Origin of the sequence: Microbacterium croceum (genome assembly GCF_023091245.1) — a bacterium.
In the GTDB taxonomy this organism is placed as follows: Bacteria; Actinomycetota; Actinomycetes; order Actinomycetales; family Microbacteriaceae; genus Microbacterium; species Microbacterium croceum.
In genome coordinates, this window is record NZ_JAHWXN010000001.1 from 2,210,065 (window position 1) to 2,435,194 (window position 225,130).

A 225,130-nucleotide genomic window follows, 5' to 3' on the forward strand; every position below is an offset into this window, starting at 1 on the left:
ATCGCGGCGCGGATCGTCGTGACGTGGTCTCGGGCGGTGTCCGGATCGCGGGGAACTCCGGGGATCTTGATCGACGCGATGCGGGGCAGCTCGGCGATGCGTCCGTAGAGCTCGGTCGAGAAAGCGAAGTGGGTGGTTCCGGGATTGTCATAGACGATCACGGGGAGTCCGGTGTGCGCGCTGACGGTCTCGTACAGCCCGAAGACGTCATCCGGGGTCAGCGGCTGATACGTCATGGGTGCCAGGAGGAGACCGGCCGCTCCCGCCTTCTCCGCGCTCTCGGCATGAGCGAGCACCTCCGAAGTCCGCAGGGCGCCGATGCCGACAAATACGGGTGTGCCCTCGGCGTGCGCAACGGCGAGGCGGGCGACGCGTGCGCGTTCGATCGGGCTGAGATAGGCCGCGCACCCCGTGGAACCGAGCGCGGTGATCGAGTCGACCCCCGCACGCGCAAGACGTTCCACCATGCCGGCGAAGGCGCGCTCATCGACCGTGTCGTCGTGCAACGGGGTGAGTGGGAACGCGCTGAGGCCGGTGAAGAGAGACATGCGATCAGCCTACGAGGCGGCGGAATCCGCGAGATCGAGCACCCACTCGTTCATCACGAGATCGGCGCCGCGGAATGTCTCGGTGGTGGTACCGCGCAGCCGGAAGCCGGAGCCGCGACACACCGCATTCGAGGCAGGGTTGTCGGTCTCCGGGAACGCGACGAGCAGGCGTCTGTCTCCCCGGTGGAGGCGCACGTCGTCGAGCAACAGGGCGAGCGCACGACGAGTGAGGCCTTGTCCCTGGGCTTCCGGAAGCATGAACCACCCGGTCTCGAACACGTCATGGTCGTTCCAGCGCAGGTGCCAGTAGCCGATGGATCCGACGGCGCGTGCTTCCTGCAGTATGGCGAACATCCGTGCTTCGCCGGTCTCGACGTAGCGGAGGTAGCGGGCGTGACGATCAACGACCTCGGCATCGGTCTCCGGGCCGTTCAGATGTGCGGTCATCTCGGCCGAATTCGCGCGGTGCAGCATCCAGAGGTCTTGGTCGCCCCAGAGGCGCAGTGCGATGTCTGCCATGCGTCGAGCGTCCCACGGGTCACCGACATCGCGCGAGGCGAGTACGTTGGAATGGACCCGGTCAGCCAGCCCATTCGATCAGGACCAGGCCCTGGCGGGTGTCGGCCAGCTTCACCCACCCGTCGTGGAACAGATACGTCATCCCGTACCCATCGTCATCGGTGCCCATCGAGTACTGCGGATCCTCGGTGATATAGGTGCCCTCGGGTCCGTCTTCGCGCCGCCACCCCGATGCGAGGAGCGCAGCCTGGGCCGCTGTCGCGTCCTCCGCGCTGATCGGGGACCAGCCATACAGCTGGCCGTGGTCCGAGCCGACCGCGTAGTCCGCCCAGAAGCACAGCAGCCCGTCGGTGAGATCGACATCCCCGATCACGAACTCCTTCGGCTTCGCGGTCCATCCGGCGGACGTGAGCGCTTCGACCGTGCCTGCGGAGATCATGGATTCGCAGGTGAGCTCCGCGGCCGGCTCCTCCGGGGTGGGAGCGTCGGTCGGCGCGGCGGTTGCCGACGGAGCCGGAGTCGACGCGCTGGTGGTCGGAGACGGCGCGGGCTCAGCGGGACCGGCGCACGCGGTGAGTGCGGCGAGAAGCAGGAGGACTCCCGCGGTCGCGGAGGTGATGCGGGGGATCATCTCGGGCCTCCATGGTCTGGTCAGTCGTGCAGCAGGGAGAGGAACGCCTCGTGGAGGACGCCGTTGGTTGCGAGCGTCGATCGAGCCGAGATCGTCTCAGAACCGTCGTAGGCGGTCATCCGTCCGCCTGCTTCACGAACGATCGGCACCGCGGCGGCGATGTCGTACTCCTTCACGTCGAACTCGGCGACCATCTCGAGTCGTCCTTCGGCGAGCAGCATGTACGAGTAGACGTCGCCATAGGCGCGGTCCCGCCAGACGCGCGAGGAGAGGCGCACGAGGTCGTCGAGATGACCGGCATCCGCCCACTGCGCGATGCTCTGGAAGCTCGCGCTCGCGTCATCCAGCGTGGCGACTGCCGAGACTTCGAGTCGGCGGGGTTCTGCGTCGGTGGCCGTCCACGCGCCGGCGCCTGTGGAAGCCCACCAGCGGCGCCCGAGCGCGGGCATGCTCACGACTCCGACCTGCGGGACGCCGTCGATCGCAAGGGCGATCATGGTGCCCCAGAGCGGAACACCGCGGAGAAAGTTCGCCGTGCCGTCGATCGGATCGATGATCCACTGCCGATGGGTATCGCCTTCGGCCCCGAACTCCTCACCGAAGATGCCGTCCCGTGGACGCTCGGCAGCCAGGAGCTGACGGATCGCCTGCTCCGTCGCGAGGTCGGCATCGGTGACGTGCGAGTTGTCGGCCTTGGTGGAGATCACCAGATCGGCGGCATCGAACCTCGGCACGGACTCCGCGTCGGCCGCATCGGCGAGCCGGAGGGCGAGTTCGAGGTCGGTGCGGAGGGCGTCAGCGGGGGAGGAGACGGTCACGGTCCCAGAATAGTCGTCCGCGTGTGAGGGAATGTCGTGGAGCGTCATGAACCTGCAGGCACGTGATCGCGGGAGACGGCGGTAGGACGCAGAAAAGCCTCGCGAATCTGGCGAGAGATTCGTGAGGCTGATCCGTGCACCCCCTGGGACTTGAACCCAGAACCCACTGATTAAGAGTCAGTTGCTCTGCCGATTGAGCTAGAGGTGCGTTTTCCGGGATGACCCCGGCCGAGGAATTACATTACCAGCCGACGGGCGGCATGTGAAATCGAGGGCAGAAAGGCGTGGTCGCCCCCGCGATTCACGACCTGTGAGACTCGTCATCGCCAAGGACCGCGACGCGTGGCCGGGCCTCGTCCGAGGTCGATGTGTGCACACCTTCACCCTTGCCACGTTGTGTTCCGGTATTCCGCGTAACAGCAGTGCCGCTTCGTGATCTCATAACCGGGGTCTCTGCGCAGGCAGAGTCAAAAAGGTGACTGGAGGAAAACACCTATGGGAATGCACATACGACGTGCGGCGCGCGTCAGATCGATCGCGGCGGTTGCCACCACGGCGATCGTTGCCGTGATGGCGATGGCGGGTTGGGGCGCCTCCGCGGCGGTCGCCGCCGATTACGACTATCCCGGAGCCATCGATCCGGCGTCGATCGTCGTCACGACGGCCGACGGGAGCGGGGAGACCACGGTCAATGAACGCCTCCGTGTGGATGCTTCCTGGTCGGTGCCGGACGGAGCAGTCTCCGGGCAGACGTTCGGCTTCACTCTGCCCACGGAGTTCGCGGGCTTCACTGGTGCCTTCGCGGTGCCGGCCGAAGATGATCCCACACAGACCGTCGCGAACTGCACGGTGTCGGCGGGCACCCAGCCGGTCGTGACCTGCACGCTCACCGATTACGTCGAGGGGCGGTCGGACATCTCCGGTTCGCTCTGGTTCCTGGTCTCCGCTGCCGAGCAGACGACCGAGACGACTGTCGACTTCACGGTCGACGGGCAGATCGTACCGGTGCCGATCCCCGGTGGAGGAATCATCGGCGACCCGGTGCCGACTGCGCCGGAGAAGTGGGCCTGGCAGACCGCGGATGGGCGACTGGCCTGGCAGCTGATGATCCCGGGAGCGACGTTCGCCGGTGTGGATCCGCTGAAGATCGATGACACATTGACCCCGCCGGGGGCGGGGTCCGGCGAGCACCACAACGTCGACGGGGCTCTGACTGTGTGGAGCACCGATGCCGCAGGAGGGGACCGGCAGCCGATCACCGATTGGACCGGCGGATGGGATGCCGCCGGAGACTCGTTCCACCTGGAGATCGGAGGGCCGATCGACCCGACTCGTCACTACGTGGTGAAGTACTACACCGTGCCCACCGATGGTGCGACGGGCGATTCGTTCGCGAACGTCGCCGATATCGGCGGGGTCGTCGTCCGCGCCGCGCAGGTGTGGACGGCTTCGGGCGGTGGAGCCGGCACTGGAGGGACGTCGGGGAGCTTCTCGATCCGGAAGCAGCTCACCGGTGAAGGCGCGGCGACCGTGCCGGACGGCACGGTGTTCGACGTGGCGTACTCCTACGGCGACCCTGCGGTGCGCAAGGTGCTCGAGGTGACGGTGGGGGCGCCGGCGACGAGCATCGCGCTCCCTCGCGGCACGGTCGTCACCCTGGAGGAGATCGACCTGCCCGCGATCGACGGCGTCACCTGGGGTACGCCCAGCTTCGCGGGCACCGGCATCCGTCCCCTCGCGGACGGCAAGGCGCAGATGACGGTCGCCGCAGGAGCGGCCGTGAGCATCACGTTGACCAACACGGCGACGCCGGTCGTGCCGCCGACGACGCCTCCCACGACGCCTCAGAAACCGCCGACACCTGTCGAGCCGACGCCGCCGACCGAGTTGCCCCTCACCGGTGGGCTCGCGTCGACCGGTAGCGACGTGCCTGTCGGCCTGCTGTGGGCGGGTGGCGCGGTGATCCTGCTCGGACTCGCGCTGACCGGGGGAACAGCCATCGCGAGGCGCGCGCGCTCCGAGGAGTGACGCTCTGATCGTGCCTCCCCGCGCCTGGTCACCCGACTCCGGGCGCGGGGAGGTGCCCTGAGCAGGACGCCGGCGGGTCAGGCGACGGAGATGACGGTCCCCGAGGTCAGCGCGGCGAGTTGAGCGAAGGTCAGCGGCATCACCGTGTGGGGATGACCGGCCGCAGCCCAGAGCGTGTCGTGCGCGCGGAGCGCCTCATCGATGTAGGTCCGGATCGGCGCAGGGTGTCCGACGGGCGCCACGCCGCCGATGGCCTGGCCGGTGACGGCGCGCACGGTCGCGGCGGGCGCCATCGCGACCGTTCCGGCACCGATTTCGGCGGCGAGGGTTTCGATGTCAGCGCGGTGTCCGCCGCTGGTCATCACGAGCACCGGTTCTCCGTCGGCGACGAAGACCAGGCTGTTGGCGATCGCGGAAACCGTGCAGCCGATCGCGGCGGCGGCCTCGGGAGCGGTTCTCGCGGAGTCCGGAAGGACGCGGATCTCGGCGTCGATGCCGGCCTCCGCGAGGTGCTGGTGGACCAGTCTGCTGCGTTCGGGGAGCGAGGTCACATCGATCATCGCCCCACCGTATCGAATCGGCGGCGGGGGATCAGGCAGCGTCGCCGACCAGGATCGCCGCTGCATCCTCGGCCGACGCATCCACGGGCTCGTCGTCGATGTGGGCGAGCGCACGCCGACCCAGGAACACGGTCAAGGCGGCGATCAGCACGGCGGCGGCGGCGAACAGGTACGGCACGGTCGCGTTGAACGCGTGCCACAGCAACGCCGCGATGGGCGGGGCCATGGCTCCGCCCAGGAACCGGACGGCGGAGTACGACGACGAGGCGACGGAGCGCGGCAGGTCGGTCGCCTCCATCACCGCCTCGGTCAGCACCGTGTTCATGACGCCGAGGAGGAGCCCGCCGATCACGATGCACACCACGAGCCCCGCGGCGCTGCCGACCAGCAGCCCCGCCGCCACGAGGTCGAGCGCGAGCAGCGGCAGGAAGAGCAGGATGATGCGCGTGCGCGGGATCCTCCGCATCAGGGCGGGTGCGACCCACACGCTCGTGACGGCGAGCGCGACGCCCCAGCCGAAGAACGTGAGGCCGATTCCCATCGCGCCGAAGCCGAGCGGGAACGGGGAGAAGGCGAGGAGCACGAAGAAGCCGATGTTGTAGAACAGCGCGGCGACCGCCAGCACGGCCAGGGCGGGCCGGCGGAGTGCCGTGAACGGTGCGGAGAAGGGGACCGGCACGCGCTTCTCCGACCCGCCGCGCACGAGCACCAGCACGGCGACGAAGGCGATCGCCATCAGGACGACGACACCGAAGAACGGACCGCGCCAGCTCTGCTCTCCGAGCAGGCCGCCCAGCAGGGGGCCGATCGCGATTCCGAGGCCGAGTGCCGCCTCGTACAGCACGATCGCGGCGCTGCTGCCGCCGGACGCGGCGCCGACGATCGTCGCCAGGGCCGTCGAGATGAACAGGGCGTTGCCGAGTCCCCATCCGGCGCGGAAGCCGATGACGGCGTCGACGCTGCCGCTCAGTGCGCACAGCAGCGCGAAGACCACGATCAGTCCGAGACCGATCAACAGGGTCGCCTTGGCGCCGATGCGGCTTGAGATCCAGCTGGTCACCAGCATCGCCACGCCCGTCACCAGGAGGTAGCTGGTGAACAGCAGCTCGGTCTCGACCGGTGACGCCTTGAGGGACTCGGCGATCGCCGGGAGGATCGGGTCGACCAGTCCGATACCCATGAAGGCGACGACGCAGGCGAAGGCGACCGCCCAGACCTGCGCCGGCTGCTTCCACGGTGATGCGGTGGGGGTGGTGGCGGCGGTGTTCACCGTGCTGCTCCTGTCTTGTCGGCTGTGTCTGTGTGGATGTCGAGGATCTCCGCCGCCCGTTCGAGGACCTGCCACTCCTCCTCACTCACCCCGGCGAACCGAGGGGCGAGGGTGTCGCGAAACTCCGCGCGCCAGGCACGCAGTGCGGCCGAGCCGGCGGTCGTGATATCGACGATCGTGGCTCGAGAGTCCTCAGGGTCGGGTGAGCGCACGACGAGCTCCTCACGCTCCAGCACGCCGATGAGGCGTGTCATGCCCGGTTGCGTGGTGCGGGCGGCGCTCGCGAGTGCTCCCACGCGCTGAGGGCCCTGTTGATCGAGCAGGCTCAGCACCCGCCACTGCGCAGCAGGGGCCTCATTGCCCGCGTCCTGAGCGGCGATCCGGGCCAGTGCATAGGCGGAGAGCACGATCGACGGGATGACGTCCACACGATTCATACCAAAAAGTATATACCTGTTGGTATGTAAACAATCCGATGTTCGAGATTCGCCTCAGCGTCGGGCGTTCGCGATCCGGGCGGAGAGCTCGTGCGCGTGCGCGAGAAGCGTTCGCCCGAGCTGCGCCATCCGATCGGGGCCGAATCGGAACTCGACCCCCGTGAGGCTCAGCGCCCACTCCGGTCTGCCCGCCCGGTCGAAGACGGCGGCGCCGAGGCCCCAGCTCCCTTCCACGATGAGGCCGGGATTGATCGCGTAGCCGCGCTCCTTGGTCTCCGCCAGCCGGGCGCGCAGGGGGCGCTCCCCGTGAGTCCCGCCCCAGGCGCTGCCGAGGTCGGGATGGCGCTCCAGGTAGGCATCCACATCGTGGTCAGGCAGGAAGGCCAGGATCGCCAGGCCGGCACTGGCGACGCCCAGCGGGAAGCGCACTCCTTCACTGAGCACGAAAGAGCGGATCGGAAACGCTCCCTCTTCGCGGAGCAGGCACACGGTCTCATCCGCGCGGCGCACGGAGAAGAACGCGCTCTCCTCGGTCTTCACCGCGAGCGAGCGGACGATGTCCCGCGCCAGACCTGTGACGTCATACCGTGCGGCGGCGACGGAGCCCATCAGGAACAGTTCGGGGCCGGGCATCCAGCGCGTGCTGTCGGTATCGCGATCGATGAGTCCTTCGGCTCTGAGCGCGGTCAGCAGACGGTGAGTCGTCGACCTGGTGAGCCCGGCGTCCCGCGCGAGGTCGTGGAGTGCCGCCCCTTCGGCCCCGGCGGCCGTGACGAGGCGCAGCAGGTGCGCCGCACGTGCGATCGACTGTGCGCCGGGGACTCCTCCGGATATCGGTTCCATAATGTGGACGCTAGTGCGCGAAGCGACCACATCGCAACAACGCGCTTCCACTGCGCCGGCTCGCGCGCCAGGCTGGACGCAGAACGCGTTTCGAAGGAGTGCACGTGATCGACAAGCAATGGTCCACAGCCGCCGAGGCGGTCGCCGACATCCCGGACGGGGCATCGCTCGCGGTCGGAGGGTTCGGCCTCTCCGGCAATCCGATCGCGCTGATCGAGGCGCTCCTTGCACAGGGCACATCGGGACTCAGCGTCGTCAGCAACAACTGCGGCGTCGATGACTGGGGCCTGGGGGTGCTGCTCGGGGCGCACCGCATCCGCAAGATGACCTCCTCCTACGTGGGGGAGAACAAGGAGTTCGAACGCCAGTTCCTCACCGGCGAGCTCGAGCTCGAGCTGACTCCGCAGGGGACCCTGGCCGAGAAGCTCCGCGCCGGGGGCTCGGGCATCGCGGCCTTCTACACGCAGACCGGTGTCGGCACCCAGGTGGCAGAGGGCGGACTGCCTCGGCGGTACAACGCGGACGGCACGATCGCCGTCGCCTCTCCGAACAAGGACGTGCGCCGCTTCGACGTCGACGGCACGCCGCGCGACTTCGTGCTGGAGGAGGCGATCACCACCGACTTCGCCCTCGTGCACGCTCTAGCCGGTGACCGGCACGGCAACCTGATCTTCAACAAGGCCGCCCGCAACTTCAACCCGCTGGCCGCCATGGCCGGACGCATCTGCATCGCGCAGGTCGAGCGACTGGTGGAGCCCGGCGAGCTCGACCCCGATCGCGTGCACCTGCCCGGCGTGTACGTGCACCGGATCGTGGAGGTCGGCTCCGACATCCCCAAGCGCATCGAACGGCGCACCGTCGCCGCGGAAGGAGCCTGACATGGCACTCACACGCGATGAGATGGCCGCGCGCGCCGCGGCCGAGCTCCGGGACGGGGCCTATGTCAACCTCGGCATCGGTTTGCCGACCCTGGTCCCCAACCACGTGCCCGCGGACGTGACGGTGGTGCTGCAGTCCGAGAACGGCATCCTCGGCGTCGGTCCCTACCCTCACGAGGACGCCGTCGACCCCGACCTCATCAACGCGGGCAAGGAGACGGTCACGGTGCTCCCTGGAGCGGCGTACTTCGACTCGGCGGCCAGCTTCGGAATGATCCGCGGCGGCAAGATCGATGCCGCGATCCTCGGGGCGATGCAGGTCTCGGCGTCGGGCGATCTCGCGAACTGGATGATCCCGGGGAAGATGGTCAAGGGGCCCGGCGGCGCCATGGACCTCGTGCACGGTGCCGGCACGGTGATCGTGCTGATGGAGCACCTGGCGAGAGACGGCTCGGCGAAGATCGTGCACGACTGCTCGCTGCCGCTCACCGGCCGCGGGGTCGTGGATCGGATCATCACGGACTTGGCCGTGATCGATGTGACTCCGGAGGGACTCGTCCTGGTCGAGACCGCGCCCGGCGTGACCGTCGACGAGGTCGTCGCGGCCACCGAGCCGTCGCTGATCATCCCGGACGCGCTCCGGACCGCAACGACAGGAGTGGACAATGACTGAGAACAACACCACCGCCGACGACATCGTGATCGTCGCGGCCGCTCGCACCCCGCAGGGTCGCCTCAAGGGCCAGCTCTCGGCGTTCACCGCGCCGCAGCTCGGCTCCTTCGCGATCCGCGGCGCGCTGGAGCAGGGGGCGGTGGATCCGTCAGCTGTCGATGCCGTGATCGTCGGACAGGTGCTCGCGGCCGGGTCGGGGCAGAACGCCGCACGACAGGCCGCCATCGGTGCCGGCATCGGCTGGGATGTGCCGGCGCACTCCGTGAACAAGGTCTGCCTCTCCGGGCTCACCGCGATCATCGACGCCGCGCGCATGATCCGGACCGGAGACGCGCAGGTCGTCGTCGCCGCGGGCATGGAATCGATGACGCGCGCCCCGCACCTGCTGATGGGCTCACGCGACGGTTGGGCGTACGGCAGCGTGGAGGTGCTCGACCACATGGCGTTCGACGGGCTCACCGATGCCTACGACAAGGAGAGCATGGGGGCGTCGACCGAACGGCACAACGCCCGGTACGAGCTCACCCGCACGGCGCAGGACACCGTGGCCGCGCTGTCGCACCAGCGTGCAGCGGCCGCGCGGGAGGCGGGCGTGTTCGACGCCGAGATCGTCCCTGTCGATGTGCCTCAGCGCCGTGGCGAGCCGATCACCGTGACCGCGGATGAGGGCGTGCGTCCCGAGACGACGCTCGACACCCTCGCGGGGCTGCGCGCCGCATTCGTCGAGGGCGGATCGATCACGGCCGGGAACTCCTCGCCAATCTCCGACGGCGCCTCGGCGGTGGTCGTCACGTCACGGCGACGGGCCGACGCCGAAGGATGGACGGTCCTGGTGACGGTCGGCGCGAGCGGACAGACCGCCGGGCCGGACAACTCGCTCCAGGCGCAGCCGGCCAGGGCGATCGAGCAGGCGTGCGAGAAGCAGGGCATCAGAGCCTCTGACCTCGACCTCGTCGAGATCAACGAGGCCTTCGGCGCGGTGGTCGCGCGTTCTCAGGTCGAGCTCGGGCTGGATTCCGATGTCGTGAACATCCATGGCGGCGGCATCGCGATCGGGCACCCCATCGGCGCCTCCGGGAACCGTCTGGTCGTGCACCTGGCGCACGAGCTCGCGCGCCGGGGAAGCGGAACCGCCGCCGTCGGCCTGTGCGGAGGAGGCGGTCAGGGCGAGGCGCTCATCCTGACGCGGTGACCGGCGCTCCTCGCGTCGAGGCGCGACCGACAGCGCGTGTCAGGAGCGCTTGTCCTTGGCATGCCCCTGCGCGTCGGCGAGCGCCTTCTGGGAACGGAACTGCAAGCGCTGCGCCTTCTTCGACTTCTTGACCGATTGCGGTGAGTCTGCGTCGACGACGATTCCGCGACGCTCCCGCCGCATGTCCACGACGGCGCCGACCGCCAGCGCCATCGTGATCCCCCAGCTCACCCAGGAGAGGACCGCGCGCCAGGTGATCGGCTCGCTCCGCGTGCCACGAAGGAGCGATACCCCGGCAGAGATCGCTGCGATGAGTCCGGTGCTGAAGAGGTAGCGCATGTCCCTACGCTACTCGGCATCTGCGGCTTCCGTCCCGAGCCTTGACAACCGGAGGCCGGACCGGAGAAGTGATGTTCCACGAGCGCTCCCGCCCGGTAACCGCTACCATGGAGGGGTCGCGGCAGGCCCGCGGCCGCACACCGTGTATCTACCGGCCGTCGACTTCTCGGCGGACAGCGGCGGCACCCGACTTCGCGTCTTCGGGCGCGCGAGAGCCAATGACCCAGACGCACATCTCCACCGAGCCGAACCTTTTCCGGATCGCCGGGTTCCCCTATTTCCTGATCGCCTTCATCGCGCGATTGCCGTTCGCCATGATGGTCGTCGGTGTCCTGACCGTCGTCGTCTCCGCGCGCGGTTCGCTCTCGCTCGGAGGGCTCACCTCCGCTGCGGTCGGCCTGGGCACGGCCTGCTTCGGGCCGCTACTCGGCGCGGCGGCGGACCGCTTCGGACAGCGCGTGGTGCTGCTGATCGTGGCCCTGGCCAACGGCACGATGCTGCTGCTGTTCACGGTCGTCGTGTACGGCGCATCCCCGGATGCACTCGTGCTCATCGCGGCGATCGGTATCGGCGCGACTGCTCCGCAGGTGTCGCCGCTGTCGCGCTCGCGCCTGGTCACCCTCATCCGCGAGCGGGTGGAGGACAACCGTCAGCCGCGCACCGTCTCGGGCACCATGGCCTACGAGTCGGCTGCGGACGAGACCGTGTTCGTGTTCGGCCCCTTCATCGTCGGCATCCTCGCATCCGCGATCGCGCCGTGGGCCCCGCTGGTCGGCGCCGCGATCTTGACGGTGGTGTTCGTCGGAGCTTTCGCCCTTCACCCGAGCGCCCGTCACGTCTCCCGAGACCGCGGCGAAGACGGCAAGGCGCTGTCTTCGGCGTCGGAGCTGTTCCGGCCGCAGCTCCTGGTCGTGATCCTCGGCATCCTGGGCGTCGGCATCTTCTTCGGCACCATGCTCACCTCGTTGACCTCGTTCATGGCCGATCGCGATGCCGCAGAGCAGGCAGGCCTGCTGTACGGCGTCATGGGCGTCGGGTCGGCGGCTCTCGCGCTCGGCGTCGCGTGGTTGCCCCCTGCCTTCTCGCTGCGGGCGCGTTGGCTGGTCTTCGCCGGCATCCTCCTCGCCGGTTCGCTCCTGCTCGGCCTGGTCGACTCGCCGGAGATGATGATGCTCGCGCTGGCGATCATGGGCATCGGCATCGGCCCCACGCTCGTCACCCAGTACAGCTTCGGCGCGGCGCTCAGCCCGCGCGGCCGCTCCGCCACCGTGATGACGATGCTGGGGTCCGGGATCGTCGTCGGCCAGTCGCTCGGCGCCGCCGTGGCGGGGGAGATCGCGGAGAACGTCGGCACCTCCGCTGCCTTGGTGCTGCCGATGTTCGCGGCGGCCGTGGCCTTCGGTGCCGGACTGCTGAACTGGGTGCTCAGCAGCACTCGCCGGCGTCGTCGCACCGCGAAGGCCTGAGCATCGGACGGCGGGCGGTCGCCAACCTCGATAGCCTGGGAGCTACCGCCTGCGTGAGGAGTCATCTTGGTCGCTGCAGATTTCGTGGTGGTCGCCAACCGGCTGCCGGTCGACAGAGTCGAAGGCCCCGACGGTGAGGTCGGATGGCGGACCTCGCCCGGCGGCCTCGTCGCGGCGCTCGAGCCGATGATGCGGAACGTGAACGGCGCCTGGGTGGGATGGGCCGGGCAGCCCGACGCCGAGATGGAGCCCTTCGAGAACGGCGGCATCAACCTCATCCCCGTACCGCTCAGCGCCTCCGAGGTCGCTGAGTACTACGAGGGTTTCGCGAACGACACGATCTGGCCGCTCTACCACGACGTCATCGCGCCGCCGCAGTATCACCGGGAATGGTGGGACGCGTATGTGACTGTCAACCGACGGTTCGCGGAGGCCGCCGTGGCCGCCGTCGCGCAGGACGGCACGGTCTGGGTGCACGACTACCAGCTGCAGCTGGTGCCGCAGATGGTGCGCGAGCTGCGCCCCGACGTGACGATCGGCTATTTCCACCACATCCCGTTCCCCGCGCACGGCCTCTACGCGCAACTGCCCTGGCGCGACCAGGTGCTGCGGGGCCTGCTCGGCGCAGATGTCATCGGCTTCCAGCGGGCGCAGGACGCCACCTACTTCCTCACCGCGGTGCGACGACGGCTGCGCTACGAGGTGAAGGGTTCGCACGTGACAGTGGTCGAGAACGGCGGGGCGACGCGGACCGCGGTGGCCCGCGCCTTCCCGATCTCGATCGACACCGCGCCGTATATCGAGCTCGCCCAGCGTGAGGACGTCAAGGCGCGTGCCGCCGAGATCCGCGCGAGCCTGGGCAACCCCGCCCGTATCCTGCTCGGAGTCGACCGTCTGGACTACACGAAGGGCATCCGCCACCGCATCAAGGCGTACGGCGAGCTCCTCGCCGAGGGGCGCCTCAAGGTCGAGGATGTCACGCTCGTGCAGGTGGCCAGCCCCAGCCGGGAGCGTGTGGACGCCTACGTGCACCTGCGTGATGAGATCGAGCTCGCGGTGAGCCGCATCAACGGCGACACCGACACCATGGGGCACACCGCCATCCGGTACCTTCATCAGGGATATCCGCGCGAGGAGATGGTGGCGCTGTACCTCGCCGCCGATGTGATGCTCGTCACGGCTCTGCGCGACGGCATGAACCTGGTCGCGAAGGAGTACGTCGCCACCCGAGCGGACAACCGGGGGGTCCTGGTGCTGAGCGAGTTCACGGGGGCGGCGGACGAGCTCCGGCAGGCCGTGCGCGTGAACCCGCACGACATCGAAGGTGTGAAGGACGCGATCATGACCGCGGTCGAGATGTCTCCCGCCGAGCAGTCGCGGCGCATGCGCTCGCTGCGCCGTCGGGTGCTCGACAACGACGTGGACGCCTGGTCCTCGTCATTCCTGAAGGCACTGGCGGAGGTCCACAGCCGCTGAGCACGCCGCCGAGTCGTGCACGGCCATACTGGAGGACGAACCCTCGTTCGAGATCCCCTGCCGGAGGCGAGCCTCCGGCGTGAGAAGAACCCTGCGGAGAATGGAGACTTTGTGACGCGCGTGTGGATCCCCGGAGTGCCCGATGCCGACGTGAGCGCGGTAGCCGCCACCGATCGGCTCGTCGTCGCCCTCGACTTCGACGGGACCGCGTCGCCGCTGGTGCCCGATCCGATGGCCGCACGCGCCCTTCCCGAGGTCGCCGCGCAGGTCGCGCGACTGGCTGCGCTGCCGAACACGGTCGTGGCCTACGTGTCCGGCCGCAGCCTGCACGACCTCCGTGAGATCACGGAGCACGACGACGATTCCCCGATCGTGCTCGCCGGCTCCCACGGCGCGCAGTACTGGTTCCCCGGCGACGGCGACGCCGACGCCGCTGGCGAGACAGCAGACGACGGCGCGCGCGAAGAGCTCTGGGCGGCGGCGCGCCCCATCATCGAGCGTCACGAGGGTGCCGAGTTCGAGCCGAAGACCTTCGGCATGGGCGTGCACACGCGTCGCGCCGACCGCGAGGTCGAGAAGCAGGTCTTCGCGGAGATCGACGAGCTCGTCGCGGCACGGTTCCCGCACTGGCGTCGCCGCGCCGGCCACCGCGTGTTGGAGTTCTCGTCGCGCACCGAGGGCAAGGACGCCGCGATGGCGACCCTGCGCGAGCGTCTCGGCGCGACCGGCATCGTGTTCGCCGGAGACGATGTGACCGATGAGGACGCGATGCGCGTGCTCGGCGACGGCGACCTGGGGGTGAGGGTAGGGCCCGGTGAGAGCGCCGCCGCGATCCGTGTGGAGAACCCACAACAGATCGCCCTCCTTCTGGAGGCGCTGGCGGACGAGCGAGCCGCCCTGCAGGAATAGACTTCCTGCATGTCCTCGAACGAGTCGGCCCCCCGCGCGCCCATCGACATCAAGCCCCGTAGCCGCGTCGTCACGGACGGCATCGAGGCGACAACCTCTCGCGGCATGCTCCGTGCCGTCGGCATGGGCGATGCGGACTGGGAGAAGCCCCAGATCGGCATCGCCTCCAGCTGGAACGAGATCACGCCGTGCAACCTGAGCCTCGACCGTCTCGCTCAGGGCGCGAAGGAGGGCGTGCACTCCGGCGGGGGATACCCGCTGCAGTTCGGCACCATCTCCGTCTCGGACGGCATCTCCATGGGCCACGAGGGGATGCACTTCTCCCTCGTCTCACGTGAGGTGATCGCGGACTCCGTCGAGACCGTGATCATGGCCGAGCGGCTGGACGGATCCGTGCTCCTCGCCGGCTGCGACAAGTCGATCCCCGGCATGCTCATGGCCAGCGCGCGACTCGGGCTATCCAGCGTGTTCCTGTACGCCGGATCCATCGCGCCCGGATGGGTCAAGCTCTCGGACGGCACCGAGAAGGACATCACGATCATCGACTCGTTCGAAGGCGTCGGCGCGTGCCGGGCCGGTCGGATGACGGAAGAGGACCTTAAGCGCATCGAGTGCGCCTTCGCCCCGGGTGAGGGAGCGTGCGGCGGCATGTACACCGCGAACACGATGGCGTCCGTCGCCGAGGCGTTGGGTCTGAGCCTTCCCGGATCCGCTGCGCCGCCCTCGGCCGACCGTCGGCGCGACTACTTCGCGCACCGCTCCGGCGAGGCCGTCGTGAACCTGCTCCGTCAGGGGATCACCACGAAGGACATCCTGACCAAGGAGTCCTTCGAGAACGCGATCGCCCTCGCGATGGCGCTGGGCGGGTCGACCAACGTCGTGTTGCACCTGCTGGCCATCGCCCGCGAAGCGGAGATCGACCTCAGCCTGCACGACTTCAACCGCATCGGCAGCAAGACGCCGCACGTGGCCGACATGAAGCCGTTCGGCAAGTACGTCATGAACGACGTCGACCGCCACGGCGGCATCCCTGTGATCATGAAGGCGATGCTCGACGAAGGGCTTCTGCACGGAGACGCACTGACAGTCACGGGCAAGACGGTCGCCGAGAACCTCCGCGATCTCAACCCCGATCCCGTCGACGGCGATGTCATCCACACGTTCGACAACCCGATCCATGCTTCGGGTGGCATCACGATCCTGCACGGCTCGCTGGCACCCGAGGGCGCCGTCGTCAAGTCGGCCGGTTTCGACGCCGACGTCTTCGAAGGCCCCGCGCGCGTGTTCGAGCGTGAGCGCGGCGCGATGGACGCCCTCGCCGCCGGTGAGGTCAAGGCGGGCGACGTCGTCGTGATCCGCTACGAGGGACCAAAGGGCGGACCCGGCATGCGCGAGATGCTGGCCATCACCGCGGCCATCAAGGGCGCGGGACTCGGAAAAGATGTACTACTCTTGACGGACGGACGATTCTCAGGCGGCACAACCGGCCTGTGCATCGGCCACATAGCACCCGAAGCGGTGGACGCAGGTCCGATCGCCTTCGTGCGCGATGGTGATCTGATACGGGTCGATATCGCAGCTCGCTCTCTCGACCTACTCGTCGACGAGGCGGAGCTCGCCTCCCGCCGTTCTGGCTGGGAGCCGCTTCCCCCGCGCTATACCCGTGGCGTCCTTGCCAAGTACTCACGTCTCGTGCGGTCCGCCGCGGAGGGCGCGACCACCGGTTGATCCTTCGACATCGTTCAGGATCGCTCGCCGGATGACTACGGCTCCACAGACCACCAAGAAGGAACATCATGACTGCTGATTCCGTCTCGGCCGTGCCGAGACCACCCGCCCGCCAGTCCGCAGCGCCGGAGATCACCGGCGCCGAGGCCGTCGTCCGTTCGCTCGAGCTGCTCGGGGTGACCGATGTGTTCGGTCTGCCCGGCGGTGCGATCCTTCCGGTGTATGACCCTCTGATGGACGCCGAGGACCTGCGTCACATCCTCGTCCGCCACGAGCAGGGTGCGGGTCACGCCGCCGAGGGCTACGCAGCCGCATCCGGCAAGGTCGGCGTCTGCATCGCGACCTCCGGCCCCGGCGCGACCAACCTCGTCACGGCGATCGCCGATGCCTATATGGACTCGGTGCCGCTGCTCGCGATCACCGGCCAGGTGTTCTCGACGCTGATGGGGACGGATGCCTTCCAGGAGGCCGACATCGTGGGCATCACGATGCCCGTCACCAAGCACTCGTTCCTCGTGAAGGACGCTGCCGAGATCCCCGGCGCGATCGCCGCCGCATACGAGATCGCGTCGACCGGTCGTCCCGGTCCTGTGCTCGTGGACATCACGAAGGACGCGCAGCAGGCCACCGCGCCGTTCGTGTGGCCCCCCAAGATCGACCTCCCCGGCTACCGCCCGGTGACGAAGGCGCACGGTAAGCAGATCCAGGCCGCGGCCGCCCTGCTGGCCTCCGCCAAGAAGCCGGTGCTCTACGTCGGCGGTGGCGTGATCCGCGGACGCGCGTCCGCCGAGCTGCTCGAGCTCGCCGAGTCGACCGGCGCGCCGGTCGTGACGACGCTCATGGCCCGCGGCGCCTTCCCCGACTCCCATCCGCAGCACCTCGGCATGCCCGGTATGCACGGCACGGTCCCCGCTGTCCTGGCGCTGCAGGAGGCCGACCTGCTGGTGTCGCTCGGCGCACGCTTCGACGACCGTGTGACTGGCAAGGCGGCGCTCTTCGCACCGAACGCCAAAGTCGTGCACGTCGACATCGACCCCGCGGAGATCTCGAAGATCCGCATGGCCGATGTGCCGATCGTGGGCGACGTGCGCGACGTCCTCATCGACCTCGCCGCCGCGTTCCGCGGAGCGACCGAGGGGGCCAAGCCCGACATCGAGGAGTGGTGGTCGTACCTCGACGGTCTGCGCACCGAGTTCCCGCTCGGCTACGCACCCACGACCGACGGTCTGTTGGCCCCCCAGCACGTCATCCAGCGGATCGGCGAGCTCACCGGTCCCGAGGGCATCTACGCAGCCGGCGTCGGCCAGCACCAGATGTGGGCTGCGCAGTTCATCAAGTACGAGCGTCCCAACGCCTGGCTCAACTCCGGCGGGGCCGGCACGATGGGCTACTCGGTCCCGGCCGCGATGGGGGCGAAGGTGGCAGAGCCGGACCGCGTCGTGTGGTCGATCGACGGCGACGGATGCTTCCAGATGACCAACCAGGAGTTGGCCACCTGCGCGATCAACAACATCCCGATCAAGGTGGCGATCATCAACAACTCGTCGCTCGGGATGGTGCGCCAGTGGCAGACGCTGTTCTACGACGGACGCCACTCCAACACCGACCTGAACACCGGTCACGGCACGATCCGCATCCCCGACTTCGTGAAGCTCGCCGAAGCCTATGGCTGCCTGGCGATCCGCGTGGAGAAGGAGGAGGAGGTCGACGCAGCGATCCAGCTGGCGCTCGAGACCAACGACCGCCCGGTCGTGATCGATTTCGTCGTCAGCGCCGACTCCATGGTATGGCCGATGGTTCCCCAGGGCGTCAGCAACAGCTACGTCCAGTACGCGCGTGATCACGCGCCGTCGTTCGATGAGGAGGTCTGAGACATGTCGACCCACGTGCTGAGTCTGCTGGTGGAGGACCGTCCCGGTCTTCTGACGCGTGTCGCGGGGCTGTTCGCCCGCCGCGGCTTCAACATCGAGTCCCTCGCCGTCGGCGTCACGGAGGTGCCCGGCATCTCCCGGATCACGGTCGTCGTCGACGTCGACGAGCTCCCGCTCGAGCAGGTGACCAAGCAGCTGAACAAGCTCATCAACGTCATCAAGATCGTCGAGCTCGATTTCTCGACCTCCGTGCAACGCGAGCACATGATGATCAAGGTGCGCACCGACAACGTCACCCGCTCCAACGTGATCGAGGTCGTGAACCTGTTCCGCGCCTCGGTCGTCGACTACGCACCGGATGCGCTCGTCGTCGAGGTCACCGGCGACAAGGGCAAGGTCGAGGCGCTGTTGAAGGCACTCGAGCCCTTCGGCATCAAGGAGATCGCCCAGTCCGGTCTCCTCGCCATCGGCCGCGGCGGCAAGAGCATCAGCGAGCGCGTCCTGCGCGGCTGACCCCCCCAGAACTCAGGGGCCGATCGGTCCCGCATCAACCACGAACAAGGAGAAACACACGTGAGCACCGAGATCTTCTACGACGCCGACGCAGACCTGTCCCTGATCCAGGGCAAGAAGGTCGCGATCGTCGGCTACGGCTCGCAGGGCCACGCCCACGCGCAGAACCTGCGCGACTCGGGCGTCGAGGTCGCCATCGCGCTGAAGGAGGGCTCCAAGTCCGCCGCGAAGGCCGAGGAGGCCGGCTTCCCGGTCAAGACCGTCGCCGAGGCCACGGAGTGGGCCGACGTCATCATGATCCTCGCGCCGGACCAGCACCAGCGCACGATCTACAGCGAGTCGATCGCGCCGAACCTGACCGCCGGCAAGACGCTGGCGTTTGCGCACGGCTTCAACATCCGCTTCGGCTACATCGACGCCCCCGAGGGTGTCGATGTGATCCTCGTCGCGCCGAAGGCCCCCGGACACACCGTCCGCCGCGAGTTCGTCGCCGGTCGCGGCATCCCCGACATCATCGCCGTCGAGCGTGACGCATCGGGCAAGGCCTGGGACCTCGCGCTCTCGTACGCGAAGGCGATCGGCGGCACCCGCGCCGGTGTCATCAAGACGACCTTCACGGAGGAGACCGAGACCGACCTGTTCGGCGAGCAGGCCGTGCTTTGCGGTGGCGTCAGCCACCTCGTGCAGGCCGGTTTCGAGACGCTGACCGAGGCGGGCTACCAGCCGCAGATCGCTTACTTCGAGGTGCTGCACGAGCTCAAGCTGATCGTCGACCTCATGTGGGAGGGCGGCATCGCCAAGCAGCGCTGGTCGATCTCCGACACCGCAGAGTTCGGTGACTACGTCTCGGGTCCGCGCGTCATCGACGCTCGCGTCAAGGAGAGCATGCAGGGTGTGCTCGCCGACATCCAGTCGGGCGCGTTCGCGAAGCGCTTCATCGACGACCAGGACAACGGTGCCGAGGAGTTCCTGGCTCTGCGCGCCAAGGAAGAGCAGCACCCGATCGAGGTCACCGGCAAGGAGCTGCGCTCGCTCTTCGCGTGGAAGCAGCAGGACGAGGACTACGTCGACGGCAGCGCCGCGCGCTGACTCATCGCTGACGCGCTGACGCGCTGACGCGCTGATTCGACAGTCGAAAGAACGGGCATCCCTTCGGGGGTGCCCGTTCTTCGTCTCTCTGCACGACCTTCTCTATAGACATCGGATGTCTGTGCCAGGATAGAGATACTCGACTTCGAAAGGGAATGATGACTGACGACTGGTTCGACGAGGCCCGATTCGGCATGTTCGTCCATTTCGGCCTCTACAGCGCGGCCGCACGGCACGAGTGGGTGCAGAACTACGAGCGCCTCACCGACGACGATTATCGGCAGTACTTCGATCACTTCGATCCGGATCGCTTCGACGCCCGCGCGATCGCGCGGACGGCCAAGGCGTCCGGCATGGGCTACGTCGTGCTCACCACCAAGCACCATGACGGGTTCTGCCTGTGGGACTCGCAGCTCACCGACTTCACCTCCCGGGTCGCCGTCGACAGGGATCTGGTGCGGGAGTTCGTCGATGCCGTGCGCGCCGAAGGGCTCAAGGTCGGCCTGTACCACTCGGTGATCGACTGGCATCATCCGGACTTCACCGTGGACTGGAATCACCCCCGCCGGGACGACGAGAACGCTCACGCGCTGAACGAGGGACGGGACATGGGGCGCTATCGCGAGTACCTTCACGGGCACGTGCGCGAGCTGCTGACGGGGTACGGACAGATCGACTACCTCTTCTTCGACTTCACCTATCCGGAAGAGAAGGACGGCTGGGCGGGCAAGGGGCCGGCCGATTGGGACGCGGATGCCCTCCTCGCGCTGTGTCGCGAGCTGCAGCCGGACATGCTCGTCAACGATCGGTTGGGTATCCCCGCCGACTTCGTCACTCCCGAGCAGTACCAGCCCACCGCGCCGATCGAGCGAGACGGGGTGCCGTTGACCTGGGAGGCGTGCCAGACGCTCAACGGCTCGTGGGGATACCACCGTGACAACACGGATCAGAAGTCGGCGACGATGCTCACCCAGATGCTGGTCGACTCCGTGTCGATGGGAGGCAACATGCTCCTCAATATCGGCCCGGACGGGCGCGGTGCCATCGCGCCGCGAGACGCCGCGACGCTGGGCGAGATCGGCGACTGGATGGCTCTGCACCGCGACGCCGTGGTCGGCGCCGGTCACGCTCCGTTCGCCCCGCCGCGCGAGGGCGTCTACACCCGCCGCGGTGATCGTCTCTACCTGCACCTCTTCGCCTGGCCGTTGGGGTTCGTGCACCTGCCGGGACTGGCGGGGCGTGTCTCGTACGCGCGACTGCTGAACGACGGCTCCTGGCTCAAGACGAGCGTGTCGGATCCGCAGCAGCAGGCCGATCTCATGACTCCGGCCGGCGAGGACGAGGGTACGCTGACGGTGCACCTGCCCGTGCAGCGCCCCGACGTGCTGTTGCCGGTGATCGAGCTGACGTTGACCGCCGAATGACGACGCCGGGGGAGTGACCCGCCCGGTGGCGCCGGTTCAGTCGGTCGCCACCGGGATGTCCAGGCCCTCGAGGGCGAGGCGCGCGGCGCCATGGAGGATGGCGTCGGCACCGGTCGTGGCGGCCTCGATCCGCAGGCGCTGCGTGGCCAGGGGGTGGCAGGCTTCATAGACCCTGCTGCGCACGGCCGCGATGAACGGCTCGGACGCGCTCATGCTCCCCGTGAGGAACACGGCGTGCGGGTTGAAGAAGTTCACGACGCCGGAGAGCGCCTGGCCGAGATGCGTCCCCGCCGTCCGCACCAGCGTGGTGGCCTCGGGGTCGGCGTCGCGGGCGAGGGTGAGCACATCGGTGGTCGTGCGCACCTGGTCGTTGCCGCGTGCGCGCATCTGCCGCACCAGGCTCGCCCCGCTGGCGACGGTCTCGAGGCACCCGGTGTTGCCGCAGGAGCAGGGGACGTCGCCGCTGCCGTCGATGCGGGTATGGGTGATGTCTCCTGCCGCAGCCGTCGCGCCGCGGTGCACGCGCCCGTCGACGATGATGCCGCTGCCGATCGCCGTCCCCGCCTTCACGGTGATGCTGTGGTGCGTATGTCCGAACTGCTCGCGGTGCTCGCCGAGTGCGGCGAGGTTGGCGTCGTTGTCGACCACGACGGGCACGTCGTAGCGCGCTGAGAGGTGCTCGCCGACGCGGAATCCCGGCCAGCCCGGCATGCGCGACGGTTGGTGCACCGAGCCGGTCTCGATGTCGACGGGGCCGGGAAGACTCACCCCGATCGCGTGGATCCTGGCGGTGTCGGCGAGGGCGTCGAAGACCTCGGCGACACGTGCGAGCGTGGCTGCGGGGCCGTCGGTCAGATCGATCTCGATCGTTCGGGTGCTGTGGAGCGCGCCGCTCAGGCTGTGGCGCCCGACGCGTGCGTGCCCGCCGCCGAGATCGACGGAGAGGACGATGCCGTCCCCGGCGATCTGCAGGACGCGGGGCCTGCGTCCGCCGCTGGATGAACCTGCCCCTGCTTCTTCGAGCACCCCGGCGTCGAGGAGTGCCTGCACGCGCAGGCCGACCGTCGACGCCGCCACCCCCAGTCGGGCGGCGAGCTCGCTGCGGGAGCGGGCCTCTCCGCGGGCGACGAGATCGAGGATGCGTCGCGAATGCGGATCCTCGGCTGGTCGATCTGCGAGGTTCATCATGGGGGTCCTTCTTATCGGAGCTGGGCTCAGCGTATCGGGGGCGACATCTGTTTCGTGAAGGTTACGAATTATCAAGGTCCGATAAACATCGGATGTTCGGCTTGCACGGCCCAGGGAAGTGTGACAGCGTAACTTCATACGAAATCCTACTAGGTTATTTCGACTCCCGAATTAACCTTCCTTCCTTCCCGAGGAGACATTCAATGAAGAAGATGCGAGTAGGCGCCGTGGTCGCGGTCGCGGGTGTCGCCGTGGCGATGACCGGATGCGCGAGCACCGGCAGCGCAGGCGGCTCCGCAGACGGCGACACCATCGTCGTCGACATGTGGGCCGGCAGCGAGACGGACGTGGAAGCCCTCGAGGCTCAGGTCGCGTTCGCCCAGGAGCAGAACCCCGATATCAAGATCAAGTTGCAGACCTCGCCGTGGAGCGACTTCTTCACGAAGCTCACCACGAACATGGCCAGCGGGAACATGGCCTGCATCACCGGCATGAGCGGTGCGCAGCTGGGCGGGTACACCGGAGGGTTCCGGGAGCTGAGCGCCGACGACCTGAAGACCGCCGGCATCGACTGGGCCGACTTCAACCCCAGCGCCGACGGCATCCTGAGCTTCGAGGGCAAGGTCTACGGGGTACCGTTCGACGTCGCCACGATGCTCGTCTACTACAACCAGGACCTCCTGACTGCGGGTGGCGCGGCCACGCCGGAGATCGGCTGGACGTTCGACGACTTCGACGCGATCGCCGCGGACGCCACCAAGGACGGCAAGTACGGCTTCGGCATGGGCATGGGTGGCTACCAGTGGATGTCGATGCCGATCGCCTACTCGGCCACGCAGCCAGCGTCCGAAGATGGCACACTCCACATCGATGACAAGGACTTCGTCGAAGCAGCCACCTGGTATGCGGGACTGGTGACCGAGAAGAAGGTGGCCGCTCCGGTCTCGTCCGCCTCCGACACCGGATGGGGCGAGAACCAGTACACGGGCGGGAACGCCGCGATGGCGGTCGACGGCACCTGGAACGCGGTCAGCTATCTGAACAACGAGTCCGGCTTCACAGCCGGAATGGTCCCGCTGCCTGCGGGAGTCGACGGCAACCCCGGTCCGATCCTCGGCTCCGGCTACGGAATCTCCGCGAACTGTGAGAACCCCGAGGCCGCGCTCAAGGTGATGGGTTCGCTGCTCGGTGAGGATGCGCAGGACTACATCGCGTCGTCCGGCCGCTCCTACCCGGCGCGCACCTCCTCGCAGCCGCTGTACTTCGAGTCCATCGACGAGAAGTACCGCGATCAGGTCAAGGACGTCTTCGAGGCGGCGTTCGGCGACACCGTGCCGCTGTACATGACGAAGAACTGGCAGAAGCTCGACAGCTACATCCAGCCGAACCTGGTCAGCGTCTACAACGGCCAGATGACGATGGAGGAGCTGCTGACGAACGCGCAGTCGCAGTTCGGCGAGTGACCCACTCCGGCCGCCGCAGCAGTAGCAGAGAGAAACTGAGATGACGATCACGACGAGACGTCGAGGATCGCTCGCAAAGGTGGAGGCCCGCCAGGCGCTGGGATTTGCAAGCCCAGCCCTGGTGGGGCTCGCCGTGTTCACGATCGTGCCCGTCGGGCTGTCGATCGTGATGAGCGTCTTCGACTGGCCGACCTTCGGCGAACGAACATTCAACGGGGTGGACAACTACGTCAAGCTGTTCACCAGCAGCCCGGACTTCTGGCCGGCATTGCGCAACTCGGCGGTGTACACACTGCTCTACGTGCCGTTGAGCGTCGCTCTCTCGCTCGTGCTCGCCCTCGGACTCGGTCCGCGCATCCGCGGACGCGGCGCACTGCGCGTGCTCTTCTTCATCCCGGTCGTGACACCGATGGTCGCGAACGTGCTGGTGTGGAAGATGATGCTGCAGCCGCAGGGACTGTTCAACGGGTTGTCCCAGACGTGGTTCGGCATCCAGCTGCCGAACTTCCTGGCAGACCCCTCGTGGGCGATGATCATGGTCGTGGTGATGAGCGTCTGGCAGGGGCTCGGCTACAACATGCTGATCTTCTCGGCCGCGTTGGAGCAGCTGCCGGAGAGCGTGCTGGAGGCGGCGAGCATCGATGGCGCCCAGGGGTTCCGGCGGGCATGGAGCATCATCATCCCGATGATCTCGCCCTCGATCTTCTTCGCGACGATCATGACCATGATCACCTCGCTGCAGGTGTTCGTGCAGCCGCAGATGCTCACCGGAGGTGGGCCGGGCAACGCGACCAAGCCCCTCGTCATGTACATCTGGGAGCAGGGCTTCACCTTCGGTGATCTCGGCCTTGCCGCTGCCGCCGCCTGGATCCTGTTCGCGATCATCATCGCGATCACCGGGCTTCAGTTCGCCGCGCAGAAGAAGTGGGTCCACTATGAGCACTGAGACGGTCACCACCCTCACTCCGCGGTCGCAGCGCGATCGCCGTGATGTGCGTCGGGCGCGCGGCGCAGCCACCACCCCAGCCGCGCGCGTCCGTCTGATCCTCGCGCACGTCGCCATCTACGTCGCGGCGCTCATCTTCGTCTCGCCGCTGATCTACGCATTCTTCTCAGCGCTCAAGCCCAATGCGGAGATGTTCTCGATGCCGCCGACGCTGGTGGGCTCGGAACTGCGGTGGAGCAACTTCGTCGATGTCTTCGCCTACGGCCCCTTCGTCACCTACATCGTGAACTCGTTCATCGTGGCCATCCTCGGAACGCTCGTGGTGCTGGTCGTCTCGACGACCGCGGGCTACGCCTTCGGTCGGCTGCGCTGGAAAGGGCGCGATGCGGTCTTCGTGCTGTTCCTCGCGACGTTGATGGTGCCCGCGGAGGTGCTGGTCATCCCGATGTTCCAGGTCATGCAGTGGTTCGACTGGGTCGACACCTATCAGGCCCTCGTCCTGCCCTTCGCATTCGGCGCCTTCGGAACCTTCCTGATGCGGCAGTTCTTCCGTGGCATCCCCTATGAGCTGGAAGAGGCCGCCCGCGTCGACGGCGCAGGCCCCGTGCGCTCCTTCCTGCAGATCATCCTGCCGCTGTCGAAGTCCGCGGTCGCGGTGCTCGCCGTGTTCACCTTCCTGACGTTCTGGAACAGCTATCTGTGGCCGCTCATCGTGACGGTCGACTACGACACCCATGGCACGCTGCCAGTCGGCCTCGCGAGCTTCGCCGGGCTCACCGGCACCCGGTGGGATCTGCAGATGGCCGCGGCGATCATCTCGATGATCCCCACCACGCTGCTGGTGATCATCCTCCAGAAGCATCTGGTCAAGGGCATCGCGATGGCAGGACTGGGCGGACGATGATCGTGATCGAACAGCACGACGGGACGACCATGACCGGCATCGACACGCCTGCGGCTGCCACGGGGATCGTCGGCATCGACATCGGCGGCACCAAGATCGGCGGCCTGCTGGTGTCCGACGCCGGTGTCGTCCTGGCGCGGGGCAGCGTTCCCGCGCCGGCGAGCCTCGGGGGAGCAGCAATGGCGGACGCTGCGGCGGGCCTCGCCCGCGACCTCGCCGCGCGCGCCGACGTGTACCTGACGGCAGTGGGAGTCGGCGCGGCCGGCGTGATCGATCACGAGACCGGCACCGTGCGCGCGGCATCGGCGACCTTCGTCGATTGGGCGGGGTTCCCGCTCGCCGACGCGCTGGAGTCGAGACTCTCGGTCCCCGTGCGGGTCGAGAACGACGTCAACGCGTTCCTCCTCGGAGAGGTGGCCGCGCATGACCGCTCGGAGCATGACGTGCTCGGAGTCATGCTCGGCACCGGCGTCGGCGGTGCGGTCATCATCGACGGAGAGCTGCGGCACGGACCGCACGGCGCTGCCGGTGAGATCGGCCATACCCCCGGGTACAGCGACCACGTGTGCACGTGCGGTCAGACCGGGCACTTGGAGACACTCGCCTCCGGAACCTCGATCGGACGCCGCTACGCGGAGCGTGTCGGTGGGGCGGCCCTCGATGCACGGGTCGTCGCCGAGCATGCCCGTGCGGGCGATCAGCACGCCATCGCGGTGTTCCGTGCGGCAGGGCGAGCGCTCGCGCTGGCATGTGCGAGCGCGGCGACGTTGCTCGACCTTCCGCACGCGATCGTCGGAGGAGGGGTGTCGAGCGCGTGGGACCTCCTCGAACCGGCCATCGAGGAGACGCTGCGCACGGACTCCCCGGTGTCGGGGCTGCCCCTGCGCATCACACCCGCGCGGCTCGGAGGCGATGCGGTCGCGCTCGGAGCCATCGAGACGGCACGACGTGCCCTCGTGCTCGTCGACGCGGGCCGAACGTGACCATGGCATCGAACAAGGAGCAGCACGTGACCGAACGACCCGACGCCAGCGAGATCTGGATGGGCCCGCTCCCGGCACTCGCCAGTGGAGGCCTCGCACGTCCGCGGATCGGCATCGCCGGGATCTCGATCGAATCGAGCACCTTCTCACCTCACATCTCCGGGGACGAGGCCTTCACGATCCGCACGGGCGACGCGCTGCTGGCGTACTACCCGTTCCTCGAGGAGGGGCGTGAACTGAACGGCGCGGCCGAATGGGTGCCGCTCACGCACGGACGCTCGCTCCCGGGCGGGGCCGTGGACCCCGACACCTATCGCCGGATGAAGGACGCGATCCTCGCCGGGATCCGCGCCGAAGGTCCTTTCGACGGCTTCTTCTTCGACATCCACGGCGCCATGAGCGTCGTGGGCATGGACGACGCGGAAGGCGATCTGGCCGCCGCGGTGCGTGCGGCGCTCGGCGAGGACACGCTCGTGTCCACCTCGATGGACCTGCACGGCAACGTGTCGGAAGTGCTGCGCGACGCGGTCGATCTGCTGACGTGCTACCGGATGGCGCCCCACGAGGACTGGATGAACACCAAGGAGCGCGCGGTGTGGAACCTGCTCGCGCGTCTGAGGGGAGAACACGGCGCCGACCCGCTGCGACGTCGTCCCTACAGTGCGTGGGTGCCGGTCCCCGTCCTGCTGCCGGGGGAGAAGACGAGTACCCGGTTGGAGCCGGCGACGGGGATCTATGCGCAGCTCCCCGAGATCGAAGCGCTGGACGGTGTCGTCGACGCCTCGGTGTGGATCGGATACGCCTGGGCGGACGAGCCCCGGTGCCAGGCGTACGTCGTGGTCACGGGCGACGACCGCATGCTCATCGCACGCGAGGCGGAGCGCGTCGCGCGGATGTTCTGGAACGCGCGGGAGGACTTCGTCTTCGTCGCGGAGACGGGCACGTTGGATGAGGCCGTCGCGCGAGCCCTTGCGCCGCAGGCGCCGCGTCCGTATCTGATCTCGGATTCCGGGGACAATCCCACTGCAGGCGGTGCAGGTGACGTCACGTGGACGCTCGCCCGACTGCTCGATCGACCGGAGCTCACCGACGGCACCCGCACGACGCTGGTCGCCTCGATCTTCGACCGGGCCGCCGTCGCCCTCGCCGTCGCCGCAGGCGTCGGCCGGACTGTGACGCTCTCGGCGGGCGCGGGCGTCGACGACGGGCCGCACGGCCCCGTCACGATCACGGGGACCGTCTACTCGATCACGGATGGCGACCCGGATGCCGGCACCCAGGTCGTGATCGCGGTCGGCGGGTTGCACGCCATCATCACCGAGCGGCGCAAGCCGTTCCATCATCTCGATGACTTCCGCATGCTGGGCCTCGAGCCCACGACCGCCGACATCGTCGTGGTGAAGATCGGGTACCTCGAACCCGAGCTCTACGACCTGGCTGCGGGGTGGACGCTGGCGCTGACACCGGGCGGTGTCGATCAGGACCTGCTGCGACTCGGACACCATCGGCTGCGCCCCGGCGTCTACCCCTTCGACACCACGGGCACGCCCGCACTCACCGCCGTCGTCACGCGGCGCGGCGACGACCAGGAGGAATCCGCATGATGAACTTCGAGAAGCGCACGGGGCCGGACCTCGGGTCTGCGGCGCCGGTGTACCCGTCGCACGCGGTGCCCGACTGGTATCGGGATGCGAAGCTGGGCTTCTTCGTGCACTGGGGGCTCTATTCGGTGCCCGCCTGGGCCGTGCAGCACGGGGAGGGCGTCCACATCCCGACCGAGGACGCCTATGCCTGGCACCAGTACGCCGAGTGGTACGGCAACACCGTGCGCATCGCCGGCAGTCCGACGTGGGAACGGCACCAGCGCCTCTATGGCCCGGGCACTTCGTACGAGGATCTCGCCGATCGCTGGGATGCGGCGGCCTTCGATGCGGATGCGTTCGTGGGGGAGCTGGTGGGCGCAGGCGCGAAGTACATCGTGCCGACCACCAAGCATCACGAGGGGTTCTGCCTGTGGGGCACAGAGACGACGGGATTCAACTCCGTCGCCCGCGGTCCGCGCCGAGACCTCATCGCGGAGTTCCACGCCGCGACCCGTCGTGCCGGCGCCAGGTTCGGCGTGTACTTCTCGGGTGCGCTGGACTGGCACGTCAGTGACTTCCCCGCCATCGAGTCCGACACCGATCTCTTCCGATACCGCCGTAACGACGAGCACTTCGCGCGCTATTCGGCGGCGCAGCTCGATGAGCTCATCGCGCGGTTCTCTCCCGACATGCTCTGGAACGACATCGAGTGGCCCGACGGCGGCAAGGGGCGGGACGACTTCGCCGTGGCGGCGCTGCTGAGCCGCTATTTCGACGCGGTGCCGGACGGGGTGGTCAACGACCGCTGGGGCGTGCCGTATCACGGCGTGCTCACGCGGGAGTACACCGATATCCCCGACATCATCCCGCAGCCGTGGGAGTCCACGCGCGGGCTCGGCTACTCGTTCGGCTTCAACCAGGACGAGGATGCGCGCCATTCGCTGTCGGGTGCGGTGCTGATCCGGCTGCTCGTCGACGTGGTCGCGAAGAACGGCAATCTGCTGATCAACGTCGGCCCCGCCGCTGACGGTTCGATTCCCGAGCTCCAGCGCGCGGCGATGCGCGAGCTCGGCACCTGGCTGCAGCGCAACGGAGACTCGATCTACGGCACGCGGCCGTGGATCCGCATGGGGGAGCCGGTCGGTGCTCCGGTCCGCTACACGCAGGCGGAGTCCGTGGTGCACGTGCATGTGCTCGATCCGAGTGCGGGGGAGTTCGTGCTGGCTCCGGAACTGCGATCCGCCACGCTGCGGTGGGCAGACGGAAGCGGAGCAACGGCGGTCGGGCGCGGCGGGGAGAGCATGGTCATGATCCCTGATGCGCTCCGGTCGACTCCCGTCGCCGTGCTGTCGGCCGACACGCACTGATTCAGGACCATCGACCGCACCGCGTGCATGGAGCCGGCGGTGCGGTCGGATCAGCCTGTCGAGCTGATCTTCAGACGCGCGTCAGCTCTTCGAGCACTTCGATCACGTGCCGGTACGGACGCCCGGTGGCGCGGCTCATCCCGATCTCGCACGTGCGGTTCGCCGAGACGAACGCGTCGAACCCTCCGCGGTCGCCGTCCGCTGCGGCGATCTCCGCCGATTCCTGCGCGGTCGCGCTGGCGGTGAGCTCGGGGTGCAGCATGCCGCGGTCGCCTGCGAAGGCGCAGCATCCCCATCCCTCGGGGATGAACACATCCTCGGCGACGGCCTCAGCGATCGTCGTGAGCGCACCGGTGGCGCCGAGCGCCGTGGTCGAGCACGTCGGATGCACGGCGATCGAGTCGAGTTTGCGTGGCACGGTGAGCCGGGGAAGCACCTCGCGTGCGACGAACGTCGTGGCGTCCTCGATCCGAAGCCCGGCGTAGCGCGGGTCTTTCGCGACGGACTGCGCGAGCATCACGTCCAGACCCTCGGTGCACGACGCGGCGTCGCACACCACGGGAAGCTCGCCCTGGCGGCTCGCCTCCCACAGCGAGTCGAGCACCCGGTCCGACATGAGCGCATAGCCGTCGAGGTGCCCCTTCGACTTCCACGGGGTACCGCAGCAGAGGCCGCCGTTCTCCTCGGGGATCACGACGGGGATGCCTGCGCGGTCGAGCAGCACGCGCAGCGCGTCCCGAGAGCCTCGGCCCTCGCCTTCCGCGCCGAACATGGTGCCGATGCACGCGCCGAAGAACACCGCCTGCGCATCGACTGGGGAGTCCGGGCGCGAGGGCTTCGAGCCGCCGCGGGGAAGCCCGCCGTCGTAGAGCGGAACGGTGTCGGCGCCCAGCACCGCGCGTCCCAGTCGAGTGACGCCGCGGACGAGCGGTGCGGGGAGAGCATCGGCGACCGTGAGCGCGACGCCGCCCGCTCGCGTGACGGTGCCCCAGCGCTGCGCGGCGGTGCTCCAGAGCGCCCCTTCCACCTTGTTCGACTGCTCGGCTCGCAGGCGTCGCACCAGATCTCCGGTGTTGATGTCGACGGGGCAGGCGACCCCGCACATGCCGTCGACGGCACAGGTCTGCACGCCTTCGTAGTCGTAGTCGGCCCGCAGCTCCTGCAACAGCACGGCATCGCCCTGCTCCTCGGCCCACGCCATGTCGCGCCGGATCACGATGCGCTGTCGCGGCGTGAGGGTGATGCTCTTGCTCGGACAGGTCGGCTCGCAGTAGCCGCATTCGACGCAGCGGTCCACCTCGCTCTCGACGGTGGGCACGCGCTTCAGATCGTGCAGATACGAGTCGGGGTCGTCGGAGAGCACGACGCCGGGGTTGAGGATGAGGTCGGGATCGAACAGGCGCTTGATCTCCCACATCATCTCGGTGAGTTCGTCACCGTACTGACGACGCACGAACGGGGCCATGATCCGCCCCGTCCCGTGCTCAGCCTTCAACGAGCCCTGTTGCCCGAGCACCAGGTCGACGAGGTCGTCGGTGAAGCGACGGTAGCGCGCCACGCTGTCCGCGTCGTCGAAGCGCTCGTTGAGCAGGAAGTGCACGTTGCCGTCCTTGGCATGGCCGAAGATCACGGAGCCTTCGTACCCGTGCTCGGCGAACAACTCGATCAGGCGCTCGCACGTGAAGAGCAGCCGATCGACCGGCACCACGATGTCCTCGAGGAGCGCGGTCGTGCCGGAGGGACGCGCGCCGGCCACGGCCGTGTAGAGCCCTTTGCGCACGTGCCAGAGCGCGGCGCGCTCGGCGGGATCGGTGGTGAGCCGCGGGGCGACGGCGAGCGACAGGGCCTCGAAATGCGCCTGAGCGACGGCACGGGAGGCGATCAGTGCCTCGGTGTCGGACGCGTGCACCTCGACGAGCAGCGCGGCGTGATCCTGCACCTCGATCTCGGCGATGGCCGCCGGAACGTCGCTCAGCCCTTGGGCCACGCGGAGTGAGGCGGCATCGAGCAGTTCGATCGTCGCGAGGCCGAGGTCGGTCAGCGCGGGCAGGGCGGACATGGCGGCCGAGAGCGTCTCGAACACCAGGAGTCCGGTGGCGATGGCGGACCGCACCTCGATCGTGCGGAACGTCGCCTCGGCCACGAACGCGAGCGTCCCCTCCGACCCGATGATGAGGTGCTCGAGGATGCGCACCGGATCGTCGAAGTCGAGCAGCGCGTTGAGCCCGTACCCCATGGTGTTCTTCATGGAGAACTGCTGGCGGAGGAATGCGACGTGGGCGGGCGACGCCAGCAGCCGTGCGCGCAGTGCGAGCAGCCCCTCGGCGAGGGCGGGTTCCGCCGCACGCAGCTGGGCGTCCGCGTCGGCGGCTCCGGTGTCGAGGATCGTGCCGCTGGGGAGCACGACGCGCATCGAGCGGATGGTCTGGTACGTGTTCTCGGTGACGCCGCAGGCCATGCCGCTGGAGTTGTTGGCGACGACGCCGCCGATCGTGCAGGCGATCTCGCTGGCGGGGTCGGGGCCGAGCTTGCGACGGTAGCGGGTGAGCCGGGTGTTGACCTGCCGCACCGTCGCGCCGGGACCGACGCGCACCACCGCCCCGTCGTCCTCGACGCGGATGTCGCGGAAGTGGCTGCGGGTGTCGACGAGGATGTCGCCGCTGACCCCCTGGCCGGACAGGCTGGTGCCTCCGGAACGGAAGGTGAGCGTGCGCCCGGCCGCGCGCACGGCTCCGAAGGCGCGTGCGACGTCCTCGGCGTCTGCGGGGGACAGCACGGCATCGGGGATCAGCAGGTAGTGGGAGGCGTCGTGCGCCCGAGCGAAGCGATCGATGGACCGCGAGTGCACCTGCGTGGACGGCCCGAGCAGGGCGGAATCCAGGGGTTCGGCGAGAGTGGTCGACACGGTGCTCCTCTGCTCCGTCGAAAGATTGTCTGACAAGTGTACCGAGTTCGGACACTTTCGGTAGGCTGACCGCATGATGACCACAGAAGCGGCCCTCGGCATCGTCGGCGTGGTGGACGCCGTGACCGCGCAACTGCGCACGCGGATCCTCGGCGGCGAGATCCGATCAGGCGTTCCGCTCACCGAAGCGGCGGTCTCGCAGATGTTCGGCGTGGCCAGGCCCAGCGCGAAGGCGGCGATCGAACAACTGGTCGCCTCGGGACTTCTGGAGCGCACGGCTCACCGGAGTGCGAGGGTGGTCGGGATCGATCCGGAGACGGTGCGCGATGTCTATCGGACACGGACCCGCCTGGAGAGCGCGGCGTTGCGCGAGCTCGCCGCGAGACGCGCCGTCCCTGCGGCGGCGGCCGCCGCGAATGCCGAGATCCTCGCCATGGGGCCAGGGCCGGACCCGGCGACGGTCGATCCCGATCTCCGGTTCCACACGGCTCTCATCGACGCGCTGGACAGCGAGCGGACGGGACGCATGTACCGCAGCGTCCTCGACGAGGTGCGGTTGTGCATGGCACAGGTGCAGGATCGACGACTTCTCGACGCCGCAGCGATCGCCGCGCAGCACGCCGAGATGCTGGCCGCCGTCGCCGCGGGGGAGGGCCAGCGGGCGGCCGAGGTGTTGGAAGCGCATCTCTCGTCCGCCGAGGTGAGGCTCGTCGAGGCGCTCGGCACCGAGTAGCGCCGAGCTCGACCCGGTGCGCCTACTCGGCCGGCGCCTCTTCCACGACGATCGGCGCGTCGGCGGGGTCCGCCCACACAGGGGCGGGCAGCACGGTAGCGGTCTGCCCCGCCTGGATCGCGCGCAGGGCGTCCGCGATCTCGTCGGCGTTCTCCGGCACCGTGAGATCGCAGGCGCGCAGCTCGGAGGGGAACTGCAGTGTGAGGCGGATCTTGCCGGCTTCGATGGCTTCGGCTGTCGTGCCGGTGCGGATCTCGCTGCCGGTCTGGATCGCCGGGACCTCGTCGCAGACGTGGTAGACGGCGCCGCCGTCGACCCAGACGACCTCGTCCTGTCCGAGCAGCTGGATGACGGCCGACTGGTCGGCCGTGTACTGCTCGACCGACGGCGGGTTGAAGGTGGTGCCCAGAACCGCGGCGAGCACGGCCAGTGCGATGCCGACGATGCCGGCCGTCGTCTTCTGCCCCTTCGACATGTCCTTGTTGAGGAAGATCAGGATGATGAGGGGCAGGAAGGCGACGATCGCGATGATGGCCCCGAGCTGGTTCTGGACGAAGAACCGCACGGTGTCGGACTTGCGGGCCGGGTCGAGCCGGTTCGCCTTCTTCCACAGGACGGAACCGGTGATCGACAGGGCGGCGATGACCACGAGCAGCACCAGCAGAGCGACGAACGCCCACGGGGGGAACTCCGCACTGACGCCCTGCTCCCGGAGGAGGCCGGTGTCGGCGTCTCGGACGAGCGTTCCGTCCTCGCCGACGAACACACGCTGACGCAACAGCCAGAAGATGCCGACCGCTTCGCCGACGATGGCCACGGCCCAGAGGATCGCAGCGATCCAGCGGAAGCGCGTGGCTGTGGCTTTCGCCTCCGGGGTCGGGGTCCAGCCGGCTGGTGGCTCGGTGGCTTCCGCCTGCGATGCGCCCTGCGGGACCTTCTTGTTCTGCTCAGCCACGGTGGTCCTTCCCCCGACATGGGCCTCACCGGCCCGGATGCCCCTGAGCCTAGTGGAACGCGTGTCCTACGCTGGGGGAATGACATCCGATTCCGATGACGCCCTGAGCTGGGACGGTGACGAGCAGACACCGCCCGCCGCGTCTGCGCTGCCTGCCGGGTGGAACGCCGTGGGCAAGGGCAGCGACGGAGTGCGCGGCGTCGATGACGACAGTGCCGCGGTGGGGGAGACCGTCGCGGATCCTGCGGAATCGGAGCCGCTCAGCACCGCGACGCTCCTCGTGCTCGGAGTGGTCGGGGGTGTCTATCTGCTGTACTCGATCGGCTGGGTCGTGGGAGGACTGCGGCTCAAGCCGCTCGCGAACTTCTTCGTGGCCGACGCGATGTTCCTGCCCTGGTTCGTGCTCGCGATCGCCGCTCCCGCGCTCTGGTTCCTGGCGACCTGGGTGCTGACCCGTGGTCGCGCCGCCTGGGTGCGGGTCTGCCTGCTTCTGCTCGGGGTCGTGCTTCTCGTGCCCTGGCCGTTCGTGACGGTGGGGGTGATCGGATCATGAGCGCGACTCCGAGCGAGCGCTCGAAGGCTTCTCCCGGATGGGTGGTCGGACTGGTCCTCGGCCTGGCCGGACTCTTCTACGCCTACGCGGTGTGGAACGCGGTCGCGCATCTGATCGCGATGGCGCAGGGCGGACTGAGCGGCGGCGGCTGGGCGGTGCTCTCGTTCGGGGTCGCCTTCCCCGCGATCGTCTTCGCCTTCGCGTATGTGATCGGCCGCCGGCGCAGGGTGGGGGAGCTCGCCCTGGTGCTGCTCGCCGGGCTCGGCATCGTCGCGGTGTTCTGGATGAGCCTGATCGCGTACAGCCTCACGCTCGCGACCTCCTAGCGGCGGAAGGGCCGTCACACGGCGCGGAGCGACGAGGCGGCTCCGGTACAGTGGAGGTGATCGCGCCCCCATGGTGTGCGGCGCATCGGCCCCTACTGCGCTGCCCCAAAGGATCCTCTGTGCCGAAGCCCGTCGTCCTCATCGCCGAAGTTCTCTCTCCCGCCACGATCGAGGCTCTGGGCCCCGACTTCGATGTCCGTGACGTCGACGGCACCGACCGCGAGGCGCTCTTCGCCGCGCTGTCCGATGCGGATGCGGTGCTGGTCCGATCCGCGACGCGCATCGACGAGGAGGCGCTCGCACACGCGCCGCAGCTCAAGGTGGTCGCCCGAGCCGGCGTCGGCCTCGACAACGTCGACATCAAGGCAGCGACCGCAGCAGGTGTCATGGTCGTCAACGCCCCGACCTCCAACATCGTCTCGGCCGCCGAGCTCACGGTCGGACACATCCTCAGCCTCGCGCGCCGCATCCCTGCCGCGCACGCCTCGCTCTCCGCCGGCCAGTGGAAGCGCAGCTCCTTCACCGGAGCGGAACTCTTCGAGAAGACCGTCGGCATCGTCGGCCTCGGGCGGATCGGCGCCCTCGTCGCAGCACGCCTCGCGGCGTTCGACATGCGCGTCGTCGCCTACGACCCCTATGTCACGTCGGCTCGTGCGCAGCAGCTCGGGGTGCAGCTCCTCTCGCTCGACGAGCTCGTGGCCGAGTCCGACTTCCTCACCATCCACATGCCGAAGACGCCCGAGACCACGGGCATGATCGGTGCCGAGCAGTTCAAGGCCATGAAGCCGACCGCGTTCGTGGTGAACGTCGCCCGTGGTGGCCTGATCGACGAGGTCGCCCTGCACGAGGCGCTCGTGGCCGGTGAGATCGCGGGTGCCGGACTCGATGTGTTCACCTCCGAGCCCCCGGCCGAGGGCGGCACGGCTCGTCCCCTGCTCGACCTGCCGAACGTGGTCGTGACTCCGCACCTCGGCGCCAGCACCGAAGAAGCGCAGGAGAAGGCCGGTGTCTCGGTCGCACGCTCCGTGCGTCTGGCGCTCGGCGGCGATCTGGTCCCCGATGCCGTCAACGTCGCCGGTGGCGTCATCGACCCGTACGTGCGCCCGGGCATCTCCCTGGTCGAGAAGCTCGGTCAGATCTTCGCCGCGCTGGCGACCTCGCCGCTCACGAGCCTCGACGTCGAGGTGCACGGCGAACTGAACGACTACGACGTCAGCGTGCTCAAGCTCGCAGCTCTCAAGGGCGTGTTCACGAACATCGTCAGCGAGACCGTGTCGTACGTGAACGCCCCGCTGCTCGCCGAGCAGCGGGGTATCGCCGTGCGCCTGATCAAGGACGACGTGAGCGACGAGTACCGCAACGTCATCACGCTCAGCGGTGCGCTGTCCGACGGATCGCAGCTCTCGGTCTCCGGCACGTTGACCGGACCGAAGCAGGCGGAGAAGCTGGTCGGCATCAACGACCACGCGCTCGAGCTGCCGATCGAGAAGCACCATGTCGTGATGCTCTACACCGACCGTCCGGGCATCGTGGCCGTGTACGGCCAGAAGTTCGGCGAAGCCGGCATCAACATCGCCGGCATGCAGATCGCGCGTCAGGCCGCCGGCGCCCAGGCGCTGAGCGTGCTCACGCTCGACTCGCCGGTGTCGGAGGACCTGCTCGAAGACGTCAGCGCCGCGATCGATGCGGATCTCTTCCGCCAGATCGAGATCACCGAGGTCTGATCCACGCAGTCATCGAGGAGGCGGGGGCGTGATGCTCCCGCCTCTTCTGCGTCGTGGGGGACTCAGGACGTGGCGCGGAGCACGAGGTCGATGAGCGCGGCGAGCTCCTCGCGATGCGGTACCAGCCGCTCTGGGCCGTGCACGTCGAGCGAGTTGTTGAAGTAGAGGCCGTCGCTGAGCAGCATCACCAGGTCGAGGCTCGCCGCGTCGCGCACGTGGGGGCGGATCTCATCGGCCCACCGTGCTCTGGTGTGCCGCAGCATGTCGGCGGCAGGGGCGGAGCCGCCCTGGGCGAGGCGGGTGGTCGCGATCAGTGCCCGGTCCAGAGCATCGTCCTCCATGACGGAGGTGCGGACGTAGTACGCCACCGGGCCCTCTTCCGCCGCGGCCATGCGAGCCAGGTCGGCGGTGGTGAGTGCGTCCAGGCGTTCCAGCATGCCCGCCTCGAGCTCATCCTTGGAGCCGAAGTGGTAGAGGAGTCCGCCCTTGGAGACACCGGCCGCCTTTGCGGTCGCTTCGAGGGTCGCCGCGCGTTCTCCGTCGGCGATGACGATGGCCTCGAAGGCGTCGAGGACGCGTTCGCGAGCGAGGGGCGGTCGGGGCATTCGGGATCCTCTGCGCAGGGAAGACGACGGGATTCTGTTACTATACCAGCCGGACGGTTTAGTAAGAGATCGTCCTGTGATCCTGAGAGGTGTTCCATGACCCGTACTGCGTCGATCCCGACGACAGAGACGGATGCTCCCCGCGTCGGAGCCCGCGGCTGGGCGGCGCTCGTCGTCCTCATGCTGCCGGTGCTGCTGGTGTCGGTGGACAACACGGTGCTGAGCTTCGCGCTCCCGGAGATCTCCATCGCGCTCGCGCCCACGGGTGCCGAGCAGCTGTGGATCATCGACGTCTATCCGCTCGTGCTCGCCGGACTCCTGGTGACCATGGGGACACTCGGCGACCGCTTCGGCCGCCGCAGGATGCTCCTGATCGGAGCGACCGGTTTCGCGGCGGTTTCGGCCCTCGCGGCCTTCGCGCCGACGGCCGGGCTGCTGATCGCCGCTCGTGCACTCCTCGGCCTCTTCGGGGCGATGCTCATGCCGTCGACCCTCTCGCTTCTGCGCTCGATCTTCCAGAACCGCGACCAGCGCCGGATGGCGATCGCGGTGTGGGCCTCGGCATTCTCCGCAGGCTCAGCCCTCGGTCCGATCGTCGGCGGCTTCCTCCTCGAGCACTTCGCCTGGGGATCGGTGTTCCTCATCGCCGTGCCGGTTCTCATCCCGCTGCTCATCGCGGCGCCTCTGCTCGTGCCGGAGAGCCGCGATCCGAACCCGGGCCGCATCGACCTCATCAGCATCGTGCTGTCGATGGCGGCGATGATCCCCGTCGTCTACGCGATCAAGTCGCTGGCTGTCGACGGCCCCAGCCTGTCGGCGGGTGGCTGGGCGCTGCTCGGCATCTTCATGGGCTACCTGTTCGTGCGCCGTCAGCTCCGCGCGGAGATCCCGATGCTCGACATGGCGTTGTTCCGCCGGGGGTCCTTCTCCGGCGCGATCCTGGTGAATCTGCTCAGCGTCGTCGCGCTGGTGGGCTTCCTGTACTTCGTGTCGCAGCACCTGCAGCTGGTCCTGGGCCTGTCGCCGATGACCGCCGGTCTGGCACTCGTGCCGGGAATGCTCGCGATGATCGTCGCGGGTCTCACGGTCGTGCCGATCTCGCGTCGCGTGCCGCCGCATGTGGTGGTGCCGGCCGGGCTGGTATTCTCCGTCGCCGGGTACCTCATCGTGGCGTTCACGACGCATGAGCACGGCGTCGCGCCGCTGGTCATCGCCTTCGTCGTGCTCGGCATCGGTATCGGCGCGGCGGAGACCATCTCGAACGAGCTCATCCTCTCGAGCGCGCCGGCGGCGAAGGCGGGGGCGGCCAGCGCCGTCTCCGAGACCGCCTACGAGCTCGGTGCTGTGCTCGGCACCGCGATCCTGGGCGGTCTCATCACCGCCTTCTACCGTGGAGCGCTCGTGCTGCCGGCGGGGCTGCCCGCCGAGGTGGCGCACGCGGCCACGGAGACTCTGGCCGGCGCGTACACCGCAGCCCACGAGTTGCCTGCCGCTCTCGGCGATGCCCTCTGGGAGGCGGCATCCGCCGCGTTCGGCTCGGGCGTCATGGTGACCTCGCTGATCGGTGCCGGACTGGTCGTCGTCGCCGGTGTGATCGCGGGCGTCACACTGCGCACGCGTACCTCGCACTGACCAGTACGCTGGATGGACCGGCCCTGACGACCTCTCATGGACGCGGGTCGGTCCACCCCGGTGCAAGGAGAGTCATGTCGCGTGTCGTGAAGCTGGCCGTCATCCCCGGAGACGGGATCGGCCCCGAGGTCATCGCCGAAGCGGAGAAGGTGCTCGACGCGGTCACCGCCGACAGCGGTGTCCGTTTCGAGAAGACGCGCTTCTCGCTCGGCGCCGGACGCTTCCTCGAGACCGGTGAGACGCTGACCGACGACGACCTCGCCGCGATCAGGGCGCAGGACGCGATCCTTCTCGGAGCCGTCGGAGGAACGCCGGGCGACCCTCGCCTGAAGGACGCGAACATCGAGCGCGGTCTGCTGCTCAAGCTGCGCTTCACGCTCGACCATTACGTGAACCTGCGTCCATCGAAGCTGTTCGTCGGCGCGCCCGGTCCGCTCGCGAACCCCGGCGACATCGACTTCGTCGTCGTGCGCGAGGGTACGGAAGGCCCGTACGTCGGTAACGGCGGCGCCATCCGCGTGGGCACCCCGCAGGAGGTCGCGAACGAGACCTCGGTGAACACCGCCTTCGGCGTCGAGCGCGTCGTGCGCCATGCCTTCCAGCTCGCCGCGCGCCGTCGTCAGAAGCTGACGCTCGTGCACAAGACCAACGTGCTCGTGCACGCCGGTGCGATCTGGAAGCGCATCGTCGATGAGGTCGCCACGGAGCATCCCGACGTCACGGTGGACTACCTGCACGTGGACGCGGCGACGATCTTCCTGGTCACCGATCCTGCGCGCTTCGACGTGATCGTCACCGACAACCTCTTCGGCGACATCCTCACCGACCTCGCCGGCGCTGTCACCGGCGGTATCGGTCTGGCGGCCTCGGGGAACATCAACCCGGACGGCACCTTCCCGTCGATGTTCGAGCCGGTGCACGGCTCGGCACCGGACATCGCGGGGCAGCAGAAGGCGGACCCGACGGCGGCGATCCTCTCGATCGCACTGCTGCTGGATCATCTCGGATTCACGGCTGAGGCTGCGCGGGTCACCGCCGCCGTCGAGGCCGACATCGCGGGTCGCACCGGCGCCCGCCCCACCGCGGAGATCGGCTCCGCGATCGCTGCTCGCCTCTGACGGGCGGGCGTAGGCTGAGACGGCGCGAAGATGCGCCACCACGAAGAACGGATGACGATTATGACGACCATCGATGCTGGGACGGCCGTGGCGCCGCTCGAGTTCGCCGTGACCAAGAACCTCGCAGCGGCGACGCCCGCCCGCGTCGCCGAGGTGCTCGAGAACCCGGGCTTCGGCGTCGTGTTCACCGATCACATGGTCGACATCTGCTGGTCGGACAAGGGCGGGTGGCATCGTCCGCGAGTGCAGCCGTACGGCCCGATCCCGCTCGACCCCGCCGCCTCGGTGCTGCACTACGCGCAGGAGATCTTCGAGGGGATCAAGGCGTACCGCCATGAGGACGGCTCGATCCACACCTTCCGCCCCGACCGCAACGCCGCACGTCTGCAGGCGAGTGCTCGGCGCCTCGCGCTGCCGGAGCTGCCGACGGAGTACTTCATCCAGTCGCTGCGCGAGCTCATCGCCGTCGACGGCCGCTGGGTTCCGTCCGGTGCCGACCAGAGCCTGTACCTGCGCCCGTTCATGTTCGCCAAGGAGGCGTTCCTCGGCGTCCGCGCGGCGAAGAAGGTCGCCTACTACGTGATCGCGAGCCCGGCCGGCGCGTACTTCTCCGGTGGCGTGAAGCCGGTACGCATCTGGCTGTCCGAGGACTACGCGCGTGCGGGCAAGGGCGGCACGGGCAAGGCGAAGACCGGCGGCAACTACGCGTCGAGCCTGCTCGCACAGAGCGAGGCGAGCGCGAAGGGCTGCGACCAGGTCGTGTTCCTGAACGAGAACCGCTACGTCGAGGAGCTCGGCGGCATGAACGTCGTGTTCGTGTTCAAGGACGGCCGCGTGGTGACACCCGAGTCGGACAGTATCCTGGAGGGCATCACTCGCGACTCGCTGCTGCAACTCGCCGAGGATCGCGGCTACACCGTGGAGAAGCGACCGATCTCGATCGACGAGTGGCGCTCCGGCGTGGCATCCGGCGACATCGTCGAGGTCTTCGCGTGCGGTACCGCCGCCGTCGTCACCCCGATCGGTGCGCTGGTCGGCGACGGATTCGATGAGCCGCAGCCGCTGGGAGAGCTCGCTCTCTCGCTGCGCGAGGAGCTGACCGACATCCAGTACGGCCGCCGCGAGGACAAGCACGGCTGGCTGCTGCGTCTCGACGCCTGACGTCCCGCGGTCTGGCTAGGCTGGATCCATGAAGATCGCCCGGTTCAGTCACGACGACGCCATCATGTACGGAATCATCGACGGGGGCGACCTCGTCGTGCTCGCCGGGGACCCCCTGTTCGCAGGGTACGAGACGACGGGCGACCGTGTGGCTCTCGCCGATGCGGTGCTGCTCGCTCCGGTGATCCCGCGCTCCAAGGTCGTGTGTGTCGGCAAGAACTACCACGATCATGCCGCCGAGATGGGGGGAGTCGCGCCCGAGGAGCCGCTGCTGTTCCTCAAGCCGAACACCTCCGTGATCGGCCCCGGTGACGCTATCGTGCGCCCGGTGCTGTCCGAACGCACGGAGTACGAAGGCGAGCTGGCCGTGGTGATCGGCAAGATCGCCAAGAACGTCACGGCCGCCGACGCCCTCGACTATGTGCTCGGATACACGATCGGCAACGACGTGACCGCTCGCGATCTGCAGCGCAAGGACGGCCAGTGGTCGCGCGCGAAGGGTTTCGACACGTTCTGCCCGCTCGGGCCGGTGATCGAGACGGACTTCGATCTCGCGGCGGCGAGCGTGGAGACCCGCGTGAACGGCGAGGTCCGCCAGCACGCACCGCTGACCGACATGATCCACTCGGTGCCGGCGATCATCGAGTACGCCTCCGCGGTGTTCACCCTGCTCCCCGGAGACGTGATCCTCACCGGGACTCCCGCGGGCGTCGGCCCCTTCGAGGCAGGAGACACCGTCGAGGTCGAGATCACCGGATTGGGAATCCTGCGCAACGCCGTGCGCGACGCACCGCGTCTCTCATGACAGCGGCGGCGTTGACGGCGACCGAGCAGGCGGTCGTCCAACGGCGGACCGTCGCGATCCTGTCGCTCGGCCAGGTGCTCGGCGGCATCGCCTTCGGCGCCACGGTCTCGCTCGGTGCACTTCTTGCCGCGGACATCTCCGGGAGCGACGCGCTGTCCGGCCTGGCCACGGCATCCGTCACGCTCGGAGCTGCGCTGTGCGCGATCCCGCTCGCCCGGCTGGCGGCGAGGGTCGGACGCCGTCGCGCGCTGACGCTCGGCAATCTCTTCGCCCTGGTCGGGATCGCTGTCGTGATTCTCGCTGCAGCCCTGCGCATCTTCCCGCTCCTGCTCGCCGGCATCCTCATGATCGGCGCAGGCAACGCGGGCAACCTGCAGTCCCGCTTCGCGGCGACCGACCTGGCGGCCCCGGTGCATCGAGGACGAGACCTCTCGATCGTGGTCTGGGCGACGACGATCGGCGGAGTGGCAGGACCGCTGCTGCTGGCTCCCGGTGAGGTGGTCGGACACGCGTTGGGCATGCCCCCGCAGACCGGCTCGTATGTGTTCTCCTTCGTGGCCCAGTGCGCGGCCCTCCTGCTCTACCTGGTCGCGCTGCGTCCGGATCCGCTCCTGGCGGCGCAGCGCCTCGCGCGCACGGCGGCAGCGGCGGCGGGGGAGAGGGTGGTCGATCGCCCCGTCGTGGCGCGGTACGCGATCTTCGCGGTCGCGGCATCGCATGTCGTGATGGCATCCGTGATGGCGATGACGCCGGTGCACCTCTCGCACATGGCGCACGGCGCGCACGGGATGGCGGCCTCGCCTGCCGACGTCTCGCAGCTCGTGGGCGTGACGATCGCCCTCCACGTCGCCGGGATGTACGCGCTGTCGCCGGTGTTCGGCATCCTCGCCGACCGCTGGGGCAAACTGCGTGTCGTCCTCCTCGGGCAAGCCCTTTCGGCGGCGTCGCTGGTCTTCGCGATCTTCGCCAACGATCAGCCGTGGGGCGTGATGATGGCCCTCATCCTGCTCGGGCTCGGTTGGAGTGCGGCGACGGTCGCCGGGGCCGCGCTGCTCACCGAGGCTTCTGCGCCGGAGCTGCGCACCCGCCGCCAGGGGCGCAGCGACTCCCTGATGAGCCTGTGCGCGGCCGCGGGCGCCGTGCTCGCCGGGGTCGTGCTGTCGAACTTCCAGTACGCCGGACTGGGCATCGCCGCATCCGTGCTCGTCGTCGCGATCGTCGCGCTCTCACCGCTCGCCCGGTCGACGCGCACGTGAAGCCGTGAGGCGGCGGTGCATCGGCATCGCCGCGAGGGTCGCGCGCTCTAGAATCGAAGGGATATGGCTACTCCTCACCCCCTCACCACGACCGCCAGCGGTGCCGACGTCCGCGTCCGCTTCTGCCCCTCGCCGACAGGCCTGCCGCATGTCGGCATGGTGCGCACGGCCCTCTACAACTGGGCCTATGCCCGCCACAACGGCGGCAAGCTCATCTTCCGCATCGAAGACACCGACGCTGCGCGGGACAGCGAGGAGAGCTTCCGCCAGCTCGTCGACGCACTGACCTGGTTGAAGATCGACTGGGACGAAGGGGTCGAGGTCGGTGGTCCGCACGCCCCGTACCGGCAGTCGGAGCGCCACGACATCTACCGCGGTGTGATCGACAAGCTGGTCGCCTCGGGCGCCCTGTACGAGAGCTACTCCAACGCGGACGAGATCGACGCGCGCAACGAAGCGAACGGTCGCGCCAAGCAGCTCGGGTACGACAACTTCGACCGCGACCTGACCGAAGAGCAGAAGGCGGCCTTCCGTGCCGAGGGGCGCCAGCCCGCGCTGCGACTGCGGGTGCCGGACGAGGATCTGACCTACCAGGACCTCATCCGCGGCGAGGTGACCTTCCCCGCCGGATCCTTCCCCGATTTCGTGGTCGTCCGCCCGAACGGCGTGCCGCTGTACACGTTCGTGAACCCCGTCGACGATGCGCTCATGGGGATCACGCATGTGCTGCGTGGAGAGGACCTGATGCCCTCGACCGCGCGTCAGCTCGCGCTGTACGCCGCGTTGATCGAGGCAGAGGTCACGACCTTCGTCCCGCGGTTCGCGCACATGCCGCTCGTGCTCGGCGAGACCGGCAACAAGAAGCTCTCCAAGCGCGATCCGCAGGCGGACCTGTTCCTGCACCGCGACCGTGGATTCATCCCCGAGGGGCTCCTGAACTACCTGGCGCTGCTGGGCTGGTCCATCGGGCCCGACCGTGACGTGTTCACGCTCGACGAGTTCACTGCGGCGTTCGACATCGTCAACGTCAACCCGAACCCGGCCCGCTTCGACCAGAAGAAGGCCGAGTCGATCAACGGCGACCACATCCGGATGCTCGACGGCAAGGACTTCGCCGAACGCACGGTCCCGTATCTGGCGGCCGCCGGACTCTTCGACGAGCCCACGCACGAGCAGCTGGTGCAGGCGTTCCGCGTCGCACCGCTGGTGCAGGAGCGCGTGCAGCTGCTGGGCGAGGTTCCCGGCATGGTCGGCTTCCTCTTCACGGATGACCTGTCATATGACGCCGACGCGCTCAAGGGCCTCCCGGCGAACGCGGCCGAGGTTCTCGACGCGTGCGTGGCCGCGCTCGAGCCGGTGACCGAGTTCACGCCGGAGAAGATCCAGCAGGCCCTCGCCGAGGCGCTGGTCGAGAGGCTCGAGCTCAAGCCTCGTGTCGCCTACGGTCCGCCGCGCGTCGCGATCACGGGACGACGGATCTCTCCGCCGCTGTTCGAGTCGATGGAGCTGCTCGGCAAGGACGAAGCGCTGCGCCGTCTGCGGGCGCTGTCGGCGCAGCTCGCCGGCTGACGCGCGTCGCGGAGTCGTCTCGGAGGAGGGGGATCGCCTGGCGGTCCTCCTCCTCTCGCGTCTCGACGCGCGGATCCGCCACGCCCGGGGTGCGAAAGACAGGCTCCATTTGGTGCGAGGCGACCGGTCGGGTAAGCTTGACTCTCGGTGCGAGGCTCCGGTTTCGCCCTTGGGGTATGGTGTAATTGGCAACACGACGGTTTCTGGTTCCGTTATTCTTGGTTCGAGTCCAGGTACCCCAGCACAACGAAAACCCCCGCTCAGGCGGGGGTTTTGTCGTTGCTTGGCATCGATCGGGTGGGTGCGCGCCCTCCAGGTGATCGCCAGGCCCGCGGCGGCCGGCGGCGACGCCCGAGGCCATCGATGTCGGTCGATCATCCGACGCGTGGTTCTGCCGCTTCCCCGCGACGAGCCGGAGGGGTATCGGCTCATCGCGGGGGACCCGGGGATCAGGCGGACAGTCGGTTCTCCGACGCGGCGAGATGGTTGTACCCGGGTGCCCGCAGCATCTCGTGGAGATGGCGGCGACGCACGCCCATGTTCCCGCCGTCGTAGATCGGGAAACAGAGGACGTCCTGTATGATCGCGCCGAGCGGAGTGCGGTCACCGTAGGACTCGACCCCGACCAGTCGCATGGCGTCGTACACGGTCTGCACCGACAATTCCGAGTTGTAGATCTTCACCATGTTCGACAGCTCCCGATCGCGCCCTCCGGTCCTGTCGAAGTGATCGGCCGCCTTCCACGCGAAGTAGCGACCGGCTTCGATACGCGTCTTGATGTCGGCGAGCATGTAGCCGGCGTTCTGATGTTCGATGACGGGGACGCTCCCCGATCGCTTCTCCGTCGTCACGAACCGGTAGGCGTACTCGAACGCGGCACGCATCCTGCCCACCGCGGCGGCGCCGATGCTCGAGCAGGTCCAGGAGAAGGCGCCCTTGGTCAGCTGCAGGCCGTCGCCCGGCTCTCCGATCATGTTCGACAGCGGCACGCGTACATCTCGGAACTCCACGACCGGCGAGTTGGTCGCGACGTGACCGAAGGTGTCAATCATGCCTGTGATCACAACGCCAGGAGTGCCCTTTTCGACGACGATGATCGCGAGCGACTCCTGTGGCGGGGCCCCGGGGTCGGTACGGCACACGACGCTGATCAGATCTGCGCCCTCGTCATCCCACCCCGATGCATTGGTCGTGTAGGCCTTCTTGCCGTTGATCACCCATTCGTCGCCATCTCGGACCGCGAAGGTCTGGACTCCGAATCGGGGGTCGGGGTGGTCGAAGTTGGCGCCGCCGGCGGCCTCGGTGAATGCGATCGCAGCGAGGGCCGGACTGCCGTCCAGGAAGGGAGCGAAGAACCGCGCCTGCTGTTCAGGCGTGCCTGCGGCGATGATCGGAAAGAGCCCCAGTCCGGTGCCGAGCACGGCAGACGGAACGTTGACGTCGATACGAGCGAGCTCCTCGCAGGCGAGAGCGAACTGCAGGTTGGTGAACCGGTGTCCGCCTGCCTCTGCAGGGACGAGCCCCGCGATGAAGCCGGCATCCACCATCTGCTGGTAGAACGGCTTGAGCGCACGGAACCGATCGAGGGGCTCGGGGTACGCAGCGACGGCGTCGGCCACGCCCGCGAGGGTGTTCTCCGCGAAATCGCGTGCCTGCAGTCGCAGCGACATCTCCTCATCCGACAGGGTGAAATCGATAGCCATGGGGTCCTCCTCGATGGACGGCGGGTTTTGAACAGCATCGGCCGCGTCCACGGAGCTCCGCTTGTCTGAGAGCGCACCGAGGCGAGGACGAGGGCGCACGGCCGTCTGCGGTGAGATCTCTCTTACCTGCGCGAAACGAGAACGACTCCGTGTCCTGATCGCGCATCGATCTACTGGCATCGAAACGATCCGCGCGAGTACGACAAGGAGAGGGCGATGACCTTGTGCTGGGATACATCCACCCGGCCCCCGGCCGAGCAGTACGCCTATTGGAGGCACACGCTGTGCGATGCCTTCACTCCGTTGCGTCCCGTCGAGCGCGGCCAACGCGATGCGTGGCGGCAGCCCGGTCTGCCCGGCACGGTGACCAGTCAGCATCTCGGCGCCCTCAACGCCGCCGAGATCGCCACGTGCGCCCAGACCATTCATCACGGTCGCGCGGAGGTCGAGAGGCTGGAAGAGGAGGTCGTCTTCGTGAACCTCATGCTGCGCGGCCGATGCATCGTGCGTCAGGGGCGATCTGAGGCCTTCTCGCCGGCGGGGACCTTCACGATCGTGGACGCCGCCGAGGAATTCGTGCTCGACTATCTCGACCCGTGGGCATCGGTGTCCTTCCGGGTGCCGAGCGCTCGCCTGCATCACCGTGTGCAGCAGGATCTCCGGGCCACCACCTTCTCCGCGCTGACCGGGATGAGCGCCGTCCTGGCCGACTCCATGCGTTCAGCCTGGTCCGCATCGACCAGCGTCGACGAGGCTCAGCGCGCCGTGCTCGGGGGAGTCTTCGAGACGATCCTCGATGCTTTCGCCGAGCGCACCCCCGTCGAAGCCTTCGTGGTGAGCGAGAGCCGCGGAGCGGCGCTGCGCACCAGCATCGAGCGATACGTCGCGCAGCAGCTACGCTTCGGAGACGTGAGCCCCACGGCGACCGCTGCCCGCTTCGCCATCTCGCCGCGCAAGCTCCATCAGCTGTACGAGGGGGCGGCGATGTCTTTCAGCCAGACGGTCATGCGTCTGCGAGTCGAGCACTGCGCCGCAGAGCTCACCGCCTCGACCGGGATGACCTTGACGGATCTCGCAGCACGATGGGGGTTCGCGGATCTCTCGCATCTGAACCGCGCGTTCCGCACGTATCTGGGGATGAGTCCCCGCGAGTACCGGTCCGTCGCCGCGTGAGGAGTCGGCGCGAGACGGCGCCGGAGGACATGGTTCGTCGGTGAGCGGCCGTCAGGCTCTACGCTGAGCTTCATGCGGGGAGAAGAACTGGATGTCGCGGACATCGATCAAGCGGTGGCGACCGGAGCCGTGCCGCCGGATGCGCGGCTCGACGAGGTGATCGCGGCGGCGTACGCCCGCGCGCAGCGCCACGAGGAGGGGACGGTCGCCGACTACATCCCGGCGCTCGCCGAGGCGGATCCTGCCGCCTTCGGAGTGTGCGTCGCCGATGTCCGCGGTGGGCTGCACGAGATCGGCGATACCCGCATCCCGTTCTCGATCCAGTCGATCTCCAAGGCCTTCGTGTATGCGCTTCTCAGCGAGCAGGTCGGACATGAGAGGGCCTTCGACGTCGTCGGGGTCAACAACACCGGTCTCGCCTTCAACTCGGTCGTCGCGATCGAGCTCAACGACGGTCACCCGATGAACCCGATGGTCAATGCCGGTGCGATCGCCACCACGGCGCTCCTGCCCGGCGACGCCGACGACAAGTGGGAGGCGATCCGCACCGGGCTCTCGCGCTTCGCGGGACGAGAGCTGCAGATCGATGAGGAGGTGTACCGCTCCGAGTCCGAGACGAACCATCGCAACCGCGCGATCGGCACCCTGCTGCAGAGCTACGGACGCATCACCGCCGACCCCGACGCCGTGGTCGACGTGTACACCCGACAGTGCTCCTTGCTCGTCGATGCCAGGGACCTCGGCGTGATGGGAGCGACGCTCGCGGACGGCGGTGTGAATCCCGTCACAGGGGAGCGGGTCGTGTCCGCAGACGTCTGCCGCGACACACTCGCCGTGCTCGCCGCGAGCGGTCTCTACGAGCGCTCAGGGGAGTGGCTGTTCGAGATCGGTCTTCCCGGGAAGTCCGGCGTTGCGGGCGGCCTCGTCACGGTCGCACCCGGCAAGGTCGGCATCGGCACCTATGCGCCACCGCTCGACAGTGCCGGCAACAGCGTGCGCGGACAGATCGCCACGGCGTTCCTCGCGCGCTCCCTCGGTCTGAACATCTTCGCCTCCGATTCGCACTTCACGAGAGGAGCAGACGCATGAGCGCTGCATCGTCCGCCGCCCCCGAGTCCGCCGCCCTCGCGGAACAGGATCGCGCATCCTGGGTGCCGATGATCGGCCTCTTCCTCGCGCAGATCCTGATGTCGTACAACGTGTCGGCGCTGCCGGTCTCGCTGGGCGGGATGGTCGAGACCTTCGGTGTGCCCCCGACCGACATCAGCACCGCGATCGTCACCTACGGCCTGGTCGTGGCGGCGCTGGTGATGGTCGGTGCGAAGATCGGCCAGCGCGTCGGGTGGGTGATCGTCTTCCGGATCGTCGTGGCCCTCTTCGCCGTGTCCGCGATCCTGATGATCGCCGCCCCGTCCGTCGAGTTCGTGATCCTCGCGCAGGCCCTCGCCGGTGCGTCTGCGGCGATCATCGTCCCCTCCCTGGTCGCTCTCATCGCCGAGAACTACCGTGGCGCGCAACAGGCCACCGCGATCGGTTCGCTCGGCTCGGCACGTGCTCTCGCCGGCGTCAGCGCCTTCCTGATCGGCGGCACGCTCGCGACCCTGGTGGGGTGGCGGCAGGTGTTCATCGTGGTGCTGGTGCTCGCGGTCGCGGTGTTCATCCTCAGCTTCCGGCTGCGCGGTGAGCCGGGGAACCCGGAGATCAAGATCGACGTCGTCGCGGCGCTGCTCATCGGCGCCGGAATCGTGTCCCTCACGCTCGGCGTCAACAATCTGAACCGATGGGGCCTGCTTCAGGCGGGAGCGGACGCCCCGTTCGATGTGCTCGGACTGTCTCCGGCGCCGGTCCTCGTGGTGATCGGCCTGGTGCTGGTGCAGCTCTTCTTCCTCTGGACACGCCGGCGCACGAAGGCGGGCAAGGTCCCTCTCGTGAGTCTGTCGGTGTTCGGCTCGTCCCGCGAGCGTGCCGCCGTCTACGCGATGTTCATCGTGGTCGGTCTCGAGGCAGCGCTGAACTTCAGCATCCCGCTCTACATCCAGATCGTGCAGGGCCGTACGCCCTTCGACACCTCGTTGGCGATGCTGCCGTTCAACCTGACGGTGTTCTTCACCGCGATGCTCGTCGTGCGGTTCTACCGTCGATTCTCGCCCCGCACGATCGGGATGTTCTCGTTCAGCCTGACCACGGTGGCCCTGGTGTGGCTCGCCCTCGTCGTGAACAACAACTGGGAGACCTTCCCGACCATCCTGGGGCTGTTCGTGTTCGGCGTGGGGCAGGGCGCTCTGGTCACGCTGGTGTTCAACGTGCTCGTCACCGCATCGCCGAAGACCCTTGCCGGCGATGTGGGTTCGGTGCGGGGCACCACGCAGAACCTGGCCTCCGCGGTCGGCACGGCGGTCGCGGGCGCGCTGCTGGTGGGCATCCTGAGCGTCAACGTGCTCGCCTCGATCGCCGACCACTCCGAGCTTCCGCCGGAACTGGTGGCGCAGGTCGATCTCGATCGCACGAACTTCGTCAGCAACGACCGCCTCGAGGAGGTGCTCGCGCAGACGGACGCGACGCCCGCGCAGGTGGACGCCGCGGTGTCCGTGAACGAGGAGGCACGCTTGAGTGCGCTCAAGACCGGACTGCTGATCCTCGCCGCAGTCAGCGCGCTGGCGATCGTGCCGGCGAGCAGGCTGCCGCGCTACCGCCCCGGTGAGGTGCCGACGTCCGTCGCGACCGGTCGCGAACCGGAACCCGACGGGGCCTGAGGAACATGCGGGCCTGAGCGAGCGCTATCGGCACTCGCCGAGGAACCCGAGGTAGCAGACCGCTTCGTGGGTCTCGGCGGGGCGGTAGTCCTCGTTCGACACCTGGCGGGTGGCGAGCTCGGCTGTACGTGACAGGTTCCCGAAGGTGCCCAGGCTCGCGACCACACCGTCGGTGCCCTGCGACCTCATGTCGTCGATCGCTGCGAGGTACTCGTCGCAGACGCGGGTCGCCGCTTCGGTCAACTCGATGTCGGCGCACACCGCGTCGTACTCGGACGTCATCGCGTCGATGCAGTCGGACCAGGCCTGGTCGACGAAACAGAGGTTGACATCATCCATGGCGACGTCGAACCGCCCGGTCTCGTATTCCTCGCTGTGGAACGTCTCGGGCTGTTCCGGGACGTCCACCTTGGTCCAGTGACGCGCGGTGGTGAGGGCGACCACGAGCACGACAACGGCGATGAGCACGAGTGCTCCGAGGATCGAGAGCAGCACCCACAGACCGGTTCTGCTCTTTCGAGCAGGAGGGGCAGCGGGCGCGGGCGCGCCGGGATCGAAGGGGGCTGCAGCGGGGAAGGCAGCAGGAGCGGCTCGCAGTGCGGAGAGGTCGTGTCCACCGGCGCCGTGACCGCTGGCCGTGGTCTCGGATGCAGTCGGAGCGGCCGTCGCCCCAGGCGTCGCGTCGGGACCCGACGGAACGGTCGTGCTGGCCCAGTAGTCGTACCACGCACGGGACGCGGAGTCGTCGGTGCGCACCCGCCGTCCTTCGTCATCGCTCAGCGCGAGGCCCAGCGCCGCCGCGCCGCCGGGGGTCGACAGGCGCTCGCGGAACTCTTCGAAAGACAGGCTCATGCTCGTGATCCTCTCAGAACCGCGAGCTTCCCCTCAATCCGGCCACATCTCCATCGAATGGGTGAGGTCGCAGCGCCACGGCGGGAATAGGCTCCCAGTATGGCCCTCGAACCGCTTCTTCTCCGTCTCGACCGCATCGCCGGAGGGAAGCAGGCCGGCGTTGAAATCAGCGAGGCCAATCGCACCCACCCGCGCACCCGCCGGGCATTCACCTGGATCATCTGGTTGCTCGTCGTCGAGCTGCTCATCGGCATCGGCGCCGTCATCGTCGCGCTCGTGCTGGCCGTGGAGGGCGAGCCGGTTCCGCTCGCGGTGTGGATGCGCACAGTCGTGGTGCTGGCGATGACGGCGACCCTGTTCTACTTTGCCTGGCGCGCCGCACGAGGGTGGCGATGGGCCTACCTCCGTCTGCGCCTGTTCGCGCAGATCTTCCCCGTGATCACGCTCGTGATGGCGGCCATCCCCGGTCTGTATCCCTTCTGGATGGTCACGGAACAGATCGTGTTCAGCCTCATCATGATCGGCATCGCCGACTTCCTCACGAGTGATCACATGCGGGCCATGTTCCGCGATCCCACGGTCGAGATCCTCTCTTAGCACCATCCTCCCGCCACAGGCCAGCCCCTTCTTGGCGCGAGTGACGCGCATCATCCTGGGGCGATGATCGTCCTCATGCCTTCGTCCCCGTTCCCCGAACAGATAGGCGGCAGGCGATGACCGCGCTCGTGCGGGTCGTGCCCGGCGAAGACCTCGGCTACCGTCGACGTCGCTCCGGGTCGGGCTTCCGCTACGTCGACCAGGACGGCCACGCGGCGCCGGAACCCGATCGCGAGCGCATCCACGATCTCGTCATCCCGCCGGCGTGGGAGGACGTCTGGATCGCCGCTGATCCGCTGGCGCACATCCAGGCCGTCGGCACGGATGAAGCGGGTCGTCGCCAGTATCTCTATCATCCGCTCTGGCGCGTACGTCGCGATCGGAGCAAGTTCCGCAGAGCGCTCGACCTGGCGGAACGACTTCCTCGGGCACGAGCGCGCGTCACCAGGGCGCTCGGCGAAGAGACGCTGTCCCGTGAGCGCGTGCTCGCCACCGCGTTCCGCCTGTTGGACGATGCAGCCCTTCGGGTGGGCTCGGAGCGTTATCTGGTGAAGCACGGCAGTCGCGGGCTGACCACGCTCCGTCGCCGCGACGTGCAGATCACGGCATCGACCGTTGCGCTGTCGTTCCCTGCCAAGAGCGGGCAGACCGCCTCGATCGAGATCTCCGACGCACCGCTCGCCGAGGTGCTCACGGAGTTGTCGGCCGGCCCCGATCGCGCCTTCCTGCTGGCGTATCGCAAGGGTCGGCGGAGAGTGCGCATCACGCCCGCCGAGGTGAATGACTACCTGCGTCGCGTGACGGGAGGGGTGTTCTCGGCCAAGGACTTCCGGACGCTGCACGGAACGATCCTCGCCGCCGACGCCCTGGCGCGGATCGGAGTGCTCGACACGACGGCCGAGCGCAAGAAGGCCGAGCGGCTCGCGGTGCAGGCGACGGCAACGGCGCTGGGCAACACGACCGCTGTCGCCCGTGGCAGCTACATCGATCCGCGCGTCTTCCGCCTCTATGCCCGGGGGACGACGCTCGATCTGACGGTCGCGCCCGAGACCGCCGTGCGGCGGCTGCTCGCGGAGAAGCCGCGTCGCGGACGCTGATTCACCCGGCGAGCTGCAGCCAGATCAGAGCGATGAGCATCGGCATGAGCGGTGTCAGCACGGCCACGATGATCGGCCAGAGTCGGATGCGGGTCTCCAGGGTCCGTGCGGCAGCCGAGAGAGTGTCGCCGCTGCGGCGCGGAGAGATCGGATCCAGCGGGACCGCCCTCTCATCGCGATACAGGAACGTGCGACGGCCGAACCGTTCGTGGAGCACGTCGATCACGGTGAGGAAACGGTCGAGCTCGGCGAGATCGGTGAGGTCGACCGGCGGGAAGTAGACGTGCAAGGTGCTGTCGACGATCTCCAGATCGAGATCGGGGGTTGCATCCAGCAGGACGGCCATCAGATCGGGCGTGAGCACGTAGAGAGCGTCCGCCTCGTAGCCGGGCGGCACCGAGACATCGAAGACATCGCTGAAGTCACCTTCCAGTCGCAGCTCGGCGCGGCCTCGGGGGCGCCGAGGCAGGAGGCTGAGCCCACCCCCTCCCCGTCGTGAGCGCAGCGTGATGCGGGGTGCCTCGCTGGGCAGGGGGATGCGTACCGCTCTGATCGTATGGATGGTCGAGCCCTCGCGGTCCCCGATCGTGACGGTGCGCTCGGCGGAATCGAACGGAATGGGGCTGGCGCGGGCATCGAGGTGATCCCGAGAGGATCGGGCGGACCGCTCGACCTGCTCATCGATCGAGCCACCCCAGATCCAATCGCTGACGTCGGGCCTGAACGTCCATCCCATCGCGCCGGCGATCGCGAGCAGCTGCGATCGCCGGCGCGCCGCGCGCAGGATGGCGGTCGACGCGTACGCGACGGCCGCCCCGCCTGCGAGCACGACCAGGAGCTGCAGTGCGAGCAGGGACCCGCCGCGGAGCTCGAAGCCGACGGGCAGCAGGTACAGGGCGACCGGTGCGCAGACGGCGAGATAGGCGAGCGATATCGCCGCGACCAGGATGCCGGGGCGCGGCGTCAGACGGTCGAGCAGCGCCTCTTCTCTGCGGGTCACGGTCACCGATCAGGGCTTGTAGACGATGGCGATGTCGAGCTGCTCGCGCTCGCGCACCCAGGCGAGCCAGCGCGGTTCATCGCCGGACAGGCGCTGGATCGGGATGACGTAGATGCCCTGCTCCGGCCGGCTGAGTGCACGGAACTCCGGCTTCTTCGAGATCCAGATGGTGCCCCCGCCGTCCCACGGCTCGAGGCAGGTGTAGACGTAGCCGTGCTCGCGGAGGTTGATGCGGTCGGCGAGGGCTTCGGCCTGAGACGAGAGCTCGGCGAGCGCCTCGGAGGGAACCGTCCCATCGAGCGTGAAGGCCGCGACGTCGTAGATGTTGTTGTCGCCATAGTCGCGCGTGGCGAGGAGGCTGAGTTCAGTGACTCCCTTGTCGCGATTGCCCGTCCACAGGGCGTGCGAGTTCTTCGCCCTCTTGTTCATGAGGAATCCGCCGAAATTCGCCTTCTGATAGGCGAAGTCATCGAGTTTCGCCGCGATCTCTGCACGTGTGGTCATCGATTCTCTCCTCTTCAGCGGGAGGCGCGACTCGCCTCCCGCTGAGCGAGCCTAGGAGCAGCGTCGCTCTGCGGGCGTCTTCCCGAACGACCCCGAACGCGGATGTCGCGTGTGCGGTTTCGGTCTGTCTTAGGCTCGGAGACATGGCGGCCCCCCGAAGCCTCGACGAGCTCTGCATCGCTCTCGGCAGCAGACGTTCCGCTGCGGGGTCTCCCTCCTACGCCGAGATAGCCCGGCGCATCGGTGCGTTGCGCGGGGGAGAAGAGCCGGCGAAGGTGACCGTCTACGACTGCTTCCGCCCGGGGCGCCGCCGGGTGGATGCTCGGCTCATCGGCGAGATCGTCTGGGTGCTCGGGGGAGACTCGGCCGAGGCTGCGAGATGGCAGGAGTATGCGGGCTCGCTGAACGGGAGACGGCCCGGTGTGCACATCGAGACGACGTTCGCGCCGCGTCGGGCGCCGGGAGCGGAGATCGGGCGTGAGGCGCTGATCGCCTCCCTGCCCCCGGCAGAGGTCACCCTGCTGTCCGGGCTGCCGGGGATCGGGAAGAGCACGCTCGCCTCCGCATTGGTACCCGTTGGAGCTGTCCTCACGGTCGACCTGCGCGGATCGGACCCGGATCGGCCGGCGCCGGATCCGATCGACGTGCTGCGCCGCATGCTGGGAGGTTTGGGCCACCGTTCCCTGCCGTATGAGCTTGCCCGGCTGCGGGAGCGTGTGTGTGCCGAGGCGGCGGGACGAGTGGTCGTGATCGAGGACCTGGGCTCTGGGTACCCTGTCGTGGAGCTCATCGTGCCGGGAGTCCGCTACGTGCTCACGTCCCGCATCGACCTCGAACCGATCGCGGTGCGGCTGCGGGAGCAGGGGTTCACCGCCGTCCACCGTGCTCTCGGGCCGCTCGACGATGTGGCATCCAGAAGACTGCTCCGCCACATGCTCGCCGACCGGGATGCGGCCCGTGCCGACAGGCCTGATGCTCCGGTGGAGGGTGAAGCTCTCGACCGCATCGTGGCGGTGGGTGGGGGACTTCCCCTCGACCTCGCGATGCTTGCGGGCATCGTGGGGGAACACCGCGGGTGGACTTTCGACGACCTGGCTTCCCGCTTCGAGCAGGAGCCGCGCGATGCGCGCATCAGGCCAGTGCTCGAAGCGGCGACCCGCTCTCTGCCCACGCGCGATGCGGGGCTGCTGGCCGACATCGCCCTCCTCGACCGCGAGGTGGATGAAGTCCTTCTGCTCGGGGCCATCGGAACGAGCGCGGAGAAGGGGCTGGAACGGCTCAGAGCTCGTCACCTGATCGAGCGACGCGACGGGCATGTGCAGATGCATGCGACAGTGTTCGCCTTCGCTGCAGATCGCTCACGGTCGCTGCGTCCTGTCTCAACGCGTCGCGCTTTCGTGGAGCGGATGTCGGACGCCCTGCGTGAGGTGATCGCCCGTGATCGGGATTACGCCGCGCGGGAGGCGGGCACCGTTCTGGCCGTGGCGAGCGCGGCTAGGGAACACGGTCTGGACAGTGCTGTGGAGCAGCTGGCGATCGCGGCGCATCCGGGGCTGGCGCGCTGGTCGATGTGGGATGAGTCCCTCCGTCTGCACGACCTCGCCGCACGCGGCGCTGCACTCACCCTCGTCCCTGACATCGCGCTGGGGATCGCCCAGTGTGCCGAGAAGCTCGGACGATTCGATCAGGCTCTGGTGACCCTTCATCGCGTGCGACGAGTGGCCCAGGGGGCGGCGCTCGCCCGGACGTGGAATCAGATCGGCAACGTGCAACGCTGGATGAGCCATCTCGACGATGCGCTGGTGTCCTACCAGAAGGCGATCGACGTGGCGCGCACCTTCGATGATCGCGTGGTCGAGGGGCGCGCGATGGGGAACCACGCGGATACGCTCCGCATCGTGGCGCGGTACGACGAAGCGGAGCGCCACTACGCCGCAGCCCTCGAGATAGCGCTGGCAGCCGGGGACGAGCTCAACGTCGTCATCGTGCGCGGGAACAGAGCCCTGTGTCTGCTGGCCGTAGGACGCCTCGACGAAGCCCGGACTGAACTGCACGCACTTCTCGAGGATTCGCAGGGACGCTCGCTGCCGTACGTGAGGCGCACGATGGCGCTGATCTCGGAGGCATGCGGTGACGACATCAGTGCGCGAGAGTGGATCGGTGATGCCCTGGACTCCCCGCGCGGCTCCGGCGAGTACGGAACCGAGGCCGACCTGGTTCTGCTCGGCGCCCGCATCGACGCGCGCGAAGGCAGATCGTCGCAGGCGAGGCGGGCAGCCGAGGGTGTGCTCGCCGATGCGGAGCGGGCCGGGTCCCCGTTGATCGCCACGGAAGCGGCCAACTCGCTGGCAGAGATACTGCTGAGCCGCGACTCCCTGGCGGGGGTGGATCGTACGGAGGCTCTCGCCGAAGCCGAACGCCATGCGCGGGAAGCGCGAGGCATCGCAGAGGCCACCGGTGACCGTGCGGAGGTGGCTCGCAGTGACGGCATCCTGGCGCGTGCCGCCTGCGCAGCTGGTCACCGCTCGCGTGCCGTCGAGCTGGCATCGGCATCGGATGAGCTGTATCGGCGACTGGGCCATCGAATGGCCCGCGAACTCGACTCAGCGGCCGACACCTCGAAGTGAGGGCGACCGCTGAATCGACACGTCGGTCAGTTGCTACGGGGGTAGGTGTAGAACCCTTCTCCGGTCGCGACGCCGAGCTTGCCCTGGTCGATGTAGCGCTCCTTGATGAGATCGGCGAAGGCCTGCTGCTTCGCGTCGCCCATCCGGGAGATGTTGTAGGCGGTGGTGAGCCCGACGATGTCGTAGATCTCGAACGGGCCGGCGGGTGCGCCGGTACCGATGCGCCAGGTGGCGTCGATGGCCTCGGGCTCGGCGATGCCGTCGACCAGGAGCTCACCGGCTGCCTGCAGGAAGGGCACCAGCAGCGAGTTGAGCAGGTAGCCCGCCTTCTCCTTCTTGATCTCGATCGGCACCATGCCGATCTGGCGTGCGAACGCGACGACCTGCTCGTAGACAGCGGGATCGGTGGCGGGGGTGCCCATGACCTCGGCGGTGTTGTGCGACCAGATCTCGTTCGCGAAGTGCAGTGCGAGGAAACGGTCAGGGCGGCCGGTCGATTCGGCCAGCGCGCTCGGGAGCAGAGTCGAGGAGTTCGTGGCGAAGACGGTCGTCGAGGGAGCGGCGGCGGCGATCGTGCGATAGATGCCCTGCTTCAGCTCCAGGTTCTCCGGAACGGCCTCGATCACGAGGTCAGCGGCCGAGACGGCGTCGGCGAGGTCGGCGCTCAGACGGATGCGCGCGATCGCGGCTGCCGCGCCTCCATCAGCAGCTCCCGCGATGCCGTCGGTCGCGTACCGCACGGCGAGTCCTTGGAAGCGCTCTGCGGCGCGGTCGAGTGCCGGCTGGTCGATGTCGTACGCGACGACGTCGAATCCGTGGAAGGCGGTCTGGAACGCGATCTGCGATCCGAGGACGCCGGTGCCGAGGACGGTGATGTTCTTCATTTCTCTTCCTTCTGTGGTGACCTTGTGGGTCGGGTTCCGCGCGTGCACCGAGGCGCCCGGTCAGGGCTGTTCGGCACTGTGGTCGAAGCGCTCGAGGTCGTGGGCGAACCGGGCGACCTCGTCGTCGGTCCACGCAGCCAGGTGCGCGTCGATGATCTGCTGCAGCGTGTCGAGCGTGCCGCGGTACGCGGTCGTTCCTGAGGGCGTGAGTTCGAGCGGTCGACCCCGCCCGGAGTCGCTCGGCACCTCGCGGACGATCCCGAGCGCGGTGAGCGTGGCGAGTTGGCGGGACACGGTGGAGCGGTTCAGCCGGAACATGCGCGCGATGTCGATGGAGCGGATGCCGGGCTGTTCCGCGATGGCCATCACGATGGACTGGTCCGTCACCGACAGGGGGGTGTCGTCGAATCGGGCGTCGGCCAGGCCGCGGCGAGTGATCGCGACGAGGGACCGGAGCACCGTTGCGCTGTGCCGATCTCGTTGTTCCGCAGTTCCCATCGCTCCTCCTGTTGTCTTATACAACGTTACGCGCGTATGTTGCATTCCGCAACAGGCGAGAGATCGGGATCGGGTCGCGTCGGATGACAGGATGGATGCATGGACACCGCCAATCTCACCCGCGAGGAGACGGCGGCGCGATCCGCTGCTGTCGTCGTGCACAGCATCCGCGTCGAGCTCGATCTGACGGGCGCCACCGATCCTCGTAACAGCGGCTTCCCGACCGTCACGACGATCGACTTCGACGCGACGGCACCGGAGACCTGGCTCGACTTCATCGGCGAGTCCGTGGATCGCGTCACGCTCAACGGCGTGGAGCAGATGCCTCGCCATGATGGTGCCCGGATCGCTCTGGAAGGACTTGCTGCGCACAACGTCGTCGTGGTCGAGGCGGTCGGCACGTACAGCCGTTCCGGTGAGGGCCTTCACCGCTTCGTCGACCCGGCGGACGGCGAGACGTACCTCTACACGCAGTACGAGCCAGCGGATTCTCGCCGGGTGATGGCCTGCTTCGAGCAGCCGGACATCAAAGCGCCGTACACGTTCGTGGTGCGCGCTCCGGCGGGGTGGGAGGTACTGTCGAACCAGGCCGTTGCGGGCCAGGAGAGCGCGGACGAATGGCAGCGCGTCGAGTTCGCCCCGACGCTGCCGATCTCCAGCTACATCACTGCCGTCGCTGCCGGACCCTATGTGCGCGTCGAGGGCGAGTGGTCGCGTGAGGATCAGCGGATCGCGCTCGGGCTGTTCGCCCGGCGCTCGCTCGCGCCGTACCTGGAGTCCGACGAGATCCTCGAGGTCACCCGCCAGGGGCTCGACTTCTTCACCGAGGCATTCGCGTACCCGTATCCCTGGGGAAAGTACGACCAGATCTTCGTGCCCGAGTACAACCTCGGCGCGATGGAGAACCCGGGCCTGGTGACGTTCACCGAGGCGTATCTGTCCCGGGGAGCGGCGACCGAGGCGCAGCGCGCCGCGCGGGCGAACACGATCCTCCACGAGATGGCGCACATGTGGTTCGGCGACCTCGTCACCATGCGCTGGTGGGACGATCTCTGGCTCAAGGAGTCGTTCGCCGACTATATGGGAGCACACGCCTCCGCCGCGGCCACCCGGTTCACCGATGCCTGGGTGAAGTTCGCCGCCAGCCGCAAGGCGTGGGCGTATCAGCAGGATCAGCTCCCCACCACGCATCCGATCGTCGCCGACATCACCGACCTCGAGGCGGCGAAGCTGAATTTCGACGGCATCACGTACGCCAAGGGCGCGGCGGTGCTCAAGCAGCTCGTCGCATTCGTGGGCGAGGACGCATTCTTCGAGGGCGCACGGCGGTACTTCGCCGCTCATGCCTTCGGCAACACGACGCTCGATGATCTGCTCGCGCAGCTGAGCGCCGTCTCCGGGCGCGACATGAGCGACTGGTCGCGGGCGTGGCTCGAGACCACCGGCATGTCCACGCTCGCGCTCGAGGAGGCTGCAGACGGCACGGTCGAGCTCGTGCAGACGGATCCGCGTCCCCATCGCCTGCGCATCGGGATCTATGTACGTGCGGGTGACCGCATCGTGCGTCAGCAGCAGGTGTCGCTGGACATCGCCGCACCCCGCACGGCCGTCGATCTTCCTCCCGCCGACCTCGTGATCCTGAACGATGACGACCTAACGTATGCGAAGGCGCGGCTCGACGAGCGGTCCCTGCGCACCGTCGAGACATCGCTGTCGGCGGTCGAGGACCCGCTGGCGCGGGCGCTGCTCTGGTCCTCGCTGTGGAACGCGACACGCGACGGCGAACTCGATGCGTCCCGCTATCTCGCTGTCGCCCGCGCGCACGCGCCGTCGGAGTCGAACATCGGCCTGCTCACCGGCGTCATCGCCGACGCCGCATACGCCGTGCGTCACTTCGCCACGGATGAACGGCGTGCCCAGGAGCAGCGGGCGTGGACCGAGACCGCCTGGGCGGCTCTGCAGACGGCGGATGCCGGCAGCGACGCGCAGCTGAGCTGGGCCCGTGCCCTCGCCGGTGCCTCGACCTATGACGATCTCCACAGTGCCGATCTGCGCGAGATCCTCGACGGCGCGGCACCGGACGGACTCACGGTCGACCCCGATCTGCGGTGGCAGCTGCTCACGGCCCTCGTCACCACCGGGCACGCGACGGGAGAGGATATCGAGGCCGAGTCCGCACGCGACGATACGGGCACCGGACGCACCGCGGCGCGCCGAGCGTGGGCGTCGCGACCGGATGCGGACGTACGGCGTGCTGCCTGGGACGCCGCCTGGGACGATCTGACGCTCAGCAACGACCATCTGGACGCGGAGATCGCTGGCTTCCGCGCCGGCGGCCGACGCGATCTGATCTCGGCGTTCGACGCGGCATACTTCGCGCGCATCGGAGCGGTGTGGAGCTCGCGCAGCATCGAGCTCGCCCGTCGACTGGTGATCGGACTGTTCCCCGCGACGGACTCGCTCGCGCTGGTCGACACCTGGCTCGCCGAGAATGAGACGGCGCCGGCGGCGCTTCTTCGCATCGTGATCGAGCAGCGCGATCATCTCGCACGCGAGCTGCGGGTGCGGGCTGCTCAGCGTTAGTCCGCCGCGCGCAGCTCCTCGGCCGTGCTGAGCCCCACCGCGCGATAGTCCGGGCGGTCGTCGCTCTGCGTGAGCAGCATGAGCGAGATGTAGGCCGCCCAGGCGCGCGCGCGAGTCCAGGTCGGCTCGTCGTAGCGGTCCGCTGTCGCGGCCCGGAATGCGGATCGCCCCGGAGCGTCGAACAGCAGCCAACTCGCGGCCAGGTCGTAGGCAGGGTCACCGGCGGTCACATCACCGAAGTCGATCAGCGCCACCAGCCGCGTGCCTTCGACGATGATGTTGCCCGGGTGCAGGTCGCCGTGGATCCATACCCGTTCCGTGCTCGGTGGGGCGAGCACCCCGAGTTCCCATGCGTCGCGAAGCGGAGCCGCCTCGGCAGAGGCGGGCAGGCGTGAACGCATCGCCTCGTCCCGATTCTGCAACGGCACGCCGCGGACCGGGTTGTGCGGCGCATCGGCGGGAGCAGGGGAGTGCAGCGCCGACAGCGCTGCTGCGAGGGCGGGCGCCCACGACGCGTTCTGCCGTCGCGGCGCGGTGAGCGCGCTCCCGCCCTCGATCCAGGGAATCACAGACCACGGCCAGGGGAAGCGATCCGTCGGCACTCCGCAGACGAGGGGCGCGGGGACACGGACGCCGGCGGACGCGAGTCGAGGGGCGATCTCGGGAAGCGCACGCTGCTCGTTCTCGATCAGCGGTGCGGCTGCGGCGCGTCGCGGCACCCGCACGGCGAAGTCCTCGCCGAGGCGCCAGATCGTGTTGTCCCAGCCATCGGCCAGAAGTGTCAGGGGCAGCGCGGCGAGGCGAGGCGCCGCAGCACGGAGCAGATCGCGTAGTTCCCAGTCAGCGAGCGCGTGTTCGGCGGCGGGGGAGTCGGCCATGCTCAGAGGTCGAGCGACTCACCGGGTTCGAGCGCGAAGAACTCGCCGCCACCCTGCTCCGTCGCCCACTGCAGGCGCCCGCGGTGCATCGTCTTGCCGGCGACCGAGAGCGTCATGTCGTGGGTGCCGAATGCGCGCCGGGGCTTCACCGCCAGCACGTAGTCCATCGCGTCGCCGATCTTCAGCCAGGGGGCGCCGAGTGGGGCGGCGAGTGTGTCGACGTCGACGCTCTGGGGGACGGCGTACGAGTCGCCGGGGTAGTAGAGCTTCTCGTTCACGAGCACGCCGACGTTGTCGACTGTGGGGATCGAGGAGTGGATCACCGCGTGAGTACCTCCGAAGAAGCGCAGGGTGAACTCTCCGACCGTCACGGTCTCGCCCGGCGACACGACTGTGATGTCGTAGCCGTCTGCGGCCGCGGCGACGCCGGCGGGCCCGAAGATCGGGGTGCCGGGAGCAGCGCGCAGGAGTCGATCGAGGTTCTCCGGGGTCCAGTGGTCGGGGTGCTCATGCGTGAGCACGATGCCGACCAGGCCGTTGAGGTCGTCGAGCGGGGTGGTGAAGGACCCGGGATCGATCACCAGCGTCTGATCGCCCTGATCGATGCGGAGGGTGGCATGTTCGAACTTGGTCACGCGCATGGGAAGAGTCAACTCCTTCTGGGGTCTCCGGGCAAACCCGATATATGTTCGCCACGCCCGGGAGTTCGGCACTGTCGGCTCGATTTGGCGCAGCAAGAATCGTCGTGGCATACTTGAACGGTTGTCGCGGGACGGAAACGCTCCGCCAGACGGCCCCATCGTATAGCGGCCTAGTACGCCGCCCTCTCACGGCGGTAACGCGGGTTCGAATCCCGCTGGGGTCACACAACAACACGAAAGCCCCCGGTTCTCCCGGGGGCTTTCGTCGTATCCGGCTCAGGTTGCGGAGCGATGCGAGAACTCGCGGGATGCGCCGTCCCACACGGGCATCCGTGTGGAGGCAGACGAGAACGCCGCCCCCGATCGACGATCAAGGGCGGCGTTCGGCACCGTCCTCAGTCCGTCGTCGTCTCCGTGCTGACCGGTTCAGCGCGCCGTGCCCGACGCGCGCGTCGGATGAGCCAGAAGATGAGCGCGATGACGGCCGCGATGCCCAGCCACGGGAGGATGAACCCGACCGCGATGACGAGGGCGTTGAGCGAGACGACCAGTCCGTTCCACCCGGCGAGCACGCCATCGGTGAAGCCTGCGGGATCGGCTGTCGTCGGCGCTGCTGCACGGGTGAGCTCGACCTGCAGCGTCGACATGGCCACCTGGTCCTCGACGGCGGCGAGCTGCTGCTCCCACGATTCGAGTTGAGCCTGGCGATCGGTCAGCGCGACCTCGGCTTCGATGAGTTCGGAGACGCTGCCCGACTGCGCCATGAGCTCGGTGAGGCGCTGCACGGATGCCTTGGTCGCATTGACTCGTGCCCTCAGATCGATCGCGGTCGCGGTCACGTCCTGCTTCGAGATCGACGATGACAGCACGTCGCCGGAATCGCCGAGCTCCCGGATCACATCGGAGAGGTCCGCCGACGGCACCCGCACGCTGATCCAGCCATACCCCTGGTCGGCAGGCGCAGGGGCGGAGGTGTCATCGAGTGCCATGTCCTTTCCGACCTGCGTGCTCTCGACGTAGCCGCCATGCTTCTCAGCGAGTGCGGTCACAGCGTCGGCCGCATCCGGGATGTCCTTCACCTGGAGCGTCACGTTCGCCGTGGTGACGATCTCCCTGTCGGCATCGCCGGACTCGGCCCCCGACAGGCCGGACGTCGCGGGGACGTCGCCGGACGCGTCCTCGGATGCCACGTCCGTGCTCCGGTCGGTGGAGCCCCCACCCGAATCGGCGACGGATCCTCCCGACATGTCCGAGCTCTCCGCGGTGATGGTCATGCTTCCGGAACCTACGGCGCCGAGGATCGGCGGAGTCACGATCACTCCGACGGCGAAGGCCGCGGCGATCCCCGCCCCGGTCAGCCAGCGACGGCGACGCACGTGTGACCGCGTGGCGGCGTGCGCGACGGGGGTGCGTTCCTCGGCGATCTGCGCGAAGACCGAGTTCTCCATGCGTGCGATCGTCTCGTCCGAGAGCTCCGGCAGCTCTTCGAAGGGGGTCTGGTCGTTCATGCGTCTCTCACTTCCTTGACGGCGCTGCGCAGTTGGGTGCGCACTCGCGAGAGACGGTTCCGGACCACCGCATGGCTCACACCCAGCTCATCGGCAGCAGCCTGGTAGGCGTAGCCCTCCGATGCGCACAGGCGGAAGATCTCACGGTCGAGCTCGTTCAGGGTGCCGACCTCCGCCGCGATCCGCGCGGCGAGAGCGGCCGTGATGACCTGCTCTTCCACGCTGACGGTGTCCGGGACGTTCTCGTCCAAGACCTCCGCGGTATGGGCCTGATCCCGTCGCCTCTGGCGCAGCCGATTCGCCGCCTGGAAGCGGCAGATCGTCGCCAGCCACGGCAGGATCGACTCTCCCTGCAGCTCGAGGCCGGGCAGCTTGCGCCAGGCGACCACGAAGGTCTCCTGGGTCACGTCCTCGGCATCGGTGGACGATGCGAGGATGCCGTTCGCGATCCAGTAGACCGGTCGAACGTGGGCCCGGTACAGCTCGCGGAAGGCGCTCTCGTCACCTGCCGCGGCCTGTGCCGCCCACTTCTGATCACTCGTCTGCACGGGCATCCTGATTCCGTTCGGTGTCTCTCACCGGGAAAGTGTCGACAGAAGCGCCATCGTCTCAGAATCGATCGATGAAGTCACGTCGTCGCAAACGGTCCCGCACCCCCGCAGGCTCCGCTAACATGGGCATCGCGAGGGGGAGTATCCCGGATCCGCGCGTAACGTCATCACGAGCACCACTACCGCTGCTCCGGGCGCGCGACGCACTCTGTGCGGGGGAGAGACTCTCGGTGATCAACGACCCCTCTCGAAAGGCGCAGTGCGCGCGTGAACATTCCTGTCTGGTTCGAAGTCGGCTCGCTCGTCGTCCTCGTGCTCATCCTCATCGGCGATCTGATGCTCGTGCGCCTTCGGCCGCACATCCCGTCGACAAAGGAATCCACGCTGTGGGTGGCGTTCTACGTGGGCCTCGCGTTGGTGTTCGCCGGGCTGCTGTACCTGTTCGCCGGCGGCCAGTTCGCCGGGGAGTTCCTCACCGGCTGGGCGCTGGAGTACAGCCTGTCCATCGACAACCTCTTCGTCTTCGTGCTGATCATGGCGCAGTTCGCCGTGCCTCGACGGCTGCAGCAGATGGTGCTCATGGTGGGCATCATCATCGCCCTGGTGCTGCGCGGACTGTTCATCCTGCTCGGGGTCGCGATCATCGAGAACTTCTCGCCGATCTTCTACATCTTCGGCGCTTTCCTGATCTACACCGCGATCCGCCAGGCGATGCCGGACGGCGACCATGACGGCGAGGTGCAGCGCGAGAATTTCATCGTGCGCCTGCTGCGCCGTCGCATCGACATCAGCGAGGAGTACGACGGCAACAAGCTGCGTACGGTCGTCGACGGCAAGCGCATGTGGACGCCGATGATCATCGTGTTCGTCGCGATCGGTGTGACCGACCTGATGTTCGCGATCGACTCGATCCCTGCGATCTTCAGCATCACGCACGACAGCTTCCTGGTCTTCACCGCGAACATCTTCGCGCTGATGGGGCTACGCCAGCTGTACTTCCTGCTGGGTGATCTGCTCGATCGGCTGCGCTACCTGCACTACGGCATCGCGATCATCCTCGGCTTCATCGGCGTCAAGCTCATCCTGCACGCCATGCACGAGAACGAGCTCCCGTTCATCAACGGCGGCGAGCACATCGAGTGGGCACCGGACATCCCCATCTGGATGTCGCTGACGGTCATCCTGGTGGCGATGGTCGGTGCGACCGTCGCCAGCCTGATCGCCTCATCGCGTGAGAAGCGCGCTGCGAAGGACACGGTAACGATCGTCGAGTGAGATCATGGCGCCATGACCCGTCACTGGACGCCCCTGGCCCTCTGCTATCTCGTGCTCGCGCTGGCCGGGCTGGTCGGGACCTGGGTGTTCAACGTCATGGCGATCACCCAGATGACGGACTTCATCGGTGATCTGATCCGCAGCGGCCCGGCGGTGTCGTCGATCACGGTCGATCTGCTGGTCGTGGCGCTCGCGGGGAGCGTGTTCATCATCGTCGAGGCCCGGCGCCTCGGGATGCGGCGGGGATGGCTCTATGTCGCGATCTCGGGTGTGACCGCGTTCGCGTTCGCCCTTCCGCTGTTCCTCGCGATGCGCCAGCGTCACCTCACTCGGCTGACCACAGCCGCTCCGCCTCGAGAGTGAGATCGATCACCTGACCCAGCAGTCCGCCTGTGGTGGTCGCCTGCAGCAGGGAGTACCTGTCGTACTCGCCGAGCGGAGCGATCGCCGCGAGCTGCCAGGCGGCGGCGCCGGGCGAATCGGAGAGCTCGGTCGCGGGATCCCACCGCGCATCGGGCGCGCTGGCGAGGGTTCGCCGCACGATCCGCTCGGCCTCGGCGCGCAGCGGGGTGAGCCCGTCATGCCAGTCGAGTGGGGCGAGCCGGGTGACCTCGGCCCGCGGATACGGGTCGTCGTCGAGCCACGCGTCCACCACGAAGCGTTCCGTGCCGACCGCCACGGTATGCAGCACCTCCGCGCCCGCCGCGACGCTGATCAGCCGAGCCATCGTGCCGATGCTGCTGCGCCGGTCGCCACCGCCCACCTCGTGCCCTCGCTCGATGAGCACCACGCCGAACTGCGCGTCCTCGTCGTCGAGAAGCCGTCCGATCATGGTGAGGTAGCGCGGCTCGAACACACGGAGCGGGAGAGGGGTGTGCGGGAAGAGCACCGACCCCAGCGGGAACATCGGTATCGCGACCATGGCACCAGTCAACACCGAGCGACGTACAGTGAACAGATGCACAGGCCGATTCCCGTTTCTCCCGCTCCCGGTCAGGAATCCGTGTGGGACTACCCGAGGCCGCCGCGGGTCGAGCCGGTGGCTGAGCGCGTGACCATCCGCCTCGGGGGAGAGCTGATCGCCGACACCCGTGACGCCGTGCGCGTGCTGGAGACCAGCCACCCTCCGGTGTACTACCTCCCGCTCGCCGACTTCGTCCGCGGTGCGCTCGTGGATGCCCCGGGCTCCTCGTTCTGCGAGTTCAAGGGTGCTGCGCGCTATTTCGATGTGCGCGGCGGCGAGACCGTGCGCGACGGCGCGGCCTGGAACTATCCGCAGCCGACGGCAGGTTTCGAGTCGCTGAGGGACCGGATCGCCGTGTACGCCGGTCCCATGGATGAGTGCACTGTCGGCGGTGAGGTCGTCGTTCCCCAGCCCGGTGGCTTCTACGGCGGGTGGGTGACGTCGTCCGTCGTCGGGCCCTTCAAGGGCGTGCCCGGCTCCGCGGGGTGGTGACGCGGCGGCGGACCGGCCGATTCAGAACGCGTGCAGGTTCGCCTGCAGGCCGCCGTCGACGTAGTCGCGACGCAGGATGCCGCGTCGGCGGAGGATCGGCACGAGCTCATCGAGCGTGCGGTGCAGCGTCACGGGGTGGAAATCTCCCCAGAGGAGCACCCCGTCATTGCCCCACTCGCCCAGCTCCTCGATGAGGTCGGCGAACTCCTCGGCGGTGCCGACGAAGCCGGAGCGATCGTTGATGCGGCCAGCGCGCACGAGTGCGGTGAGGTGCGCACGCAGCGGCGCACCCTCGCCCCGATCGCCGATCAGGCGTTGGATGCTTCCGCGCGACACGTGTCCGCCGAAGATCGACAGGTCCAGCGGCTTGTCGAGATCCAGAGCGGTCAGATCGGTCTCCAGATCGCTGGATTGCTTACGGGCGATCTGCACGAGGGCGGCATCGTCGGGGTTCGTGGACGCGCCGACGATCCGATCCGCCTCCTCGACCGACGGGGTGATGACGGGCTGGATCGCGAACAGGATCTTGACGTCCTCCGGTCGCCGTCCTCTCGCGATCGCCGCGTCGTGGACCTTGGCCCGGTAGGCACGCACAGAGGCCTCATGCAGGGGCGCGAGAGCGAGCTGGACGTCGGAGTTCGCGCCGGCGAAGCCGAGACCACGCCCTGAGCCGCCGGGGGAGACGATGGCGGGCTCGCCATCGGTGAAGGGGAGCGCGTTGAGGGGACCGTCGAAGGCGAAGTGCTCGCCACGGTGCCGGATCGTGCGGAGCTTCGCGCCGTCCGCGTAGATCTGCGTGCCACGGTCGGCGATCAACGCACCGTCATCCCAGCTGTGCCAGAGCGCGCGGATCCCGTCGAGCCACTCCTCGGCACGGTCGTAGGCCGCGTCGTGGTCCAGCTGCGGTGCATCCGAGAAGTGCCGCGCGCTGCCGGTGTCCGTCACGACGTTCAGTCCGAGCCGGTGCCCGCTCAGGTGCTGCAGCGTGGCGAATTGGCGCGCAGAGGTGTACGGCAGCGAAGCCGCCGGGTTCACGGTCGGGACGACCCCGAGATGCGTCGTCGCCTGGAACAGGTACGGAGCGAGCAGGAGCGGGTCGTGCTTCGGCCCGCCGAATGCGTGGCGCACGCGGATGTCGATCGTCTCGGGCGAACCGAGCGAGGGACTGTCCTCGATGATGACGAGGTCGAAGCCGGCCTGCTCGAGAGTGCGCGCCGCTTCCTGATAGATCTCCGGACGCGTCCAGTCGTAGTCCCAGTCGAGCGAGGGGTAGCCCCAGCCCTGTGGGCCGAAGCCGCGGGCGAGGAACCAGCCGAAATGCTGCGGGCGACTCATGCGATCGCCGCTTCCGTCGCGGCGAGGACCTGTGAGAGGTCGCCGATGAGATCGCTCACGTCCTCGATCCCGATCGAGAGGCGCAGTGTGCCGGGGCGCACCCCGAGGATCTCGCGCTCCTCGGGGCTGCGTGTCGTGTGACTGGTGGTGCCGGGGTGGAGCACGAGGGATCGGACGTCGCCGATGTGGTCATGTGCACGAACACCTCGACGCTCTCGATGAATCGACGCGCGGCAGGCAGTCCTCCGCGCAGCGTGAAGGTGAAGATCGATCCGAACCCCCCGTGGAGGTAGCGCACGGCCTCGGCATGGTCGGGGTGCGAGGGCAGGCCGGCGTAGTCGACGCTCTCGACCGCGTCCTGTGCCTCCAGCCACTGTGCGATCTCGAGAGCGTTGCGCGACTGGCGCTCGACGCGCAGACCGAGCGTCTCGACACCCTGGCCGATCAGGAAGGCGTTGAGGGGAGAAGGGGAGGCGCCGAAGCGAGGCGCGACGGATTCCCGTGCGTACGCGATGCGCGCGTTGCCGCCGTGGCGTGCCGCGACGCTGGCGACGCCACTGCGACCGGGAAGCACGAGGTGGGGCGCATTGTGCCCGTGCCGCGCGGCATCGAAACGCCCGTCGTCGACGATCACGCCCCCCAGCACGGAACCATGACCGGCGAGGAACTTCGAGGCGGAGTGCACGACAATCGCGGCTCCGTGCTCCAGCGGACGCAGCAGATAGGGAGTGGCCAGGGTGTTGTCGACGATCAGAGGGATCGCCGACTCATCGGCCACGGCACTGATCGCTGCGATGTCGAGGATGTCGTTGCGGGCGTTCGCGATCGATTCCCCGAACAGCGCGCGTGTGTTCGGGCGGATCGCGGCTCGCCACGCCGCCGGGTCATCGATGTCGTCGATGAACGTGGTCTCGATCCCGAGGCGTGACAGGTTGTCGAGCAGGAGACCACGGGTCCCCTCGTAGATGTGGGTCGAGCTCACGATGTGGTCGCCCGCGCCTGCGACGGTGAGGAAGGCGGTGACGACCGCCGCCTGACCGCTGGCGACGAGCACGGCATCCGCTCCCGACTCGAGCGCAGCCAGTTGGCGCTCGACCGTGCGCACGGTCGGGTTGCCCGTGCGGGTATAGCCGAAGCCGGCACCCGTGCCGAAATGGTCGGCCGCATGGTCGAAGTCGTCGAACTCGAAGCCCGCCGTCAGGAAGATCGGAGTGGTCCGGGACGTGGCCGCCTCCCTGGCGCGGCCGGCGTGGACCGCACGGGTGACGAAGTGGGCGGAGTCGGCGGTCATGCGGTTACCTCTCGATCGGGCAGGTCTCAGTAGAGTGTCACGGCGGATCACGGCGTGCTGAAGCGGTGGTAATCTGACGTCATGCGGATCGTGCTCCTTCTTAGCGGCCGCGACGAGAACTCGTTCTGAGCCCCTCCTCGTCGCGGAGTCCATCGTGGGCCGAACCGCCAGCTTCAGGAGACACGCAATGAACACCCCCGCATCAGGTGCCGATCACGTTCGCCCTCGCACGCTTGCCGAGAAGGTCTGGGACGACCACCTCGTCGTCAAGGGCGAGAACGGCGAGCCGGACCTCATCTATATCGACCTCCACCTGGTTCATGAGGTCACCAGCCCGCAGGCGTTCGACGGCCTGCGCAGCGAAGGGCGTCCGCTGCGTCGCCTGGACCTGACGATCGCCACGGAGGACCACAACACCCCGACGTGGGAGATCGACAAGCCGATCGCCGATCTGACCAGCCGCACGCAGATCGAGACGCTGCGGCGCAACGCCGCCGAGTTCGGCGTGCGTCTGCACTCGCTGGGCGACGCCGAGCAGGGCATCGTGCACGTTGTGGGTCCGCAGCTCGGCCTCACGATGCCGGGCATCACGGTCGTCTGTGGTGACTCGCACACTTCCACGCACGGCGCTTTCGGGGCCATGGCCTTCGGCATCGGCACGAGCGAGGTCGAGCACGTGATGGCCACCCAGACGCTTCCCCTGAAGCCGTTCAAGACCATGGCGATCACGGTCGACGGCACGCTGCGCCCTGGAGTGACGGCGAAAGACATCATCCTCGCGGTGATCGCGAAGATCGGCACCGGTGGAGGACAGGGCTACGTGCTCGAGTTCCGCGGCAGTGCCATCCGTGCCCTCTCGATGGAGGGACGGATGACGATCTGCAACATGTCGATCGAGGCCGGCGCCCGTGCCGGCATGGTCGCCCCGGACGAGACGACGTTCGCGTATCTCGAGGGTCGTCAGCACGCGCCCAAGGGGCAGGACTGGGATGACGCGGTCGCCTACTGGCGCACCCTTCCCACCGACGACGGCGCCACCTTCGACGCCGAGGTCTTCATCGACGCCGACGAGCTGGAGCCGTTCGTGACCTGGGGCACGAACCCCGGTCAGGGCAGCTCGTTGTCGGCGTCGGTCCCGAACCCTGCCGACATCAGCGACCCCAATGAGCGTGCAGCGGCCGAGCGGGCGCTGGAGTACATGGACCTCGTTCCGGGGACCCCACTCAAGGAGGTTCCCGTCGACGCCGTGTTCATGGGGTCCTGCACGAACAGTCGGATCGAGGACCTGCGCGCATTCGCGTCGATCATCGAGGGCAAGAAGAAGGCGGACGGCGTGCGCGTCATGGTCGTCCCCGGCTCTGCCCGCGTGCGCTTGGAGGCCGAGGCTGAGGGACTCGACAAGATCATCACGGACTTCGGGGCGGAGTGGCGGTTCGCCGGCTGCTCGATGTGCCTGGGGATGAACCCCGACCAGCTCGCTCCGGGCGAGCGCTGCGCCTCCACCTCCAACCGCAACTTCGAGGGACGCCAGGGCAAGGGTGGGCGGACGCACCTCGTCTCCCCGTTGGTCGCTGCGGCGACCGCCATCCGCGGCACGCTGTCCAGCCCCGGCGATCTGCTCGTCACCATCGGAGAAGAGGCCTGATCATGGAGAAGTTCACGACCCACACCGGGATCGCGGCGCCGCTGAAGCGCTCCAACGTCGACACGGACCAGATCATCCCCGCGGTGTTCCTCAAGCGCGTGACGAAGACAGGGTTCGAGGATGCGCTGTTCTACGCCTGGCGTCAGGATGAGGATTTCGTGCTGAACCAGCCCGTCTTCCAGGGCGCATCCGTGCTCGTCGCCGGACCTGATTTCGGCACCGGCTCGAGCCGCGAGCACGCGGTGTGGGCGCTGCGCGACTTCGGGTTCAAGGTGGTGCTCAGCCCGCGCTTCGCCGACATCTTCCGCGGGAACTCGGGCAAGCAGGGCCTGCTCGCCGCAACGATCTCGGAAGAGGATCTCGAGCGGATCTGGGCCGAGATCGACCGTGTTCCCGGGGCGAACATCACCGTGGACCTCGAGGCGCGCACCGCGTCGATCGGCGACATCCAGGCTGACATCGGGATCGACGATTACACTAGATGGCGGCTCCTCGAAGGGCTCGATGACATCGGGCTCACGCTGCGCAACGAAGACAAGATCGCGCAGTTCGAGGCCCGTCGCGAGTCGTGGCGGCCCCGGACCCTCCCCGTGCAGTGATACGGAAGGGGCGGGTGGCCTGGGGGCGACCCGCCCCTGATTTTCCGCGAATGAAGTGAGGCTCCGAATGACGACACCCGTGCGCGATGCTCTTCCGGACGGAGTCCCCGCTCTCACCGGAGACGTCCTCGCAATTCGAGGAGGACGACCGCTGCGCGGCCGCGTCGACGTCAAGGGGGCGAAGAACCTCGCCACCAAGGCGATGGTGGCCTCCCTCCTGGGCGATTCGATCAGCGTGCTGCGCGACGTTCCTGCGATCAGCGACGTCGCGGTGGTGCGATCGCTGCTCGAGGTGCATGGCGTCCGCGTCTCCGACGGTGACGAGCCCGGCGCGCTGGTGTTCGACCCCAGCGACGTCGAGTCGGCGCACTTCGAGGAGATCGACGCGCACGCGGGAGCATCCCGCATCCCGATCCTCTTCTGCGGTCCGCTGCTGCACCGCCTCGGCCAGGCATTCATCCCCGACCTCGGCGGATGCCGTATCGGCGACCGCCCGATCGACTTCCACCTGGACGCGCTGCGCAAGTTCGGTGCGATCGTCGAGAAGCTCCCCAGCGGTATCCGTCTCTCCACCGGCGGCACCCGTCTGCATGGCGCGAACATCCACCTTCCGTACCCGAGCGTCGGCGCGACCGAGCAGGTGCTGCTGACCGCGGTGCGTGCCGAGGGTGTCACCGAGCTGCGCAACGCAGCGATCGAGCCGGAGATCATGGATCTCATCGCGGTGCTGCAGAAGATGGGCGCCATCATCTCGTACGAGCCCAACCGGGTCATCGTCATCGAGGGCGTCGAGAAGCTCCGTGGCTACGACCACCGTTCGATCTTCGACCGCAACGAGGCCGCATCGTGGGCCTCTGCCGCGCTCGCGACCGATGGTGAGATCTTCGTCGGTGGCGCCAAGCAGCAGGAGATGCTCACGTTCCTCAACGTCTTCCGCAAGGCGGGCGGCTGGTTCGACATCCGTGAGGACGGCATCCTCTTCCGTCGTGGCGATGAGCTCAAGCCGGTCGTCGTGGAGACCGACGTGCACCCCGGCTTCATGACCGACTGGCAGCAGCCTCTCGTCGTCGCGCTCACGCAGGCGAACGGGCGCTCGGTCGTGCACGAGACCGTGTACGAGAACCGGATGGGATTCACCGAAGCACTCGTCAAGATGGGCGCCGACATCGTCGTGCACCCGCGTGGCCTGCAGGCCGGTCCGCGGCGTGTTCCGCGTCGTGACCTCGAGCAGGCGGCCGTGATCACCGGTCCGACGCCGCTGCACGGCGCCGACATCGTGGTGCCCGACCTCCGTGGGGGGTACAGCCACGTGATCGCCGCTCTCACCGCATCCGGCGAGTCGCAGGTGTCGGGCGTCGACATCCTCAGCCGCGGCTACGAGAAGTTCCTCGCCAAGCTCGACGCCGTCGGCGCTGACTTCGACGTCATCCGGTGACGTCGGTGTCTTCCGGTTCGGGGGAGAAGTCGCGGCCGAGCCTGTTCTGGCCGGTCGCGGCGATCGTCGTGCCGTTGGTCTCCTTGATCGCGAAGGTGCGCATCACCGGTGCGGAGAAGCTCCCGCGCACCGGCGCGTTCGTGCTGGCGCCGAATCACTACTCCGAGTTCGATCCGCTGATCGTCGCCCTGGCCGTGTGGCGGATCGGGCGCGCGCCACGCTTCATGGCCAAGGAGAGCCTGTTCAAAGTTCCCGTCCTGGGCTGGGTGCTGCGGCGCACGGGAATGATCCCGGTCGCGCGCACCTCATCAGCATCGTCTGCGAAGCAGACCATGAAGCAGTCCGCCGAGCTGGTCGAGCACGGCCGCGGGGTGATCGTGTACCCCGAGGGCACGCTCACGCGCGACCCTGAGCTGTGGCCGATGCGGGGCAAGTCCGGTGCGGTGCGGCTCGCTCTCGCCGACGGCATCCCGCTGATCCCGATGGCCCAGTGGGGCACGCAGGAGATCATGGGTCGGTACCAGAAGGGTTTCAGCCTCTGGCCACTGCGCAAGCCGGTGCAGGTCATCATCGGGGATCCTGTCGATGTGTCCGATCTACGCGGACGGGCCGGCGAGCAGACTGCGCTCAACGAGGCGACGAACCGGCTCATGAACGCGATCACCGCACTGCTCGAAGAGCTGCGCGACGAGAAGGCGCCCGCTGAGCGCTGGAACCCTGCGACCCACGGTCAGAAGGAGACGGGCCGCCTTGACTCCTAAGAGAAACGTGCTCACAGGTCCCCGCGCGACCGTGATCGGTGCGGGCAGCTGGGGGACCACATTCGGCAAGATCCTCGCCGATGGCGGCGCCCAGGTGACCATGTGGGCGCGCCGTGCCGAGCTCGCGCAGGAGATCAACGAGGCCAAGCGCAACTCGCGCTACCTTCCGGGCATCAACCTTCCTCGCACGATGACGGCGACTCATGAGCTGGCCACGGCGATGCAGGGCGCCGAACAGGTGTACCTGTCGGTGCCGAGCCAGTCGCTGCGCGAGAATCTCAAGGCGCTGCGGCCGTTGCTCTCCGAGAGCGATGCGAAGATCGTCAGCCTGATGAAGGGTGTCGAGCGCGGCACCGGGCTGCGCATGAGCCAGGTCATCCAACAGGAGCTGCGCTGCGACCCCGACCGGATCGCGGTGGCCTCCGGGCCCAACCTCGCGCTGGAGATCGCCCGCGAACAACCCACGGCCGCCGTCATCTCCTCGCGAAGCCAGGAGACGGCGGAGATCGTCGCACGCGCGGCACGGAACAGCTACTTCCGCACCTTCGTGAACACCGATGTGATCGGCACCGAGTTCGGTGGGGTGTTGAAGAACCTGATCGCGGTGGCGATCGGCATCGTCGACGGCGTCGGGTACGGCGAGAACACCAAGGCGTCCATCATCACGCGCGGACTCGTGGAGATGACCGACTTCGCGGTCGCGAACGGTGCGCACCCCGAGACCCTTCAGGGTCTCGCGGGACTGGGCGACCTCATCGCGACATGCCAGTCGCCGCTCAGCCGCAACAACACGGCCGGGCGACTGCTCGGCCAGGGATACAGCTTCCAGGATGTCGTGAAGCAGATGCAGCAGACCGCCGAGGGACTCGCGTCCGTGGCGCCGATCCTGCAACTCGCGCGCGAGTCCGAGGTGGACATGCCCATCGTCGAGCAGGTGAAGATGGTGCTGGACGGGAAGATGGATCCCCGGGACATCGCGCCCCACCTGACGACAGACGACGACACCCCCCAGGGTGAGAGGACCAACCATGGACAAGCAGACGGTGGTGGTGCTCTTCGGAGGACGCTCCAGCGAGCATTCGATCAGTTCCGCCACGGCGGGAGGCGTGCTGGGCGCGATTGATCGCGATCGCTACGACGTGATCCCCGTCGGGATCACCAGGGAAGGAGCCTTCGTCCTCGAAGACGACGACCCCGCCAAGTTCCCACTGGACGCCGAGCACCTGCCGGAGGTGGTCGACAACGGCAGCCGTATGCGTTGGCCCGAACCCGGAGGCGACCGCACGCTGCGCGTGGTGCACGCCGATGGCACCGTCGAAGGACTCGGCGAGATCGACATCGTGCTGCCGATCCTGCATGGCACACACGGTGAGGACGGCACGATCCAGGGCTACTTCGACACACTCGAGGTTCCCTACGCCGGCGGTGGCGTTCTCGATTCGGCGCTGTGCATGGACAAGCACTTCATGAAGATCGCGCTCCAGGCGGCGGGTATCGCGGTCGCTCCGTGGGTGACCGTGCGTCGCAGGGACTGGGCAGCGGACGCCGCCTCGATCCGTGAGGATGCCGCCGCGCTGGGCCTTCCGCTCTTCGTCAAGCCGGCGCGCGCAGGATCCAGCGTCGGCGTGTCGAAGGTCACCGTTCCGGAAGAGCTCGACGCCGCACTCACCCTGGCTTTCGCTGAGGATGACAAGGTGCTCATCGAGACCGGTGTCACCGGCCGTGAGATCGAGGTCGCCGTCCTGGAAGGTGCTGAGGGCGTTCGTGCCTCGCTTCCGGGCGAGATCGTGCTGACCTCGCGCGGCTTCTACGACTTCGAGGGCAAGTACCTCGGTGGCGACGGCGTCGATGTCGTGTGCCCTGCAGAACTCGCCGACACCGAGGTGGCGGCGATCCAGGCCGCCGGTATCCGCGCGTTCGAAGCCGTCGACGGGCGGGGACTCGCCCGTGTCGACATGTTCCTCACCACGGCGGGCGAGCTGGTCGTCAACGAGCTCAACACCATGCCGGGCTTCACGCCGATCTCGATGTTCCCCAAATGCTGGGTCGCATCGGGGTTGAGCTACGGCGATCTGATCTCGGAACTGATCGAGGCCGGCCTGCGTCGCTGACGCAGGGCGCGCGGCCAAGGCTTCGACTCACCGGCTCGCGGGTCAGCTGGCGGGCGTCTCGACTCGCTCGGTGCAGTGGGCCGTGGCAGGTGCGAGCCCCGACTGGATATACGAGGAGAGTTTGTCGACGACGGTCGCGAAGTCGATCTCCTGACCCCGGCGGATGGTGACCTCGATAGCCGGATCGCGCCCGTAGGTGACAAGTCGCTGGCGGTTCTCCTCCTGATCGAGCACCAGCCAGTCCACACCACCCAGTGTCGTGCAGTTGAGAGTCGAGGGAGCGGGCGGTTCGACGCCGCACCGCAGCACGATCGTGGGGTCTCCCCAGGCTCCGGTGGCCTGGGCATCGGTCCAGACCCGGTCGAGACCGGCGAGGCTGTCCGGGAGCAGAACGGACACGGCGGCGCATGCCGGGTTGTTCGCATCGTCGGCGGGTTCGAGGTGCACGGTGGTCGAGCATCCTGCGAGGAAGGCTGCCACGATCACCGCACTCCCGGCGGCAACGAGGCGTCGGATACGGGGCATGCTTCCAGGCTACCTTTGACAGCATGCCCTCCCGACCCGATGCTGACGACCCGCGCCTGGGTGACCTCTCCGAAGGACGCCTACTGCGCGCGATCCTCTCGCGCACCGCACCCGCGACGCACACCATCCTCGGACCGGGCGACGACGCCGCAGTGATCGCTGCGCCCTCGGGCAGCGTTGTGGCCACGACCGACACGCTCGTCCATGGCCCTGACTTTCGGCTCGCATGGACCAGCGGCTACGACCTGGGATGGAAGGCGGCGGCGGTCAACCTGGCCGACATCGCCGCGATGGGGGCGCAGCCGACCGCGCTGCTCGTCGCGCTGGCGATTCCTCGAGATCTTCGACTGTCGTTCGTCGAGCGACTCGCAGACGGCCTCCGTGATGCCTGCGCGGCGCTCGCTCCCGGGTGTGCCGTCGTCGGTGGTGATCTGGCGACCTCTGATGTCCTCACCGTCGCGGTGACGGCACTGGGCGATCTGGAAGGGCGACAGGCCGTGACGCGCTCCGGTGCACGGCCCGGCGATGCGGTCGCAGTGGCCGGGGAGCTCGGTCTCGCGGCGCACGGTCTGGCGATCCTCTTCGACAGCTTCCGCGACGGTGGATCCCCTGTCCCCGTCGACCCCGCGCGGCTCGCACCGGGGGAGAGCGGCGCGCTCTCCGCGCAGTTGCGACCCGTTCCTCCGATCGGTCTGGGACGCATCGCGGCGATCGCCGGGGCGACGTCGATGATGGACGTGTCCGACGGTCTGGCGCTGGACGCCGGGCGCCTGGCCGCCGCTTCGGATGTCACGATCGCCCTGCGTCGTGCAGCGCTCGGAGATGAGCCCAACCGTGCACTCAGGGGCGGCGAGGACCACGCGTTGCTCGCGACCTTCCCGGACGGTGTGCTCCCACCGGGGTTCCGGATCATCGGCGAGGTGCGCGAGCGAGAAGTCGACGCTCTCCTGTGCGACGAGGAGCCGATCGAGATCCGAGGCTGGGACCCCTATCGCGACTGGGACTCGATCTCTGGCTGATCAGCTGTGGGGATCGTCTTCGGCCGCAGCAGAGGCCGATGACGGGCTCGCCCACCAGAGCGTCGTATCGCCGTAGTTCTTCTCACGGACGAGCTCGAGACCGGCAGCGGCGAGTTCCGGCGCTGACGAACGCTTGCCCCGCTCGATGACGACGACAGCATGCGCCGACAGGAGGGGAGCAAGTGCCTTCAGGTCCTCGTTCATCGCGTCATCGCTCAGATCGTAGGGCGGGTCGGTGAAGACCAGATCGAACAGGCCGGTCGCTCGAAGCAGATGAGGCCGGACGGCGCTCTCATGCACGCGGGCGGGGGGAAGATCGCCCGCACGCGCCACTGTCGCGGCATTGCGACGGATGACAGCGGCCGCGGCGCGGTTCTGCTCCACGAGCTCGACGCTCCGCGCTCCGCGGCTGAGCGACTCCAAGCCGAGGGCACCTGAGCCGGCGTACAGGTCGAGTACCCTGGCGCCATCGATCGCATCCGCCGATTCCAGCGAGCCGAACAGAGATTCCCGCACGCGGTCGCTGGTCGGGCGCGTGCCGGCGTTGGGCACGTCGAGTCTGGCGCCGCCGGCGCGGCCTGCGATGATCCTCGTCACCTGTTCACGATACGACAGCTGCCGCGCTCGGGGTGTCGGTGAGGTTCTCTAGACTCGGAGCATGTCGCTCACGCTCGATTCGTCGCTGGATGACGCGCTCGGCGCGGCACCGGCGAAGACCCTGGATCGGGCGTTCGGCATGAAGACCGTCGGAGATCTGCTCTCGCACTACCCACGACGGTACGCCGATCCGGGCGAGCTCACCCCGATTCGCGACCTGCCGATCGGCGAGACGGTCACGATCGTGGCCGAGGTGCTCTCATCGAGCTTCCGGCGTATGCGCAATCGCCCTGGTGCGATGGTCGACGTCGTGATCGGCGACGGCATCGGTCGCATGTCGCTCACATTCTTCGCCAAGAACATCGGCGCGGCCGAGTGGAGGTCGAAGGACCTCGCGGTGGGGCGCCGGGGGATCTTCTCCGGCAAGGTCGGGATGTTCAACAACGTCACCCAGTTCGCGCACCCGGAGTACGAGCTGTTCGACGACGAGGACACCGCTCGCCGCACGGCGGATGCCAGAGCGGCCGTCCCCATCCCGATCTACCCCGCGACGTCGACCCTGCAGACCTGGCAGATCGCCCGACTCATCGGCCGGGTGCTCGACGATCTCGACGCGGTTCCCGACCCGCTGACCGACGATGTGCGCGTGCAGGAGGAGCTGCTGACCGCACGGGAGGCGCTGGAGCGTATCCATCGGCCGCGCACGCGCAACGACATAGACCCCGCGGTGCGCACACTGCGTATGCATGAGGCGCTCACCCTGCAGACGGCACTCCTGCAGCAGCGTGACGCCGTGCGCGCACTGCAGGCGACGCCGCGCACCGCGTCACCGGGCGGACTCCTCGAACGCTTCGACGCCGCCCTGCCCTACACGCTCACGCCGGACCAACAGACGGTCGGCGCGCAGATCGCCGCCGACCTCGTCGGGGCGTGGCCGATGAACCGGCTGGTGCAGGGGGAGGTCGGCTCGGGAAAGACGCTCGTGGCGCTGCGAGCGATGCTCCAGGTGGCGGAGAGCGGGGGACAGGCCGCGCTCATCGCCCCGACCGAGGTGCTGGCAGGACAACACCTGCGGTCGATCGCCAAGATGCTCGGGCCGCAGCTCGCCCCGCTGGTGATGCCGACGCTGCTCACGGGCCAGATGCCGGCGGCTGAACGTCGCAAGGCGGCGCTGCGCGTCGCATCCGGGCAGGCGCTCATCGTCGTCGGAACCCATGCGCTGCTGGGGGAGAAGACCACTTTCGCCGACCTGGGACTCGTGGTCGTCGATGAGCAGCACCGCTTCGGTGTGGAGCAGCGCGAAGCCCTCCGCGCCAAGGGATCGAGTCCGCATGCTCTGGTCCTCACGGCCACCCCGATCCCGCGCACCGTCGCGATGACCGTCTTCGGCGATCTCGACACCTCGGTCATCCGCACGATGCCCGCCGGTCGCGCCGGCATCCAGTCGTTCGTCGCGCCGCTCGCGGAGCACCCCGGGTGGTTCAACCGGGTCTGGGAGCGTGCGGCCGAGGAGATCGCCCAGGGGCGCCAGGTCTTCGCGGTGTGCGCGGCGATCGACACCGCGAAGAAGACGGCCGAAGCCGCCGAACCCGCCGCTCCGACGCTCGCACCCGAGGGCGGGAACGGTCCGCGCTGGGGCGTCGTTCAGCTCGATGAGGTCCTCGCCACGCACCCGACACTGGGCGGGCTGCGACGGGCCGTGCTGCACGGCCGCATGCCGTCCGACGAGAAGGATGCCGTGATGCAGGCCTTCGCGCGCGGTGAGATCGACCTGCTTCTCGCCACGACGGTGATCGAGGTCGGTGTCGACGTGCCGAACGCCTCCACGATGATCGTGCTCGATGCCGACCGATTCGGAGTGTCCCAGCTGCATCAGCTGCGTGGCCGCGTCGGTCGAGGCGGCGTTCCAGGGCTGTGCCTGCTCGTCACCGAAGCGGAGTCCGACACGCTCGCGCGCGACCGCGTGGAGGCTGTCGCGGCGACTCTCGACGGCTTCGCCCTGGCCGAGGTCGATCTGGAGCTGCGCGGAGAAGGCGATGTGCTCGGCGCGGCGCAGGCGGGTGTCCGCTCCTCGCTCAAACTGCTGCGCGTCGTGAAGGATGCCGCCCTCATCACGCGGGCGCGGGAGATCGGCGAGGAGATCCTCGCGCACGATCCGGCGCTGGATGACCACCCCGGTCTGCGCGAGGCGATCAGTCGACGCGTGAGCGATGCGGACCGTGCGGCACTGGCGAAGAACTGACGCTGTATTACCGCGTCGACTCGTCGTGATCGCACGTGCCCTAGGCTGGATCGCATGAGCAGCCGGATCGCCGTCGTCCCGGGTTCCTTCGATCCGCCGACCCTGGGTCACCTCGACGTGATCCGTCGGGCCGCGGTCCTCTTCGATGAACTCCACGTGCTGGTGGTGCACAACCCCGGCAAGGAGGCGATGCTCCCGATCGCCCAGCGGCTCGCGCTGCTCGAGCAGTCGATCGCCGAGGACGGGATGCCCGGCAACATCGTGATCGGCTCTTGGAGCATGGGGCTGCTGGTCGACTACGCACGTGACGTCAACGCCGGCGTCCTGGTCAAGGGCATCCGTTCGCAGATCGACGTCGCCTACGAGTCGCCGATGGCGATCGTGAACCGCCATCTCGCCGACATCGAGACCGTCTTCCTGCTGCCGGATCCCGCGCATGCACTCGTGTCGAGCTCCCTCGTGCGGCAGGTCGCCTCCCTCGGTGGCGATGTGTCGCCGTTCGTGCCGCCCGCCGTCGCCTCGTTCCTCGACACCGGGGCACGCGGCATCTGACCACGCGGCGCCGTACCGCGGTCCCCGGCCCCCGTCCAGAGCGAGCCGGTAGCATGGTCGAGTGCGATCTCGACTGAACGGCCCCTTCGTCCTCCCCGCCCGAGACATCGTCCGACGTCCTGGAGAGATGCGTGAGCATGAGTTCACGATCACTCTGAAGGAACAGTGGGGTGAGGGCATCGTCTCATTCGAAGCCGGTTCCGAACTCGACCTGGATGTGCGTCTGGAGTCGGTCCATGAGGGCATTCTCGTCACGGGCTCAGCGGAAGGCGAGTACGTGGGAGTGTGCGGAAGATGCCTGATCGACATCGTCCGGCCCGTCGAAGTCGAGTTCCAGGAGCTTTTCGCGTATCCTGGTGAGGAAGAAACTGACTTCGAGGTTCAAGACGACCACGTGGATCTTGAAACTCTCGTCAGGGAAGCGGCCGTACTGGCACTTCCATTTCAGCCGGTGTGTCAGCCGGATTGCCCGGGTCTCGACTCGAAAACGGGCGAACGACTGGCCGTGAGCACCGGGACGGAGCAGGCCGCTCCCATCGATCCTCGATGGAGTGCGCTCCAGCAGATCACAGACCAAGACGGCATGGCATCAAGTCGTGCCGCCGAGAAAGAAGAGAGCTAGTCATGGCTGGTAACCCCCCGAAGCGCAAGGTTTCCCGTTCGAACACCCGCTCGCGCCGCGCGCAGTGGAAGGCGGAGGCTCCTGCCCTCGTCAAGACCATCGAGAACGGCAAGGTCGTCTACAGCCGTCCCCACCAGGCCAAGGTCGTCACGGACTCGCAGGGCACTGAACTCTTCCTCGAGTACAAGGGCCGCAAGGTCGCTGACGTCTGAGTCTCGAAACTCAGATCGTGACGGGGGTCCCCGGGGGGACGAGGCCTCTCCCAGCTAAGCTCCGCGTCGACATCGACGCGGAGCTTCTGGGGTTGGCCCTCACTCACCGTTCCTATGCGTACGAGCATGGCGGCATCCCACACAACGAGCGCCTGGAGTTCCTGGGCGATTCCGTGTTGGGGCAGGCCGTCACCGTGATGCTGTTCACCACGCATCCGGAGCTCGACGAAGGCGAGCTCGCCAAGCGGCGAGCAAGCGTGGTCTCCACGGTCGCCCTGGCGGAGGTTGCTCGCGGCATCGACCTGGGCAGCCACCTGCTGCTCGGGCGTGGTGAGGAGCAGACCGGTGGACGCGACAAGGATTCGATTCTCGCCGACACCATGGAGGCCGTGATCGGAGCGACGTATCTGTCGGCCGGTCCCGATGCCGCCACCGAGTTGGTGCTGCGTCTGACTCAGCCGCTGCTCGCAGACCCGGAGCGCTACGGCGCGGCGATGGACCCGAAGACCAGTCTCCAGGAGCTCGCGGCCCGCACCGGCGCCACACCACCCAAGTACTCGATCGAGGCGACCGGGCCGGACCACGATCGTCGTTTCACCGCGACAGTCATCGTGGGCGACGTCAGCATGACCGGCAAGGGCAGCAGCAAGAAGACCGCCGAGATGGCTGCCGCGCTGAGCGCATGGCGCCTCCTCAACGAGCGTGCCTGAACTTCCCGAAGTCGAAGTGGTCCGTGCGGGCCTCGCTCCCGCGGCGATCGGATCGCTGATCACGGCGGTGAGCGTGTTCGACGAACGCGCGCTCACCCGTCATCCGGCCGGTGCCGCTGACTTCGTCGCGCGTCTCGAAGGACGGACGTTCACGGATGCCGCCCGTCGGGGGAAATTCCTGTGGCTGCCCCTCGATACCGAGGAGACCGCACTGATCGCGCATCTCGGGATGAGTGGACAGATGCTGCTCCGCATGCCCGACGCGGTGGCTGAGCGACACGAGCGCGTCCGCATCCATCTCGAGCATCCCGTGCACGGCGAGCTGGCTGTGGTGTTCTCCGACCAGCGCACGTTCGGATCGCTCGCCGTGGATGCTCTCGTCGCGGATGGGCCGTCGCGGATTCCCACCCAGGTGGGACACATCGCGCGGGACCCGCTCGACGTCGCTTTCGACGATGCCGGTTTCCGCGCGGCTCTCGCCCGCCGCGGCAGCGCGATCAAGAGGGTGCTGTTGGACCAAGGCGTCGTCAGCGGCATCGGCAACATCTACGCCGACGAATCGCTGTGGGCGGCGCGCATCCACCCGGAGACGCCCGCGAACGCTCTGGCGACGCAGGCCGTGCGCCGCCTGCTCGCCGAAGTCCGTGCGGTGCTGATGAAGGCCCTCGCCGAGGGCGGCACGAGCTTCGACGCGCAGTACGTCAACGTCAACGGCCAGGCCGGGTACTTCGCGCACTCTCTCAACGCTTACGGTCGGCAGGGTAAGCCGTGCCCGCGTTGCGGAACGCCGATCGTCCGCGAGAGCTTCATGAACAGGGGCTCGCACTACTGTCCGCGGTGTCAGCGACGACGCTGAACATTGTGCGGCACGGTCTCGAGTCTCGCATGAGCTCGTATCCCACCCCGCGCAGCTCGTCCTCACACCGTCGCGAACGATCGTGCGAGCAGGGGGCGTGTCGCACGCGTCGTCACCCAGACGACACCGATTCCGGCACCGAGCACGGCGGCGATGGTGAGGAGCGACTCCGGCGTCGTCATGAGGGCGATGCCCAGGAGCGGAAACACCAGGACCCCCGCACACAGTGCCGATCCGAGGGCGGTGATCAGCAATGGAGACATGATCGCGCGCCGGCGGGCACGGTCCATCGTCTCCCAGGGCATGCCGAGCCGATGCAGACTCTGGTGCAGCTCCCGCTGATCCAGCACGTCGGATGCCTGGTTGATCCCCACGGACGCGGCGACCATCAGGAACGATCCGATCAAGGTGATGATCAGCCCCGTACGCATGTCGACGGCGAGGGCGGCATCCGCTGAACTGCCTTCGGCATTCATGAGCCCCATGAGCGACACCCCGGTGCCTGCGAACACGGCCATGAAGCTGGCCATCGCGATGCCTCCGATCTGACGCCAGGCCGCCTGCGGAGAGTCGAGGACGATGCGCGCCGCGAGCAGTCTCTCCGGAGCGTCGGCACGACGCAGCTGACGCTGGGCGGAGACCTTGAGCACCCATGGGCCGACCAGGTTCAAGACGGCCAGGGCGCCGCCGAACAGCACGGACAGCACGACAATGGTCGTGAGCAGGTCTCCGACGGAGGGGAAGACCTTGATCAGGACGAAGGAGATCGCCAGCACGCTGGCCGCGACGATCGCACGTATCCAATGCGCGCTGGTCGCCGTGGCGCGCGTGCGCACGCCGAGCGGGGAGATCACGACTCGCCGTAGCCCGAGCACAGCGCTCGACGCGGCGACGACGAGCACCCCCGCGGCGACAGCGGCGACGGCGAGCGGCGGGAGCAGCACTCCCGAGAGCCCGAGTGCCTCGCCGCGGAAAGGGATGAGGGCGATCAGCGGGGTCAGGGCGAGGTAGCCGAGTACGCCGGTGAGGGCACCCGCGCCGGCGAGGAGCATCGACTCGGTCACCGTCGCCACGCCCACACCACGCGGTGTGACCCCCAGCAGGCGCAGCGTGGACAGTCGCTCGTCGCGCCGCCGGGCCGAGAGGCGGGCGGCGGCACCACCGAGCGACATCAGGGGGACGACGAGAAGCACGAGGGCGATCGCGGCGAGCGCCTGGTACAGGCCGGCGTATCCGTCGGTCCAGCTCCAGAACGACTGCGCGCCGCCGATCACGGTGAGCACGAGCGTCGTGACGACGGCGAAGGCGATGACGGGCAGCGCGACGAGACTGCTCTGCCCGGGTGCAGGGCGAAGGAGGAGTGCGAGCACGTGGCGGTTCATGCGTTGACCGCCGCCGAGATGATGCGGCCGTCTCTGACCGCGATCGTCCGCGTGCAGCGGGCGGCCACATCGGCGTCGTGCGTGACCACGACCAGGGTTCGCCCTTGGCCGGTCGTCGACCACAGCAGCGCGTCCATGACTTCAGAGGAGGTGCGCGAGTCCAGTGCTCCGGTGGGCTCGTCGGCGAAGACGAGCTCTGCGCCGGTCGCCTGTGCCCGCGCAATGGCCGTGCGCTGCGCCTGACCACCGGAGAGCTCGCCGATGCGTCGGTCCTCCATGCCGGCGAGACCGAGGGCGGCGAGCCATGCGGCGGCGTGCGGCACGGCATCCTTCCGGGCGACGCCGTTGATCATCGAGGCGAGTGCGACGTTCTCCACGGCCGTGAGCTCGGGGATCAGCAGCCCCTGCTGAAAGACGAAACCGAAGCGCTCGCGCCGCAGGCGGGAGCGGGCGGATTCGCCGAGCGCGGTCACATCGATCGCGGCGCCTTCGGCCGGTCGGAACGTGACCGACCCGGAGTCCGGCGTGATGATCCCGGCGAGGACGTGCAGCAGCGTCGTCTTGCCCGAACCGGACGCGCCCATGATCGCGACGGACTCGCCACGATGGATCGCGAGGTCGACGCCAGCGAGTGCACGGGTCACGCCGAAGGTCTTCTGGAGAGCATGGGCTTCGATGACAGGAACGTTCATGCCTCCAGCCTCGTCGCCCGGATTCACCGAATCGTCGGTCGGGCGGATGAAGGGGCGGTGCCGACGTCATCCTCGCGAATGATATCGGCACCGCACGCCGTCAGATCTTCTTCTGCCAGGCTCCTGCATAGGAGACGGGCACGAATCCCAGAGCCTCATTGATGTCGAGCATCGGACGGTTCTCCTCGGCATTGAACGTGGAGACCCGTGGCGAATGAGGCACGAGATCCCGCCAGCGCAGCAGATTCGCGCACTTCACGATCGTGCCGAGGCGGTGTCCTCGATGTTCCCTGGCCACCAGCGTGCCGAACTGGTGGGTCATCCCCGCGCGGTCGAGACCGATCAACAGCTCGTTGTACGCGACGATCTCGCCCGACGGTACGTGCTCGACGGCTGACACCCCCACGAGCTCGCCCGCGCTCGTCAACCGTGCGTCGCGCCGCGCGACGCGTTCCGCATCCCAGTTCTCCTCGTCGAAATCCATGTCTCCGCTGGGCGCGTCGGTCACGAGCCGGGCGAGCACGGCGGCATACCCCTCGCGCAGCGCGGGCGGCGTGGGAAGCTCCCACGTGAGGGAACGGTAGTCCGCGCCCGCGAACGCTATCGCCTCGGCGAGCGCTCGCTCCAGTACAGCAGGGTCGGCTCGCAGGTCCAGTTCACTGTTGCGCTCGACCTGTTCCAAGCCGTACCCATGCGAGCCGAGCAGTGCCGACAGAGCGGTGGGCGGGATGCGTCCCCACCCCGTCTTCGGTACGAGGGCGTCATCATCGGTGACGGGACGGTGGAGCGTCCAGGTCTGCAGCACATTGCGCCCGCGGCGACGCGCATCGTCCTCGGCGTGGAGCAGCAGCGCTTCCGCGATGCCCTGGTCGGCGTATGCCGCGGGGACCAGCAGATCGAACTCGGCGGTCCTCGCGTGCTCCTCCTGCGCATAGGCGAGCGACACCATGCCGACGATCTCACCGCCCCGCCGCGCGACGTACCCGATGTGGAGGCGATCGGATTCGTCCTGCCAGGAGGCGAGCATCTGCGAGGACGACTCGGCGAGGTCGGGAAGACCCACCTCCTCGTCGCAGATGAGCCGGTTGAGTTCGCCGAATGCGATGAACTCCGCGGCGTCGGTGTCGTCCAGGCTCTGTGGAACGGTGAGCGGAGTGATCCTCAGTTCGGTGGTTGTCATGTCAGTTCCTTCTTCCCCGCGCCCTCGTGTGCGGTGGCGCGGACGCCGGTGGCTTCGTTGGTGGAGAGCATCGGCCGGTTCTCCTCGGCGTTGCAGGTAACGATGCGGAGGGAATCCGGGATCACTTCGCGCCACAGCCGCAGCGCCTCGCACTTGAGGGGTGGCCGCGGTGCTCCTTCAGGACGAGCGTGTCGTTCTGATGGGTCGCGGCGGAGTGGTCGGATCCGATGCCGAGCGACGACGACACAGTTCATGGCGTGACTCCCGGTCATCGCAGCTGGCGCAACGGATCGTAGGAGTGCAAGGCGAGTGAGTCTCTGTGCGAGACGGCCAGGTCGCCGAGCGCGATCGGGTCGATGTAGGTGACGCGCCGTCGCCGGCGGCGCCGCGGTCGCTGGGCGCGTTCGAGCAGCCACACGCCGAAGCGCAGCGCCAGGCGATCGGCGAACGAGAGGCGGCGCAGCTCGTCGGGTGCGGGGACATGCAGGACCTGTCGGTCCGCCGTATCCGGCGGGTGGGTGGTGTCATGGGACAGCGTGGTGTTCACGATGGTTCCTTCGAGGAAGAGATGGGGAGATGCATCGATCCGGACTCATGCCGGGTCGGAGGAGGGAGCCCGCGCCGAGTGGCGGGTATCCAGAGCCACGCACCCGGCGAGTGTCGGTGGCGGAGCTCGCATGATCGAAGAGATCAGGTGAGCGGGCGCAGAAGAACCGTCGAGACCCGCCCTGGGAAGGGGCGAGAGTCTCCGAGTGCGGTTCTAGGACATTGCGCGCGGACGGATGCCGGTGGCTACCGAGTGCGCAAGGCGCGGCGCGGAGAATGCGTGCGCGGCGAGGCCTGTGGCCTGTGCGTTCAGCTGAGTGATCATCGGTAACCTCCTTCGTGTGTGGCGATCCGGTGGCCTACCGTAGCGAACGGCGTGCGGGTGCGTCAAGCATCCGGGTGCCATACCGGCGTGTCGCGGCGTGCGTCCGGATCCCGCTCCTACCGCGCGGGATGCGGCTGGATCGGCGGAATTCCGGTAGCGTGTGGGCGTGATTCTCCCCCGACGAGCGGTGCCCGTATGCATCTGAAGAGCCTGACGCTCAAGGGGTTCAAGTCGTTCGCGCAACCCACCAGTTTCGTCTTCGAACCGGGGGTCACGTGCATCGTCGGGCCCAACGGTTCCGGCAAGTCGAATGTCGTCGACGCGCTGGCCTGGGTCATGGGGGAGCAGGGCGCGAAGACGCTTCGCGGCGGCAAGATGGAAGACGTCATCTTCGCCGGCACGTCGACGCGCGGCCCGCTCGGACGCGCAGAGGTGCAACTGACGATCGACAACAGTGATGGTGCGCTGCCGATCGAGTTCGCCGAGGTGACGATCAGCCGCACGCTGTTCCGAAACGGGTCCAGCGACTACGCCATCAACGGAGACACTTGCCGTCTGCTCGATGTGCAGGAGCTGCTCAGCGATTCCGGGCTCGGGCGTGAGATGCACGTGATCGTCGGTCAGGGGCGTCTCGACACCGTGTTGCAGGCGTCCCCGGAGGACCGTCGTGGGTTCATCGAGGAGGCGGCCGGGATTCTCAAGCATCGGCGCCGCAAGGAGAAGACTCTCCGCAAGCTCGACGCCATGGAGTCGAATCTCACGCGACTCAGCGACCTCGCCGGTGAGATCCGGCGACAGCTCAAGCCGCTCGGGCGACAGGCCGAGATCGCCCGAGAGGCGCAGACCATCGCGGCGGTCGTCCGTGACGCGAAGGCCCGCCTCTTCGCGGATGACGTCGTCGCGCTGCGCACCGCGCTTGCCGATCACACCCGCACGGAGCATGAGCGTCACACCGAACGCCTCGTGCTCACGGATCAGGCTGAGGGGGTGCGTGCGAGCATCGCGCGCCTCGAGCAGGATCAGAACTCGGCGGCCGTCGACCAGGCGCGCAGCGTGGCGTTCGGCCTCGAGCAGGTGCAGGAGCGCATGCGTGGTCTCTTCACGCTCGCCAACCAGCGTCTCGCGCTGCTGGGGTCCGAGGAGGACGACGCGGCGGTCACTGCGGTCACCGTGACTCAGAGCACGATCGATGAGGCGAAGAACGAGATCACGGAGATCTCCGCCGGGCTTGGCGATGCGCAGGACGCCGCCGTGGCGGCGAGCCGCGAGGTCATGAACGCGCGGGCGGAGCTCGACACCCTCGACGTCGACATCGCCGAGCAGAGCGCCCTGGTCTCGGAGTACGACATGCGGCTGAACACGCTGCGGGGCACCGCTGAGGCCGCGGCATCCGCCCTGGCCGCAGTGCGTGGCGCGGTCCTCCGACAGGAGAACGCACTGGAAGCCGCGCATCAGCGCCGTCGCGAGGCGGCCGACGCCCTGGAGGCGATCGACGACGCGGAAGCTCCTGAGGGCACGGCCGCCGAACATTCGGTCGCCTACGAGAGCGCCCAGCGGGCAGCGACAGCCGCAGAAGCCGAGCGGGAGACGCTGCGCGAGCGTCTGCACGCTGCGGAACGTGAAGTCGACGCGCTGACGGCCAAAGCCGCGGCGCTCAGCAGTGCCCTCGCGATCTCCGGCGGTGCGGCCGAGATCGTGAAGATGGGGGCGCAGGGTGTGCGCGGACTCGTCGGCGATGCGGTGCAGGTGCGCGCGGGCTACGAGGCTGCGGTCGCCGCCGTGCTCGGCCCCCTGGCAGAGGGCGTTCTCGTCGACTCGACCGCCGACGCCTTCGCCCTGGCTGCGGAAGCTGCGGACGCGCACAGGGGCGTGGTCGACTTCGTCGTCGCGGACGCGGCTCGTCCGGCGCTGCGGCTGCCGAAGCTCGCCGGTGTGACGGCCGCCGTGGACGCCGTGACGGCACCGGACGGCGTGCTCGGGATCCTCGCCCACGTGCTGATCGCGGACGACCTCCCTGCAGCGCGGGCAGCCAGGACGGCTCTCGATGTCGCGGGTGATACGACCACGACGATCGTGACGGTGACGGGAGAGGTGATCACCGCGCAGACGTTGCGCACGGGCACCGGTGGCGAGCGGTCGCGGCTGGAACTCGCCGCCGAGCGAGACGCGGCGAGCGAGCGGCTCGCCGAGATCCAGGTCGTCGTGGACTCCCTCCGGGAGGCGCGAGAGGACGCCAATGAGAGCGTCGAGACGACGCGGCGCAACGCCAAGGACGCGCTGCGCGCGCTCCGTGAGCACGATGCGGCGCTGGCGACACATGCGGAGCAGGTGAACCGGATCACGGTGCAGCACGAGGCCGCCGTCGCCGAGTGCGAGCGACTGGAAGCAGGACTCGCGCAGGCCCAGACCGCCGTCGCCGACGCCGAGGCGAAGGCGCAGCAGACGAAGATGGCTCTGGAAGAGGCGATCGCCGCTCCACGTCCGGTGCTCGACGCCTCAGCGCGTGACGGTCTCCTGGAGTCGCTGGAGTCCGCGCGCGAGGGCGAGGTGCGGGCTCGGCTGGAGATCGAGACGCTTCGCGAACGCGTGCGCGCTGCGCAGGCGCGGGTGACCGCACTCGAGCGGCAGCGGGAGCAGGAGCGCGGAGCCGCAGCCGAGGCCGCACGACGCGCCGTGATCCGGCGTGCCCAGCGCGAGGCTGCATCGGGCGTGGCAGAGGAACTGCCGCGCATTCTCGATTCCCTGGATCGATCGGTGACGGAAGCGCGTGTCGCTCTGGCGGAAGCGGAGGCTGCGCGGTCAGCGCAGAACCAGGAGCTGACCGTTCTGCGTGCACAAGAGACCTCGTTGCGCGAGCGGCTGGCCGGACTCACCGAGAGCGTCCACGGTCTCGAGCTGCAGATCCATGAGAAGAAGCTGCACCTGAACAGCCTGCTCGAGAGAGTGGCGTCCGAGCTCGCTCTCGACGAAGATATTCTGATTGCGGAATATGGACCGGATCAGCCGGTTCCGCGCGATCCGCTCACGGTCGCGGACGGCGACGACAGCAGCGATGACACGGCCATCCCGTTCGATCGTCGGATCCAGCAGCGCCGGCTCAACGAGGCGGAGCGCAAGCTGACCCAGCTCGGTCGGGTGAACCCGCTCGCGCTCGAGGAGTTCGCCGCGCTCGAGCAGCGTCACGCCTTCCTGACCGAGCAGCTGGCCGATCTCACCCAGACGCGCCAGGATCTGCTCACGATCATCGCCGACCTCGATGAGCGGATGCAGACGATCTTCGCGAGTGCCTTCGAAGACACCAAAGAGGCGTTCGGGGAGGTCTTCCCGCTGCTGTTCCCCGGCGGAACCGGAAGCATCTCGCTCACGGACCCCGAGAACATGCTGACCACCGGCATCGAAGTGTCGGTGCGCCCGGTCGGCAAGAAGATCGAGCGACTCTCGCTGCTCTCCGGCGGGGAGAGGTCACTGGCAGCCGTGGCGCTCCTCGTGGCGATCTTCAAAGCTCGTCCGAGCCCGTTCTACATCCTGGATGAGGTGGAGGCTGCGCTCGACGACGCGAACCTCGGCCGACTGCTCACCGTCTTCGAGCAGCTCCGCGAGAGTTCTCAGCTGCTGATCATCACCCACCAGAAGCGCACGATGGAGATCGCTGACGCGTTGTACGGCGTCTCGATGCGCCAGGACGGTGTCTCTGCGGTCGTGGGGCAGCGTGTCGGCGACCGTGCGGCCGCTGCTGGGTGAGCACCGTCGCCGTCCGGAAGAGATTCCCCATGGAGGAAGAGTCGTCGGCGGACGTCGTGCTGCATGCCCGGATGCTACCTGACACGTAGGCTGGACTCATGGCGGAGAAGTCTTGGTCCCTCGGCCGCGCACTGCGCGGCATGTTCGTCAAGCCCACGATCGACGAGTCGACCTGGGAGGACCTGGAGACCGCGCTCATCACCGCTGACTTCGGCCCTGACATCAGCGAGCGCATCGTTGAGGAGCTCCGGGAGAAGGTCGAGCGATTCCGCACCACCGACCCGAAGGATCTGCAGCGGATGCTGCGCGAGACGCTGGAGGAGCATTTCGCGAAGTTCGACACGACGCTGAAGCTCACGGAGCGGCCGGCTGTCGTGCTGGTCGTGGGCGTCAACGGTGTCGGCAAGACGACGACCATCGGCAAGTTCACCAAGTTCCTCCGCGGTTACCAGCGCAGCGTCGTCGTCGGCGCGGCCGACACCTTCCGCGCGGCCGCTGTCGATCAGCTCGCCACCTGGGCGCAGCGTGGGGGAGCGGCGATCGTCCGCCCGCAGCAGCAGGGACAGGATCCTGCCTCCGTCGCGTTCCAGACCGTCGAGTACGCGATGCGCGAGGGCATCGAGATCGCGATCATCGACACGGCGGGTCGCCTGCACACCAAGGGCGGCCTGATGGACGAACTCACGAAGATCCGCCGGGTGATCGAGAAGCAGGCGCCGATCAGCGAGGTGCTGCTGGTGCTGGATGCGACGACCGGTCAGAACGGCGTGCTCCAGGCGGAGGCGTTCCTGCAGCACGCCGGTGTCACCGGGCTGGTGCTCACCAAGCTCGACGGCTCCGCCAAGGGCGGATTCGTGCTCGCCGTGCAGGAGCGCACGGGGATCCCCGTCAAGCTCCTCGGACAGGGCGAGGGCATCGACGATCTGACTGGTTTCACCCCGCACGTCTTCGTCCAATCCCTCGTCGGCTGACGAGGGACTACCGCACCGAGCATGAGGCTGGTTTCATAGCGTTATGGCGATCGAACACGACTACTTCGGACTCCTGTCCTCAGGTCCCGACGGCTCGATCTTCTGGTCGGAGACGGTGGAGCTTGGCGACCAGAGCGTCACCGTCGACCTGACCGCGCCCGACCAGGACGATGTCTCGTCCGAAGCGCTCGACATCGCAGCATCGCTGATCGCCGGACTCGAGAGCGTGGATGACACGGCCCGTCGCGGAATGCTCGCCGAGGTGGACGACCGCACCAGCGAGGTGACCGAGTACATCCTGCAGCAGCAGGAGACCTACGGCGACGAGCTCGTCGAGGTGCTGGTCGATGTCTCGGGCGACTCGGCAGTCGACATCATCCGTTCGCTCCGACTGATGAGCATGACGCTCCTCGCCGACGAACACGGCGGTTCCGAGCCGTTCGCGGTGCTCGAGTACGCACTGGACCCGGATTCCACCGATGACGTGCTGCTGGTGAACCTCGGTTCGGACGGGAGCGTGCAGTCGGTGATGAGCGCCGACTGACGCCACCCGTCACACCGCCTGGGCGAACCCGAGGTCTGCGCTCTCCGCGATGTGGGAGAGGTGCGCGGGGATCTCCCGTCCCTTCGACACCATCGACTGCGCCCAGAGTCGTCCCGCCCGATACGAGGAGCGCACGAGGGGCCCGGCGAGCACCCCGAGGAAACCGATCCGTTCCGCCTCCTCCTTGAACTCGACGAACTCGGCAGGCTTCACCCACCTCGACACCGGGAGGTGACGCGGCGACGGTCGCAGATACTGCGTGATCGTGATGATGTCGCAGCCGGCGTCGTGCAGGTCGTGCAGCGCCTGCACGACCTCCTCCGGCTCCTCGCCCATGCCGAGGATCAGGTTCGACTTGGTGATGAGTCCTGCGTTGCGGCCCTGGGTCAGCACGTCGAGTGAGCGCTCGTAGCGGAATGCGGGCCGGATGCGTTTGAAGATACGGGGAACCGTCTCGACGTTGTGCGCGAACACCTCGGGGCGGGCGTCGAAGATCTGACCGAGGAAGGACGGATCCGCATTGTGCTCGTTCGCGAGCAGCTCAACGCCGGTGTTCGGGTTCAGCTCGTGGATTTTCCGGACGGTCTCCGCGTTCAGCCACGCTCCGGTGTCGGGCAGGTCATCGCGCGCCACGCTCGTCACCGTGGCGTAGCGCAGCTTCATCCGTGCGACGCTCTCCGCGACGCGGCGTGGTTCGTCGGTGTCGTAGTCGGCCGGCTTGCCGGTGTCGATCTGGCAGAAGTCGCAGCGACGCGTGCACTGGGACCCGCCGATCAGGAAGGTCGCCTCCCGGTCCTCCCAGCACTCGAAGATGTTGGGGCAACCGGCCTCCTGGCACACCGTGTGCAGGTCCTCGCTCTTCACGAGGGAGTGGAGCGCGGTGTACTCCGGGCCCATCTTCGCCTTGGTCCTGATCCACTCGGGCTTGCGCTCGATCGGCGTCTCGGCGTTGCGGATCTCCAGGCGCAGAAGCTTGCGTCCTTCGGGGGCGGCGGTCATGCGGGAACTCCTGCGTACTCGGTGGTGAACGCATCCGTGACGCGGTCGAGGATGTCGGCGGGGGAGACGTCGGCACCGACGACCTCGCTCACGGTGGTGACACCGGCGTCGGTGATGCCGCAGGGGATGATCCCGCGGAACCCGGCGAGGCTGTTGTCGCAGTTGATGGCGAAGCCGTGCATCGTGACACCCTGCTGCACTCGTACGCCGATCGCCGCGACTTTGTCCTCCGAGAGAGGTCGACGCACCCAGACGCCGCTGCGGCCATCCACCTTGTAGCCGTCTACTCCGAGCGGTCGCAGCACCTCGATGAGCACCCGCTCCAGGCGGCGCACATGGGCGACGACATCCATCGGCTCCGGTAGCCGCACGATCGGGTAGCCGACCAGTTGTCCTGGGCCGTGCCAGGTGATCTTGCCTCCGCGGTCCACGTCGACCACTGGGGTGCCGTCAGTCGGTCGCTCGTGCGCCTCGGTGCGCTTTCCGGCCGTGTAGACGGCCTCATGCTCGAGCAGGATGAGGGTGTCGTGACGCGTTCCGCCCGCGACCTCCGCGTGGATGCGCCGTTGCAGGTCCCATCCGTCGAGGTAGGGGACGAGGTGCGGAGCGAGTCCGGGCGTGACGATGTCCAGCATGCGGGGTCTCCTGTCGACGCAGTAGTTGGATTGGGTCTAACAATACTCCTGCGCGGTCGACTCGGATGCGTACGACGGCACTCGCGGTAGCGTGAGGAACATGAGTTCGACTGGCCGCGCCGGACGCCCCAAGGCGTCATCTCGCGAGACCCTGGCGGAAGCGGCTTGTGAGCTGTTCCTCGAGCGCGGATATGACGGAACGTCCGTCGCTGACATCACGCAACGCGCCGGGGTGAGCCGCTCCAGCTTCTTCAACTACTTCGCCTCGAAGAGCGATGTGCTCTGGTCGGGAATCGACGAGCGCATCGAGCAGGCGCTCACGTCGCTTCACGCACTCGGTGACCGCGCCAGAGGGGATGCGGTGCGCGACATCCTCGTGCGGATCGTACGGGGATTCGAGCCAGACCCGCTTGCTCTCGCCCTGCGCAACGCGGCGGCGATGGGTCTTCGTGAGGAGCTCATGGGAGACACCGGTCTCCGGCACGCGCGCCTGTCGGCGGGGATCTCTGACTCGGCCGTCGCCTCCGGCATCGATGTCATCCGCGCGGACATCCTGGGCTCTGCTCATGCGACCGCCGTGCTGTCGTCCCTGCGGGTGTGGGCCGAGCAGGGGGCCGGACGTGGCACCCCCGAAGCGGTGCTCCTCGACGCGCTCGGCACCATCCACGATCTCCCCTGGGGGAGTTGAGAGCGGAAGAGAGAGCACCGCGGACGATTCGTCCTCCGGCGGACAGGTCATGAGTGAACCGCCACTCGAACGAGGAGGAATCCTATGGCCATCGATCCCCTGGACGCCGTGCTGAGCGCCGCGGACCCTGCGCGGCGACGTGTGGAGCCGTCGGACACGCACGCGATGATCGTCGCGGCGCGCGAAGAAGCACGTTCTCCGCGTCACACCCGGCGCAACGCTCTCCTCAGTGGCGCTCTGGCGGTGGTGCTCGTGGGTGGCGCGGGCATCGCGACCGCGTCGGGGGACTGGCTCTGGGGCGACGGCCTGGAGAACCCCGACCGGGTGTACACCTACACGTCGCCCACCTGGGGTGAGTGCGAACTGCGGTTCAGCGCCCTCGACACGCACGATCCGATTCTGAACGCCCAGGTCAATCGCGTCGTGGACGACTGGTTCGCGTCCACGGATGTCGAGGCGGCCGCAGCTCCCCTCATTCCGGGCTACCTTGCGACGATCGAGGCGTCGGCCGCCGACGATCCCGCGGCGCAGCAGGGTCCGCGCAGCGCCGACCTCGCCGCGTGGACCGCGCATGAACAGGCCGTGGGTCAGCTCGTCCACGATGAGCTCGCTGTCCACGGCTTCACGAGCGACGTACTCGAAGGCGCGGATTCGCACGCTCAGGTCCACTGCGATGCTGAGAATTGGGGTGCGGAGTGAGCCGCGATGCAGCGCGCTTGACGCGTGCGCTCGAGCGCAGTGGAGGCGACATCCTGGCCTACCTCGAGCGTCGGGCCGGCGTCGACGACGCGCCGGACCTGCTCGGTGAGACGATGGTCGTCGCGTGGCGGCGCGTGGGTGATCTCCCGGATGGGTCGGAGCGGGCGCGCATGTGGTTGTTCGGCATCGCTCGGGGGACACTGCTCAACCATGCGCGAGGTGCGCGCCGGCGGTGGGCGCTGGCCGACCGCATCCGTCTGCATGTGCGGGAGGAGCTCTCTGCGCCGGCGGCGGACGCGGGTGCGGAGGTGCGCGATGCGATCGCCCGGCTAGAGCCGGATGAGGCCGAGATCGTGCGTCTCGTGCATTGGGACGGCTTCTCACTCGCGGATGCCGCGGAGCTTCTCGGCATCCCGGCGTCCACTGCGCGGGGGCGTTACCAGCGGGCGAAGAGCGAGCTTCGCGTCGCGCTGAGAGTCGAGGCTCCGCTCGCGTAGAATCTAAAGCACCATGGCTACCTTTGGCACGCTCTCCGATCGGCTCACCGAGACCTTCCGCAACCTTCGTACGAAGGGAAAGCTCACGCCGGCCGACGTCGACGGCACCGTGCGCGAGATCCGTCGCGCGCTGCTCGACGCCGACGTCGCGCTCTCCGTGGTGAAGGACTTCACCGCGAAGGTGCGCGAGCGTGCATTGGGCGATGAGGTCAACAAGGCTCTGAACCCCGCGCAGCAGGTCGTGCAGATCGTCAATGAGGAGCTCGTGCAGATCCTCGGTGGCGAGCAGCGCCGACTGCAGTTCGCGAAGACGGCTCCGACCGTCATCATGCTCGCGGGTCTGCAGGGTTCCGGTAAGACGACGTTCGCGGGCAAGCTCGCCAAGCAGCTCGAGAGCGAGGGGCACACCCCGCTTCTCGTCGCGGCCGACCTCCAGCGCCCCAACGCCGTGAATCAGCTCCAGGTCGTCGCGGAGCAGGCCGGCGCCACGGTCTACGCGCCGGAGCCGGGCAACGGTGTGGGCGATCCGGTGAAGGTCTCGCGCGACGGCGTCGAGCACGCCCGTCGTCAGCAGCACGATGTCGTCATCATCGACACCGCCGGTCGGCTCGGTGTCGATGCCGAGCTCATGAAGCAGGCGTCAGACATCCGCAAGGCGGTCGACCCCGACGAGGTGCTCTTCGTCATCGATGCCACGATCGGCCAGGACGCTGTGAACGTCGCCAAGGCGTTCCAGGAGGGCGTGGACTTCACCGGTGTCGTGCTCTCCAAGCTCGATGGAGACGCGCGCGGTGGTGCGGCGCTTTCGGTCGCCTCGTTGACCGGTCGTCCGATCATCTTCGCCTCGACGGGTGAGCGCCTCGAGGACCTCGAGCCGTTCCACCCGGACCGCATGGCGAGCCGCATCCTCGACCTCGGCGACATCCTCACCCTCATCGAACAGGCGCAGCAGGCCTTCGATGAGGAAGAGGCCACGAAGATGGCCGAGAAGCTCGCGACCGAGCAGTTCACCCTCGAGGACTTCCTCGACCAGCTTCAGCAGATGAAGAAGATGGGTTCGATGAAGAAGATGCTGGGGATGCTCCCCGGCATGGGGCAGATGAAACAGCAGCTCGACGACTTCGACGAGCGCGAGATCGACCGCACCGAGGCGATCATCCGATCGATGACGCCGGATGAGCGCCGCAACCCCAAGGTGCTCAACGGCTCGCGCCGCCTGCGCATCGCTCGCGGCTCCGGCATGACCGTCACCGATGTGAACCAGCTCGTCGCCCGATTCGAGCAGGCGGCGAAGATGATGAAGACCGTCGCGCGCGGTGGAACCCCCAACATCCCCGGCATGGGACCTGTTCCCGGTATGGGGCGTCCCGGTGCGTCGTCCAAGCGCGGCAAGAAGGGCAAGTCCTCGGCGGGGTCCCGCTCGGGGAACCCGGCGAAGCGGGCCGCGGAGAACGCAGGAATTGCGCAGACATCCACTCCGACGGGTTCGGGATTCGGCCTCGGCGGCGGCGCAAAGGCGCCGTCGGAGGCCGACCTTGCGGAGATCCAGAAGCTCTTCGGCAAGAACTGAGCCGCGCCTCAGCGCGATAGCTGGTGTGGTGCTGTCGCTGACGCGGCCGCCGTCACTGCGGGTCGTGGCCGCGGACGCGCCGCGAACTGTCCGCCGACGAGTGCCGCGATCGTCACGGTGAATCCGATGACCTGCACCGGCGTGAGCGACTCTCCGGCCACGAGCACCCCGAGAAGAGCTGCGACCACGGGCGAGAGCAGCGCGAGCAGCCCAGGGGCGATCACAGGTAGACGCTGGATACCGCGAAACCAGAGGGTGTACGCGATGATGCCCCCGGCGGTGGCGAGCCAGAGATAGCCCAAGACGGCGTTGCCGTCGATCTCTGCCGGGAGGCCTTCCAGCAGCAGGACCAGGGGGAGGATCACGACCCCTCCGGCCGTGAGCTGCCAGCCGGCGTAGGCGATCGGCCCCACGCCCTTGGGCCGTCCCCACCGCTTGGTCAGGACCATGCCCAGCGCCGTGGCGGTCACTCCACCGACCGCGGCGAGGATGCCGAGGGTGTCGAGTTCGGCTGCAGGCCCGAGTACGACCAGGGCGACGCCGCCGGCGCCCGCGAGTGCGGCGACCGCAGTGGTCGCTCTGATCCGCTCGTGCACCACCATCGCGCCGAGGCCGAGCACCAGGAGCGGTTGCAACCCGGCGACTGCGGCGGCGACACCTCCGGGGAGACGCTCAGCCGCGAGGAACAGCAGCGGGAAGAAGGCGCCGATGTTGAGGGCCCCGAGTGCGAGTGACTTGAGCCACCAGCTGCCATGGGGAGACGTCCTGCTCATCGCGATGGCGAGCAGTCCGGCAGGTAGCGCTCGCATGAGTCCCGCGAACAGTGGATGTCCCGCCGGGAGGAGAGCGGTGGTGACGAGGTAGGTCGTGCCCCAGGCGATGGGAGCCAGAGCCGTGAGCATCACGGTGATCGAGCGTTTCATGGTTCCAGCCTGAGCGTCGCGCGCGGATGAGTCCAACGCATACTTGTCACTCAAAACATGAATGGAGATCATGGAAATATGGACTTCTCTCAGCTCCGCTACGTGGTCGCGGTCGCGGACTCCTCGAGCTTCACACGCGCGGCCGAGCGCTGCTTCGTCACGCAGTCCGCACTGAGCCACCAGATCGCAGCGCTGGAGCGTGAGCTCGGCCAGCGCTTGTTCGTCCGCTCGAGTCGCAGCGTGCGGGAGACGGAGGCCGGGACTGCCTTCGTGGCACGCGCACGAGAGGCACTGCGTGCGATTGAAGGCGCCAAGGAGGACGCGGCGGCCACGGCGGGCCAGGTGGTCGGCACGCTCCGGCTCGGAGTGATCCCTACGGTCACCGCCATCGACGTCCCGGCGGTGCTGGCGAGGTTCCGGGCGGAGCACCCATCGGCGCGCGTCGAGTTGCGGGTCGGAAACAGTGACGCGCTGGTCGCCGACGTGCGAGCCGGAAACCTCGATGTGGCTTTTCTCGGACTTCGTGAGGACTCGCTTCCACGTGGCGTTGCCGCTCGCGAGATCGGGAGAGAGCGCCTGGTCGCTGCGGTGCCCGCCACACATGTGCTCGCCAGCAGATCGGAGATCGGGCTGACGGAGCTCGCCGGTATGGCTTTCGCCGATTTCCCGGCAGGCACGTCAGGACGCGCTCAGAGCGACGTGGCGTTCGTCGCTGCAGGGGTGGAGAGGGATGTCGCGTTCGAGGCTGACTCGGCGGAACTCCTCATCGCCCTGGTAGCAGCGGACCTCGCGGTCAGTCTTCTCGCCCCCGCTGTGCTGGACGGGCGACAACGCGACGTGATCGCGGTCCCGGTCCGCGAGGGGCCGATCCGTATCGAGTACGTGGCGTGGGATTCCGACGTTCCTCGCAGCGTCGCCCGGGCATTCCTCCGGGTCGTGGAGGCCGCCACATCGACGCAGAGAGGCGGGCCCGGAATAGCTCCCGGACCCGCCTCTCAGTGATGTGCGATCACTTCACGTCGTCGTCGACCCAATCCATGGACTTCGTGACGGCCTTGCGCCACAGCCGGAGCTGACGGTCGCGCTCGGCGTCTTCCATCGACGGCTCCCAGCGCTTGTCTTCCTGCCAGTTGGCGGACAGGTCGTCGAGACCGTTCCAGAAGCCGACGGCGAGTCCGGCTGCGTACGCGGCGCCGAGTGCGGTGGTCTCCGCGACCACCGGACGAACGACCGGGACGCCGAGGACATCGGCCTGGAACTGCATGAGCGCGTCGTTGGCGACCATGCCGCCGTCGACCTTGAGCTCGGTGAGGTCCACGCCGGCGTCCGCGTTGACGGCATCCAGCACGTCACGCGTCTGGAAGGCGACCGCCTCGAGTGCTGCGCGAGCGATGTGATTCTTGTTCGCGTAGCGGGTGAGGCCCACGATCGCTCCGCGGGCGTCAGGACGCCAGTACGGAGCAAACAGACCGGAGAACGCGGGGACGATGTAGACGCCACCGTTGTCCTCGACCTTGTCGGCCAGCTCCTCGACCTCGGGGGCGGAGGAGATGATGCCGAGCTGGTCGCGCAGCCACTGGATCAACGATCCCGTGACGGCGATCGAACCTTCGAGCGCATAGTGCGTGGGCTGGTCGCCGAGCTTGTAGCCGACGGTCGTGAGCAGCCCGTTCTTCGAGTGCACGACCTCTTCGCCCGTGTTGAAGATCAGGAAGCAGCCGGTGCCGTAGGTGTTCTTGCTCTCGCCCTTCTGGAAAGCCGCCTGACCGAACGTCGCGGCCTGCTGGTCGCCCAGGATGCCCGCGATCGGCGTCTCACGCAACAGCGAGGAGTCCTCCGCTGCGCCGTAGACCTCGGAGGAGGAGCGGATCTCCGGCATCATCGATCGCGGCACGCCGAACGCCTCGAGGATGTCGTCGCGCCACTCCAGCGTCTCGAGGTCCATGAACATCGTGCGCGATGCGTTGGTGACATCCGTCACGTGCACACCGCCGTCGACGCCACCGGTGAGGTTCCACAGCACCCAGCTGTCGGTGGTGCCGAAGATCAGGTCTCCGGCGTCGGCCTTCTCACGCGCTCCGTCGACGTTCTCCAGGATCCACGCGATCTTGGTGCCCGAGAAGTACGTCGCCAGCGGGAGGCCGACGATCGGCTTGAACCGCTCCACGCCGCCGTCCGCAGCCAGGCGGTCCACGATGTCCTGCGTCCGTGTGTCCTGCCAGACGATGGCATTGTAGGCGGGCTTGCCGGTCGTCTTGTCCCAGACCACCGCGGTCTCGCGCTGGTTGGTGATGCCGACCGCGGCGATGTCATGACGGGTCAGGTCGGCACGGCTCAGCGCCAGACCGATGACCTCCTGCACGTTGCGCCAGATCTCGGATGCATCGTGCTCAACCCAGCCGGCCTTCGGCAGGATCTGCTCGTGCTCCTTCTGGCCCGTCGCGATGATGCTCCCCTTCTTGTCGAAGATGATCGCGCGGCTCGAGGTCGTTCCCTGGTCGATGGCGAGGATGTAGTCAGCCATGTGTTTTCTCCTTTGAATTCAGGTGGGGTCAGGCGAGGTGGAGCAGGACGGGCGCTGCGACTGCAGCGATCGCTCCACCGATGAGCGGACCGACGACCGGAACCCACGAGTAGGACCAGTCGCTCGAGCCCTTGCCCTTGATGGGGAGGATCGCGTGTGCGATACGCGGGCCGAGGTCACGGGCGGGGTTGATCGCGTAGCCGGTCGGGCCACCGAGCGATGCACCGATCGCGACGACGAGCAGGGCGACAGGCAGTGCGGTGAGCGGTCCGAGGCCTCCGGGCGTACCCACCGAGATGTCGCCGTAGTCGGCGAACGCGAGGATCACGAACACCAGCACGAACGTGCCGATGATCTCCGTGACGAGGTTCCAGCCGTAGGAGCGGATCGCCGGGCCGGTCGAGAAGACGCCGAGCTTGTTCGCTGCCTCGGGCTCCTCGTCGAAGTGCTGCTTGTACGCGAGCCACACCACGATGGCGCCGATGATGGCGCCGAGGAGCTCGGCACCGGTGGCGACCAGGAACATCGTGAAGGTGATCGTGCCGGAGATCAGCAGGCCCACGCCCACGGCGGGGTTCAGGATCGCGCCGGAGTAGGCGGACACCAGAACACCGGCGAAGACCGCGAGGCCCCATCCCCAGTTGACCATCAGGAAGCCGCCACCGAAGCCCTTGTTCTTCGCCAGGGCGACGTTGGCGACCACGCCACATCCGAGCAGGATGAGCATCGCTGTGCCCACCAACTCCGAGAGGAAGTAGAGACCGAGATTGACATCAGCCATGTCTTCATTGACCTTTCATGTGGGTCACGGCCCCTCTGCCGTGACACCGGGATGGGAGAGCGTCGCAAGGAGGGCGACGGTCGGAGGTCTCGTCAGCCGCGGGTGCGCGACGAGATATGGAGTCCATGCCTTTCGTTCAGCAGCTCACGGGTCTGCTCGAGTTCGGCATCGTGTCGCGCACGATCCCAGCCCAGCAACGGCGCGAGCGCATCGGCGATCTCATCGATGACCACTGCATCGGCGTGGCCGGTGAATGCGATGCTCGTGCGGCGCAGGATGACGTCCTGCAGACGCGCGACCATCTCGTTGTTCACCATCCACCCGAGCTCGCGCGTCGAGAGGTCGCCGCCGGCGAGAGGGGCATCCGTGCCCTCCTCGACGTATTCCCAGACCTGCGCGGCGCGGGTGCCATAGCGCGCGAGCAGCTTCTCGGCGCGGTCGCCGGCGCCGGGGAGGTACTCCTGGATCCAGATGCGCTTCGCCTTCTCGGTGCGCGGGAAGTCACGCCCGCCGCCGATAGCTCGACCCGCGGTGGAGACCGTCCGGGTGCGGTGGATGAGTCCGAGCACCACGTCGGAGAGCGACTCGCCGAGAGCGCGGAACGTGGTCCACTTGCCGCCGACGAGGCTGACCAGCGGTACAGAGCCGCTCTCATCGACCTCGATGCGGTAGTCGCGCGACACGAAGCCGGGCGCCGTGTCCTCGTGGCGGGGGAGCGGGCGGATGCCGGAGAACCGGTACACGATCTGATCGCGGTTCACGTCGATCTGCGGGAACACGTGGTGGATGAGGTCGAAGAAGTAGTCGACCTCCTCCTCGGTGCACACCGCGACCTCGCGGGGGTCCGCGTCGATGTCGGTCGTGCCGACGAGCACGCGGCCCTTCAACGGGTAGATGAGCACGATGCGGCCGTCGGAGTGCTCGAAGAAGATCTCCCGGCCTCGCGTCGCCTCGAGCAGCTCGGGGTGGTCCAGCACGATGTGCGAACCCTTCGTGCCGCCCATGAAGCGGGTGTCGGTGCCGAGCGCGACGTTCGTCAGGTCCGTCCACGGGCCCGAGGTGTTGACGACCACGTCTGCTGCGACTGCGAACTCCGTGCCGCTCTCGCGATCGCGGAGGATCACGGTGTCGCCCTCGCGACCGATCGCCTCGACGTAGTTCAGCGCCTGGGCTGCCGGGTGGGCGGCGAGGCCGTCCTTGAGCACGTCCAGGGCGAGACGCTCGGGGTCGTGCATGGAGGCGTCGTAGTACGTCGCGGTGTACTTGATGTTCGGGTCGAGGGAGGGGAGCTCTGCGAGCGAACGCTTGCGTCCGAGGAAGCGGTGCCGGGGGACACTGCCGCCGTCGCGGGAGAACGTGTCGTAGATCGTCAGGCCGATCTTGATCAAGAAGGCACCGCGCTCCTGCGGCTTGCCGCTGCGGTGCGTCAGGAAGCGGAGGGGAGCGGAGAGGATCCCCGAGAACGTCGAGTAGATCGGGATCGTCGTCTGCAGCGGCTTGACATAGTGGGGGGCGATCTTGAGCAAGCCGTTGCGCTCTTCCACAGACTCGCGCACAAGACGGAACTCGCCGTTCTCGAGATACCGGATGCCGCCGTGGATCATGTGGCTCGACGCGGAGGATGCGCCGGAGGCGAAGTCGCCGCGTTCGACGAGGAGAACATCGACTCCTTGCAGTGCCAGATCACGGAATGCGGAGATGCCGTTGATCCCGCCACCGATGAGAAGGACGCTCGTGCGTCCGGATTCACGGACTGCGCGTACCTCAGCGCGTTCCGCTGACGAGTGCGTCGACTCGATCATCTTCGACCCCTTTTCCTTGCTTGCCCCCAGCATCGACCCGCGGAACGCTGCGCGCAAGTCCAGTGCACATATGTGCAAGGATCGAGGGTGAGGAGGAACTCATGGCCGACCCCGGCGCGCAATCCCGCGATTCCAAGCTGATCGCCGCGCTCACCGCAGCGCAGCTGTACTACATGCAGGACAAGACCATGGAGGTGATCGCCCAGGAGCTGGGCACCTCGCGCTCATCCGTATCTCGGCTGCTGACCTTCGCGCGGGCAAGCGGACTGGTCGACATCAGAATCAACTCACCGCTCGAGCGGCTGGGGATCCTCGAGCAGCGGATCCGCGACCGTCATCGTGTCGCCGCGCACGTGGTCCCGATGTCGGAGATCGTGAGCGAGGTCGAGCGCCTGGAACGCGTCGCTCTGACGGCGGGGCGGCTGCTCTCGCAGTTCGTGGATTCGAACATGATCATCGGCGTCGCCTGGGGGTCGACCATCAGCGCGGTCAGTAGAGGGCTGACGCAGAAGGAAACCCACAACACGACTTTCGTTCAACTCAACGGCGCCGGGAACACGCAGACCAGTGGTGTCGAGTACTCCAGCGACATCCTGCAGCGATTCGGCAGTGCGTTCGGCGCGCAGGTGCAGCAGTTCCCCGTGCCGGCGTTCTTCGATGACCCCGCGACGCGCGAGGCGATGTGGCGGGAGCGCAGCACGCGTCGGGTGCTCGACCTGCAGGCGAAGATGGACATCGCCGTGTTCAGCCTGGGCTCGCCCGCCGCCGAGGTGCCGAGCCGTGTCTACGTGGGTGGATACCTCGGTCGCGACGACTACCGGAGTCTGCGCGAAGACCATGCGATCGGTGATGTGGCAACGGTGTTCTTCCGCTCGGACGGGTCCTGGCGCGACATCCGGGTGAATGCGCGGGCGACAGGCCCCGGCCTGGACCGCCTGCGTCGGGTTCCTCGTCGGGTGTGCGTGGTCTCCGGTATCCCCAAGCTCGTGAGCCTGCGCGCCGCTATCGCTGCCGACCTCATCACCGACGTCGTGCTCGACGAAGGTCTTGCGCGACAGCTCGTCGAGGACTGACTCCTTGCGAGGCTCATGGTTCGTCGATCGACGACTCCGGCCCCGATCGGAATTCACGGATCAGATGCCGCACGACCTCTCCCAGATCGCCGTCGGATGCTTCGGCGACGGCGATCTGACGCGCGTGGCTGGCACCTTCGTCGAGGATCGTGTGCAGGCTGGCGAACTCTCTCGAACACCCGAGCTCGACGGCGACGGCTGCGAGGTCGTCGATGGTCTGTGCGAGATGGTCGCGCACGGGAAGCTGGGTTCCTTCGGCATCCACGATCACGCGCGCATCCAGCCCATAGCGGGCGGCGCGCCACTTGTTCTCACGGTGGAACCAGGCGGGCATCTGAGGAAGGCTCCGTCCCTCGTCGAGTGCGCGTGAGAAATGCTCCACCAGCACCTGGACGAGCGAGGCGATCGCGGCGAGCTCGGGGAGAGTGGAGACGCCATCGCACGCGCGCACCTCGATCGTGCCCCATCGAGGGGCCGGTCGGATGTCCCAGCGCACTTCTGACGCATCGGCCATGACACCCGTGCGCACCATGTCCTCCAGATAGGACTCGAACTGGGTCCAATCCTGCAGGGGCCATGGCAGGCCCGCAGTCGGAAGCTGTTGGAACACGAGAGCGCGGTTGGATGCGTAGCCCGTGCGTTCGCCCGCCCAGAACGGACTGGAGGCGGCGATCGACTGGAGATGCGGAAGGAAGCAGGTGAGCGCGTTGATGAGAGGGAACACCTTATGCTGGTCCTCGACGCCGATGTGGACGTGGATACCCCAGATCATCATGTTGCGTCCCCACCACTGGGTCCGCTCGATCAGCGTGTGGTAGCGCGTCTTGTCGGTCACCTGCTGGTCGTACCACTGCGCGAAGGGATGGCTTCCCGCCGAGAGGAGTTCGATACCCGCGGGATCCGTGGCAGATCTGACCGCGGCGATCGCCTGAGCGATGTCGTCCACCGCCTGGGCTACGGAGTCGCCGATGCCGCTGGTGACCTCGATCGTGTTGGTGAGCAGCTCACCCGTGACGGTGTGGCGCTCATCAGCGCTCTCCGCCTCGAGTGCGGCCAGCAGCTCCGGGGCGCGTCCTACGAGGTCACCGCTCTCCGGATCGGCGAGCATGATCTCCCATTCCAGTCCGACGGTGGAGCGGGCCGAAGGCGCGAAATCGAGCGTCACGTGCACAGTCTGACACGCAGAACGACGGTCGCCGCAACACCCGTGTCGCCGCGTTTCGCTCCTGACGCTCCGATCTGGCAGAATAGAAGGTCGGACGACCTGCTCGACCCTCTATCCAGCTATCGTCCTCACCTTTTGAGCTTCCGCCGGGTGTGCACCCCACTCTCCAGGCGATCAGTTCGTTTCCTTCCACACCATTCAGGAGAATCGTGGCTGTCAAGATTCGTCTCAAGCGCCTGGGCAAGATCCGTGCGCCGTACTACCGCATCGTCGTTGCTGACTCGAAGACCAAGCGCGATGGTCGCGTGATCGAAGAGATCGGCAAGTACCACCCCACCGAGGAGCCCTCCTTCATCGAGGTCGACTCCGAGCGGGCTCAGTACTGGCTTTCCGTCGGCGCTCAGCCGACCGAGCAGGTCGCCGCGATCCTCAAGATCACGGGTGACTGGGGCAAGTTCAAGGGCGACAAGGACGCGAAGTCCACGCTCAAGGTCAAGGAGCCCAAGGTTCCGTTCGAGATCGACGCTGCCAAGAAGTCCGTCGTGAAGCCCAAGGCCGAGAAGAAGGTGGAGGCCCCCGCTGAGGAGGCTCCCGCCGCTGCCGAGGCCGACGCGGCTCCCGCCGCCGACGCAGAGTAATCCGTCGTGCTCGCCGCCGCGCTCGAACACATCGTCAAGGGGATCGTCGATCACCCTGAGGATGTCAGCGTCAACGAATCCACGTCGCCGCGAGGCGATCTCCTCGAGGTGCGTGTGCACCCCGATGACCGTGGTCGTGTGATCGGGCGCGGCGGCCGCACCGCGAAGGCGCTGCGTACGCTCATCACCGCATTGGCCGATGGGCGTCGCGTCCGCGTCGATGTCGCGGACGACTGACGTGGCGTCGCAGGACAGAAACCAGAGCAAGAACCAGCTGCGCGTCGGGCGCCTCGTCAAGGCTCATGGCCTCAAGGGCGGGCTCAAGGTGGAGCTGTACACGGACAACCCGGAGCGACGCTTTCAGACTGGCGCCGCGTTCACGTTGCAGGTGCCGGAGGCATCTCCGTGGCATGGGAAAGAGATCACCATCCGCGAGTACCGCGTGATGAATGGCAGCCCTGTGGTGTTCTTCGACGACGTCGAGGATCGCACCGCTGCTGAGAGCCTCGTGCGAGGCATCCTCTGGATCGATCAGGATGTCGACGAGGTCGAGGACAACGCGTGGTTCGACCACCAGCTCGTCGGTCTCGAGGTCGTCCGTGACGGCGTCGTCGTCGGACGGGTCGCCAGGATCGAGCATTTCCCGGCCCAGGATCTCCTGATCGTGAAAGCGGGCGACCGCGAGATCATGGTCCCCTTCGTCGAGGCGATCGTCCCGTCCGTCGACGTGGAGAAGGGACAGGTCATCGTCACGCCGCCGGCCGGACTCTTCGAAGAACTCCCGGATGCATCGGATGCCGAGGCTGCGCCAAGCTCGGACGCCGACGCTGCCGAGTGACCGCTGATACGGTTCCCCCGTGCGCATCGACGTCCTCTCCATCTTCCCGTCGTACTTCGACGGTCTGACGCTGTCGCTCCTGGGCAAGGCTCAGAGCTCAGGCATCCTCGATCTCCGGGTGCATGACCTGCGCGACTGGACGAGCGACCGGCATCGCACCGTCGACGACACCCCATACGGCGGCGGCGCCGGCATGGTGATGAAGCCGGAGCCGTGGGGGCTCGCTCTCGACGAGGTCAGCGCGCGGTCCGAGCGGCCGACGATCATCTTCCCCTCGCCGGCCGGCGAGGTGTTCACCCAGGCGACCGCACGCGACCTGTCGTCGCGCGAGCACCTCGTGTTCGGCTGCGGTCGCTACGAGGGCATCGACGAGCGCGTCTTCGACTACGCCGCCTCCCTCGGTGAGGTCCGACTGATCAGTCTCGGCGACTACGTGCTGAACGGGGGAGAAGTCGCGACGATGGCGATGATCGAAGCGATCGGGCGGCTCATCCCCGGGGTCGTCGGCAACCCCGAGAGCCTGGTCGAGGAGTCGCATGAGGACGGGCTCCTGGAGTACCCGTCGTACACGAAGCCCTCACTGTGGCGCGAGCACGCCGTACCTGAGGTGCTTCTCAGTGGAAACCACGCCGCGATCGCCGCGTGGCGTCGCGAGCAGCAGCTCGAGCGCACCCGGAGGCGACGCCCCGACCTGCTCGCGCCCGACGAGTCGGCCTAGAGCACAGTCTCCACGCCTCGGTCGAGGCGGAGCACGACGCCGTGCGGGTGTCGCAGCGCGAGAGCGCCGGCTGCGTCGAGCCCGCGGAGTTCGGCGCGAAGCAGCCTGCCGATCATCTCGTGGCTGACAAGAAGCGGGGTTCCCGCGGACGCCCACCCGCAACTGGTCAGCGCCTTGCGCGCACGCGCACGGGCCTGCGCGTAACTCTCGCCCCCCGGAAACGCCCAGCCGTAGCGGTTTGCGGCGCGCTCCTCGCGAACGGTGGGGAACGCCCGATCGATCTCATCCCACGTCATCCCTGCGAGCTCGCCGTGGTGCACTTCGGCGAGCTCGGGCACCTCGACCACGTCGACGCCGAGGCGATCCGCGATGATGACCGCCGTGCGCAGCGCGCGCCCCAAGGGGCTCGAGCAGATGGTTCTCACGTCTGTTCCGACCAGCCGTTCCGCGAGTGAACGGGCCTGCGCGATGCCCTCAGGGGTGAGCGGCGAGTCCAGCTGCCCCTGAAGCCGCCGTTCCTGGTTCCAGGTCGTCTGGCCGTGTCGCGCGAGGAACAGTCGCTCCGGCACGTGGCGGTCCTGGGGAATCATGGACTCAGGATGGCACAGGCGCGCGAAAGCGTCCCGTCCCCATCCGACAGGTCGCGGTGATCCGTCAGTCCACTCCGAGGAAGGCGCGATCGGTCAGGACGATGGGTCCGTTCTCGGTGATCGCGACGGTGTGTTCCGAGTGCGCTCCGCGCGAGCCATCCGCGCTGCGGAGGGTCCAGCCGTCCGGATCCGTGATCAGCTCGTCCGTCGTGGCGAGCAGCCAGGGCTCGAGCGCGAGAACGAGACCGTCACGCAACGGGAAGCCCCGGCCGGGTCGACCGTCGTTCGGCACGTGAGGGTCGCCGTGCATCGTGCGGCCCACCCCATGACCGCCGAAATCGGTGTTGATCGAGTAGCCCTCACCGTGGGCGATCGCCGCGACCGATGCGGAGATGTCCCCGATCCGGTTGCCCACTACGGCGGCGCCGATCGCGGCGTCCAGCGCGCGCTCCGTCGTGTCGATGAGGCGCAGGTCCTCGTCACGCGGGGTGCCGACCACGAAGGAGAGAGCCGAGTCGGCCACCCAGCCGTCGACGGAGACGGCGAAGTCGAGCGACACCAGATCGCCGTCGCGGAGGGTGTAGTCGTAGGGGAGTCCGTGCAGCACGGCGTCGTTGACCGATGTGCACAGCACTTTGCCGAACGGGCTCGCGCCGAACGAAGGGTGGTAATCGATGTAGCAGGACTCCGCGCCCGCCTTGCGGATCAGGTCGTGCGCACGCCGATCGATGGACAGAAGGTTTGTCCCCACCTTCGTCTCGTCACGCAGCGTCGCCAGTGTCTCAGCCACGAAGCGACCGGCGGCACGCATCTCTTCGATCTCGGCATGAGTGCGCAGTTCGATCATCGGGTGTCCTCTCGTCTTCTCCATTCTCCCCGATGCGCAGCCTGCAGTCGGCCGCGCGCTCACAGCGAACACCGCAGTTCCGGAGGCCGAGGCGTCGTACGATCTGAGCATGTGGTTGCGACAGGCCTTCTTCCGCTGGCTCCTTCCGGCGGCGTTCCTCCTGCCGCTGTGGCTGCTCGTCGGATGGGGCGTGTTCCAGGGCGGATGGGCGATCCTCTGGGTGTTGTTCATCGCGATCCCCTCGGTCCTGATCGGGCAGCTCCTGCTCACGTTGCTCACTCGGTCGCGCCCCTCTGTGCGCATCGAACGCGCAGTGTCCTGGTGGGATGTACTGGGCTTCACGGTGTGGCACGGTCTCACCATCGCCGTCGGCTTCTTCATCGACCGTGCTTTCGCCTGGCTGCTCGTCAGTGCGATCATCGCGGGCGTCGCCTTGTTCTGGCTGCAGCTCTGGCAGTTGTGGAACGAGGCGAAGGGCAGCGGCGCCCGTATCCGGGAGACGATCGCCTGGTCGAGCATTCCCGGCGAGCACGAGCCGGCTCCCCAGACACGAGTTCATGAGGTCATCGTCGTACGCGAGGTCGACCAGAGGGACTGACCGCCGTCATTTTGGCCGCTGGTCTCATTCATGGCAGAATGAATGTTTGTGCCGTGACCGGTTCTGCCTCAGGGGAGCCCGCGGACGCATCAGCGCCGTACGGCACAGACACCTTCTTGTTCCTTCCATCATCATGCACGCGACCTGTGGCGAGTGCAGAGAGAGACGATCATGCAGATCCTCGACGCCGTTGACGCGGCATCCCTCCGTTCGGACATCCCGGACTTCTTCCCCGGCGACACCGTCAAGGTGCACGTCAACATCACGGAGGGCACGCGCTCCCGTATCCAGGTCTTCCAGGGCGTTGTCATCGGCCGCCAGGGCGACAGCGTGCGCGAGACCTTCACCGTCCGCAAGATCAGCTTCCAGGTTGGCGTCGAGCGTACCTTCCCGGTGCACTCCCCGGTGATCGACCACATCGAGGTCGTCACCCGCGGTGACGTGCGTCGCGCGAAGCTCTACTACCTCCGCCAGCTCCGCGGTAAGAAGGCGAAGATCAAGGAGAAGCGCGACCGCTGACGCGCAGCTTTTCCACAGCACCCCGAGACACGATGTCTCGGGGTGCTGTGTTCTCCCCCCGGTGTGCGACCCTTGAAACTGCCGCGCGCGTGCGGTGCACCATTCGTGAAGGAAGCTGATGACGACCGATTCCCCGTCCGCCCCGACGTCCAGACGGCGTCGCGGCTTCCTGATCTTCCTCCGCGATGTGTTGGTCATCGTGCTGATCGCGGCTGTGGTGTCGTTCGTGGTCAAGACCTTCGTGGTCCGTTCGTTCTACATCCCGTCTGCGTCGATGGAGCAGACGCTCCTGATCAAGGACCGGATCCTCGTCGATGAGCTCACGCCACGTTGGACCGGCTATGAGCGGGGCGACGTCGTGGTCTTCAAGGATCCGGGCGGATGGCTCGACCCCGTACCGCAGACGCCTGCTGCCCCGCCGTTGGTACAGGCGGTGGACTGGGTCCTCAACGTTGTAGGAATCTCCGCGACAGATGCTCAGGATCATCTGGTCAAACGGGTGATCGGCTTGCCAGGAGACCACGTCGTGTGCTGTAACGCGCTGGGCCAGATCACCATCAACGGCGCGCCCATCGACGAGCTCAGCTACCTCAACCTCCCCGAGGGCGACACCGCTGCTTCGAACGATCCGTTCGATGTGGTCGTGCCGGAGGGATCGCTGTGGCTGCTCGGCGACAACAGAGACCGGTCGCGCGACGCGCGCGCGCACCAGGATCTGCCCAGCAAGGGTTTCGTTCCGTTGGACAATGTCGTGGGCAAGGCTTTCCTGACGACGTGGCCGCTGAACCGCATGGGCACGATCGACGGTCATCACGACACGTTCAACGGCGTTCCGGACCCGGAATGACCGTCGTCGCACCGAAGCTGACGCTGGAGCGGAAGCTCCTGGGCGAGTGCGACCTGATCATCTCGCTCGATGAGGTCGGGCGCGGTGCCCTCGCAGGTCCGGTGGCCGTCGGCGCCGCCGTGATGGATGCCGCCGGCGCGCGTCGTCGCGTACCTGAGGGCTTGCGCGACTCCAAACTCGTCACAGAGAAGCGTCGTCCAGAGGTGGCAGCACGGGCGGCAGCCTGGGTGCAGGCGTCTGCCGTCGGCTGGGCGAGTGCGGCGGAGGTCGATGAAGTCGGCATCATGCGTGCACTGGGCCTTGCCGCCTCACGTGCGGTGTCGGGTGTCGTGGCGCAGGGCGCATCGCTGGAGAACGCGCTCGTGCTCCTCGACGGCAACCACGATTACCTTTCCATCGTTCACCCTGGGCCGCTCAGAGTGCGTCCTGTCATCAAGGCTGACCGTGACTGTGCATCGGTGTCCGCTGCGTCGGTGATCGCCAAGGTCGCGCGCGATTCCCTCATGGTGGAGTTGCACGATGGACACCCTGCATATCAGTGGGACCGCAATAAGGGGTACGCGAGCGCGGAGCATCGCGAGGCGATCAGAGCGAGTGGATTGTCGCCGCATCATCGCGCGTCGTGGGCGATCACGGATGCTCCGACGCTGTTCTGAACGGCGATCGGTGCGGCTTCGTGGCGCTCCGACTCTAGGATGGATTCATCATGGATGAGGAAGCCTTCGACGACTACGACCGCGAGCTCGAGCTGGCACTGTTCCGGGAGTACCGGGATGTGGTGTCCCAGTTCCAGTACGTCGTCGAGACCGAGCGTCGGTTCTACCTGGCGAACGAGGTGAACGTCGTCCGTCGCGATACCGAGCACGACTTCTACTTCGAGATCTCGATGACCGACGTCTGGGTGTGGGACATCTATCGCGCTGACCGGTTCGTCAAGGCGGTGCGCGTGCTGACGTTCAAGGACGTCAACGTGGAAGAGCTGCAGCGGCGCGAGTTCGAACTGCCGCAGGAGCTCTCCCTCGACGGGGAGTGAGCCGGCGCCCGCTGAGCGGGCACTTCCTCTGCACCGCGGGCCGATCCACCGAGTTCTCCGAACGGTCCGGGCGACGCGTCGCTATCGGAGTCCCGGGACTCAGCGTCTCACCATGCTGGGGTCATGGCAGCGAAAGATGATCTCGGACGAGCGGGCGAAGAGCGCGCGGTATCCCACCTCTTGGGGCTCGGCTACGACGTGGTCGACAGGAACTGGCGGTGCGCGCAGGGTGAGATCGATATCGTCGCCGTGCACGGTGATGAGCTGGCGATCGTCGAGGTCAAGACACGGCGGTCGACGGCCTTCGGACACCCTTTCGAGGCGATCGACGAGCGCAAGAGACGCCGACTCTGGCGGCTCGCACATGCCTGGGTGGAGGCGCACGCGCCGCGAGCACGCGGTCTGAGTCTGCGCATCGACGGCATCGGCATCGTGGGCCCTGATCCGGAGACCGCGACACTCGAGCACTTGCGAGACCTGGGATGAGCACGGCCCGCACGTGGGCGGTGGCGCTCACCGGTGTCGATGGACATCTCGTCGAGGTCGAGGCCGATCTGTCAAATCAGACCCCCGACTTCAAGATCATCGGTCTCCCGGACAAGGCACTCGGCGAGGCGGTGCAGCGGGTGCACAACGCCTGCAAGAATGCGGGACTGGATCTGCCGCGCCGGCGCCTCACCGTCAACCTCTCGCCGGCGAGCCTTCCCAAGCACGGGTCTGGCTTCGACCTCAGTATCGCTGTGTCGACTCTCGCCGCCGGCGGTCTGCTCGCCCGGCGCTCGATCGCGGGAACGGTGCACATCGGAGAACTCGGGCTCGACGGGCGTCTGCGTCCCGTGCCCGGGGTCCTTCCCGCCGTGTTCGCCGCGTCACGCGCGGGCTTCGATCGTGTCATCGTGCCGAAGGCGAACGAGGACGAGGCGCGCCTGGTCCCGGGTGTCGAGGTGCGAGCCGCCGCGTCACTCGCGGAGGTCGCGGTGTGGCACGGCGCCGACGTCGAGGTCCCTGATGTGGACGCCGTCGATGCCGCCTCACCCGTTCCGGTGCGGGAGGAGTCGCTCGACCTCGCCGACGTCGTCGGACAGCCGGAGGCGGTGGAGGCCCTGATCATCGCGGCAGCCGGTGGGCACCACCTGCTCCTGAGCGGTCCGCCTGGTGCGGGCAAGACCATGTTGGCGCGTAGGCTCCCCGGAATCCTGCCGCGACTGACCGAGAAGGAAGCGCTCGAGGTCGCGGCTGTCCGCTCGCTCAGCGGGGAGGTCGTGACGAGGCTCGACGGGTCGCCCCCGCTGGAGTCCCCGCACCACAGCACGTCGGCGGCGGCTCTCGTCGGCGGTGGATCCAGGGCGGCACGGCCCGGCGCGATCGCTCGTGCCCATCGCGGGGTGTTGTTCCTCGACGAAGCGGCGGAGTTCTCCCGCGTGGCACTCGACGCGCTGCGCCAGCCGCTCGAGTCCGGCGTGATTGACGTGCACCGGGCCGGGTTCACCGCTCGGTTTCCCGCCCGGTTCCAGTTGCTGCTGGCGATGAATCCGTGTCCGTGCGGGAACTACGGCATCCGTGGCGCGGAGTGCGTGTGCCCGCCCATGGCCATTCGGCGCTACGCGACACGCTTGTCGGGACCCCTGCGGGACCGCGTAGACATCGATCTCCAGGTGATGCGTGTTGCCGCGCATCGGGCCATGGCCGGCGAAGGGTCATCCCTCACGTCGTCCGCAGCTCGGGAGCGTGTGCGCGCGGCACGAGAGCGTGCCTCCGAACGCTGGCGGGCCACGCCCTGGCGCCGAAATGCGGAAGTGTCCGGCACCTGGTTGCGCCAAGGCGCGCTGCGTCTGGAGCGGGCGGTTCGAGCCCCGCTTGATCGGGCATTGGAGAGGGGCGCGCTGACGCTTCGCGGGTACGACCGGGTGCTGCGGCTGGCCTGGACGATGGCCGACCTCTCCGACCGCGATCAGCCGGGGCTCGATGAGATCGGACGTGCACTGCACTTGAGGAGAGGAACGACACAGTGATCGACGAGCTGTTCGCGAGCACGGAAATGGTTGACGAGGTCCGGTTGCTCCGCGCGGGCGAGGAAGTGGTGGATGCGCTCGCGCGCACCGCATGGAGCGTGCTGGCCGAGCCGGGTGACGGCGTCGCCGGTGCCCTGATCCAAACGCTGGGAGCGGAGGAGGCTCTGCGGTATGCGATCGACGGCACCCAACGGGACGGGGCGGTCGATGCGCTGCTCGACACGGCCGATGCTCGGGTGCGACACGCCGTCGCGGAGGGGCGACGGCGCTGGGTGCCCCGAGTGGAAGTACGAGCGGTCCGTGATGCGTTGCGCGGCGCCCGCGAGGTCGGTGCGCAACTTCTGCTCCCCGGCGACGATCTCTGGCCGCATGCGTTGGACGATCTCGGTGCCAACGCTCCGATCGCGTTGTGGGTGCGGGGAGATCCGTCTTGCATGATGGTCACCCCTCGGGTGGCGTTGGTAGGTGCCCGTGCCTCCAGCGGGTACGGCGACCATGTCGCGGCCGAGATCGCGGGAGACCTCGCGGCTTCCGGCGCGCTCATCGTGTCGGGTGCGGCATATGGAATCGATGGTGCGGCGCATCGCGCTGCGCTCGGTGTCGGAGGGGGGACGGTCGCGTTCCTCGCAGGCGGAGTGGACCGCGCCTACCCGGCCGGGCATCACGGTCTGCTGAAGCAGATTGCCGAAGAAGGGGCGGTGCTCAGTGAGCTGCCTTGCGGTGCCGCTCCCACGAAGTGGCGTTTCCTCGCCCGGAACCGTCTTATCGCGGCCCTGGGCGATGCGACGGTGGTGGTCGAGGCGGGGTGGCGCAGCGGCTCGTTGAACACCGCAGGGCACGCGGCCTCGCTCGGTCGGCCTCTGGGGGCGGTGCCGGGATCGGTCACCTCCGCGTCGTCGGCGGGATGTCATCGACTGCTACGCGAATACGATGCGGTCTGCGTGACCTCGGCCGCAGATGTCCGTGAGCTCTGCGGCCTGGCGGCTGGCGTGGTCCCGACAGCGGAGGGCGTCGACCCCGAGCGCGTGCGCGTTCTCGACGCGCTCGGGGGTCGCACTTCCTTGCCGACGGTCGAGATAGCGCGGCGGTCCGGATTGTCGACCGAACGAGTGCTGTCGCACCTCGGTCTGTTGGAGCTCGAGGGCCTCGTGCATCCGGTGGGAGGCGGTTGGCGGCGCACGCCCGTCTAGCGCATGAAGACAGCGACCGAGCGAAGCGAACGCCCGACCGGAACGTGCGGCGAGGCTCCGCCTCAGGGCACACGGTCGGCGGCAAGCTGGGAGGCATGGAACTGTCCACGGCGTCGGAGGCGTATCTCGAGCACCTCGCCAGAGTGCGTCGGCTCTCGGCGGCGACGGTGAAGGCGTACCGTTCTGATCTTCGCGACCTGGAGGCCTCGGCAGGACCGGTCGAGCTCGACGAGGTGGATCTCGAAATGCTTCGGGAGTGGCTCTGGGCGGCGACGCAGCGCGGGGACGCTCGTTCCACGCTTGCTCGACGCGCGGCCGCAGCACGGTCCTTCTTCAGCTGGGCGAAAGAGCAAGATCTGATCGCGCACGATCCCAGCCTGCGGCTGATCGCTCCGAAACGCGGACGTTCCTTGCCGACCGTCGCGTCGCAGGATGCCATGACGGAACTTCTCGAGGTTCAGCGGTCTTCAGCTTCGGGCGGTGACCCGATCGCACTGCGAGACCACGCGATCATCGAGCTGCTCTATGGTTCCGGCATTCGCGTCTCGGAGCTGTGCGGTCTCGACATCGACGACGTCGACCTCGATCGCCGCACGGCCCGGGTCTTCGGAAAGGGCGCCAAGGAACGCGTCGTTCCGTTCGGCCTGCCTGCTGGAGATGCTCTCGCCGCCTACCTCCGACGTGCGCGGCCCGTGCTCAGCGCACGGTCGGCCACTGCGTCTCCGGCCCTCGTGCTCGGTTCTCGCGGAGGCCGTATCGGTGCGCGGTCGGTCTACACGCTCGTCGCCCGTGTGCTCTCTCCCGTCGTGGGCGCGGACACGGTGGGACCGCACGCGTTGCGCCACACTGCTGCCACGCACCTTCTAGACGGTGGAGCGGACCTTCGCGCGGTGCAGGAGATCCTGGGGCACGCGAGCCTGGGCACGACGCAGATATACACGCACGTGTCGTCCGAGCGGCTGGCCGCCACGTACCGTCTGGCGCACCCGCGCGCCTGAGGCTCTTCCGAAGCCGCGTAGGCGCGGTGCCGTGGCTCTCGCCTATGGTCGTTGGCGACGTCGCGTCATCACTTCTCGGGGCAGCACGGCAGCAGCACGGCTCGCGTCACGGGACCGAACAGCAGCAACGGGTTGATGTACGCGCCGTTCAGCCGGACCCCCAGGTGCACGGCACCGGTCGGCGTGTGCCCACCGGTGCCGACGATGCCGAGCGGTTGCCCGGCCACGACTGCCGCGCCGGGTGTGAGTGGCGAGCTGACGGGTTCGAGCGTCGACACGAGCCCGCCGGGGTGTTCGATCGTGACGAGGGGGCGGTCCACCACGGTCCCGCGGAACGCCACGACGCCCTCCGCCGGTGCGAACACGGTAGTGCCCGGTTCGGCCATGAGATCGACACCGCGATGCCCGGCGCCGTACTCGTGGGCGGGGGCTCGATACGGTGCGGCAACGGACCGAGCGCCTGCGAGAGGCCAGGCCCAGGACGGTCGGGAGACGGAGGCGACGATGGGCGGCACGGCCGATGACGTCGTGAACCCGGCCACCGTGAGACCGGACTCGGCGGATGCCTGCCAGGGACGGGCTTCTCCTGCGAGCAGCAGCGCGCAGACAAGTGTGAAGAGGCACGTCAGCAGTCGCATCGAGGATGTCATCCGTGCATCCTGTTACGGATCGGCGGTCGCAGAAGAGCGTGAGCGGTCGGTGGGGGAGACATGGTCCTCACCGCGCGATCGTGCAGGACGAGTGCGCTCGCACATCCTGTATGCTGGAGGAGCACCTCGATATCGGGGTGACTACGCGTGCCCTCAGCGATGAACTTCGCGGCATCCACTCCCTCAGGTCCTTCTCTCAGAGCAGGCGGGTGTGCGCCGGGCACCAGGAAGCCGATCGTCGGATCGGCTTGACAACCTCAACGGCGCAGAATGCGCCAGAATCAGGAGACGACCATGGCTGTGGTCACCATCCGTCAGCTGCTCGACAGCGGCGTTCACTTCGGACACCAGACCCGTCGGTGGAACCCGAAGGTCAAGCGCTTCATCCTCACCGAGCGCAGCGGCATCCACATCATCGACCTCCAGCAGTCGCTGGGCTACATCGACAAGGCCTACGACTTCGTGAAGGAGACGGTCGCCCACGGCGGCACGATCCTTTTCGTCGGCACGAAGAAGCAGGCGCAGGAGATCCTCGCCGAGCAGGCGACCCGCGTCGGCCAGCCCTTCGTCAACCAGCGCTGGCTCGGTGGACTCCTCACCAACTTCCAGACGATCTCCAAGCGTCTCGCACGCATGAAGGAGCTCGAGGAGCTCGACTACGAGACCCCGGCGAACAGCGGCTTCACGAAGAAGGAGCTGCTTCTCAAGAAGCGCGAGCTCGACAAGCTGCACAAGTCGCTCGGTGGTATCCGCAACCTCACCAAGACGCCGTCGGCCATCTGGGTCGTCGACGCCAAGCGTGAGCACCTCGCGATCGACGAGGCCAAGAAGCTCGGCATCCCGGTGATCGGCATCCTCGACACGAACGCCGACCCGGATGACTTCCAGTACCCGATCCCCGGCAACGACGACGCGATCCGCTCCGTGTCGCTGCTGACGCGCATCATCGCAGACGCCGCGGCCGAGGGCCTGCAGCAGAAGCACAACCCCGAGACGGGCGACGCTGAGCCGCTCGCCGACTGGGAGAAGGAGCTTCTCGAGACCCCCGTGCAGGAGTCGGCCGACGCTGCCGAGATCGTGGCCGCTGAGGACCAGGCTGCCGTCGTCGAGACGCCGGCCGCCGACGAGACCGCTGCCGACGAGGCCGGTGCAGAAGCACACGACGAGGCCATCGCAGCCGCTTCCGGTGAGGAGACCGTTGAGGTCGCCGCCGCCGAGGCAGCCGACGCCAAGTAATCCCCTCGAACCGACATACATAACGAAGCAAGGAGCCACCACACATGGCCAACTTCACCATCGCTGACCTCAAGGCGCTGCGTGAGCAGCTCGGCACGGGAATGGTCGACACCAAGAAGGCGCTCGAGGAGGCCGACGGAGACGTCGAGAAGGCCACCGAGATCCTGCGCCTGAAGGGTGCCAAGGGCAACGCGAAGCGCGCCGACCGTTCCACCAGCGAGGGCCTCATCGTCGCTCGCGAGCAGGATGGCGCTGTAACGCTCATCGAGCTCGCCTGCGAGACCGACTTCGTCGCGAAGAACGAGCGTTTCATCACGCTCGCCGAGAAGGTCGCCGACGCCGTCGCCGCCGTCAAGGCGGACTCGGTCGAGGCCGCTCTCGCCGCTCAGGCGGGCGACATGACCGTCGAGCAGCTCATCTCGGAGGAAGCCGCGATCATCGGCGAGAAGGTCGAGCTGCGCCGCGTGCGTACGATCTCCGGCGACAAGGTCGAGGTCTACCTGCACCGCACGAGCAAGGATCTGCCCCCGCAGATCGGTGTCGTCGTGGCCTACTCGGGTGACGACGCCGAGACCGCGCGTAGCATCGCCCAGCACATCTCGTTCGCCAACCCGTCGTACCTCGCTCGCGAGGACGTTCCGGCAGACGCCGTCGAGAAGGAGCGTGAGATCGTTACCGAGATCTCCCGCAACGAGGGCAAGCCCGAAGCGGCGCTGCCCAAGATCGTCGAGGGCCGTGTCTCCGCGTTCATCAAGCAGGTCGCGCTGCTCGAGCAGGACTACGCCAAGGACAACAAGCTCTCTGTCGCCCAGGTGGCGAAGGACGCCGGTATCACCGTGACGGACTTCGCGCGCTTCAAGGTCGGCGCGTAGCAAAGTCGAAGGGGTTCGGATCATCGAGATCCGAACCCCTTCTTCGTGCCCACGAGGCACTATCTTGAATCGGGACGAGAGGACAACACCCATGACCGAACGCACTGGACGCCGCCGCGTCCTTCTGAAGCTCTCCGGGGAAGCATTCGGCGCCGGTCAGCTGGGCGTCAACCCCGACGTCGTCGGCCAGATCGCGCGCGATATCGCCGCAGCGGTCGACCGCGTCGAGGTCGCCATCGTCGTCGGTGGCGGCAACTTCTTCCGCGGCGCCGAGCTCAGCCAACGCGGCATGGACAGAGGTCGCGCCGATTACATGGGCATGCTCGGCACCGTGATGAACGCCCTCGCCCTGCAGGACTTCCTCGAGCAGGCGGGTGCGGCTACGCGGGTGCAGTCCGCGATCGCGATGACCCAGGTAGCGGAGCCCTACATCCCGCGTCGCGCCGAGCGGCACATGGAGAAGGGGCGTGTCGTCATCTTCGGCGCCGGCGCCGGTCTTCCGTACTTCTCCACCGACACGGTCGCCGCGCAGCGTGCGCTCGAGATCGGTGCGCAGGAGGTGCTGGTGGCGAAGAACGGTGTGGACGCGATCTACACCGCCGACCCCAACAAGCATGCCGATGCCGAGCGCATCGAGCAGGTGACGTATCGCGATGCGCTCCAGCGTGGGCTCAAGGTGGTCGACTCGACCGCATTCAGCCTCTGCATGGACAACAACATGGACATGCGTGTCTTCGGCATGGAGCCCGCAGGCAACGTGACCCGCGCTCTGCTCGGCGAGCCGATCGGAACACTCGTCACTGCGTGAGCGTGTGATCCGGGCGCACCGGCTGCGCCCGATAGAATTTCCAGAACACCCCGACGATAGGAGTCACCGTGATCGCGGATGTCCTCGCTGAAACCACCTCCCGCATGACCCGGGCGGTCGAGGCTGCCAAGGAGGACTTCTCCACGGTGCGCACCGGTCGCGCCAACCCGCAGCTTTTCCAGAAGGTTCTGGTCGACTACTACGGAACGCCGACCCCTCTGGCCCAGCTCGCCTCGCTGGCGAACCAGGAAGCGCGCACGCTGATCATCACGCCGTACGACAAGTCCGCGCTCAAGGCGATCGAGCAGGCTGTCCGCGACATGCCGAACCTCGGCGCCAATCCGACGAACGATGGCAATCTCGTGCGCGTCGTGATGCCCGAGCTGACGGCCGATCGCCGCAAGGAGTACGTGAAGCTCGTCAAGACGAAGGCCGAGGACGCCAAGGTGCATGTCCGCGGCATCCGACGCAAGGCGAAGGACGAGCTCGACGCTCTGAAGAGCGAACTCGGCGAAGACGAGATCGCTCGCGCCGAGAAGGAGCTCGATGCGCTCACGCGTCAGCACGTCGATCTGATCGACGACGCGCTCAAGCGCAAAGAGGCCGAACTCCTCGAGGTGTAGTCGGCATGTCTGACGACACGCGAGATGACGGGGAGGGGACGTCACCGTCGCGCCATCAGGTGCCTGACGGGGCCGGCTCTGAGGGCGGCATCCCGCTTCCGGACACGGCTTTTCCCGCGTTCGACGCGATGAACATCCCCCCGCGTCCTCCGCTGCCTGGCGTGGAGCGCGAGAGCGGGGGAGTGGAAGTCGCGACGACCGAGCAGCTCGATACCGCCGATCACAACGCCATCAGAGAGCAGTGGCGCGCAGCGCGGGACGAGTTGGGCACTCACGTGTCGCATGCGCGGGATCAGCTGGATCAGGCGAACGAGCGGATCAAGGAACGCACCGGTCGCGACCTCGTGCTGGCCATCGTCATCGGACTGGCATTCGGAGCCGCACTCCTGGGCTCCCTGCTCTTCATCAAGGCGCTGTTCGTGCCGTTCGCGTTGGCGGCGGCACTCCTCGGTGTCTATGAACTCTCGCGTGCTCTGCGCTCCGGCGGGCGGCGTATCGATGTAGTCCCGCAGCTCGTCGCCGCTGCGATCTTGGTGCTCTCCGCCTACTTTGCAGAGATCTGGCTGTGCTGGGTCGCGCTCTTCGTCGCCGTCTCGTTCGTCATCGTCTGGCGCCTCGTCGCGCAGATGATGTCGAAGGATGGACGGACCTACGGCGACGTGCTCGCCGACGCCGTGGTCGGTGGGTTCGTGCAGATCTACGTGCCGTTCCTCGCGGGTGTCGCCCTCATTCTGCTCAAGCAGGAAGGCGGGCAGTGGTGGGTGCTGAGCTTCATCGCGATCGCGGTCGCTGCAGACACCGGCGCCTACGCTGCGGGTCTGGCATTCGGACGGCATCCGATGGCACCGAAGATCAGCCCGAAGAAGACGTGGGAAGGCTTCGGCGGCGCTGTCGCGGCGTCGTTGATCGCCGGCACCCTCCTCGCCATCTTCCTGCTGGATCTTCCCTGGTGGGCGGGACTCATCTTCGGCGCAGCCATCCTACTGTCCGCCACCCTCGGCGATCTCGGCGAGTCGATGCTCAAGAGAGATATCGGTATCAAGGACATGAGTTCGTGGTTGCCGGGGCACGGTGGTCTGCTCGACAGGCTGGACAGCATCCTTCCGTCGACTGTTCCTGCGCTCTGCCTCTACTTCCTCCTCTCTCCCTGGGTGGTGCTGTCATGACCGACCGATCTCCGGATGTTACGACCGCGGAAGACGCGCCTCCCGCCTTCGCCCTCACGACGGGACGCACGCTCGGCTATCATCGTGCCGCGGTCGACACGTTCCTCGCTTCCGCACGCAAGGCGTTCGAGCTCGGCGGGGATGAGCTGGAAGCGGCTGACGTGCGAACGGCGTCGTTTCCCTTGGTCAAGGGCGGCTACGTGGTCGCGGATGTCGACGCGGCACTGGGCCGCGTCGAGGACGCGTTCGCCGCGCGAGAACGTGAGCGGGTCGTACGAGCTCGCGGTGCGGGGGCGTGGGTCGAGCAGGCCCGCGAAGATGCACAGGTCATCCTCGACCATCTCGCTCGCCCGGCGCGTCATCGGTTCGCGCGGACCGGCGTTCTGACCTTCGGGTATCGCGTCGATGAGGTGGATCACGTCGCCACCCGCATCGTGCGCTACCTGCGCGACGGTGACGCGCTGACAGCGGAGCAGCTGCGTTCTGCCGCGTTCCGGATGCAGCGCGGCGGCTATCGCGAGGAGCAGGTCGACGCCCTGCTCGATGCCACCATCGACGTGATCCTGGCAGTTCGCTAGGCCTCCCATGGTCGTCTCAGGCGTCTTTGCGTAGACTGTCCATCATCGTGAACTCCCGAAACGACATGAAACTCGAACGAAGCAACGCCTCGCTGGTGCCCGCGGCGGTGGCGACATCCGCGCGCAGAGGCACTCGGAGGTGGTCGCGACGCCGCGGCGTCGTCGGCGTCTTCAGCGCCGTCGCAGTCGTCGGATTCGCTGGGGCCATCATGGCGCCGACCGGGGTCGCACTCGCTGATCCACCAACTGCCGACACGACGGACAGCGTCTACGCGGCGGCTCTCGCTGATACGCAGAATCTGACCGTCACGGTCGAAGGAGCGGCGATCACGCCGATCGAGCGTGGCGAGTTCGAGGTGTACGTCAAGCCCAAGCCGAAGCCCAAGCCCGTCGTCGCGCAGACGACGGACAGTGGCGGGTCGAGCGGCGGCGGCCCCCTGCTGTACAGCGGCGGTGGCGCACCGGCGGAATGGATGGCGGCCGCGGGCATCGCGCCAGCTGATCAGGGATACGTCGACTACATCGTCTCTCGGGAGAGCGGCTGGAACCCGAACGCGACCAACGCGTCGTCCGGCGCGTGTGGACTCGTCCAGGCCCTGCCGTGCAGCAAGGTCCCCGGCAACGGATACAACCCGGTCGACAACCTGCGGTGGGCGACCGGATACGCGGTCGGACGCTACGGGAGCTGGGCCGGGGCATACGCCTTCTGGACCAACAACCACTGGTGGTGAGCGCGCGTCGTGCCACGCTCCCGCAAACGTCATTCGGCGCGCCCTGACGACGAAGATTCGCTGGAACGGCTGATGGCCGGCTGGAAGCGGTCAGAGACCAGACGTGGTGCCGAATGGACCGTGCAGCCCGTGTCGGCTGCACAGGCGCAGAAGGCATACATCTGCCCCGGCTGCAGTCGCGAGGTTGCCGCTGGAACCGCTCATCTCGTGGCATGGCGTGCCGATGGCGTGCTGGGTGACGCCGCCGACCTCGCAGCGCGCAGACATTGGCACACACACTGTTGGAGGATGGCGTGAGCATGGAGATTCGCGGACCGTTGGAGCTGCCGGCCCGTCGAGAGGATGTCGAGCTGCAGACGGCAGACGGCCTGACGCTGGTGGGAGAGCTCGCACTCCCGGAGACAACAGCGCCCGTCGCGACCCTGGTCACGCTCCATCCGCTGCCCACAGCAGGCGGCTTCATGGATTCGCACATCCTTCGCAAATCGGCGGCACGTCTTCCCGCGCTGGCCGACCTCGCTGTGCTCCGTTTCAACACCCGAGGCACCAGTTCGCCGCGGGGTACGAGTGAGGGGGCGTTCGACGGCGGTGGTGCGGAGCAGTTCGACGTCGCTGCCGCGATGGACTTCGTCCGCGAGCGCGCGCTGCCACGTCCCTGGCTCGTGGGCTGGTCGTTCGGTACAGAGCTCGCACTCAAGTACGGCCGCGACCACGACATCGAGGGCGTGATCCTGCTGTCGCCTCCACTGCATCGTGCAACGGACGCGGAAGTCGCGGCCTGGGCCGGCGCCGATCGGGAGGTCGTCGTGCTCGTTCCCGAATTAGACGACTACTTGCGCCCTGCGGAGGCACGCGAGCGATTCGCCTCGATCCCTCATGCCCGGCTGATCGCTGTAGACGGTGGCAAGCACCTCTGGGTGGGGGAGACGCAGACGCGCCGAGTTCTCACAGAGATCGTGGCCGCGGTGAACCCGCCAGCCCTTCCTCTCGCGACACACTGGCCGCCGGCCGACTGAGCGGACTCAGAGCTCGTTCATCCGCGGGATGAGTACCTGACGGTAGATGAGCAGGATGCTCGCGGCGACCGGAATCGCGATCAGCGCGCCCAGCAGACCGAGAAGACTGCCGCCTGCCAGCGCGGCGACGACAACAACGGCACCCGGCACGGAGACTGCTCGGCTCATGATGCGGGGCGAGATCACGTAGGCCTCGATCTGCATGTAGATGAGGTAGTAGATGGCGGCCGCTATCGCTGTGGCGGGGGAGCCCAGCCCGGGGATCAGGCAGACCAGGACGATCAGGCTCGACCCGGTGAGGGTGCCCACCAGCGGGATCAGCGAGAAGAAGAAGGCGACGACCGCGAGCACAGCAGGGAAGGGGGCTTGGATGATCGAGAGGAAGATCGCGCTCAGCACCCCGTTGATCACACCCAACGAGAGCTGACCCATCACGTAGTAGCCGACGGAGTCGGTGATCTGCTCCGCGAGGTCGATGAAGCGATCGCGCTTGGAGGCTGGAGCAAGCTGGTAGACGGCCGCCTTGAGAGAAGGCGTCGATGCAGTGAGATAGATCGTCAGGATCAGCACGATGAAAGCGCCGAAGAGGCCGGTGACGATCGAGACGCTCGCGTTGATGACCTTGTTCGTGATGTCGCCCACGTTCCCGATCAACCATGCCTGCGCTTCGCCGAGAACCCGCGGTACGTCGAGGTTGGGGAACACGCCGAGGATCCACGCCTCGATGTCCGAGAGCAGGCCTGGCCGGCTGACCAACTGGGTGATCTGATCGATGAGCTGCGTGATCTGGGAGACGATCATCGGCAGGACCATCAGCACGATGCCGGCGAACACCGCCAGAACAGCCACGATCGTGACCAGCACCGCCAACCACCGAGGGAGCTTCTTACGCTCGAGGAATGCGACGACGGGGTCGAGACCGAGACTGAGGAACAGAGCGGTGCCCACGTAGAGGAACACCGTAGACAGGTTTTGCACGCTGCCGATCAGGAGGATTCCCAACCCCACGCCGAGCGTTGCCACCAGAGCGGTGCGGAAAGGATTGTGGATCTTCATCTGAACTCCTCGGGACTGCTGATGTCAGGGTATCGAGCCGCGCGGTCTTCGCCCTGTCGACCTGCCGAACAGCGCGGCACGGAACCACCTGTGGTTGACACACAGGTGGTTTCGATAGTCTGAAATGTCGAGTGTTGCGTCTCGGGCAAGTCCTGAGACGCGTGAGGAGACTATTCGTGCGTTTCGTATGGGCCGTCGTGGCCTTCGTGCTGGCTGCGGTGCTGATCGGTGCCGGGATCGCTCAGCGGACCATCTTCATGGGGCCGTCGTCGGAGCAGACCAAGGTCGAAGTACAGGAGCCTGCGCCGTTCGTGCTGATGGACGGCGAGGTGCTCAGGAGCAATCCGGGAGCGCAGACGCTGCTGATCCGCGGCGACGGCGACATCTTCGCCGCCTACGGGCGCACCTCCGACCTCGAGGCGTGGCTCGCCGATTCGGACTACAACCACGTGAGCGTGGCGAAGGATGGCACCTTCGATGTAGAGCACATCGCGGCGCCCGCCGCCGAGGATGACGGCGATGGCGAGAGCACGGACGAGCCCGTCACCCACAACCCGGTCGGCTCCGACCTGTGGCTCGACTCGTTCAGCGAGACAGACGCACTGATCGCCGACAACATGCAGCTTCCCGATGGCATGAGCGTTCTGATCGCCTACGACGGCACTCAGGACGCCCCGGATGACATCGCGATCTCCTGGCCCCTGGACAACTCCACGCCATGGGCGGGTCCGCTGATGGCGGCGGGCGGCGCCGTCCTGCTGGTGGGTCTGATCCTCTACGTGCTGGGCATCCGTCACCAGCGGCGCGGACGTGGTCCCCGACGCAAGGGCCCTGGCCCGCTGCCCGTCACCGAGCCCATCGATGTCGCCGCGCTTCCGCCGGGCGAGCGGGACGCGCTCGAGTCCTCATCCGGAGCAGCCTCGGGCCCGCAGACTCCGGATGCTTCCGATGTGGAGGACGCCGAGATCGTGGACGAGACCAAGAACCCCGATGCCAAGACCTCACTGCGCTCCGCCCGCACGCCGCGGCGTCGGCTTCGTCTGATCGCTCTGCCGGCGATCGGCCTCACAGCGCTGCTCGCGAGCGGATGCTCGGCGGATTCCTGGCCCCAGTTCGAGCAGGCGACCGCGACCCCGTCACCGACTCCGACCGTCATCGCTCCGGAGAACCAGAAGCCGCCGGCGGTGACCGAGGCACAGGCGACCCGAATTCTGCAGGAGATCTCCGCGACTCTTGTCGACGCGGACACCGCCCTGGACCTGGATCTCGCCGCGACCCGTCTCGACGGCCCTGCACTCATCGCACGCACCACCGAGTACGCGCTGCGCACCGAGCTCCCCGACACGACTCCGCCCACAGCCATACCGACGGACAAGGTCGAGGTCGTGCTGCCGGAGGCGACAGATCGTTGGCCCCGGACCGTGCTTCTGCTGTCGAAGAACACGAGCGATGACACCGTGCCTCCGGTGATCCTCACGATGACGCAGCAGGACCCATGGTCGAACTACAAGGTCTCGAACATGGCGGAGATGTCTGCCGACGTCGCGCTCCCCGAGGTGGCAGCGAGCTGGTTGGGAACGTCATTGGTGCCCGAGGATTCCGCCTTCCTCAGCGTTCCTCCGGCCGACCTCGCCACGGCGTTCTCGGATGTCGTCGACAAGGGAGAGAAGAGCGACTCCTATGGACTGTTCGATGACCTCTCGCTGAACCTTGCGAAGTCGATCAGGGACAGCCGTCAGGAGGTGGTGCAGAAGCTCGCCGACAACAATGCCTCGGAGACCTCCAAGGCGACATTCCAGATGGCGCCTACCGATGATCCTCCGGTGGCGATGACCACGCTTGGCAGCGGTGCCATCGTGAGCGTGGTGGTCACGGACACCGAGAAGGTGACGCCGACCGTGGCTGATGCCGTGATCCGTTTCGGGGAGAACGCTCAGGCGAAGGCGCTGACGGGGGTATCGGAGTCCGCCAAGGGCATCGAGACCACCTACTCTTTCCAACTGTTCTTCGCGGTGCCCGCACAGGGATCCACCGAGCAGATCAGACTCCTTGCCGTCCACCAGGACCTCGTCTCCGCGAAGGTGATCAAGTGACCGATATCTCTCCTGCTGCTCTGCGCGGTGCCGTCGACCTGTCCAGCCTCCGCAACCGACCGGACCCCTCTGCACCGGCCGCCCCCGCCCCGCGCGTCGCTGACGTGGTCGTCGACGCCACCGACGAGTCCTTCGGACAGATCCTCGAGCTCTCCCGGACCGTCCCTGTCGTCATCGACCTGTGGGCGGAGTGGTGTGGGCCCTGCAAGCAGCTCAGCCCGATCATCGAGAGGGTGACCAGGGAATTGGGCGGCCGGGTGCTTCTGGCCAAGGTCGATGTGGACGCGAATCCTCAGCTCGCGCAGAGCTTCCGCGCGCAGTCGATCCCGATGGTGGTCGCCTTGATCGCGGGGCAGCCGGTCCCGATGTTCACCGGGGCCGTGCCGGAAGACCAGGTCCGCGAGGTCTTCGCACAGCTGCTCCAGCTCGCGGCTCAGAACGGAGTCACCGGTGTTCTCCCCGTCGGTGACTCGGGCGAGACCGACGCGGCGCCGGAGGAGCCGCCGCTGCCGCCGCTGCATGCGGAGGCCTTTGCGGCGATCGAGATCGGCGACTACGCCGCCGCGATCACCGCTTACGAGAAGGCGTTGGCAGAGAACCCCCGTGACGCAGATGCTCTCGCCGGCCTCGGCCAGGTGCGACTGCTCGCCCGCACGCAGGGTCTGGACCTGCAGACCGCGCGCGCTGCCGCGGCGGCGGATGCGCTCGACGTCCAGGCCCAGTTCGACGTGGCCGACCTGGATCTCGCCGGCGGACACGTGGAGGACGCGTTCGGGCGCTTGCTCGACCTGTTCGAGAAACTCCCTGCCGATCAGCGCACGCCGGTCCGTGAGCGTCTGGTGGAACTGTTCGGGCTGATCGGCGCGAGCGACCCGCGCGTGCTCGCCGCGCGCAACCGACTCACCTCGCTGCTGTTCTGAGGTCGGGGCCGCGTCCTACCCGCGGCTGATCGTCGGCACGTGCGGATCGTTCTGGTGGCGCAGCCAGATGGTCGACAGGGCCGGCAGCTTCATGGTGGCGATCGCCGTATCGCCTTCCGATTGCGCGTAGACGAGTCCGAGATTTCCGGAACCTCGCCCGCCGTACTCACCGGCGTCGGTGTTCAGGATCTCCTGCCATACACCTTCTTTCGGGAGGGAGAGCCGGTACCCCGCGCGCTCGACTCCCGCGAAGTTGCTCACCACGACAAGCCTGCCGCCGTGCGCGTCGCGCCGTTCGAAAGCGATCACGGTGGGATCCCAGCTCGGCGCACCCAGGCGGGAGAAGGACGATCCGTCGCTGTCACGCTCCCACAGTGGCGCCTGCGCTCGATACGTCCGATTGAGCGCTCCGACGAAGTCCTGTAGTTGCCGGTGTGAGGGCTGGTCGAGCAGCCACCAGTCGAGTTCTCTGCCCTCGGACCATTCGGCGAGTTGGCCGAACTCCTGCCCCATGAAGAGCAGCTTCTTCCCGGGATGGCCCCACATGTACGCCAGATAGGCGCGGGTGTTCGCGAGCTTGTGCCAGTGGTCGCCCGGCATCTTGGCGAGCAGACTGCCCTTGCCGTGCACGACCTCGTCGTGGCTGATCGGGAGCAGGTAGTTCTCCCCGAACGCGTACACGAAGGAGAATGTCATCTCGCCTTCGTGGTGCGCTCGATACATGGGGTCACGCTCGATGTACTGGAGTGAGTCGTTCATCCACCCCATGTTCCACTTGAACCCGAAGCCGAGTCCGGCGTGGTCGGTCGGAGCGGTGACGCCGGGGAAGCTGGTGGATTCCTCGGCGATCATCATGATGCCGGGGTGGAGGCGGTAGGCGGTCGCGTTGACTTCCTGGAGGAAGCGGATGGCCTCCAGGTTCTCCCGCCCGCCGTGGATGTTCGGCTCCCACGCACCGGCCTCGCGCGAGTAGTCGAGGTACAGCATCGAGGCGACGGCGTCGACGCGCAGGCCGTCCACGTGGAACTCGCTGAGCCAGAACAACGCGTTCGCGACGAGGAACCCTCGGACCTCGGGGCGCCCGTAGTCGAAGATCAGTGTGCCCCAGTCCTGGTGCTCGCCCCGGCGCGGGTCGGGATGCTCGTACAGCGGCTGACCGTCGAAGCGCGCGAGCGCGAACGCGTCCTTGGGGAAATGGCCGGGCACCCAGTCCATGATCACGCCGATGCCGGCCTGGTGGAGGCGGTCGATCAGGTAGCGGAGATCGTCAGGGCTGCCGAACCGGCTGGTCGGTGCGTAGTAGCCGCTGACCTGATAGCCCCAGGATCCACCGAAGGGGTGCTCGGCCAGCGGCATGAACTCGACGTGAGTGAAGCCGGTGTCCGTCACATGCTGGATGAGCGGTTCCGCGGCGTCGCGATAGGTGAGACCGCCGCGCCACGAACCGAGATGCACCTCGTAGATCGACAGAGGCTGCGCGACCGCGTGTGTGGCTGCGCGGCGGGTCATCCAGGCGCCGTCTCCCCAGTCGTAGCAGGAGGTCGCGACGACGGATGCGGTCGCGGGGGGCACTTCGGCGCGAGAGGCCATCGGGTCGGCCTTCAGGATCCAGGAGCCCTCCCGGGTGCGGATCTGGAACTTGTAGTGGTCTCCGACGCGCAGACCTGGGATGAAGAGCTCCCAGATGCCGCTGACGCCCATCGAACGCATCGCATGCGGCTCACCGCTCCAGCCGTTGTGGTCGCCGACGACGCGCACAGCAGTCGCATTCGGTGCCCAGACGGAGAACGCGACACCGTCTTCGCCGTCCAGGGTGCGAGCATGCGCTCCCAGCACCTGCCACAGCCGCTCGTGCCGACCCTCGGCGATGAGATGAAGATCGAGGTCGCCCAGCGTGGGGAGGTGACGGTACGGATCGCCGGCGATCGTCTCCTCATCTTCGCCGTAGGCGGTGGCGAGGCGATAGGCCACGGGTGGTCCGTCGTGCCGCGCCTCCCAGATCCCATGCGCGACATGCGCGAGCTCGACCCGACTCCCATCGGTGAAGACGGCCGCCACGTACGACGCGAGTGGACGTCGGGCGCGGATCACGGTGATGGTGCGATCTGCGGCGTCCCTGATCGGGTGCGAGCCGAGCACGGCGTGGGGTTCGTGGAACGCCCCTGCCGCGATCGCCTCCCACTCGGCGGATGCCGTGACGTCTTCGATGTAGCTCATGACCGCTCCTTCACCGTGAGGATGTGCACCGGCTCGGTGAAGGCGTCGAGGCGCACGTAGTTGTGGTCGTTCCAGGTCCACACCGCTCCGGTGAGCAGGTCCTCGACCTCGAAGCTCTCACCGGGTGCGATACCCCAGAGCGTCGTGTCGAGGTGCACGGTCGTCTCGCGTACCGAATGGGGGTCGACGTTCGCGACGACGATGATGGTGTCTGACCGGCCGGTGCCGGTGAAGGCGGCGTCCAGATGCTTGCTGTACACCAGCACGGCGTCGTCGTCGCTCCAGTGTGCGCGGAAGTTGCGGAGCTGTCGGAGGGCCGGGTGCGCACGTCGAATTCCATTGAGGGATCGCAGGAGCGGGGCGAGTGAATCACCCCGCTCCTCCTCGCCTTCCCAGTCTCGGAACTTGTACTCGTACTTCTCGTTGTCGATGTTCTCTTCCGAGCCGGGCCTGGCGACGTTCTCGAAGAGCTCGTAGCCCGCGTACACGCCGTACAGGGGGGCCGCGGTGGCTGCGATGCATGCGCGGATGCGATAGGCCGCTCGGCCTCCGAACTGCAGATACTCGGTCAGGATGTCGTGCGTGTTCACGAAGAGGTTCGGCCGCATGTAGTCGCTGGTCTCCTGCGACACGGAGGTGAGGAACTCCTCGAGCTCGGCTTTCGTGTTGCGCCAGGTGAAGTAGCTGTAGCTCTGCTGGAACCCGACGGCCGCGAGAGCCCGCATCACCGCGGGTCGGGTGAAGGCCTCCGCCAGAAAGATCACGTCCGGGTCCTCGGCGTTCACCACCGCGATGAGCCACTCCCAGAACTGCAGCGGCTTGGTGTGCGGGTTGTCGACGCGGAAAATCTTCACGCCCTGTCGGATCCAGTGCTGCACGATGCGCAGCATCTCGGCGTAGATGCCCTCCGGATCATTGTCGAAGTTCAGCGGATAGATGTCCTGGTACTTCTTGGGAGGGTTCTCGGCGTAAGCGATCGTGCCGTCCGGAAGCGTCGTGAACCACTCGGGGTGCTCGGTGACCCAGGGGTGATCGGGCGACGCCTGCAGGGCCAGATCGAGTGCGATCTCGAGACCCTCCTTGCGCGCCGCGCGGACGAAGGCCCGGAAGTCCTGCGCGGTGCCGAGGTCGGGGTGGATGGCGTCGTGTCCGCCGTCTGCCGAACCGATCGCGTACGGCGACCCGGGGTCGCCCGGCTCGGTGGTGAGCGTGTTGTTGCGTCCCTTGCGGTTGGTCGTGCCGATCGGGTGGATCGGCACGAGGTAGAGCACGTCGAAGCCCATAGCGGCGACCGCAGGCAGGCGCTTCGCCGCCGTGCGGAACGTGCCGCTCTTGACCGTGCCGTCCTTCAGTCGCTTCGCGCCCTCGGAGCGGGGGAAGAACTCGTACCAGGCGGCGACGCCTGCGGCGGTGCGGTCGACGACGATCGACTGCGCGTCCGACGTGGAGCGCAACGTGGTGGTGGGGCGGTCGGCGAAGAGCTGGGCGAGCCCGGCATCGGTCGACAGCCGAAGCGTGGTGGCCGCGTCGCCCCCAGCGAGAGAGGCCGCATCCGCGCGCAGCCGTGTGCGCTGCGCGGCGGGTCGATCCTTCTCCGCCGCCGCGCGTGTGAGCAGCTCGGCTCCGAGCGCCGCCATGACGTCGACGTCGACATCGGCAGCCACCTTCAGGGACGCCGCGTGTGCCCAAGTGGCGAAGTCATCCGAGAACGCCTCGAACCGATACGTCCACGTCCCCTGGACATCGAGTGCGATATCGACCGCCCATCGATCGGTGCCGTCGTTGCGGGGAGTCAGCCGATGCAGGCTTTCCTCGCCGCGCGGATCCGTGAGCCGGAGGTGCACGCCGATCGTGTCGTGCCCTTCTCGGAACGCGACGACACCGAACGGGACGACCTCTCCCACGAATGCCTTCGCGGGATAGCCGCCGGGAACAGAGGGAGTGCCGTCGGAGAGGGGGATCCTGGTCGCGCGGAGATCTCGTCTGCCGGTATCACCCGCCAGGGCGCGCGTCGGGATCTGAGCGGAGCTCCGAAGAGCCGAGGACCGGGTACCAGCACGTGCAGCCACCCCCCGAATGTACCGCGCGGAGGGGACCGCGGGTAGCGACCGCTCCGGGTGCGTCGGCGAGCAATCTCATTCCACGCGGAAGAGCCTCATCGAGGTACCCGGGATCGGCAGGATGTCACCGGGGGCGAACGACTCGTGAGTGTCAGACGGACGCTCGTCCGCACTCGACCACAGGGAGACGAACCGAGTCGCGTCCTCGATCTCGTCCGGCAGCCGGACGTCGATCGGCGACTCGGTGCCGTGCACGATCAGCAGGATGCGGTTGTACTGCTCGCGATCCGGGGTTGATGCCGCGACATATTGGAGCGTGCGATTACCGGGGTCCGTCCACTGCCCGCTCTCCATGGTCTCCCCGTTCTGGTCGAACCAGTCCATGACCGAGGCATTCGGAATGTGCTCGCCGAGCCGGGCGTAGCGGCTCGGACGCAGGGCGGGGTTCGAAGCGCGGAGTGCGATGAGTCGGGAGACGTGCGCGCGCAGGTCGTGTTGCCACGGCTCGAACTCCCAGCCCAGCCACGTCAGGGCAGAGTCCTGCGCATACGCGTTGTTGTTGCCGCGTTGTGTGCGGCCCACCTCATCGCCCGCTGTCAGCATGGGGATGCCCGCCGACAGCAGCAGGGTGCCCAGGAGGTTTCGCATGGCCTTGCGACGCGCAGCGAGGATGGTCGGATCGTCGGTGGGGCCTTCCACTCCATGGTTGAACGCGCGGTTCATGTCGGCGCCGTCGCGGTTCTGTTCCCCGTTCGCCTCGTTGTGCTTGACATCGTACGAGACCAGATCGTGCAGTGTGAAGCCGTCGTGCGCGGTCACGAAGTTGACGCTGGCGAGCGGGCCGCGATCCTCGCTGAAGGTGTTGGACGAGCCGGCGAGACGAGTCGCGAAGCCGCCGATGCCGACCGGGGCGGAAGCACGTCGCGCATAGTCGATGTCGCTGAGCCAGAAGTTGCGGACGCGGTCACGGTACCGGTCGTTCCACTCGTGCCATCCGGCCGGGAAGTTGCCGGTCTGCCATCCGCCGAGTCCCACGTCCCACGGCTCGGCGATGAGCTTCGTATCGCTCAGGATCGGGTCGTTCGCGATGGCGGTGAGCAGGGGGTGCTCCGGCGTGTAGGTGTGCGATGCGTCGCGGGCGATCGCGGTGGCGAGGTCGAAACGGAAGCCGTCGATCTGCATCTCCTGGGCCCAATAGCGCAAGGAATCGAGCACCAGTCGCGCACCGGCATCCGTCGATGTGTTCAGCGTGTTCCCGCACCCGGTGGTGTCGATGTAGACACCGGACTCGTCCTGCCGGTAGTAGCTGGCGTTGTCAATCCCCCGCAGGCTCGAGCGCGGACCTCCGATGCCCTCTTCGGACGTGTGGTTGTAGACGACGTCGAGGATGATCTCGATCCCGGCTTCGTGCAGCAGGCGCACCATCCCCTTGAACTCGGCGAGCACGGCCTCCGGACCTTGCTTACGCGCGTCCTCACTGGCGTAGGCGTTGTGGGGGGTGAAGAAGTTGAGGGTGTTGTAGCCCCAGTAGTTCGTGAGTCCGCGTTCGAGAAGCCGTGGTTCCGGGACGAAGGCGTGCACGGGGAGCAGCTCGACGGAGGTGATGCCGAGCTCATGGAAGTACGCGATCATCGCGGGATGAGCGAGTCCGGCGTAGGTGCCGTGCAGCGCAGGCGGAACGTCGGGGTGACGCTTGGTGAGTCCTTTGAGATGGCCCTCGTAGATCACCGTTCGGTCGAGAGGGACACGGGGTTTCCGGGAGTCGCCCCAGTCGAACCCGTCGACGATGACGACCGAGCGCCATTCCTCGTAGCCATCGCCCTGCGCGAGCCCTCGCGCGTAAGGATCCAACAGCAACGTCTCGGGATTGAAGGTGTTGCCCGGGCCATGCGGGCCGCCGACACGGATGGCGTAGCGTGTGCCCGCCTGCAAGAGGGGCGTCGTGACCTGCCAGATGCCGCCGGGGAGTCGCTCGAGGGCGACCTGATCTGTCGCCCAATCGAGGTCGGTGGCATCGAAGACGACGAGCTCGACGGAGGATGCATTCTGCGACCAGACGCGGAGCGTGCCGCCCCCGTCGTGCAGGCGCACGCCGAGGTCGTCGAGTGCGGATCCGCCGGGCACAGTGAAGTCTCGGGACTCGGGCATGAGTACACACTAGGCGGATGTGACCCGGTGCCAGCGCATCGCGCACTCGGTTCCCTGCGCCCTGGGGGTGTGGAAATGGGGGAGCATGGACCTATGCGGCACTATCTCGATCACGCGGCGACCACCCCGCTGCGGCCGGAGGCGCGTGACGCCTGGCTGGCTGCTTCCGAGCTGGTGGGCAACGCCTCATCGACGCATGGCGCCGGGCAGGATGCCCGACGGCTGCTGGAGGACTCGAGGGAGCGCGTGGCGGCCGTGCTCGACGCCGACCCGATCGAGGTCGTGTTCACCTCGGGTGGCACCGAGTCGATCAACCTCGCATTGCAGGGGCTCTGGCATGCGCGAGCGGCGGGGACGGACGGCATCGTGCTCCCCGACGCGGAGCACCACGCGACCATGGACACGGTCGCGGCTCTGGCGGCGGAGGGAGCCGCCGTGCGCGCTGTCCCTGTGCAGTCGGACGGGCGCATCGCCGCGTCGGATTTTGCGGAACGGCTGCCCGGCGCCGCCCTCGCCACCGCCCTCGTCGCGAACAACGAGGTCGGGACGATCAACGATGCCGCGTCGCTTGCCATGGTGTCGGCATCGGCAGGAGTTCCCCTGCATCTCGACGCCGTCGCGGCGCTCGGACACGTTCCCCTGTCGTTCCGTGGATTGCGCGGGGCAGCTGATGCGGGATCCGGTCTGGTGGCGTTGAGCGCTGCCGGTCACAAGATCGGAGCTCCGGTCGGCGTCGGTGCGCTGGTGGTGGCGCGCACGGCCAACCTCACCGCGCTCCTCCGGGGCGGTGCGCAACAGCGCGGCCTCCGCGCCGGGACGCAGGACGTCGCCGGTACGGCGGCATTCGCCACGGCGATCGAGCTTGCCGAGCGCGAACGGGAGGCGGAGAGCGCACGTCTCGCGGCTCTGCGCGATCGTCTTGTCGCCGGGATCAGATCGCGTGTGTCCGCAGCTGTGCTGCTCGGCGATCCGCACGCGCGTCTCCCCGGCAATGCGCACCTGCTCTTTCCCGGGGCGGTCGGCGAGAGCATGCTGTTCCTCCTCGACGTCGCCGGTGTCGCGGCGTCCACCGGATCTGCCTGCCAAGCCGGCGTGGCTGAACCCTCGCACGTCGTGATCGCGATGGGCCGGGGGGAGCAGGACGCCCGGAGCGTGCTTCGATTCACACTGGGGCGAACATCCACGGATGCGGATGTGGATGCGGTGCTCGCGGTGATCGCCGACGCCTATTCGCGCGCGTCCGGGTCCGGCACAGGTGCCCGCTCGTAGACTGGACCCATGCGGATACTGGCAGCGATGAGCGGGGGAGTGGATTCCGCCGTGGCGGCCGCGCGCGCCGTGGAGGCAGGGCATGACGTGGTCGGAGTGCACCTGGCACTCTCGCGTGCCGGAGGAACGCTGCGCACCGGCAGCCGCGGCTGCTGCACGATCGAGGATGCGATGGATGCGCGCCGTGCCGCCGACCGCCTCGGCATTCCGTTCTACGTGTGGGACTTCTCCGAGCGTTTCCGCGACGACGTGATCGATGATTTCATCTCCGAGTATCAGGCAGGACGCACGCCCAACCCGTGCATGCGCTGCAACGAGAAGATCAAGTTCGCCGCGCTGCTCGAGCGGGCGATCGAGCTCGGTTTCGACGCGGTGTGCACGGGGCACTACGCCACTCTCGTCGAGGGCGAGTCCGGACTGGAACTGCACCGGGCGTCCGACAACGCCAAGGACCAGTCGTACGTGCTCGGCGTGCTGAACGCCGAACAGCTCGCTCACACCTATTTCCCCCTCGGCACGACGCCCTCCAAGGCCGTCGTTCGTGCGGAGGCGGCAGAGCGCGGCTTGACGGTCGCGCAGAAGCCGGACAGCCACGACATCTGCTTCATCCCTGATGGCGACACCCGCGGCTGGCTGGCTGAGAAGGTCGGTACGGCCACAGGTGACATCGTCGATCGATCCGGAGCCGTGGTCGGCTCGCACGAGGGCGCCCATGGGTTCACGGTCGGTCAGCGCCGCGGGCTGAAGCTCGGCGTTCCCGCGCCCGACGGCAAGCCGCGTTTCGTGCTGGAGGTGCGTCCCGTGTCGAACACGGTCGTGGTCGGTCCCAAGGAGGCGCTCGCGATCGGAGAGATCTCGGGTGCGCGCTTCAGCTGGGCCGGTGCGGGTCCCGCAGACGCCGAGTTCCTCTGCCACGTGCAGATCCGCGCGCATGCGGAGCCGGTGCCGGCAACCGCCTTCGTCACGGCGGACGGCGTGCGCGTCGTGCCAGAGCAGCCGCTCGACGGCGTCGCCCCGGGACAGACCGCCGTGTTGTACATCGGCACCCGCGTGCTCGGCCAGTTCACGATCGATACGACCGTGTCGGCGGTGCCTGTCGGCGTCTGACCCTCGCGGAACAGCGAGGCACCGGAGCGATGTCGGTGCACGCTCGTAGACTGACGGGGTGCCTGAGAACATCTCGCTGGAAGACGCCCGAATCGAGGCCGAAGAGCTGACGACTCGCATCCTCGAGGCGAAGGACGCATACTACGGTCGCGATACCTCCGTCGTAGACGATTTCACCTACGACGGGTGGATGCATCGGCTCGAGGAGCTCGAGAGGCTGCATCCTGAGCTGCAGGGCCAGGATTCCCCCACGCAGATGGTCGGAGCCGCGGAGGCCACAGGACTCGCGACGATCGAGCATGCCGAGCGGATGCTGAGCCTCGACAACGTGTTCTCGCTCGACGAGCTCAGGGACTGGGCGGCGAAGACGCAGGCCGCGGCCGGGCGTGATGTCGCGTGGCTGACCGAGCTGAAGATTGATGGCCTCGCCATCAACCTCCGCTACGAGCACGGTGTGCTCACCTCGGCAGCCACACGCGGTGACGGTCGTGTCGGCGAAGTCGTGACCGAGAACGCTCTGCGCCTCCGCGACATACCGGAGCGGCTCGTCGGCCACGGGCATCCGGCCATCGTCGAGGTGCGTGGAGAGGTGTTCATCCCCGTCGCCGCTTTCGAGCGGCTGAACGCTGCACAGGCAGCTTTCCGCGAACGCGCCTACAACGATGCGCTGAGCCGGTGGGAGGCACGCCGCGGGGCCAAGAAGCCGTTCGACGAGGAGAAGGCCAAGACTGCGGCGGCACGACGTTTCCCATCGTTCGCGAACCCGCGCAATGCCGCCAGTGGCGGACTCCGGCAGCAGATCGACAAGAAGGAGGGCCTCGAACTCGAAGCCGGACTGCTGCGCATCGAGTCGCTCGCGCTCTACGTGCACGGCATCGGAGCGTGGGAGAACCCTCCCGTGGCCTCCCAGAGCGAGGTGTACCGCCTGCTCGCGGAGTGGGGCCTGCCGACCAGCCCGCACACCAAGGTTTGTGCGACGATCGACGACGTCACCGACTTCGTCGCCTATTTCGGTGAGCATCGACACGATGTCGAGCATGAGCTCGACGGCATCGTGGTCAAGGTCGACGAGCTCTCCCTGCACGACGAGCTCGGTGCGACGAGCCGCGCACCACGCTGGGCGATCGCCTACAAGTACCCGCCTGAGGAGGTGCAGACCACGCTCCTCGACATCGTGGTGTCCGTGGGTCGCACCGGCAGAGCGACTCCCTTCGCGGTCATGGCGCCGGCGCATGTGGCGGGATCGGTCGTGCGGCAGGCGACACTGCACAACAAGGACGTGGTCAAGGCCAAGGGCGTGCTGATCGGCGACACTGTCGTGCTCCGGAAGGCGGGCGACGTGATCCCCGAGGTGCTGGGCCCGGTGGTCGAGCGGCGGGACGGCTCCGAGCGCGAGTTCGTGATGCCCGAGAACTGCCCGGAGTGCGGAACTCCGTTGCGCGCTATGAAAGAGGGCGACATCGACCTCCGCTGCCCGAATGCCCGGTCATGTCCGGCGCAGGTGCGAGGTCGCGTCGAGCACATCGGCTCGCGCGGTGCTCTTGATGTCGAGGCGCTCGGAGAGGTCACCGCGGCGGCGCTGACCCAGCCGACGACGCCGGAGGTGCCTCCCTTGGTCACCGAGGCGGGGTTGTTCGCCCTCACGCTCGACCAACTGGTACCGATCGAGCTGGTCGTGCGCGATTCCGAGACCGGGCTCCCGAAGGAGGACGACGACGGCGCCGTGAAGACGAGGGCGCCGTTCCGGCGGAACCCGACGGCAGCAGAGAAGAAGGCGGGCAAGGACGGCCCTCAACCCTCATCGCAGGCATTGACGCTGCTGGCCGAGCTGGAGAAGGCGAAGACCAAGGAGCTGTGGCGGTTGCTCGTGTCGCTGAACATCCGGCACGTCGGGCCCGTCGCGGCTCGTGCGCTGGCCCAGTGGTTCGGATCGCTCGACGCAATCCGTTCGGCGTCGCGCGAGGAGCTGGCCGCCGTGGAGGGCGTCGGAGGAATTATCGCCGATTCGCTGCTCGACTGGTTCGAGGTCGAATGGCATCAGGAGATCGTGCAGGCGTGGGCCGATGCCGGGGTGCAGTGGACGACGCCGGGGCATCCGGGCCCTGGGGCAGCTGTGGCCGCGGGGGGAGTGCTCGACGGCGTGACCGTGGTCGCGACGGGCTCGCTCGACGGGTACACGCGGGATGGTGCGCAGGAGGCGATCATCCGGGCCGGTGGCAAGGCGGCATCGAGTGTGTCCAAGAAGACCGACTTCGTGGCCGCAGGGCCGGGTGCCGGCTCGAAGCTCGCCAAAGCGGAAGAGCTCGGACTGCGCATCCTCGACGCCGCTCAGTTCCATATCCTCGTGACGGAAGGTCCCGACGCCCTCCCGCCTGCCGACTCCGCGGGAACCTGACGCTCTGATGACAAAAGAGCGGGACCGGCGAACCGGTCCCGCTCTTCACGGATGCTGCGTCGCTCAAGCCTTGTGGCGAGGCTTACGGAACGGCTTCTCGTCACGATCCGTGCGCGCCGGGCGCTCGTCGCGGTCGCGGCGCTCAAAACGGTCTCCGCGGCCTCCGTCGCTGTCGCGCGGCCCACTGTTGCGTCGACCCATTGGTCCACGGTCCGGCTTGATCTCGATCAGACGGCCCGAGATGCGGGTGTCGCGGAGCTTGTCGAGTACAGCGGGGCTCAGGTTCGAGGGCAGCTCGACGGTCGAGAAGTCGGGACGGATGTTGATGACACCGAAGTCATCGCGTCCGAGCCCGCCCTCGTTCGCCAGCGCGCCGACGATCTGACGCGGCTCGACACGGTGGCGGCGGCCGACCTCGATGCGGTAGGCGGTGTAGTCGCCGCGTCCACGGCGTTCGGTGCGTGGCTCGCGGGTGCCTCGCTCGCGGGGCGGACGGCTGTCGGCCTCGAGCGCCTTGGCGAGCGGGTCGTCTGCCGGGTCGAGCAGCAGCGGGGTGTCGCCCTGCACCACGATCGCGAGCGCCGCGGCCACATCGGCCTCGGGCACATCGTGGTTGCGCACGTAGTGGGCGATCACGTCGCGGAACTTGTCGACACGCGCGGCATCGCCCAGCGCTGCGGTGATCGCATCATCGAAGCGGGCGAGACGCGTGGTGTTCACGTCGTCCGTGCTGGGGAGCTGCATCTGCGTCGGGACCTGACGCGTCGCCTTCTCGATGTGCTTGAGCAGGTAGCGCTCGCGCGGCGTGATGAAGCTGATCGCGTCACCGCTGCGACCGGCACGGCCGGTGCGTCCGATGCGATGCACATACGACTCGGTGTCGGTGGGAATGTCGAAGTTGATGACGTGGCTGATGCGCTCGACGTCGAGACCACGTGCGGCGACGTCGGTCGCGACGAGAATGTCGAGCTTGCCTGCCTTCAGCTGGTTCACGCTGCGCTCGCGCTGCGCCTGGGGGACGTCTCCGTTGATCGCCGCAGCGGAATAGCCGCGGGCCCGCAGCTTCTCGGCAAGGGTCTCGGTCTCGTTCTTGGTGCGGACGAAGACGATCATCCCGTCGAAGTTCTCGACCTCGAGGATGCGGGTGAGCGCGTCGACCTTCTGAGCGTAGGACACCACGAGGTAGCGCTGCGTGATGTTCGTACCGGTCGCGGTCTTGGACTTGATGCTGATCTCTTCCGGATCGCGCAGGTACTTCTGCGCGAGGCGACGGATCTGCGGGGGCATGGTCGCCGAGAACAGGGCGACCTGCTTCTCCACCGGCGTCTGTGCGAGGATCTGCTCCACATCTTCCGCGAAGCCCATCTTCAGCATCTCGTCGGCCTCGTCGAGTACCAGGTACTGGAGCTGGGAGAGGTCGAGGGTGCCCTTGGCGAGATGGTCCATGATGCGGCCGGGTGTTCCGACGATCACGTGCACGCCGCGGCGCAGGGCAGAGAGCTGCACGCCGTACGCCTGTCCGCCGTAGACGGGCAGCATGTGCACGCCCTTCATCTTGGACGCGTACGACTCGAAGGCTTCGCAGACCTGCAGTGCGAGCTCACGGGTCGGCGCCAGCACGAGGGCCTGGGGCGACTTCTGCGAGACGTCGAGGCGCTCGAGGACGGGAAGTGCGAAGGCCGCGGTCTTACCGGTTCCGGTCTGAGCCATGCCGACGACATCGCGTCCGGCGAGGAGGGTGGGAATCGTCGCGGCTTGAATGGGGGAAGGGGTCTCGTATCCGAGATCACGGATCGCCTTGAGGACGGGCCCGGTGATGCCGAGTTCCTCGAATCCGGGGGTCGCGGGGGAGTCCTCGGGGGCGTCGGTCAGCACTGCATCTTCAGGAGTCACTGACCAAGGGTAGCGCGGCGCACGGCTCCCTGCCTGTGAGCGGGTCCTCAGGCACCCGTCGTGAGGGCCAGGAGCTTCTCTTTCACCTGCCGGCGGAGCACCTTGCCGATGAGGGATTTCGGCAGCTCATCGACGACGAAGATCCTGCGTGGCACCTTGTAGGGGGTCAGGATCGTGCGGGCGAAGTCGCGGATGGCCTCGACATCGAGATCGGCGGTACCGTCGACGACGATCGCCGCCACCACCTCCTCGCCCGAGTGTTCGCTGGGCAACCCGACCACGGCGGCGTCCACCACCCGCGGATGCTGGCGCAGCACGTTCTCGACCTCGGTCGGTGCCACGTTGAAGCCGCCCGTGATGATCAGCTCCTTGATCCGGTCGACGATGCGGATGAAGCCGGCGGCATCGATCGTGACGATGTCGCCTGTGCGGAACCACCCGTCGACGAAGACCGCATCGGTCTCCTCGGGCTTGCCGTAGTAGCCGGAGAACACCTGTGGTCCTCTCACGACCAACTCTCCGGGCGAACCTGCGGGGACGTCGGCAGACGGATTCTCGGGGTCGACGACTCTGCACTCCGTGCCGGGAAGCGGAAGGCCGACCGTGCCGGGGACGCGGTTGGCCGCCACCGGGTTCGCCATCAGCACCGGGGAGCATTCGCTGAGCCCGTAGCCTTCGACGAGGTAGCCGTGGGTCGCCTTCTCGAACGGTACGACGAGCTCGTGCGGCAGCGCCATGGCACCGGAGATCGCGACCTCGACACCCGCCAGCGACACGCCCTTCTGCGTTGCGGCGGCGAGCAGGCGGTCGGCAATCGGGGGCACGAGCGGCAGGAACGTCGCCGGGTGCTTCTTCATCACGTCGAGCACCAGATCGGGGTCGAACTTCGGGAACAGCACGAGGCGCGCTCCCATCGACATCGCGAACGTGAGACACAGTGTCAGGCCGTAGGCGTGGAACATCGGCAGCACGGCGTAGACGACGCACCCCTTGCCGCGCTGGATCGATGGGACCCAGGCCTGCGCCTGAGCCGCGTTGGCGAGCAGGTTGCGATGCGTGAGCGCCGCCCCCTTCGGTGTGCCCGTGGTGCCGGACGTGTACTGGATGATCGCCAGGTCGTCGGTGGACGGAGTGGGGTGGGATGCGGGAAGCGGATCAGTGGAGAGCAGCGCCTCCCACGGCACGGTTCCGCGCACCTTCTCGGTCAGGGCCGCACGCGACTCGCGCGCCTTGGCGACGGGAAGCCGCAGGGCGAATCGGGTGAGGAATGGCATCGACCGTGTGACATCCACCGAGATCAAGGTGTCGACGGCGAGATCAGAGGGGAACTCCTGGACCGTGGAAACGACCTTGTTCCAGACGATCGCATGCTTCGCGCCGTGGTCCTCGAACTGCTTGCGCAGCTCGCGCGGCGTGTACAGCGGATTGTGCTCGACGACGACCGCGCCCAGGCGCAGGACGGCGTAGAAGGCGACGATGTGCTGCGGGCAGTTCGGCAGCACGATCGCGACGGGATCGCCGGCGCGCACGCCGCGGTCGCGCAGGCCGGCGGCGGCGCGATCGATCGCCGACTGCAGCTCCGCGTACGTGGTCTCACGTCCGAAGAACTGCAACGCCGGTGCGTCGGGGTAGTCCCGAGCGGACGCGGCGACGATGTCGATGAGCGAACCGGAAACAGGGGCGAGGTCTTCCGGGACGCCGGCGGCGTAGCTGGCGACCCACGGGCGAGGAGGCTGGAACGTGCTCACCCGCTCAGCATAGGCCGCGTCCCGGGAGCGGCGGGCGAGCGGCGGCGGGCGTGACAACTAGACTTGGGCCGTGTCTGAAATCACCCCTGATCTTGTACGCCATCTCGGTGTGCTCGCGCGCATCCAGCTGAACGACGACGAGGTGTCGCGGCTCACGGGCCAGCTCGACGCCATCGTGGACAACATCGCGAAGGTGTCCGAGGTGGCAACCGACGACATCGTCGCGACGAGCCACCCGATTCCGCTGAGCAATGTCTTCCGTCCCGATGTGGTCGGCACGACGCTCACGCACGAGCAGGTGCTCCAGAACGCACCGGATGCCGCCGACGGCCGCTTCCGCGTCACGGCGATCTTGGGAGAAGAGCAGTGAGCGACATCATCCGACTGACCGCGGCAGAACTCGCCGCGAAGCTCGCGTCGCGCGAGGTGTCGAGCGTCGAGGCGACGCAGGCGCACCTCGACCGCATCGCCGCGGTGGACGGCGACGTCCACGCCTTCCTGCACATCAACGCCCATGCGCTCGACACGGCTGCGGCGATCGACGCTCAGCGCGCGGCGGGGGAGGACCTGGGTCCTCTCGCCGGCGTCCCCCTGGCGATCAAGGACGTCCTGGTCACGACCGATCAGCCCACCACCAGCGGCTCGCGCATCCTCGAGGGCTACCTCTCGCCGTATGACGCCACCGTGGTCGCCCGTTCCCGCGCCGCCGGCCTCGTGCCGCTGGGCAAGACCAACATGGACGAGTTCGCCATGGGGTCCTCCACGGAGCACTCGGCCTACGGTCCCACCCGCAACCCGTGGGACCTCGACCGCATCCCCGGCGGATCCGGTGGGGGCTCGGCCGCCGCCGTCGCCGCCTTCGAGGCGCCGATCGCGCTCGGCTCCGACACCGGCGGGTCCATCCGCCAGCCGGCCCACGTCACCGGAACGGTCGGCGTGAAGCCGACCTACGGCGGAGTCAGCCGCTACGGCGCCATCGCTCTGGCGTCGAGCCTGGACCAGGTCGGCCCGGTCTCCCGGACCGTCCTCGATGCCGGACTGCTGCACGATGTCATCGGAGGCCACGACCCGAAGGACTCCACCTCCCTCAGCGACCAGTGGCCGTCGTTCGCCGCCGCGGCGCGCGAAGGCGCACGCGGCGATGTGCTCAAGGGGCTGAAGGTCGGTGTCATCCGCGAGCTCCCCGACAGCGGCTTCCAGCCCGGAGTCGCCGAGTCGTTCCGCAGCGCGCTCGCGCTCATGGAGGCTCAGGGAGCGGAGATCGTCGAGATCGGCGCTCCGCACTTCGAGTACGGCGTCGCCGCCTACTACCTGATCCTCCCCGCCGAGGCATCGAGCAACCTTGCGAAGTTCGACTCGGTTCGCTTCGGCCTGCGCGTCACTCCGGACGGGAACCCCACGGTCGAGGACGTCATGTCCGCGACGCGCGATGCCGGATTCGGTGACGAGGTCAAGCGACGCATCATCCTCGGCACCTATGCGCTGTCCGCCGGATACTACGACGCGTACTACGGCAGCGCCCAGAAGGTCCGCACGCTGATCCAGCAGGACTTCGCCGCGGCCTTCGCCGACGTCGACGTGATCGCGACGCCGTCGGCTCCGACCACGGCGTTCAAGCTCGGTGAGAAGATCGACGACCCGCTGCAGATGTACCTGAACGACATCACGACAATTCCGGTGAACCTCGCCGGAGTGCCCGGCATCTCGATCCCCAGCGGTCTCGCCGCCGAGGACGGCCTGCCCGTCGGCATCCAGTTCATCGCCCCGGCGAGGGAGGACGCCCGTCTGTACCGCGTCGGCGCCGCGCTCGAAGCGGTGCTCCTCGACTCCTGGGGTGCGCCGCTCCTCACGCGTGCACCGCGGTTGAGCGAACGCAGCGAGACGAACCACGCAGGAGGGAACCGCTGATGGCCACCGCCAAGCTCATGGACTTCGACAAGGCGCTCGAGCTGTTCGAGCCGGTTCTCGGATTCGAGGTGCACGTCGAGCTGAACACCAACACCAAGATGTTCTCCGACGCCCCGAACCCGGCGAACGAGGCCTTCCACTCCGCCGCGCCGAACACGCTCATCGCGCCCGTGGACCTCGGCCTGCCCGGCTCGCTGCCGGTCGTGAACGAGACCGCGATCCGCTCGTCGATCAGTCTGGGTCTCGCCCTCGGCTGCTCGATCGCCGATTCGAGCCGGTTCGCGCGGAAGAACTACTTCTACCCCGACCTGGGCAAGAACTACCAGATCTCGCAGTACGACGAGCCGATCGCGTTCGAGGGCTCTGTCGAGGTCGAGCTCGAGGACGGCACTCTCGTGACGATCCCGATCGAGCGGGCGCACATGGAGGAGGACGCCGGCAAGCTCACCCACATGGGTGGTGCGACCGGCCGCATCCAGGGTGCGGAGTACTCGCTCGTCGACTACAACCGCGCGGGCGTTCCTCTCGTGGAGATCGTGACCAAGGTGATCTTCGGGGCAGAGCACCGTGCTCCCGAGGTCGCGAAGGCCTACGTCTCGACGATCCGCGACATCGTGCGCAGCCTCGGCATCTCCGAGGCACGCCTCGAGCGCGGCAACCTCCGCTGTGATGCCAACGTCTCGCTGCGCCCGCGCGGCACCGAGAAGCTGGGCACGCGCACCGAGACGAAGAACGTCAACTCGATGCGTTCGGTCGAGCGCGCTGTGCGGTACGAGATCCAGCGGCAGGCGCAGATCCTCGCCGACGGCGGCACGATCACTCAGGAGACGCGTCACTGGCACGAGGACACCGGCACGACCTCGCCCGGTCGTCCGAAGTCCGACGCCGACGACTACCGTTACTTCCCCGAGCCCGATCTGCTGCCCGTCCAGCCGGCGCCGGAGCTGATCGAGGAGCTGCGGGCTGCATTGCCCGAGCAGCCCGTCGCGCGCCGCCGCCGTCTGAAGGCGGACTGGGGCTTCACCGACCTGGAGTTCCAGGACGTCCGTAACGGCGGCCTGATCGATGAGGTCGAGGCGACGATCGCCGCCGGGGCCACTCCCGCGACAGCTCGCAAGTGGTGGACGGGCGAGATCAGCCGCTTGGCGAACGCGCACGAGAAGGACGCCGCCGCCCTGATCAGCCCGCAGAACGTGGCTGCGCTGCAGCTGCTCGTCGATGCGGGAACCCTGACGGACAAGCTCGCACGCCAGGTGCTCGAAGGTGTCATCGCCGGAGAGGGCACGCCGCAGGAGGTCGTCGACGCCCGCGGACTCGCTGTGGTGTCGGATGACGGTGCGCTCATCGCCGCGATCGATGAGGCTCTCGCCGCTCAGCCCGACGTGCTCGCGAAGATCCAGGACGGTAAGGTCCAGGCGGCCGGCGCCGTGATCGGTGCCGTGATGAAGGCCATGAAGGGCCAGGCCGACGCCGCTCGGGTGCGCGAACTGGTTCTCGAGCGCGCAGCGCAGTAACCCTCGACCTTGGGCCTCCATGTCGGAGGCCCTAGGGAGAATGGTCATATGGGACACGGCGATGGTAGAGGGCGGACCGTCTCGCCCGCGGATGCCGATGACTCCGGCACCCGTATCCTCCACGTCGACATGGACGCGTTCTATGCAGCGGTCGAGGTGCTCGACGATCCCCGCCTGCGGGGGCTGCCGCTGATCATCGGCGCCCCGGACGGACGATCCGTCGTGTCCAGCGCGTCCTATGAGGCCCGACGCTACGGAGTACGCGCAGCGATGCCGGTCGCCCAGGCTATGCGGCTGTGCCCGACAGCGCGCATCGTGATGCCGCATTTCCACCGCTATCAAGAGGTCTCGCGCCAGGTGATGGCGATCTTCGAGTCGTTCACGCCCCTGGTCGAGCCGCTCTCTGTCGATGAGGCCTTCCTCGATGTCCAGGGCGTCCGGCGGCTCTGGGGGAGCCCTGCCCAGATCGCCGCGCTGATCCGCGAGCGCGTGAGTGCGGAGGTCGGGATCACCTGCAGCGTCGGTGTGGCCGCCACCAAGCATGTGGCGAAGATGGCGTCCACCGTGGCGAAGCCCGATGGCATGTTGGTCGTATCCGCCGCCGACACTCTCGATTTCCTCTCGCCACGTCCGGTCCGTGCGATGTGGGGGGTGGGCCCGAAGGCTGCAGAAGCCCTCGAGGCGCGCGGCATCAGGACCATCCAGGACATCCGCGACGCGCCGCACGAGATGCTCGACCGCGCGGTCGGAACGGCGCTGAGCGCGCGGCTCGCCCAGCTCGCCAGAGGACAGGACGCCCGGATCATCGAGACCGATCGCGTCGAGAAGAGCGTCGGGCATGAGGAGACCTTCGACGACGACGTCACCGACAGGGTCTTCCTCCGCGGGGAGCTGCTGCGGCTCGCGGATCGGGTCGCCGCCAGACTTCGTCGTGCCGGGTGGGAAGCGGGCACGGTGTCGATCAAGGTGCGCTTCGATGACTTCCGCACCCTCAGCCGCTCGCAGACGCTGACCGAGCCGACGGCGGTGGGGCAGCGTATCGGCGAATCGGCGAATACGCTGTTCGAGCAGATCGAGCGGCGCGACCCGATCCGTCTCGTCGGAGTCCGTGCCGAGAAACTCCGCCCTGCCGGGGGAGGCGGGCTCGGCCTGTGGGACGACGATGAGGACTGGCGCCGTGTAGAGGGGGCTGTCGACGACGCGGTCGCGCGTTTCGGGACTGCCACGATCACGCGGGCTCGCCACCTGGGGCGCGACGACGGGCGCGGCGCAGTACAGCATCCGAAGGCGCATGGTCTCGACTGACCCCGCGCTCACGCGTTCTGTCGAGTACCGTGGGATCATGCCGAACATCGCACTGGAACTCGGAAAGCAAGCTGCAACCTTCGGCGTGAAGAGCGCCTACGGCGAACCGCAGGACGTCGACGGCGTCAGCATCACCCCAGTCGCCTTCACGTACTCGGGCTTCGGGGGCGGCAGCGGTGATGGCGCAGAAGGCGGCGGTGGGGGCGGCGTGTCCGTTCCCGTGGGCGTCTACGTGCGCCGCGAGGAGGGACTCCGGTTCGAGCCGAACATCGTGACGCTTCTCGTCGTGGCTGTACCGTTCGTCTGGGTCGCCGGTCGCGCATTCAGCCGAATCATCCGTGCCCTCAAGAAGTGACGATCCCGTCGCGGCCGCACTCGAGCGTGCCGCGACACTGATCGCGCAGGACATCCGCGCTCTCGCGGCAGCGAACCCCGTCGTACTCATCGACGGGCGAAGCGGTGCGGGCAAGTCATCGTTGGCGACCAGGGTGGCGAGGCAGTGGCCGCTGACCGAGCGTGTGCAGGTCATCGCGCTCGACTCGCTGTATCCGGGATGGGACGGGCTCGACGCGGGAGTCGCGCACGTCCTGGACGGTGTGCTGCGTCCGCATGGACGCGGCTACCTCGGTACCTGGAACCGCTGGGACTGGGAGAGCGAAGCGACGGCAGAGAGCCATGCGGTCGACCCGGCGCTCGGGGTGATCATCGAGGGTAGCGGGGCGCTGACGCCGGCCACGGCCGCTCTCGCCGATGTGCGCGTGTGGGTGGATGCGGCGGATACGGTCAGGAAGGCGCGGGCGCTCGCACGTGATGGCGATACCTACCGGCCCCACTGGGATCGATGGGCTGCGCAGGAGTTGCGCCATGTGGAGCGCGACGACCCGCGTGCACACGCGACTCGAATCGTCGAGATCCCCTGACGATCGACCTGTTCAGTCGAACTCGTCCGCGGCGGTGATCACCGTCTCGAGGCGATACCCGAGCCAGTCGTAGATGCCGTAGCGGTCATCTTCCGGATCGTGATCGTCGTCGGACGTGATGCCCAGACGGGTGGCGATGACGAGGCGGAGCGCGGTGAGCGTGCGCATCCACGCGTCGATGTCCGTGGCGCGGATGACCACGTCGCGCGGTGCCAGCGCATCGGCCTCGGTGAGGTCATCCACTGCCTGGAAACCCTGGAGCGCGTTGTGCACGGTGTGCGCATCGAGGAGACGACGATCGAGCAGATCCTCGCGAGTGCTCGCCGTGAAGGAGTCCGATGCTTCCTCATCGTCCGGATAGGGGGTCGGCGTCAGTCGAATGATCGCCGGATCCTGCACGTCTCGGTCGGCTCCGACGAGCTCGGCGAGGTCGTCCACCAGCTGCGCCAGATGCACGCCCTCGAGGTAGGCGAGAGGGAGGATGATCGTCGCCGAGGTCATTGCGGTGCCTTTCGCACGGTTGCCCAGAGTCCGTAGTCGTGCATGGCCTGCGCGTGCACTTCCATGGTCTCCCGCGGGCCGGTGGCGACGATGGCGTGACCCTCATGATGCACGGCGAGCATCAGCGAGGTCGCGTGGTCTTTGCTGTATCCGAAGTAGGTCCGGAACACGCGCACCACGTAGCTCATGAGGTTGACCGGATCGTTCCAGACGACGACCTGCCACGGCTCGAGCGGAGCAGCGCTGAGGTCGGTGACCTCGTCGAGGTCGGGCGTCGCGACAGGGGTGATCATGCCCACCCCAACTCGTGGAGCTGTTCGTCATCGATGCCGTAGAAGTGGGCGATCTCGTGCACGAGAGTGGTGTGGATCTCGTCGCGGAGCTCGTCCTCGGAGTCGCACGCAGCCAGGTGCGGCTCGCGGAACACGATGATCCGGTCCGGGAGCTCGCCCATGCCGTACTGCGTCCGCTCTGTCAGCGCCAAGCCGTCGTAGAGTCCCAGGAGATCCAGGCTCCCGTCTTCCGGTCGGTCCTCGACGACGAAGACGACGTTCTCGAGCCCCTCCACCATGTCGTCAGGCAGACGGTCGAGTTCGTCGATCACGAGGGCCTCGAAAGCCACGGCATCCATCTCCATCACGTTCCAGCCTAGACGGATGCTCGCATCCGAGGTCGGCGAAGAGGTCAGTGCAGGAAGACCAGCAGCCCCGCGACCGCGATGAAGAGGGCGCCGAAGACGGTGTTGAGCGTGCGTTGACCGCGCGGTGACCGGGTGAGACGGCGGAAGGGGCGGGCAGCCGCCGCGAAGAAGCCCCACATGACCAGCACGTCCACCACGATGACGGTGGTGATCAGCGTGAGGTATTGGGGGAGCTGTGGCTGGTCCAGGCGGATGAACTGGGGGATGAAAGCCAGGAAGAACACGATGGCCTTCGGGTTCAGAAGATTCACCCAGAACCCTCGCCGGATCATGGACCAGTGGCTCTCACGCGAATCGACGACGGTGAGGTCGTCAGTCTCGGTCAGGTGGGGTTTCGACAGGATCAGGCGGATGCCGAGGAACACCAGATACGCCGCGCCCGCATAGCGGATGACGTTGAACAGCACCTCCGAGCGCGAGACGAGCAGCCCGACACCGGCAGCCACGATCACGACATGCACGATCAGGGCGAGCTGCTGCCCGATGATGCCCCAGATCGATCGCCGCCACCCCTGGCTGAGGGCGTTTGACATCGTGTTGATCGCGCCGGCACCCGGCGTGAAGCTGATCACCACGCAGGCGGTCAGCAGGGAGAACCAGACGGCGAGGGACACCTCGCAAGTCTATGGCTCAGCCCTGCCGCCGCCTGCGCGCCCACGGTCCGGCGTCGGCGCGCTACCGCCGCAGGTCCAGGCGCCGCAGCAGCTGAGCGTTCAGCGCGACGACGATCGTGGAGAGCGACATCAACACGGCGCCCACCGACATCGGGAGGACGAATCCGATGGGTGCCAGCACCCCCGCAGCGAGCGGTACCGACAGCAGGTTGTAGCCGGCGGCCCACCAGAGGTTCTGCCGCATCTTCCGGTAGCTCGCGCGGGAGAGCGCCATCACCGACAGCACGGCGCGCGGATCGTCGCTGGCCAGGATCACCCCGGCGGATGCGATCGCGACGTCGGTGCCTGCGCCGATCGCGAGTCCCACGTTCGCCTGAGCGAGAGCCGGAGCATCGTTCACTCCGTCGCCCACCATCGCGACGGTTCTTCCCTCCGACTGGAGTTCGCGGACCCGCGACGCCTTGTCCTCGGGCCGGACCCCGGCGAACACCCGCGTGATGCCGAGCTGAGCGGCAACGTGGTGAGCCACCGCTTCGGCATCGCCGGTGATCATCACGACCTCGATTCCGTCGCGGTGCAGGGCGTCGACGGCTTCGTGCGACTCATCACGAATCTCATCAGCGAGTCGCAGTGCGCCGGCGACCTGCTGATCGATCAGCACGTGGAGGATGATCGCTCCTTCGGCCCGCCAGGCGTCCGCGATGTTCAGCTCCGAAGCGCTGTGGGCCGTGAGGAGGTGCGGCCCACCCACCTCCACCTGTCGTCCGTCGACCCGTGCGCTCACGCCGACGGCCGGTGAGGAGGAGAAGTCCGTCGATGACGGGATCGTGACATCGCGGTCATGCGCGGCACGGACGATCGCCGTGGCCAGCGGGTGTTCCGAATCGCGTTCGGCCGCAGCGGCGAAGCCGATCAGCTCATCGGCGGTGAGCGTCCCGACGGTCTCGATCGCCGTCACCGCGGGCGCGCCCTTGGTCAGGGTTCCGGTCTTGTCGAACAGGACGGTGTCGACCGTGCGCATGCTCTCCAGGGCGAGACGATCCTTGACCAGGATTCCGGCCCGCGCCGCACGCTCCGTCGCGATGGACACGACCAGCGGGATCGCAAGGCCCAGCGCATGGGGGCAGGCGATCACCAGGACGGTGATCGCACGGATCACGGCTTCGTCGGGTTCCCCCACGAGCGTCCACACGATGGCCGTGATGGCGGCAGCTCCGAGTGCGAACCAGAACAGCCATGCGGCAGCCCGATCGGCGATCCGCTGAGCGCGGGACGACGACGCTTGGGCGTCGGCGACCAGCTTCCGGATGCCGGCGAGGGTGGTGTCGCCACCGATCGCCCTGACTTCGACGCGAAGGCCCGAGTCGGTGGCGACGGTGCCCGCGATCACGCGATCACCGGCGTCCCGGCGAACCGGTGCGGACTCTCCCGTGATCATCGACTCATCGACGCTCGCGCTTCCTTCGATCACGATGCCATCGGCGGGCAGTCGTCCTCCTGGACGCACGACCACGACATCTCCGAGGTCCAGAACCGACGGCGGAACCACGACGATCCGGTCGCCTTCGACGCGTTCAGCCTCGTCGGGGAGGAGTGCGGCGAGCGAGTCCAGGGCTGATGTGGTCTGGGCGAGCGAACGCATCTCGATCCAATGACCGAGCAGCATGATCACGATGAGGAGCGCGAGCTCCCACCAGAACTCGAGCTCGTGGTGCAGCAGTCCCAGACTCGCACCCCAAGAAGCGAGGAACGCGACAGTGATCGCGAGCGCGATGAGCAGCATCATGCCCGGCTTGCGGGATCGGATCTCGCTCACCGCGCCGGTCAGGAAGGGCGTGCCGCCCCAGGCGTACATCACCGTTCCGAGCGCGGGAGCGACCCACTGCGCCCAGCCGGGAACCTGGTATCCCAGAATCATCGCGAACATCGGCGAGGTCGCGACGACGGGAGCCGCGATCACGAGCATGATCCAGAACAGCCGGCGGAATCGATCGGTGTGGCCGGCGTGCCCGCCATGCCCGCCGTGGTCGCCGTGCCCGGCGTGTCCGGCGTGTGCGTCGGACGTCACATGATGCGTCGGCTGGTGGTCAATGTCGTGCTGGTCGCGCCCGGTGGGGTCGCGGTGGGCCTGCTGCTCTGTATGCGTTCCGTGTGTCGCGTGCGAGCCGGGTGCCGGCTGCTGGTGCTGCGTCATGATGACGTTCCCTTCGTGGCTACTCCGAGAACAACAGAATACCCCTAGGGGGTATGCCCTGCCAGGGTGGAGCAGATCCGGGAACGGAAACGCGAAAAGGCCCGAACCTTTCGATTCGGACCTCTTCGTGATGGGGTGAGTAACGGGACTCGAACCCGCGACATCCGGCACCACAAGCCAGCGCTCTACCAGCTGAGCTATACCCACCATGTGCCCACCGGAGCGGGCGACCACACGAGTCTATTACATGTTCGGGGTGAACTCTGACACGGTGCGGGTCGCGATGTCACGCGCGTCGTCGCTCGACGGTCCCGGCTCCTCGACGAAGACCGCTTCGCGGTAGTACCGAAGCTCCCGGATCGATTCGAGAATGTCGGCGAGTGCGCGATGACCGCCGTCCTTGGTGGGTGCCTGGAAGAAGACGCGGGGATACCAGCGGCGGGAGAGCTCCTTGATGCTGGACACGTCGACATTCCGGTAGTGCAGCCACTGATCGACGTCGGTCATGTACTTCGCGAGGAACATCCGGTCGGTGCCGATCGTGTTTCCGGCCAGGGGAGCCTTGCGCTCGAGCGGAACGAACCGCTTGATGTACGCGAGCGTCTGCGCTTCCGCCTCGGCCAGGGATACTCCCAGCGGGATCTCGCTGATGAGTCCCGACTTCTCATGCATCGAGGTGACGAAATCGTTCATGTTAGCCAATGCCGCGTCGCTGGGACGAATCACGATCTGGAAGCCGGGATCGACAGGGCGCAACTCGAAGTCGGTGATGACCACGGCGATCTCGACGAGCTCATCGATCGCGAGATCGAGCCCCGTCATTTCACAGTCGATCCAGACGAGTCGATCATTCTCGGACGCAGATACCATGTCGTCATCCTATCGACGGACCCGACATCGGTTTCCTGACGCGGGAGCACCGTTCGGAGCGGTGCGGCGACCGATGGGAGTCGTCAGGCCGTCGGCGGTGTGCGCCCTCGTTCGTGTCAGGCCGGGACGACGACCGTCTTCTCGGTGGTCAGCGCCGGCGTGGTGTTCACGGTGAGTGTGACCGTGTACGTACCCGGCTCGACGCCGAGGTTGTCGTTCGAGAAGACGTCCTCATGATGTTGAGGGGCGTCGACCGACGCGCGCCCGCTGATCGCAGTCGGCCCGGTGTCGAAGACCGGCTCCGCGACGCCTGCTCGGCGGATCGTGAGCCCCCATCCGAAGAGGTAGGAATGTGCGGTGTCCGAGCCGGTGTACCCGATCGCCACCCCCCAGGGCAGCAGCGCACGGTTGAGATTCTCCGGGGCAGGTGCGACGTAGTCGGCGTCGAGCTGGAGCGTCAGATCCTCGCGAGCCGGAACCGGCGGCTGCGCCAGGGGCAGAGCGAGCCGGATCTCAGACCAGGTGTCCTTCGTCAACGCAGGAGTGGAGACGGTGATCGTCGCACGGTACGTGCCGGGCGGCGTGGCGGAGGTGTCGAATGTCCCACCGGTCGTCCAGGTGTCGCCCCGCGCGATGACCGCAGTGCCGGAGTCGACCAGGATCGGAGCGGCGCTGTCGTCATAGCGGTTCACCAGGTGGATGGCCCATGTGAAGGTCGCCGTCGCCGGGTCGTCGCTGACGAAGGTGGTGTATTCGATGCCGGCGCTGTAGGTCAAGGGGCCCGTGAACTGGTCCGGAACCGCGAGTGCTGCCGTGATGGACGGCGTGAAACTCCGCGCGCCCGCTCCGGCGGATGCTGCAGCGAGGGGAATCGCAACCGCTGCGGCGACGACGGGCGCGGCCCACACCGCCGTCTTGACGAATGTGCGCCTCGGGAGGCCGGTGACCGGACGTGGGGAAGAAGTCGACGCGTCGAGGTTCATAGCAGGATTACAGCACGCTCGTCGCGCGGGCCGGAAATCGTCGACCGCCAGACGCGCACAGAACCGCCACACCCTGCAAGGAGTGCGCGGGACGGGCATTTCGCGAGTCGACTGCGTTCTCAGGCGTTGGTCCCCTCGGCGCGACTCGAACGCGCAACCGACGGATTAGAAGGCCGTTGCTCTATCCATTGAGCTACGAGGGGGCGTGACTAGGCTACCCGGCGACCGGACTTCAGCGGTACTCGAAACGTCGGCGCCACGAGTGTCGGCATCGTGAACAAGGCGGTGACGGCCGCGCCGCCGTCACGTGGACCTGTGGCCAGCAGCCGTGCGCCCTCACCCCGGGTGACGCCACTTCTCATTCGGGCACAGGTGACCCCCGTACTGGCAACGCTCCGTACTCAGGAGTAGCGCAACGCGGCGACCGCGTCGTCCACGCGCCAGAATTCTCCGATGATCCGGAACGTTCCCGTCGCCAGGTGCAATCGCTCGGCGCGATAGCGGAGTCCGAGCGGATCGGCGACGATGCGGAGATGTCCGAGCACCTTCGCTGTCCTGTCTTGGACGCGCCAAAGGTGATCGGCGGCGCGAACCAGATGCTCGCGCGATGAGGACAGACGAGGTGTTGCGAAGGGTACCTCGGGCAATGACGTGATCTGGATGTCGGACATGGGATTCTCCTTCCGCTATCGAACATATGACCGACCTCCGACATTCGCCCGGCGCCGGAATCAGAGGCCTTCCTGCACGTCACTGTGTGCTGACGGCTTCTCCACCGATCGCGTGGTCGGCGGACCTGTCGTCGCTCTCGAGCGCGCACTCTGGGTGCACGCCGGGCGATGTCCCGGGAACGAAGGAGAAATGATGACCGAAGTACTCACCGTCGTGGGTAGAGTCGCGACCGATCCGGTGCGCGGCCAGACCCGCGGAGGGATCGCCGTGACGAATTTCCGCCTCGCGAGCACGCACCGCCGGCTTGATCCGGTGACGCAGACCTGGGTCGATGGCGAGACGAACTGGTTCTCGATCGCCGCTTTCCGACAGCTGGGAGAACACGCGAAGGCGTCGCTCCGCTGCGGCGATAGCGTGATCGTGACGGGGCGACTGAAGATCCGCAACTGGGAGAGCAACGGCAAGCACGGCACGAGCGTCGACATCGAGGCCGACGCGATCGGACATGATCTGCGGTGGGGGACGACGGCATATCTGCGTACACCGCGCGCCTCGGCGGCTGAGAGCCAGGCCCGCACGCCCCCGGAGCCGGAACCCGATTCGCACGCAGAGCTGCACGAATCAGACATCGCCATGCCGCTCACGTCCGCATGGGACGGACTGCCGGGAGCGGTCGATTCCGCGGAGCTGTCGCACTGAGCGCAGCCGTCGTTGCGCCCCGCGGGCGAACAGGCGGGGCGCAACGGGGGATTCAGGGCCACGTAGACTCGGGTCGTGTTTCGACGATCGGGATCTCCTGCACGACGCGCTATCACCGTGCCGGGTGCAGCGGCAGTGCTGCTCCTCACGCTTGCGGCCTGCGCTCCGACCGAGGTGGAGCCTCCGACCAGCGCCTCACCCGCGCCGACGGTCACACCGACGGACTCGGCCCCGACGTTACAGCCTGATGGCAGCGCCGCTGACAATCTCCCGGTGTTCACCGCCGTGGCGGAGGCAGTCTGGTCGACCGACCAGCGCGGAGCGGGCCGCGCCTACATCGACGCGTTGATCGCCGCGGGATTCGATAGAGAAGCCATGCAAGTCACCCAGGACACCTCCACGGTGGGCAACCCCGCTGAGAGCATCCAGTTCTCGGTGCGGTGGGGGGAGAAGGAGTGTCTGATCGGACAGGTCGGCCCCTCGACCGGGCAGGTCGTCACTGCGGTGATGCCGCAGTTGGCGGAAGGGCGCTGCCTGATCGGAACCACACGCTCGATCGACTGGTGACCCCGTTCGGGGCCGGTAGGCTGGAGTGTCGATCTTCGACGCCAATAGAAGGAGCGGTTTTCGGTGGCTGAGTACATCTACTCGATGGTTCGTGCGCGTAAGGCGGTGGGCGAGAAGCTCATCCTCGACGACGTCACGATGGCATTCCTCCCCGGAGCGAAGATCGGCATGGTCGGCCCCAACGGCGCCGGTAAGTCGACGATCCTCAAGATCATGGCGGGTCTCGACACTCCGTCGAACGGTGAGGCGAAGCTCTCTCCCGGGTTCAGCGTCGGCATTCTGATGCAGGAGCCCGAGCTCGATGAGTCCAAGACCGTGCTGGAGAACATTCAGGACGGGATCGCGATCAAGGCCAAGGTCGACCGCTTCAACGAGATCTCGGCACTCATGGCCGACCCGGACGCGGACTTCGATGCGCTTCTGGCCGAGATGGGCGGTCTGCAGGAGGAGATCGATGCCGCAGACGGCTGGGACCTCGATTCCCAGCTGGACCAGGCCATGGATGCCCTCCGCACCCCGCCGGGCGACGCTGCGATCGCTCCGCTTTCCGGTGGAGAGAAGCGACGCGTCGCGCTCGCGAAGCTGTTGCTGCAGAAGCCCGACCTGCTGCTCCTCGATGAGCCCACCAACCACCTTGACGCCGAGAGCGTGCTCTGGCTCGAGCAGCACCTGCAGGCATACAAGGGTGCGGTGATCGCGATCACCCACGACCGGTACTTCCTCGACCACGTCGCCGAGTGGATCGCTGAGGTCGACCGCGGTCGTCTCATCGGTTACGAGGGCAACTACTCGACCTACCTGGAGAAAAAGGGCGAGCGCCTCGAGATCCAGGGCAAGAAGGACGCGAAGCTCGCGAAGCGCCTCAAGGAGGAGCTCGACTGGGTGCGCTCCAGCGCGAAGGGCCGCCAGACGAAGTCGAAGGCGCGACTCGCTCGATACGAGGAGATGGCATCGGAGGCGGAGCGGACCCGGAAGCTCGACTTCGAGGAGATCCAGATCCCCGCCGGTCCTCGTCTCGGCAGTGTCGTGATCGAGGCCAAGAACCTGCAGAAGGGGTTCGACGATCGAGTGCTGATCGACGGATTGAGCTTCAGCCTGCCGCCGAACGGCATCGTCGGCGTCATCGGCCCGAACGGTGTCGGAAAGACGACCCTGTTCAAGACCATCGTCGGACTGGAACCGCTCGACGGCGGCGACCTGAAGATCGGCGAGACCGTCAAGATCAGCTACGTCGACCAGTCGCGCTCCAACATCGATCCGAACAAGACGCTGTGGGAGGTCGTGTCCGATGGGCTCGACTACATCACGGTCGGCAAGACCGAGATCCCGTCGCGTGCGTATGTGTCGAAGTTCGGTTTCAAGGGACCGGACCAGCAGAAGAAGGCCGGTGTGCTCTCCGGTGGTGAGCGCAACCGCCTGAACCTGGCGCTCACGCTGAAGGAGGGTGGCAACCTGCTCCTTCTCGACGAGCCGACCAACGACCTGGATGTCGAGACGCTCAGCTCGCTCGAGAACGCACTGCTCGAATTCCCCGGTTGCGCGGTGGTCATCACCCACGACCGGTGGTTCCTGGACCGCATCGCCACGCATATCCTCGCCTACGAGGGAACGGACGACGCTCCCGCCAAGTGGTACTGGTTCGAGGGCAACTTCGAGTCCTACGAGGAGAACAAGATCGAGCGCCTCGGCCCGGATGCCGCGAAGCCTCACCGCTCCACTCACCGCAAGCTCACGCGCGACTGAGACCACGATGAGCGAGTCGAACTTGACGCCAGGACCACGCCTGCACATTCCGATCCAGCTCCGCTGGGGGGATCTGGACGCGTTCAACCACGTCAACAACACCTCGATGCTCAAGCTTCTCGAAGAGGCTCGGGTCAGGGCGTTCTGGCGTGCAGGTCCTGGCGAGGAGGCGCCGTCGACCGCCGTGCTCGACTCCGGGATCGATGAAGGCATTCTGACGCTCATCGCGCGGCAGGAGATCGAGTACCTCGCGCCGGTGCCGTATCAGCGACGCCCGCTCGAGGTGCAGATGTGGTTCGGCAAGCTCGGCGGATCCAGTGTCGAGGTCTGTTACGAGGTGCACAACGACCCGAGCGTGACTCCCCGGGAGCTCTACGCTCGTTCGACTGCTGTGATCGTGCTCGTGGATGCCAAGACGGGGCGGCCGACGCGCCTCACCCAGGAGATGCGTGACGTCTGGGAGCCGTTCGTCGGTCCCTCCATCACATACACCCACCGCTGAGCGGAACCGCGCACCCCGCATTCGGGAGCACGGCCGCGCGAAGCTACTCGGTGCCTTCGGGGACGCGGATCATGATCTCCTGAGCGACGCTCGCGACAAGCGCCCCCTCCTGGGTGAAGATCCGCCCCGTCGCGAGGCCGCGCCCGCCGCGCGCGTTCGGCGACTCCTGCACGTACAACAGCCACTCGTCGACGCGCGCCGGACGATGCCACCACATCGCGTGGTCGAGACTCGCGACTTTGAGCCCGGGGAACGACCAGTACAGGCCATGCGCCCGCAGGATCGACTCCTGGATCGACATGTCGCTGAGGTACGCGAGCGCTGCGCGGTGCAGCCGCGGGTCATCGGGAAGCGGCGCGCGCATCCGCATCCATACGCCCTGACGGGGTGTGCGTTCGGTGTCGTTCGCGAGATAGAGCGGGTGCTCGACGTGGCGGATGTCGGCGGCGCGTTCGCTCAGCATGCGTCGTGCCCCTCCTGCGAGGCCGGGCACACGGTCCTCGTCCGGCTGCAGCGTCTCGGGCGCAGGCACGCCCGTCGGCATCGGCTCCGCGTGCTCGACTCCGGGGCCCTCGTCCTGGAACGAGGCGATCATCGAGAAGATCGGCACACCGTTCTGATAGGCCTGCGAACGCCGCGTCGAGAACGAGCGGCCGTCGTGGATGCGGTCGACGGCGATCGTGATGCCCTGACTCGCATCACCGGGACGCAGGAAGTAGCCGTGCATCGAATGCACGGCGCGATCCTCCGGTAGCGTGCGCTCGGCCGCGATGAGGCTCTGTGCGAGCACCTGACCGCCGTAAATCCGCCCCGTCGGCATCGGATGCGAGTCGCCGATGAAGATGTCCTCGGTCGTGCGGGCTCGCGTGAAATCGAGATCGAGCACCTCGAGAAGGCGCTCGACGCTGCGGATCGCAGGGTTCTCCGTGCTCATGAACATCCTCTCGGCAGCCGCACATACGGCACCGTTGGTAGTTTAGAACGCGTGCCGCACCAGCTTCTCCTCTCCGACGCCGAGACCTCCAGGGACGTTCTCACGTTCGTCGGGAGGGCGGCTCGGATCACCGACGACGGGGTACGGCTTCAAGCCGCGGGCGGGGTGCTGGCGCTGACCACGGCGGCGCTCGCGCCGCACGGACTGTTCGACCAGACGCCGACCGTGCTGGCGATGCGCATCGTGCACGCCGACCCCGAACTGCAGTGCGACATCGTGGTGAGCGCGCTCACGGCGGGTGATGACGAGCGCAGCCTCACCTTGCCGGAGACCGGGCTGTCTCCCGCCTGGGCCGGTGTCGCGCCGCCACGCTCCGACTGGCAGCCCCTGACCACTCTGGACGCCTCGGTGATCGCTCGACGCGCGCAGTGGGGCATCTCCGCCGTCGCCAGGGGAGCGACCCCCGGCGCCGGAGAGGAAGCTGTCCGTGCTCTGCGCGCGGCGATCTGGGGCGAACCCGATGAGGATCTCGCCGATCTGCCCCGCGGCATCGCCTTCGCCGCCGATGCGCTCGGGTTCATCTCCGGAGAGGAGCGGGTGCCGGTGACGCGCTCCGGGCGATGGACGCGGCTGGCGTTCCGACGCGGACACGTTCTTGCGCGTGGACCGGTGGCCACGGGCCTCACCGCTGTCCGCGGCACCGGCGCATCCGAGTAGCCGGCGCGATCACCGCGCCGCCGCGCGACCCGCCTGGCGGCCGGAGAAGAGGCAGCCGCCCAGGAAGGTGCCTTCCAGCGCACGGTAGCCGTGGACGCCGCCGCCGCCGAACCCGCTGGCCTCTCCCGCCGCGAACAGACCGGGGATCACCTGGCCGTCCGATCGGAGCGCACGCCCATCGAGGTCGGTGTTGATGCCTCCGAGGGACTTGCGGGTCAGGATGTGGAGCTTCACGGCCACCATCGGACCTGCCGATGGGTCCTGCAGGCGATGTGGTACTGCGGTTCGGATGAGCTTGTCGCCGCGGTATCCGCGCATCGAGCGCAGCATCCCGATCTGCGCGTCCTTCGAGAAGTCGTTGTCGATCTCGCGGTCGCGTGCGATCACCTCGCGGCGTACATTGTCGATGTCGAGCACTTCGCCGCCCGGGTGCTGACGCATCTGCTCCAACAGCGACTCGAGGTCGTTCTCGACGATGAAGTCGGCCCCCTCATCGAGGAACGCCTGCACGGGCCCGGTCGGCCCCTTCGCGAGACGGGACTTCACCAGCAGGCTGACATCCTTGCCGGTCAGATCCGGGTTCTGCTCGCTCCCGGAGAGCGCGAACTCCTTCTCGACGATCTGTCGCGAGGTCACGAACCACGAGTGGTCGTACCCCGTGGTGCGCAGATGGGCGAGCGTGCCCAGCGTGTCGAAGCCGGGGAAGAGCGGGACAGGCAGACGTGATCCGGTGGCATCCAGCCACAGAGAGGACGGTCCTGGCAGGATGCGGATGCCGTGCGAGGGCCACACGGGGTCCCAGTTCGTGATGCCCTCGACGTAGTGCCACATCCGGTCACCGTTGATCAACCGAGCGCCGGCTGCGGCGCTGACGGCGTGCATGGAACCGTCCACGTAGGCGGGCACGCCCGTGAGCATGTGCGCCGGGGGAGTGCCGAGCCGCTTCGGCCATGCCTCCCGCACCAGATCGTGGTTTCCCCCGATGCCTCCCGACGCCACGATCGTCGCTCCCGCCGTGATCTCGAACTCTCCGATCTCCTCGCGGGAGGTCGGGACGCCGCGCTCGGCTCCGCTGGAGGTGAGGATCGCTCCGCGAGCTCCCGTGACGGCGCCGTCGGTGGTGATGAGCTCCGCGACCCGATGGCGGGGAAGGACCGTGACGCGCCCCTCGCGCTCTCCCTGCTCCACTGCGGCGGCGAACGGGGCGACGACACCGGGGCCGGTGCCCCACGTGATGTGGAAGCGCGGCACGGAGTTCCCGGGACCGATGGCGCCGTATCCACCGCGTTCCGCCCAACCCACGACCGGGAAGAAGCCCACACCGCGTTCGCGCAACCAGGCGCGCTTCTCGCCCGCCGCGAACTGCAGGTAGGCCTCTGCCCACCGACGCGGCCACTCGTCCTCCGGGCGGTCGAAGGCGGCGTTGCCGAACCAATCCTGCGTCGCGAGTTCCACCGAGTCGCGGATGCCCATGCGTCGCTGCTCGGGGGAGTCGATGAAGAAGAGTCCGCCGAAGGACCACCAGGCCTGACCGCCCAGATTCGTGCGGGGCTCCTGGTCGATCAGGATGACGCGGCGTCCGGCATCGAGCGCCTCAGCGGCGGCGACGAGCCCCGCCAACCCCCATCCGATCACCAGGACGTCTGTGGACAGGGGTGTTTTCGTCATCAGCTCTCCGTTGATTCCTGACGTGACCGGGCCTCGAGGGTCGGGCGTCCGTCGGCGGCGGCGCCGATGCCCGACGGCTCGAATGTGTTCACCATGGCATAGGCCGCGCGCTCCAGGTAGTCCCAGAGCGTCGATTCGTGCAAAGGCGACAACTTCGCCTCATCGAGAGCGGTGCGCATGTGTCGCAGCCAACGATCGCGGGCATCCGGATCGACGTGGAACGGCATGTGCCGCATCCGCAGACGCGGGTGTCCTCTGGTCTCCCCGTACGTGGTCGGTCCGCCCCAGTACTGCTCCAGGAACAGCAGGAGGCGCTCCTCGGCGGGGCCCAGATCCTCTTCCGGATACATCGGCTTGAGGACGGGGTCCAGCGCGACCTCGCGGTAGAACACCGAGACGATCTTCGCGAAGGTCTCGCGGCCTCCGACCTCTTCGTAGAACGTCACTTCGGGGTGCTCCCGTCTTGGGTCGGCTTCTTGCGGCGCCAGATTCCTCGGTCGGGGATGACCGGGACCCCGGTGACGGCGTTGGGTCGTGTCTTGGGCGGGTTGGCTCCGCGCACCCGTCGCGCGCCCTCGAGCCCTGTGGGGGTGACGGCTTCCATGCTCGGGATGCCGATCTCCTTCTCGGTGAGCGCGGCGCGCAGCCGCTTGCGCAGCTCCTGGGCGACGTCGTCCTTGGCGTTGGCGCGAGCCTTGATCACCACGCGGACCACGAGAGCTTCTCCGGTGATCGCCTCCAGGCCCCACAATTCGGGCTTTTCGACGATGCGGGTGCGCCACTTCGGGTCTTTCGCAAGCGCTTGAGCGGTCTCCAGCATGGTCTGCTCGACGACCTCGAGGTCGGCATCGGTGGGGACGCCGATATCGATGATCGCGCGGGCCCACCCCTGGGACATGTTGCCGATGCGGGTGACCTCACCATTGCGCACGTACCAGAGCGTGCCGTTCACATCGCGGACCTGGGTGATGCGGACGCTGACGTACTCCACGACACCGCTGGCGAGTCCGAGGTCGACCACGTCGCCGATGCCGATCTGATCCTCCGCCACCAGGAACATGCCGTTCAGTACGTCCTTGACGATGTTCTGGGCGCCGAAACCGAGACCGGCGCCGACCGCCGCGGTGAGGAGGGTGAGCGAGCCCAGCAGCGTGTTGTCGAGCGCGTTGACGATCAGCACGACGGCGATCACGACCAGCATCACGTTCACGATGTTCTGGAGGATCGTGCCGAGCGTGCGGGTGCGCTGCACCAGGCGCATGTCGGCGAGAGGAGAGCGCTCCAGCGCTTGGGTGTCGTCGACGGATGCCTTGCTCTTCGCGCTGTCGACGATGCGGTGCACCACCCGCCGGATCACGACACGGAGGACGAGCCCGACGACCACGCAGCTCGCGATGATCACCGCGACTGCAAGAGCCTTCCAGCCCACCTTCACGAGCACGTCGAGAATGGGCTGCAACCACTCCGGGACAGCAGAAGGCACGGTCGGATCGTTCACGTCGAAAGGGATCATCATCAGTACCAGATCCTAGCGATCGGGCCTCTGCGCGGGCTGGATGCACCGCGCAGAGGCCCGATCGACGAGGCGTGTCGTGTCAGTCGTCGGCGTCGCGCGACTGCGCAGCGAGGGAGCGCTCGACATCGGCCAGGTTCTCGAGCACCAGACGGCGCAGCGCGGGCGCCGCGTCCTGGTGCGCCGACAGCCATGCTCTGGTCGCATCGCGCAGCTCGACGTTCGCCAGGGCCGTCGGGAAGAGGCCGACGATGAGGTACTGCGCGATCTGGTAGCTCCGCGACTCCCAGATGGGGAGCAGCATGTCGAAGTACGCCGGAACGAACTCGGCGAGCACGTCGACGCCTGCCGGGTGCACGAAGCCGAGTGCGGCGGAACGGACGATCGTGTTGGGCGCGTCGTCGCGCTCGATCAGCGATGTCCACGCGGCCTTCTTGGAGGCGGAGTCGGGCAGCGCGGCCCGAGCCTGCGCAGCGAACTCGCCGCCCTTGGCCGTGTTGTCGGCGGCGAGCGCGGCGTCGATGGTCGCGGCATCCGTGGCGCCGATCGTGGCGAGGCCGACCAGGAGCTGCCAGCTGAGGTCGGCGTCGATCTCGAGCCCGGCGAGCGTCTCCTCACCCGAGCGGAGGCGGCCGACGATACCGGCGTGCTCCGGAGTGACGAGGGAGTTGGCGAATGCGGTCACGAACTGCAGCTGGCTGTCGCTGCCGGACGCCGCAGACTCGGCGAGCGCCCAGAGGCCGTCTGCGACCTTGAGGCGCGCCTGCGCGCGCTGTTCAGGAGCGACGTACAGGTTCACGGCGGTGCGCAACTGCGCGAGCGTCGTGCGGACCGTGGTCGACTCGGTCTCGCGGCCGATGTTGCCGAGCACCAGGTCGATGTAGTCCGAGGCGGCGCTCTCGGCATCGCGGGTCTGATCCCAGGCAGCGCCCCAGACGAGCGAGCGGGCGAGCGGGTCGTGGATGTCGGCGAGGTGCGTGATCGCCGTCGCGAGGGACTTCTCATCCAGGCGGATCTTCGCGTAGGCGAGATCGTTGTCGTTGAGAAGCACGAGGTCGGGACGCTCGATGCCCTGCAGCTCCGGCACCTCTGTGCGGTCGCCGTCGACGTCGACCTCCACGTAGTGCGTGCGCGTCAGCGAACCGTCGGCGAGCGTGTAGAAGCCGATCCCCAGGCGGTGGGGGCGGATCGTGGGGTAATCGGCCGGCGCGGTCTGCGTCACGGCGAAGCGCGAGATGACGCCGTTGGCGTCGTCGGCGATGACCGGTTCGAGGGTGTTCACCCCCGCGGTCTCCAACCACTTCTTCGACCAGGTGCTCAGGTCGCGACCGCTGGTGGCCTCGAGCTCGACGAGCAGGTCGCTGAGCTCGGTGTTGCCCCACGAGTGCTTCTGGAAGTACTGCGAGACACCGGCGAAGAACGCTTCGATGCCGACCCAGGCCGCCAACTGCTTGAGCACCGATCCGCCTTTGGCGTAGGTGATGCCATCGAAGTTGACCTGCACGTCTTCCAGGTCGTTGATCTCGGCGACGATGGGATGCGTCGAGGGGAGCTGGTCCTGACGGTACGCCCAGGTCTTCTCCATGGCGTTGAACGTGGTCCACGCCTCGGTCCACTCAGTGGCCTCAGCCGTGGCGATCGTGGACGCCCACTCCGCGAACGACTCGTTGAGCCAGAGGTCGTTCCACCACTTCATGGTGACGAGGTCGCCGAACCACATGTGCGCGAGCTCGTGCAGGATCGTGACGACGCGGCGCTCCTTGACCGCGTCGGTCACCTTGCTGCGGAACACGTAGCTCTCGGTGAACGTGACCGCACCGGCGTTCTCCATCGCGCCCGCGTTGAACTCGGGCACGAAGAGCTGGTCGTACTTGGCGAAGGGGTAGGGGACGCCGAACTTCGACTCGAAGTAGGCGAACCCTTCGCGCGTCTTGTCGAAGATGTAGTCGGCGTCGAGGTGCTGCCACAGGCTCTTGCGGCCGTATACGCCGAGCGGGATGACGCGGCCGGAAGCACTGGTCAGCTCCGAGAACGTCGACTCGTAGGGCCCGGCGACAAGGGCGGTGATGTACGAGGAGATGCGCGGAGTGGGCTCGAAGCCCCAGGTGGCGATCGAGTCGTCGTCGTGCACGATCGGCTCGGGGGTGGGGGAGTTGGAGACGACCTTCCAGGCGGCGGGCGCCGTGACCGTGAACGTGAACGTCGCCTTCAGGTCAGGCTGCTCGAAGACGGCGAACACCCGGCGGGAGTCGGGCACCTCGAATTGGGAGTACAGGTAGACCTCATCATCGACGGGATCGACGAATCGATGCAGTCCCTCACCGGTGTTCGTATAGAGGCAGTCGGCATCGACCACCAGCACGTTCTCCTCCTGCAGGCCGCTCAGCGTGATGCGCGAGTCGGCGAAGACCTCGTTCGGGTCCAGCTGCTCGCCGTTCAGCGAGATCTCTCGAACCTCGCGAGCGATGAGGTCGATGAACGTGAAGCTCTCCGGCGTCGCCGTGAAACGGACGACGCTGCGGGAGCCGAACACCTCGGAACCCTTTGTCAGATCGAGTGCGACTTCATACGACTGCGTGTCGATGACGTCGCGGCGCTCCTGCGCTTCGACACGGGTGAGGTTCTCTCCAGGCACAGCTGTACTCCCAGGGGTGAGGGGATGTCACCGGGGGGTCGGCGCAGTTGGCGCCTACGGCAACCATGACAGCCTACGCCAGGCCGACGCGCGCCCTCACTCCGCGGAGGTGAAAGGATAGGGGAGTGACTGCGATCGAGCCGAACATCGTTCCCTTTGCCTCCGCTGCCGCCGCGAGCGGTGAGCCGTATGTGACGACGCCCGTCGCGTACGACGGAATCCTGCTCGCTGGCTTCGGAGGACCTGAGGGGCAAGACGACGTGATCCCCTTCCTGCGCAACGTCACGCGTGGGCGCGGCATCCCCGACGAGCGGCTGGAAGAGGTATCGCACCACTACCGCCACTTCGGCGGCGTCAGCCCGATCAACGGGCAGAACCGCGTGCTCAAAGAGGCACTGGAGGCGGAGCTCGCCAGCCGCGGCATCGACCTCCCGGTCTACTGGGGCAACCGGAACTGGACCCCCTACCTCGAAGAGGTCGTGGTCGAAGCGTCCCAGCACGGACACAACACGCTTCTGGCCTTCGCCACCAGCGCGTACAGCTCGTTCTCGAGCTGCCGTCAGTATCGCGAGGACTTCGCGCGGGTGCTCGAGGAGACCGGGCTGGGCGACACTGTGACGATCGACAAGATCCGCCCCTTCTACGACCACCCCGGATTCGTCGACGCCTTCGAGACCGGCGTGCGTGACGCGATCGAGGGCTTCCTCGCTGAGGGTGTCGCCCCCGCCGATATCCAGATCCTGTTCTCCACCCACAGCATCCCGACCGCAGACGCCGAGCGCTCCGGCGCGCGCGACATCGACTGGGGCGAGGGAGGGGCGTACGCGGCTCAGCACCTCGCCGTCGCGGAATGGGTGATGGATCGTGTGAGACAGTCCAATCCCGCCGCGGCGGACGTGTCGTGGGAGCTCGTGTACCAGTCGCGTTCCGGCCCCGCGTCGCAGCCGTGGCTCGAGCCCGATGTCTGCGATGTGATCGGCGAGCTCGGAGGCCGTGGTCGCAAGGCTGTCGCCGTGGTACCCGTCGGTTTCATGAGCGATCACATGGAGGTGCTCTGGGACCTCGACACCGAAGCGGCGGAGGCCGCGGAAGAGGCGGGGCTCCGCTTCATCCGCACTCCCACCCCCGGCATCTCGCCGACATTCGTCGCGGGCATCGTCGATCTCATCCAGGAGCGTCTGCAGGGGACTCCGAACGCGGAGCGGCCGCACGTCACGGCACTCCCCGGTGCTTTCGACGTCTGCCGTCCCGGCTGCTGCGAGAACGTCCGCGCCGGATTCAAGCCCGCCGCCGCCGGCATCGTCCCCTGAGACAGTCCGGGGAGCGCACCGATCCTAGGATGGTAGCCATGCGCATCCATATCGCCACCGATCACGCCGGTCTCGACTTCTCCACGCAGCTGCAGGACCATCTGCGCTCCGCAGGGCACGATGTCGTCGATCACGGCCCGATCGTCTACGACGCGGTCGACGATTACCCCGCGTTCTGCATCCGTGCGGCGCAGGCCGTGGTGCGCGACCAGACTGCCGGCGTCGAGGCGCTCGGCATCGTCTTCGGCGGTTCGGGCAACGGCGAGCAGATCGCGGCGAACAAGGTCGAGGGGATTCGTGCGGCCCTGGTCTGGAACCTGTCGACCGCGGAGCTCGCGCGCGAGCACAACGACGCGAACGTCATCGCAATCGGCGCGCGCCAGCACAGCTTCGACGAGGTCATCGCGTTGATCGACCGCTTCATCGCCACCCCGTTCTCGGGTGACGAGCGCCACGTGCGCCGCATCGGACAGATCGCCGACTTCGAGCGCGACGGCTCACTGCTTCCGGATCCGCGGGCCTGACATGCCCGAGGGCCATTCCGTCCATCGGATCGCGCGGCAGTTCGACCGTAACTTCGTCGGCAAGACGCTGTCGGCATCGAGTCCGCAGGGACGCTTCGCCGAGGGTGCCGCCGTCCTCGACGGCCGCACCGCAGTGAGCGTGCAGGCGGTCGGCAAGCAGATGTTCCTCGAGACCGAGGGCGACCTGTGGTTGCGGGTGCACCTCGGGCTCTACGGCGCGTGGGATTTCGCGGGCGAGATCCTCGTCGACCCCACGATCGCCTCCGCGAACGGTCGGATGGGCCAGACGAATCAGCGCGGCACGGATCTCGACGAGGCGATCCTCGATGATGCGGGGGAGAACTCGCTCGCATCCATCGGCGCTCCCCGACGTACACGCGTGCACGTGCGCATGTCCGAGCAGACCAAGGGACTGCACGACGAGGGGATGGAGTGGCCGCCACCGGTGGTCGGGCAGGTGCGGCTGCGCCTCCTGACGGACATCACGGCAGCGGATCTGCGCGGTCCGACCGCCTGCGTGCTGCAGACGCCCGAGGAGATGCTCGCGACCGTCGCCAAACTCGGGCCGGATCCGCTGGTCGGCGACCCTGCCGAGAACGAGGAGCGCTTCGTCCGCGCGGTCGCGAAGAAGCAGACGGCGATCGCGCTTCTGCTGATGGACCAGTCGGTGGTCAGCGGTATCGGCAATGTCTACCGCGCCGAGATGCTCTTCCGACAGCGCCTGAACCCGCACACCCCGGGGCGCGACGTCCGTGAGGAGACGGTCCGCGCGCTGTGGCGGGACTGGGTCCGACTGCTCGCGATCGGAGTCGAGACCGGGCAGATGATGACGATGGACGACCTGTCGGCCGAGGAGTATCGCGCCGCGATGGCGAGCCGCGACGACCGACACTGGGTCTACCATCGGGCTGGCCTGCCCTGCCGCGTCTGCGGCACCGAGATCGCCCTCGAGGAGATCGGTGCCCGCAAGCTGTACTGGTGCCCGCGCTGCCAGGCGTGACACGACCTGCTCCGATCCCGTCGAACCGAGGCTGCGAACATGCGTGAGATATCCCCGTCCAGCGAGCCGATCGCGATGATCCGCGCCGTGCGCGTCACCGGGCCAGGACGAGAGTTCCTGCTCGACGATGAACCGGTCGACATCCAGATCGCGGAGGGGCAGATCGTCGACATCGCACCGACCGGGAGCCTGCGGCCCCGGGGCCAGGTGCTCGATGGCGACGGTGCATGGGCGGTCCCCGGGCTCTGGGACAACCACGTCCACACGGTGCAGTGGGCGTTGGCGGCTGAGCGCGAGCCCCTCGGCCAGGTCGGATCTGCCGCGGAGGTGGCTCGACGGATGACGCATGTCGCGCCGCTCGCCGACGGTCGTCGCGTCGGCAGCGGCTATCGTGACGCCCTGTGGAGCGACGCGCCCGATCTGTTCACGCTGGATGCCGCGACCGGCGACGTGCCGACGTACCTGATCAACGCCGACGTGCACAGCGTGTGGCTGAACTCCGCAGCTCTCCGGCGTGAGGGGTTCCGCAGCCCCGATGGGATCCTTCGCGAGGAGGACGCCTTCGAGATCTCACGGCGTCTGAACGCCGTCGACCCCGCGCACGGTGATCGTGCGGTGCAGCGGGCGGGGGAGCAGGCCGCGTCGCGCGGTGTCACCGGACTCGTCGACTTCGACATGGCGTGGAACGCCGAAGCGTGGCCGCGCCGGATCGCAGCCGGGTTCGCGGCGCACCGGGTCGAATTCGCGGTGTACTCGTTCGACCTGGACAGGGCGATCGCCGCAGGCCTGCACACCGGGGAACTGCTCGAGTCCGAGGACGCCCCGTCCGCCGGGCGTGGACTCGTGAGAGTGGGACCCCTCAAGATCATCTCCGACGGCTCGCTCGGCACGCGCACGGCGGCCTGCTCGCACGCGTACCCGGGAGATCCGGAGAACTTCGGGGTGCTGAACGTTCCTCGCGACGCCCTGATCGATGCACTGGTGACAGCGACCGGGGCGGGTCTGAGCGTGGCCGTGCACGCGATCGGCGACAGGGCCACCACCTCCGCGCTCGACGCGTTCACCGTGAGCGGCGCAACCGGCACGATCGAACATGCGCAGCTCGTGCGTCACGCCGATCTCGCCCGTTTCGCGCGGCTCGGCGTGGCCGCGAGTGTGCAGCCTCAGCATGCTCTGGACGACCGGGACCTCGTCGGACGGCACTGGGCGGAGCAGACCGCGATCGGGTATCCCCTTGCTTCGCTGCTCGATGCCGGAGTCGAGGTGAGATTCGGCTCGGACGCTCCCGTCGCGGAACTGGACCCGTGGCAGGCCATCGCTGCCGCGGTCTTCCGCACGGACGACGATCGCGAGCCGTGGCATCCAGAGGAGCGCGTGAGCGTCAATCGGGCGCTGCAGGCGAGCGTGCGCTCGTCGATCCGGCCCGGTGAGCCGGCAGACGTCGTCTTGACCGGCCGGGATCCGCAGACGTCGACCGCGACCGAGCTGCGCACGATGCCGGTCGTGGCTACCGTCCTGGCTGGTCGGATCACTCACATCGCCTGAGCGGGCACGAAGAACGAGCAGAGAGAAGGGGCACCGGGATGAATCCCGGTGCCCCTTCTCTCTGAGACGCGACTCAGGCGGCGATGTGCGAGACGAGGAACCAGCGGTCCTTCTCGAGGCCGCGCATGATCTCGATCGCGACGTCCTGGCTTGTGAGGTCGACCTCGTCGAGACCGTCGATCGCGGCCTTGACGTCGACGAGGATTGCGTCGATGTCGGAGATGACCGCGCGGACGAGCTCATCCGACTGAGTGAAGCCTGCGGGCACGGCGCTGGTGCCGGCCTTCTCGGCGACGGTGCTCAGGCGCGCGTCGATCGGGAGGCCGAGGGCGACGATGCGCTCTGCAGCCGTGTCGGCGAAGTCGCCGGCGTGGGCCACGATCGTGTCGAGCAGCTCGTGGACGCCGACGAAGTTCGCGCCACGGACGTGCCAGTGCGCCTGCTTGCCGTTGACGGTGAGCGCCTCGAGACCCAGGACGACCGGGGAGAGGAACTGCGCTGCGGCAGCCGCCACGGTCGGGTCGCTGGCGGTGGTGGAAACGGTCTGTGCCTTGCTCATCTTGTGCTCCTCCGTGGTGCCTTCTCGTACCTGATGAACACAACGCTACTCAGGCTCAGGCATTCCGCAAGCAAGCTGAGGCTCGGCTTACACACGCGGAAACACGCGGAATTCCGCCCCCGTGAGGATAGTCTCGCCTCATGACCATCGCAGCGAGCGCGTCCGTCCTCAGCCTTCCAGAGCGCACGCCGGCAATCGCCGAAGACTCCTTCGTCGCGGACGGCGCTCGTCTCATCGGCGCAGTGACGCTGTCCGCCGGAGCCAGCGTCTGGTACAACGCCGTGCTGCGTGCAGATTCGGCGCAGATCACGATCGGGACCGACAGCAACGTGCAGGACAACGTCTCGGTCCACGTCGACGACGACCACCCCGTGAACATCGGTGCGAAGGTGTCCGTCGGGCACAATGCCGTGGTGCACGGATGCACGATCGGCGACGGCTCGCTGGTCGGCATGGGAGCCGTGATCCTCAGTGGCGCCGTGATCGGAGAAGGGTGTCTGATCGCCGGGGGCGCGGTCGTCCTCGGCGGCACCGTCGTTCCCGCCGGGTCGCTCGTCGCAGGCGTCCCCGCGAAGGTGCGGCGTGCGCTGAGCGACGCGGAGCGCGAGGGACTCATCGCCAACGCCGACATCTACCTGCGGCACAGCCGGACCCACAGCCTTGCCGCTCCGGTCTGAGCCCTGGTCACCGATAAGCTGGGTACACACGGGGCGGTGGCCAAGCTGGTCAAGGCAGCGGGCTCATAACCCGACGATCGTGGGTTCAAGTCCCACCCGCCCCACCACAGACTCGCTGGCAGAGACAGGGTCGATCGCGACATGAGTGCAGCCACCACCGAGGATGAACCGTCGCCGAACGACCTCGACGCCCGATCATGGAAGTTCGTCGCTCGCAGCGTGATCCGCAAGTTCGGACAAGATGGTGCCGGGGATATCGCCGCCGGACTGACGTTCCACGCCGTTCTCGCGCTCATCCCGGCGATCATGGTTGTCGTCTCCGTCGTCAGCCTGCTCGGCAAGGAATCGGAGACGGTCACGCTCGTCCTCGAGGTGTCTCGCGCCGTCGCCTCGCCGGAGGTTGCGAAAGGGCTGGCCTCCGTCGTCGACATGCTCGCGGAGTCCTCGATCGCGGGTCTCGCGCTCCTGACCGGCCTCGCGCTCACGATCTGGGCCGGCGCGCGCTACATCGCCGTGCTCGGGAGAGGGATGAACCGGGTCTACGACGTGGAGGAGGGCCGGCGGGGATGGGCGCTCAAGCTCATGCAGCTCGCGGTCAGCGTGCTGCTCTTCGTCGCCGTGCTGGCCGTTGCTGCTCTGCTCGCACTCTCCGAACCGGTTGCACGCGCGATCGGCGACGCGCTCTCGCTCGGTGACTCCGTGCTCATCGCCTGGCAGATCCTCCGCTGGCCGCTTCTCGCCGCGATCGTGATCGCGGCGGTCGCCTTCCTCTACGACAGGGCGCCGAACGTCCGGCATGTGAAGTTCCGCTGGGTGAGTCTCGGCGCCGGGATCGCGATCCTCGTGCTGATCATCGCCAGCGCGCTGTTCAGCCTGTATGTGTCGAGCATCGTGGACTACGACCGCGTCTACGGACCGCTCGCCGGTGCGATCATCTTCCTGCTGTGGATGTGGATCGCGAACCTGGCGCTCATGCTCGGGGTCGAGTTCGATGCCGCAGTCGAGCGGGCCCGTGAGCTCAGGGCGGGAGAGCCGGCGGAGTTCCGCGTGCGGCTTCCGCTGCGCGACGACACGCAGATCGAGGCGAAGAACCGTCGGTCGAGTGAGGAGGTCGCGGAGGCCAGGGAGCTGCGAAATCGTTCTGAGGGCGTGGACGGCTGACACATCGCCGGTCGCCGCGCCGGGGCGAACGCGCATCTGCCGTGATGTCAGCTCGGCCGCCTCGGCTGCAGTGCCGAGGCGGCCGGGCGTACGGGCCAGGTGCCGTCGAGCGTCTCCTCGGGCTCGAGGCGCCCGATGCTGATGAAGTACTCGGTGAGACTCTCGGCCTGAGAACGGGCCCACCCGACCTGCCGGGTGTGCAACTCGCTGAGCGACTGCGGCAGCACGAACTGCCGCGCGAGTGCCTGCGCGACGCGTCCGGCAGCGATCGCATCGGCGGAGGCCTCGTGCGCGCCGTCGAGCGGCACCGCGTAGTGTGCGGCGACGACCTCGAGGGTGCGCTTTCCGCGGCGGTAACGGTCGTAGGCCTTGTCGATCACGAGCGGGTCGATGATCGGTGCGGGATCGGCGAGCGGCTCGATCCCGTGTCGCACCGCCTCGTGCGCGAGCAACGAGAAGTCGTAGGAGGCGTTGTAGGCCACCACGGGCACGCCCTGAGCCAGGAGCGAGCGCAGTGCCGCGGTCACTTCGCCGACGACCTCCGCAGCCGGGCGCCCGTGCGCGCGGGCGTGCGTGGTCGTGATGCCGTGGTCGGCGGTCGCGCCCTCCGGGATCGGGATGCCGGGGTCGGCGAGCCAGGAACGTGCGGCGATCTGTCGTCCGCTCGCGTCGAGCACGCCGACGTGTGCGGTCACGACCCGATCCGATGTGACGTCGACCCCCGTGGTCTCGAGATCGAAGACGCCGACACGTGTGAGCCAGGCGGGGAGGTCGGGTGCGGTCGACATGCCCTCACGGTAGGACGAGCCGCCGACATCCATCCGGAGGCACACGGCGACTCCGTAGACTCGGAGCATGACCGTGCCTTCCCCCTACGCCGACCGTCTCAGCCGACTGCCTGTCGAGCGGCATGAGGTCGAGGTCGCCGACGGTGTGACGGCGTACTGGGTCTACGGGCCGCAGGATGCGGAGACGACCGTGATCGCCGTGCACGGTTTCCGGGGTGAGCACCATGGTCTCGAACCCGTGCTGGCCTTCCTCCCCGAGGCGCGGGTGATCGCTCCCGATCTGCCGGGGTTCGGCGCGACAGCGCCGCTGCCGGCCCGAACGCACGATCTCGATGCCTACGCCGCCTGGCTGACGGAGTTCGCGGCGAAGGTGGCACCAGGAGCGGTCATCCTCGGCCACTCCTTCGGCTCCATCGTCACGGCGGCGGCGGTCGCCGGTGGTCTGCGGACACCGCGCCTGATCCTGCTGAACCCGATCGGCGCCCCGGCGCTGGAAGGTCCGAAGGGGCTGATGACGCGGCTCGCCGTGCTCTACTACGCGCTCGGCGCTCGGCTGCCTGAACGCCTCGGCACCGCCCTGCTGCGCAATCGCGTGATCGTGCGAGTGATGAGCATCACGATGGCGAAGACCACCGATCCCGAGCTGCGCCGCTTCATCCACGACCAGCACGACACCTATTTCTCGCGGTTCTCCGACCGTGATGTACTGCGAGACGCGTTCGTCGCGAGCGTCTCGCACGACGTGCGGGAGTTCGCTCCGACGATCGATGTTCCCACGCTGCTCGTCGCCGCCGAGAGGGATGACATCACCCCGATCGAGGCGGAGCGCGCGCTCGCCACGCTGTTCCCCGACGCCTCACTCGTGGAGATCGCGCACGTCGGGCACCTGATCCATTACGAGACGCCGGCGGAAGCCGCCGGCGCGATCCGTCGATTCCTCAGGATTCCCGTCGCGCGAGGCCGATGAGCCCGGCCACCCGGAAGGGGATGACCTCGCCCATCGCGAGCGAGGTCTCGGTGCGCTCGACTCCTTCGATCGAGAGGATCCTCGCATCCGTGTCGAACAGATGACGCGCGTCGCGGCAGGCCACGCGCGCGAGTAGATCGATCGATCCGCTCAGTCCGTGCGCCTGCACGACTTCGGGGATGCGTGCGAGCTCGTTGATGATGCGCGGAAGCTCCGTCTGACGCACGCCGATGCTGACGAAGGCCTGCAGCGGGAACCCGAGCACCTCCGGCGCGAACGAGCGCTCGTACGAGAGGAAGATCCCGGTCTGCTCCAAACGGGCCATCCGTGCCTGAATCGTGTTGCGGGAGAGGCCGAGATTCTCGGCGAGAGCGACGATCGTGATGCGCGGATCGTCGGCCAGCGCGGCGAGAAGCTCGAGATCGATACGGTCCAGTCCAGGCATAGTGCCAAACCTTAGCAGGACGCGATCCCTCGATATTGAGCAACATGCTCAACCGCACTTCCATTGCTTGAGCGAGGTGTTGAGCAGACGTACGCTCAGACCAGACCGGTGATGACGCCGGGTGCCGCGCGCACAGCCCTTCGCGGCTGCTGAGACTTGGAGGACGATGATGTCACCGCAGATCACGCCCATCGCCGATTCGACCCAGGATCTGGAGCGCACCGAGCGCCTCCTGGCTCCGGATGGAACGCGTCTCGCGCACCCGGATCTCGACCCCTTCGTCGCGGACGTCGACGCGTCACAGCTGCGCGCGCTTCTGCGCGACATGGTGATCCTCCGCCGCATCGATGCGGAGGGCGTGGCTCTGCAGCGTCAGGGACAGCTCGGCCTCTGGGCCCCGTGCCAGGGGCAGGAGGCGACGCAGATCGGCACCGCGCGCGCACTGGCACCCCAGGACTACGTCTTCCCGAGCTATCGCGAGACCGGTGTCATCTACGCCCGCGGCGCGCAACCGGGGGACTTCGTGCGGATGTGGCGCGGCGAGGAGGGTGCAGGGCACGACCCGGCTGCGCTGCGCGTCGCCCCCCTGCAGATCATCATCGGCGCTCAGACCCTGCACGCCGTCGGCTATGCGCTCGGCATCCGCCATGACGGCGCCGACGAGGTTGCGGTGACCTACTTCGGCGACGGCGCGACCAGCCAAGGCGACGTCAACGAGGCGATGATCTTCGCTGCGTCGTACCAGGCGCCGGTCGTCTTCGTGTGCCAGAACAACCACTGGGCGATCTCCGAGCCGGTCGCGGTGCAGTCGCAGTACCCGATCGCGGGGCGTGCGCCCGGTTTCGGCATCCCGAGCCTGCGTGTGGACGGCAACGACGTGCTCGCCTGCATGGCGGCGATGCGCTGGGCGCTCGCGCATGCCAGGTCCGGCAAGGGACCCGCCTACATCGAGGCGGTCACGTATCGGATGGGTCCGCACACGACGGCGGATGATCCCACCCGCTACCGCGACGAGGCGGAGCTGGAGGAGTGGCGCCGTCGCGACCCGATCGCGCGCCTCGACGCGCACCTGCGCAGCATCGGCGAGCTCGACGAGGCGCATCTCGCGGAGATCCAGTCGGCCGCCGACGTCGTCGCCAAGGACATGCGCGCAGCCTGCCTGGGCATGGTGACCCGTGCGCCCCTCGCGGTCTTCGACGGCGTGTACGCCGAGCCGCATGCGGGATTGGACCGCCAGCGCGACGAGTACGCCGCGTATCTGGCGAGCTTCGAGAGCGAGGCGTGACCATGGCGGAGATGACCCTGGGCAAGGCCCTCGGTGCCGGTCTGCGTCGGGCGATGCAGGATGACGAGAAGGTCGTGCTGCTCGGGGAGGACATCGGAAAGCTCGGCGGCGTGTTCCGCATCACCGACGGACTGCTCGACGAGTTCGGTGCTCAGCGCGTGATCGACACTCCGCTGGCGGAGTCCGGAATCGTCGGCACCGCGGTGGGGCTGGCCTTCCGCGGCTACCGGCCGGTCGTGGAGATCCAGTTCGACGGCTTCGTCTACCCGGCGTTCGATCAGATCGTCGCCCAGGTCGCCAAACTGCACTACCGCACTCAGGGGCGGGTGAAGATGCCTCTCACGATCCGCATCCCGTGGGCCGGAGGGATCGGCGCTGCCGAGCACCACTCCGAATCGCCCGAGGCCTACTTCGTCCACACCGCCGGCCTCCGGGTCGTCGCCGTGTCGAATCCGGCCGATGCCTACCGGAGTCTGCGCCAGGCGATCGCCTCCGATGACCCGGTGATCTTCTTCGAGCCGAAGCGGCTGTACCACCACAAGGGCGAGGTCGATCTGGACGCGTCTCTGGCGGATGCGCCGCCGATGGGACTGGCGAGCGTGGTGCGCGCCGGTCGCGACGTCTCGCTCATCACGTACGGTGCGATGGTGGGCACCGCCCTGCAGGCGGCAGAAGCCGCAGAGGACGAGGGCGTGTCGATCGAGGTCATCGATCTGCGCTCCCTCTCACCCGTCGACTACGACTCCGTTGCGGCATCCGTGCGCAAGACCGGTCGCGTCGTGGTCGCCCACGAGGCTTCGCGAGAAGCCGGTGTCGCCGCCGAGGTGATCGCGAGCATCACGGAGCGCTGCTTCGAGTACCTCGAGTCCGCACCGTTGCGGGTGACCGGGCACGACATCCCGTACCCACCCGCGAAGCTGGAGAAGTTCCACCTGCCCGACCTCGATCGCCTGCTCGATGCCGTGGATCGTGTGCTCGACCGGCCCAACAGCCTCACGGAGGTGGACGCATGATCGCCGAGTTCCGACTGCCCGACCTCGGTGAGGGGCTCACGGAAGCGGAGGTCGTCCAGTGGCTGGTCGCGCCCGGTGACGCTGTCACGCTGAATCAGACGCTCGCCGAGGTCGAGACCGCCAAGGCCGTCGTCGAACTGCCGTCACCGTATGCGGGCACCGTGTCGACGCTGCACGCAGATGCGGGGGAGACGATCGCCGTCGGCGCACCGCTCATCGCGTTCGACGTCGAGGGGGAGGATGACGACGCGCCAGAGCCGATCGTCGAGGAGAAGGCGCAGCCGAACCTGGTCGGGTACGGCGCAGCGCCGTCGACCAACGCCCGTCCGGCTCGTCGAGCGCGCCGCATCTCCGGTGCCACCGCCGCCGCCGACACTGCGGTGCTCGAAGCGGCGCCGCACGACGCTGCGCCTTCCGCCACTGCCGAGCACGTGATCGAGCGGCCGCGATCGACGCCTCCCGTGCGAGCCCACGCCAAGCGCCTCGGGATCGACCTCGTGCTCGTCGCCGCTGCCGTCGGCGACCGCCTGATCACCCGCAACGACGTGGATGCCTACGCCGAGCGCACAGGTGCCGGCCGAAGCGACGCATCGATGCCGGCGCGCGACGGTTCCGGTGTCCCTGCATCGCCCGCCGCACTCGGCTCGGACGAGAGGACGCACGAGCGCGAGACGAGGATCCCGATCCGCGGAGTGCGAAAGCACACGGCGGCAGCCATGGTGGCCAGTGCCTTCACGGCACCGCACGTGACGGTGTTCCACACGGTCGATGTCACCGAGACGATGGATCTGCTCGCCGGTCTCCGCGAGGACCGGGTGCTCTCCGCCCATCGCATCGGTCTGCTCGCTGTGATCGCGAAGGTCGTCTGTCTCGCTCTGGGGCGCACTCCCGGGCTCAACGCGCACTGGGACGAGGCCGCCGGTGAGATCGTCCAGTATCACTACGTCGATCTGGGCATCGCAGCCGCCACCGAGCGCGGCCTCATCGTGCCGAACATCCGCGACGCGGACCGTCTGTCGCTCGTCGAGCTGAGCGAGGCGCTCAGAAGTCTCGCCGAGACCGCTCGTGCGGGTAGGACATCCCCGGCGGAACTGCTCGGCGGCACCTTCTCGATCTCGAACATCGGGGTCTTCGGGGTCGATGCGGGAACACCGATCCTGCCGCCGGGGCAGTCCGGGATCCTCGCCGTGGGAGCTGTGCGTCGTCAGCCCTGGGAGCACCGCGGAGAGATCGCGCTGCGTCAGGTGATGACTCTGAGCCTGTCCTTCGACCACCGTCTCGTCGACGGGGCGGAAGGTGCGCGCTTCCTCAAGAACGTCGCCGACGTGCTGGAGCAGCCCGGGCGGGCGATGCTTCTCAGGTAGGGGCGCGCAACGCGGCATCCGCCATCGCGGCCAGCACGGTCGCGGTGGCGGTCTGCTGTCTGGTGGTGGCCCGCGTGCTGTGGGGCGTCGAGTTGATCAGGCCGAAGCACGCTTGAACGCGCAGTCGCAGCTCTTCCGGCGTGGCGGGCAGGAGGGGAGCGAGCGCGTCGATCCACACGCCGATGTAGGTGCGCTGCAGCCGTCGCACCGCGGCGCGGTCCTCGTCGGACAGATGGGCGACGTCTCGGTCTTGCACCTGGATGACCTCAGCGTTGCCGAGAGCGAAGTCCACGTGGAAGCGGATCAGTGCCCGCATCCGCTCTTCCGGCTCTGCGGGCGCCTCGGCGACGCGTGTTCCTCCGGCGACGAGGTCGTTGCTCACCTTGACGAGCACGGCACCGAGGAGCGCCTGCTTTCCGGCGAAGTGCCGGTAGACGGCGGGACCGGAGACGCCGACGGCAGCGCCGATGTCCTCGAGACTGACGCCGTTGTACCCGCCCACGGCGAAGAGCCGCGCGGCTTCATGGAGGATCGCATCGGAGCGCTCGGCTTTGGCGCGATCTCGGGCAGTCGTCGGGGTTGTCATTCCAGTTAATCCTCGCTAACCTGAATGTACGGGTTAGTGAACACTAACCGAATCAGCACGCGGAGCGCCACCGTGGGTCGCTTCGTGACGTGGGTCGAGGAGGACTTCACGATGCCCGCCACCCAGGAATCTCTGGCGCAAGCGCTGCGCGATCGTCTCGCGACGGCGGCGCTGGGAGGACCGGCCGCCTCCCGCGAACGTCACGTCGCCCGTGGAAAGCTTCTGCCGCGCGAACGCGTCGCCCGACTGCTCGACGAGGGCAGCCCGTTCCTCGAGGTCGCACCTCTCGCCGCGGACGGCCTGTACGGGGGAGAGGCGCCGGGAGCGGGTGTGATCGCCGGCATCGGCCTGGTGCACGGTCGCCACGTGATGGTCGTCTGCAACGACGCCACCGTCAAGGGCGGCACGTACTACCCGATGACCGTCAAGAAGCACCTGCGCGCGCAGGAGATCGCCAGGGAGAACCGGCTGCCGTGCCTGTATCTCGTGGACTCGGGCGGGGCCTTCCTCCCTCGACAGGACGAGGTGTTCCCCGACCGGGACCACTTCGGACGCATCTTCTTCAACCAGGCGAACATGTCGGCGCAGGGCATCCCTCAGCTCGCCGCCGTCCTCGGATCCTGCACGGCCGGGGGCGCCTACGTACCGGCGATGAGCGATGAGACGGTCATCGTGCGCGGACAGGGCACGATCTTCCTCGGCGGACCTCCGCTGGTCAAGGCGGCGATCGGGGAGATCGTCACGGCGGAGGAGCTGGGCGGCGGAGAGCTCCACGCCCGGCGCAGCGGAGTGGTCGATCATCTGGCAGAGGACGACGAGCACGCGCTCGAGATCCTCAGAGACATCGTCGCCACGCTGCCTCCGCCCGCGGAGCCTGCCTGGGAGGTCATCGACAGTCGGGAACCGGAGGAGCGGTCGTCGCTGTACGACGTGGTCCCCGTCGATGTGAATGCCGCATACGACGTGCACGAGGTCATCAGTCGGTTGGTCGACGCCGACAGCTTCCGCGAGTTCAAGGCCGAGTACGGCACGACTCTCGTCACCGGATTCGCGCGACTCCACGGGCATCCCATCGGCATCATCGCCAACAACGGTGTGCTGTTCAGCGAATCCGCGCAGAAGGGCGCTCACTTCATCGAGTTGAGCGATCAGCGCGGCATCCCGCTGCTGTTCCTGCAGAACATCACCGGGTTCATGGTCGGTTCGGAGGCCGAGGCCGGCGGCATCGCCAAGGACGGCGCCAAGATGGTCACGGCAGTCGCGAGCACCAGAGTGCCCAAGCTGACCGTGATCATCGGCGGCTCGTTCGGCGCCGGGAACTACTCGATGTGCGGCCGCGCATACTCGCCACGGTTCCTGTGGACCTGGCCTGCGAGCCGGATCTCCGTGATGGGCGGACAACAGGCGGCGTCCGTGCTCGCCACGGTCAAGGAGGATCAGCTCGCCGCGCGAGGGGAGGGATGGTCTGCGCAGGAGCGCAGCGCGTTCGAGGAACCGATCCGTGAACAGTACGAGGCGCAGGGCGAGCCCTACTACGCCACCGCACGCCTCTGGGACGACGGGATCGTCGACCCGGAGCAGACCCGCGATCTGCTCGGGCTCGCGCTCGACGTGGTCGCGCGCACCCCGCTGCCCGAACCGCGCTTCGGCGTCTTCCGGATGTGAGAGAGATGACCGACCACCTGTTCCATACCGTTCTCATCGCGAACCGTGGTGAGATCGCCAGGCGTGTGATCCGCACGCTGCGCGATCTCGGCATCCGCAGCGTCGCGGTCTACAGCGATGCGGATGCCACCGCCCCGCATGTCCACGAAGCGGACGTCGCGGTGCGCATCGGTCCCGCGGCAGCCTCCGAGTCCTACCTCGACATCGCCGCCGTCATCGCCGCCGCGAAGAGCACCGGTGCGCAGGCCATCCACCCCGGCTACGGCTTCCTGTCGGAGAGCGTCGGTCTGGCGCAGGCCTGCGCCGCGGCGGACATCGTGTTCGTCGGTCCCGACGTCCTGGCGCTCGAGGTGATGGGCGACAAGGCCAGGGCGCGTGAGCATGTCGTGCAGCACGGCGTCCCCGTGGTCCCCGGGTTCGATGCATCCGGACTGTCGGATGTGCAGATCGCGGCCGAGGCCGAGCGCGTCGGCTACCCTCTGCTGGTCAAGCCCAGTGCCGGTGGCGGTGGCAAAGGCATGGAGATCGTCACGAGTGCCGAAGGTCTCGCGACCGCTCTCGCATCGGCTCGTCGGGTCGCATCGGCATCGTTCGGCGATGACGCGCTGATCCTCGAACGGCTCATCCGGCGTCCCCGCCACATCGAGGTTCAGGTGTTCGGCGATCGCCAGGGCACGGTCCTCGCCCTCGGCGAGCGCGAGTGCACGCTGCAGCGACGGCATCAGAAGGTCATCGAAGAGGCCCCGTCCGCGGGGCTGGGCGCGGGCACCAGGGACCGCCTGCTCGAGACGGCCGTGCGCGCGGCCGAGAGCGTCTCGTACGTCGGAGCGGGAACGGTGGAGTTCCTCGTCGACGCGGACGTACCGGACGAGGTGTTCTTCATCGAGATGAACACCCGCCTGCAGGTCGAGCATCCGGTCACCGAGCAGGTCACCGGCCTCGACCTCGTCGCGCTGCAGCTCAGAGTGGCGGCCGGACAGCCGCTCGACATCGTGCCCTCCGTGCACGGACATGCCGTTGAAGCGCGCGTCTACGCGGAGTCTCCGGAGCGCGGCTTCCTGCCGTCCACGGGGATGATCCTGCGCTTCGACCCGCCGGCCGGCGTGCGGGTGGATGCCGCGATCGAGACCGGGAGCGAGGTCACCGGGTTCTACGATCCGATGATCGCGAAGGTCATCGCCACCGCCGATGACCGGGCGACCGCGCTGGCGCTCCTCGACTCCGCTTTGGCGCGCACCGTCGTTCTCGGGGTCGACACCAACATCGCCTTCCTGCGCCGCCTCTGTCGCAACGAACGCGTCGTCGCCGGGGATCTGGACACCGGACTGATCGAGACACTGCTCCCGGTCACCGCGGCGCCGCCCACCGCGGCGATGCTCAGTGCCGCCGCCGAGGTGGTGCACGCCGCATCAGAACCGGTCAGGACGAGCGCACTCTGGCGCGAACTGCCCGGATGGCGCTCGGGCGCGCCGGCTGTCGAGCGTCCGCAGCCGCACTTCGTCACCGATGATGACGAGCTGCTCAGCGTGGAGGTCGGTGACCGCCGCTCTCGGGGGACCGCGCAGGCCGCTGTCGACGGCGAGGGAGCGGTCTGGGTCGCTCAGGATGGGATCACCTCTCGTCTGCGTCCGCTCGATCGGCGTGCGATGACGCGCCGCCGACTGTCCGCCTCGCGGGCGGAGAGCGGAGGGGGCGGTCCGGAGGGTCGTGCCCCCATGCCGGGGAGTGTCGTCGCTGTGCACGTCGAAGACGGGGCGAAGGTCACAGCGGGAACACCGCTCGTCTCGATCGAGGCGATGAAGATGGAGCACCAGGTGCTCGCCCCCCAGGACGGAGCCGTGCACCTCCTGGTCGCGGTCGGAGAACAGGTGCGTCGCGATCAAGCGGTCGCCCGTGTGATGACGGAGGAGAGTCGATGATGGAAGAGCTGACCGAGGAGGAACGCGAGCTCGCCGGGATGGTGCGCGAGTTCGCCGATCAGGTCGTCGCGCCGCAGTCGTACGAGGCCGATCGCACCCACACGCTCTCGATGGACGTCGTGGGTCAGATGGGCGACCTCGGCCTGTTCGGTCTGCCGTTCCCGGAGGAGTACGGCGGACAGGGCGGCGACTACATGGCGCTCGGCATCGCGATCGAGGCGCTCGGACGCGTCGATCAGTCCATCGCGATCACCCTCGAGGCAGGCGTGAGCCTGGGAGCCATGCCGGTGTACCGGTTCGGCACCGAGGAGCAGAAGCAGACACTGCTGCCCGATCTGCTCGCCGGTCGCGCTCTCGCGGGTTTCGGACTCACGGAGCCGGAGGCAGGAAGCGATGCCGGGGCAACGCGCACCACGGCCCGACTCGACGGTGAGGAATGGGTGATCGACGGGTCGAAGCAGTTCATCACGAACTCCGGCACCCCGATCACGCGCTTCGTGACCGTCACCGCGGTGACCGGCGACGAGGGTGGGCGTAAGGAGATCTCCACGATCATCGTCCCCAACGGAACCCCGGGGTTCACGGTCGAGGCTCCGTACGACAAGGTTGGCTGGAATGCCTCCGACACGCATCCGCTCACCTTCGACGGTGCACGAGTACCTGCCGCGAACCTCCTGGGCGCACGCGGGACCGGGTTCCGGAACTTCCTCAGCATCCTCGACGAGGGCCGCATCGCGATCGCCGCGTTGGCGACCGGCGCGGCCGAGGGGTGTCTGGAGGCATCCGTCGAGTATGCCAAGAGCCGCACGATCTTCGGCAGTGCGCTGAGCACCCGGCAGAATGCCCAGTTCACGCTGGCCCGGATGCGGGCACGCGTGCACACGGCGCGACTCGCCTGGCACCATGCCGCACGACTTCGCGACGCGGGGCGGCCCTTCGCCGAGCAGGCGGCCATCGCCAAGCTCGTGGCGGGCGAAGCGGCGATGGACAATGCCCGCGACGCCACACAGATCTTCGGCGGCAACGGGTTCATGAACGAGTTCCCGGTGGCCCGCCACTACCGCGATTCGAAGATCCTCGAGATCGGCGAAGGCACGACCGAGGTCCAGCTGCTGATCATCGCGCGTGGGCTCGGACTCGCCGGGTAGCGTGGCAGCATGCCAGACACCGATCGACCGGAGGGAGGCGACGTGACGCAGGACATCCTCCAGCGCGGGTTGTACTACGAGGAGTTCGTGGTCGACGCCCGCTACCTCCATCGTCCCGGACGCACCGCGACCGAGGCGGACAACGTGCTGTTCACCACCTTGACGATGAACACGCAGGCCCTGCACCTCGATGCGGCGTTCGCGGATGCCCAGGAGCCGTTCCACGCGCGTCTCATGAACTCGATGTGGACCCTCTCCACGATGGTCGGAACCTCGGTCGCGCAACTGACACAGGGCACACTCGTCGCGCAGCTGGGTTTCGGGGAGATCACCTTCCCACACCCGCTGTTCGCCGGCGACACCCTCTACACCGAGAGCGTCGTGCTCGACAGACGACTCTCCTCCTCGCGACCTGGGCAGGGCATCGTGCGCATCGCGCACACCGGTCGAAATCAGGACGGTACCGTGGTGGCGACGGCGACCCGATCGGTGCTCGTCCGCACTCTCCCCGAAGGGACTCCCGCACCATGACGTTCGCGCTCGGACCCGCGATCCTGTTCTGCCCCGCCGACCGCCCTGAGCGTTTCCACACCGCGCTCGACCGTGCGGACGCGGTGATCCTCGATCTGGAGGATGCGGTGCTGCCTGCGGCGAAGGCGACGGCACGCGGCAACCTGATCGATGCGGACATCGATCCTGATCGCGTGATCGTGCGGGTCAATGCGCCGGGCAGCGAGGCGTTCGTGTCCGACCTGGCGACGTTGAGTCAGACCGACTTCCGCACCGTGATGGTCGCCAAGACGGAGGAGCCGGAGGCTCTGGCAGCGTTCGATCCCCGCTTCTCCCTGATCGCACTGTGCGAGACCGCGCAGGGCGTGCACGCCGCCGACCGCATCGCCGCTCATCCGCAGGTGGTCGCCATGATGTGGGGAGCGGAGGATCTCGTCGCCTCGATCGGGGGCACGTCGAGCCGTCGTCCAGACGGGACGTATCGCGACATCGCGCGCTACGCGCGGTCGCGAGTGCTGCTCGAAGCCGGAGCGCAGGGCAAGCGCGCGATCGACGCGGTCCACATCGACATCGACGACGTCGAGGGTCTCGCCCAGGAGGCGGCAGACGCCGCGGCCTCCGGTTTCACCGCGACGGCGTGCATCCATCCCAGCCAGGTGCCGGTGATCCGCGCGGCCTATCGGCCGGATGACGAGACTGTGGCGTGGGCCAGGGCCGTGCTCACGGCGGCAGAGCAGGAGCGCGGAGTGTTCCGCTTCGAGGGGCGCATGGTCGACGAACCGGTCCTCCGGCACGCGCGCTCCGTGGTGTCGCGGGCCCGCTGAACCGCACAAGCGCTCCCGCCGGGGTGATCGGCGATCCGGACCGGTCAGAGGACCGGCGACTCCTCGAGCAGCCGCAGGTAGCCGGGGGCTGCGACGAAGCGGTGCGCCGAGCCGTTGCGGAGAACCTGCCCGTCGCGGGGGAGCGTGCCGCCGGAGACATGATTGATCACCGCACGGATCACGCCACCGTGCGCGACGACGATGACCGACTCCGCGCGCGGAGTGGAGCGCCGGCGCGCCTCGCGGGCGATGGCGTGCAAGGCCGCGATCGCCCGCTCGCCGACCGCGGTCAGCGACTCGGCTCCTGGCACTTCGGCATGCCAGTCACCATAGGTCTCGATGTAGTCGGGCACGAGCATGCCTTCGCCTTCGCCGAACTCGCGCTCACGGATGTCGGGGACGACGCCGGCGATCTCCAGACCGAGACGGTCCGCGATGATCTCGGCTGTCTCCTTCGCCCGCAGCAGCGGGCTCGTGTAGACGGCATGATGCGTGTCTGCGGCGAGTCTCTCGGCCGCCCACCGCGCGTCGGCGCGTCCGGTCTCGTTGAGCGGGATGTCGGTGGACCCTTGAATGCGCTTGGCGAGGTTCCAGTCGGTCTGACCGTGGCGGACGAGGGTGAGGTAGGTCACGAGAGGAGCTCCTGGAGTGCGGGGAGCACGTCGCTGGTGCCTGCGGCGATGGTGATATCGGCCCAGACATCCGCGCGCGTAGGCTCGCGATTGACGATGATCAGGGGGATGCTGCGCCGGCGCGCGCGCTCCACCAGGCGCACGCCCGAGTTCACCACGAGCGAGGAACCGGCGACGATCAGCGCCGAGCTGGCGCGCAGCAACGACTCCGCCGCCCGGAAGCGGTCCTGCGGAACGTATTCGCCGAAGAAGACGACGTCCGGCTTCAGCATGCCTTCGCAGACCGTGCACACCGGGACCACGAAACCCTCGGTCGACGAGGGGAGCACGTCGCCGTCCGGTGCCAGCTCGATGTTCTCCGGCACCGTGATCCAGGGATTGAGCTCCTCGATCTGCACGGCTACGTCGCGACGATCGAACACCTGGCCGCAGTGCAGGCACAGCACGCGACGCATGGTGCCGTGCACTTCGATGACGTGAGAGCTGCCGGCGCGCAGATGCAGTCCGTCGACGTTCTGGGTGATGACTCCGGAGACGAGGCCGGCGGCCTCCATCTCGGCGAGGGAGGTGTGACCGGCATTCGGCCCCGCCTGCGCGAACGCCTTCCAGCCGAGATGGCCGCCGACCCAGTACCGGCGGCGCGCGGCTTCGTCACCGAGATACGTCTGGATCGTCATCGGGTCGCTGCGCGTCCTGGCACCTTCGCCGCGATAGGCGGGGATGCCCGAGTCGGTCGAGATGCCGGCGCCGGTCAGGAGGGCGATGCGCTTGCCTCGCAGCAGCTCAGCCGCGTGGGCGATGGTGGCCGACATCTCGGCAGAATTCGACACGCTCACAGGACCTCCTCGAGCGAGTCTACGGTGCTCGCGTGGCTCGGGCCCACGCGATCGCGGGTGCTCAGGGAGATGCGGTACGGACCGCCCCGACGGCGATGGCAGAGTGGACCCCGTGGACCTGCTGCCTGTGAACGACCCCGACGACCGACGCCTCGACGACTACCGTGGCCTCACCGACACCGCTCTGCGGGCACTGTCCGAACCCGCTGGCGGGCTGTACATCGCCGAATCGACCAAGGTGATCGCCCGTGCGGTCGCGGCCGGACACCGCCCGCGCTCGGTCCTGGCGCAGGAACGTCGGGTGGACGACATCCGGGCGATCGTCGGCGATCTCGATGTCCCGGTGTACGTCGTCCCGGATGAGATCGCCGAGGCGGTGACCGGTTTCGCCGTGCACCGGGGGACCATCGCCTCGATGCATCGACCGGTGCTGCCGCCCGTCCGGGATGTCCTCGCCGGCGCGTCCCTGGTGCTGATCCTCGAGAACATCGGCGATCACACGAACGTCGGTGCCGCGTTCCGGGCAGCCGCAGGGCTCGGCGCGGATGCCGTGCTCGTGTCGCCCGGTGGGGCGGACCCGCTCTACCGTCGTAGCGTGCGCGTGAGCATGGGCACCGTGTTCCAGGTGCCGTGGACGCGCATCCTGGACTGGGACAGCGCCATCGCCGATCTTCACGCTGCCGGTTTCGACGTCGCCGCGCTGGCGTTGCGGGACGATGCCGTGACGCTCGACGCCTATGCTTCCGACCGCCCCGAGCGCGTGGCCCTGGTGATGGGGTCCGAAGGCGACGGCCTCTCGCGCGAGGCGATGGAGGGGGCGGACACCATCGTCACGATCCCGATGTCCGGCGGGGTCGACTCGCTCAACGTCGCCTCCGCGGCTGCCGTGGCGCTCTGGTCGATGAAGCGTTGACCCGCCGCTCCGGTCAGTCCTGATCCGGCAGGAAGACCGGCGATGGCTCCGGTCGCTTGGCCGCGAGGTTGTCGCCGGACGACTGGTGTCGCAGGCGACGCAGCACCCACGGCACCAGGTGCTCGCGCGCCCAGCCGAGGTCGCCGGCGCGCGCCTCCCGCCAGGTTCGTTCCGGGAACGGTTCCGGCTGCATGGCCTCCAGGTCGTTCGGGACGTTCAGCGCGCGCAGCACCATGCGGGCGACCTCGTGGTGACCGAGCGCGTTGTAGTGCAAGCGGTCGTCGTCGAAGAAGCGGGGATCCTGCACCACCTTCAGGGCCCATTGGTCCGCCACGATGCAATCATGGCGCTCCGCGATGGCCCGGACGTTCTCGTTGTAGATCGCGACCTTGCCGCGGAACGCACGGAAGACCGGGGTGAAGGCCGTGTCGATTCCGGTGAAGAGCACGATCGCCGCGCCCGTGGATGACAAGCGGCTGACGGCATCCTCCAGCTGCGCTGCGATGGCGTCGGGGTCGGTTCCCGGCCGGATCACGTCGTTGCCGCCCGCACAGATCGACACGAGATCAGGATGCAGCGCGACTGCCGGCTCGACCTGATCCGCGACGATCTGAGCGATGAGCTTTCCGCGCACCGCGAGGTTCGCATAGGCGAAGTCCTCCACCTGCTGCCCGAGCACTTCGGCAACGCGGTCGGCCCATCCGCGGTGTCCGCCGGGGGAGTGCGGGTCCGGGTCGCCGATCCCCTCGGTGAACGAATCCCCGATCGCGACGAATCGCCGCCAGGGGTGCGGTGCGTCGTTTTCCACGAACGGGGTCCGAGTCGAATCCTGGTCGGTCATCCAGCTCTCCTTCGCCAACAATCTGCGGCACGGTAGTGACGGCGGCGCAGTGTCAGAGCCTACCCGCAGGCGTTCACCCGGGAGAGGGCACGCGCGGGAAGCCCGGCGAATGATCCAAGGTCCTCGGCAGCGATTATCGTGGAGTCGATGCTCTCACCGTCCTTTCCTCAGCGCGCCCCGTGGGGCACCGCGAGCAAGCTGCGCGCCTGGCAGCAGGAAGCACTCGAACAGTACTTCGAGGCGGATCAGCGCGACTTCCTCGTCGCCGCCACGCCCGGCGCAGGCAAGACCACGTTCGCTCTCACCCTCGCGGTTGAACTCATGCGCATGGGAGAGGTCAATCGGATCATCGTGGTGGCTCCCACCGAGCACTTGAAGACGCAATGGGCCGATGCGGCCGCACGCGTGCACATCCGCCTCGACCCTCGCTTCCGCAACAGCGACTGGGCTCCCGCTCGGCACTATCACGGGGCGGTCGTGACCTATGCGCAGGTGGCCGCGAAGTCCTCGGTGCACCGCCACCTGACCGAAGACGCCCAGACCCTGGTGATCCTCGACGAGGTGCACCACGGCGGTGACGCGCTCAGCTGGGGCGATGCGATCCGCGACGCCTACGGTCCGGCGAAGCGGCGCCTGCTGCTCTCCGGCACGCCTTTCCGCAGCGACACGGCGCCGATCCCGTTCGTGGAGTACCACCCCGACGAATCCGGCGCACGCATCTCCCGTACCGACTACAACTACGGCTACGGTCGGGCTCTGGCCGACGGTGTCGTGCGCCCCGTGCTGTTCCACATGTATGCCGGCAAGATGCGCTGGCGCACCACGACGGGCGATGAGCTCGAGACGCACCTGGGGCAAGACAACACCAAGGACGTGACGTCGCAGGCCTGGCGTACGGCGCTCGACCCTGAGGGGGACTGGATGCCGGCGGTGCTGTCGGCCGCCGACCGCCGTCTCACCGAGATCCGTCACCATGTTCCCGATGCCGGCGGACTCGTGCTGGCGACCGATCAGACGGTTGCGCGCGCCTATGCCAAGATTCTGCACAGCATCACGGGACAGCAGCCGACGGTCGTGCTCTCCGACGACGCGACGGCATCTGAGCGGATCGAGAAGTTCAGCGCGAACGATGCCCGATGGATGGTCGCCGTGCGCATGGTCTCGGAGGGCGTCGACGTTCCGCGGCTCGCGGTGGGCGTGTACGCGACGTCGTCGTCGACCCCGTTGTTCTTCGCGCAGGCCATCGGCCGGTTCGTGCGCGCCCGCCGTCGGGGCGAGGCCGCCAGCGTCTTCCTCCCGCAGGTGCCCGTGCTCATGGGGCTCGCGAACGAGATGGACAAGCAGCGCGATCACGCGCTCGACCGCCAGTCGAAAGAAGAAGACGGCCTCGACGACTCGTTGCTCGAGAGCGCGAACCGCGAAGAGGAGACATCGGATGCGCTGACGCAGGAGTTCAGCTATCAGGCGCTGTCCTCGGTCGCCCACTTCGACAGGGTCGTGTTCGAGGGCCAGGAGTTCGGACAGTTGGCCGAGCCGGGCACACCGGAGGAGGAGGAGTTCATCGGGTTCCCCGGGCTCCTCGAGCCGGAGCACGTGCACGAGCTGCTCATGCAGCGGCAGTCCCGCCAGTCCCGCCTGCGAGAAGCGCGGGAGGCCTCGGCTGGACCTGCGGAGACGACGACGCTGCCTCCGCCGCTGCACCGCACGCTGAAGGAGCAGCGCCAGCTCCTGAACAGTCTGGTCGGGCTCTACGCCCGCCAGAAGGGGGAGCCGCATGGGGCTGTGCACGCGGAGCTCCGCCGCATCTGCGGCGGGCCGGCCGTCGCTCAGGCAACGGTGACCCAGCTGCAGTCGCGGATCGAGGTTCTCCGCAAGCGCGTGCGTTCCTGACGGCACGGTTCGACGCTGTCTCCGCGCCCTTCGGTGCGGCGCTTCGGATCCCCGAAATGCTGTCAATCCGCGTCTGAGCGGGGTGTGCGCGCAGCTTCACGGCTAGCGTGGAACGGTTGCCCGCGCACCGGGCACCGTCACATCTGGAGGACCCATGACAGCCCCCGCTGCCGCTGAGCCCACTGCCGCCGATCGCCGGCGTTGGGCGCGCTACCTCGTTGAGGAACGTGCTGAAGGCGCCGTGTATCAGAGACTGGCCGCCCGGAGGATCGGTGAAGAGCGCGACATCCTGCTGAGCCTCGCCGAGGCGGAACGCCGTCACGAGCAGCACTGGCTCGACCTGCTCGGCGATGAGCCCAAGCGGCTGCCGCGCGCGGGCATGCGTTCCCGTCTGCTCGGCTGGATGGCCGGGCGGTTCGGGTCGATCTTCGTGCTGGCACTGGCGCAGAGCGCGGAGGCGCGCTCGCCCTACGACGCGGAGCAGTACGCAACGCCCGCGATGCGCGCCGACGAGAAGGTGCACTACGAGGTCGTGCGGGGTCTGGCCGCGCGCGGACGGCGGCGGCTGTCCGGCTCTTTCCGGGCAGCGGTGTTCGGAGCGAATGACGGTCTCGTCAGCAATCTCGCCCTGGTGCTCGGTATCGGCGCGACCGGTGTGAGCTCCGGGTTCGTGCTGTTCAGCGGCATCGCCGGACTCCTGGCCGGAGCCCTGTCGATGGGAGCAGGCGAGTTCGTCTCCGTGCGTTCGCAGCGCGAGCTGTTGGCGGCCACCGAGGCGAACGACGACGCAGCTGCCGCCGCGGGCGATCTCGACATCGACGAGAACGAGCTGGCCTTGGTCTACCGCGCCCGTGGCATGGATCAGGAGGAGGCGCTGGAGCGCGCACGCGTCCTCGTCACGGCTGCGCAGGCCGGGGTGCGGCGCGCCGCCACCGGCCCGATCCGCACCCACGGCGGAGAAGACCATGACATCGTCGGCAGCGACTGGACCGCCGCGATCTCCAGCTTCCTGCTGTTCGCGTCCGGCGCGATCATCCCGGTGCTGCCGTGGATCTTCGGCCTGCAGGGAACCGCGGCCGTGGTCGTCGCGCTGATCCTGGTCGGCATCGCCCTGCTCACCACCGGTGCGATGGTCGGCATCCTGTCCGGCGGGCCGCCGCTGCGTCGGGCGTTGCGCCAGCTGGCGATCGGCTTCGGCGCAGCGGCGGTCACCTACCTCTTGGGACTGCTCTTCGGCGTCGGGGCGGTCTGAGCGGTACTCCGCTCAGGACTGTCCGTCGTCCGAACCGTCGGGTCGGGAGCCGCCGGGCATCCCCCCTCCCTGTTGTCCGCCCTGACCCGGCCCCATCCCGCCAGTGCCGCTTTCACCGGCGGTCACCGTCGTCGCGGAGCCGTCCACCACGACGTCGTACGCGGTCCCGGACATGATCTCCGCGCCGGAGTAGACGACGGTCGCGAACGACGTGTCGGCCGTGTACTCGGCGACGACCTCGCCGTCTGCGACGATCTCTACCGTGGAGCCAGCGGAGCCGGAGGTCGTGGCGAACACCCATCCCTGCGCGGAATCGGTGGACGGCGCCACCGCCATCCCCGCGCTGCCCGCTGCGAGGAGGGTCCCGCCGCTGATGTCGAAGGTGCCGTTGACGTCGATCGCACCGTTCCCGTCGCTCGTCGGACCCCAGATCGTCAACGAGCCGTCGGACATGGTGGCCGACCCGTTGGAGTCGAAGCCGTCGCCGCCCGCGTTCACTGTCGTCTCGCCGCCGGAGATCGTGATCGTCTCTCCGCTGTCCTGCATGCTCTCCCCGCTGCCGGAGGAGGCGTTCAGGCCGTCGTCGGAGGCGGTGACTGCGACCTTCCCGCCGGCGATCGTGATGTCGGCGCTCTCGAGACCCTCATAGCTCTCCGACACGCTCGTGTCGCCGCCGTCGATGACCAGGGCCGTGTCGGCGTGCACGCCGTCGTCGCCGGATGCCAGGGTGAGCGTGCCATCGTTCACGTGGACGGCGCCGTTCGAGTGGATGGCGTCGTCGGCGGCATCCGCGTCGATGGTCCCGCCCTCGATGACCACGTAGACGCCCGCCTTGATCGCCTTGGCCGAGAGCCCGTCCTCCATCGTGGCAGTGGACCCGCCGCCGCTGACGAGCGTGAGGTCGCCTCCGGTGATCACGACATCCGACGCGGCGGCCACGGCATCGCCGCCGCTGGTGATCTCGAGGTCGCCGGCGGAGATCCACACGTAGCCCTGCGTCTCATCGGCGTACTGATCGCTGGACACGCCGTCGCCGCCCGCGGTCACCGTGATCGTTCCCCCCTCGACGATCAGTGCGTCCTTGCCGCGGATGCCGTCGTCGGCAGCGTCGACGGTCACCGTGCCGCTGAGGATCGTGAGGTCGTCCTTGCTCGTGATGCCGTCGTTGCCGTTGCCCGCGACGGCCAGTGAGCCCGTGCCGCTGATCGTGAGGTCCGCATCGCTGTAGAGCGCGGCGTCGACCTCCGCATCGTCGGCATAGCTCGATGCGTCCGAGAGCGTGTTGTCGCTGTCGTCGGCGAGCACGAGCGCCACGTCGTCGGCACCGGTGATCGCGACCGCGGCGCCCTCGGCGTTCGAGATGTCGGCATCGTCGAGGATGAGTGCCACCACGGCGTCGTCCGGGGCGGCGATCACGACCGATCCCTCCAAGGAGCCGGACAGGCGGTACGTGCCGCCCGCCGTGATCGTCACCGAGTTCCCGTCGACGGTCGCTCCTTCTCCGTCGACCGTCGCGCTGTCGCCCGTCAGGGCGATCGTGGTCTCCGCGGTCGTGTCCGCCTCACCCGCAGACACGGTCGTGGCATCGGCGTTGTCGGCCAGCACCTGTTCGGCGGTGAGTGAGGCGTCGACGTTCTGCACGGACGTCGCCTCGGCCGTACTCGACACGGTGTCGGCATCCGCGGTGACGGCGGTGCAGCCGGCCAGGACGACTCCGGTCAGCACGAACGGTGCGGCGGCGAGAAGGAAGCGGTTCTTGGTGCGCATGAGAGTCTCTCTTCGGTCAGACGGCGATCGCCGCGGGGTGGAAGCGTCGGCGCAGCACGCGCGCCCACTTGTTCGAGGGGAGGTCGGGACGCAGGGCCGCGAGCCCCGTGCCGTATTTGCTGATCGTGGAGGGGCGGATGCCATGCCGCCACAGCAGGCGATCGGTGTCTCCCGTGCGCAACCCCGACTTCGTCTCGACGATCACCAACCCGGGCACGTGCAACTGCTGCCCGTCGGCGAGCTCCCAGGAGAGAGAGGTGTCGATGGTCGCGCGGCCGCCACCACGAGGGGCGAGCAGTGTCGTGCGGTCATAGCGTGTGGCGAGCGTGGGAACGAGGTCGGTGGTGTCGAGATCACGGAGGCCGAGGGATTCGAGCCCGAGCGCCGCATACTCCCGCCCCCGGGCGGTGAGCTCGTCGCGCGCGGAGAACTCGTAGCCGATGCGCTCCTTCACGGTCGCACTGCGCGCCCCACGGGTCTTCAGCTCGAGGAAGGCGTCCTCGGAGTCCACGTAGCTGCGGGTGCGGAGCTTGAACCTGCGGCGGCGTCCGAGCGCCGCCATGCGGAAGCTGAGCGGGTCCGCCGTGTCGAAGTAGTACGACTCGTAGGCGAAGGAGCGGCGACCCTCCAGGGTGAGCACCCGGGTCTGCGAGGGCAGTTCGCTGAGGACGGAGGCCGCCTCATCCACCGTCATCACGTACTTGCGGTCGACCCGCGTGAGCAGCGCCGCCTCGGCCACGAGCTCGTCCAGGCCGACGGGATCGAGTCGGGGGATCATCGTCGCGCTCCCGACAGTGCGGCGCTCACTCCGGACGGCGGGCCGATGCGATAACGCACGTCGACCTGCGTGGTGTCATTGACGAGATCGAGCTGCAGGATCGAGACCTGGGTCACCGTGCCGCCGAGCACGCGTTCGAGCTCCGTGACCAGTTCCGTCTCATCCCCGACGGCACGATCGAGAGTCATCGTCAGCTGCCGCGAGCGCGACAGCAGCCGCGGGTGGTCCGCGACGAACATCGCGGCGATGATCAGGGCCATGAGTGCGAGCGACACGGGGGAGAGGGTGGTGCTCAGACCGGCGATGAGGCCGAGCGCGAGGGATGCGAAGTAGTACGCCACCTCGCGCTGCGAGATCTCCGACGAACGCAATCGGATGATCGACAGCACACCGAACAGGCCGAGACCCAGTCCCAGCGCGACCGACGTTCCCGCCAGGACGACCGCGACCGCCAGTACGCCGACGTTCACCCCGACGAATGCAACCACGAGGTCGCGTCGGCGGTGGCGCAGGTAGTAGATGCCCAGGGCGAGGATCGTGATGGCGACGAGGTCGGCGGCGATCATGACGAGCGTGTACACGAGTGGAATCCTTCGGTCGGGGGTGGAGGTTCCCTCCCATTCCGACCTAGCTGGCTATGTCCTTGCTATGTGCTGTCTATGCCAGGTTCAAGAATGTCGCTGTGCATAGGAACCCCCGAACGGACACCTCGGTGACGCACGGGCAACGGATAGCAGCCCGATAGCGCGGACCCGTAGCTGTGGGGGATGGACACTCGACAGCACCACCCCAGACCGAAGCGGCGGTGGCGCCGCATCCTGCTCGCGGGAGGGCTCGCACTCGCCCTCAGCGCCGGCGGGGGAGCCGCATGGGCCGCAGACCGATTCCTCATCGAGCATGTGAGCATCACGGACGTCTCGTCGTACGAGGCCGCGAACTCGAACACGAGCGACAGCATCGGCGAGACCACCAACGCGACGGTCACCGACACCGCGTACGACTCCGACCAGGCTGACATCGCGCTCTCCACGGTATCGACCGGGTCAGGCGATGACACCGTCACCTATTACGTCGCAGATGTCACGCTGACGGATGCCACCGCGTTGCGCTCCGCATTCGCCGGCGATGCGTTCGGCACCAACATCACCGAGACGACGAGTGCGATCGCAGCGGCGAACGATGCGGTGTTCGCGATCAACGGTGACTACTACGGCTTCCGTGACACCGGCATCGTCATCCGCAACGGTGTGGTGTATCGCGACGAGGGGGCACGCGAAGGCCTGGCGTTCTACGAGGACGGGCATGTCGAGGTCTATGACGAGACCGCGACCACCGCAGCCGCGCTCGTTGCGGACGGCGTCTGGAACACGCTGTCGTTCGGCCCTGCGCTCGTCGAGGACGGGACCGTCGTCGATGGAATCGAGGACGTCGAGGTCGATACCAACTTCGGCAACCATTCGATCCAGGGCGAGCAGCCGCGCACCGCTGTCGGAGTGATCGACGACAACCATCTCGTCTTCGTGGTGGTCGACGGCCGGAGCGCCGGCTACAGCCGCGGTGTCACGATGACCGAGCTCGCCGACATCATGATCTCGCTCGGCGCGACGACCGCGTACAACATCGATGGCGGCGGTTCGTCGACGATGTACTTCGACGGCGCACTGGTCAACAACCCGCTCGGCAAGAACCAGGAGCGCGGCACCAGCGACATCCTGTACATCGCAGGGAGCGTGCCGTGATCGTCCTGATCCCCGCCTACGAGCCGGATGAGCGCATGCACGAGTTGGTGGATGCGCTCGATACGGACGGCTTCCAGACCGTGGTCGTGGACGACGGCAGCGGAGCAGCGTACTCGCCGCACTTCGCCAAGGCCGCGCGTCGGGGAGCCACGGTTCTGCGCCAGCCGCGGAACGAGGGCAAAGCGCGCGCGCTGCGCCACGGCCTCGCCTACATCGCAGAGCGCTGGCCGGGCGAAGATGTGGTGACCGCCGACAGCGACGGACAGCATCGGCCGTCCGACATCGCCGCTGTCGCAGATGCCACCGTCGGCGGCGACGCGCTGGTGCTCGGAGGACGCTCCTTCACCGGTGAGGTACCCGTGCGCAGCAGACTGGGCAACGCCGTGTCGCGGTGGCTGTTTCGGCTCAGCGGGGGAGCTGTGCACGACACACAGACAGGACTCCGCGGCATCCCCGCCGCGCTCATCACCGACGTCGTGGCCGTGTCGGGCGAGCGCTTCGCGTGGGAGATGAACGTACTGCTCGACTTCACCCGGCGCGGGATCCCGATCCGAGAGGTGCCGATCGAGACCGTCTACCTCGATCACAACGCCTCCTCGCACTTCCGGCCGCTGCGTGACTCTCTCGACGTGCTTCGGCCGCTTCTGCGCTACGTCCTGGTGTCATTCGGATCGTTCCTGCTCGATGTGGCGGTGCTCCAGCTGCTCTACGCGGTCACGGGAGACCTCCTGCTCTCCGCGGTCGGCGCCCGGGTGCTCAGCGCCGCCGTCAACTTCACGCTCAATCGTTCGTTCGTGTTCCGTGACGGATCCTCAGGAGGTGTGCGCCGACAGCTCGGGCGGTACGCCGCGCTTGCTCTCGCGCTGCTCGCGGGCGGATACGCGTCGATGGCCCTGTTTGTCGCCTGGGGCGTTCCTGTCCTCTGGGCCAAGCTGCTCGCCGATGCCGCCGTCTACACCTGCGGATTCCTCGCGCAGCGCGGATACGTATTCCGCCGTGGGGAGGCCCGTCGCACGCCGGGATTCGTGGAGAAGCGCGTCGACACGGCGAAGAGGGCATGAACAGAAGAAGGCCCCCTCTCGGGAGCCTTCTTCATCTGTGCGCGGAGGGGGACTTGAACCCCCACGCCCTTACAGGCACTACGACCTCAACGTAGCGCGTCTACCATTCCGCCACCCGCGCAGGTCTTGGATGATCGTTGCCGACCGAAGAATGACATTACCACGTCCTTCTCGGGCTCTCGAACCGAGCCGCACGCCCGGGCGTGGCGCGCGGCTTCGATACCCTGGAGCCATGACTGATCCGTCTCTTCCGGAGGTCGTCCGCATTGCGAGCGACCTGATCCGCTTCGACACGTCCAACTTCGGCGGAGGCAAGGCCGAGGGGGAGCGCGAGGCCGCAGAATACGTCGGTGCCTATCTCGAAGCGCTGGGTCTCGAGGTCGAGTACTACGAGCCGATCCCTCGTCGGACGAACGTCATGGCTCGGGTCGCGGGGCGCGACCGCTCGAAGCCGGCGCTGGTCGTGCACGGTCATCTCGACGTGGTGCCGGCGATGGCCGAGGACTGGAGCGTCGATCCGTTCGCGGGTCTCGTCCGCGATGGGATGCTCTGGGGGCGCGGAGCAGTGGACATGAAGAACATGAACGCGATGATCCTCACCTCGGTCGCCGAGATCCTTCGCGCGGGGGAGCAGCCTGAGCGCGATCTGATCCTCGCTTTCTTCGCGGATGAAGAGAACGGCGGGGTCGAGGGGTCGGCGCTCGTCGTCAAGAATCACCCCGAGTGGTTCGAGGGGGCAACTGCGGCGATCAGCGAGGTCGGCGGCTACTCGATCACGGTGGACGATCGGCGAGCGTACCTGCTGCAGGTCGGCGAGAAGGCGCTGATCTGGATCCGCCTGGTCGCCAGGGGGCGTGCGGGCCACGGCAGCCGACTGCACGAGGACAATGCGGTGACGCGGTTGTCCGAGGCGGTGGCGGCGATCGGACGCACACGTTGGCCGATCCGTCTCACCCCGACCACCTCCGCCCTCCTGGACGGCCTCAGCGCGCTCACCGGACGCAGCGCGGAGGACCCGGACGCACTCGCGGCCGCGGCAGGTCCCGCCGAGGCCTTCCTGCGCTCCTCGTTCCGCACGACGACCAACCCCACGGCATTGAACGCCGGCTACAAGCACAACGTGATCCCCGAGCGCGCCGAAGCGCTGATCGACGTGCGCGTGATCCCTGGCACCGAGGACGATGTGCTGGCAGAGCTCCAGCGCATCGTCGGCGACGACATCGTGATCGAGACGGTGGTGCGCGACATCGGCATGGAGACTCCGTTCGAGGGTGATCTCGTCGACGCGATGGTCGCGAGCATCGGTCGCCACGACCCCGGTGTTCCCGTTATCCCGTACCTGCTGGGAGCGGGGACCGACAACAAGGCGCTCGCGGCGCTCGGCATCACCGGATACGGGTTCGCGCCCCTCAAGCTCCCGGCCGATCTCGACTTCACAGGCATGTTCCACGGTGTCGACGAGCGCGTACCCGTAGAATCGCTTGTCTTCGGCCAGCGGGTGCTGACCGATCTGCTGCGCTCGTTCTGAGCGACGCAAGACCGCTCCCGCGCCGACCTCGACTCAGAAGGCCTCACCTCCATGCATCTGTTTGAAGCGCTCATCCTCGGCATCGTCCAGGGACTCACCGAGTTCCTGCCGATCTCCTCCAGCGCACACCTGCGCATTCTCGGCACCTTCCTGCCGTCCGGCGAGGACCCGGGCGCCGCGTTCACCGCGATCACGCAGATCGGCACGGAGGCCGCGGTCGTCGTCTTCTTCTGGCGCGACATCGTGCGCATCATCGGACAGTGGTTCCGCTCACTCTTCGGCCGCGTTCCTCGCAACGATCCGGACGCCCGCATGGGATGGCTGATCATCATCGGCAGCATCCCGATCGTGCTGCTCGGGCTGCTGTTCCAGGACCAGATCGAGAGCGTGCTGCGGTCGCTCTGGATCGTGGCGATCATGCTCATCGTCTTCGGCATCCTTCTCGGAATCGCCGATCACGTCGGAGCCAAACGACGCAGTCTGAAGGACCTCACGTATCCGGATGGCGTCGCCTACGGGTTCGCCCAGGCGCTCGCGCTGATCCCGGGCGTCTCGCGCTCGGGCGGCACGATCACCATGGGGCTCTTCCTCGGCTATGAACGTGCGGCCGCGGCGCGCTACGCGTTCCTGCTCGCGATCCCCGCCGTGTTCGGAAGCGGCTTCTACCAGGTCTACAAGAGCTGGGGTGAGCCGTCGTTCTTCTCGTTCGGCGACACCCTGGCGGCCACCGGCATCGCCTTCGTGGTGGCGCTCGGCGTGATCGCGTTCTTCATGAACTGGATCTCGAAGCGCAGCTTCCTGCCGTTCGTGATCTACCGCATCCTGCTCGGCACGACGCTGCTGGTCCTGCTCGGCACCGGAGTCATCGCCGCCTGAGCGCGAGCTCAGCATCCCCGTTCGCCACAGCGCGGGGACGCTGATCAGCGCTTGCGGTCGCCGGGGCCGTCGTCGCGGCGGCGGAGATACCTCTCGAATGCCTGGGCGATCGCATCGCCGGACGCTTCGGGGGAGTCCCAGGTGTCGCGCGTGCGCTCGAGCTGTCGGATGTACTCGGCCATGTCCTCGTCGTCGGCTGCCGCGGCGTCGATCGAGGCCTCCCAGGCTGCTGCCTCGGTTCGCAAGCTGTCGCGCGGGACGTCGACGCCTGTCAACTCCTCGAGTCGATCGAGGAGGGCGAGCGTCACTTTCGGCGACGGGGTCGCGGTGGCGACGTAGTGCGGAACGCTCGCCCACAGGCTGGCCGTCGGGATCCCCGCGCTCTCCGCGAAGTGCTCGAACACGCTGAGGATCCCGACGGGCCCCTCGTAGAGCGACCGCTCGAGTCCGTGCGCTTCGCGCACCTGCTCGTTCTGACTGGACGCGAAGATCGAGATCGGTCGGGTGTGCGGGACATCGGAGAGCATGGCTCCGAGCGTGACCACCCCGGTGATGTCGTCACGCAGTGCCACATCGATGAACTCCGAGACGAAGGCCTGCCATGTTCTGGCCGGCTCGACCCCTGTGAGCACCCAGAACTCCGGGCCCGGTGCGGGATCGCGCGGACGCCAGAGACCGGCTTCCGGCCATTTGAGCTGACGCCGGCCTTCGGCGTCCATCTGGCTCGATGGGCGCGTGTACTGGTAGTCGAAGTAGAGCTCCGGGTCGACCGAGTGCACGAGTTCGTAGTCGTTCGTGGCGCGCAGAGCCTCGACGGCGCCGCTCGCGCCCTCACCCGCATCGTTCCAGCCGTCGAAGGCGACGATGACGATGCGCGAACCGAGAACATCCATCCGGGGCTCCCTCCGAGGTCGGGGACGTATCCCTCCAGGCTAGTCCGCGTGGGCCGGAAGCGGGCGGCAGCCCGGGCTAGCATGGGTTCAGTGAGCAGACAGCCCCGCGCAGTCCTTTGGGACATGGATGGAACACTCGTCGACACCGAGCCCTACTGGATGGACGCTGAGACAGCGTTGGTGGAATCCTTCGGCGGCTCTTGGAGCCACGACGACGCACTCCAGCTGGTGGGCAACGGCCTGAACGACAGCGCGATCATCCTGCAGGGCGCCGGCGTCGACATGGAGGCGGAGGCGATCATCTCGCTCCTCACCGACTCCGTGCAAGAGGCGCTGCGCACGCAGGGTGTGCCCTTCCGCCCGGGTGCCAGGGAGCTGCTGGCAGACCTCAAGGCGGCGGGCATTCCCACCGCGCTGGTGACGATGTCGCTGCGCCGCATGGCTCTCGGCGTGGTGGAACTCATCGATTTCGACGCCTTCGACCTCGTGGTCGCCGGCGATGACGTCGAGAACCCCAAGCCGCACCCCGAGCCCTACCTGCAGGCTGCTGCGTTGCTCGACATCGACATCGCCGATGCGATCGTGATCGAGGATTCGCCGACCGGTCTGCGCGCGGGCCTCGCTTCAGGGGCCGTGACGCTCGGCGTACCCCACATCGTCCCGCTCCACGACGTCGGGGCGCATGAACTCTGGCCGACACTGGAGAAGCGCAGCACCGCCGACCTGATCGACCTCTTCGACCGCCTGAACACCACGACCGGAGCCATCCGATGACCGAAACTCGCACGCAGCGCCCCAGCGGCCCGTTCCGGGAGGGCGACCGGGTGCAGTTGACCGGTCCGAAGGGGCGTCTGCACACCGTCACGCTTCGCCAGGACGGCGAGCTGCACACGCACCAGGGTGTGCTCCGGCACCGCGACCTGATCGGGCTGCCTGACGGTTCGGTGCTGGCCAACAGCTCGGGGCATGAGTACCTCGCCCTGCGTCCTCTGTTGCGCGACTTCGCCATGTCGATGCCGCGCGGCGCAGCGATCATCTACCCGAAGGACGCCGCGCAGATCGTGATGCAGGCCGACATCTTCCCCGGCGCTACCGTGGTCGAGGCGGGTGTCGGCTCCGGAGCGCTGTCGCTATCGCTGCTTCGTGCGATCGGCTCGGACGGGAAGCTGATCTCGTTCGAGCGCCGCGAGGACTTCGCGGATGTGGCCCGCGGCAATGTCGAGACGTTCTTCGGCGGTACCCCCGACACGTGGCGCGTGGTCGTCGGCAACCTTCTCGAGGCGCTTCCCGTCGAGGCCGAACCCGGCAGCGTCGACCGCGTCGTGCTCGACATGCTCGCGCCGTGGGAGTGCATCGATGTCGTGGCCGATGCGCTCACGCCCGGCGGAGTCGTGCTCTGCTACGTCGCAACCGCCACGCAGCTGTCTCGCGTTGCCGAGTACATCCGGGCCACCGGTCTGTTCACCGAGCCGGACGCCTCTGAGACGATGGTGCGCGGCTGGCATGTCGAAGGACTCGCCGTGCGCCCCGATCACCGCATGGTCGCGCACACCGGTTTCCTCATCACCGCACGTCGTCTCGCTCCCGGCGCGATCGCCCCGTCCGTGAAGCGACGGGCGTCGAAGAGCAGCTACGGCGACGACGACGTCGAGCAGTGGACCCCCGGCGCCGTCGGCGACAGAGAGATCAACGACAAGAACCTGCGCAAGCGCGCAAGAGAGGCGGCCAAAGCTGCCGAAGGGGCGCGCCTGGCGGCGACTTCGCGCGAATCGGACCAGCCGACGGAATAGACTGGAGCGCGTGCGTAAAACGTCCGCCGTTCTGGCCACTCTCAGCCTCGCCGTCCTCGCCCTGACCGGGTGCACCGCAGCGCCGTCGTTCAACGGCGCCGCCTGCGACCGTGCTGCTGCCGGTGATGGCATCAAGGATGCCGTGACGGTCACCGGTGACGTGGGTGCCGCTCCCGATGTCACTGTCTTCTCGCCGCTCACGCTCACCGAGCCCGTATATGCAGACCTCACGGTCGGAGACGGGCGTGCGATCGAGAACCCCAACCAGGTCGTGTCCCTCGAGTTGTCGCTGTACAGCGGAGACACGGGCAAGAAGGTCTTCGCGACGGCATACGACGAGAACCAACGCGGTCTGTCCACGACCGCCTCCTGGTCTGAGCAGTCTCCGGGGCTCGGGGAAGTCCTCCAGTGCGCCACCGCAGGCTCGCGGATCGTCGCCGGGCTGACTCCTGACGCTTTCGGCGCCAAATCCCTCAGCGGCATCGGTCTCGAGGACGACGACAACGTGGTGTTCGTGATCGACGTGGTCGACGTCTTCCCGTCGAAGGCAGAGGGAACGCTCCAGTTCAACGACGGGGCAGGCATGCCCACGGTCGTGCGGGCTCCCGACGGCACCCCCGGTGTCATCATCCCTGATACCGCTGCACCGGAGAAGACCACGGTGCAGACGCTGATCAAGGGCGACGGACCGGCGCTCACCGCGGATCAGACGCCGGTCGTGAACGTGACCGCTGTGAACTGGGATGACAAGTCGATCGTCACCACGACCTGGGGTACGACTCCGCGTGTCGACCTCGGTACCGCCGTTCCCGAGGTCGGCAAGGCTCTGGTCGGTGCGCCGGTGGGCTCTCAGCTTCTCGTCGTCGTGCCGGGGCTCGACCAGGCGTCCGCCATCGTCTACGTCGTCGACGTCCTCGGCGTCGCTCCGGCCGCCACGCAGTGATGGCTGCCCGGATACCCGCGGAGGAGCGCCTGACGAATCTCGTCGTGGCGCTGATGGCCACGGAGATCGGGCTCACCAAACAGCAGATCCTCGACAACGTCTCCGGCTACCGGCAGCGTGCGAGCGCGGGAACGCGGTCGGACGCACTGGAGAAGATGTTCGAGCGCGACAAGGAAGAGCTGCGTTCTCTCGGGGTCCCCATCGAGACCATCGGCGACGCGGCAGATCCGAATGACCTCCGCGAAGCCCGCTACCGCATTCCCCAGGCCGAGTACGATCTCCCGAGCGACATCGAGTTCACCCCGGCCGAACTCGCCGTGCTCCGACTTGCGGGGAGCGTCTGGAGCGCGGAGTCGGCCTCCGGCGACGCTCAGGCGGGCGTACGCAAGATCCGCGCGCTCGGTATCGACGGGGATGAGCCGATCATCGGTTTCGCTCCCCGCATCACTGCTCAAGATCCCGCTTTCGCCGCGCTCCAGGCCGCGATCGAGAAGAGTCGCGTGGTGTCATTCGACTACCTCAAGCCGGGCGAGGACGCTCCGCGACGCCGCACGATCCGGCCGCTCGCACTCGTCGACTACGAGGCGCGATGGCATGTGTTCGGCATCGACGTCACCGTCGACGAGGACCGCACCTTTCTGCTCGGGAGGATCGTCGGCGATGTCGTGACGAGCTCGACGACGTTCGATGCTTCGCTCCGGGACGGGGCGGGGGAACGCGCTCTCAGCGGACTCACCCGCGTCGCGGAGGCGAACTCAGCGCTTCTCGAGATCACGCCCGGTACGGAGGCCGCGCTGCGGCTGGGGCGCCGTGCGCGTCCCGCGGCGCAGGGAATCGTCGTGCCGTTCGTGGATCTGCACATCCTGGCCGACGAGCTCGCGTCCTATGGCCCTGAGGTGCGCGTGGTCGAGCCCTCGTCGCTCAGAGACGAGGTCATCGCGCGTCTCCGGGCCGTGGTCGCGGCGCACCCTGAGGGGACCGCTCTATGACCTCCCAGCCGAAGCCCCTGCTCGCGGCCGATCGCGTGCGCCTCTACCTCACTCTCGTCCCGTATCTGTTGGAGCACGGCCAGGTATCACTGGCCGAGGCTGCCCGCGAGTTCGACGTCTCTCCGCGCGAGATGCGCGCGATGGTCGAGAAGCTCACCGTGATCGGCCTGCCCGGCGAGTCCGGATTCTGGCAGCAACCGCAGGAGATGTTCGACATCAACTGGGACCTGCTGGACCAGGAGGACATCATCGAGATCACCAACGAGGTCGCGCTGCGCCGCGTGCCGCGATTCACCGCGCGCGAGGCAGCCGCGTTGCTCGCCGGGCTGCAGATGGTCGCCGCCGTTCCCGCGGTATCGGACACGGGTCTCGTCTCCGGTCTGATCTCCAAGCTCTCACGTGGCGCGGCGGATGCGCCAGCTGACGTGGTCGTCGCCCCTGGTGCCGTCGACGCGGTCCGCGAGGTGGTGGCCCGCGGTGTGCAGGACCGTCGAGCCATCTCGTTCACCTATCAGGCGCCGGATGCGGAGCCGACGACTCGCACCGTGGATCCGGTGCAGATCCTCATCACCAATGCGCAGTGGTACCTGCAGGGGTGGTGCCATCTGCGACAGGCGATGCGCACGTTCCACCTCGACCGGGTGAGCGACCCGCAGCTGACCGACATCCCGATCACACATGCCGGAGACCAGCTCCCCGAGGCGTTCGCGAGCCTCGGAGACGAGCGCGAGGTGACGGTGCGCCTGCCAGAGCGACTCGCGCCGCTGCTCGGGGACTTCCTCACCGCCACGAACCACGAGTCCGATGCCGGTGCTCTCACCGCACACCTGCACCTCGCGGATCCACGTGGCGTCAAACGCCTCGCGGCGCGGTTCGGCGGCCGCATGGAAGTGCTGGAACCTGCGATCGCACGCAGCGCCGCCCGGGAGTGGGCTGCATCAGGGCTCGCGCTCTACCGCCAACCCGATGCGGAGGATTGATCTGTAGACTGGTAGGAATCGCCCACCGACGACGGGATTATTCACATGTTTGCTGGAATGCAAGGCTGGCACTTGCTGATCGTGCTCGCTGTCATCCTGCTCCTGTTCGGCGCAGCGAAGCTCCCGGCCCTCGCGAAGAGCATGGGCCAGTCGGCTCGCGTCTTCAAAGGCGAGATGAAGGCCATGAAGGAAGAAGACGCGGACCGCGCGGAGAGTGTCGCAGTCGATCCCACCACGGTGAAGGACTCGGGAACCACCCCTGAGACCCCGCCCCGGGCCTGACCTCTCGTGGTAGGCATCGAGCCGACCCGGGAGTTGAAGGCGGGCCGGGATCGACGGATGTCGCTCGGTGCGCATCTCGTCGAACTTCGCAAGCGTCTGATGCTTGCAGCATTGGCGCTGCTGGTAGGTATGGTCGTTGCGTTCATCATCGCCGACCCCGTCATCCACCTCATCACGGAGCCGATCCGCATCATCGCCGACAAGCGCGGCGATGAGTTCAGCGCGCTGAACTTCGGCACGATCACCGCCGCGTTCGACATGCGCATGCGCATCGCGTTCTCGATCGGACTCTTCCTCTCCGCCCCGGTGTGGCTCTGGCAGATCTGGGCATTCATCATGCCCGGTCTCACCCGCAAGGAGATCCGCTACACGATCGGCTTCGTCGTAGCCGCCGTGCCGCTCTTCTTCGCCGGGTGCTATCTCGGGATCATGATCATGCCGCACGTGATCGAGTTGATGTGGAGCTTCACCCCGGAAGGCGGGACGAACTTCTACCAGGCGAAGGAGTATTACGACTTCATCTTCAAGCTGATGATCGTGATCGGCATCTCGTTCGTTCTCCCGGTGTTCCTCGTCGCGCTCAATCTGGCCGGCATCATGTCGGGGCGCGCGATTCTCAAGGGATGGCGAGTCGCCATCGTCATCGCCACGGTGTTCGCCGCGCTCGCGACGCCGGCCGCCGACGTCGTCAGCATGCTGATGCTCGCGGGAATCCTGATCGTCCTCTTCTTCGCGGCGGCGGGTCTCTCGCTCATCTTCGACCGACGTAAGCACAAGCGGGATGCGGCCAGCGGGATTCTGCCGGACCCCGTATGAGCTCGCCCTCGGAGCGGTACGCCGCAGCGCGCGAAGCGGCAGACCATCCTGAGACGGTGGCGTTCGCAGCGCGACAGAAGTTCGATCTCGACCCCTTCCAGGTGGCGGGCTGCCACGCACTCGAGCGTGGACGCAGCGTGCTGGTCGCCGCCCCGACGGGTGCAGGCAAGACGATCGTCGGCGAGTTCGCGATCCACCTCGCGATGCAGACGCCGAATCAGAAGGCGTTCTACACGACGCCCATGAAGGCGCTCTCGAACCAGAAGTTCCGTGAGCTCGTCGAGGTCTACGGCGCCGAGCACGTCGGGCTCCTCACAGGCGACACGAACATCAACGGCAACGCACGCATCGTGGTGATGACCACGGAGGTGCTGCGAAACATGATCTACGCCGACTCAGCGGCCCTTCGCGACCTGCGCTACGTCGTGATGGACGAGGTGCACTACCTCGCCGATCGCTTCCGTGGCGCGGTGTGGGAAGAGGTCATCATCCACCTGCCGCAGCACGTGCGGCTGGTCTCGCTGAGCGCCACGGTCTCGAATGCCGAGGAGTTCGGAGACTGGCTCGACACGGTGCGGGGCGATACCGAGGTGATCGTCTCCGAGATCCGCCCCGTGCCCCTCGAGCAGCATGTGCTCGTGCGCGATGATCTGCTCCCGCTGTTCGACGACCGCGCGGGCATCGCGACCGCTCAGGTCAACCAGGAGCTGATGCGGATCAGATCCTTCACCGGATCGCAGTACGACAACAACCGACGAGCGCAGTCGTACGTCAGCGCTCGTCACGCAGGACGCCAGGCGAAGCGGCCCGAGCGCGGCGGCCGCCGCCCCGTGCGCTCCGCGAACGTGCGACGCATCGAGCGCATGGACCGGCCGGATGTCGTGCGGCTCCTCGAGCGCGCGAACCTGCTCCCCGCGATCTTCTTCATCTTCAGCCGTGTCGGCTGCGATGCCGCAGTGCAGCAAGTCCGGCGCTCCGGCATCCGGCTCACGACCACGGAGGAACGTGCGGAGATCCGCGCCCTCGTGGAGGAGCGCACGCGCACCCTGCAGGAGGAGGACCTCGGCGTCCTCGGCTATTGGGACTGGCTCGACAACCTCGAACGGGGGGTTGCCGCGCACCACGCCGGGCTGCTCCCCGCTTTCAAGGAGGTCGTCGAGGAACTCTTCCGGCGCAAGCTCGTCAAGGCCGTCTTCGCGACCGAGACGCTGGCGTTGGGTATCAACATGCCGGCGCGGACCGTCGTGCTCGAGAAGATGGAGAAGTTCAACGGCGAGGCCCGCGTCGCGATCACCTCGGGGGAGTACACCCAGCTCACCGGCCGCGCAGGACGCCGAGGGATCGACGTGGAGGGTCACGCCGTCGTGCAGTGGACCGAGGGCATGGACCCCCAAGCGGTCGCCGCGCTCGCGTCGCGACGCACCTACCCGCTGAACTCGAGCTTCCGGCCGACCTACAACATGGCCGTGAATCTGATCGACCTGTTCGGGAAGCCGCGCGCCCGACAGATTCTCGAGTCGTCCTTCGCCCAGTTCCAGGCCGACCGCTCGGTCGTGGGTCTCGCACGACAGGTCCGTGAAGCCGAGGGGTCGCTGGCGGGCTACGAGAAGTCCATGGCCTGTGACCACGGTGACTTCCCCGAGTATGCGGCGATCCGACGCGAACTCAGCGACCTCGAGAAGAAGAACCGCCAGGACACCCAGGCTCCTCGGGCCTCCCGCGAGAAGCGGATGAAGCGGATCCAGTCGCTGCGAACACGCATGCAGCGCCACCCCTGCCACCGTTGCCCCGATCGCGAGGCGCACGCACGCTGGGCGGAGCGCTACTGGAAGCTCAAGCGGCAGACCGACCGTATCCGCCGCCAGATCGAGACGCGCACCGGCACCGTCGCCCGCGTCTTCGACCGCGTCGTGGAGGTGCTGGAGACCCTCGACTATCTCAGCGAAGAGAACGGGAATACCGTCCTCACGGAAGACGGACGGACGATGCGCCGGATCTACGGCGATCGGGATCTCCTGGTGGCCGAATCGCTGCGACAGAACCTCTGGAAGGGCCTGGATGCGCCTTCGCTGGCGGCGATGGCATGTTGCCTGGTCTACGAGCCGCGTCGCGACGAAGCGAACTTGGGGGAGCGGGGGCTGCCGCGAGGCTCGTTCCGCGCCGCTTACGACAAGACCACCACGCTGTGGGCCGAGCTGGACGATCTGGAGAAGGACCACCATCTGCCGGGGACCGAGCCGCTGGCGGCCGGACTGGCCGGTCCCATGCACGCCTGGGCGCGCGGAGGGATGCTCGACCAGGTGCTGGTCGATGCCGACATGTCCGCAGGCGACTTCGTGAGGTGGGCGAAGCAGACGATCGATCTGCTCGACCAGCTGTCGATCGTGGCGGAGGACGGGGCCCTCGCCCGCACGGCACGCCTGGCGCTCGACGGCGTCCGCCGTGGCATCGTCGCCTATTCCTCGATGTGAGAATAGGACGGATGTCCGAGTCCCGCGCGCTCCCACGCCCCCTCCTGCCGTTGTGGGCAGCCGTGATCGCTGCGGCGGTCTCCGGCCTGCTGATGTACCTCTCCTACCCGGGTGCGGCGGTGTGGATCTTCGCGTTCCCCGCGACCGCATTGCTGCTGCTCGCGCTTATCGGCCGAAGGTTCGGGGGCGCGCTCCTGGTCGGGCTCGTCTACGGCATCCTCTTCTTCGCGCTCCTGGTGTCGTGGACATCGCGCTACCTCGGCCCGGTACCGTGGGCGGCGCTCAGCGTCCTGGAGGGTGCCCTCACGGCGCTGGCGCTCGTGCCGGTCGCCCTGGCCTATCGCTGGCTGCCCCGCGCGTTCCCCGGCACCGCGGGGCGGCTCCTGCTGCTGCCGGCGGTCCTGGCGGCGCTGTGGGTCGGACGGGAGCTGTTCGTGGGCTCCTGGCCCTATGGCGGCTTCCCCTGGGCGCGTATCGGCATGAGCCAGGCGCAGAGCCCCCTCGCGCCGGTGTCTTCGTGGCTCGGCGTCAGCGGGCTCGGGTTCCTCATGGTGCTGCTGGTGGCGATCATGATCGAGGCGGTACGGCTGCGCCTCTGGCGGCGCCCTGTTGCGCTGCTCGTCCCCGCCGGGCTCATCGCGATCCTGGTCCTGACTCCCGGGTTCCCTACCGCCGTCTCCGGTTCGATGCGGATCGCGGCCGTGCAGGGCAATGGTCCCACCGGATACTTCGATGAACGGCCTCCCTTCTCGGTCATCGACGCGCAGACGGATGCGACCGCCCCCCTCTACGGAGAGGACGTCGATCTGCTCGTATGGCCGGAAGGCTCGCTCGACACCGATCCGTTCCAGAACGAGGCGCTGGCCAGACGGATGACGCTGATCAGCACGCGTATCGGAGCGCCTCTGCTGGCGAACGCAGCCACCGGTCGAGGCGGTCGCTACTACAACACCTCGATGCTGTGGACGGATGCCGGAGGAGCGACGCAGCTGCACGACAAGCGGCACCCGGTGCCGTTCGGCGAGTACGTGCCGGATCGCCCCTTCTTCTACGCGCTCGCCCCTGATCTGATCGGCCTCATCCAACGTGAGTACACGCCCGGCGAGAATCCGCCCGTCATCGACATCGACGGCGTCGGGGTCGGGCTCGCCATCTGCTTCGACGTGATCTACGACGACGTCATCACCGAGAGCATGAACGCGGGCGCTCAGGTGCTCGTGTTCCAGACGAACAACGCCGACTTCCGCGGCACCGACGAGAACCTGCAGCAGCTCGCCTTCGCCCGCATGCGGGCGATCGAGACGGGGCGCAGCGTCGTCAACATCTCGACGGTCGGCACGAGCCAGATCATCCGCCCTGACGGCAGCACCGTCACCAGTCTGGACGCAGACGAGGCCGGCGCGATGCTCGAGAATGTCGAGCTCCGCACCGGCCTCACAGCTGGTGTCGTGCTGGGCCCCTGGGTGCAGCAGTTGCTGCTCTGGGGCGGGCTGGGCGCTCTCCTCATCGGTTGGTGGCGCGCCCGGACGCGTTAAGCGCCGATCTTCTCCCTGGTCGGATCCTCGCCGGCACCGCGGCGGGCGCGGATGAACGCGAGGCGTTCCTCCAGGAGCTCTTCGAGCTCGGCACGGGTGCGACGCTCCAGGAGCATGTCCCAGTGCGTGCGCGCGGCCTTCTCGTCCGTGACTTCGAGGGTCACGGCCTGGCCGTCGATGTTCAGGCGGGCGTCGGCTCCGCAAGACCGGCACTCCCAGGTCTGGGGCGGCTCTGCATCTGCCGAGAACATCAGGTTCGTTACGTGACCGCATGTGTCACAGGTGTAGGTGGTCTCGCGGCGCTCCATGAAAACGACGCCCTCTTCGCTCTGTAGGCTCTGGGCGCCGAGTCGGATGCCGCGCAGGCTGCGATCTGCCATTTTGTGGTCCTCTCGTCGCTGTCAGGTATAACGCTCCAGCCTGTGCGCTTCATCCACGTCGGCGGAATCCCGGCGGGATTCACAGCGGAATCCCAGCGCGGCGGGTTATGAGCGGCGTGGCGGGTCGTGGCGGGGGAGCGTGCTGATCGCGACGTCGGCACGGTCGGAGACGATCCCGTCGACTCCCGCCGCGATCAGTCGCTGCATCGTGGCGGGGTCGTTGACCGTCCAGATGTGCACTTCGACATCAAGTCGATGCGCGGCGCGTAGGAACGCGGGTGTCAGCACGCGGAGCACGCCCTGCTTCTCCGGGATCTGGAGCGCATCGACGTCACGCAGCGCTCTGGCGGGGGAGACGCGCGCAGCGGACATCCCGCGCACCGTCGCGATCGTCCTGCTGCCCGCGGATGTCGCCGGGCGCAGAGAGGCACCGGCCCGCAGCACAGATGCGATCGTGGCCGTGCGTCGCATGTCGGAGAAGCTGGTGACCAGCACCCGATGCGCCTGGTCCGCGAGGATGGGGCCGAGGGGAGCGACTGCTTCCTCGGTCTTCACGTCGATGTTGAAGCGCACCTCCGGGAACAGCTGCAGTGCCTCTGCGACCGTGAGCAGCCCGCCATGGTCGGCGAACAGCTTCTGAAGCTCTCGCGTGCGAATCTCGCGGATGGCACGGGTGTCACCCGTCAGCCGTTCGAGCGTCGCATCGTGAAAGAGCACCACGTCGCCGTCGGCGCTGACCTGACAGTCGGTCTCGATGAAGTCAGCCCCCGCGGCGTGCGCGGCGGCGAACGCGGCGGCGGAGTTCTCCCAGACGCCGGAGTCCTCGCCCGCCGCAGTCACAAGACCGCGGTGAGCGAGGACTCGGGGATACCGTGCCTTCTCGAAGTACGGGTGCGTCACACGCCGGGAGAGGTGTTCGTCGGACCCTGTCCGGGCTTCGGGGTGAATGCGCTCCCGATACCCTTCAGCGCCTCGGTCAGCTCGCTCGGGATGATCCAGAGCTTGTTGGATTGGCCTTCGCTGATCTTCGGCAGCATCTGCAGGTACTGGTAGGCGAGGAGTTTGTCGTCCGGCGCGCCCTGGTGGATCGCGCTGAAGACGTTCTGGATGGCCTCGGCTTCACCCTGGGCACGCAGCACCGCGGCCTGCTTGTCTCCCTCTGCGCGAAGGATCTCGGCCTGGCGGGAACCCTCGGCCTCGAGGATCGCGGACTGCTTCGTCCCCTCGGCGGTCAAGATCGCCGCTCGCCGGTCACGCTCGGCGCGCATCTGCTTCTCCATCGAATCCTGGATGGAGATGGGCGGGTCGATCGCCTTCAGTTCGACGCGACCCACACGGATGCCCCACTTGCCGGTCGCCTCATCCAGCACGACACGGAGCTGTCCGTTGATGTTGTCGCGGCTCGTGAGCGCTTCTTCGAGGTTGAGGCCACCGACCACGTTACGCAGCGTGGTCGTGGTCAGCTGCTCGACCGCACCCAGGTAGTTGGCGATCTCGTAGGTGGCGGCGCGCGCGTCGGTCACCTGGAAGTAGACGACCGTGTCGATCGAGACCACGAGGTTGTCCTCGGTGATCACCGGCTGCGGCGGGAACGACACGACCTGCTCGCGCATGTCGATCAGGGGGCGGAGACGGTCGATGAAGGGGACCAGGATGTTCAGTCCGGGCATGAGAGTCTTGTGATAGCGGCCCAGGCGCTCCACCACACCGGCCGTGGCCTGCGGAATGATGCGGATGGCGCGGGCCAGGGTGACCACCACGAAGATGAGCACCGCGATCGCGAGGATCCAGCCGATGGCGGTGGGAATGAACGAAGAGTCGTTCACGGAGTTCTCCTAGTCGTTGACGGGGCGGACGACGGCTGTTGCGCCGTTGATGGCGGTGATGGCGATGGGGGACCCCTGCGGGATCGGCACGGAGGTGACAGTGCGAGCGGTCCAGGTGTCGCCGTTGCTCAGCTTCACCTGGCCGGAGATCTGGGTGATGTCGTGCAGGGCGATGCCGCGTAGGTCGATCAGCGCGTCGACGTTGGACTTCGTCGGGTCTTCACCGCGGCGGAGCCGCTTGAGCAACGGCGGACGCAAGAAGAGGATGAAGATCGCAGCGGCAGCGGCAGCGATGATCACCTGGGCCCAGACGGGGATCCCGACCAGGTCGGTCACCAGGCCGAGAGCGCTGCCGAAGCTCAGCATCAGGAAGGTGAAATCCAGCGTCAGCATCTCGATCACGAGGAAGACGGCGATCAGGATCAGCCAGCCGATCCATGCCCATTCGTCGATGAACTGCACGAATGTTGCGAAGTTGTCCATGCGGCCTCCTTTGCGGTCAACCTATCATGTGCGCTCCGCCCCGCCCCGGGCCGCGGAGGCCACGCTTGATAGTGTGGGAACGCCGCGTGATCGCGGCGTTTCACGCATCAAGAGGAGTCACTGTGTCCGACGTTCTTCCCGCAGGTTCTCTCGACGGCAAGGTCGCACTTGTCACCGGTTCGTCGCGGGGGATCGGCGCCGACACGGTGCGCTACCTCGCCGAAGCCGGAGCGGATGTGGTCATCAACTTCCGCAACAAGGCGCCCCGAGCGGAGAAGCTCGCCGGCCAGCTCCGCGAACTCGGTCGTCGCGCACTCGTTGTGGGCGCGGACCTGACCGATCCGGCCTCGGTGGAACAGATGTTCGACGCCATCCGCGCCGAGTACGGGCGCCTGGACGTGCTCGTCCTGAACGCATCCGGCGGCATGGAGTCCGGCATGGCGGAGGACTACGCCCTCACGCTGAACCGTGACGCACAGCTCAACGTCTTGAACGCTGCGACGCCGCTGCTCGGAGAGGGGGCGCGCGTGGTGTTCGTCACCAGCCACCAGGCGCACTTCATCCGCACCACTCCGACCATGCCCGAGTACGAGCCCGTTGCGTTGTCCAAGCGCGCCGGCGAGGATGCGCTTCGCGAACTGATCCCCGCTCTGTCCGAGAAGGGCATCGGCTTCACCGTCGTGTCCGGCGACATGATCGAGGGCACCATCACCGCCACCCTGCTGGAGCGCGCGAACCCCGGTGCGATCGCCGAGCGTCGCGAATCCGCAGGCAAGCTCTACAACGTGTCGGAGTTCGCTGCTGAGGTCGCTCAGGCCGCCGTCGATCCGGTTCCCGCCGACAACACGCGCCTGGTCGGCGACGTCAGCGCGTTCGCTGCCGAGTAGGGATCGACACGATGAGTCGGCCCCGTCCTGCTGCTGCAGGGCGGGGCCGACTCCATCATGCGGGGGAGTGTCAGCTGGCGGCGCCGTCCTGGACGGACGCGACGAAGCCCTTCGTCTCCTTGCCGATCGTGATCGCACGCACGATCTGCACGATGCCGAGCGCGATGAGCGAGATGCCCAGGAACAGCCAGAAGGCCAGACCTGCGATCAGCGGCGAGAACAGCACGATGATTCCAGCGATGATGCTCAGGATCGCGTACAGCAGCGTCCAGACACGCGACCCATCCTGGCCGAGGAGCGTCAGTGCGACGACACCATCGACGATCCAGCTGATGCCGATGAAGATCACGACGACGAGCGCCAGCGTGGCGGCAGCGACACCGAGGTTCGCGAAGGCGATCACACCGGCGACGATGTACAGCAGGCCCAGCACGATGTGTCCGACGCGCGCCCACCCGCCCTTGGCCTTCGAGAAGATGCCGAGACCGATGTACACGACACCGGCGACGACGAGATAGGACGCGAAGATCGCGGTCACGATCACGGCGGACTTGATCGGCCACACGAGGAGGACGATTCCGGCGATCAGTGCGATGACACCGGAGACGGCGAGAGTGATGCGGATGGACGTGAACAGCGACTTCGCTTCATTGACTGCTTGGGACATGGGGACCCCTTTCTGAGAAGATCCTGTGAGGGATGCACTCAGAGTAGCGCTCGGGCCAAGACCGATGGGGGAGGAGTGGCGCAGCGCGTCGCCGGAGGTCATGGAGCGAGACGCGCCGTCATGGCAGGATCATCTCGTGACACCGGACGACGACGCTCATCTGCGCGAGCTCGCAGTGATGAGAAGAGTGCGGGACCGCATCGACAGGGAGTACGCGAAACCTCTCGATGTGCAGGCTCTCGCCACGGGCGTGCACATGTCAGCCGGGCATCTGAGCCGCAGGTTCCGCGATACGTACGGCGAGTCGCCTTACTCGTATCTGATGACCCGGCGCATCGAGCGGGCGATGGCTCTGCTGCGGCGCGGTGACCTCAGCGTCACGGAGGTGTGCTTCGAGGTGGGCTGCTCATCGCTCGGCACATTCAGCACGCGATTCACGGAACTCGTCGGTGTCCCACCCAGCGTGTACCGTGAACGAGCCGCGAACGTGGAGGGGATCCCCGTGTTCCAGGCGAAGCACGTCACCAGGCCGATCAGGAAACGAGAAGCGCCGCGCACCGACGCGCACCTAACGTGAGCAACATGAAGATCACCATCCACTACGCCTTCCTCCCGCACACCGACGCGGATGCGGCTCTCGCCTTCTACAGGGACGCGCTCGGATTCGAGGTGCGCAACGACGTCGGCTACGACGGTCTCCGCTGGTTGACCGTAGGACCCGCCGGACAGCCGGAGACCGCGATCGTGCTGCATCCGCCGGCAACGGATCCGGGGATCAGCGAGGAGGAGCGACGCACGATCCTCGAGCTGATCGCCAAGGGCAGCTACGGCGCGCTCACCTTGGCGAGCGATGATGTCGACGAACTGTTCGATCATCTCGTCGCGCACGGTGCCGACGTCGTGCAGGAACCGATGGACCAGCCCTATGGTGTGCGGGACTGCGCATTCCGGGACCCCGCGGGCAACCTGCTCCGCATCAACCAGGCCGGCTGAGCTTTCAGCCCTGACCCCGAAGGATGGCGATGTCCTCTTCCGCACATGCCGCCGACAGCCACGACCTGATCCGGGTTCAAGGCGCCCGCGAGAACAATCTCAAAGAGGTCAGTGTCGACATCCCCAAACGCCGCCTGACGGTGTTCACGGGCGTCTCCGGTTCGGGGAAGAGCTCACTCGTCTTCGATACGATCGCCGCCGAGTCGCGGCGCATGATCGATGAGACCTACAGCGCGTTCGTACAGGGATTCATGCCGTCCGTCCCTCGCCCTGACGTCGACGTTCTGGAAGGACTCACAACGGCGATCATCGTCAACCAGGAGCGCCTGGGCGCCAACCCGCGTTCCACCGTCGGCACGGTCACCGACGCAAACGCGATGCTGCGCATTCTGTTCAGCAAGCTCGGCACCCCCTATATCGGGGGGCCTACGGCATTCTCCTTCAACATTCCGACGCAGCGCGCGAGCGGTGTCATGACGGGGCCGGGCGGCGAGAAGAAGATCGTCAAGGACGCGATCTATCTCGGCGGCATGTGTCCGCGCTGCGAGGGGAGGGGAGCGGTCTCGGACATCGATCTCACGCAGGTCGTCGACGATTCCAAGTCGCTCGACGACGGGGCCATCATGGTGCCCGGCTACACCGCCGACGGATGGATGGTGAAGGGGTTCTCGCAGTCCGGTTTCTACCCGAGTGACAAGCCGATCTCGGAGTTCAGTGAGAAGCAGCGTCATCTCTTTCTCTATGGAGAGGTGACGAAGGTGAAGATCTCCGGGATCAACATGACCTACGAGGGTCTGATCCCGAAGATCACGAAGTCGATGCTCTCGAAAGACTTCGACGCGCTGCAGCCGCACATCCGTGCCTTCGTCGAGCGCGTCGCGACGTTCGCGGTGTGCCCGGAGTGCGACGGCACTCGCCTCACCGAGGGAGCGCGGTCATCGAAGATCGACGGCATCAGCATCGCCGATGCCTGCCGCATGCAGGTGACGGATCTTGCCGCGTGGGTTCGTGGGCTGGACCTGCCAGGCGCCGGACCTCTGCTGGAGGCGCTGAGCGCGAATCTCGACGCATTCGTGAGTCTCGGGCTCGGATATCTCAGTCTGGAACGTCCTTCGGGGACGTTGTCCGGGGGAGAGGCACAGCGGATCAAGATGCTGCGACACCTCGGTTCCTCTCTCACCGACATCACCTACGTGTTCGATGAGCCCACGATCGGCCTGCACCCGCACGACATTCAACGCATGAACGGGTTGCTGTTGAAGCTGCGCGACAAAGGCAATACGGTGCTCGTCGTCGAGCACAAGCCCGAGACGATCGTGATCGCCGATCACATCGTCGATCTCGGCCCGGGTGCCGGAAGCGCGGGTGGCCAGATCTGCTTCGAAGGATCGGTCGAGGGACTCAAGACCAGCGGTACGCTCACGGGCGAGCACCTGGAGGATCGTGCCGTCCTGAAGGAGTCCGTGCGCAGGGCCGATGGAGCGATCGAAATCCGCGGCGCGGCCGAGAACAACCTCCAGAACGTCGACGTCGACATCCCCGTGGGCGTTCTCACCGTGATCACGGGCGTCGCCGGATCGGGGAAGAGCTCATTGATCCACGGCTCTGTGACACGCCGCGAGGGCGTCGTCGCCATCGACCAGGGCGCCATCAAGGGTTCGCGTCGTAGCAACCCCGCGACCTACACCGGGCTCCTGGAGCCGATCCGAAAGGCATTCGCGAAAGCGAATGGCGTGAAGCCGGCGCTCTTCAGCGCGAATTCCGAAGGAGCGTGCCCCACGTGCAAGGGGGCGGGCGTGATCATCACCGAACTCGGCTTCATGGATACGATCGAGACCCCGTGCGAGGACTGCGGTGGCAAGCGCTTCCAGGCCAGCGTGTTGGAGTACAAGCTGGCGGGCAAGGACATCACCGAAGTCCTCGACCTTCCGGTATCCGAAGCGCGCGTCTTCTTCTCGGAGGGCGAGGCCAAGATCCCGGCCGCGATGGCGATCCTCGGGCGGCTGGATGACGTCGGCCTGGGATATCTGTCACTCGGGCAACCGTTGTCGACTTTGTCCGGCGGTGAGCGACAGCGCGTCAAGCTGGCGATCCAGATGGGTGAGAAGGGCGATGTCTACGTGCTGGATGAGCCGACCACCGGCCTGCATCTGGCGGATGTCGACAAGATCCTCGGCCTGCTCGATCGTCTCGTCGAGTCCGGGAAGACCGTCATCGTCATCGAGCACCACCAGGCGGTGATGGCGCACGCGGACTGGATCATCGACATCGGGCCAGGTGCAGGACACGATGGTGGACGAGTCGTCTTCGAGGGAACGCCCGCGGATCTGGTCGCCGCAAAGTCCACGCTGACAGGTGAGCATCTTGCTGCGTACGTCGGTGCGTGAGCGGTCGGTCGGTTGCAGACCGAACCGACCAGCGCACGCCTGATGAAGCGAGGTGCCGATCGTACGTCGCCGACTTCCACTCTTCGAGAAGTAGCCGATAATGCACATTATGTCAGCTCACTGAAGATTGGTGCTGTCGGACTCCCCTCCTTGCCTGCTGGCCGGTCACCGCAGCCAGCATCGACGCCTGCCGTCCACCGTGCTTGTCGGGCTATCGTGATCGCGTGAGCGACAACGCGGGTATCGAGCAGCGACACTTCCTCGAGAGGCGGCTCACCTGGGTTGCCGGCGGAGTCTTGATGCTGCTGTCGGTGGCCGCTGGCTTCGCCGCCCGCGGAACGTGGGGCGGCCTCTCCCCTGTCAAGGATTGGCTCTTCGCAGCGGCGGGCATCCTCCTCGTGGTCGGTGTCGGCCGCGCTGGGAGCATCACCTCGCGACGCCTCCTGGGCAGCGTCTCGACGATCCTCCTGGTCGTCGCTCCATTGACGCAGGGGTACTGGTTCAGCCTCATTCCGGCCGACACGGGCGATCTCAACGCAGAGGAGGACGCATGGGTGCTGGTCGCGGCGGCGTACTTCGGCGTGCTTCTCGTGCTCGCCATCGTCTCCGTCATCGCGATCGTCCGCGCCGGCGTCATCCCCTCGCCGTGGCGCTGGGCGCCCGTGTGGGTCATGATCTGGATACCCATGACGAACGCGATCGGACTCGCGCTCTTCTCTGCGGCGCCGCTCGGTACGCCGGTCGCCAGCTTCGGCGCCACCCTCAGTCTCTCTGGGGCAGCCATGGGAGTCGCCTTCCTGGGCACCCTCGCGATCGCGCTCGGGATCCGAAGTGCTCCCCTGACAGCCTCCGATGAGCCCGTCCGATGACCCACACGCGGTACGCCGTGGTGCGGTCTCGGGGACCAGTCAGGCGGACGCTTCGGGGCTCCTCACCATGCACACCAGACCGCGACGCGCATCCCACGAATCGGCGCGCACGAACCCGAGCGATTCGTAGAGCCTGATCACCGACTCGCGCCAGTGCCACACGGTGAGCCTGAGCGGCCCGTCGGACGAGTCGATCGCCGCCGCCAGCAACGCACGCCCGACCCCACGGCCTCGGGCCCGCGGCTCTGCCCATAGCCGTTTGACCTCAGAGCCGCCCGCGGCGGCGCCGACGATGACGACGCCCACAGGCTGGCCGTCGACATCAGCGAGGAAGACGCGTTGTCCGGTGTAGGCGGACGCCGGATCGTCGACCTCGCCCCGATAGTTCTCGGGAAACGCGCTCCGGGGGCCTGCAGCGACCCCATGAGCACTCTTCTCCTGCTCGGTCTGCAGGAGGTAGTCGCGCACGAGCGCCGCCACGACAGCGGCGTCGGGGCCATTCAGATCGGCGCGGCGGGTTTCGACCTCCACAGTCATTCACCCGCTCCTGACGCCGACAGACTGTTCCCATCGCTTCCGCGATGCCTTCTCCACTTTAGGCCCGGCCCCACGATGACGCGGGCGCCACGACCCCGCGGCGCGCGCCGTCTCCATGACGACACCCGGATGTGATTTACTGGCTCCCGTTTGTATAGCTGACGCTGTCGATCGACAGCGCCCATGAAGGGGGACTTTTTCATGAACCGTCGTATTGCCGCATTCACCATCGCCGCTGTCGCCGTGCTCGGCCTCACGGCCTGCTCGGGTTCGCCGAGCTCCTCGGATGACTCGTCGACCAAGAGCGACAGCTCCACGGCTGAGCAGAACACCGACCAGAGCGTCGCCGACGCGTGCACGGAGGCCGGCGCGAAGGTGCAGGCCGCGTCGCAGGAGCTATCGTCGCTCGACGTGTCGGCCGCCGCAGCCGACCCCCAGGGCACCGTCGACACATTCAGCAAGACGGTCGACGCGATCGGTGCCGCCGCTGAGTCCGTCGGCAACCCCGAGGTCAAGGCTGCGGTCGGCGACGTCTACGACGACTTCGGCGCTCTGCGCGACGTGCTGTCGAAGGTCCTGATCGACCAGGACACCGCCGCGGCATCCGAGATGACCACGATCATGGCCGACGTGCAGGAGTCGTCGACGGCGCTCAGCACGCTCTGCGCCGGCTGACTCTCGTCGCCACTGAGGAGGCGCCTCGCGACGCTCTGTCGCGGGGCGCCTTCGTCGTCTCAGCTCCGCGGCGCCCGCGCGACGCTGAGTGATGCCCTCGCGGCACGGCGGACGCGATGACCAGGAGTAGCGTGGAGGGGTGCAGCGTGTCCCCCTCTCCCCCGTGTCGACTCCGGGGTGGCGGGCATGGGTGATCTGGTCGGTCGGGGTCGCCGCGTACGTCCTCGCAATCACCAATCGCACCTCGCTCGGAGCCGTCGGGGTCGAGGCTGCTGACCGATTCCAAGCGGATGCGTCCACGCTCGCGCTGTTCGCGGTCGTGCAATTGGCCGTGTATGGAGGGATGCAGATCCCGATCGGTGTGCTCCTGGATCGCTTCGGCTCTCGTCCTATCATGACCGTCGGCATGCTGCTGATGGCGGCAGGACAGCTGACCATGGCCCTCTCTCCGAGCATCGGCATCGCGGTGTCCGCTCGCGTGCTGCTCGGCGCCGGGGACGCGGCGATCTTCCCCGCCGTGCTGCGACTGGTGGCGACCTGGTTCCCCGCGCAGCGCGGGCCACTCATGGTGCAGTTCACCGGAATCCTCGGCCAGACCGGTCAGCTGATCGCTCTGGTGCCGGTGGCCGCTCTGCTGCACGCGACCAGCTGGAGCATCACCTTCGGCAGCATCGCCGGACTCGGCGTGCTCTTCACGATCCTCGTCTTCCTGGTCATCCGCAATCACCCCGCCGAACGCGGCGCGGATGTCACGGTGAACACCGACACGGGCGTCATTCGCGTCGTGACCTCGGCGATCGACACGGGCGTCGGTATCAGGGCGGCGTGGGCGCATCCGGGCACCCGCCTCGCCTTCTGGTCGCACTTCACGACCCCGTTCGCCGGCACCGCGTTCGTACTGCTGTGGGGAATGCCGTTCCTCACAGCAGCCCAGGGTCTCGATACCGCACACGCGGCCGGGATCATCTCGGTCTACGTCGTCGCCGGTATGGCGCTCGGCCCGATCATCGGCGATCTCTCGCGGCGGTTGCCGAACCAGCGCTCCCTCGCGCTCGTGCTCCCCGCGGTCGGTGTGCAGATGGTGGCGTGGCTCCTGGTGATCGCGCTCCCTGGGCCGGCGCCGCAGTGGCTGCTCTACGTGCTCGCGGTGGCGCTCGCGACCGGTGGACCGGCGTCGATGATCGCCTTCGACCACGCCCGCACGCACAACCCCTCGCACCGGCTCAGCACCGCGACCGGAGTGACGAACGCCGGCGGCTTCATCGCCGCTCTGATCGCGATCTTCCTGATCGGCCTGGCACTCGACCTGCAGGGAGCCGGCACGCCCGAGACGTATTCACTCGACGCCTTCCGACTGGCGTTCCTGATGCCCGTACCGCTCTGGATCATCGGCGTGCTCTTCATCTTGATCGAGCGGAAACGCACCCGCATCCGCATCGGACTCGATCCCGAGCGACGCCGCTGAGATCTTCGACACCCGCCGGGTATCGGCGCATTCAGCGCAGCAGGTGCTGGAAGGTCTCGAGGATGAGCTCGACGCTGACGCGCTCCGGTACCTCGTCATCACCGGCTTCGAATTCGGCGAGCTCGACACCCCGCACCGCATCTGCGGGAATCGCCGCGAAGATCGCCGCGATCTGGTGGGGCAGCAGCCCAGCCCCCACGCGGTAGGCCGCGGGGATGTAACCGGGCTCGAGCACATCCCAGTCCGCGTGGATCCAGACGGGGCGGCCGGCGACGAGCTCGGTGATGCGCGCAGGGGTGCTCTCGGCGGGCGGCACCACCGTGACTCCCGCGCTCGACAGCAGTTCGCCCTCGACCGGATCGATGTCGCGTCCGCCCACCACGATGACCTGGTGCGGGTTCAGACCGGCTCCGTGCCCGCTGTCCCAGAGCCCACAGGCGGCGGCGAGCACCATGCCGCCGAGATAACCGGATTCCGTGGATTCCGGGGTGTTGAAGTCGCCATGCGCGTCGATCCAGAGCACGACGGCGTCCGGATGCCTCTCCGCCACGGTCGGCAGCGTTCCCAGGCTCGCCGCGCAGGTGTTGGTCGCCAGGAGTGGGATGTCTCCGGCGTCGATCGCGCCGCGCACCGCATCGCGCAGCCCCGTCAAGGTCGCCTCGGCCGCCGGCAGCGCGACCGACCAGTCATCCGTGGCCGCCGCGGACGGCGTCCCGACGACGCTCGGAGTGAGGTTCAGGAGCGTCGAGAGGGCCTCTGCCGTGCGTCGAGCTCCGACGAGTGCTCCCTCGGTGCGATCGGCCACGCGGCCCTGAGAGACGATGAGCGAGAACGGAGAGGTCATGTCATCCAGCCTGGCATCCCTGCGCTTCCGCAGGCAAAAGGAGCAGCGTCAGCGACCGCGTGGCGTCCATCCTGGAGGCGTGGGCCTGTCCCCTGCTGCTGCCCGTTCCCGGTCGGCGAGAGCAGACCATCCCTGCGCCTCCCCCGGAGTGTCGAAGTCCCCGCGCGCCAGTCGCAGACCGACGTCCTCGTGATGCATGCGGGGCGCTCCCCCACGCCGCACCGAGGCGCGCACGCTCCAGGCGTCGTCTGCGAATCCGCCGCCACGGAACACCCGGTACTCGTCGTAACGGGCGGGATCGAGCAGATCCCAGCACCACTCCCAGACGTTGCCGAGGGTGTCGAACAACCCGTTCAGATTCGGCAGCTTCCCCCCGACGTTCTGGGGAGTCGCCGTCCCATCGGCGCCGGTCCACGCGGCATCGGCGAGAGGGGCGTAATGGGGACCGGTCGAGCCCGCCCGGCAGGCGAACTCCCACTCGGCCTCCGTAGGCAGACGGTAGCCGTCCGCAGTCACATCCCACATGACGTCCTCGCCGTCGAACCGGTACGCGGGGTCGAACCCCTCCCATTCCGACGCCGCGTTACAGAAGTGCACGGCGCGCAACCAGCTCACGTCCGCGGCCGGGCGCTGCGGATGCCGTGCAGCAATGCCGAGCACCTCGGCCAGCTGCTCCTCGGTCACCGGGTAGACACCGATCTGGAACGGCTGGAGCGTGACGGCTCGACGCGTCTTCGTGCGCGCATCATGCAAAACGATCTCGCCTCCGCCGATAGGGGCCATCTCGATATCGGTCACGGCGACGCTTCTTCAGACATGCATCAATCTTCGCTCGTCCTCGACGATGCCGATTCCCCTGTGTCGATGCGGGGAGGACGGATTGACGGACAGCACTATTAATGTTTCACTACTAGCATGTCACGCATACAGGCACGGCAGGACGCGCAGTTCATCCGCGCCGTACTGCCGCTCCTCTCGCTGCGACTGATTCAGCAGCGCGAGTCCTACGGCTACGAGCTGGTCGAACGAGTGGTGGCCCTCGGCGTAGAGGTGAGCACGGGATTGGTCTATCCCGTGCTGAACCGCCTGGAGCGCGACGGACTCGTCACGACGACGTCGAAGCCGTCACCCAGCGGGCCACCGCGCAAGTACTTCGCGCTCACGGATGCCGGCGTCGACGCGCTGGCCATTGCACGGGCGCAGTGGGAGCAGACCGCCGCAGCCGTCAACAAGACGCTCGAGCCCGAGAAGGGGTAGTCATGTCACGCACCGAAACCGCGACTCGATCAGCGGGACTCCGCGCGTCGCTCTATCTGCAGCGCCTCGAATGGCATCTCGAAGGGCTGGCGCCCCGAGCCGAACGCAAACGCATCATCCGCACGCTGCGCGACGAGATCGACGCGGACATGCGGTCGTTGCACGCCGTGCTGGAAGACCTCGGATCGCCGCGAACCCTCGCCGGACGCTATGCCGAGGGCGGGAAACCACGCCCTCTCTGGTCGATCGGCGCGCTGATCGCCGGTGCGGCGCTGTTGACCTACTGGATCATGTTCGGCATGTTCGTGGGTGGCATGCTGGCGGCAGTGGACTCCGCGGCGCCGATGAGCGCAGATGCCGTGTTCTTC

Annotated in this window: 217 protein-coding genes, 7 tRNA genes and 1 pseudogene (2 of these 225 running past the window's edge); 141 read left to right on the forward strand and 84 right to left on the reverse strand. The window is 67.7% G+C overall.

The genetic code is table 11. The features are described from left to right. The 5 genes from KZC51_RS10410 to KZC51_RS10430 all read right to left on the reverse strand — a co-directional run. Window positions 1-548, reverse strand: partial view of a dihydrodipicolinate synthase family protein gene (locus KZC51_RS10410; protein WP_247629907.1) — the 5' portion only. It extends 355 nt beyond the left edge of the window; 548 of the gene's 903 nt are visible here — the first part of the coding sequence; the start codon lies at window positions 546-548; its stop codon lies beyond the left edge, outside the window. A 9-nt stretch (window positions 549-557) separates the two neighbouring features. Next, entirely contained in the window at window positions 558-1,067 is a 510-nt protein-coding gene (locus KZC51_RS10415) for a GNAT family N-acetyltransferase (protein WP_247629908.1), read from the reverse strand. Window positions 1,068-1,128: 61 nt separating this feature from the next. Beyond that, complete coding sequence (locus tag KZC51_RS10420) at window positions 1,129-1,698, reverse strand: hypothetical protein (RefSeq protein WP_247629909.1); 570 nt, start codon at window positions 1,696-1,698, stop codon at window positions 1,129-1,131. Between the two features lie 20 nt (window positions 1,699-1,718). Beyond that, window positions 1,719-2,516, reverse strand: a complete 798-nt coding sequence (locus KZC51_RS10425; RefSeq protein ID WP_247629910.1) for an inositol monophosphatase family protein — start codon at window positions 2,514-2,516, stop codon at window positions 1,719-1,721. A gap of 135 nt (window positions 2,517-2,651) precedes the next feature. After that, window positions 2,652-2,724 (reverse strand) — tRNA-Lys (locus tag KZC51_RS10430). Between the two features lie 287 nt (window positions 2,725-3,011). Between KZC51_RS10430 and KZC51_RS10435 the strand changes: the two genes are divergently transcribed. Beyond that, window positions 3,012-4,544, forward strand: coding sequence for an Ig-like domain-containing protein (locus KZC51_RS10435; RefSeq protein WP_247629911.1), 1,533 nt, complete (start codon window positions 3,012-3,014; stop codon window positions 4,542-4,544). A 77-nt stretch (window positions 4,545-4,621) separates the two neighbouring features. On the opposite strand, the gene KZC51_RS10440 is transcribed toward KZC51_RS10435, so the two are convergent. From KZC51_RS10440 to KZC51_RS10455, 4 genes are read right to left on the reverse strand one after another with little or no spacing between them, the layout of a single operon-like run. Next, window positions 4,622-5,104, reverse strand: a complete 483-nt coding sequence (locus tag KZC51_RS10440) for a YbaK/EbsC family protein (protein ID WP_247629912.1) — start codon at window positions 5,102-5,104, stop codon at window positions 4,622-4,624. Between the two features lie 31 nt (window positions 5,105-5,135). Next, entirely contained in the window at window positions 5,136-6,374 is a 1,239-nt protein-coding gene (locus tag KZC51_RS10445) for an MFS transporter (RefSeq protein ID WP_247629913.1), read from the reverse strand. Beyond that, window positions 6,371-6,811, reverse strand: a complete 441-nt coding sequence (locus KZC51_RS10450) for a MarR family winged helix-turn-helix transcriptional regulator (RefSeq protein ID WP_247629914.1) — start codon at window positions 6,809-6,811, stop codon at window positions 6,371-6,373. The genes KZC51_RS10445 and KZC51_RS10450 overlap by 4 nt, the downstream gene beginning before the upstream one ends. A 54-nt stretch (window positions 6,812-6,865) precedes the next feature. Next, window positions 6,866-7,654 (reverse strand): IclR family transcriptional regulator, encoded by a 789-nt coding sequence (locus tag KZC51_RS10455; RefSeq protein ID WP_247629915.1) that lies wholly within the window; start codon window positions 7,652-7,654, stop codon window positions 6,866-6,868. 104 nt (window positions 7,655-7,758) lie between these two features. Between KZC51_RS10455 and KZC51_RS10460 the strand changes: the two genes are divergently transcribed. The 3 genes from KZC51_RS10460 to KZC51_RS10470 are packed head-to-tail and all read left to right on the forward strand — an operon-like array spanning window position 7,759 to window position 10,397. Further along, on the forward strand, window positions 7,759-8,532 hold the full coding sequence (locus KZC51_RS10460) for a CoA transferase subunit A (RefSeq protein ID WP_247629916.1): 774 nt from the start codon (window positions 7,759-7,761) through the stop codon (window positions 8,530-8,532). A 1-nt stretch (window position 8,533) separates the two neighbouring features. After that, the gene (locus KZC51_RS10465) at window positions 8,534-9,205 is read left to right on the forward strand and encodes a CoA transferase subunit B (RefSeq protein ID WP_247629917.1); all 672 of its coding nucleotides are present in this window, start codon (window positions 8,534-8,536) and stop codon (window positions 9,203-9,205) included. Next, the gene (locus KZC51_RS10470) at window positions 9,198-10,397 is read left to right on the forward strand and encodes an acetyl-CoA C-acetyltransferase (protein ID WP_247629918.1); all 1,200 of its coding nucleotides are present in this window, start codon (window positions 9,198-9,200) and stop codon (window positions 10,395-10,397) included. Before KZC51_RS10465 ends, KZC51_RS10470 begins: the two co-directional genes overlap by 8 nt. 39 nt (window positions 10,398-10,436) lie before the next feature. Here the strand turns inward: KZC51_RS10470 and KZC51_RS10475 are convergent, their stop codons facing one another. Then, window positions 10,437-10,736 (reverse strand): hypothetical protein, encoded by a 300-nt coding sequence (locus tag KZC51_RS10475; RefSeq protein ID WP_247629919.1) that lies wholly within the window; start codon window positions 10,734-10,736, stop codon window positions 10,437-10,439. A 218-nt stretch (window positions 10,737-10,954) separates the two neighbouring features. On the opposite strand from KZC51_RS10475, the gene KZC51_RS10480 reads away from it, so the two are divergent. The 8 genes from KZC51_RS10480 to KZC51_RS10515 all read left to right on the forward strand — a co-directional run bounded on the left by KZC51_RS10480 (window position 10,955) and on the right by KZC51_RS10515 (window position 21,212). Continuing rightward, on the forward strand, window positions 10,955-12,202 hold the full coding sequence (locus KZC51_RS10480; protein WP_247629920.1) for an MFS transporter: 1,248 nt from the start codon (window positions 10,955-10,957) through the stop codon (window positions 12,200-12,202). A 66-nt stretch (window positions 12,203-12,268) separates the two neighbouring features. Then, window positions 12,269-13,678, forward strand: coding sequence for an alpha,alpha-trehalose-phosphate synthase (UDP-forming) (locus tag KZC51_RS10485; RefSeq protein WP_247629921.1), 1,410 nt, complete (start codon window positions 12,269-12,271; stop codon window positions 13,676-13,678). A gap of 111 nt (window positions 13,679-13,789) precedes the next feature. Beyond that, on the forward strand, window positions 13,790-14,587 hold the full coding sequence (gene otsB / locus KZC51_RS10490) for a trehalose-phosphatase (protein ID WP_247629922.1): 798 nt from the start codon (window positions 13,790-13,792) through the stop codon (window positions 14,585-14,587). A 9-nt stretch (window positions 14,588-14,596) separates the two neighbouring features. Next, window positions 14,597-16,315: a dihydroxy-acid dehydratase gene (gene ilvD, locus KZC51_RS10495; RefSeq protein ID WP_247629923.1), complete on the forward strand. Its 1,719-nt coding sequence runs from the start codon at window positions 14,597-14,599 to the stop codon at window positions 16,313-16,315. Between the two features lie 68 nt (window positions 16,316-16,383). Continuing rightward, window positions 16,384-18,186 carry an acetolactate synthase large subunit gene (locus tag KZC51_RS10500; protein WP_247629924.1) on the forward strand — a complete coding sequence of 601 codons (1,803 nt, stop codon included), beginning with the start codon at window positions 16,384-16,386 and terminating at the stop codon, window positions 18,184-18,186. A 3-nt stretch (window positions 18,187-18,189) separates the two neighbouring features. Further along, a complete protein-coding gene (gene ilvN, locus KZC51_RS10505) occupies window positions 18,190-18,699 on the forward strand; it encodes an acetolactate synthase small subunit (RefSeq protein WP_247629925.1) in 510 nt (169 codons plus the stop codon). Between the two features lie 60 nt (window positions 18,700-18,759). After that, the gene (ilvC, locus tag KZC51_RS10510; protein ID WP_247629926.1) at window positions 18,760-19,788 is read left to right on the forward strand and encodes a ketol-acid reductoisomerase; all 1,029 of its coding nucleotides are present in this window, start codon (window positions 18,760-18,762) and stop codon (window positions 19,786-19,788) included. Window positions 19,789-19,946: 158 nt separating this feature from the next. Continuing rightward, window positions 19,947-21,212 (forward strand): alpha-L-fucosidase, encoded by a 1,266-nt coding sequence (locus KZC51_RS10515; protein WP_247629927.1) that lies wholly within the window; start codon window positions 19,947-19,949, stop codon window positions 21,210-21,212. A gap of 36 nt (window positions 21,213-21,248) precedes the next feature. Here the strand turns inward: KZC51_RS10515 and KZC51_RS10520 are convergent, their stop codons facing one another. Further along, complete coding sequence (locus KZC51_RS10520; RefSeq protein WP_247629928.1) at window positions 21,249-22,400, reverse strand: ROK family transcriptional regulator; 1,152 nt, start codon at window positions 22,398-22,400, stop codon at window positions 21,249-21,251. Between the two features lie 203 nt (window positions 22,401-22,603). Between KZC51_RS10520 and KZC51_RS10525 the strand changes: the two genes are divergently transcribed. The 6 genes from KZC51_RS10525 to KZC51_RS10550 are packed head-to-tail and all read left to right on the forward strand — an operon-like array spanning window position 22,604 to window position 29,646. Next, entirely contained in the window at window positions 22,604-23,863 is a 1,260-nt protein-coding gene (locus tag KZC51_RS10525) for an ABC transporter substrate-binding protein (RefSeq protein WP_247629929.1), read from the forward strand. 40 nt (window positions 23,864-23,903) lie between these two features. Beyond that, the gene (locus KZC51_RS10530; RefSeq protein ID WP_247629930.1) at window positions 23,904-24,809 is read left to right on the forward strand and encodes a carbohydrate ABC transporter permease; all 906 of its coding nucleotides are present in this window, start codon (window positions 23,904-23,906) and stop codon (window positions 24,807-24,809) included. Continuing rightward, window positions 24,799-25,713, forward strand: coding sequence for a carbohydrate ABC transporter permease (locus KZC51_RS10535; RefSeq protein WP_247629931.1), 915 nt, complete (start codon window positions 24,799-24,801; stop codon window positions 25,711-25,713). The genes KZC51_RS10530 and KZC51_RS10535 overlap by 11 nt, the downstream gene beginning before the upstream one ends. Before the next feature lie 2 nt (window positions 25,714-25,715). Beyond that, a complete protein-coding gene (locus KZC51_RS10540) occupies window positions 25,716-26,696 on the forward strand; it encodes an ROK family protein (RefSeq protein ID WP_247629932.1) in 981 nt (326 codons plus the stop codon). A 59-nt stretch (window positions 26,697-26,755) separates the two neighbouring features. Further along, window positions 26,756-28,300 carry a M81 family metallopeptidase gene (locus tag KZC51_RS10545; RefSeq protein ID WP_281732042.1) on the forward strand — a complete coding sequence of 515 codons (1,545 nt, stop codon included), beginning with the start codon at window positions 26,756-26,758 and terminating at the stop codon, window positions 28,298-28,300. Then, on the forward strand, window positions 28,297-29,646 hold the full coding sequence (locus tag KZC51_RS10550) for an alpha-L-fucosidase (RefSeq protein WP_247629934.1): 1,350 nt from the start codon (window positions 28,297-28,299) through the stop codon (window positions 29,644-29,646). The genes KZC51_RS10545 and KZC51_RS10550 overlap by 4 nt, the downstream gene beginning before the upstream one ends. A 70-nt stretch (window positions 29,647-29,716) precedes the next feature. Here the strand turns inward: KZC51_RS10550 and KZC51_RS10555 are convergent, their stop codons facing one another. Continuing rightward, window positions 29,717-32,551: an FAD-binding and (Fe-S)-binding domain-containing protein gene (locus tag KZC51_RS10555; protein WP_247629935.1), complete on the reverse strand. Its 2,835-nt coding sequence runs from the start codon at window positions 32,549-32,551 to the stop codon at window positions 29,717-29,719. Between the two features lie 73 nt (window positions 32,552-32,624). Between KZC51_RS10555 and KZC51_RS10560 the strand changes: the two genes are divergently transcribed. Beyond that, the gene (locus KZC51_RS10560) at window positions 32,625-33,284 is read left to right on the forward strand and encodes a GntR family transcriptional regulator (RefSeq protein ID WP_247629936.1); all 660 of its coding nucleotides are present in this window, start codon (window positions 32,625-32,627) and stop codon (window positions 33,282-33,284) included. A gap of 22 nt (window positions 33,285-33,306) precedes the next feature. Here KZC51_RS10560 and KZC51_RS10565 read toward each other — a convergent pair whose 3' ends face one another. Further along, window positions 33,307-34,239, reverse strand: coding sequence for a hypothetical protein (locus tag KZC51_RS10565; RefSeq protein WP_247629937.1), 933 nt, complete (start codon window positions 34,237-34,239; stop codon window positions 33,307-33,309). A 79-nt stretch (window positions 34,240-34,318) separates the two neighbouring features. On the opposite strand from KZC51_RS10565, the gene KZC51_RS10570 reads away from it, so the two are divergent. The 3 genes from KZC51_RS10570 to serA all read left to right on the forward strand — a co-directional run bounded on the left by KZC51_RS10570 (window position 34,319) and on the right by serA (window position 36,842). Next, window positions 34,319-34,792, forward strand: a complete 474-nt coding sequence (locus KZC51_RS10570) for a hypothetical protein (protein ID WP_247629938.1) — start codon at window positions 34,319-34,321, stop codon at window positions 34,790-34,792. Then, window positions 34,789-35,118 (forward strand): hypothetical protein, encoded by a 330-nt coding sequence (locus KZC51_RS10575; RefSeq protein WP_247629939.1) that lies wholly within the window; start codon window positions 34,789-34,791, stop codon window positions 35,116-35,118. Before KZC51_RS10570 ends, KZC51_RS10575 begins: the two co-directional genes overlap by 4 nt. A gap of 119 nt (window positions 35,119-35,237) precedes the next feature. Further along, complete coding sequence (gene serA, locus KZC51_RS10580) at window positions 35,238-36,842, forward strand: phosphoglycerate dehydrogenase (RefSeq protein WP_247629940.1); 1,605 nt, start codon at window positions 35,238-35,240, stop codon at window positions 36,840-36,842. 62 nt (window positions 36,843-36,904) lie between these two features. Here the strand turns inward: serA and KZC51_RS10585 are convergent, their stop codons facing one another. Next, on the reverse strand, window positions 36,905-37,447 hold the full coding sequence (locus KZC51_RS10585; RefSeq protein ID WP_247629941.1) for a TetR/AcrR family transcriptional regulator: 543 nt from the start codon (window positions 37,445-37,447) through the stop codon (window positions 36,905-36,907). A 96-nt stretch (window positions 37,448-37,543) separates the two neighbouring features. Between KZC51_RS10585 and KZC51_RS10590 the strand changes: the two genes are divergently transcribed. The 7 genes from KZC51_RS10590 (at window position 37,544) to KZC51_RS10620 (ending at window position 45,230) form a co-directional block, all read left to right on the forward strand. After that, the gene (locus KZC51_RS10590; protein WP_247629942.1) at window positions 37,544-39,079 is read left to right on the forward strand and encodes an MFS transporter; all 1,536 of its coding nucleotides are present in this window, start codon (window positions 37,544-37,546) and stop codon (window positions 39,077-39,079) included. 74 nt (window positions 39,080-39,153) lie between these two features. Then, entirely contained in the window at window positions 39,154-40,197 is a 1,044-nt protein-coding gene (locus KZC51_RS10595; RefSeq protein ID WP_247629943.1) for a 3-isopropylmalate dehydrogenase, read from the forward strand. 60 nt (window positions 40,198-40,257) lie between these two features. Continuing rightward, on the forward strand, window positions 40,258-41,358 hold the full coding sequence (locus KZC51_RS10600; RefSeq protein ID WP_247629944.1) for a branched-chain amino acid aminotransferase: 1,101 nt from the start codon (window positions 40,258-40,260) through the stop codon (window positions 41,356-41,358). A gap of 28 nt (window positions 41,359-41,386) precedes the next feature. Next, on the forward strand, window positions 41,387-42,163 hold the full coding sequence (locus KZC51_RS10605; protein WP_247629945.1) for a fumarylacetoacetate hydrolase family protein: 777 nt from the start codon (window positions 41,387-41,389) through the stop codon (window positions 42,161-42,163). Beyond that, window positions 42,160-43,419, forward strand: a complete 1,260-nt coding sequence (locus KZC51_RS10610; protein WP_247629946.1) for an MFS transporter — start codon at window positions 42,160-42,162, stop codon at window positions 43,417-43,419. Before KZC51_RS10605 ends, KZC51_RS10610 begins: the two co-directional genes overlap by 4 nt. Window positions 43,420-43,482: 63 nt before the next feature. Next, the gene (gene gltX, locus KZC51_RS10615; protein WP_247629947.1) at window positions 43,483-44,988 is read left to right on the forward strand and encodes a glutamate--tRNA ligase; all 1,506 of its coding nucleotides are present in this window, start codon (window positions 43,483-43,485) and stop codon (window positions 44,986-44,988) included. 170 nt (window positions 44,989-45,158) lie between these two features. Next, window positions 45,159-45,230: transfer RNA gene (locus KZC51_RS10620), tRNA-Gln, on the forward strand. Window positions 45,231-45,437: 207 nt separating this feature from the next. On the opposite strand, the gene KZC51_RS10625 is transcribed toward KZC51_RS10620, so the two are convergent. Further along, window positions 45,438-46,691, reverse strand: coding sequence for an acyl-CoA dehydrogenase family protein (locus KZC51_RS10625; protein ID WP_247629948.1), 1,254 nt, complete (start codon window positions 46,689-46,691; stop codon window positions 45,438-45,440). 216 nt (window positions 46,692-46,907) lie between these two features. On the opposite strand from KZC51_RS10625, the gene KZC51_RS10630 reads away from it, so the two are divergent. From KZC51_RS10630 to KZC51_RS10640, 3 genes are all read left to right on the forward strand, one after another. Continuing rightward, window positions 46,908-47,864: an AraC family transcriptional regulator gene (locus KZC51_RS10630; RefSeq protein WP_247629949.1), complete on the forward strand. Its 957-nt coding sequence runs from the start codon at window positions 46,908-46,910 to the stop codon at window positions 47,862-47,864. A 72-nt stretch (window positions 47,865-47,936) separates the two neighbouring features. Beyond that, window positions 47,937-48,953: a glutaminase A gene (gene glsA, locus KZC51_RS10635; RefSeq protein WP_247629950.1), complete on the forward strand. Its 1,017-nt coding sequence runs from the start codon at window positions 47,937-47,939 to the stop codon at window positions 48,951-48,953. Further along, the gene (locus tag KZC51_RS10640) at window positions 48,950-50,617 is read left to right on the forward strand and encodes an MFS transporter (RefSeq protein WP_247629951.1); all 1,668 of its coding nucleotides are present in this window, start codon (window positions 48,950-48,952) and stop codon (window positions 50,615-50,617) included. Before glsA ends, KZC51_RS10640 begins: the two co-directional genes overlap by 4 nt. 24 nt (window positions 50,618-50,641) lie before the next feature. On the opposite strand, the gene KZC51_RS10645 is transcribed toward KZC51_RS10640, so the two are convergent. Next, complete coding sequence (locus tag KZC51_RS10645; protein ID WP_247629952.1) at window positions 50,642-51,469, reverse strand: hypothetical protein; 828 nt, start codon at window positions 51,467-51,469, stop codon at window positions 50,642-50,644. A 99-nt stretch (window positions 51,470-51,568) separates the two neighbouring features. On the opposite strand from KZC51_RS10645, the gene KZC51_RS10650 reads away from it, so the two are divergent. Then, entirely contained in the window at window positions 51,569-52,066 is a 498-nt protein-coding gene (locus KZC51_RS10650) for a hypothetical protein (RefSeq protein WP_247629953.1), read from the forward strand. 116 nt (window positions 52,067-52,182) lie between these two features. Beyond that, on the forward strand, window positions 52,183-53,163 hold the full coding sequence (locus KZC51_RS10655) for a DNA topoisomerase IB (protein WP_247629954.1): 981 nt from the start codon (window positions 52,183-52,185) through the stop codon (window positions 53,161-53,163). A gap of 1 nt (window position 53,164) precedes the next feature. Here the strand turns inward: KZC51_RS10655 and KZC51_RS10660 are convergent, their stop codons facing one another. Beyond that, window positions 53,165-54,169, reverse strand: coding sequence for a hypothetical protein (locus KZC51_RS10660; RefSeq protein ID WP_247629955.1), 1,005 nt, complete (start codon window positions 54,167-54,169; stop codon window positions 53,165-53,167). A 3-nt stretch (window positions 54,170-54,172) separates the two neighbouring features. Continuing rightward, window positions 54,173-54,667 carry a hypothetical protein gene (locus KZC51_RS10665; RefSeq protein WP_247629956.1) on the reverse strand — a complete coding sequence of 165 codons (495 nt, stop codon included), beginning with the start codon at window positions 54,665-54,667 and terminating at the stop codon, window positions 54,173-54,175. 143 nt (window positions 54,668-54,810) lie between these two features. Between KZC51_RS10665 and KZC51_RS10670 the strand changes: the two genes are divergently transcribed. Further along, complete coding sequence (locus KZC51_RS10670; RefSeq protein ID WP_247629957.1) at window positions 54,811-57,294, forward strand: tetratricopeptide repeat protein; 2,484 nt, start codon at window positions 54,811-54,813, stop codon at window positions 57,292-57,294. Between the two features lie 26 nt (window positions 57,295-57,320). Here KZC51_RS10670 and KZC51_RS10675 read toward each other — a convergent pair whose 3' ends face one another. Together KZC51_RS10675 and KZC51_RS10680 are read right to left on the reverse strand one after the other, a co-directional pair. After that, entirely contained in the window at window positions 57,321-58,178 is an 858-nt protein-coding gene (locus KZC51_RS10675) for a 3-hydroxyacyl-CoA dehydrogenase (RefSeq protein ID WP_247629958.1), read from the reverse strand. 60 nt (window positions 58,179-58,238) lie between these two features. After that, window positions 58,239-58,676 (reverse strand): MarR family winged helix-turn-helix transcriptional regulator, encoded by a 438-nt coding sequence (locus tag KZC51_RS10680; RefSeq protein ID WP_247629959.1) that lies wholly within the window; start codon window positions 58,674-58,676, stop codon window positions 58,239-58,241. A gap of 99 nt (window positions 58,677-58,775) precedes the next feature. On the opposite strand from KZC51_RS10680, the gene pepN (KZC51_RS10685) reads away from it, so the two are divergent. Continuing rightward, on the forward strand, window positions 58,776-61,259 hold the full coding sequence (gene pepN / locus KZC51_RS10685) for an aminopeptidase N (protein WP_247629960.1): 2,484 nt from the start codon (window positions 58,776-58,778) through the stop codon (window positions 61,257-61,259). Here pepN (KZC51_RS10685) and KZC51_RS10690 read toward each other — a convergent pair. Together KZC51_RS10690 and KZC51_RS10695 are read right to left on the reverse strand one after the other, a co-directional pair. Then, window positions 61,256-62,137 carry an aminoglycoside phosphotransferase family protein gene (locus tag KZC51_RS10690; protein WP_247629961.1) on the reverse strand — a complete coding sequence of 294 codons (882 nt, stop codon included), beginning with the start codon at window positions 62,135-62,137 and terminating at the stop codon, window positions 61,256-61,258. The genes pepN (KZC51_RS10685) and KZC51_RS10690 overlap by 4 nt on opposite strands. Window positions 62,138-62,139: 2 nt before the next feature. Further along, entirely contained in the window at window positions 62,140-62,778 is a 639-nt protein-coding gene (locus tag KZC51_RS10695; protein ID WP_247629962.1) for an MBL fold metallo-hydrolase, read from the reverse strand. A gap of 151 nt (window positions 62,779-62,929) precedes the next feature. On the opposite strand from KZC51_RS10695, the gene KZC51_RS10700 reads away from it, so the two are divergent. Continuing rightward, window positions 62,930-63,002, forward strand: a tRNA-Glu gene (locus tag KZC51_RS10700). A gap of 171 nt (window positions 63,003-63,173) precedes the next feature. Here KZC51_RS10700 and KZC51_RS10705 read toward each other — a convergent pair. Together KZC51_RS10705 and KZC51_RS10710 are read right to left on the reverse strand one after the other, a co-directional pair. After that, window positions 63,174-64,286: a DUF4349 domain-containing protein gene (locus KZC51_RS10705; RefSeq protein WP_247629963.1), complete on the reverse strand. Its 1,113-nt coding sequence runs from the start codon at window positions 64,284-64,286 to the stop codon at window positions 63,174-63,176. Continuing rightward, a complete protein-coding gene (locus KZC51_RS10710) occupies window positions 64,283-64,840 on the reverse strand; it encodes an RNA polymerase sigma factor (protein ID WP_247629964.1) in 558 nt (185 codons plus the stop codon). The genes KZC51_RS10705 and KZC51_RS10710 overlap by 4 nt, the downstream gene beginning before the upstream one ends. A 264-nt stretch (window positions 64,841-65,104) precedes the next feature. Between KZC51_RS10710 and KZC51_RS10715 the strand changes: the two genes are divergently transcribed. Together KZC51_RS10715 and KZC51_RS10720 are read left to right on the forward strand one after the other, a co-directional pair. Next, a complete protein-coding gene (locus KZC51_RS10715; protein WP_247629965.1) occupies window positions 65,105-66,112 on the forward strand; it encodes a TerC family protein in 1,008 nt (335 codons plus the stop codon). Between the two features lie 12 nt (window positions 66,113-66,124). Continuing rightward, window positions 66,125-66,475, forward strand: a complete 351-nt coding sequence (locus tag KZC51_RS10720; RefSeq protein ID WP_247629966.1) for a DUF2834 domain-containing protein — start codon at window positions 66,125-66,127, stop codon at window positions 66,473-66,475. Here KZC51_RS10720 and KZC51_RS10725 read toward each other — a convergent pair. Further along, entirely contained in the window at window positions 66,438-67,034 is a 597-nt protein-coding gene (locus KZC51_RS10725; RefSeq protein WP_247629967.1) for an LON peptidase substrate-binding domain-containing protein, read from the reverse strand. The two genes, KZC51_RS10720 and KZC51_RS10725, sit on opposite strands and share 38 nt — an antisense overlap. A gap of 36 nt (window positions 67,035-67,070) precedes the next feature. On the opposite strand from KZC51_RS10725, the gene KZC51_RS10730 reads away from it, so the two are divergent. Next, window positions 67,071-67,568 (forward strand): DUF427 domain-containing protein, encoded by a 498-nt coding sequence (locus KZC51_RS10730; protein WP_247629968.1) that lies wholly within the window; start codon window positions 67,071-67,073, stop codon window positions 67,566-67,568. A 21-nt stretch (window positions 67,569-67,589) separates the two neighbouring features. Here the strand turns inward: KZC51_RS10730 and KZC51_RS10735 are convergent, their stop codons facing one another. Continuing rightward, complete coding sequence (locus KZC51_RS10735) at window positions 67,590-68,903, reverse strand: LLM class flavin-dependent oxidoreductase (RefSeq protein WP_247629969.1); 1,314 nt, start codon at window positions 68,901-68,903, stop codon at window positions 67,590-67,592. Further along, a pseudogene (locus tag KZC51_RS10740) lies at window positions 68,900-70,347 on the reverse strand (O-acetylhomoserine aminocarboxypropyltransferase/cysteine synthase family protein). Before KZC51_RS10740 ends, KZC51_RS10735 begins: the two are co-directional and overlap by 4 nt. A gap of 34 nt (window positions 70,348-70,381) precedes the next feature. Here KZC51_RS10740 and leuC point away from each other — a divergent pair. The 6 genes from leuC to KZC51_RS10770 all read left to right on the forward strand — a co-directional run bounded on the left by leuC (window position 70,382) and on the right by KZC51_RS10770 (window position 76,745). Beyond that, window positions 70,382-71,839 (forward strand): 3-isopropylmalate dehydratase large subunit, encoded by a 1,458-nt coding sequence (gene leuC / locus KZC51_RS10745; protein WP_247629970.1) that lies wholly within the window; start codon window positions 70,382-70,384, stop codon window positions 71,837-71,839. Between the two features lie 2 nt (window positions 71,840-71,841). Beyond that, window positions 71,842-72,438 carry a 3-isopropylmalate dehydratase small subunit gene (gene leuD / locus KZC51_RS10750; protein WP_247629971.1) on the forward strand — a complete coding sequence of 199 codons (597 nt, stop codon included), beginning with the start codon at window positions 71,842-71,844 and terminating at the stop codon, window positions 72,436-72,438. A gap of 67 nt (window positions 72,439-72,505) precedes the next feature. Beyond that, window positions 72,506-73,873 (forward strand): UDP-N-acetylglucosamine 1-carboxyvinyltransferase, encoded by a 1,368-nt coding sequence (gene murA / locus KZC51_RS10755; protein WP_247629972.1) that lies wholly within the window; start codon window positions 72,506-72,508, stop codon window positions 73,871-73,873. Further along, window positions 73,870-74,634 (forward strand): lysophospholipid acyltransferase family protein, encoded by a 765-nt coding sequence (locus tag KZC51_RS10760; RefSeq protein WP_247629973.1) that lies wholly within the window; start codon window positions 73,870-73,872, stop codon window positions 74,632-74,634. The genes murA and KZC51_RS10760 overlap by 4 nt, the downstream gene beginning before the upstream one ends. Beyond that, window positions 74,624-75,757 (forward strand): NAD(P)H-dependent glycerol-3-phosphate dehydrogenase, encoded by a 1,134-nt coding sequence (locus tag KZC51_RS10765; RefSeq protein WP_247629974.1) that lies wholly within the window; start codon window positions 74,624-74,626, stop codon window positions 75,755-75,757. The genes KZC51_RS10760 and KZC51_RS10765 overlap by 11 nt, the downstream gene beginning before the upstream one ends. Further along, window positions 75,663-76,745 (forward strand): D-alanine--D-alanine ligase family protein, encoded by a 1,083-nt coding sequence (locus KZC51_RS10770; protein WP_247629975.1) that lies wholly within the window; start codon window positions 75,663-75,665, stop codon window positions 76,743-76,745. The genes KZC51_RS10765 and KZC51_RS10770 overlap by 95 nt, the downstream gene beginning before the upstream one ends. Window positions 76,746-76,787: 42 nt before the next feature. Here KZC51_RS10770 and KZC51_RS10775 read toward each other — a convergent pair whose 3' ends face one another. After that, the gene (locus tag KZC51_RS10775) at window positions 76,788-77,270 is read right to left on the reverse strand and encodes a DUF3515 domain-containing protein (protein ID WP_247629976.1); all 483 of its coding nucleotides are present in this window, start codon (window positions 77,268-77,270) and stop codon (window positions 76,788-76,790) included. Window positions 77,271-77,293: 23 nt separating this feature from the next. Here KZC51_RS10775 and thiL point away from each other — a divergent pair, with 23 nt between their 5' ends. Continuing rightward, window positions 77,294-78,289, forward strand: coding sequence for a thiamine-phosphate kinase (thiL, locus tag KZC51_RS10780; RefSeq protein ID WP_247629977.1), 996 nt, complete (start codon window positions 77,294-77,296; stop codon window positions 78,287-78,289). Here the strand turns inward: thiL and rsmD are convergent, their stop codons facing one another. Further along, window positions 78,290-78,886: a 16S rRNA (guanine(966)-N(2))-methyltransferase RsmD gene (gene rsmD / locus KZC51_RS10785; protein WP_247629978.1), complete on the reverse strand. Its 597-nt coding sequence runs from the start codon at window positions 78,884-78,886 to the stop codon at window positions 78,290-78,292. 61 nt (window positions 78,887-78,947) lie between these two features. Here rsmD and KZC51_RS10790 point away from each other — a divergent pair, with 61 nt between their 5' ends. The 6 genes from KZC51_RS10790 (at window position 78,948) to mutM (ending at window position 84,080) form a co-directional block, all read left to right on the forward strand. After that, complete coding sequence (locus tag KZC51_RS10790) at window positions 78,948-81,128, forward strand: ATP-dependent DNA helicase RecG (protein ID WP_247629979.1); 2,181 nt, start codon at window positions 78,948-78,950, stop codon at window positions 81,126-81,128. A 54-nt stretch (window positions 81,129-81,182) separates the two neighbouring features. Next, window positions 81,183-81,680, forward strand: a complete 498-nt coding sequence (gene coaD / locus KZC51_RS10795) for a pantetheine-phosphate adenylyltransferase (RefSeq protein ID WP_247629980.1) — start codon at window positions 81,183-81,185, stop codon at window positions 81,678-81,680. A 127-nt stretch (window positions 81,681-81,807) separates the two neighbouring features. Beyond that, complete coding sequence (locus KZC51_RS10800; protein ID WP_247629981.1) at window positions 81,808-82,302, forward strand: YceD family protein; 495 nt, start codon at window positions 81,808-81,810, stop codon at window positions 82,300-82,302. A gap of 2 nt (window positions 82,303-82,304) precedes the next feature. Then, window positions 82,305-82,514, forward strand: a complete 210-nt coding sequence (gene rpmF / locus KZC51_RS10805; protein ID WP_013586329.1) for a 50S ribosomal protein L32 — start codon at window positions 82,305-82,307, stop codon at window positions 82,512-82,514. A gap of 17 nt (window positions 82,515-82,531) precedes the next feature. Next, on the forward strand, window positions 82,532-83,224 hold the full coding sequence (rnc, locus tag KZC51_RS10810; RefSeq protein ID WP_308194297.1) for a ribonuclease III: 693 nt from the start codon (window positions 82,532-82,534) through the stop codon (window positions 83,222-83,224). Further along, on the forward strand, window positions 83,217-84,080 hold the full coding sequence (gene mutM / locus KZC51_RS10815) for a bifunctional DNA-formamidopyrimidine glycosylase/DNA-(apurinic or apyrimidinic site) lyase (protein WP_247629983.1): 864 nt from the start codon (window positions 83,217-83,219) through the stop codon (window positions 84,078-84,080). The genes rnc and mutM overlap by 8 nt, the downstream gene beginning before the upstream one ends. A gap of 62 nt (window positions 84,081-84,142) precedes the next feature. Here the strand turns inward: mutM and KZC51_RS10820 are convergent, their stop codons facing one another. From KZC51_RS10820 to KZC51_RS10835, 4 genes are all read right to left on the reverse strand, one after another. Next, the gene (locus tag KZC51_RS10820; RefSeq protein WP_247629984.1) at window positions 84,143-85,462 is read right to left on the reverse strand and encodes a permease; all 1,320 of its coding nucleotides are present in this window, start codon (window positions 85,460-85,462) and stop codon (window positions 84,143-84,145) included. Beyond that, complete coding sequence (locus KZC51_RS10825; protein ID WP_247629985.1) at window positions 85,459-86,154, reverse strand: ABC transporter ATP-binding protein; 696 nt, start codon at window positions 86,152-86,154, stop codon at window positions 85,459-85,461. The genes KZC51_RS10820 and KZC51_RS10825 overlap by 4 nt, the downstream gene beginning before the upstream one ends. Before the next feature lie 100 nt (window positions 86,155-86,254). Beyond that, window positions 86,255-87,334: a GNAT family N-acetyltransferase gene (locus KZC51_RS10830; RefSeq protein WP_247629986.1), complete on the reverse strand. Its 1,080-nt coding sequence runs from the start codon at window positions 87,332-87,334 to the stop codon at window positions 86,255-86,257. 268 nt (window positions 87,335-87,602) lie between these two features. Next, window positions 87,603-87,881: a hypothetical protein gene (locus tag KZC51_RS10835; RefSeq protein ID WP_247629987.1), complete on the reverse strand. Its 279-nt coding sequence runs from the start codon at window positions 87,879-87,881 to the stop codon at window positions 87,603-87,605. A 519-nt stretch (window positions 87,882-88,400) separates the two neighbouring features. On the opposite strand from KZC51_RS10835, the gene smc reads away from it, so the two are divergent. From smc to KZC51_RS10850, 3 genes are all read left to right on the forward strand, one after another. Then, window positions 88,401-91,946: a chromosome segregation protein SMC gene (smc, locus tag KZC51_RS10840; RefSeq protein ID WP_247629988.1), complete on the forward strand. Its 3,546-nt coding sequence runs from the start codon at window positions 88,401-88,403 to the stop codon at window positions 91,944-91,946. Window positions 91,947-92,044: 98 nt separating this feature from the next. Then, window positions 92,045-92,917, forward strand: coding sequence for a signal recognition particle-docking protein FtsY (gene ftsY, locus KZC51_RS10845; RefSeq protein ID WP_247629989.1), 873 nt, complete (start codon window positions 92,045-92,047; stop codon window positions 92,915-92,917). A gap of 43 nt (window positions 92,918-92,960) precedes the next feature. Further along, complete coding sequence (locus KZC51_RS10850) at window positions 92,961-93,461, forward strand: DUF2004 domain-containing protein (protein ID WP_247629990.1); 501 nt, start codon at window positions 92,961-92,963, stop codon at window positions 93,459-93,461. Between the two features lie 9 nt (window positions 93,462-93,470). On the opposite strand, the gene lipA is transcribed toward KZC51_RS10850, so the two are convergent. After that, window positions 93,471-94,460, reverse strand: a complete 990-nt coding sequence (gene lipA, locus KZC51_RS10855) for a lipoyl synthase (RefSeq protein ID WP_247629991.1) — start codon at window positions 94,458-94,460, stop codon at window positions 93,471-93,473. Next, window positions 94,457-95,095 (reverse strand): lipoyl(octanoyl) transferase LipB, encoded by a 639-nt coding sequence (lipB, locus tag KZC51_RS10860; RefSeq protein ID WP_247629992.1) that lies wholly within the window; start codon window positions 95,093-95,095, stop codon window positions 94,457-94,459. Before lipB ends, lipA begins: the two co-directional genes overlap by 4 nt. A gap of 100 nt (window positions 95,096-95,195) precedes the next feature. Here lipB and KZC51_RS10865 point away from each other — a divergent pair, with 100 nt between their 5' ends. The 4 genes from KZC51_RS10865 to ffh all read left to right on the forward strand — a co-directional run bounded on the left by KZC51_RS10865 (window position 95,196) and on the right by ffh (window position 98,549). Continuing rightward, window positions 95,196-95,783 (forward strand): TetR/AcrR family transcriptional regulator, encoded by a 588-nt coding sequence (locus tag KZC51_RS10865; protein WP_247629993.1) that lies wholly within the window; start codon window positions 95,196-95,198, stop codon window positions 95,781-95,783. Window positions 95,784-95,867: 84 nt separating this feature from the next. Then, window positions 95,868-96,482, forward strand: a complete 615-nt coding sequence (locus tag KZC51_RS10870) for a hypothetical protein (protein ID WP_247629994.1) — start codon at window positions 95,868-95,870, stop codon at window positions 96,480-96,482. Continuing rightward, on the forward strand, window positions 96,479-96,979 hold the full coding sequence (locus KZC51_RS10875) for an RNA polymerase sigma factor (RefSeq protein ID WP_247629995.1): 501 nt from the start codon (window positions 96,479-96,481) through the stop codon (window positions 96,977-96,979). Before KZC51_RS10870 ends, KZC51_RS10875 begins: the two co-directional genes overlap by 4 nt. A 13-nt stretch (window positions 96,980-96,992) precedes the next feature. Continuing rightward, complete coding sequence (ffh, locus tag KZC51_RS10880) at window positions 96,993-98,549, forward strand: signal recognition particle protein (protein WP_247629996.1); 1,557 nt, start codon at window positions 96,993-96,995, stop codon at window positions 98,547-98,549. 8 nt (window positions 98,550-98,557) lie between these two features. Here ffh and KZC51_RS10885 read toward each other — a convergent pair whose 3' ends face one another. After that, window positions 98,558-99,472, reverse strand: coding sequence for an EamA family transporter (locus tag KZC51_RS10885; RefSeq protein ID WP_247629997.1), 915 nt, complete (start codon window positions 99,470-99,472; stop codon window positions 98,558-98,560). 78 nt (window positions 99,473-99,550) lie between these two features. On the opposite strand from KZC51_RS10885, the gene KZC51_RS10890 reads away from it, so the two are divergent. Next, window positions 99,551-100,474, forward strand: a complete 924-nt coding sequence (locus tag KZC51_RS10890) for a LysR family transcriptional regulator (RefSeq protein ID WP_247629998.1) — start codon at window positions 99,551-99,553, stop codon at window positions 100,472-100,474. A 7-nt stretch (window positions 100,475-100,481) separates the two neighbouring features. Here KZC51_RS10890 and glpK read toward each other — a convergent pair whose 3' ends face one another. From glpK to KZC51_RS10905, 3 genes are all read right to left on the reverse strand, one after another. Then, window positions 100,482-101,996 carry a glycerol kinase GlpK gene (gene glpK / locus KZC51_RS10895; protein WP_247629999.1) on the reverse strand — a complete coding sequence of 505 codons (1,515 nt, stop codon included), beginning with the start codon at window positions 101,994-101,996 and terminating at the stop codon, window positions 100,482-100,484. 28 nt (window positions 101,997-102,024) lie between these two features. Beyond that, the gene (locus tag KZC51_RS10900; RefSeq protein ID WP_247630000.1) at window positions 102,025-102,777 is read right to left on the reverse strand and encodes an MIP/aquaporin family protein; all 753 of its coding nucleotides are present in this window, start codon (window positions 102,775-102,777) and stop codon (window positions 102,025-102,027) included. A gap of 92 nt (window positions 102,778-102,869) precedes the next feature. Continuing rightward, a complete protein-coding gene (locus KZC51_RS10905) occupies window positions 102,870-104,579 on the reverse strand; it encodes a glycerol-3-phosphate dehydrogenase/oxidase (protein ID WP_247630001.1) in 1,710 nt (569 codons plus the stop codon). Between the two features lie 101 nt (window positions 104,580-104,680). On the opposite strand from KZC51_RS10905, the gene KZC51_RS10910 reads away from it, so the two are divergent. Further along, window positions 104,681-105,652 (forward strand): sugar-binding transcriptional regulator, encoded by a 972-nt coding sequence (locus tag KZC51_RS10910; protein ID WP_247630002.1) that lies wholly within the window; start codon window positions 104,681-104,683, stop codon window positions 105,650-105,652. A gap of 13 nt (window positions 105,653-105,665) precedes the next feature. On the opposite strand, the gene KZC51_RS10915 is transcribed toward KZC51_RS10910, so the two are convergent. Continuing rightward, window positions 105,666-106,817 (reverse strand): glutamate--cysteine ligase, encoded by a 1,152-nt coding sequence (locus tag KZC51_RS10915; RefSeq protein ID WP_247630003.1) that lies wholly within the window; start codon window positions 106,815-106,817, stop codon window positions 105,666-105,668. Between the two features lie 209 nt (window positions 106,818-107,026). Between KZC51_RS10915 and rpsP the strand changes: the two genes are divergently transcribed. From rpsP to trmD, 4 genes are read left to right on the forward strand one after another with little or no spacing between them, the layout of a single operon-like run. Next, window positions 107,027-107,455: a 30S ribosomal protein S16 gene (rpsP, locus tag KZC51_RS10920; protein ID WP_017830730.1), complete on the forward strand. Its 429-nt coding sequence runs from the start codon at window positions 107,027-107,029 to the stop codon at window positions 107,453-107,455. Window positions 107,456-107,461: 6 nt separating this feature from the next. Then, on the forward strand, window positions 107,462-107,692 hold the full coding sequence (locus KZC51_RS10925; RefSeq protein ID WP_247630004.1) for an RNA-binding protein: 231 nt from the start codon (window positions 107,462-107,464) through the stop codon (window positions 107,690-107,692). Further along, window positions 107,676-108,293: a ribosome maturation factor RimM gene (rimM, locus tag KZC51_RS10930; RefSeq protein ID WP_247630005.1), complete on the forward strand. Its 618-nt coding sequence runs from the start codon at window positions 107,676-107,678 to the stop codon at window positions 108,291-108,293. Before KZC51_RS10925 ends, rimM begins: the two co-directional genes overlap by 17 nt. Window positions 108,294-108,312: 19 nt before the next feature. Next, window positions 108,313-109,011 (forward strand): tRNA (guanosine(37)-N1)-methyltransferase TrmD, encoded by a 699-nt coding sequence (trmD, locus tag KZC51_RS10935; protein ID WP_247630006.1) that lies wholly within the window; start codon window positions 108,313-108,315, stop codon window positions 109,009-109,011. Here the strand turns inward: trmD and KZC51_RS10940 are convergent. Continuing rightward, window positions 109,008-109,601, reverse strand: coding sequence for a histidine phosphatase family protein (locus KZC51_RS10940; RefSeq protein WP_247630007.1), 594 nt, complete (start codon window positions 109,599-109,601; stop codon window positions 109,008-109,010). The two genes, trmD and KZC51_RS10940, sit on opposite strands and share 4 nt — an antisense overlap. 64 nt (window positions 109,602-109,665) lie before the next feature. Next, the gene (map, locus tag KZC51_RS10945; RefSeq protein WP_247630008.1) at window positions 109,666-110,448 is read right to left on the reverse strand and encodes a type I methionyl aminopeptidase; all 783 of its coding nucleotides are present in this window, start codon (window positions 110,446-110,448) and stop codon (window positions 109,666-109,668) included. Between the two features lie 109 nt (window positions 110,449-110,557). Between map and KZC51_RS10950 the strand changes: the two genes are divergently transcribed. The 9 genes from KZC51_RS10950 to KZC51_RS10990 all read left to right on the forward strand — a co-directional run bounded on the left by KZC51_RS10950 (window position 110,558) and on the right by KZC51_RS10990 (window position 117,645). Next, window positions 110,558-111,046: an MFS transporter permease gene (locus KZC51_RS10950; protein ID WP_247630009.1), complete on the forward strand. Its 489-nt coding sequence runs from the start codon at window positions 110,558-110,560 to the stop codon at window positions 111,044-111,046. Window positions 111,047-111,217: 171 nt separating this feature from the next. Beyond that, window positions 111,218-111,565 (forward strand): 50S ribosomal protein L19, encoded by a 348-nt coding sequence (rplS, locus tag KZC51_RS10955; protein WP_091037582.1) that lies wholly within the window; start codon window positions 111,218-111,220, stop codon window positions 111,563-111,565. Window positions 111,566-111,683: 118 nt separating this feature from the next. Beyond that, window positions 111,684-112,412, forward strand: coding sequence for a signal peptidase I (gene lepB / locus KZC51_RS10960; protein ID WP_247630010.1), 729 nt, complete (start codon window positions 111,684-111,686; stop codon window positions 112,410-112,412). After that, the gene (gene rnhB, locus KZC51_RS10965) at window positions 112,409-113,068 is read left to right on the forward strand and encodes a ribonuclease HII (RefSeq protein ID WP_247630011.1); all 660 of its coding nucleotides are present in this window, start codon (window positions 112,409-112,411) and stop codon (window positions 113,066-113,068) included. The genes lepB and rnhB overlap by 4 nt, the downstream gene beginning before the upstream one ends. 50 nt (window positions 113,069-113,118) lie before the next feature. Then, the gene (locus tag KZC51_RS10970) at window positions 113,119-113,445 is read left to right on the forward strand and encodes a DUF2469 family protein (protein WP_017830719.1); all 327 of its coding nucleotides are present in this window, start codon (window positions 113,119-113,121) and stop codon (window positions 113,443-113,445) included. Window positions 113,446-113,568: 123 nt separating this feature from the next. Then, window positions 113,569-113,931: a YraN family protein gene (locus tag KZC51_RS10975; protein WP_247630012.1), complete on the forward strand. Its 363-nt coding sequence runs from the start codon at window positions 113,569-113,571 to the stop codon at window positions 113,929-113,931. After that, window positions 113,928-115,457, forward strand: coding sequence for a YifB family Mg chelatase-like AAA ATPase (locus tag KZC51_RS10980; protein ID WP_247630013.1), 1,530 nt, complete (start codon window positions 113,928-113,930; stop codon window positions 115,455-115,457). Before KZC51_RS10975 ends, KZC51_RS10980 begins: the two co-directional genes overlap by 4 nt. Further along, window positions 115,454-116,647 (forward strand): DNA-processing protein DprA, encoded by a 1,194-nt coding sequence (gene dprA / locus KZC51_RS10985; RefSeq protein WP_247630014.1) that lies wholly within the window; start codon window positions 115,454-115,456, stop codon window positions 116,645-116,647. Before KZC51_RS10980 ends, dprA begins: the two co-directional genes overlap by 4 nt. A 95-nt stretch (window positions 116,648-116,742) precedes the next feature. Next, the gene (locus KZC51_RS10990) at window positions 116,743-117,645 is read left to right on the forward strand and encodes a tyrosine-type recombinase/integrase (RefSeq protein WP_247630015.1); all 903 of its coding nucleotides are present in this window, start codon (window positions 116,743-116,745) and stop codon (window positions 117,643-117,645) included. A 68-nt stretch (window positions 117,646-117,713) separates the two neighbouring features. On the opposite strand, the gene KZC51_RS10995 is transcribed toward KZC51_RS10990, so the two are convergent. Beyond that, window positions 117,714-118,295 (reverse strand): M23 family metallopeptidase, encoded by a 582-nt coding sequence (locus KZC51_RS10995; protein WP_247630016.1) that lies wholly within the window; start codon window positions 118,293-118,295, stop codon window positions 117,714-117,716. Window positions 118,296-118,589: 294 nt separating this feature from the next. On the opposite strand from KZC51_RS10995, the gene rpsB reads away from it, so the two are divergent. From rpsB to KZC51_RS11040, 9 genes are all read left to right on the forward strand, one after another. Continuing rightward, a complete protein-coding gene (gene rpsB, locus KZC51_RS11000; protein ID WP_247630017.1) occupies window positions 118,590-119,531 on the forward strand; it encodes a 30S ribosomal protein S2 in 942 nt (313 codons plus the stop codon). Window positions 119,532-119,575: 44 nt separating this feature from the next. After that, window positions 119,576-120,403 (forward strand): translation elongation factor Ts, encoded by an 828-nt coding sequence (gene tsf, locus KZC51_RS11005; RefSeq protein ID WP_247630018.1) that lies wholly within the window; start codon window positions 119,576-119,578, stop codon window positions 120,401-120,403. A gap of 91 nt (window positions 120,404-120,494) precedes the next feature. After that, window positions 120,495-121,211: a UMP kinase gene (gene pyrH, locus KZC51_RS11010; protein WP_141872152.1), complete on the forward strand. Its 717-nt coding sequence runs from the start codon at window positions 120,495-120,497 to the stop codon at window positions 121,209-121,211. Between the two features lie 68 nt (window positions 121,212-121,279). Further along, window positions 121,280-121,834, forward strand: coding sequence for a ribosome recycling factor (gene frr / locus KZC51_RS11015; RefSeq protein ID WP_141872151.1), 555 nt, complete (start codon window positions 121,280-121,282; stop codon window positions 121,832-121,834). Between the two features lie 5 nt (window positions 121,835-121,839). Next, window positions 121,840-123,000, forward strand: a complete 1,161-nt coding sequence (locus KZC51_RS11020; protein ID WP_247630019.1) for a phosphatidate cytidylyltransferase — start codon at window positions 121,840-121,842, stop codon at window positions 122,998-123,000. Continuing rightward, window positions 122,997-123,578, forward strand: a complete 582-nt coding sequence (locus KZC51_RS11025; RefSeq protein ID WP_247630020.1) for a DivIVA domain-containing protein — start codon at window positions 122,997-122,999, stop codon at window positions 123,576-123,578. Before KZC51_RS11020 ends, KZC51_RS11025 begins: the two co-directional genes overlap by 4 nt. Before the next feature lie 65 nt (window positions 123,579-123,643). Further along, the gene (locus tag KZC51_RS11030; protein ID WP_247630021.1) at window positions 123,644-124,309 is read left to right on the forward strand and encodes an aggregation-promoting factor C-terminal-like domain-containing protein; all 666 of its coding nucleotides are present in this window, start codon (window positions 123,644-123,646) and stop codon (window positions 124,307-124,309) included. A gap of 9 nt (window positions 124,310-124,318) precedes the next feature. Beyond that, window positions 124,319-124,606, forward strand: coding sequence for an Rv1322 family protein (locus tag KZC51_RS11035; protein WP_247630022.1), 288 nt, complete (start codon window positions 124,319-124,321; stop codon window positions 124,604-124,606). Window positions 124,607-124,608: 2 nt separating this feature from the next. Further along, complete coding sequence (locus KZC51_RS11040; RefSeq protein ID WP_247630634.1) at window positions 124,609-125,325, forward strand: alpha/beta hydrolase; 717 nt, start codon at window positions 124,609-124,611, stop codon at window positions 125,323-125,325. A gap of 6 nt (window positions 125,326-125,331) precedes the next feature. On the opposite strand, the gene KZC51_RS11045 is transcribed toward KZC51_RS11040, so the two are convergent. Then, complete coding sequence (locus tag KZC51_RS11045; protein ID WP_247630023.1) at window positions 125,332-126,381, reverse strand: AI-2E family transporter; 1,050 nt, start codon at window positions 126,379-126,381, stop codon at window positions 125,332-125,334. 176 nt (window positions 126,382-126,557) lie between these two features. On the opposite strand from KZC51_RS11045, the gene KZC51_RS11050 reads away from it, so the two are divergent. Together KZC51_RS11050 and KZC51_RS11055 are read left to right on the forward strand one after the other, a co-directional pair. Further along, window positions 126,558-128,474 (forward strand): DUF8094 domain-containing protein, encoded by a 1,917-nt coding sequence (locus tag KZC51_RS11050; protein ID WP_247630024.1) that lies wholly within the window; start codon window positions 126,558-126,560, stop codon window positions 128,472-128,474. Then, window positions 128,471-129,394 (forward strand): tetratricopeptide repeat protein, encoded by a 924-nt coding sequence (locus KZC51_RS11055; RefSeq protein WP_247630025.1) that lies wholly within the window; start codon window positions 128,471-128,473, stop codon window positions 129,392-129,394. The genes KZC51_RS11050 and KZC51_RS11055 overlap by 4 nt, the downstream gene beginning before the upstream one ends. Before the next feature lie 15 nt (window positions 129,395-129,409). Here KZC51_RS11055 and glgB read toward each other — a convergent pair whose 3' ends face one another. The 3 genes from glgB to glgX all read right to left on the reverse strand — a co-directional run bounded on the left by glgB (window position 129,410) and on the right by glgX (window position 135,819). Then, window positions 129,410-131,611, reverse strand: coding sequence for a 1,4-alpha-glucan branching protein GlgB (gene glgB / locus KZC51_RS11060; protein WP_247630026.1), 2,202 nt, complete (start codon window positions 131,609-131,611; stop codon window positions 129,410-129,412). Further along, window positions 131,608-133,680: an alpha-1,4-glucan--maltose-1-phosphate maltosyltransferase gene (locus KZC51_RS11065; protein WP_247630027.1), complete on the reverse strand. Its 2,073-nt coding sequence runs from the start codon at window positions 133,678-133,680 to the stop codon at window positions 131,608-131,610. The genes glgB and KZC51_RS11065 overlap by 4 nt, the downstream gene beginning before the upstream one ends. Before the next feature lie 66 nt (window positions 133,681-133,746). Beyond that, window positions 133,747-135,819 carry a glycogen debranching protein GlgX gene (gene glgX / locus KZC51_RS11070; RefSeq protein ID WP_247630028.1) on the reverse strand — a complete coding sequence of 691 codons (2,073 nt, stop codon included), beginning with the start codon at window positions 135,817-135,819 and terminating at the stop codon, window positions 133,747-133,749. Between the two features lie 93 nt (window positions 135,820-135,912). On the opposite strand from glgX, the gene KZC51_RS11075 reads away from it, so the two are divergent. Genes KZC51_RS11075 through ligA form a run of 3 tightly spaced genes read left to right on the forward strand, consistent with a single transcriptional unit; the run spans window position 135,913 to window position 140,590 of the window. Further along, a complete protein-coding gene (locus KZC51_RS11075) occupies window positions 135,913-137,088 on the forward strand; it encodes a cysteine desulfurase family protein (protein WP_247630029.1) in 1,176 nt (391 codons plus the stop codon). A 9-nt stretch (window positions 137,089-137,097) separates the two neighbouring features. After that, window positions 137,098-138,195: a tRNA 2-thiouridine(34) synthase MnmA gene (mnmA, locus tag KZC51_RS11080; protein WP_281731743.1), complete on the forward strand. Its 1,098-nt coding sequence runs from the start codon at window positions 137,098-137,100 to the stop codon at window positions 138,193-138,195. 58 nt (window positions 138,196-138,253) lie between these two features. Beyond that, window positions 138,254-140,590: an NAD-dependent DNA ligase LigA gene (gene ligA, locus KZC51_RS11085; RefSeq protein WP_247630030.1), complete on the forward strand. Its 2,337-nt coding sequence runs from the start codon at window positions 138,254-138,256 to the stop codon at window positions 140,588-140,590. Window positions 140,591-140,653: 63 nt separating this feature from the next. On the opposite strand, the gene KZC51_RS11090 is transcribed toward ligA, so the two are convergent. Further along, window positions 140,654-142,483: a DEAD/DEAH box helicase gene (locus KZC51_RS11090; protein WP_372491771.1), complete on the reverse strand. Its 1,830-nt coding sequence runs from the start codon at window positions 142,481-142,483 to the stop codon at window positions 140,654-140,656. Window positions 142,484-142,530: 47 nt separating this feature from the next. Next, window positions 142,531-144,231: a long-chain-fatty-acid--CoA ligase gene (locus KZC51_RS11095; protein WP_247630031.1), complete on the reverse strand. Its 1,701-nt coding sequence runs from the start codon at window positions 144,229-144,231 to the stop codon at window positions 142,531-142,533. Between the two features lie 70 nt (window positions 144,232-144,301). Between KZC51_RS11095 and gatC the strand changes: the two genes are divergently transcribed. From gatC to KZC51_RS11125, 6 genes are read left to right on the forward strand one after another with little or no spacing between them, the layout of a single operon-like run. Then, window positions 144,302-144,601 (forward strand): Asp-tRNA(Asn)/Glu-tRNA(Gln) amidotransferase subunit GatC, encoded by a 300-nt coding sequence (gene gatC / locus KZC51_RS11100; RefSeq protein WP_247630032.1) that lies wholly within the window; start codon window positions 144,302-144,304, stop codon window positions 144,599-144,601. Next, window positions 144,598-146,139, forward strand: coding sequence for an Asp-tRNA(Asn)/Glu-tRNA(Gln) amidotransferase subunit GatA (gene gatA, locus KZC51_RS11105; RefSeq protein WP_247630033.1), 1,542 nt, complete (start codon window positions 144,598-144,600; stop codon window positions 146,137-146,139). The genes gatC and gatA overlap by 4 nt, the downstream gene beginning before the upstream one ends. After that, on the forward strand, window positions 146,139-147,653 hold the full coding sequence (gene gatB, locus KZC51_RS11110) for an Asp-tRNA(Asn)/Glu-tRNA(Gln) amidotransferase subunit GatB (RefSeq protein WP_247630034.1): 1,515 nt from the start codon (window positions 146,139-146,141) through the stop codon (window positions 147,651-147,653). The genes gatA and gatB overlap by 1 nt, the downstream gene beginning before the upstream one ends. 48 nt (window positions 147,654-147,701) lie before the next feature. Beyond that, complete coding sequence (gene dinB, locus KZC51_RS11115) at window positions 147,702-148,958, forward strand: DNA polymerase IV (protein WP_247630035.1); 1,257 nt, start codon at window positions 147,702-147,704, stop codon at window positions 148,956-148,958. Window positions 148,959-148,995: 37 nt separating this feature from the next. Continuing rightward, complete coding sequence (locus KZC51_RS11120) at window positions 148,996-149,313, forward strand: hypothetical protein (RefSeq protein WP_247630036.1); 318 nt, start codon at window positions 148,996-148,998, stop codon at window positions 149,311-149,313. Then, window positions 149,297-149,878, forward strand: coding sequence for a nucleoside/nucleotide kinase family protein (locus KZC51_RS11125; protein WP_247630037.1), 582 nt, complete (start codon window positions 149,297-149,299; stop codon window positions 149,876-149,878). Before KZC51_RS11120 ends, KZC51_RS11125 begins: the two co-directional genes overlap by 17 nt. A gap of 12 nt (window positions 149,879-149,890) precedes the next feature. Here KZC51_RS11125 and KZC51_RS11130 read toward each other — a convergent pair whose 3' ends face one another. From KZC51_RS11130 to KZC51_RS11175, 10 genes are all read right to left on the reverse strand, one after another. Continuing rightward, entirely contained in the window at window positions 149,891-150,379 is a 489-nt protein-coding gene (locus tag KZC51_RS11130) for a DUF2017 family protein (RefSeq protein WP_247630038.1), read from the reverse strand. After that, window positions 150,376-150,672 (reverse strand): ATP-dependent Clp protease adapter ClpS, encoded by a 297-nt coding sequence (gene clpS, locus KZC51_RS11135; RefSeq protein ID WP_247630039.1) that lies wholly within the window; start codon window positions 150,670-150,672, stop codon window positions 150,376-150,378. The genes KZC51_RS11130 and clpS overlap by 4 nt, the downstream gene beginning before the upstream one ends. After that, window positions 150,669-151,016, reverse strand: coding sequence for a metallopeptidase family protein (locus tag KZC51_RS11140; RefSeq protein WP_247630040.1), 348 nt, complete (start codon window positions 151,014-151,016; stop codon window positions 150,669-150,671). The genes clpS and KZC51_RS11140 overlap by 4 nt, the downstream gene beginning before the upstream one ends. Before the next feature lie 47 nt (window positions 151,017-151,063). Further along, window positions 151,064-151,693, reverse strand: a complete 630-nt coding sequence (locus KZC51_RS11145) for a LysE family transporter (protein WP_247630041.1) — start codon at window positions 151,691-151,693, stop codon at window positions 151,064-151,066. Between the two features lie 61 nt (window positions 151,694-151,754). Beyond that, window positions 151,755-153,887 (reverse strand): heavy metal translocating P-type ATPase, encoded by a 2,133-nt coding sequence (locus tag KZC51_RS11150; RefSeq protein ID WP_247630042.1) that lies wholly within the window; start codon window positions 153,885-153,887, stop codon window positions 151,755-151,757. Window positions 153,888-154,018: 131 nt separating this feature from the next. Further along, window positions 154,019-154,094, reverse strand: a tRNA-His gene (locus KZC51_RS11155). Between the two features lie 36 nt (window positions 154,095-154,130). Further along, window positions 154,131-154,757 carry an oligoribonuclease gene (orn, locus tag KZC51_RS11160; protein ID WP_247630043.1) on the reverse strand — a complete coding sequence of 209 codons (627 nt, stop codon included), beginning with the start codon at window positions 154,755-154,757 and terminating at the stop codon, window positions 154,131-154,133. A 116-nt stretch (window positions 154,758-154,873) separates the two neighbouring features. Next, on the reverse strand, window positions 154,874-155,740 hold the full coding sequence (locus tag KZC51_RS11165; protein WP_247630044.1) for a hypothetical protein: 867 nt from the start codon (window positions 155,738-155,740) through the stop codon (window positions 154,874-154,876). Window positions 155,741-155,867: 127 nt separating this feature from the next. Then, window positions 155,868-155,943 (reverse strand) — tRNA-Arg (locus tag KZC51_RS11170). A gap of 198 nt (window positions 155,944-156,141) precedes the next feature. Continuing rightward, window positions 156,142-156,411: a hypothetical protein gene (locus KZC51_RS11175; RefSeq protein WP_247630045.1), complete on the reverse strand. Its 270-nt coding sequence runs from the start codon at window positions 156,409-156,411 to the stop codon at window positions 156,142-156,144. Between the two features lie 193 nt (window positions 156,412-156,604). Here KZC51_RS11175 and KZC51_RS11180 point away from each other — a divergent pair, with 193 nt between their 5' ends. From KZC51_RS11180 to KZC51_RS11195, 4 genes are all read left to right on the forward strand, one after another. Beyond that, window positions 156,605-157,111 (forward strand): single-stranded DNA-binding protein, encoded by a 507-nt coding sequence (locus KZC51_RS11180; protein ID WP_247630046.1) that lies wholly within the window; start codon window positions 156,605-156,607, stop codon window positions 157,109-157,111. 273 nt (window positions 157,112-157,384) lie between these two features. Then, on the forward strand, window positions 157,385-157,678 hold the full coding sequence (locus KZC51_RS11185; RefSeq protein WP_247630047.1) for a DUF6993 domain-containing protein: 294 nt from the start codon (window positions 157,385-157,387) through the stop codon (window positions 157,676-157,678). A 63-nt stretch (window positions 157,679-157,741) separates the two neighbouring features. Further along, window positions 157,742-159,421: an energy-dependent translational throttle protein EttA gene (gene ettA, locus KZC51_RS11190; protein WP_247630048.1), complete on the forward strand. Its 1,680-nt coding sequence runs from the start codon at window positions 157,742-157,744 to the stop codon at window positions 159,419-159,421. 7 nt (window positions 159,422-159,428) lie between these two features. Next, window positions 159,429-159,923: an acyl-CoA thioesterase gene (locus KZC51_RS11195; protein ID WP_247630049.1), complete on the forward strand. Its 495-nt coding sequence runs from the start codon at window positions 159,429-159,431 to the stop codon at window positions 159,921-159,923. Between the two features lie 43 nt (window positions 159,924-159,966). On the opposite strand, the gene KZC51_RS11200 is transcribed toward KZC51_RS11195, so the two are convergent. After that, complete coding sequence (locus KZC51_RS11200; protein WP_247630050.1) at window positions 159,967-160,857, reverse strand: acyl-CoA thioesterase; 891 nt, start codon at window positions 160,855-160,857, stop codon at window positions 159,967-159,969. Window positions 160,858-160,908: 51 nt separating this feature from the next. On the opposite strand from KZC51_RS11200, the gene KZC51_RS11205 reads away from it, so the two are divergent. Further along, window positions 160,909-161,574, forward strand: a complete 666-nt coding sequence (locus KZC51_RS11205) for a DUF8185 domain-containing protein (protein ID WP_247630051.1) — start codon at window positions 160,909-160,911, stop codon at window positions 161,572-161,574. A 9-nt stretch (window positions 161,575-161,583) separates the two neighbouring features. Here the strand turns inward: KZC51_RS11205 and KZC51_RS11210 are convergent, their stop codons facing one another. The 4 genes from KZC51_RS11210 to pepN (KZC51_RS11225) all read right to left on the reverse strand — a co-directional run bounded on the left by KZC51_RS11210 (window position 161,584) and on the right by pepN (KZC51_RS11225) (window position 167,390). Next, window positions 161,584-163,242, reverse strand: coding sequence for an FAD-binding dehydrogenase (locus KZC51_RS11210; RefSeq protein ID WP_247630052.1), 1,659 nt, complete (start codon window positions 163,240-163,242; stop codon window positions 161,584-161,586). Then, window positions 163,242-163,730, reverse strand: coding sequence for a globin (locus KZC51_RS11215; RefSeq protein ID WP_281732062.1), 489 nt, complete (start codon window positions 163,728-163,730; stop codon window positions 163,242-163,244). Before KZC51_RS11215 ends, KZC51_RS11210 begins: the two co-directional genes overlap by 1 nt. Next, window positions 163,685-164,758 (reverse strand): mechanosensitive ion channel family protein, encoded by a 1,074-nt coding sequence (locus tag KZC51_RS11220; protein WP_247630054.1) that lies wholly within the window; start codon window positions 164,756-164,758, stop codon window positions 163,685-163,687. The genes KZC51_RS11215 and KZC51_RS11220 overlap by 46 nt, the downstream gene beginning before the upstream one ends. 79 nt (window positions 164,759-164,837) lie before the next feature. Further along, window positions 164,838-167,390: an aminopeptidase N gene (gene pepN / locus KZC51_RS11225; RefSeq protein ID WP_247630055.1), complete on the reverse strand. Its 2,553-nt coding sequence runs from the start codon at window positions 167,388-167,390 to the stop codon at window positions 164,838-164,840. A gap of 125 nt (window positions 167,391-167,515) precedes the next feature. Here pepN (KZC51_RS11225) and KZC51_RS11230 point away from each other — a divergent pair, with 125 nt between their 5' ends. Genes KZC51_RS11230 through KZC51_RS11245 form a run of 4 tightly spaced genes read left to right on the forward strand, consistent with a single transcriptional unit; the run spans window position 167,516 to window position 171,769 of the window. After that, window positions 167,516-168,700 (forward strand): ferrochelatase, encoded by a 1,185-nt coding sequence (locus KZC51_RS11230; RefSeq protein WP_247630056.1) that lies wholly within the window; start codon window positions 167,516-167,518, stop codon window positions 168,698-168,700. A 38-nt stretch (window positions 168,701-168,738) separates the two neighbouring features. Continuing rightward, window positions 168,739-169,224 (forward strand): ribose-5-phosphate isomerase, encoded by a 486-nt coding sequence (locus KZC51_RS11235; RefSeq protein ID WP_247630057.1) that lies wholly within the window; start codon window positions 168,739-168,741, stop codon window positions 169,222-169,224. A gap of 1 nt (window position 169,225) precedes the next feature. Beyond that, complete coding sequence (locus KZC51_RS11240) at window positions 169,226-170,224, forward strand: Fpg/Nei family DNA glycosylase (protein WP_247630058.1); 999 nt, start codon at window positions 169,226-169,228, stop codon at window positions 170,222-170,224. Window positions 170,225-170,263: 39 nt separating this feature from the next. Then, window positions 170,264-171,769 (forward strand): amidohydrolase, encoded by a 1,506-nt coding sequence (locus tag KZC51_RS11245; RefSeq protein WP_372491772.1) that lies wholly within the window; start codon window positions 170,264-170,266, stop codon window positions 171,767-171,769. A 73-nt stretch (window positions 171,770-171,842) separates the two neighbouring features. Here the strand turns inward: KZC51_RS11245 and KZC51_RS11250 are convergent, their stop codons facing one another. Then, window positions 171,843-172,328 carry a Dps family protein gene (locus tag KZC51_RS11250; protein ID WP_247630059.1) on the reverse strand — a complete coding sequence of 162 codons (486 nt, stop codon included), beginning with the start codon at window positions 172,326-172,328 and terminating at the stop codon, window positions 171,843-171,845. Window positions 172,329-172,468: 140 nt separating this feature from the next. Between KZC51_RS11250 and KZC51_RS11255 the strand changes: the two genes are divergently transcribed. The 3 genes from KZC51_RS11255 (at window position 172,469) to KZC51_RS11265 (ending at window position 174,166) form a co-directional block, all read left to right on the forward strand. Then, window positions 172,469-173,005: a gamma carbonic anhydrase family protein gene (locus tag KZC51_RS11255; RefSeq protein WP_247630060.1), complete on the forward strand. Its 537-nt coding sequence runs from the start codon at window positions 172,469-172,471 to the stop codon at window positions 173,003-173,005. Window positions 173,006-173,035: 30 nt separating this feature from the next. After that, a tRNA-Ile gene (locus tag KZC51_RS11260) sits at window positions 173,036-173,112 on the forward strand. Between the two features lie 34 nt (window positions 173,113-173,146). Continuing rightward, window positions 173,147-174,166 carry a YihY/virulence factor BrkB family protein gene (locus KZC51_RS11265; protein WP_247630061.1) on the forward strand — a complete coding sequence of 340 codons (1,020 nt, stop codon included), beginning with the start codon at window positions 173,147-173,149 and terminating at the stop codon, window positions 174,164-174,166. Between the two features lie 47 nt (window positions 174,167-174,213). On the opposite strand, the gene KZC51_RS11270 is transcribed toward KZC51_RS11265, so the two are convergent. After that, window positions 174,214-174,954 carry a 3'-5' exonuclease gene (locus tag KZC51_RS11270; RefSeq protein ID WP_247630062.1) on the reverse strand — a complete coding sequence of 247 codons (741 nt, stop codon included), beginning with the start codon at window positions 174,952-174,954 and terminating at the stop codon, window positions 174,214-174,216. 67 nt (window positions 174,955-175,021) lie between these two features. On the opposite strand from KZC51_RS11270, the gene KZC51_RS11275 reads away from it, so the two are divergent. Then, window positions 175,022-175,921, forward strand: a complete 900-nt coding sequence (locus KZC51_RS11275; RefSeq protein WP_247630063.1) for an alpha/beta fold hydrolase — start codon at window positions 175,022-175,024, stop codon at window positions 175,919-175,921. Here KZC51_RS11275 and KZC51_RS11280 read toward each other — a convergent pair. Then, window positions 175,893-176,366: an Lrp/AsnC family transcriptional regulator gene (locus KZC51_RS11280; RefSeq protein ID WP_141872064.1), complete on the reverse strand. Its 474-nt coding sequence runs from the start codon at window positions 176,364-176,366 to the stop codon at window positions 175,893-175,895. The two genes, KZC51_RS11275 and KZC51_RS11280, sit on opposite strands and share 29 nt — an antisense overlap. A 169-nt stretch (window positions 176,367-176,535) precedes the next feature. Between KZC51_RS11280 and pdhA the strand changes: the two genes are divergently transcribed. The 3 genes from pdhA to KZC51_RS11295 are packed head-to-tail and all read left to right on the forward strand — an operon-like array spanning window position 176,536 to window position 180,028. Then, window positions 176,536-177,651, forward strand: coding sequence for a pyruvate dehydrogenase (acetyl-transferring) E1 component subunit alpha (gene pdhA, locus KZC51_RS11285; RefSeq protein ID WP_247630638.1), 1,116 nt, complete (start codon window positions 176,536-176,538; stop codon window positions 177,649-177,651). Between the two features lie 2 nt (window positions 177,652-177,653). Next, window positions 177,654-178,664: an alpha-ketoacid dehydrogenase subunit beta gene (locus tag KZC51_RS11290; RefSeq protein ID WP_247630064.1), complete on the forward strand. Its 1,011-nt coding sequence runs from the start codon at window positions 177,654-177,656 to the stop codon at window positions 178,662-178,664. Beyond that, window positions 178,661-180,028 (forward strand): dihydrolipoamide acetyltransferase family protein, encoded by a 1,368-nt coding sequence (locus KZC51_RS11295; protein ID WP_247630065.1) that lies wholly within the window; start codon window positions 178,661-178,663, stop codon window positions 180,026-180,028. Before KZC51_RS11290 ends, KZC51_RS11295 begins: the two co-directional genes overlap by 4 nt. Here KZC51_RS11295 and KZC51_RS11300 read toward each other — a convergent pair. Further along, complete coding sequence (locus KZC51_RS11300; protein ID WP_247630066.1) at window positions 180,021-180,614, reverse strand: TetR/AcrR family transcriptional regulator; 594 nt, start codon at window positions 180,612-180,614, stop codon at window positions 180,021-180,023. The genes KZC51_RS11295 and KZC51_RS11300 overlap by 8 nt on opposite strands. A 111-nt stretch (window positions 180,615-180,725) precedes the next feature. Here KZC51_RS11300 and KZC51_RS11305 point away from each other — a divergent pair, with 111 nt between their 5' ends. From KZC51_RS11305 to KZC51_RS11325, 5 genes are read left to right on the forward strand one after another with little or no spacing between them, the layout of a single operon-like run. After that, on the forward strand, window positions 180,726-182,279 hold the full coding sequence (locus KZC51_RS11305) for a carboxyl transferase domain-containing protein (RefSeq protein WP_247630639.1): 1,554 nt from the start codon (window positions 180,726-180,728) through the stop codon (window positions 182,277-182,279). A gap of 5 nt (window positions 182,280-182,284) precedes the next feature. After that, window positions 182,285-184,198: an acetyl/propionyl/methylcrotonyl-CoA carboxylase subunit alpha gene (locus KZC51_RS11310; protein WP_247630067.1), complete on the forward strand. Its 1,914-nt coding sequence runs from the start codon at window positions 182,285-182,287 to the stop codon at window positions 184,196-184,198. After that, window positions 184,198-185,346: an acyl-CoA dehydrogenase family protein gene (locus KZC51_RS11315; protein WP_281732063.1), complete on the forward strand. Its 1,149-nt coding sequence runs from the start codon at window positions 184,198-184,200 to the stop codon at window positions 185,344-185,346. Before KZC51_RS11310 ends, KZC51_RS11315 begins: the two co-directional genes overlap by 1 nt. A gap of 9 nt (window positions 185,347-185,355) precedes the next feature. After that, a complete protein-coding gene (locus KZC51_RS11320) occupies window positions 185,356-185,877 on the forward strand; it encodes a MaoC family dehydratase (RefSeq protein ID WP_247630069.1) in 522 nt (173 codons plus the stop codon). Then, the gene (locus KZC51_RS11325; RefSeq protein ID WP_247630070.1) at window positions 185,874-186,680 is read left to right on the forward strand and encodes an HpcH/HpaI aldolase/citrate lyase family protein; all 807 of its coding nucleotides are present in this window, start codon (window positions 185,874-185,876) and stop codon (window positions 186,678-186,680) included. The genes KZC51_RS11320 and KZC51_RS11325 overlap by 4 nt, the downstream gene beginning before the upstream one ends. Window positions 186,681-186,724: 44 nt before the next feature. Here the strand turns inward: KZC51_RS11325 and KZC51_RS11330 are convergent, their stop codons facing one another. Beyond that, complete coding sequence (locus KZC51_RS11330) at window positions 186,725-187,312, reverse strand: histidine phosphatase family protein (protein ID WP_247630071.1); 588 nt, start codon at window positions 187,310-187,312, stop codon at window positions 186,725-186,727. Next, window positions 187,309-188,124 (reverse strand): Sir2 family NAD-dependent protein deacetylase, encoded by an 816-nt coding sequence (locus KZC51_RS11335; RefSeq protein ID WP_281732065.1) that lies wholly within the window; start codon window positions 188,122-188,124, stop codon window positions 187,309-187,311. The genes KZC51_RS11330 and KZC51_RS11335 overlap by 4 nt, the downstream gene beginning before the upstream one ends. A gap of 136 nt (window positions 188,125-188,260) precedes the next feature. On the opposite strand from KZC51_RS11335, the gene KZC51_RS11340 reads away from it, so the two are divergent. Beyond that, window positions 188,261-189,061, forward strand: a complete 801-nt coding sequence (locus tag KZC51_RS11340; protein ID WP_247630073.1) for a TrmH family RNA methyltransferase — start codon at window positions 188,261-188,263, stop codon at window positions 189,059-189,061. Window positions 189,062-189,074: 13 nt separating this feature from the next. Here KZC51_RS11340 and KZC51_RS11345 read toward each other — a convergent pair whose 3' ends face one another. Next, a complete protein-coding gene (locus KZC51_RS11345; protein WP_247630074.1) occupies window positions 189,075-189,902 on the reverse strand; it encodes an SGNH/GDSL hydrolase family protein in 828 nt (275 codons plus the stop codon). A gap of 147 nt (window positions 189,903-190,049) precedes the next feature. On the opposite strand from KZC51_RS11345, the gene KZC51_RS11350 reads away from it, so the two are divergent. After that, window positions 190,050-191,792: a DEAD/DEAH box helicase gene (locus KZC51_RS11350; RefSeq protein ID WP_247630075.1), complete on the forward strand. Its 1,743-nt coding sequence runs from the start codon at window positions 190,050-190,052 to the stop codon at window positions 191,790-191,792. A gap of 154 nt (window positions 191,793-191,946) precedes the next feature. Then, a complete protein-coding gene (locus KZC51_RS11355) occupies window positions 191,947-193,044 on the forward strand; it encodes a VIT1/CCC1 transporter family protein (protein WP_247630076.1) in 1,098 nt (365 codons plus the stop codon). Between the two features lie 12 nt (window positions 193,045-193,056). On the opposite strand, the gene KZC51_RS11360 is transcribed toward KZC51_RS11355, so the two are convergent. From KZC51_RS11360 to KZC51_RS11370, 3 genes are read right to left on the reverse strand one after another with little or no spacing between them, the layout of a single operon-like run. Next, a complete protein-coding gene (locus KZC51_RS11360; protein WP_247630077.1) occupies window positions 193,057-194,811 on the reverse strand; it encodes a carbohydrate-binding domain-containing protein in 1,755 nt (584 codons plus the stop codon). Window positions 194,812-194,827: 16 nt separating this feature from the next. Continuing rightward, complete coding sequence (locus tag KZC51_RS11365) at window positions 194,828-195,589, reverse strand: polyphosphate polymerase domain-containing protein (RefSeq protein WP_247630078.1); 762 nt, start codon at window positions 195,587-195,589, stop codon at window positions 194,828-194,830. Then, entirely contained in the window at window positions 195,586-196,170 is a 585-nt protein-coding gene (locus KZC51_RS11370; protein WP_247630079.1) for a DUF4956 domain-containing protein, read from the reverse strand. The genes KZC51_RS11365 and KZC51_RS11370 overlap by 4 nt, the downstream gene beginning before the upstream one ends. Before the next feature lie 186 nt (window positions 196,171-196,356). On the opposite strand from KZC51_RS11370, the gene KZC51_RS11375 reads away from it, so the two are divergent. Then, window positions 196,357-197,328: a phosphodiester glycosidase family protein gene (locus KZC51_RS11375; protein WP_247630080.1), complete on the forward strand. Its 972-nt coding sequence runs from the start codon at window positions 196,357-196,359 to the stop codon at window positions 197,326-197,328. Further along, complete coding sequence (locus tag KZC51_RS11380; RefSeq protein ID WP_247630081.1) at window positions 197,325-198,389, forward strand: GtrA family protein; 1,065 nt, start codon at window positions 197,325-197,327, stop codon at window positions 198,387-198,389. The genes KZC51_RS11375 and KZC51_RS11380 overlap by 4 nt, the downstream gene beginning before the upstream one ends. Window positions 198,390-198,427: 38 nt before the next feature. On the opposite strand, the gene KZC51_RS11385 is transcribed toward KZC51_RS11380, so the two are convergent. Beyond that, a tRNA-Leu gene (locus KZC51_RS11385) sits at window positions 198,428-198,510 on the reverse strand. 111 nt (window positions 198,511-198,621) lie between these two features. Here KZC51_RS11385 and KZC51_RS11390 point away from each other — a divergent pair. Both KZC51_RS11390 and KZC51_RS11395 read left to right on the forward strand, forming a co-directional pair. Beyond that, window positions 198,622-199,917 (forward strand): M20/M25/M40 family metallo-hydrolase, encoded by a 1,296-nt coding sequence (locus KZC51_RS11390; RefSeq protein ID WP_247630082.1) that lies wholly within the window; start codon window positions 198,622-198,624, stop codon window positions 199,915-199,917. A gap of 51 nt (window positions 199,918-199,968) precedes the next feature. After that, window positions 199,969-200,793: an undecaprenyl-diphosphate phosphatase gene (locus tag KZC51_RS11395; RefSeq protein ID WP_247630083.1), complete on the forward strand. Its 825-nt coding sequence runs from the start codon at window positions 199,969-199,971 to the stop codon at window positions 200,791-200,793. A gap of 44 nt (window positions 200,794-200,837) precedes the next feature. Here the strand turns inward: KZC51_RS11395 and KZC51_RS11400 are convergent, their stop codons facing one another. Then, complete coding sequence (locus tag KZC51_RS11400; RefSeq protein WP_247630084.1) at window positions 200,838-201,686, reverse strand: PAC2 family protein; 849 nt, start codon at window positions 201,684-201,686, stop codon at window positions 200,838-200,840. Window positions 201,687-201,767: 81 nt separating this feature from the next. Between KZC51_RS11400 and KZC51_RS11405 the strand changes: the two genes are divergently transcribed. The 9 genes from KZC51_RS11405 to lnt are packed head-to-tail and all read left to right on the forward strand — an operon-like array spanning window position 201,768 to window position 211,492. Next, on the forward strand, window positions 201,768-202,460 hold the full coding sequence (locus KZC51_RS11405) for an HAD family hydrolase (protein ID WP_281731745.1): 693 nt from the start codon (window positions 201,768-201,770) through the stop codon (window positions 202,458-202,460). Beyond that, window positions 202,457-203,476 carry a tRNA (adenine-N1)-methyltransferase gene (locus KZC51_RS11410; RefSeq protein WP_247630086.1) on the forward strand — a complete coding sequence of 340 codons (1,020 nt, stop codon included), beginning with the start codon at window positions 202,457-202,459 and terminating at the stop codon, window positions 203,474-203,476. The genes KZC51_RS11405 and KZC51_RS11410 overlap by 4 nt, the downstream gene beginning before the upstream one ends. A 10-nt stretch (window positions 203,477-203,486) precedes the next feature. After that, entirely contained in the window at window positions 203,487-204,419 is a 933-nt protein-coding gene (locus tag KZC51_RS11415; protein WP_247630087.1) for an FKBP-type peptidyl-prolyl cis-trans isomerase, read from the forward strand. Then, complete coding sequence (locus KZC51_RS11420; RefSeq protein ID WP_247630088.1) at window positions 204,419-205,408, forward strand: helix-turn-helix transcriptional regulator; 990 nt, start codon at window positions 204,419-204,421, stop codon at window positions 205,406-205,408. Before KZC51_RS11415 ends, KZC51_RS11420 begins: the two co-directional genes overlap by 1 nt. Then, window positions 205,405-206,388 (forward strand): helix-turn-helix transcriptional regulator, encoded by a 984-nt coding sequence (locus KZC51_RS11425; RefSeq protein ID WP_247630089.1) that lies wholly within the window; start codon window positions 205,405-205,407, stop codon window positions 206,386-206,388. The genes KZC51_RS11420 and KZC51_RS11425 overlap by 4 nt, the downstream gene beginning before the upstream one ends. A gap of 45 nt (window positions 206,389-206,433) precedes the next feature. Continuing rightward, window positions 206,434-206,670 (forward strand): twin-arginine translocase TatA/TatE family subunit, encoded by a 237-nt coding sequence (gene tatA / locus KZC51_RS11430; RefSeq protein ID WP_247630090.1) that lies wholly within the window; start codon window positions 206,434-206,436, stop codon window positions 206,668-206,670. Between the two features lie 57 nt (window positions 206,671-206,727). Then, a complete protein-coding gene (gene tatC, locus KZC51_RS11435; RefSeq protein WP_247630091.1) occupies window positions 206,728-207,486 on the forward strand; it encodes a twin-arginine translocase subunit TatC in 759 nt (252 codons plus the stop codon). Further along, on the forward strand, window positions 207,483-209,957 hold the full coding sequence (locus KZC51_RS11440) for a DEAD/DEAH box helicase (RefSeq protein ID WP_247630092.1): 2,475 nt from the start codon (window positions 207,483-207,485) through the stop codon (window positions 209,955-209,957). The genes tatC and KZC51_RS11440 overlap by 4 nt, the downstream gene beginning before the upstream one ends. An 11-nt stretch (window positions 209,958-209,968) precedes the next feature. Next, the gene (gene lnt, locus KZC51_RS11445; protein WP_247630093.1) at window positions 209,969-211,492 is read left to right on the forward strand and encodes an apolipoprotein N-acyltransferase; all 1,524 of its coding nucleotides are present in this window, start codon (window positions 209,969-209,971) and stop codon (window positions 211,490-211,492) included. On the opposite strand, the gene KZC51_RS11450 is transcribed toward lnt, so the two are convergent. From KZC51_RS11450 to KZC51_RS11465, 4 genes are all read right to left on the reverse strand, one after another. Beyond that, a complete protein-coding gene (locus KZC51_RS11450; RefSeq protein ID WP_141872034.1) occupies window positions 211,489-211,872 on the reverse strand; it encodes an RNA polymerase-binding protein RbpA in 384 nt (127 codons plus the stop codon). The two genes, lnt and KZC51_RS11450, sit on opposite strands and share 4 nt — an antisense overlap. A gap of 105 nt (window positions 211,873-211,977) precedes the next feature. Beyond that, complete coding sequence (locus KZC51_RS11455; RefSeq protein ID WP_247630094.1) at window positions 211,978-212,772, reverse strand: glycerophosphodiester phosphodiesterase family protein; 795 nt, start codon at window positions 212,770-212,772, stop codon at window positions 211,978-211,980. Further along, window positions 212,769-213,698 carry an SPFH domain-containing protein gene (locus tag KZC51_RS11460; protein ID WP_247630095.1) on the reverse strand — a complete coding sequence of 310 codons (930 nt, stop codon included), beginning with the start codon at window positions 213,696-213,698 and terminating at the stop codon, window positions 212,769-212,771. The genes KZC51_RS11455 and KZC51_RS11460 overlap by 4 nt, the downstream gene beginning before the upstream one ends. A 9-nt stretch (window positions 213,699-213,707) precedes the next feature. Beyond that, window positions 213,708-214,181 (reverse strand): NfeD family protein, encoded by a 474-nt coding sequence (locus KZC51_RS11465; RefSeq protein ID WP_247630096.1) that lies wholly within the window; start codon window positions 214,179-214,181, stop codon window positions 213,708-213,710. 122 nt (window positions 214,182-214,303) lie between these two features. On the opposite strand from KZC51_RS11465, the gene KZC51_RS11470 reads away from it, so the two are divergent. Further along, window positions 214,304-215,068 (forward strand): SDR family oxidoreductase, encoded by a 765-nt coding sequence (locus tag KZC51_RS11470; protein ID WP_247630097.1) that lies wholly within the window; start codon window positions 214,304-214,306, stop codon window positions 215,066-215,068. Window positions 215,069-215,138: 70 nt separating this feature from the next. Here KZC51_RS11470 and KZC51_RS11475 read toward each other — a convergent pair whose 3' ends face one another. Then, entirely contained in the window at window positions 215,139-215,735 is a 597-nt protein-coding gene (locus KZC51_RS11475) for an HdeD family acid-resistance protein (protein ID WP_247630098.1), read from the reverse strand. A gap of 100 nt (window positions 215,736-215,835) precedes the next feature. On the opposite strand from KZC51_RS11475, the gene KZC51_RS11480 reads away from it, so the two are divergent. The 4 genes from KZC51_RS11480 (at window position 215,836) to KZC51_RS11495 (ending at window position 219,984) form a co-directional block, all read left to right on the forward strand. Further along, a complete protein-coding gene (locus KZC51_RS11480) occupies window positions 215,836-216,312 on the forward strand; it encodes a helix-turn-helix transcriptional regulator (RefSeq protein ID WP_247630099.1) in 477 nt (158 codons plus the stop codon). Window positions 216,313-216,317: 5 nt separating this feature from the next. Next, window positions 216,318-216,728 (forward strand): VOC family protein, encoded by a 411-nt coding sequence (locus KZC51_RS11485; RefSeq protein ID WP_247630100.1) that lies wholly within the window; start codon window positions 216,318-216,320, stop codon window positions 216,726-216,728. Between the two features lie 29 nt (window positions 216,729-216,757). Further along, on the forward strand, window positions 216,758-219,115 hold the full coding sequence (locus tag KZC51_RS11490) for an ATP-binding cassette domain-containing protein (RefSeq protein ID WP_247630101.1): 2,358 nt from the start codon (window positions 216,758-216,760) through the stop codon (window positions 219,113-219,115). Window positions 219,116-219,339: 224 nt separating this feature from the next. After that, on the forward strand, window positions 219,340-219,984 hold the full coding sequence (locus tag KZC51_RS11495) for a hypothetical protein (protein WP_247630102.1): 645 nt from the start codon (window positions 219,340-219,342) through the stop codon (window positions 219,982-219,984). Between the two features lie 39 nt (window positions 219,985-220,023). Here the strand turns inward: KZC51_RS11495 and KZC51_RS11500 are convergent, their stop codons facing one another. After that, a complete protein-coding gene (locus KZC51_RS11500) occupies window positions 220,024-220,521 on the reverse strand; it encodes a GNAT family N-acetyltransferase (RefSeq protein ID WP_247630103.1) in 498 nt (165 codons plus the stop codon). 201 nt (window positions 220,522-220,722) lie between these two features. Here KZC51_RS11500 and KZC51_RS11505 point away from each other — a divergent pair, with 201 nt between their 5' ends. Both KZC51_RS11505 and KZC51_RS11510 read left to right on the forward strand, forming a co-directional pair. Beyond that, window positions 220,723-221,196: a hypothetical protein gene (locus tag KZC51_RS11505; RefSeq protein WP_247630104.1), complete on the forward strand. Its 474-nt coding sequence runs from the start codon at window positions 220,723-220,725 to the stop codon at window positions 221,194-221,196. Between the two features lie 139 nt (window positions 221,197-221,335). Then, complete coding sequence (locus KZC51_RS11510; RefSeq protein WP_247630105.1) at window positions 221,336-222,661, forward strand: MFS transporter; 1,326 nt, start codon at window positions 221,336-221,338, stop codon at window positions 222,659-222,661. A gap of 31 nt (window positions 222,662-222,692) precedes the next feature. On the opposite strand, the gene KZC51_RS11515 is transcribed toward KZC51_RS11510, so the two are convergent. Both KZC51_RS11515 and KZC51_RS11520 read right to left on the reverse strand, forming a co-directional pair. After that, a complete protein-coding gene (locus KZC51_RS11515) occupies window positions 222,693-223,505 on the reverse strand; it encodes an arginase family protein (protein ID WP_247630106.1) in 813 nt (270 codons plus the stop codon). Window positions 223,506-223,553: 48 nt separating this feature from the next. Beyond that, window positions 223,554-224,303 carry a formylglycine-generating enzyme family protein gene (locus KZC51_RS11520; protein WP_247630107.1) on the reverse strand — a complete coding sequence of 250 codons (750 nt, stop codon included), beginning with the start codon at window positions 224,301-224,303 and terminating at the stop codon, window positions 223,554-223,556. 117 nt (window positions 224,304-224,420) lie between these two features. Between KZC51_RS11520 and KZC51_RS11525 the strand changes: the two genes are divergently transcribed. Beyond that, window positions 224,421-224,762 carry a PadR family transcriptional regulator gene (locus tag KZC51_RS11525; RefSeq protein ID WP_247630108.1) on the forward strand — a complete coding sequence of 114 codons (342 nt, stop codon included), beginning with the start codon at window positions 224,421-224,423 and terminating at the stop codon, window positions 224,760-224,762. 2 nt (window positions 224,763-224,764) lie between these two features. After that, a protein-coding gene (locus tag KZC51_RS11530) for an HAAS signaling domain-containing protein (RefSeq protein ID WP_247630109.1) crosses the window boundary here: on the forward strand, window positions 224,765-225,130 show its 5' portion. The gene runs 162 nt beyond the window's last position; 366 of the gene's 528 nt are visible here — the first part of the coding sequence; it begins with the start codon at window positions 224,765-224,767; its stop codon lies off the right edge, out of view.

Bases quoted from the DNA above. Each gene is read 5' to 3' on its own strand.
- KZC51_RS10415 (WP_247629908.1), bottom strand. From the start codon at position 1,067: ATGGCAGACATCGCACTGCGCCTCTGGGGCGACCAAGACCTCTGGATG.
- KZC51_RS10420 (WP_247629909.1), bottom strand. From the start codon at position 1,698: ATGATCCCCCGCATCACCTCCGCGACCGCGGGAGTCCTCCTGCTTCTC.
- KZC51_RS10435 (WP_247629911.1), top strand. From the start codon at position 3,012: ATGGGAATGCACATACGACGTGCGGCGCGCGTCAGATCGATCGCGGCG.
- KZC51_RS10440 (WP_247629912.1), bottom strand. From the start codon at position 5,104: ATGATCGATGTGACCTCGCTCCCCGAACGCAGCAGACTGGTCCACCAG.
- KZC51_RS10450 (WP_247629914.1), bottom strand. From the start codon at position 6,811: ATGAATCGTGTGGACGTCATCCCGTCGATCGTGCTCTCCGCCTATGCA.
- KZC51_RS10455 (WP_247629915.1), bottom strand. From the start codon at position 7,654: ATGGAACCGATATCCGGAGGAGTCCCCGGCGCACAGTCGATCGCACGT.
- KZC51_RS10465 (WP_247629917.1), top strand. From the start codon at position 8,534: ATGGCACTCACACGCGATGAGATGGCCGCGCGCGCCGCGGCCGAGCTC.
- KZC51_RS10470 (WP_247629918.1), top strand. From the start codon at position 9,198: ATGACTGAGAACAACACCACCGCCGACGACATCGTGATCGTCGCGGCC.
- KZC51_RS10475 (WP_247629919.1), bottom strand. From the start codon at position 10,736: ATGCGCTACCTCTTCAGCACCGGACTCATCGCAGCGATCTCTGCCGGG.
- KZC51_RS10480 (WP_247629920.1), top strand. From the start codon at position 10,955: ATGACCCAGACGCACATCTCCACCGAGCCGAACCTTTTCCGGATCGCC.
- ilvD (WP_247629923.1), top strand. From the start codon at position 14,597: ATGTCCTCGAACGAGTCGGCCCCCCGCGCGCCCATCGACATCAAGCCC.
- KZC51_RS10500 (WP_247629924.1), top strand. From the start codon at position 16,384: ATGACTGCTGATTCCGTCTCGGCCGTGCCGAGACCACCCGCCCGCCAG.
- ilvN (WP_247629925.1), top strand. From the start codon at position 18,190: ATGTCGACCCACGTGCTGAGTCTGCTGGTGGAGGACCGTCCCGGTCTT.
- KZC51_RS10515 (WP_247629927.1), top strand. From the start codon at position 19,947: ATGACTGACGACTGGTTCGACGAGGCCCGATTCGGCATGTTCGTCCAT.
- KZC51_RS10520 (WP_247629928.1), bottom strand. From the start codon at position 22,400: ATGATGAACCTCGCAGATCGACCAGCCGAGGATCCGCATTCGCGACGC.
- KZC51_RS10525 (WP_247629929.1), top strand. From the start codon at position 22,604: ATGAAGAAGATGCGAGTAGGCGCCGTGGTCGCGGTCGCGGGTGTCGCC.
- KZC51_RS10530 (WP_247629930.1), top strand. From the start codon at position 23,904: ATGACGATCACGACGAGACGTCGAGGATCGCTCGCAAAGGTGGAGGCC.
- KZC51_RS10535 (WP_247629931.1), top strand. From the start codon at position 24,799: ATGAGCACTGAGACGGTCACCACCCTCACTCCGCGGTCGCAGCGCGAT.
- KZC51_RS10545 (WP_281732042.1), top strand. From the start codon at position 26,756: ATGGGCCCGCTCCCGGCACTCGCCAGTGGAGGCCTCGCACGTCCGCGG.
- KZC51_RS10550 (WP_247629934.1), top strand. From the start codon at position 28,297: ATGATGAACTTCGAGAAGCGCACGGGGCCGGACCTCGGGTCTGCGGCG.
- KZC51_RS10560 (WP_247629936.1), top strand. From the start codon at position 32,625: ATGATGACCACAGAAGCGGCCCTCGGCATCGTCGGCGTGGTGGACGCC.
- KZC51_RS10570 (WP_247629938.1), top strand. From the start codon at position 34,319: ATGACATCCGATTCCGATGACGCCCTGAGCTGGGACGGTGACGAGCAG.
- KZC51_RS10575 (WP_247629939.1), top strand. From the start codon at position 34,789: ATGAGCGCGACTCCGAGCGAGCGCTCGAAGGCTTCTCCCGGATGGGTG.
- KZC51_RS10585 (WP_247629941.1), bottom strand. From the start codon at position 37,447: ATGCCCCGACCGCCCCTCGCTCGCGAACGCGTCCTCGACGCCTTCGAG.
- KZC51_RS10590 (WP_247629942.1), top strand. From the start codon at position 37,544: ATGACCCGTACTGCGTCGATCCCGACGACAGAGACGGATGCTCCCCGC.
- KZC51_RS10595 (WP_247629943.1), top strand. From the start codon at position 39,154: ATGTCGCGTGTCGTGAAGCTGGCCGTCATCCCCGGAGACGGGATCGGC.
- KZC51_RS10600 (WP_247629944.1), top strand. From the start codon at position 40,258: ATGACGACCATCGATGCTGGGACGGCCGTGGCGCCGCTCGAGTTCGCC.
- KZC51_RS10605 (WP_247629945.1), top strand. From the start codon at position 41,387: ATGAAGATCGCCCGGTTCAGTCACGACGACGCCATCATGTACGGAATC.
- KZC51_RS10610 (WP_247629946.1), top strand. From the start codon at position 42,160: ATGACAGCGGCGGCGTTGACGGCGACCGAGCAGGCGGTCGTCCAACGG.
- gltX (WP_247629947.1), top strand. From the start codon at position 43,483: ATGGCTACTCCTCACCCCCTCACCACGACCGCCAGCGGTGCCGACGTC.
- KZC51_RS10625 (WP_247629948.1), bottom strand. From the start codon at position 46,691: ATGGCTATCGATTTCACCCTGTCGGATGAGGAGATGTCGCTGCGACTG.
- KZC51_RS10630 (WP_247629949.1), top strand. From the start codon at position 46,908: ATGACCTTGTGCTGGGATACATCCACCCGGCCCCCGGCCGAGCAGTAC.
- glsA (WP_247629950.1), top strand. From the start codon at position 47,937: ATGCGGGGAGAAGAACTGGATGTCGCGGACATCGATCAAGCGGTGGCG.
- KZC51_RS10640 (WP_247629951.1), top strand. From the start codon at position 48,950: ATGAGCGCTGCATCGTCCGCCGCCCCCGAGTCCGCCGCCCTCGCGGAA.
- KZC51_RS10645 (WP_247629952.1), bottom strand. From the start codon at position 51,469: ATGAGCCTGTCTTTCGAAGAGTTCCGCGAGCGCCTGTCGACCCCCGGC.
- KZC51_RS10650 (WP_247629953.1), top strand. From the start codon at position 51,569: ATGGCCCTCGAACCGCTTCTTCTCCGTCTCGACCGCATCGCCGGAGGG.
- KZC51_RS10655 (WP_247629954.1), top strand. From the start codon at position 52,183: ATGACCGCGCTCGTGCGGGTCGTGCCCGGCGAAGACCTCGGCTACCGT.
- KZC51_RS10665 (WP_247629956.1), bottom strand. From the start codon at position 54,667: ATGACCACACGTGCAGAGATCGCGGCGAAACTCGATGACTTCGCCTAT.
- KZC51_RS10670 (WP_247629957.1), top strand. From the start codon at position 54,811: ATGGCGGCCCCCCGAAGCCTCGACGAGCTCTGCATCGCTCTCGGCAGC.
- KZC51_RS10675 (WP_247629958.1), bottom strand. From the start codon at position 58,178: ATGAAGAACATCACCGTCCTCGGCACCGGCGTCCTCGGATCGCAGATC.
- KZC51_RS10680 (WP_247629959.1), bottom strand. From the start codon at position 58,676: ATGGGAACTGCGGAACAACGAGATCGGCACAGCGCAACGGTGCTCCGG.
- pepN (WP_247629960.1), top strand. From the start codon at position 58,776: ATGGACACCGCCAATCTCACCCGCGAGGAGACGGCGGCGCGATCCGCT.
- KZC51_RS10690 (WP_247629961.1), bottom strand. From the start codon at position 62,137: ATGGCCGACTCCCCCGCCGCCGAACACGCGCTCGCTGACTGGGAACTA.
- KZC51_RS10695 (WP_247629962.1), bottom strand. From the start codon at position 62,778: ATGCGCGTGACCAAGTTCGAACATGCCACCCTCCGCATCGATCAGGGC.
- KZC51_RS10705 (WP_247629963.1), bottom strand. From the start codon at position 64,286: ATGAACGACCAGACCCCCTTCGAAGAGCTGCCGGAGCTCTCGGACGAG.
- KZC51_RS10710 (WP_247629964.1), bottom strand. From the start codon at position 64,840: ATGCCCGTGCAGACGAGTGATCAGAAGTGGGCGGCACAGGCCGCGGCA.
- KZC51_RS10720 (WP_247629966.1), top strand. From the start codon at position 66,125: ATGACCCGTCACTGGACGCCCCTGGCCCTCTGCTATCTCGTGCTCGCG.
- KZC51_RS10725 (WP_247629967.1), bottom strand. From the start codon at position 67,034: ATGGTCGCGATACCGATGTTCCCGCTGGGGTCGGTGCTCTTCCCGCAC.
- KZC51_RS10730 (WP_247629968.1), top strand. From the start codon at position 67,071: ATGCACAGGCCGATTCCCGTTTCTCCCGCTCCCGGTCAGGAATCCGTG.
- KZC51_RS10735 (WP_247629969.1), bottom strand. From the start codon at position 68,903: ATGAGTCGCCCGCAGCATTTCGGCTGGTTCCTCGCCCGCGGCTTCGGC.
- leuC (WP_247629970.1), top strand. From the start codon at position 70,382: ATGAACACCCCCGCATCAGGTGCCGATCACGTTCGCCCTCGCACGCTT.
- leuD (WP_247629971.1), top strand. From the start codon at position 71,842: ATGGAGAAGTTCACGACCCACACCGGGATCGCGGCGCCGCTGAAGCGC.
- murA (WP_247629972.1), top strand. From the start codon at position 72,506: ATGACGACACCCGTGCGCGATGCTCTTCCGGACGGAGTCCCCGCTCTC.
- KZC51_RS10770 (WP_247629975.1), top strand. From the start codon at position 75,663: ATGGACAAGCAGACGGTGGTGGTGCTCTTCGGAGGACGCTCCAGCGAG.
- KZC51_RS10775 (WP_247629976.1), bottom strand. From the start codon at position 77,270: ATGCCCCGTATCCGACGCCTCGTTGCCGCCGGGAGTGCGGTGATCGTG.
- thiL (WP_247629977.1), top strand. From the start codon at position 77,294: ATGCCCTCCCGACCCGATGCTGACGACCCGCGCCTGGGTGACCTCTCC.
- KZC51_RS10790 (WP_247629979.1), top strand. From the start codon at position 78,948: ATGTCGCTCACGCTCGATTCGTCGCTGGATGACGCGCTCGGCGCGGCA.
- coaD (WP_247629980.1), top strand. From the start codon at position 81,183: ATGAGCAGCCGGATCGCCGTCGTCCCGGGTTCCTTCGATCCGCCGACC.
- KZC51_RS10800 (WP_247629981.1), top strand. From the start codon at position 81,808: ATGCGTGAGCATGAGTTCACGATCACTCTGAAGGAACAGTGGGGTGAG.
- rpmF (WP_013586329.1), top strand. From the start codon at position 82,305: ATGGCTGGTAACCCCCCGAAGCGCAAGGTTTCCCGTTCGAACACCCGC.
- KZC51_RS10820 (WP_247629984.1), bottom strand. From the start codon at position 85,462: ATGAACCGCCACGTGCTCGCACTCCTCCTTCGCCCTGCACCCGGGCAG.
- KZC51_RS10825 (WP_247629985.1), bottom strand. From the start codon at position 86,154: ATGAACGTTCCTGTCATCGAAGCCCATGCTCTCCAGAAGACCTTCGGC.
- KZC51_RS10830 (WP_247629986.1), bottom strand. From the start codon at position 87,334: ATGACAACCACCGAACTGAGGATCACTCCGCTCACCGTTCCACAGAGC.
- smc (WP_247629988.1), top strand. From the start codon at position 88,401: ATGCATCTGAAGAGCCTGACGCTCAAGGGGTTCAAGTCGTTCGCGCAA.
- ftsY (WP_247629989.1), top strand. From the start codon at position 92,045: ATGGCGGAGAAGTCTTGGTCCCTCGGCCGCGCACTGCGCGGCATGTTC.
- KZC51_RS10850 (WP_247629990.1), top strand. From the start codon at position 92,961: ATGGCGATCGAACACGACTACTTCGGACTCCTGTCCTCAGGTCCCGAC.
- lipA (WP_247629991.1), bottom strand. From the start codon at position 94,460: ATGACCGCCGCCCCCGAAGGACGCAAGCTTCTGCGCCTGGAGATCCGC.
- lipB (WP_247629992.1), bottom strand. From the start codon at position 95,095: ATGCTGGACATCGTCACGCCCGGACTCGCTCCGCACCTCGTCCCCTAC.
- KZC51_RS10865 (WP_247629993.1), top strand. From the start codon at position 95,196: ATGAGTTCGACTGGCCGCGCCGGACGCCCCAAGGCGTCATCTCGCGAG.
- KZC51_RS10870 (WP_247629994.1), top strand. From the start codon at position 95,868: ATGGCCATCGATCCCCTGGACGCCGTGCTGAGCGCCGCGGACCCTGCG.
- ffh (WP_247629996.1), top strand. From the start codon at position 96,993: ATGGCTACCTTTGGCACGCTCTCCGATCGGCTCACCGAGACCTTCCGC.
- KZC51_RS10885 (WP_247629997.1), bottom strand. From the start codon at position 99,472: ATGAAACGCTCGATCACCGTGATGCTCACGGCTCTGGCTCCCATCGCC.
- KZC51_RS10890 (WP_247629998.1), top strand. From the start codon at position 99,551: ATGGACTTCTCTCAGCTCCGCTACGTGGTCGCGGTCGCGGACTCCTCG.
- glpK (WP_247629999.1), bottom strand. From the start codon at position 101,996: ATGGCTGACTACATCCTCGCCATCGACCAGGGAACGACCTCGAGCCGC.
- KZC51_RS10900 (WP_247630000.1), bottom strand. From the start codon at position 102,777: ATGGCTGATGTCAATCTCGGTCTCTACTTCCTCTCGGAGTTGGTGGGC.
- KZC51_RS10905 (WP_247630001.1), bottom strand. From the start codon at position 104,579: ATGATCGAGTCGACGCACTCGTCAGCGGAACGCGCTGAGGTACGCGCA.
- KZC51_RS10910 (WP_247630002.1), top strand. From the start codon at position 104,681: ATGGCCGACCCCGGCGCGCAATCCCGCGATTCCAAGCTGATCGCCGCG.
- rimM (WP_247630005.1), top strand. From the start codon at position 107,676: ATGTCGCGGACGACTGACGTGGCGTCGCAGGACAGAAACCAGAGCAAG.
- KZC51_RS10940 (WP_247630007.1), bottom strand. From the start codon at position 109,601: ATGATTCCCCAGGACCGCCACGTGCCGGAGCGACTGTTCCTCGCGCGA.
- map (WP_247630008.1), bottom strand. From the start codon at position 110,448: ATGATCGAACTGCGCACTCATGCCGAGATCGAAGAGATGCGTGCCGCC.
- KZC51_RS10950 (WP_247630009.1), top strand. From the start codon at position 110,558: ATGTGGTTGCGACAGGCCTTCTTCCGCTGGCTCCTTCCGGCGGCGTTC.
- rplS (WP_091037582.1), top strand. From the start codon at position 111,218: ATGCAGATCCTCGACGCCGTTGACGCGGCATCCCTCCGTTCGGACATC.
- lepB (WP_247630010.1), top strand. From the start codon at position 111,684: ATGACGACCGATTCCCCGTCCGCCCCGACGTCCAGACGGCGTCGCGGC.
- rnhB (WP_247630011.1), top strand. From the start codon at position 112,409: ATGACCGTCGTCGCACCGAAGCTGACGCTGGAGCGGAAGCTCCTGGGC.
- KZC51_RS10970 (WP_017830719.1), top strand. From the start codon at position 113,119: ATGGATGAGGAAGCCTTCGACGACTACGACCGCGAGCTCGAGCTGGCA.
- KZC51_RS10975 (WP_247630012.1), top strand. From the start codon at position 113,569: ATGGCAGCGAAAGATGATCTCGGACGAGCGGGCGAAGAGCGCGCGGTA.
- KZC51_RS10980 (WP_247630013.1), top strand. From the start codon at position 113,928: ATGAGCACGGCCCGCACGTGGGCGGTGGCGCTCACCGGTGTCGATGGA.
- KZC51_RS10990 (WP_247630015.1), top strand. From the start codon at position 116,743: ATGGAACTGTCCACGGCGTCGGAGGCGTATCTCGAGCACCTCGCCAGA.
- KZC51_RS10995 (WP_247630016.1), bottom strand. From the start codon at position 118,295: ATGACATCCTCGATGCGACTGCTGACGTGCCTCTTCACACTTGTCTGC.
- rpsB (WP_247630017.1), top strand. From the start codon at position 118,590: ATGGCTGTGGTCACCATCCGTCAGCTGCTCGACAGCGGCGTTCACTTC.
- tsf (WP_247630018.1), top strand. From the start codon at position 119,576: ATGGCCAACTTCACCATCGCTGACCTCAAGGCGCTGCGTGAGCAGCTC.
- pyrH (WP_141872152.1), top strand. From the start codon at position 120,495: ATGACCGAACGCACTGGACGCCGCCGCGTCCTTCTGAAGCTCTCCGGG.
- KZC51_RS11020 (WP_247630019.1), top strand. From the start codon at position 121,840: ATGTCTGACGACACGCGAGATGACGGGGAGGGGACGTCACCGTCGCGC.
- KZC51_RS11025 (WP_247630020.1), top strand. From the start codon at position 122,997: ATGACCGACCGATCTCCGGATGTTACGACCGCGGAAGACGCGCCTCCC.
- KZC51_RS11030 (WP_247630021.1), top strand. From the start codon at position 123,644: ATGAAACTCGAACGAAGCAACGCCTCGCTGGTGCCCGCGGCGGTGGCG.
- KZC51_RS11040 (WP_247630634.1), top strand. From the start codon at position 124,609: ATGGAGATTCGCGGACCGTTGGAGCTGCCGGCCCGTCGAGAGGATGTC.
- KZC51_RS11045 (WP_247630023.1), bottom strand. From the start codon at position 126,381: ATGAAGATCCACAATCCTTTCCGCACCGCTCTGGTGGCAACGCTCGGC.
- glgB (WP_247630026.1), bottom strand. From the start codon at position 131,611: ATGAGCTACATCGAAGACGTCACGGCATCCGCCGAGTGGGAGGCGATC.
- glgX (WP_247630028.1), bottom strand. From the start codon at position 135,819: ATGCCCGAGTCCCGAGACTTCACTGTGCCCGGCGGATCCGCACTCGAC.
- KZC51_RS11075 (WP_247630029.1), top strand. From the start codon at position 135,913: ATGCGGCACTATCTCGATCACGCGGCGACCACCCCGCTGCGGCCGGAG.
- mnmA (WP_281731743.1), top strand. From the start codon at position 137,098: ATGCGGATACTGGCAGCGATGAGCGGGGGAGTGGATTCCGCCGTGGCG.
- gatB (WP_247630034.1), top strand. From the start codon at position 146,139: ATGGCCACCGCCAAGCTCATGGACTTCGACAAGGCGCTCGAGCTGTTC.
- dinB (WP_247630035.1), top strand. From the start codon at position 147,702: ATGGGACACGGCGATGGTAGAGGGCGGACCGTCTCGCCCGCGGATGCC.
- KZC51_RS11120 (WP_247630036.1), top strand. From the start codon at position 148,996: ATGCCGAACATCGCACTGGAACTCGGAAAGCAAGCTGCAACCTTCGGC.
- KZC51_RS11130 (WP_247630038.1), bottom strand. From the start codon at position 150,379: ATGACCTCGGCGACGATCATCCTCCCTCTCGCCTACCTCGAGGGCGTG.
- clpS (WP_247630039.1), bottom strand. From the start codon at position 150,672: ATGATCACCCCTGTCGCGACGCCCGACCTCGACGAGGTCACCGACCTC.
- KZC51_RS11140 (WP_247630040.1), bottom strand. From the start codon at position 151,016: ATGGAGATGGATGCCGTGGCTTTCGAGGCCCTCGTGATCGACGAACTC.
- KZC51_RS11150 (WP_247630042.1), bottom strand. From the start codon at position 153,887: ATGACGCAGCACCAGCAGCCGGCACCCGGCTCGCACGCGACACACGGA.
- orn (WP_247630043.1), bottom strand. From the start codon at position 154,757: ATGGTATCTGCGTCCGAGAATGATCGACTCGTCTGGATCGACTGTGAA.
- KZC51_RS11165 (WP_247630044.1), bottom strand. From the start codon at position 155,740: ATGAACCTCGACGCGTCGACTTCTTCCCCACGTCCGGTCACCGGCCTC.
- KZC51_RS11175 (WP_247630045.1), bottom strand. From the start codon at position 156,411: ATGTCCGACATCCAGATCACGTCATTGCCCGAGGTACCCTTCGCAACA.
- KZC51_RS11180 (WP_247630046.1), top strand. From the start codon at position 156,605: ATGACCGAAGTACTCACCGTCGTGGGTAGAGTCGCGACCGATCCGGTG.
- KZC51_RS11195 (WP_247630049.1), top strand. From the start codon at position 159,429: ATGAGCGAGTCGAACTTGACGCCAGGACCACGCCTGCACATTCCGATC.
- KZC51_RS11200 (WP_247630050.1), bottom strand. From the start codon at position 160,857: ATGAGCACGGAGAACCCTGCGATCCGCAGCGTCGAGCGCCTTCTCGAG.
- KZC51_RS11210 (WP_247630052.1), bottom strand. From the start codon at position 163,242: ATGACGAAAACACCCCTGTCCACAGACGTCCTGGTGATCGGATGGGGG.
- KZC51_RS11220 (WP_247630054.1), bottom strand. From the start codon at position 164,758: ATGATGATCCCTTTCGACGTGAACGATCCGACCGTGCCTTCTGCTGTC.
- KZC51_RS11235 (WP_247630057.1), top strand. From the start codon at position 168,739: ATGCGCATCCATATCGCCACCGATCACGCCGGTCTCGACTTCTCCACG.
- KZC51_RS11240 (WP_247630058.1), top strand. From the start codon at position 169,226: ATGCCCGAGGGCCATTCCGTCCATCGGATCGCGCGGCAGTTCGACCGT.
- KZC51_RS11245 (WP_372491772.1), top strand. From the start codon at position 170,264: ATGCGTGAGATATCCCCGTCCAGCGAGCCGATCGCGATGATCCGCGCC.
- KZC51_RS11250 (WP_247630059.1), bottom strand. From the start codon at position 172,328: ATGAGCAAGGCACAGACCGTTTCCACCACCGCCAGCGACCCGACCGTG.
- KZC51_RS11255 (WP_247630060.1), top strand. From the start codon at position 172,469: ATGACCATCGCAGCGAGCGCGTCCGTCCTCAGCCTTCCAGAGCGCACG.
- KZC51_RS11265 (WP_247630061.1), top strand. From the start codon at position 173,147: ATGAGTGCAGCCACCACCGAGGATGAACCGTCGCCGAACGACCTCGAC.
- KZC51_RS11270 (WP_247630062.1), bottom strand. From the start codon at position 174,954: ATGTCGACCGCACCCGACCTCCCCGCCTGGCTCACACGTGTCGGCGTC.
- KZC51_RS11275 (WP_247630063.1), top strand. From the start codon at position 175,022: ATGACCGTGCCTTCCCCCTACGCCGACCGTCTCAGCCGACTGCCTGTC.
- KZC51_RS11280 (WP_141872064.1), bottom strand. From the start codon at position 176,366: ATGCCTGGACTGGACCGTATCGATCTCGAGCTTCTCGCCGCGCTGGCC.
- pdhA (WP_247630638.1), top strand. From the start codon at position 176,536: ATGTCACCGCAGATCACGCCCATCGCCGATTCGACCCAGGATCTGGAG.
- KZC51_RS11290 (WP_247630064.1), top strand. From the start codon at position 177,654: ATGGCGGAGATGACCCTGGGCAAGGCCCTCGGTGCCGGTCTGCGTCGG.
- KZC51_RS11295 (WP_247630065.1), top strand. From the start codon at position 178,661: ATGATCGCCGAGTTCCGACTGCCCGACCTCGGTGAGGGGCTCACGGAA.
- KZC51_RS11300 (WP_247630066.1), bottom strand. From the start codon at position 180,614: ATGACAACCCCGACGACTGCCCGAGATCGCGCCAAAGCCGAGCGCTCC.
- KZC51_RS11305 (WP_247630639.1), top strand. From the start codon at position 180,726: ATGCCCGCCACCCAGGAATCTCTGGCGCAAGCGCTGCGCGATCGTCTC.
- KZC51_RS11310 (WP_247630067.1), top strand. From the start codon at position 182,285: ATGACCGACCACCTGTTCCATACCGTTCTCATCGCGAACCGTGGTGAG.
- KZC51_RS11315 (WP_281732063.1), top strand. From the start codon at position 184,198: ATGGAAGAGCTGACCGAGGAGGAACGCGAGCTCGCCGGGATGGTGCGC.
- KZC51_RS11320 (WP_247630069.1), top strand. From the start codon at position 185,356: ATGCCAGACACCGATCGACCGGAGGGAGGCGACGTGACGCAGGACATC.
- KZC51_RS11325 (WP_247630070.1), top strand. From the start codon at position 185,874: ATGACGTTCGCGCTCGGACCCGCGATCCTGTTCTGCCCCGCCGACCGC.
- KZC51_RS11335 (WP_281732065.1), bottom strand. From the start codon at position 188,124: ATGTCGGCCACCATCGCCCACGCGGCTGAGCTGCTGCGAGGCAAGCGC.
- KZC51_RS11345 (WP_247630074.1), bottom strand. From the start codon at position 189,902: ATGACCGACCAGGATTCGACTCGGACCCCGTTCGTGGAAAACGACGCA.
- KZC51_RS11350 (WP_247630075.1), top strand. From the start codon at position 190,050: ATGCTCTCACCGTCCTTTCCTCAGCGCGCCCCGTGGGGCACCGCGAGC.
- KZC51_RS11355 (WP_247630076.1), top strand. From the start codon at position 191,947: ATGACAGCCCCCGCTGCCGCTGAGCCCACTGCCGCCGATCGCCGGCGT.
- KZC51_RS11360 (WP_247630077.1), bottom strand. From the start codon at position 194,811: ATGCGCACCAAGAACCGCTTCCTTCTCGCCGCCGCACCGTTCGTGCTG.
- KZC51_RS11365 (WP_247630078.1), bottom strand. From the start codon at position 195,589: ATGATCCCCCGACTCGATCCCGTCGGCCTGGACGAGCTCGTGGCCGAG.
- KZC51_RS11375 (WP_247630080.1), top strand. From the start codon at position 196,357: ATGGACACTCGACAGCACCACCCCAGACCGAAGCGGCGGTGGCGCCGC.
- KZC51_RS11390 (WP_247630082.1), top strand. From the start codon at position 198,622: ATGACTGATCCGTCTCTTCCGGAGGTCGTCCGCATTGCGAGCGACCTG.
- KZC51_RS11395 (WP_247630083.1), top strand. From the start codon at position 199,969: ATGCATCTGTTTGAAGCGCTCATCCTCGGCATCGTCCAGGGACTCACC.
- KZC51_RS11400 (WP_247630084.1), bottom strand. From the start codon at position 201,686: ATGGATGTTCTCGGTTCGCGCATCGTCATCGTCGCCTTCGACGGCTGG.
- KZC51_RS11405 (WP_281731745.1), top strand. From the start codon at position 201,768: ATGGGTTCAGTGAGCAGACAGCCCCGCGCAGTCCTTTGGGACATGGAT.
- KZC51_RS11410 (WP_247630086.1), top strand. From the start codon at position 202,457: ATGACCGAAACTCGCACGCAGCGCCCCAGCGGCCCGTTCCGGGAGGGC.
- KZC51_RS11420 (WP_247630088.1), top strand. From the start codon at position 204,419: ATGGCTGCCCGGATACCCGCGGAGGAGCGCCTGACGAATCTCGTCGTG.
- KZC51_RS11425 (WP_247630089.1), top strand. From the start codon at position 205,405: ATGACCTCCCAGCCGAAGCCCCTGCTCGCGGCCGATCGCGTGCGCCTC.
- tatA (WP_247630090.1), top strand. From the start codon at position 206,434: ATGTTTGCTGGAATGCAAGGCTGGCACTTGCTGATCGTGCTCGCTGTC.
- tatC (WP_247630091.1), top strand. From the start codon at position 206,728: ATGTCGCTCGGTGCGCATCTCGTCGAACTTCGCAAGCGTCTGATGCTT.
- KZC51_RS11440 (WP_247630092.1), top strand. From the start codon at position 207,483: ATGAGCTCGCCCTCGGAGCGGTACGCCGCAGCGCGCGAAGCGGCAGAC.
- lnt (WP_247630093.1), top strand. From the start codon at position 209,969: ATGTCCGAGTCCCGCGCGCTCCCACGCCCCCTCCTGCCGTTGTGGGCA.
- KZC51_RS11450 (WP_141872034.1), bottom strand. From the start codon at position 211,872: ATGGCAGATCGCAGCCTGCGCGGCATCCGACTCGGCGCCCAGAGCCTA.
- KZC51_RS11465 (WP_247630096.1), bottom strand. From the start codon at position 214,181: ATGGACAACTTCGCAACATTCGTGCAGTTCATCGACGAATGGGCATGG.
- KZC51_RS11475 (WP_247630098.1), bottom strand. From the start codon at position 215,735: ATGTCCCAAGCAGTCAATGAAGCGAAGTCGCTGTTCACGTCCATCCGC.
- KZC51_RS11480 (WP_247630099.1), top strand. From the start codon at position 215,836: ATGGAGCGAGACGCGCCGTCATGGCAGGATCATCTCGTGACACCGGAC.
- KZC51_RS11485 (WP_247630100.1), top strand. From the start codon at position 216,318: ATGAAGATCACCATCCACTACGCCTTCCTCCCGCACACCGACGCGGAT.
- KZC51_RS11490 (WP_247630101.1), top strand. From the start codon at position 216,758: ATGTCCTCTTCCGCACATGCCGCCGACAGCCACGACCTGATCCGGGTT.
- KZC51_RS11500 (WP_247630103.1), bottom strand. From the start codon at position 220,521: ATGACTGTGGAGGTCGAAACCCGCCGCGCCGATCTGAATGGCCCCGAC.
- KZC51_RS11505 (WP_247630104.1), top strand. From the start codon at position 220,723: ATGAACCGTCGTATTGCCGCATTCACCATCGCCGCTGTCGCCGTGCTC.
- KZC51_RS11515 (WP_247630106.1), bottom strand. From the start codon at position 223,505: ATGACCTCTCCGTTCTCGCTCATCGTCTCTCAGGGCCGCGTGGCCGAT.
- KZC51_RS11525 (WP_247630108.1), top strand. From the start codon at position 224,421: ATGTCACGCATACAGGCACGGCAGGACGCGCAGTTCATCCGCGCCGTA.